Origin of the sequence: Sphingobium sp. BHU LFT2, from assembly GCF_018604485.1 — a bacterium.
Taxonomy (GTDB): domain Bacteria; phylum Pseudomonadota; class Alphaproteobacteria; order Sphingomonadales; family Sphingomonadaceae; genus Sphingobium; species Sphingobium yanoikuyae_A.
This window is the reverse complement of sequence record NZ_JAFCGW010000007.1, coordinates 55,930-233,703: the sequence shown is the minus strand read 5'-3', so window position 1 is coordinate 233,703 and position 177,774 is coordinate 55,930. Positions and strand designations below refer to the sequence as shown.

Sequence of the window (177,774 nt, the reverse complement as noted above, 5' to 3'; positions counted from 1 at the left end):
GACATATTGCTGCTCGCCCCGACCAGCCCCTGCACCGACGGCTATTTCGGCGACCTGCTCGCCACCTCCGCCCAGGCACGCGGCTGCCGTGGCCTGATCATCGACGCGGGCGTGCGCGACGTGCGCGACCTCAAGCAGATGAACTTCCCGGTCTGGTCCAAGGCGGTCCATGCCCAGGGCACGATCAAGGGCACGCTGGGATCGGTCAATATCCCGGTCGTGTGCGCCAATGCGCTGGTCAATCCCGGCGACGTGATCATCGCCGACGATGATGGCGTGTGCATCGTGCCGCGCGCCGACGCCGCCGCCGTGCTGGAAAAGGCGCAGGCCCGCGAAGCCGCCGAGGAAGCCAAGCGCGTCCGCCTGGCCGCCGGGGAACTGGGCCTCGACATATACAATATGCGTCCGCGTCTGCAGGAAATGGGCCTCAAATATGTCTGACGGCCAGACCAGCGCCCGCGTGATGTGGATGCGCGGCGGCACGTCCAAGGGCGGCTATTTTTTGGCCAAAGGCCTGCCCGCCGACAGTGCCGCGCGCGACGCCTTCCTGCTGCGGGTCATGGGATCGCCCGATCCGCGCCAGATCGATGGCATGGGCGGCGCCGATCCGCTGACCAGCAAGGTTGCGGTCGTCAAGAAATCCGATCGGGAGGGCGTCGATGTCGACTATCTCTTCCTCCAGGTCTTCGTCGATCAGGCGATCGTCAGCGACGCGCAGAATTGCGGCAATATCCTGGCCGGCATCGGCCCCTTCGCGATCGAGCGCGGCCTGGTCGCCGGGCAGGACGGCGAGACCCGCGTCGCCATCTTCATGGAAAATACCGGGCAGATCGCGATCGCCACGGTTGAGACCCCCGCTGGCAAGGTCCGCTATGATGGCGAGGCGAGGATCGACGGCGTGCCCGGCAGCGCCGCGCCGATCCCGCTGGAGTTTCGCGACACCGCCGGCTCCTCCTGCGGCGCGCTGCTGCCGACCGGCAATGCCTTTGACGAGGTGGAGGGCGTGCGCGTCACGCTGATCGACAATGGCATGCCCTGCGTCGTCATGAAGGCGCAGGATGTCGGCATTACCGGCTATGAGGACCGTGACACGCTGGACAAGGACGCGGCGCTCAAGGCCCGGATCGAGGCAATCCGCCTCGCCGTCGGCGAACGGATGAACCTGGGCGACGTCAAGGAAAAGTCGGTCCCCAAGATGATGCTGGTCGCCCCGCCCCGCAATGGCGGCGCGGTCACGGTGCGCAGCTTCATCCCGCATCGCGCCCATGCCTCGATCGGCGTACTGGGCGCGGTCAGCGTCGCCACCGCCTGCCTGATCGAGGGATCGCCCGCAGCCGAAGTCGCGTCGATCCCCGACGGCAATCGCAAGACACTGTCGGTCGAGCATCCCACCGGCGAGACGACCTGCGTGATGGAACTGGATGAGAATGGCGCGGTCACCAGCGCCGCCATGCTGCGCACCGCGCGCAAGCTGATGGATGGAGAGATTTTCGCATGACCGCCCCCGAACTTGGCCGCATCATCAGCTGGCACGGCAATCCGTCCAAACCGCGCTACACCCCGCCGGCCGGCGCGATCGACGCCCATTGCCATGTGTTCGGTCCGATGGCGCAATTCCCCTTCAGCGCGAAGGCGAAATATCTGCCCGAGGATGCAGGCCCGGACATGCTGTTCGCGCTCCGCGACCATCTGGGTTTCGCCCGCAATGTCATCGTCCAGGCCAGCTGCCACGGCACCGACAATGCCGCGACGCTGGACGCCATCGCCAAATCGAACGGCAAGGCGCGCGGCGTCGCCGTGGTCGATCCGGCCATTTCGGAGGCCGATCTCGCCGCCCTGCATGAGGGCGGAATGCGCGGCATCCGCTTCAATTTCCTCAAGCGCCTGGTCGATGACGCGCCCAAGGACAAGTTCCTGGAAGTGGCCAAGCGCCTGCCCAAGGGCTGGCATGTGGTGATCTATTTCGAGGCCGACATCCTCGAGGAACTGCGCCCATTCATGGACGCGATCCCGGTGCCGCTGGTGATCGACCATATGGGCCGCCCGGATGTGACCCAGGGGCCGGATGGCGCCGACATGAAGGCGTTCCGCGCCTTCCTCGAAAGCCGCGACGACATCTGGTTCAAGGCGACCTGCCCGGATCGGCTCGATCCGACAGGCGATCCGTGGAACGCCTTTGCCGATGCCGTCGCGCCGCTGGTCACCGACTATCAGGATCGCGTGCTGTGGGGCACCGACTGGCCACACCCGAACATGCAGGATGCGATCCCCGACGACGGCCATCTGGTCGACATGATCCCGCGCATCGCCCGGACGGTGGAATTGCAGCGCAAGCTGCTGATCGACAACCCCATGCGGCTCTATTGGCCCGAGGAATTATAAGGCCACAGCCGGTTTCCAACCAGCGCACGGCCGCTCCGTCTGGGGCGGCCGGTTGCATTTGCGCAACACGCTTCTCGCAAATGCAAGTCAACAGAATTGCGAACGAATATCAATATCGCTATGGGCGCCCCATAAACGAGTCACGGGGGATCCCATATGAAGAAGTTCATCGCATTGAGCGGCGCGGCCCTGATCGCGCTGTGTCATGGCACCGCCTGGTCGGCAGAGGCGGCCGCTGCGGACGCCCCCCGCACCGACGAAGACAGCATCGTCGTCACCGCCGCCACCACCGGTTCCAAGACCGACACCGCGCTGGTCGAACTGCCCCAGCCGATCAAGGTCATCACGTCCGAACAATATCTGTCGCAGGGCGCGATCAGCATCAGCGACACGGTGAAATATGCCGCCGGCGTGCTGGCCAACCCCTATGGCCGCGATACCCGCGTCGACGGTTTCAACGTGCGTGGCCTGGACGCGCTGCAGTTCCGCGACGGCATGCGCGACATCTTCAGCTATTATGCGTCGATCACGTCGGACCCCTATAATTTCTCGCGCGTGGAAATCCTGCGCGGCCCGGCATCGGTGCTGTTCGGCCAGGGGTCGATCGGCGGCCTGGTCAACCTGGTCAGCAAGACGCCCGATTTCACCACGCGCGGCGAACTCAACCTCGTCTATGGCAGCTATGACCGCAAGGAGGCGATGGGCGACGTCAATGTCGCGCTGGCCGACAATCTGGCAGTGCGCTTCGTCGGCCGCGTCCGCGACGCCGACACCTATGTCGACCATGTCCCCGACGACCGCGTGATGTTCGCGCCCTCGATCCGCTGGCAGCCGACGCCCGATACCGACATCGTGCTGACCGGCCTCTATCAGGAGGATGATACCGGTTCGACGTCGCAGTTCCTGCCGATCGTCGGCACCTTCATGCCCAACAATGTCGCGGGCGAGCAGCTGGATCGCTACACCTTCGTCGGCAAGGCCGGCTGGGATCGCTATGATGGCCGATCGCTGCAGGGTGGCGGCTCGATCACCCACCGCTTCTCCGACAATGTGAAGCTGAGCCTCAAGGCGCGCTATATCGACAGCGACCTCGAATATAACACCCATTATGCCGACAGCTATACCAACCCGCAGGATCCCTTCTCGGTCTATGGCACCGACGGGCGCACCATCGCGCTGACGGCCGACGCCAGCGACGCGCGGATGAACGTCTTTTCGACCGACAACAACGTCCAGTTCAATTTCAACACCGGCGCCAATATCGAGCACAAGCTGCTGGTCGGCATCGACTATAGCTGGAACAAGGTGTCCAAGCGTTATGCCGGCGGCTATGAACTGGTCGACCTGTACGACATCGATTATGATGCACTGGCGACCTATGATCCGACCGGTCCGTTCACCAGCGACAGCCAGAAGCAGCTGGGCGTCTACGTCCAGGACCAGATCCGCTTCTATGACCGGGTATCGGTCGTGCTGGGCGCCCGCCGCGACCGCGTGACCGGTTCTTCGGGCCAGAAGGACAATGCCACCACCTTCCGCGCCGGCATCATCGGCGAAATCGGCGCCGGCATCTCGCCCTTCTTCAGCTATACTGAAAGCTTCCTGCCGGTCGCCGGCCGGATCGACAATGGCGATGGCAGCTATGGCGATGCCTACAAGCCGCAGACCGGCACCCAATATGAAGCCGGCGTGAAGTGGCAGCCCGCCCCCAGCACCCTGGTCACCGCCACCGTGTTCAAGATCAAGGAGCGCAACCGCGTCCTCTATCTCGCGGCGGGCGGCACCGAACAGTCGGGCGTGCTCAACACCAAGGGCTTCGAAATCGAGGCGAGCCATACCCTGCCCGGCAATTTCGAACTGCTGGCCAATTATGGCTATTCGAAGCTGAAGTCGGAAACCAACACCAGCCTCGACTATATGCCGCGCCATACCGCGTCGCTCTGGTCCACCAAGACCTTCGGCCTGGCCGACGAGGCGCAGCTGCGCCTGGGCGGCGGCGTCGTCTATAGCGGCAAGAGCGTATCGACCAGCGCGATCTGGTCGATCGTCACGCCGTCGCGCACCACCGTCGACGCGCTGGCGGAAATCACCTGGCAGGACTGGCGCTTCGCGCTCAATGCGACCAACCTGCTCAACAAGAAATTCTACGCGTCCTGCCTGGCGCGTGGCGACTGCTTCATGGGCGCGCCGCGCAACGTCATGGGCACGGTCGGCTTCCGTTTCTGAGGAGAGAGACTATGCTGAAATGGACTAGTGCGCTGCTGGCGATCGCCTGCCTGCCTGCGATGGCGCAGGCGCATGAAGTGTGGGTCGAACGGGACGGCACCGGCCCGGCGCGCATCTATCTGGGCGAACCGGGCGATCCGCTGCCCGAAGGCGGCGACCCCGAGTTCGAGAAGCTGAAGGCGCCCAAGCTGGTGCCCGCCTCCTCCGCCGCGCAGGTGCGCAAGGCCGGCTATATCGAAGTCGCCGTGCCTGCCGGCGACGTGCGCGTGATCGACGACAGCGTGTTCGATCCGTGGGGCGAGGAAGGCAAGAAGGAAGGCGTGATCTATTATGCGCGCGCCGGCCGCAGCGAGGCCAAGGCCGGGATGCCGCTGGAAATCGTGCCGACCGCTGCGGGCGCCAACAGCTTCACGCTGGTCCGCGACGGCAAGCCGCTCGCCGGGGTCAAGGTAACCGCGATCTCGCCCGACAAATGGTCGAAGGGCTTCGTCACCGACGCCCAGGGCCGCGTGACCCTGCCGATCAAGGAAAAGGGCCGCTACATCCTGACCGCGACGCAGGAGGAAAAGGGCGACCTCAGCCTGCGCGGCGCCAAGGTGGCAACGCTCTACAACATCGCCACGCTGACCTTCGTCAATAACTGACACTGGAGCGGCGCGGGCCATCGACCCGCGCCGCCGCCTCATGCGGCGAGCGCCGCCAGCTCCGCGTCCAGCGCGTCGAGCGCCGCATCGGTGAACTGCGACGGGGCAAAGGGCTGTATCGCGCGGAGCGTCATACCCCTCGCCATCGCAATGCGCTGGTCATCCGCCACGCCCGGAAAGTAGCGATCGAGCAGGCTGCGCGTCTGCGGATCGGCCAGCAGCACGCCGATCTTCGTGTGCGTGGTCGACAGCATTTCGTCCTGTGGTTCCGCCTGCGCTTGCGGCGTCTGCCCTGCAACGGGGAAAGCGCCTGCCTCACCCCGATCGGCCAATGCGGTGGTCGATGGCGTCATTATCAGGTGCAGGTCGGCCAGCCCGCGAATGATGAAGCTCGGCTCGAAATGCAGGTCGCGGGCACCGGGCGGGCCATGGCGGGCCGGGTCGAGTTCGATCGCGCTGCTATGCTCCAGAAACTTCTCCAGGATGATCCGCACCTCGACACGGGCGAGCGGCGCGCCGGCGCAGACATGCTTGCCCCGGCCGAAGGCGACATGCTCGCGGATGCGGGGGCGATCCAGTTGCAACTCTGCCGGCGCGTCCCAGCGCGCAGGATCGCGATTGGCCGCCGCCAGTGCCAGCAATATGCAGGTACCCGCCGGCACCAGCCGATCGCCGATCCGGGTATCGCGCCGCGCGACCCGCGCCGTCTGCTTGCTCGATCCCTCGATCCGCAGCACTTCCTCGATCAAGGCCGGGATCAGCGCCGGGTCGGCGCGCAATTGGTCCTGTAGCCCCGGCTGATCGACAATATGGCGCATGGCGTTGCCCAGCAGCTTGGCGCTGGTGTCCTGCCCGGCGCCGAACAGGAAGGTGGCGAGATTGACGATCTCCGCCACGCTGGGCGTGGTCCCGTCGGCATATTTGGCCAGCGCCAGTTCGGTCAATATATCCTCGCGCGGATGACGCCGCCGATCCTCGACATAGGCGGCGAAATAGGAACCCATGACGATCAGCGGATGCCCCTCCCCCGCATAGTCATTGTCCGCCGCGTCCAGGCTGCCGGGCGGCGGCGCCGCATCGATCACGTCCATGAAGCGCTGGCGATCCTCCGCCGGCACGCCCAGCAAGTCGGCGATCACCAGCGTGACGAAGGGGGTGGCGATGTCCCGGATCAGTTCGGTCCGCCCCTGCGCCACCGCCCGGCGCACCAGATGGTCCGAATAGTCCGATGTGAAACGCTCATTCGCCTTCAGGCGGGACGGGGTGAACAACCGGTTGACCAGCCCGCGCAGCATTGTGTGGGGCATATCGTCCAGCCCGACCAGCATCGTGCCACCAGGAAAATCGGGCCGATGCGCCTCAAGCTGCGCGCTGATGTCGCTGCCCTGCGGCACGAAGGGCAAGGGGGCCGCCGCCCCCTGCAGTGCGTTGACGGCGGAAAAATCCTGGGCATTGGCGAGGACTTCGAGCGTTTCCTCAAAGCCCGTGACAATCAGATAGTCGCGCCCCGGCGGCTGATAGACCGGGCCATGCGCTCGGACGGCCTCGAAAAAGGCGTAGGGATCCTGTAATATGCCGCGATCGGTGAAATAGTCGCGCGCCTCCAGTGCCACCACCATCATCTCTCTCCCATGCTGCCGTCACGCGCGCAGGAGCGATCGCGCAACCACATATGATACACAGTAGATCATATGTGGTTGCGGTCAAGCCAGGGATGTTAGGCCGCCGTGCCCTTGAGGAAGCGGATCATGGACGAGAAATCCTTGCCCCCGGCGCCCGTATTGACCAGCGCCTGGTAGAGCGACTCTGCCGCCGCGCCCATCGGCACGCTGGCGTCGACGCCATGGGCAGCCTCCACCGCGAGCTTCAGATCCTTGAGCATCAGCGCATTAGCAAAGCCGCCTTCATAGTCGCGGTCGGCCGGCGTTTCCGGACCGACGCCAGGCACCGGGCAATAGCTGGTCATCGACCAGCTCTGCCCCGACGCCTTGGACGAGATGTCGAAGAAGGTCTGGAGATCGAGGCCCAGCTTTTCGGCGAGCGCGAAGGCCTCGCAGGTGGCGACCATGGTGGCGCCGAGCAGCATGTTGTTGACGATCTTCGCCGCCTGCCCCGCCCCGGCCGCACCGGCATGGATCACCGCCTTGCCCATCGCCTGCAAGATCGGTTCGGCGCGGGCAAAGGCGGCATCCTCGCCACCGACCATGAAGGTGAGCGTGCCGCCATTGGCCGCGGCGATGCCGCCCGACACCGGCGCATCAACCATAGCGAGACCGCGCTCTGCCGCCTGTTCGATGACGGCGCGGGCCGAAGCGACGTCGATGGTCGAGCAATCGATCAGCAGCGTGTCCGGCCCGACCGCACCCAGCAATTGCTCGCCATAGACGGCGCGGACGTGCTTGCCGGCGGGCAGCATGGTGACAACGATGCTGACACCTTGAACGGCGTTCGCCGCCGATGCCGCACGCGTGCAACCGGCTGCCTCGGCGCGGGCCAGCGCGGCTTCGGACAGGTCGAAGGCGGTGACGGCATGGCCCGCCTTCACCAGATTGGCGGCCATGCCGCCGCCCATATTGCCAAGGCCGATGAAGCCGATGCTGCTCATGTCCGTCCTCTCCTTTTATTCTATCAGGCGTCGACCGCCGCCTGGGGCAGCGGGGTCCAGCGCTCGCCGTCCGGCAGCGGCGCGAAGATCGCGTCGACCAGCTGGTCGGTCACCGCCTCCACCGTCGGCGGATTCCAGCGCGGCTGATTATCCTTGTCGACGATCAGCGCGCGCACCCCTTCGACAATGTCGGGCCGGGCGATGACGCGGCAGGCGAGATCATATTCCATCGCCATATTGTCGACGAAGCGGGTCAGGCGGCTGGCCTGCGCCAGTTGCCGCAGCGCGACCTTCATCGTCTGGGGCGATTTGGTGTCGAGCGCGGCAAGCTGCGCCAGCGCCCAGTCCGATCCGTCGGCGCGCAGGGCGGCATAGATATCCTCCAGCCGGTCGCTGGCGAACAGCCGGTCGATATCCGGCAGGAAGGCGGAGAAATGGCTATCGGGCGGGGTGGCGGCGAAGCGCGCCAGCACTGCGGCAATGTCGGACGGGTCGGCGATGATCGCGGCCTTCGCCTCCTCCAGCCGGTCGCTCGGCAGATAGTCGGTGGCAAGGCCGAGCGCGATCGCGTCCGCCCCGTCGATGCGCGCACCGGTGACGGCGAGATAGCGGCCCGACCGGCCCGGCAGGCGCGAAAGATACCAGCCGCCGCCGACATCGGGGAACAGGCCGATGCCGGTTTCCGGCATGGCATAGACGGTGCGTTCGGTCGCAACGCGATGGCGCGCCGGCTGGGCGATGCCGACGCCGCCGCCCATGGTGATACCGTCCATGAAGGCGATCACCGGCTTGCCATAGGTGAAGAGCAGATGGTTCAGGCGATATTCGGTCGCGAAGAAATCACGCGCGGCGAGATTATCGCCAGCCGCGCTCTCCGCGATCAGGCGGATGTCGCCGCCGGCGCAGAAGCCGCGCCCTTCGGCATGGTCGATCATCACCGCGCGGATCGCCGGATCATCCTGCCAGGCCAGTAGCGCCTCGGTCATGGTCGCGCACATGGCGCGGGTCAGGGCATGGATCGCCTTGGGCCGGTTCAACCGCAGACGGCCGACGCCGCCTTCCACCGCAATCAGCACATCGTCGGTCATGGTCATTCCCTTCAGGCCTTGAGCAGTTCGCGGGCGGTGATCATGCGCATGATCTCGTTCGTGCCCTCCAGGATGCGGTGGACCCGCAGATCGCGCCAGATGCGCTCGACCGGATAGTCCATCAGATAGCCGTAGCCGCCATGCAGTTGCAGCGCGCGGTCGGCCACGGCCGATCCGATGTCGGTCGCAAAGCGCTTGGCCATGGCGGCGAACTTGGTTTTGTCGGGCGCGCCCTCGCTCACCTTGGCGGCGGCGAGATAGAGCAGCGCGCGGGCGGCCTGAAGCTCGGTCTCCATGTCGGCCAGGGTGAACTGGGTATTCTGGAAATCGGCGATGGCGCGGTCGAACTGGCGCCGGTCGCGGGTATAGCCCACCGCCTCGTCCAGCGCGCGCTGGGCGCCGCCGAGCGAGCAGGCGCCGATATTGAGCCGGCCCCCATCGAGCCCGGCCATGGCGATGGCGAAGCCCTGCCCTTCCGCGCCGACACGGTTGGCGACCGGCACACGGACACCGTCGAAATTGACCTGGGCGGTGGGCTGCGAATGCCAGCCGAGCTTGCGCTCCTGTGCGCCGAAGCTGACGCCTTCCATGTCCTTTTCGATCACCAGGCAGCTGATGCCCTTGGGGCCATCCTCGCCGGTGCGGACCATCACGACATAGAGGTCATTCTCGCCGCCGCCCGAAATGAACGCCTTGGAACCGGTGACGACATAATGGTCGCCGTCCCGCACCGCGCGGGTACGCAGCGACGCCGCATCGGAACCGGCGGAAGGTTCGGTCAGGCAGTAGGAGGCGATCGTCTCGCAGGTAACGAGCGCGGGGAGATAGCGCTGTTTCACCGCATCGTCGCCGAAGCGGTCGATCATCCAGGCGGCCATATTGTGGATCGAGATGAAGGCCGAGGTGGAGGGACAGCCATAGGCCATCGCTTCCATGATGAGCGCGGATTCAAGCCGGCCCAGACCGATGCCGCCGCTCTCTTCCGACACATAGATGGCGCCAAAGCCCAGTTCGGCGGCCTGGCGGATGGTGTCGCGGGGGAAATGATGATCCTCGTCCCACTTGGCCGCATGGGGCGTGATCGCATCGGCGGTGAAGCGCTGCGCCAGTTCCTGCACGGCGCGCTGCTCGTCGGTGAGGTCGAACTGGGTCATGGGTTTTGTCTTTTCCTTATTGGCGTCATGCCGGACTTGCTCCGGCACCCATTAGCGCGACGGGGATATGCAGCGTCAACCTGAAGCACCATGACCGGGGAGGCATCATCGCCTCCCCGCTTCCCCTCACCCCATGGTCGGGATGACGAAGGCGCTGTCGCCGGTCGCGCCGCCGTCGGGCCAGCGCTGGGTGACGGTCTTGACCTTGGTGAAGAACTTCACGCCTTCCATGCCATGCTGGTTGGTGTCGCCAAAGGCGCTGCGCTTCCAGCCGCCAAACGTATGATAGGCAACCGGCACCGGGATCGGCACATTGATGCCGACCATGCCGACATTGACCCGCGCGGCAAATTCGCGCGCGGCATGGCCGTTGCGGGTGAAGATGGCGACGCCATTGCCATATTGATGGTCGCTCGGCAGACGCAGCGCCTCCTCGAAACTGTCGGCGCGCACCATCTGGAGCACGGGGCCGAAAATCTCCTCCTGATAGCTGCGCATCTGCGGCGTCACCCGGTCGAACAGAGTCGGGCCGACGAAGAAGCCCTGCTCATGCCCCTGCAGCGTGAAGCCGCGGCCGTCGACGACCAGTTCGGCGCCTTCATCGACGCCCATCTGGATATAGGACTCGATCTTCGCCTTGTGCGCGGCGGTGACGACCGGGCCATAATGGGCGTCGGCATCGGTCGAGACGCCGACCCGCAGCGCGTCGATCGCCGGGATCAGCTTCTCGCGCAGGGCGATCGCCGTCGCCTCGCCCACCGGCACCACCACCGGCAGCGCCATGCAGCGCTCGCCCGCCGAACCGAAGGCCGCGCCGGCCAGGTCATTCACCACCTGGTCGAGATCGGCGTCGGGCATGACGATGCCGTGATTCTTGGCGCCGCCCATCGCCTGCACGCGCTTGCCCGCCTCGACGCCGCGGCGATAGACATAATGGGCGATGTCGGAGGAACCGACGAAGCTGACCGCCCTGATCTCCGGATGATCTAGGATCGCGTCGACCATTTCCTTGTCGCCATGGACGACCTGCAACACGCCTTCAGGAAGACCCGCCTCACGCATCAGTTCGGCCAGGCGCACAGGCACGCTGGGGTCGCGCTCGCTGGGCTTGAGGATGAAGGCATTGCCGCAGGCGATGGCGACGCCGAACATCCACATCGGGATCATCGCCGGGAAGTTGAACGGGGTGATGCCGGCGACCACGCCGAGTGGCTGGCGCATCGAATATACGTCGATGCCGGGGCCGGCGCCCTGGGTATATTCGCCCTTGAGCAGATGGGGGATGCCGCAGGCGAACTCGATCACCTCCAGCCCGCGCTGGATATCGCCCTTGGAGTCGGCAATCACCTTGCCATGTTCGGAACTGAGCAGATGGGCAAGCTCGTCCATATTCTGTTCGACCAGCGTCTTGAACGCGAACATGACACGGGCGCGGCGTTGCGGGTTGGTCGCGGCCCAGGCCGGCTGGGCGGCAAGTGCGGCAGCCACGGCAGCGTCAAGATCGGCCTGTGTGCCGAGGCGCAGTTGCGCCTGCACACCGCCATTATTGGGGTCGAAGACGTCGCTGGTGCGGCCGCCGTCACCCGCCCCATCACTGGCCTGACCGCTGATGACATGATCGATGATACGCATGGTCCATCCTCTCTAATTTGCTTTTGGCCAATATGCTTTCACCCCGCCTTGCAGGATATCAGAAATGCAGGCAAGCTGACGGATATGCATATCCATCCTGCAAAAATGCCGCATCCATGAACTGGGACGATCTGCGCCTGTTCCTGGCGGTGGCGCGCACCGAGCGGCTGAGCGCGGCGGCGGCGATGACCAAGATGGACGCCACAACCATATCGCGGCGGATCAAGCGGCTCGAACAGGCGCTGGAACAACGCCTGTTCGAGCATACGCCGGCCGGCCATGTGCTGACCGACCATGGCACCCGCCTGCTGGAACAGGCCGAGCGGATGGAGGCGGCGGCGCTCGGCGTGCAGCGGAGCGGCAGCGCGGCGGGCGCGCAGATGGCCGGGACGATCCGCCTGAGCGCGTCGGAGGGCTTTGGCAGCCGGGTGATCGCACCGCATCTGCGCAGCTTCACCGCCGACCATCCCCGGATCGAGATCGACCTGGTGGCGTCGAGCGGCTTCCTCAACCCCTCCCGGCGCGAGGCGGATATTGCGGTGATGCTGGCCCGGCCCAAGACCGGCCCGCTGATCACCCGCAAGCTGACCGACTATCATCTGGGGCTTTATGCGACGCCCGCCTATCTGGAGGGCGCGCCGCCGTTGAAGGTCAAGGGCGACCTGCTCCGCCATGTGCTGGTCGGCTATGTCCCCGATCAGATCTATGCGCCCGAACTACGCTATCTGGCGGAAGTCGACGCCCGGCTGGAACCGGCGATCCGGTCGAGCAGCATCAACGCCCAGGCGGAAATCATCGCCAGCGGTGCAGGCTGCGGCATATTGCCCTGCTTCATCGGCGACGCCATGCCGGGGCTGGTCCGCGTCCTGCCCGAGGCGGTCGATATCCAGCGCAGCTTCTGGCTGGTGGTGCCCCGCGACCTGCGCGGCATTGCCCGGATCGACCAGTTTGTCGGCTGGCTCGTGGCGACCAGCGAGCGCCTGCGACCGGTGATGCTGGGCGTGGGTTAGGACTGGGGGGCCGCCGCGCGGCCGATCCGGGACCGCTCGAACCACCAGAGCAGGGCACTGGCGATCAGGCAGCCGAGTAGCCAGGGCCAGGACGGGCCGGAAACGGCGCGCGCGGCTTTGGCAGGATCGCTCTTGTGGTCGGCGCCCTGCAGCGGGGCCATGGCCTGATGCATCTGTGCGGTCCGCAGCGTCGGCAGGGCATTGGCGGGATAGATGTAGAAGGCTGCGGATGAACCATCCGTCCGGCCCAACTGGTGCCAACCTGCGCGATCAGGCCACCAGGCGGCGCAATCGCCGGTCGCCGGATCGACTGCCAAGGGAGCGCCATCGATACGGGCACCGGGCTTCAGCCCGCACAGGCTGATCCGTTCGCCCACCCAGGCCGGGCCAGCGAATGCGGGTAGCGAACCGGGCGCCGGGCGCACTACAGCGGTCATCATCCGCCCCCACCAGTCGCCATAAAGATCGCCCCGGCCGCTCAGCACCAGGCCAAAGCTGTCGAGGCCGGTCCAGACCGCGACCCGCCCTGCCCCAAGTGCGCGCCAGGCGGCGAGCGGCGTGCCGGCGGCGTCCTGCACCAGTGGCACCGCGTCGCGGCCGGTCGGGACGCCATCCATGCGGGTCGCTTCGGGCAGGATATCGTCGCCGATATTGAGGTCCGCGGGTATGTCGGCGCTGCCGATGCCGGCACGGGTGCGGGCGCGATCGGCGGCCAGCGGCGCCGGCAGGGCGATCGGCGCGACGCCATTGCCGCCGGACAGATCGAAACCCAGCGCACGCCACTGGCCGCGCAGCGCGCCGTCGGCCGGGCCGCTGCCGCGTAGCAGCAGGCCCATGCCGCCGCGCACCGCTTCCAGCACCGCGCCGCGTCCGCCGCCCAGGCCGGCCCAGGCGCGGTCATCGGCGACCAGCAGGTCATAGCGGCGCAGGCTGGCGGCGTTGATCGCCACCGGCGCGTCGCCCAGCGCAATGCCGCCGCCCGCGCTCATGTTGACGGTGACGGCATAGCCGGCGTCGGTCGCCCAGCGGCGCAGATATTTGACTTCCGGCCCCGGCGCCCCGGCGAGGATCAGAAGGCGCGGCGCGGCATCACCCTCGACCAGCAATGGCACCACGGCCTGTTCGACCAGCCCGCCATCGGCACGGCGCAGGCGCAGGGTGAATTCGGCGGTGCCGGCGGCGCGCGCGGTCCCGATCAGGTTGAAGCGGCCATCGGCATCCACAGCGGCAGCATCAGTGACGCGCCCGGCGGGATCGAGCAGTTCGACCTGCGCCTTGGAGAGGCCGGCCACCTGTCCACCCACGGCGAAGGTTGCGCCCGGCGCAACCCGATCCGGCTTGGCGAGTGCAATCAGACCGGCCGCCATGGGCGGCGGCGTGTAGTCAATGGCCAGCCCCCGTGCCGCATCGCGATCGCGGGCAACGAGCCCCTGCCCCAGGATGACGAGGCGGCGCGTGTCGGGATAGCGGCGCAGCGCGGTCGCCAGATCCGGCACCGCCTGCGCGCCCGCCAGGTCCGGCGCTTCGGGCAGCGCGACCAGATGCGCGCCCTTGCCGGCGGAGGCGAAGCGCGCACTGCCCTGGGTCGCGACGGTCAGGGTGCCGCCTGCCACCGGCAACGCGGGCGGGAAAAGGCCGAAATAGAGGAGCAGCGCGACGACCGGCTGGAGCAGCAACAGCGTCGCGAGGCGCCAGGGCCGGGCGCCCAGATCGGCGGCCGAACGCTGCCACAGCAGCAGCCTTACCCAGCCGACCAGCACGGCGACGCCGAGGAGCAGCGCGGTGATGGTTTGCGCGCTCATGGGCGTCCCCCGATCGCGCCGAGATAGCGCGCGCCGGCAGCGTCGGCCGGGCGCCGCCGCGCCACGCCGCCCTGCGGCCGCTCCATCGCCATCCATAATTGCGCGCGCAGCTTGTCACGACAGGCGGCGCAGGCCGGATCGCGCCGCACCGCGTCGATCGCGCCGCTCAATGCCAGCGGATCGGGCAGGCGCGCGGCGTTGGCCCGCGCCCAGCCCTCCAGCGCGTCGAGCGGCACCGGTCCTTGTGCCAGCCCGCGCCAAACGGCGGCGGCCGGGCCGTCATCACCCTCGACCGCGACCAGCGGCTCGAAATTGCCGGCAATCCCCTCGCGCTTGCCGCTCATGCGCCGGGCGGGGTCGATCGGCGGCAGTTCCGGGCCGACGCGCGACAGGAAGATGCGGGTCGCCTGCTGCACTTCCTTGATGAAGCGCAGCGCCTTGTAGGCGAAGGGCAAGGCCAGATCGGGCCGCCCCTGTTTCAGCTGCATTTCGGACTGCCACATCTCATCCACCGCCTGTTTCAGGATCGCGCGGGTTTCCGGGTCCAGGCTGGACGCGGGCGATTCATCGTGCGGATGGCCGAACTCGGCGAGCACATCCTCCTTCTCGCCAAAGACATTGGGCGCCGCGACCGGCGGGCCATGATCATGGCCGTCCCCCTCGCCATGGCCATCCGCATCGGCCGTCGGCAGGCTGGGTTCGCCTTCGCTCTCGCCGCCCAGAAACTGGCTGTAGCGGCCGCGCAGGATTTTCTGATCGTTGCCGATGCCGTTGGATTGCGACAGATATTTGTCGGCCGCCAGGCTGCGTTTGCGCTTCAGCAGCGCCTCGGCATCGATGATGATCTGTCGCTGGCTGCGGAAATAGGCCGGCAAGGTGGTGTTGACCATGCCCTGCAGGCCGCCGCTTTCGGGCGCCTTGGCCGCGGGCCAGCGCAGGATGACGCTGGGGCCGCGCACTTCCTGCGGCGACGGCGCGCGATTGTCGCGCACGATGATCTGCACCACCATGTCGCCGCCGGCCGAAAAGCCGAGCGCGCCGAAATCGAGGCGCGGGGCAAAGCGCCGGTCGCGCGCCGGGCCGGAGCCGGACACGGCGATCTCGCGCTCGGTGAAGCGGATATTCTCGCCATCGCCGATCGCCAGGGTGATGCGCAGCCGGGCGGTGGCGGCGACGCCATAATCGTCGGTCGCGGCGAAGACCGGCGTCCAACTGCGCTGGCCGGGAGTCACCATGTTGAGGCTGGCGGCGGGCGCGATCAGCTTCACCTGCGGCGGCGCATCGGCCACGCCGTCGATCCGGTGCAGCGGCGGCAGCGGCCCGCGCCCGGATGCCGGATCGACGCGATAGAGGAACGAGGCGTCGAGCATGCGGCTGGCGATCCAGTGATCGCCATCGCGGCGCAGCGCCACGGCAGCGCCACCCAATGGCAACAGCGCCGGCGCACTTGCCTGCGGATCGAAGCGGAAGGTCCATTCGAGGCGTGATCCGAGCGGCGCGCGGGCGTCGAGCTTGGCTTCGTCGCGGAGCGACAGGCCGGTATAAGCGGGCGGGATGATGCGCAGATTCTGGGCGATCAGGCGCGGGATGCCGGGCTTTGCGGCGATGCCTTCGGCGGCGGGCGCGAGCACGACGGGTTTGTCGCTGCCGCGCGGCCAGAGCAGCAGGGCGGCGATGCCGAGCAGCGCCACGGCCCAGAGCGCACCAATCGCGCGGCGCGACCAGTCCGGGGCCAGATCCTGCGGCGCGCCCTGTTCCAGCCGCTGATCGAGCCGGGATCGTTGCAGCCGCTGCAACGGCCCCAGTGCCTGCGGGTCGGCAAAAAGTAGCCCGCTGCTATCCTCCAGATCGGCGCGGCTCGCATCGAGACGGCGGACCAGCCAAGCCTGGTCGAAGCGCTGGACGCGGCGGATAATCAGGGCACCGAGCAGGCTAGTGCCGAGCAGCAGCAGGATTGCGGCCGGCACCAGTCCGGCCAAGCGCCAGACCAGCGCGCTCGCCGCCAGCAGGATCGGCAGGCCGAGCAGCAGCGTGTCGAGCCGCACGCGCCAGCGGCTGGGCGTCAGCCAGGTGGAGAGCAGGGCGTCGGCGCTCATGGCGCGATCGCCCGCTTGCGGCTGGTGGCGAACCAGCGTTCGACCAGCAGCAGCACCGCGATCAGCAGCGCCAGCCAAGGGCGCAGATCGGCCGGCGATTGCGGATAGGCGCGTCCGCCGCTGAGTGGCGCATAGGCGGCGGCATCCGCGCGCTGCGGCGCGATGCTCGGCGGCTGGATCAACGCGCGCAGACGGGCGGGGAAATCCGCCTCCAGCAATTGCGGCATCTGCGCGGGCTGCAACGGGCGGGTGAAGCGGAGCAGGCGGCCCTTGCCGATCGGCATGACCTCCACCAGCGGTCGGGCAAGATCATCCTGCCAAAGGGGCTCGGGCGTCGTGCCTTGGGGCAGCACCGCATCGGACGCGACGATCGCCTGCCCGCCCTGCGCAATCCACCCCTGCAGCGCTTCCGGCAGACTGCCCGCGCTCATCCAGAACAAGATCTTGTCCGACGGCGGCAGTGCGGCGTTGAGCGGGCCGCTGTCGACATCGGCCGGCTTGCCTGCGGGTTGCCAGGCAAGTGCAGCGGCATTGAGGTAACGCCCCCCTGCAGCATGGCTCGCATCGGCTCGGACGGCGATCGATGGCACCTTCACCGGCAGAGGCTTGCCCGCCAGCATCGCGCCGGAGACGATGCGCCAGTCGACCTTGCGCGACAGCCGGGGCCGCTCCGCATCGGCGCCCTGGATCATCTGCGGCACGATGATGGTGAGCGGCGCGCCCTGCGGCAGGTCCGCGTCCAGCTGGCGCACCAGACTGCCGAGCGGGATGGCCTCGGCCGTGATCGGCTTGCCCGGCTCGACGCGGGGATAGCCGGGTGCCAGCCAATGCGCCCTGCCCTCGGCCAGCACCTTGTCATCCACCGCCGCCGGATCGATGCCGGGCGTCAGCGCGACATAGGGCTGTTTGCTGGCGGCGCCGAACAGCACCGGATGGGCGAGCCACAGCACGACCAGCGCCAGCAGGACGAGGCGCAGGGCGAGCAACAGCCATTCGTCAAAGCGCAGGCGGGAACGGGGCTTGGGCTTCTGCCGCAGCCAGCGCAGCGCGGCGAAATCGGTCGGCAGTTGCTCGCTGCGCCGGGCGATATGAATCGCGAGCGGGATCAGCAGCGCCAGCAGGCCGGCCAGCGCGGCGGGGAGCAGCAAGGCGGGCGTCATGAATATTCGGCCGCGTCATGGGCGCCGAACAGGCGGCGCAGCGGCAGGTCGATCGGCTCGTCCAGCACATGGGTCGCGCGGCGGATGCCGACCGCATCGAGCCGGGCATGCAGCTCCGCCCGCGCCTCGCCGAAGCGGCGCAGAAATTCGGCGCGCAGCGCGGCGCCGTCGCCCAGCAGTTCCTCACCCGTCTCCGGGTCGCGGAAGCGATAGCCGCCGTAGAACGGGAAATCCCGCTCATCCACGGTCAGCATCTCGATCACCAGCACCTCGCGCCCGGCGGCTGACAGCTTCTCGACCAGATCGATCGCGCCGGGTTCGAAACAGTCGCTGAGCAAAATCACCAGATCATGCGCGCCGATCCGTTCCCAGAGCGGACCCAATTGGGTTTCGGCGGCAAAGCCGCCTTCGGCCCGCAGCGGCAGCATGTCGAGCAGCAGCCGGTCGCGCTGGCGCAGGCCGGTCGCGGGTGGCAACAGCCGCAGCCCGGTGTCGGACAGCGCCATCCAGCCGAAGCGATCGCCCTGCTGCATCGCCAGTTCGGCGATGCTGGCGGCGATCCCCTTGGCCGCGTCGAGCCGGCTATAGTCGGGGCGAGCGGCATCGGTCTGCGCCATCGACGCGCTGGCATCCATCAGGATCCAGACCGCGACCGGGCTTTCCCGTTCCGCCTCGCGGACGAAGAATTTGTCCGACCGGGCATAGAGTTTCCAGTCGATCTGGCGCAGCTCGTCGCCCGGCTCATAGGCGCGATATTGCGCGAATTCGAGACCCGCGCCCCGGCTATGGCTGTGATGCAGGCCCAGCCCATGCGACCCCACCGCCCGGCGCGTGAGCAGGCGCAGGCTTTTGAGCCGGCTCCGCACGTCTGGGGGGATGAAATCGGCCATGGCGTCGTGTCTGGATCAGCCGAGCGGCACGGCGCGGACGAGCGCGGCGACGACATCGTCGGCACTCTTCCCCTCCGCCTCGGCGGCGAAGGACAGCAGCAGGCGGTGGCGCATCACCGGCCCGGCCAGCGCGACGATATCCTCGCGCGTCGCCGCCAGACGGCCCTGCAGCAGCGCCCGCGCCTTGGCCGCCAGGATCAGCGACTGGCCGGCACGCGGGCCGGCGCCCCATTTCACATATTTGCGGATTTCCTCCGGCGCGCCCTCGCCCGGACGGCTGGCGCGCACGATCCGCGTCACCCAGCGCAGCAGATCCTCACCGAAATGCACGTCGCGCACCAGTTTCTGCAGCGCCAGCACCTCCTCGCCCTGCATCACCGCCGGCACCGCACCCGGCTTGGCGCCGGTGGTCTGGGCGAGAATGTCATGCTCCTCCTGCTCGGTCGGATAATCGACGCGGATATGCAGGAGGAAGCGGTCGAGCTGCGCCTCGGGCAGCGGATAGGTGCCGGCCTGTTCCAGCGGGTTCTGCGTCGCCAGCACGAAAAAGGGCGATGGCAGCTGATAGGTGGTGCCGCCATAGCTGACGGTGCGTTCCTGCATCGCCTCCAGCAGCGCCGCCTGGGTCTTGGGCGGGGTGCGGTTGAGTTCGTCGGCCAGCAGCAGGTTGGTGAAGACCGGCCCCTTCTGGAATCGGAAGCTGCGATGGCCAGTGCCATGATCCTCCTCCAGCAATTCGGTGCCGAGAATGTCGCTGGGCATCAGGTCGGGGGTGAACTGTACCCGGCGGAAGTCGAGCTTGAGCGCTTCGCCGAGCGAGCGGACCAGCAAAGTCTTGCCCAGGCCCGGCACCCCTTCGAGCAGGCAATGGCCGCCGGCGAGCAGGCCGATCAGCAACTGCTCGACCACTGCCCCCTGCCCCACGATCGCCTGGCCGATCGCCGCGCGCAATTCGCCCAGGCGCGCCAGTTTCTGCTGAATTTCCGCTTCGCTGATATCGGTCATTCCTGTTTCCTTATTGTCGGCTTTCGGCCGCCAAATTCCTCCCCTGCAAGGGGAGGTGGCAGGCCGCAGGCCTGACGGAGGGGTGTCCCCCTCACGATAGCTTCACACCCCTCCACCGGCTTCGCCGGTCCCCCTCCCCTTCACAGGGGAGGAATGATGACGCCACCGTCACGACGACAGCGCATACATCACGATATTGACCGCGAACTTGGTATTATCCTCGGCCAGGAAGCGCTTGTTGCGCCAGTCATAGTCCCACTCGCAGCCATAATCCTTGTTGCTGTAGAGAACGCCCAGACGCCCGTTCACCTCTATCCCCTTGAGATAGTCGTGGACCAGATCGTCGCCCCAGCCATTCAGTTCCAGCGCGGTATTGGGCGGCCCGTCGAACTTGAAGAAGCTGCGATAGACCGGATGGGCCTTGGGCAGCGTCTTCAACGCCTTGGGACCGAAAATCTTGGCCATCTGCGCTTCGAACGAGCGCGCGAACAGGCCGTCTATGTCATGGTTGCAATCATCCACCAGGACGAAGCCGCCATTGCGGACATAGCGTTCGAAATTGCGCCGCTCGGCCTCCGAAAATTCGACCAGCTTGTGCCCCGCCATGTAGCAGAAGGGCGCGGTCAGCATCTTCGGGTCCGAAAGGGCGATGACATGCTCCTTCGGGTCGACCCGCAGCGTCGTATAATCGATCAGCGAGGTGATGAGGTTGGACGGCATGCGCTGGTCGACATCCCAGTCGCCCGAGTCATAGCGCAGCCGCGTGAACCAGAAATCATAGCCTCCCGCGGCGGCCAGGGGACGGGCCAGCATCGCGCCAGCCAGACCGCCCGCCATCAACCGAAGAAACTCGCCGCGTGTCATCACATCCAATCACATAGGGATTTGCATGATCCTCCCCTTCACAGGGGAGGATCATGCACAGCTCAAACCGTCACACCGCGTCCGAGAGCGAGGTGAAGGTGAAGTCGCGCAGCTTCATCGGCGGCACGACGATGTTCATCGACACTTCGTCCGGCGGCACGCGGACCGGGCGACCCAGCTCTTCGACATTGTTGAGCATGATCACCGGGCTCTCGTTGAACCGGAAATTCTTGATCGGATATTTGATCTGGCCATTCTCGACATAGAAGGTGCCGTCGCGGGTCAGGCCGGTCAGCAGCACGGTCTGCGGGTCGACCATGCGGATATACCAGGTGCGGGTGACGAGCACGCCGCGCTCGGTCGAGCGGACCAGGTCGGCGGTGGTCTTGGTGCCGCCGGTCATCAATATATTGCCCATCTGGCCGATCGCAGGCTTGCCCTGCTTGCTCGCCCAGTAGCGGCTATAGTTGAGGTTGGTGACCTTGCCATCCTTGACCATGTCGACGCGCTGGCGCGCGAGGCCATCATCGTCCCAAGGCAGGCAGGGCGCGACCGGATCCCATGGATCGGTGTAGAAATTGACCTGCGGCCCGAACACCTGTTCGCCGAGCTTGTTGCCGCCGCCCTTCTTCGACAGGAAGCTGCGGCCCTCGTCCGCTTCGCGCGCGCCGAAGAAGTAGAACATGAAGCCGATCAGGCCGGCGGCCGCCATCGGTTCCAGGATCACGGTATATTTGCCCGGCTCCAGCGCCTTGGCTTCGGACGATGCCGATGCCTTGCGCATCGCGATCTGGATGTCGCTGTCCGCCTTGAAGCGGGTGGCGTCCTGCGTGTCGGTGCCGACCCAGCCGGAACCCCGGCCATCCTCGGTGCGGACGGTGCAGGTATAATCCAGCATGGTCGAGCGCTGATAGCCGAAATTGCCCTTGCTGTTGGCGATCGCGACGAAGCTCTGATTATCCTCCAGATAGCCGGCCGCGATCAGCTTCTGCGACTTGCAGGCGGTGATCGAGGTCGACGCCACCTGGGCGCGATATTCGGGCGTAATGTCGGCGGTCGACTGAGCGAAGGTCGGGCTGGCCTTGTAGGCCTGCCTGTCCACCGCCGGCATGAATTCCGGATTGTCCGGGGCGAGATTGGCCAGCGTTTCCGCCCGGCGCACCACCCGTTCCAGCGAGGCGTCGTCGAACTGGTTGATGGTGGCGGTGCCGACCTTCTTGCCATAGGCGACCTGGACCGCCAGTTCGATATCGTCGGTGAGGCCCGCGGTCGACACGTCGTTGCGGGCGAAACGGATATTGCCCTGGATCTTGCCGGTCAATTGCGCGGTGCACTCGTCGGCCTTCGACAGGGCGACGACCTTGGTCAGGATGGCCTTGGCCTGCGCTTCGGTAAGGATGCTCATTTTTCTGTCTCCCTAAGCGATCAGCCGAGCGAACGCGCGGTGTTGATGACGTTGATACCGTTGAAGCGCGCGGTCGAAGACCCGTGCGACACGGCGGAGACCTGGGCCGGCTGGCCCTTGCCGTCGAAGAAGGAGCCACCCAGGCGATAATCGCTCTGGTCGCAGACGCCGACGCAGGCATTCCAGAATTCCGGGGTGCGGATCTGGTAGGCGACATCCTCGATCTGCTGGGTAATCTTGCCGTTCTTGATCTCGTAGAAGAGCTGGCCGCCAAACTGGGCGTTGTAGCGCTGCTGGTCGATCGAGAAGCTGCCGTCGCCAATGATGTAGATGCCGTCCTCGACACCGGAAATCATGTCCGCGACGCTCTGCTTGGTCTTGCCCGGTTCCAGGCTGACATTGGCCATGCGCTGGAACTGCACATTGGACCAGCTGTCGGCATAGGCGCAGCCGTCCGATTCCTTCTTGCCCTCGATATGGGCCTGATCGCGGATCGCCTGATAGCCGACCAGCTTGCCGTCGCGGATCAGATCCCACTTCTTGGTCTTCACGCCCTCGTCATCATAGGCCACGGCGCCCAGGCTGCCGGGCTGAACCTTGTCGGCGACGATGTTCACCTTGTCGCTGCCATATTGGAAATGCGCCTGCAGCTTGTCCATCGTGGCGAAGCTGGTGCCGGCATAATTGGCCTCATAGCCCAGCACGCGGTCCAGTTCGAGCGGGTGGCCGACGGATTCGTGGATGGTCAGCCAGGTGTGTGACGGGTCGAGCACCAGGTCATATTTGCCCGGCTTGACCGACGGCGCCTTGAGCTTCGCGCGCGCCTGCTTGGCGGCCGCGATCGCGTCTTCCTTCATGTCATAGCTGTTGCCGTAGACGGTGACGCCATTGGGCAGCACGGTCTTGCCGCTGGCGGCGCCGTCCAGATATTCGAAGCCCAGGCCCATCGGCGAGGACAGCCCCTCGCGCGTACGGAACTTGCCGCTCGTCTTGTCGACCGCGGTGACCGTCATCGGCGCCCAGATGCGGTGGACATCCTGGTCGATATAGCTGCCATCGGTGCTGGCGAAATATTTCTGCTCATTGACCAGGAACAGGATCGAATTGACGAAGTCGGCGCCCGCCTCCATCGCGGCGGCGTTCACGCCCATCAGCAGCTCGACCTTGTCCTTGATCGGCACAGCCATGCTGTTCTTGACGATCGGCGTCTTCCAGCTGACCTCGCCCGCGCCCTTGACCGGGGCGAGCTGAACCGGCGCGCTCTGCTGCGGCGCATTGGCCTTGGCGATGGCGACCGCCTGCTGCGCGGCCTTGGCCACCGCTTCCTTGCTCAGCTCATTGGTGGCGGCAAAGCCCCAGGCGCCATTGGCCAGAACGCGGATGCCGACACCGGTGGATTCGGTGTTGACGATATTCTCGACATTCTTTTCGCGGGTGATGACGAACTGGCGCAGATAGCGGCCGACGCGCACGTCGCAATAGCTGGCGCCGGCGCTCTTGGCCGCGTTCATCGCGGCGTCGGCCAGCCCCTTCTTGAAGCCGACGTCGAGCGCGCTGTTCAGATCCTCTGCTGCAATGACCTTGCCGAAAAAGGACGGCAGGACGAGCCCGCCGACACCCATGGTGCCAAAGGCCAGGAAGTCGCGTCTATGCAAGATAGCCTCCACTGGAATGCCCGCAGATCGCGGGTCTGTCTTGTCGCGAAGGCCACCCCCTTGGCACCCCCCGCGTGGATGGCGCGGATCATTGCGAGCCGGACAGGTGAGGTCAAACGGCTTTTCCGAGCGACAAGGCGTGGCATGCGGGCTTTCGACCAAAGGGCAACCAGCGCCGACGAACGACATGTGCGGCGAGCCAGCGTCCGCACGCGCGGCGTGACGGCTATAGATTCGCTATAATTGCCAGTCAGTTAGCTATAGTCAAAACGGGCAGCAGGCTCAGGCGTCGGCCCAGCGGCGCAGCAGATTATGATAGACGCCGGTCAGGCGGATCACCTGCGCATCGTCATGGCCGCGATCGAGCGCCAGTTGCTGGATCGAACTGTCGAGATCGAACAACATCTGGCGCGCGGCATCGTCGCGGATCATCGACTGCATCCAGAAGAAGCTGGCGACGCGCCGGCCCTGCGTCACCGGTTCGACCCGATGCAGCGAGGAGGAGGGATAGAGCACCGCCTGCCCCGCCGGCAACTTCACCTGCTGCACGCCGAAATTAGTCTCGATCGTCAGCTCGCCGCCCTCATAGCTTTCCGGCTCTTCCAGGAACACGGTGATCGACAGGTCGGACCGGACACGAAAGCCGGTGCCGGCCTGGATGCGCACGGCATTGTCGACATGGGTGCCGAACGCCTGCCCGCCGGCATAGCTGTTGAACAAGGGCGGAAAGATCTTGAGCGGCAGCGCGGCGGCGATGAACAGCGGCGATCGACCGAGTGCATCGAGGATCATCTGCCCCGCCTGGCGCGCTTCCGGCGCGCTTTCGGGCAGTTGCAGGTTGCGCTTGGCCAGCGCCGACTGATGACCGGAGGTGACATTGCCATCGACCCATTGCGCCGCATCGATCAGCGCGCGGATATGGGCGACGCCGGCGGCGTCGATCAGGTCGGGAATGACGATCAGCATGAAGGATACTCCGGGGCGGGATGGCCTGGGCCTGCGGTCGGGCGAGGCGCGCCGGTGAGGCGCTGTCTGTCAGGCCCTGTCTGTCAGACCTTGTCGGTGCGGATGACGAAGGGGATCTCGACCACGCCCTTCACCCGGACAGCCTGACCGTCGCGGATGATCGGGCGCCAGCGCCAATGTTTCACCGCATCGCGCGCGGCATCATCCAGTCGCGCGAAGCCGCTGCTGCGGGCGATGCCGATGCTCTCGACGCCGCCGTCGGTGCCGACCACCAGCGCCAGGACGACCGTGCCCTGCTCGCGCTTGCGCCGGCTGTCGATCGGATAGCGGGGCGGCTTGCCCGACACCATCTGCGCGCCGATATCGCCGGCCTGCACGACCGAAGGGGCCGCGGCCGCCATGACCGGCGCGGCAGGTGCCGGCGGCGATGGCGGGGCCGATACCGCGACCGGCGATGGCGCGGGGACCGGATCGGGCGTGGTGGCGATCTGCACCGGCGGCACCGGCGTCTGGACGATCGGCGGCGGCGCCACGACCTGCGGCTGGGATGGCGGCGGCGGAGGCGCCTCGGCGGCGGGCGGCGGCGGGGGTGGCGACAGGTTCACCACCGTCAGCTTCGCCTCTTCGGCCCGGACGACATGATTGCGCACCTGGATCAGCGCGCCGATCAGCAGCGCATGCACGACCAGGATGGCGGCAATGGCGGGCAGGTTCGGACCGCGACGCGCGCCATAGCGCTCAGCCGGAAGAGCGATGGCATGGCCGCTGGCAACGGGCATCGGACGATCGTCACCGACATCGGCGAAATCGGTCGCATAGACCTCCGCCCTGCCCTGTGCCGCCTGCAGCATTGCCCGTCCTCCGTCCGTCAGCCCCGGTCCGCGATACAGCGGACCATAATGCGAATCAATTTCATTCGCAGCGCCCTAGCCTATTTCGCCCCGGCGCAGAAGTACGGAAGAAACGCTATAGCAATAAGGGAAAGAGGCGGGAGACGCTCAGCCCTGCGGAAAATCCTGTGTCCGGACGCGGGCGAAGAGCCAGCAGCGGATCGCGCTGGCCAGATTGGGGGGATCGTCGGCCGCCATCCGCGTCACGTCGATCCGGGCGATCAGCGCATTGATCGGCAATTCGGCCTCGGCAGCCGCTTCACGCAGCGCCTGCCAGAAGATCGGCTCCAGGCTGATCGCGGTCTGGTGCCCCGCAATGGTCACGCTGCGCTTGAGCGGAGGGGCGAAGGGCGACGCCCCGGACGCGGCTGCGCCATCGGAAGCGTCGCCCTTGGCCATCAATACATGTGCTGGCCGCCGTTGATCGACAGCGTGCTGCCGGTCACGAAGCCGCCTTCGTCGCTGCAGAAGAAGGCGACGCCACGGGCGATCTCATGCGCCTGGCCCAGACGGCCGACCGGGATCTTGGCGACGATCTTTTCCAGCACCGGCGCCGGCACGGCGGCGACCATGTCGGTGTCGATATAGCCGGGCGCGATCGCATTGACGGTGACGCCATATTTGGCGCCTTCCTGCGCCAGCGCCTTGGTGAAGCCGTGAATGCCCGACTTGGCGGCGGCATAGTTGACCTGGCCATATTGGCCGGCCTGGCCGTTGATCGAACCGATATTGACGATCCGGCCCCAGCCGCGCTCGCGCATGCCGCCAAAGGTCGCCTTGGCCATGTTGAAGCAACCGCCAAGGTTGATGCGCATGACTTCGTTCCAGTCGTCGAAGCTCATCTTGGCGAGCACGCCGTCACGGGTGATGCCCGCATTGTTGACGACGATGTCGACCGGGCCGAGCGCTTCCGCCACCGCAGCGCAACCGTCCAGGCAGGCCTGATGATCGCCGACATCCCATTTGAAGCTGGCAATGCCGGTGGCGTCGGTGAAGGCCTTGGCCTTTTCCTCGTTGCCGGCATAGTTGGCGGCAACCGTATATCCCATTTCCTTGAGTGCCAGGCTGATGGCTTCCCCGATACCGCGGGTTCCGCCGGTCACGATCGCTACTCTCGACATGCGCCTGTCCTCTCCTGTGCTAGACCCTCTGGTCCACCCATCCTGAAAGCTCGCGGCCGACCAGCCGCTGGTAGAGGGTGATAGCTTCGGGGGATGCGTTTAGACAGGGCAAAAAGGCAAATTTTTCGCCACCTTCCGCTAAAAAAACTTCTTTCGCGCGAAGTCCGATTTCCTCTAGGGTTTCCAGACAATCTGCCGAAAATCCGGGTGTCACGACAGCAATGTTCCGGACACCTTCCTTCACCAATCTGGTGAGCGTCGCTTCGGTCTCCGGTTCCAGCCATTTGGCCCGGCCGAAACGCGACTGGAAGCTCATATGGACGGGCAGGTCCATCGCCGCATCGAGCAGCCGGACCGTCTCCACCGACTGGTGATAATAGGGGTCGCCCAGTTTCAGCGTCCGTTCCGGCATGCCATGGAAGCTGGCGAGCAGCGCATCGGGCCTGAAGTCGAGCTGCGCCAGATGGCCGTCGATCGACGCCTTCAACGCGGCGATATAGTCGGGATCGGCATAATAAGGCGGCAGGGTGCGAATCGCCGGTTGCAGCCGCATGTCGGCCAGCGCGGCAAAGGCCTTGTCCAGCGCAGTCGCGGTGGTCGCGCCGGAATATTGCGGATAGAGCGGTGCCAGCAGGATGCGGTCGCACCCCTGCGCCATCATCGCCTGGAGCCGGCTGGCGATCGACGGATTGCCATAGCGCATCGCCCAGTCGACGATCAGGTTCGGCCCCATCGCCTGCTGCAACGCCTCCGCCGTCTCGCGGGTATATACCGCCAGCGGCGATCCGCCGGGCATCCACACCTGCTGATAGGCATGGGCCGACTTTTTCGGCCGCGTCGTCAGCACCGCGCCGCGCAGGATCGGCTGCCAGATAATCTGCGGAATTTCCACCACGCGCGGGTCGGACAGGAATTCCGCCAGATAGCGGCGCACCGATGTGGCATCGGGCGCGTCGGGCGTGCCGAGATTGATCAGCAGCACGCCGACGCGCGATGGCGTTCGAGTGTCAATTTCGCTGTCAGGCATCAGCCATTTCCCATGATCGGCAGGCTGCGGAATCGCTGCCCGGTGACGGTGAAGAGCGCATTGGCGATCGCCGGCGCGGCAAGCGGCGCGCCAAGATCGGTGACGCCGGCCGGATCGGCCGTGCTGCGGATCAGTTCCACGCTGATCTCTCCGATGTCGCCCAGCCGCGGCAGGTTCATCCGCCCCAGCATCGCGCGCGTCGGCATGCCGCCGGCATAGGGCACCGACGCCCCCATCGCGAGCGCGAGGCCATGGATCAGCCCGCTTTCTATCTGTTGTCGCGCGATATCGGGATTGACCTGATCGCCGCAATCCACCGCCGCGACCATCCGCCGGACGCTGAGCTTGCTGCCCTCGATCCCCGCCTCGACCATCACGGCGGCATAGGCGCCATTCATCATATGCGCGGCGATCCCCTGCCCGCTGCCGGCAATGCCACCCTGCCAGCCGCCCATCGCGGCCGCCGTGGAAAGACAATGTGCGAGGCGCGGATTGCCGCCCAGCATCTGGATGCGGAAGGACATCGCCTCGATCCCCGCCAGATGGGCGAGTTCGTCCAGGAAGCATTCGGTGAAGAAGGCGCCATGGAGATGCGCATTGCCGCGCATGAAACCGAGCGGCAGGCCAACGTCGGCGGGATAATGATCCACCGCCCAGTTCGGAATGGCATAGGGCGGCACCATGCCGGCCACCGCCAGCCGGGTCGCCTTGTCGCCCGCTTCGGCGGCAGCCTCATGCGGCAGCTTGCCATGGGCGATGCGCGACCAGGTCTGGGTCATGGCGCAGGGGGCCGCGACCTTGGCCAGCCACCCCTCGACCATCCCACCACGGCCCAGCTTGGCCGCCATGCGGGCATGGGCCGGCGCGCCGGGCCGATCCTGAATCACATCCTCCAGCCGCGACCAGAGCAGCTGCACCGGACGACCGACATCGCGCGCGATCAGCGCCGCCTGCACGCCCGCCTCCCAATCCATATGCCGTCCGGTCGCGCCGCCGGCATGAAGTGGATAGAGCGTCACCGCACTGTTCGACAGGCCCAATGCATCGGCGATCGTGGCGCGGGCCAGCGCGGGCGCCTGCGTCGCCATCCAGACCTCGGCGCCCTCCTCCGTCACCCGCGCCGTCGCGCACATCGGCTCCAATGCGAGATGTAGGCCGGGATCGACCTGATATTCGCTGGCCAGGATCGTCGCCTTCTCGAACACCGGCAGCAGGTCGCCCTGCACATAGAGACGCCGGCCGGCATCCCCGGAAAAGGCTTCCTCCAGCGCAGCATCGATGCGGCCGCTGTCGACCGGCGTGCCGCGCAGGGTGAAGCTGGGATCGATCAGGTCGAGCGCCCGGTTCGCCGCCCACCAGTTGGTGCCGACTGCCGCGATCCAGCGCTCGGTGCGCACCAGTTTCAGGAAGCCGGTGACCTTCTGCGCCTCGGCATCGCGCGCATCCTTCAGCACGGCGTCGCCGATCGGCCCCTGCCGGATCGAGGCGAAGACCATGTCGGGCAGACGGATGTCGGCGGCGAAATTATGGCTGCCGTCGATCTTGGACGGGGTGTCGAGCCGCGGCAGATCCTGCCCGGCCAGCCGGCCGTCATTGCCCTGACGATAGGGCAGGATGTCGGGCAGGGTGAAACCGGCGGCATCCTCCACCACATCGCCCAGCCGCAGCTTGCGCTCCGCGCCGTCGGTGATGATGCCATTCTGGATGTCGCAGCTTTCCCAGGGCACGCCCCAGCGCGCCGCCGCCGCCTTGCACAGCAGCACGCGCGCCGCCGCACCCGCCCTACGATAGGCGTCATGGAACATCGGCACCGACGTGCCCGCCCCGGTCAGCATCAGCGCGCTGCGCGTCGCATATTGGTCGATTGCCCAGGTGCCGGCATCGCCCGCCACGCGGGTCCAGTCGCTTGCCAGCCAGTCACGCGCCAGCAGGCCGTTGGCATAGAGCGGGCTGATCGGCGCGCTCTGCACCGCGACGGTGCGCCAGTCGGCGCCCAGTTCGTCCGCCAAAATCTGCGGCAGGATGGTGGTCACCCCCTGCCCCATTTCGGTTTGCGGCACGATGGCGATCACCTGCCCGGCCCGATCGATCTTGAGGAAGGCGTCGAAAACCTGTTCGCCCGGCCCGACATTGAGGTTGGGGCGATAGCTGCGCGGCCAGGCCGCCCAGGCCAGAACCAGTCCCGCTGCCGCGCCGCCACCGACCAGCAGCGTACGACGGCTCACACCCGTGTCGCTCAAACCTCTGTCTTTGCGTCGTTTCAACGGTGCCCGCGCCATGGCCTTGCTGATAGAGACGCTGGGCCGTGCTGCCTAGGGCTAATCCGCCGCGATCGGCGCAAGGCCAAGCCGCCGGATCTCGATCGCAGGGCAATAGTCCATCACGACCTTGAGCCCCGCCGCTTCGGCCCGCGCCGCGGCATCGGCATCGATCACCCCCAATTGCATCCAGACCGACTTGGCGCCGGCGGCGATCGCCTGGTCCACCACCTCGCCCGCGGCCTCGCTGCGCCGGAAGATGTCGACCATGTCGATCCGCACGCCGATGTCCGACAGCCGATCCCAGACAAATTCGCCATGGACATGTTCGCCGGCGATCTGCGGATTGACCGGCAGCACGCGATAGCCATGATCCTGCAGCGTCTTCATCACGCTGTAACTCGGCCGGTCGGGGCGATCGGAAATGCCGACCAGCGCGATCGTCCGGGTTTCGTTGAGCAGATCGGCAATATCCTGCGCGGCGGTGAGCGGCATGGCGGTCCTCCTGTTCTGGTCCCGATATGGGCAGGGCGAAGGCGCGAACAAGGGGCCTGGCGCGCGCCGCTCCTAACCAATTCCTAAGCAGCGTCCGGCTAGGCCCGGCAATGCGCGATTCGCGCCGGCCGGTGGGGACGGGCCGTATTCAGGGGGTCTGAGATGAAGTCTGTCGTCATTACCGCGCTTGCCATCATGTCCGCGACTGCCCAGCCATTGCTGGCACAGGCCGATGCGCCGCTGCCCGTCATGCAGCCGCCCGAGGCCAGTCCGGCCATGGTCCTGCCCGCCAACACCGCCGTCATGCTGCGCATGAACAGCGAATTGTCCAGCAAAACCGCCAAGGAAGGGTCGATGTTCGACCTGTCGGTCGCCGACCCGGTGATGGTCGATGGCTATGTCGTCATCCCGATGAACGCCCGCGCCGTGGGTGAAGTGACCTGGCTGACCGGCAAGGGCGCGTTCGGCAAGTCGGGCAAGATGAATATCGAGCTGCGCTATATCGAAGTCGCCGGGCGCCGCATCCCGATCAAGGGCAGCTTCCGCCAGGAGGGCGAAGGCAATACCGCCGCGACCATCGGTGGCGTGATCGCGGCCGGCGTGTTCGCGGGCTTCATCACCGGCAAGACGGCTATCATCCCGGCGGGCCGGGAACTGCAGGCCTTCACCCAGAATGAGATCGCGCTGGCGCCGCCGCGCCGCCCCGCGCCCATACTGGGCCAGCCGGCACCGATCCCCGCCAGCTACACGCCCGCACCCCGCGCTGCGCCGCTACCGGCCGCCCGGCCAGCACCGCGTCGGTCGATGGTCGACCCGTCGCTGGAGATCAACGTCAAATAAGCCGGACTTGGTCGTGGCGCACCGCACGCGCCACGGCTAGACCCTGCCCATGTTCGATATTCGCGAAGACGATCTGAGCGGCGCACCGACCCGCGCGCTATTGGCCATCCATCTGGCCGGCATGCAGGCGGAATCGCCGCCCGAAAGCGTCTTCGCGCTCGACCTGTCAGGATTGCAGCAGCCCGACATTTGCGTCTGGACCGCCTGGGATGGCGACAGCATCGCCGGCGTCGCCGCGCTGCGTGATCTGGGCAGCGGCCAGGGCGAACTCAAATCGATGCGCACCCATCCCGATCATCTGCGCCGGGGCGTGGCCGCAGCGCTGCTGCGCCATATCATCGGGCAGGCACGGCAGCGCGGCATGACCCGGCTGAGCCTGGAAACCGGCAGCGGCGCGGCCTTCGATCCGGCGCTGACGCTCTATCGCCGGCACGGCTTCGGCAATGGTGAGGCGTTCGGCGATTATCGCGCGAGCGCTTTCAACCAGTTCCTGCACCTCAGCCTCTGATCAGGCCGCCTTCGCCAGCCAAGCCGCGACCTTTTCGGCAACAGCGCGGAAGGCATCGGCATGCGGCCCTTCGCCAGCCGCCGGCGGATCACCCGCGTCGGAGCGCTTGCGAATGTCGATCGCCAGCGGAATGCGGCCGATGAAGGACAGGCCAAGCTCGCCCGCCGCGGCTTCCGCGCCACCGCAGCCGAACGGGTCGGACACTTCGCCACAATGCGGGCAGGCATAGCCGGCCATATTCTCGACCAGGCCGATCATCGGCACCTGCGCCTGTTCGAACAGGCTGATCGCGCGGGTCGCATCCATCAGCGCGAGATCCTGCGGCGTCGAGACGATGACGGCGCCGGCCGGCTTGTGCTTCTGGAGCATGGTCAGCTGGATGTCGCCGGTGCCCGGCGGCAGGTCGATGACCAGCAGGTCGGTGTCGCCCCAGTCGGCGTCGATCAACTGCCCCAGCGCATTGCCGACCATCGGCCCGCGCCAGGCCAGCGCCTTGCCAGGATCGACCAGATGCGCCATCGACAGCATCGGAATGCCGAGCGGGCTTTCGACCGGGAACAGGCGCTTTTCGCGCGCATGCGGCTTCTGGTCCTCGCTGGCGAGCAGGCGGGCCTGCGACGGGCCGTAGATGTCGGCATCGACCAGACCGACCTTGTGACCCAGCCGCGACAAAGCGATGGCGAGATTGGCCGACAGGGTCGACTTGCCCACCCCGCCCTTGCCCGACGCCACGGCGATGATGCGCGGCGCGCGGCGCTCGGCGGTCATGGCGATGCGCACGTCGGTGACGCCCGGCAGCATCAGGCCGCCCTCGCGGATGGCGGCAGCCACGGCATCGCGCCGTTCGGGCGCCAGACCGCCCACGTCGAGCGCCAGGGTCATGACGCCATCCTTCACCCGCGGCGCGCTGGCTCGGCCATCGGTCAGCGTCTTCAGGCGGGCGGCAAAATCATCGATATCGGTCATGACTGGGCCCTCTAGGCAATAATCGTCGTTAAGGGCACTGTTTTTCGCGTGCAGCCATTCCTATAGAGATGACATGAGAAGATTATTCGGGTGGATGCCCGGCATCGCGAGCGCCATGGCCCAGGGTCCCTGGGGCGGCAAGGGTGACGGGCCTGAGGGCAATGACGGACCGGGCAAGAACGGGTCCGGCGGGGGCAGTGATGGCCCGCGCAATCCCTGGACCCAGCCCGGCAAGCCGGCCGGCGGCAAATCTCCCTCCGCGATCGAGGAATTGCTGCGCAAGAGCCGCGAAAGCTTTGGCCAGGGCGGCGGCTTCGGTGGCCTGCCGCCGCGCGCGAACGGCCGGGCGCTGTGGCCGATCGCCGTCGGCATTGTCGTCGTCCTGTGGCTGGTGCTGACCAGCTTCCACCGGGTCGGCCCGCAGGAACGCGGCGTCGTCACCCTGCTCGGCAAATATAGCCGCACCCTCTCGCCCGGCATCAGCCTGACCCTGCCCGCCCCGTTCGAGGCGGTGCGCACGGTCGATGTCGAGGAAATCCGCACGATCGACATCGGCTCGGCCAGCGCGGAGAGCGAAAATCTGGTGCTGACCGGCGACCAGAATATCGTCGACCTGGCCTATTCGGTGCGCTGGAACATCCGCAATCCGGAACTCTATCTGTTCCAGCTGGCCGACCCGGACGCATCGATCCGCGAAGTGGCGGAAAGCGCAATGCGCTCGGTGGTCGCCAGCGTCAGCCTGGACGATGCGCTGGGTGCGGGGCGCACCGAGATCGAGCAGCAGGTCGAACAGCGGATGCAGGAGATTCTCGACGGCTACAAGTCGGGCATCCGCGTCCAGGGCGTGGCGATCAAGCAGGCCGATCCGCCGGCCGCCGTCAACGACGCCTTCAAGGAAGTGTCGGCCGCGCAGCAGACCGCCCAGACCTATCTGAACGAGGCCCGTGCCGCCGCGCAGCAGGTGACAGCCAAGGCGCAGGGCGAAGCCGCAGCCTTCGACAAGGTCTATGAACAATATCGGCTGGCACCCGACGTGACCCGCCGGCGCATGTATTACGAAACCATGGAGGGTGTCCTGTCCACCGTCGACAAGACGATCGTCGAAAGCGGCAACGTCACCCCCTTCCTGCCCCTTCCCGAACTCAAGCGCCGCGCCCAGGGGACACCCCAGTCGGCTGCCAATGCGACGGAGGAAGGCCAGTGAGCTTGCGCAATCCCATCGCCCTCGCCATCGGCGCGATCATCCTGCTGATCCTGGTCGGCAGCACCGTCACCATCGTGCCGGAAACCCGGCAGGGCGTGATCGTCCGCTTCGGCGAGCCCAAGCAGATCATCAACCGCTATCGTCCGAACGAGGATTTCGGCAAGACCGGCGCCGGCGTCATCCTGCGCGTGCCCTTCTTCGACCAGATCGTCTGGATCGACAAGCGCGTGCTCTCGGTCGAGATGGAGCGCCAGCAGGTGCTTTCGACCGATCAGTTGCGCCTGCAGGTCGATGCCTTTGCCCGCTACCGCATCGTCGATCCGCTGCGCATGTATATTTCGGCCGGCAGCGAGGAGAAGGTGTCGGACGCGCTGCGCCCGATCCTGGGTTCGGCGCTGCGCAACGAACTGGGCAAGCGGCCCTTCGCCGCGCTGCTCAGCCCCGAACGCGGCCAGGTGATGCAGAATATCGAGGCCGGGCTTGACCGGGTCGCGCGCCAATATGGCGCCGAGATCGTCGACGTGCGGATCAAGCGCGCCGACCTGCCCGATGGCACGCCGCTGGAAAGCGCCTTCACCCGCATGCGCACCGCGCGCCAGCAGGAAGCGCTGACGATCCGCGCCCAGGGCCTGAAGCAGGCACAGATCATTCGCGCCGAGGCCGACGCCAATGCCGCCCGCATCTATGCGGAAAGCTTTGGCAAGGACGCGAATTTCTATGACTTCTATCGCGCCATGCAGGCCTATCGTTATACCTTCGCCCCGGATCGGGCGGGCGGCACGACGATGGTATTGTCGAAGGACAATGAGTTCCTGAAGCAGTTCCAGGGCCGCTAACAGCAGGTTTCAGGATCATTACGGAACCAGTGTCATTCAATATCGGTTAAGGCAGGGCGGCGCATCGATAAGGCTCCCCGAGAGTCCCGCCCTTCCCGCTCCCGAATTTCTGAAGAGGACCGTCACGAGTGCGTTACGCTTATGCCATCACCGGCGCCCTGCTGCTCGGCGGCACCGCCATCGCCGTCACGACCAGTTCCAATGTCGGCGCGCAGACCGCCCAGAATGAAGGCCTGCAGGCCGCTGCCCCCGCCGGCGCGCCCGCCAGCCTGGCCGACATGGTCGAAAAGCTGCAGCCGGCCGTGGTCAACATCTCGACCAAGCAGCGCGTCACCGTGCAGAATCCCTTCGCCGGCACGCCCTTTGGCGACCTGTTCGGCCAGGGCGGCGGCGGCAAGCCGCAGACCCGTCAGGCCCAGTCGCTTGGCTCGGGCTTCCTGATCTCGGCCGATGGCTATATCGTGACCAATAATCACGTCGTGTCGGCCGGTGCGGAAGGTGCCAGCGTCGACAGCATCACGGTCACCATGACCAACAAGGAAGAATATCCCGCCAAGCTGGTCGGCCGCGATCCCGCAACCGACCTCGCCGTGCTGAAGATCGACGCGAAGAAGCCCCTGCCCTTCGTCAAGTTCGGCGACAGCACCAAGGCGCGCGTGGGTGACTGGGTCGTCGCGATCGGCAACCCCTTCGCCCTGTCGGGCACCGTGACCGCCGGCATCATCTCGGCCGTGCATCGCGGCACCGGCGGTACCTATGACAAGTTCATCCAGACCGACGCATCGATCAACCAGGGCAATAGCGGCGGCCCGATGTTCGACATGCGCGGCAACGTGATCGGCATCAACAGCCAGATCCTGTCGCCCTCGGGCGGCAATGTCGGCATCGGCTTCGCCATCCCCTCGGAACAGGCAGCGCCAATCGTCGAGACGCTGCGTCAGGGCCAAAGCATCAAGCGCGGCTATCTGGGCGTGCAGATCAGCCCGCTGGGCGAGGATATGGCGGATTCGCTGGGCCTCGCGAAGAATCGCGGCGAGTTCGTGCAGGGCGTCGAGCCTGGCAAGGGCGCCGAAAAGGCCGGCATCAAGGCAGGCGACGTGATCGTGAGCGTCGCCGGTCAGGAAGTCACGCCGGACCAGAATCTGTCGTCGATCGTCGCCAACAGCAAGATCGGGTCGAGCGTGCCGATCGTGCTGCTGCGCAACGGCCAGCGCATGACCCTGAACGCGGTCGTGGGCGAGCGCCCGAGCGAAGACGAACTCAATAATTTCGCGCAGCAGCAGGATGATGATTTCAGCCAGCAGGGCGACCAGGGCAGCGACACCCAGGCGGCCCAGAAGTCGCTGGGCATCTCCGCCATCCCGCTGACCCCCAGCATCACCCGCCAGCTGGGTGTCGCCGGCGACACCCGCGGCATCGTCATCACCGCCGTCGACGGGTCGACCGACGCCGGCGCCAAGGGCCTGCGTCGCGGCGACGTGATCCTGTCGGCCAATAACCGGCCGGTGCTGACCCAGGCAGATCTGGATGCACAGGTGAAGGCGGTGTCGGCCCAGGGTCGCAACGCCATCCTGCTGCAGGTGCTGCGTCGCGGCCAGGCGCCGTTGTTCTTGCCCATCCGCCTGCGCGACAAGTAAGTCAGCGAAAGCGACAATCGTTACGGGCCGCGCTTGCCGGATTGCCTGCCTCCCTTCTAAGAAGGAGCAGACAATCCGGCGGGCGCGGCCCGACCCGTTTTTGAGGAGCATAAGCCCATGAGCGACGGCATCTTCCTTGGTCTGGGCGCGCCCGAAAAGGACGGCGGCATCCCCCAATATCTGAACCTGCGCCGGGCCAATCGCCACGGCCTGATCGCCGGCGCAACCGGAACCGGCAAGACGGTGACGTTGCAGGGCATCGCCGAAAGCTTCTCGGCGCTCGGCGTCCCGGTGTTCGTGGCCGATGTGAAGGGCGACCTGTCGGGCATTTCGATGGCCGGTTCGCCGACCGCCAAAAATGCCGACAAGCTGGTATCGCGCGCCAAGGAAATCGGCATCGCCGATTACAGCTATGCCGACAATCCCGCGATCTTCTGGGATCTCTATGGCGAACAGGGCCATGCGATCCGCACCACGGTCAGCGAGATGGGACCGCTGCTGCTGGCGCGGCTGATGGGCCTAAACGACACACAGGAAGGCGTGCTCAACATCGCCTTCAAATATGCCGATGAGGAAGGGCTGCTGCTGCTCGACCTGGGCGATCTGCAGGCAATGCTCGCCTATTGCGCGGAAAATGCCGATACGCTCTCGGCCCGCTTCGGCAATGTGACCAAGGCCAGCGTCGGCGCGATCCAGCGCCAGTTGCTCCAGCTCGAAACCCAGGGCGGCGACCATTTCTTCGGCGAGCCCGCGCTCGACATCCACGACTTCCTGAAGGTGGACGACAAGGGGCGCGGCTATGTGAACATCCTCGCCGCCGACAAGCTGATGCAGAGCCCGAAGCTCTACGCCACCTTCCTGCTCTGGCTGCTGAGCGAATTGTTCGAGACGCTGCCCGAAGTGGGCGATCCGGAAAAGCCGGTGCTGGTCTTCTTCTTCGACGAGGCCCATCTGCTGTTCGACGACGCGCCGACCGCCTTGCAGGACAAGATCGAGCAGGTGGTGCGCCTGATCCGTTCCAAGGGCGTGGGCGTCTATTTCGTCACCCAGAACCCGATCGACATTCCCGAAGCCATTGCCGGCCAGCTCGGCAACCGGGTGCAGCATGCGCTGCGCGCCTTCACCCCGCGCGACCAGAAGGCGATCAAGGCCGCGGCCGACACCTTCCGCATCAACCCCGATCTCGACATCGAGACGGCGATCACCGAACTCAAGACCGGTGAGGCGCTGGTGTCCCTGTTGCAGGAGGATGGCGCGCCCGGCGTGGTCCAGCGCACACTGATCGCCCCGCCCCGTTCACGCCTGGGCCCGGTCGATGCCAAGGAGCGCGCGATCATCCAGTCGATCTCGCCCTGCGAGGGCAAATATGACACCGCCGTCGACCGCGAATCCGCCGAGGAAATCCTGGCCGCGCGCGGCGAGGCCGCCGCTGCCGCCGCGCAGGCTGCCAAGGCCAAGGCCGAGGCCGACAAGACCGCCGCCGCCCAGGCCAAGGTCGAGGCCAAGCAGCGCGAACAGGAGTTGAAGGAGCAGGCCCGGCGTGACGCCGCCGCCGCGCGCGAGGCGGCCAAGCCCAGCAGTCTCGACAAGGCGGTGCAGTCCGCCACCCGCTCCGCCGCCTCCTCGGTCGGCCGCCAGGTCGCCAATGAACTGGGCCGTGCCGTGTTCGGCGGATCGAGCCGCAGATCCTCGGGCGGTGGCATTGCCGGCCAGCTGGTGCGCGGCATATTGGGCAGCCTGTTCAAATAAGGATAGGCCAGTAAGGATGAACAAGGGGCCGGTCGATTATGTCCGGCCCGTTGCTATCCGCCACGGGATAAGGCTAGAGCGCGGCCATGTCTTCCTCGGCTGCTGCACCCCACCCGCTCCATTACGGCAATTTCCGCGCCTATCTGGTCGGCCGTTTCTGCGCCACGCTGGCGCAGTACAGCATGATGATCCTGCTCGCCTGGCAGGCCTATAATGTCGCGCGGGAGACGATGAGCACGGGCGAGGCGTCGGCGCAGCTTGGCCTCATCGGCCTGGCGCAGTTCCTGCCGCTCTTCTTCCTGACGCCGGTGACTGGCTGGGTGGCCGATCATTTCGACCGGCGGATCATCACCCGGCTGACGCTGGCGCTGTTGATGCTCGCCGCAGCCGTGCTGGCCTTCGCCACCTATGAGGGCTGGGTCAGCCTGCCGCTGATCTTCGGCATCGCGGTCATCGTCGGCATCGCCCGCGCCTTCAACGGCCCGGCCTATGGGGCATTGGCGCCCAACCTGGTGCCACCCGCCGTGCTGCCGACCGCCATCGCCCTGTCATCGGTCGCCTGGCAGACCGGCGACATCCTCGGCAAGGCGGTGGGCGGCTATGCCTATGCGATCGAGCCCTGGGCCGCCTATGCGCTGTCGGCGGCCTTGTTCGGCGTCGGTCTGATATCGATGATGATGATCGGCCCCGTGCCCCAGCCGCCACGCCAGCAGGGCCGCCACCCCATCCGCCAGATGATCGACGGCTTCACCTATCTCAAGAGCAATCGGCTGGTGCTGGCGACGATCACGCTGGACCTGTTCGCGGTATTGCTGGCCGGCGCGACCGCGCTGCTGCCCGTCTATGCCCGCGACATCCTGCATGTCGGATCGACCGGCTATGGTCATCTGGCGATCGCGCCGGGGATCGGCGCGGCGCTGACCGCGCTCTGGTTCTCCTTCCGCCCGATGAAGACTCAGGTCGGCCTCAAGATGCTGGCGGCGGTCATCCTGTTCGGTCTGGCCACGATCGCGTTTGGTTGCACCGCCTTCCTGCCGCGCGACATTGCGGTGGAGGCCGGCATCGCAGCACTGATCGTGCTGGGCGGCGCCGACATGGTGTCGGTGTTCGTGCGCCAGTCGCTGGTGCAGCTGCACACGCCCGATGCGATGCGCGGCCGCGTTTCCAGCCTGTCGCAACTGACCATATCCGCGTCCAATGAACTGGGCGAAGCGGAATCGGGCTTCCTTGCGGCGCTCGTTGGGCCTATCGCTGCGGTCATCGGGGGTGGCGTGGGCGCCATTCTCGTCACGATATTCTGGGCGCGGCTCTTTCCCGAACTGCGCCTTGCACGCACTTTCGACCCACCCGACTTAAGGGAGGCGGACATCAGCCAGGAGACGGCCCAATGAAAGCTGCCACTATTCTCGATACCATCGGCAATACCCCCCATGTCCGGGTCAACCGGCTGTTCGGGGACGCTGAAGTGTGGATCAAGTCGGAACGGTCGAACCCCGGCGGGTCGATCAAGGACCGCATCGCGCTGGCCATGATCGAGGCGGCCGAAGCATCGGGCGACCTGAAGCCGGGCGGCACGATCATCGAGCCGACGTCGGGCAATACCGGCGTGGGCCTGGCCATGGTCGCCGCGGTCAAGGGCTATAAGCTGATCCTGGTCATGCCCGAGAGCATGTCGATCGAACGGCGCCGGCTGATGCTGGCCTATGGCGCCAGTTTCGACCTGACCCCGCGCGAAAAGGGCATGAAGGGCGCGATCGAACGGGCGCTGGAACTGGTGTCGCAGACGCCCGATAGCTGGATGCCGCAGCAGTTCGAGAACCCCGCCAATATCGACGTGCATGTCCGCACCACCGCGCAGGAAATCATCGCCGATTTCGCCGATGCGCCGATCGACGTGCTGATCAGCGGCGTGGGCACGGGTGGCCATATCACCGGCACCGCTGAGGTGCTGAAGAAGCAGTGGCCGAACCTCAAGGTCTATGCGGTCGAGCCGACCCTGTCGCCGGTCATCAGCGGCGGCCAGCCCGGCCCGCACCCGATCCAGGGCATTGGCGCGGGCTTCATCCCGGCGAACCTGCACACCCAGATATTGGACGGCGTGATCCAGGTCGATCCGGCCGATGCGAAGGACTATGCCCGTCGCGCCGCCAGCCAGGAAGGCATGTTGGTCGGCATCTCGTCGGGCGCCACGCTCGCCGCGATCGCGCAGAAGCTGAAGGAACTGCCCGCGGGCAGCCGCGTTCTCGGCTTCAATTATGACACCGGCGAACGCTATCTCTCGGTGCCCGACTTCCTGCCCGAATAAACGGCGCAAAGCCTAGGGCATGACCGGCGGCACTTTCCCTGACCGGCCACATCGCGCGATGTGGCTGATATGGCTGTTGCTGTTCGTCGGTCTGCCCATGGCGGTGGCCGGCTGGGAAAGCCGGCCGCGCGCTGGCGATGAGGTGGCGCAGGGCCGCCGGCTGGCGGCTGTAGCGGCCGCCCGTTTGCGCCGCCCCACAACGCCACCGCCCGCGGTCGAACCCGTCAAAGTTTTTGCACTCGGCCCCGAGCAGGCCCGCGACCTCAACGCCCAGATCCCCTTTTCGCGCGATCCCAATCCATCGGCCCGGCCGTTCCTGTTCCGCGGATCGGAAACCGATCTGGCCCGAGCCACGGACTGCCTGGCGGCGGCCCAGCTTTACGAAGCGGGCGACGATGCCGTCGGCGAGCAGGCGGTGGCACAGGTCGTGCTCAATCGCGTGCGCCACCCGGCCTTCCCCAAGACGGTCTGCGGCGTGGTGTTCCAGGGGCAGGAACGGACCACCGGCTGCCAGTTCACCTTCACCTGCGACGGCGCACTGGCCCGCACGCCATCCACCAGCGCCTGGGCACGGGCGCGGGAGATTGCGCGCGGCGCGCTGGCCGGCAAGGTGTTCAAGGCGGTCGGCTATGCCACCCATTATCATACCGACTGGGTCGTGCCCTATTGGAGCGGCAGCCTGGACAAGATCACCGCGGTCGGCACGCATCTGTTCTTTCGCTGGCGCGGCTGGTGGGGCACGCCGCCTGCGTTCCGCCTGGGCGAAGCCGGTGGCGAACCGCTGATCGCCCGCATCGCCCGCCTGTCCGCCGCGCATCAAGGCCTGCCGGGCAGCGGCCTTCCGGGCATGCCGCCGGTGCTGGCGACCGAAGCCGCCGCCGCGCTGGCCGCCAGGCCGGAACGCGCCATCGGATCGGACTCGCTGGGCAAGACGATCGGCGGCGTCCGGCTGATCGCGATCGCACCGGGCGGGCGCAGCTTCCTGGTCGAACTCAATCGCAGCAGCCCGCCGGAAAGCTGGCCCGCGCTGGCGGAGACTTTCTGTGCCGGCCGGCCCGAATGCCGGATCATGGGTTGGCGCGGCGACGCCGTCCCGACCGGCCTGCCGCTCAACGACGCCCAGCTTGAGGCGATGAGCTTCGCCTATATCCATTATGTCGGCAACGGATTGCAGCGCGCGCTGTGGAACTGCAGCCAGTTCCCCCGCCCGACCAAGGCCGAATGCATGCGGCAGCGCGTTCCGACGGCCACACCACCTGCGGCAGTCATCGTGCCTTCGCTGGACGGGGTACGGCGCAAGGAGCGGTTCGAGACGGTCAAGATCGCCCCACCGCCACCCGCCACGCCGCCGATCGTGACACCGAAGGTGACACCCGCAGCGCCATCCGGCTCCTGATGCGGACGGCGCTGGCGGATTTCGCGCGCGATTACGTTATGGTATAAAATCACGACATTTTTCGGGGGCAAGATGGTTACGCGGCGGGGCTTTATCGGACGGGCGGGTGGCGCGCTGGGTGTCACTTTCGGTGTCAGCCTCGGGCTGGACGGCGCGGTTGCGGCCACGACCGGACCGTCGGATGGCTGGCCCGACGAGGCGCCCTTCCGCTTCACCGGCGACATGACGGATTTCGAGGCGGCACAGCGCGCACTGCTGCCCCTCTATGACGTGGAGCGCGATTTCGCGACTTTCGACGCGGCCTATTATGGGGCGATGTCCCGGCCGGTGGCGGCCAGCTATCGCGCCTATTCGCAATGGGTGAACCGCAACAATTCGCTGTTCCTGCGCAATGCCGCGCCCGGCCATCCGCGCGACGCCGAACTGGATCGGTCGCGCGCGGCCGTGGCAAAGCTGCTCGGCGCGCAGACCGAGGAGATCGCGCTGTCGGGCGGCGGCACCGAGGCGCTCTATGCGCTGATCGCCAATTATGCGCTGCTCCAGGCCGGCGACGCGGTGATCTATGCCGATGTCGACTATGACGAGATGCAATTTGCCTGCGACTATCTGGAGCAGAGCCGCGGCGCCCGCATCGTCCGCTTCAGCCTGCCCGAGCCACATACGGAAGCGAATATCCTGGCCGCCTATGACAGGATATTGAAGGAAACGCCGCGCGCGAAGCTGCTGCTGCTCACCCATTTGTCCAACCGCAACGGGCTGGTGCCGCCGGTCAAGGCGATCGTCGCCATGGCCAAAGCGCGCGGCGTCGACGTGATCCTGGACAGCGCCCAGGCGGTCGGCCACCTGCCCTTTACAGTGGACGACACGGGCGCCGACTTCATCGGCTTCTCGCTGCACAAATGGCTGGCCGCGCCGCTCGGCACCGGCGGCATCTATATCCGTAAGGACCGGCTGCAGGACATTTCCCCCTGGCTCGGCAACCGCATCCATGGGCCGGAGGATATTCGCGCGCGCATCCCGACCGGCACGGTCGACTTCGCCGCCCGCCTGACCATCCCGCGCGCGATCGCGGTGCAGGATGCTATCGGACTGGAGGCGAAATATCGCCATCTCGTCCGACTACGCGACTATTGGGTCGAGCGGGTTCGCGACATCGCCGGACTGGAGATATTGGCGCCGCAGGAGACCGGCCGCTTCGGCGCCGTCACCGGTTTCCGCCTACCCGGCATGAAAGGCCCGGATGGCGCCAAACAGGCGGCCAAGCTGTTCCTCGACAAATATCGCCTGCTGGTGGTGGCCAAGGCCGGGCTTGCATCCGGGCCGGCGCTGCGCGTGACGCCCGCCCTGTTCAACAGCAGCGCCGAGCTGGACCGATTGGTCGCGGCGATCAGGGCGGAGCGGCATCTCTTCACCTGACCCCCTTCACAAAGCCGCCCCCTTTTCCTATATGGGCGGTTCGAAATCGGTCCGTTCCTGTCCTCCCCGGATGGGATGGTCCGTCCCCCTCATCGCTCGGGGTCCGGTTCGCATGGCGCACGAAACCGGCGGAATTGGGCGAGTTTGGCGGGCAACAAGACGCTGACAGTGCGGATCGGACAGTCCCGGCCCGCACTTTTTTGCGTGGAATATGGGGTGCGAATCACCCCGGATTCCAGAGCATCCGGACTGAATTTCCGTTGCAATGCGGAAAAACACGACGAACAGACGACAGGCAGGAACCGCATGGCGACCAAGGCTCTCCCAACGATCAACACCGGCGCTAAGAAGCGCATCCGCAAGGTGTTCGGCGACATCCACGAAGTGGTGCAGATGCCGAACCTGATCGAAGTTCAAAGGGAGAGCTACGAACAGTTCCTCCGTTCCAACCCCGCGATCGGCTATGTGTCGGGCCTGGAAAAGACCCTGCGCAGCGTCTTCCCGATCCGCGACTTCGCCGGCACCGCCGAAATGGACTTCGTCCATTATGAGCTGGAAGACCCGAAGTTCGACGTCGAGGAATGCCGCCAGCGTGGCATCACCTATGCCGCGCCGATGCGCGTCACCCTGCGCCTGATTGTGTTCGAGGTCGATGCCGACACCGAAACCCGTTCGGTCCTCGATATCAAGGAGCAGGACGTGTACATGGGCGACATGCCGCTCATGACGCAGAACGGCACCTTCATCGTCAACGGCACCGAGCGCGTCATCGTGTCGCAGATGCACCGTTCGCCGGGCGTCCTGTTCGACCATGACCGTGGCAAGACCCACTCGTCGGGCAAGTATCTGTTCGCTGCCCGCGTCATTCCGTACCGTGGTTCGTGGCTCGACTTCGAGTTCGACGCCAAGGACATCGTCAACGTGCGTATCGACCGCAAGCGCAAGCTGCCGGTCACCGCGCTGCTGTACGCGCTCGGCCTCACCGCCGAGGAAATCCTGGGCCAGTTCTACAACAAGGTGACCTTCGTCCGTGGCGAAGGCGGCTGGCAGATCCCCTACACCGCCGAAGCCTGGCGCGGCCTGAAGCCCGCGTTCGACATCGTCGACGCCAAGTCGGGCGAAGTCGTGTTCGCCGCCGGCCACAAGATCAGCCCGCGCGCTGCCAACAAGGCGGAGAAGGATGGCCTGGCCACCCTGCTGATCCCGACCGAGGAAGTCTATGGCCGCTACAGCGCCTATGACCTGATCAACGAGAAGACCGGCGAAATCTACATCGAGGCCGGCGACGAAGTGTCGCCTGAAAACCTCGAAAAGCTGGACAAGGCGGGCATCGACCGCCTGGAACTGCTGGACATCGACCATGTCACCACCGGCCCCTGGATCCGCAATACGCTCAAGGCCGACAAGGCCGAAGAGCGCGACCAGGCCCTGAGCGACATCTATCGCGTCATGCGCCCCGGCGAGCCGCCGACGAAGGAAACCGCCGAAGCGCTGTTCGCCGGCCTGTTCTTCGATCCGGAACGCTATGACCTGTCCGCGGTCGGCCGCGTGAAGATGAACATGCGCCTCGACCTGGATGCCGAGGACACCGTCACCACCCTGCGCGTCGAGGACATCCTGGCCGTCGTCAAGGAATTGGTGAACCTGAAGGACGGCAAGGGCGAGATCGACGATATCGACAATCTCGGCAACCGTCGCGTCCGCTCGGTCGGCGAACTGCTGGAGAACCAGTATCGCGTCGGCCTGCTGCGCATGGAACGTGCGGTCAAGGAACGCATGAGCTCGGTCGACGTGTCGACCGTGATGCCGAACGACCTGATCAACGCGAAGCCCGCCGTGGCCGCGGTGCGTGAATTCTTCGGCAGCTCGCAGCTGTCGCAGTTCATGGACCAGACCAACCCGCTGTCGGAAGTCACCCACAAGCGCCGCGTGTCGGCCCTTGGGCCGGGTGGTCTGACCCGTGAGCGCGCCGGCTTCGAAGTCCGCGACGTTCACCCGACCCATTATGGCCGTATCTGCCCGATTGAAACGCCCGAAGGCCCGAACATCGGTCTGATCAACTCGCTGGCCACCTTCAGCCGCGTGAACAAGTACGGCTTCATCGAAACGCCGTATCGCAAGGTGATCGACGGCAAGGTGACCAACGACGTCGTCTATCTGTCGGCGATGGAAGAGGCCAAGCACACGATCGCGCAGGCCAACGCCGAAACCAATGCCGACGGCACGCTGGCGGAAGACCTGATCTCCGCCCGTGAAGCCGGCGAATTCCTGATGGCGCCGCGCGACAACATCACCCTGATGGACGTCAGCCCCAAGCAGCTGGTGTCGGTCGCGGCCTCGCTCATTCCGTTCCTGGAAAATGACGACGCCAACCGCGCGCTCATGGGATCGAACATGCAGCGTCAGGCGGTGCCGCTGGTCCGTGCCGAGGCGCCGTTCGTCGGCACCGGCATGGAAGGCACCGTGGCCCGTGACTCGGGCGCGGCGATCGCCGCCAAGCGCGCCGGCATCATCGACCAGGTCGACGCGACCCGTATCGTGATCCGCGCCACCGGCGATGTCGAACCCGGCCAGTCGGGCGTCGACATCTACACGCTGCAGAAGTTCCAGCGCTCCAACCAGGACACCTGCATCAACCAGCGTCCGCTGGTGAAGGTGGGCGAACTGGTGCAGGCCGGCGACGTCATCGCCGACGGCCCGTCGACCGAGTTCGGCGAGCTGGCGCTGGGCCGCAACGTACTTGTCGCGTTCATGCCCTGGAACGGCTACAACTACGAAGACTCCATCCTGATCTCCGAGCGGATCGTGAAGGATGACGTCTTCACCTCGATCCATATCGAGGAGTTCGAGGTCATGGCCCGCGACACCAAGCTGGGTCCGGAAGACATCACCCGCGACATTCCGAACGTCGGTGAAGAAGCGCTGCGCAACCTCGACGAGGCTGGCATCGTGTACATCGGCGCCGAAGTGGAGCCGGGCGACATCCTGGTCGGCAAGATCACCCCCAAGGGTGAATCGCCGATGACCCCGGAAGAAAAGCTGCTCCGCGCGATCTTCGGTGAGAAGGCGAGCGACGTGCGCGACACCTCGCTGCGTCTGCCGCCGGGCGTTGCCGGCACCGTCGTGGAAGTCCGCGTCTTCAACCGTCACGGCATCGACAAGGACGAACGCGCCATGGCGATCGAGCGGGAGGAAATCGACCGTCTCGCCAAGGACCGTGAAGACGAACGCGGCATCCTCAACCGTGCGACCTTCAACCGTCTGCAGGAAATGCTGATCGGCCAGACCGCCACTGCCGCCCCCAAGGGCGTCAAGAAGGGCGTTGTGATCGACGAGGCTCTGCTGGGCGAAGTCGAGCGTCACGAATGGTGGAAGTTCGCGGTCGAGGACGATGTCCGTCAGACCGGCATCGAAGCCGTCAAGGCGCAGTATGACGAAGCGGTGAAGCTGATCGTCGAGAAGTTCGAGGATCGCGTCGACAAGCTGCAGCGCGGCGACGAGTTGCCGCCGGGCGTGCTGAAGATGGTCAAGGTGTTCGTCGCGGTGAAGCGCAAGCTGCAGCCGGGCGACAAGATGGCCGGTCGTCACGGTAACAAGGGTATCATCAGCCGCATCCTGCCGGCCGAAGACATGCCCTTCCTGGAAGACGGCACCCCCGTCGACTTCGTGCTGAACCCGCTGGGCGTGCCGTCGCGCATGAACGTCGGTCAGATCTTCGAAACCCATCTGGGCTGGGCCGCACGCGGCCTGGGCGCCCAGATCGGCCAGGCTCTGGACGCATGGCGTGAAGCCAATCCGAACCCCGAGGCGGGCCAGCCCCCCGAGGCGGTGAAGGAACTGCTCAAGACGATCTATGGCGACAATTATGTCGCCGAAATCGAGGCGCGCAGCCCCGAGCAGATCGTCGAGCTGGCGCAGAATGTCCGTGCAGGCGTGCCGATGGCGACGCCGGTATTCGACGGTGCCGTCGAATCCGACGTGTCGGCGATGCTGAAGCTGGCGGGCCTGGACGAATCCGGCCAGGTTTCGCTGTTCGATGGCCGTACCGGCGACGTGTTCGACCGCAAGGTAACCGTTGGCTACAAGTATGTCCTGAAGCTGCATCACCTTGTCGATGACAAGATCCACGCACGTTCCATCGGCCCCTACTCGCTCGTCACCCAGCAGCCGCTGGGCGGTAAGGCGCAGTTCGGTGGCCAGCGCTTCGGTGAAATGGAAGTGTGGGCGCTCCAGGCTTATGGCGCCGCCTACACGCTGCAGGAAATGCTGACGGTGAAGTCGGACGACGTGGTCGGCCGCACCAAGGTCTATGAGGCGATCGTCAAGGGCGACGACACGTTCGAGGCCGGCATTCCCGAAAGCTTCAACGTGCTGGTCAAGGAAATGCGTTCGCTGGGCCTCAACGTCGAACTCGCCGCGATGGACGAGATCGACGACGACGGCATGGCGGCTGCGGCGGAATAAGGGATGCGCGGGCGCTGCTCCGGCAGCGCCCCCTCCCCTGCTTCGCCCGAAAATTACACCCTCTAGAGGGACTTGAGATATGAACGAACTGACGAACTTCGCCAATCCGATCCAGAAGCCGGAAACCTTCGACCAGATCCAGATTGGCCTCGCCTCCCCGGAGCGCATCCGCAGCTGGTCCTTCGGCGAAATCAAGAAGCCGGAAACCATCAACTATCGCACGTTCAAGCCCGAGCGTGACGGCCTGTTCTGCGCCCGCATCTTCGGTCCGATCAAGGACTATGAATGCCTGTGCGGCAAGTACAAGCGCATGAAGTACAAGGGCATCGTCTGCGAAAAGTGCGGCGTGGAAGTGACCGTGTCGAAAGTCCGCCGCGAGCGCATGGGCCATATCGAACTGGCCGCGCCGGTTGCCCACATCTGGTTCCTGAAGTCGCTGCCCTCGCGCATCGGCCTGCTGCTCGACATGCAGCTCAAGCAGCTTGAGCGCGTCCTCTATTTCGAAAGCTATATCGTCACCGAGCCGGGCCTGACCCCGCTGGAGAAATATCAGCTGCTGACCGAGGACGAACTGCTCGACGCGCAGGACGAATATGGCGAAGACGCCTTCTCCGCCGGCATCGGCGCCGAAGCCGTCAAGCAGATGCTGATGGATCTCGACCTGGAAGGCGAGAAGCAGGCGCTGCTGGACGAACTGGCCGTCACCAAGTCGGAACTGAAGCCCAAGAAGATCATCAAGCGCCTGAAGGTCGTCGAGAGCTTCCTGGAATCGGGCAACCGCCCCGAATGGATGATCCTGGACGTCGTGCCGGTCATCCCGCCGGAACTGCGCCCGCTGGTGCCACTGGACGGCGGCCGCTTCGCGACCTCCGATCTCAACGATCTGTATCGCCGCGTCATCAACCGTAACAACCGTTTGAAGCGCCTGATGGAGCTGCGTGCGCCGGACATCATCGTCCGCAACGAAAAGCGCATGCTGCAGGAAGCCGTCGACGCCCTGTTCGATAACGGCCGTCGCGGCCGTGTCATCACCGGTGCCAACAAGCGTCCGCTCAAGTCGCTGTCCGACATGCTCAAGGGCAAGCAGGGCCGCTTCCGCCAGAACCTGCTCGGCAAGCGCGTCGATTATTCGGGTCGTTCGGTCATCGTGACCGGTCCGGAACTCAAGCTGCACCAGTGCGGCCTGCCCAAGAAGATGGCGCTCGAACTGTTCAAGCCCTTCATCTACGCCCGCCTCGACGCCAAGGGTCTGTCTATGACCCTGAAGCAGGCCAAGAAGTGGGTCGAGAAGGAGCGCAAGGAAGTCTGGGACATCCTCGACGAAGTCATTCGCGAGCACCCGGTCATGCTGAACCGCGCGCCGACGCTTCACCGTCTGGGCATCCAGGCGTTCGAACCCGTGCTGATCGAAGGCAAGGCGATCCAACTGCATCCGCTCGTCTGCTCGGCCTTCAACGCCGACTTCGACGGTGACCAGATGGCCGTCCACGTGCCCCTCTCGCTGGAAGCCCAGCTGGAAGCGCGCGTGCTGATGATGTCGACCAACAACATCCTGTCGCCCGCCAACGGCAAGCCGATCATCGTTCCCTCGCAGGACATGGTCCTGGGTATCTATTACCTGTCGATGGAACGCGAAGGCGAGCCGGGCGAAGGCATGCTGCTGTCCGACATGCAGGAGGTCCATCAGGCCCTCTATGCCAAGGCGGTCACCCTGCACTCGAAGATCATCAGCCGCGTGCCGCAGACCGACGAAAATGGTCAGCAGTATATGAAGCGCTTCGAGACCACGCCGGGTCGCATGCTGCTGGGCGAATGCCTGCCCAAGTCGCACAAGGTGCCCTTCGACGTCGTCAACCGCCTTCTCACCAAGAAGGAAATCGGCGACGTCATCGACCAGGTCTATCGTCACACCGGCCAGAAGGACACGGTGCTGTTCGCTGACGCCATCATGTCGCTGGGCTTCCGCCACGCGTTCCAGGCCGGCATCAGCTTCGGCAAGGACGACATGGTCATCCCCGACAGCAAGGTGACGATGGTCGACGAGACCAAGGCACTGGTGGCGGACTATGAGCAGCAGTATCAGGACGGTCTGATCACGCAGCAGGAAAAGTACAACAAGGTGATCGACGCCTGGAGCCGTTGCGGCGACCAGGTCGCGAACGCCATGATGGACGAGATTCGCGCCCAGCCCAAGGATCCCAAGACCGGCCGTCTGGCGCCGATCAACTCGATCTACATGATGGCGCACTCGGGTGCCCGTGGTTCGCAGGCCCAGATGAAGCAGCTGGCCGGCATGCGCGGCCTGATGGCCAAGCCGTCGGGCGAGATCATCGAAACGCCGATCATCTCGAACTTCAAGGAAGGTCTGACCGTTCTCGAGTACTTCAACTCGACTCACGGTGCCCGTAAGGGTCTGGCCGACACCGCGCTCAAGACGGCGAACTCGGGTTACCTGACCCGCCGTCTGGTCGACGTGTCGCAGGACTGCACCATCGTCGAGGACGATTGCGGCACCGAAAAGGCGCTGGAGATGAAGGCCATCGTTCAGGGTGGTTCGGTCATCGCCTCGCTGGGCGAACGCATTCTGGGCCGTACCACGGCGCAGGATATCGTCGACAGCAAGGACGGCACCGTCATCATCCCGATCGGCACCCTGCTGGACGAAGCCATGATCACCCAGATCGAGGCGATCGGCACGCAGGCCGTGAAGATCCGCAGCCCGCTGATCTGCGAAAGCCGGATGGGCGTTTGCGGCAAGTGCTACGGCCGTGACCTGGCCCGTGGTACGCCGGTCAACATCGGTGAAGCGGTCGGCGTCATCGCGGCGCAGTCCATTGGTGAACCGGGCACGCAGCTGACCATGCGTACCTTCCACATCGGCGGCGCGGCGAACTTCAACGAAACGTCGAACCTGGAAGCCCTGTCGGACGGCACGATCGAGCTGCGCGACATGCCGACCATCACCGACAAGAATGGTCGTCGCCTGTCGCTGGCCCGTAACGGCGAAGTCGCGATCATCGACAGCGAAGGCCGCGAGCGCGAAACGCACCGCCTGCCTTATGGCGCCACCATCCTGTTCGCAGATGGCGATGCCGTGAAGAAAGGCGATCGCTTCGCCGAGTGGGATCCGTTCACCATGCCGGTGATCACGGAAAAGCCCGGTATCGTTAAGTATGTCGACCTGATCGACAACAAGACGCTGACCGAACAGACCGACGAAGCCACCGGCATCGCCCAGCGCGTCGTCATCGAACATCGTGGTGCGGCCCGGACGAAGGAAGATCTGCGTCCGCGCCTGACCCTGATGGACGACAATAGCGGTGAAGCCGCCCGCTACATGCTGGCGGTCGGTGCGACCCTGTCGGTCGACGATGGTGCAGAGGTTCAGGCCGGTGACGTGCTGGCGCGTGTCAGCCGTGAAGCGGCCAAGACCCGCGACATCACCGGTGGTCTGCCGCGCGTTGCCGAGCTGTTCGAAGCCCGCAAGCCCAAGGACAATGCGATCATTGCCAAGGTCTCGGGCCGCGTGCAGTTCCTCAAGGATTACAAGGCGAAGCGCAAGATCGCCATCAATCCCGAGGATGGCGGCGAGCCGGTCGAATATCTGATCCCCAAGAGCAAGGTGATCGACGTTCAGGAAGGCGACTACGTGAAGCGTGGCGACAACCTGATCGGTGGTTCGCCCGATCCGCACGACATTCTGGAAGTGCTCGGCATCGAGCCGCTGGCCGAATATCTGGTCGCCGAAATCCAGGAAGTCTATCGCTTGCAGGGCGTGAAGATCAACGACAAGCACATCGAAACGATCGTTCGTCAGATGCTGCAGAAGGTCGAGATCATCGAGTCCGGCGACACCACCCTGCTGGTAGGCGAGCAGGTCGACCGCGAGGAAATGGACGAGATCAACAGCAAGCTGCAGCCGGGCTTTGCCCCTGCTGCCGGCAAGCCGGTGCTGCTCGGCATCACCAAGGCCTCGCTGCAGACCCGTTCGTTCATCTCGGCAGCGTCCTTCCAGGAAACCACCCGCGTCCTCACGGAAGCGGCGGTCCAGGGCAAGAAGGACACGCTGGTTGGCCTGAAGGAGAATGTCATCGTCGGCCGCCTCATCCCGGCGGGCACCGGTGCCGGCATGAACCGCCTGCGCGTTGCCGCCTCGTCGCGTGATGCGGCGATGCGGGCCGCGCTGCGCGCTTCGGCCCAGGTCGACCTGATCGCGCCGAAGAGCGCGGCCGAGGAACATGCGGCCGAACTGGCCCAGGGTCCGGAAGCCGCGATCGGCGACGATCCGCTGGGTGCCGTGCAGGGTGATGATTTCACCACGCAGGACATGGACTGACTTTGAAAAGGCGGGAGCCGCTTCCTACATCGGGAGCGGCTCCCAGCCCGGTTTTGAGAGAGACCGACATATTGCCCGCCGGATCATCGCTGATCCGGCGGGCTTTTCTTTGTCCGGTGAAGGCAGCCAGCCGGTGATCGGGAGGATCGACAAAAAACTGCGGAAAGGCTGCACAAAGCGCTTGACCGACTCTGAATCCCCGCCTATCTGCGGCCTCCCAAGCGGGGCAAGCCCTGCTGATGATGCCCGATCCTCTAATGGTAAGAGAGCGGACTCTGACTCCGTCAATCAAGGTTCGAATCCTTGTCGGGCATCCAATTCTTCCCCATCAGATAAAAACTGACCAGCAATGATGTCGCGCGCCCTATGGACGTAGGCGGCCATCACCCCTATATACCGGTCGGTATGGAAATCACGGCAACACAGAGTGGCAGGGGCCGCCCGCGGGAGTTCGATCCCGAGGAAGCCTTGGCGGCTGCGCTTCAGGTCTTCTGGCGGCGCGGCTATGAAGGCGCATCGCTGGCGGAACTGACCGAGGCGATGGGCATTACCAAGCCCAGCCTCTATGCCTGTTTCGGCAACAAGGAAGCCCTGTTCCGCAAGGCGCTCGACCTCTATGAGCGCGACAAGCTCTGCTATGTGAAGTCGTCGCTGGAGGCACCGACCGCCAAGGCCGTGGCCGAGCGCATGCTGCGCGGATCGCTGGCGATCCAGACCGGCAACAAAGATCCCCAGGGGTGCATGGGCGTCATCAGTTCGGTCGGTGGCACCGCCCATTCCGAATGTATCCGCGATGAGGTATTGGCCCGCCGTGCCTCGTCCGACCGCGCCCTGCTCGACCGGTTCGAGCGCGCCCAGGCAGAGGGCGACCTGCCCGCCGGAGTCGAGCCCCAGGCGCTCGCCTGTTATCTCTCGACCGTGATCCAGGGCATGGCCGTTCAGGCCGGTGCCGGTGTTCCGCGCGATCGGCTGGAGCAGCTGATCGACACCACCCTCACCATGTGGCCGAGCAAATAGCGGAATTTATTTCGCTTTTGCAGCGATGCGGGTCTTGAAATTGCCGCACTGCAAATAAAATACCTCCCGGTACAAAAAGACGGTTGACGGGACAGCCCCCGTTAATATATACCATACGGTACACAATGATGCTGGGTGTGTAGCCCAGGGAGGTCATCATGCAGCAATTCCACCATCGGCGCTGTCGACGATAGCGTCACCCAAAGGGGCGGTTTCCCGGTAACGGGTTCCTCCTGATTCACCATCTTTGCGCCCTCTTCGCGACGGTTTGTGCCGTTCGCGCCGCAAGGACGCATGCCCGCATCTTCGGGCGCTTATTTCGGGACGCGATCCGCGCTTTTCCGCGCGCGGACGTGTGCCCGCTTCAGACAGCAGGAAGGAACAGGCCATGGCTTTCCTTGATTTCGCCCAGGCACTTGCCGGTCCGCAGATGGCGGTCGGCGCCGCCCGCCCCGCCCCAGCCGCGCCCGCCATCAGTGTCGAGGCCCAGGCAACCAGCTTTTCCGCCCAGGAATGGCAGATCGTCGACCTCGCCCGCACCGACGGCTTGCGCTCGCTGCGCGGTCCCGGCTCTTTCGCCCGTCTGCGCAAGTGGATCTGGGGCGAGGAACATAGCCCAACCCTGGCCAGCGAACGGCTGGAGGCACTGCGCCGCCTGGCCGTCGAGGCCTGGCACAAGGGCTATGCCGTGTCGCTTTCCGCCCTCGCCGCCTTCCGCGCGGCCGGATTTTCCACCGCGCAGCTCGAATTGCTGCTCGCCACCATCAGCGCGGGTCGCACCGCCCGCGTCCCCCGGAGCTAATCCATGAACCAGTTCACCAAGATCACAGCCGACGGCAACGCGTCGGACGTTCACGCGCCGCCGGGCAACCGCTGGTCGCGCAAGCATGGCGGCATCGCCGCCGTCGCGCTCATCGCCCTGTTCGGCATCGGCTGGAAGCTGGTCGACCGCCCGTCGGCCCAGGCCGCAGCCGCCCCGCTGGCGGCGGTCGGCGTTTCCGCGCCGCTCGCCCGCAGCGTGACGCAGTGGGATGACTATGTCGGCCGCTTCGCCCCCAGCCAGACGGTTGAGATCCGCCCCCGCGTATCGGGCGCGGTGACCGCCATCCACTTCCGCGACGGCGATTTCGTCCGTCAGGGGCAGTTGCTCTTCACCATCGACCAGCGCCCGTTCCAGGCAGCCCTGGCCGAAGCGCGCGCCAGCGTCGCCTCCGCTCGCAGCGCGCTGCTGCTGGCCCAGAATGACTATGGCCGCGTCCAGCGACTGACCGGCGACGAAGCCGTGTCAGCAAGCGAGGTGGATTCACTCCGCTCGCGTCTGCAGGCGGCGCAGGCCGCATTGGCCGGCGCGCAGGCCCGCGAACGCAGCCGGGCACTGGACGTCGAGTTCACCCAAGTCCGTGCGCCGATTTCCGGCCGCGTATCGGATCGCCGCGTCGACATAGGCAATCTGGTGTCGGGCGGCGAAGGCAGCACCGCGTCGCTGCTGACCACGGTCAACAAGCTCGACCCCATCTACTTCAACTTCGACGCCTCCGAAGCGCTCTACCTCAAGTCGCAGCGCGACAAGGAGAATGGCGGCGCGGTCGAGGTGCGGTTGCAGGATGAGGCGGACTATAACCACAAGGGCCGACTGGACTTCACCGACAATGGGCTCGATCCCCGGTCGGGCACGATCCGCATCCGCGCAGTCTTCGACAATCCGGGCAATTTCCTGACCCCCGGCCTGTTCGGCAATATGCGTCTGGCCAATGGCGGCAAGGCCAATGCCCTGCTGGTCCCGGACGAGGCGATCCAGTCCGACCAGGCACGCAAGACCGTGCTGGTGGTGGACAAGGATGACAGCGTCGCGGTGAAGCCGGTCGAGCTTGGCCCGATCGTCGACGGGCTGCGCATCATCCGCAGCGGCCTCGATCCCAAGGACCGGGTGATCGTGACCAATCTCCAGGCAGCGATGCCCGGTGCCAAGGTCGCGGTCAAGCCGGCCCGGATCACCCCGACCCCGGCGCCGGTCACCCCGGTCGACAGCGCTGCCCCGGTCGCTGCCCAGGCCACCTTCGCCCGGTAATTACCCTCTCCTCCGTTCGGGCTGAGCGAAGTCGAAGCCTTCCACTGAGCCGCAGGCGAAGTGACTTCGCTTCGCTCAGCCTGGCCCTTCGACAAGCTCAGGGCGAACGGAATGAGAGGTCGACCTGATATTCCCTGCCCGTGATCCGGCCCGGCCGGATCGCGCGGTATCCCTTTCGCCTTTCGCAAAGGACGATCCGATGCGTTTCTCCCGTTTCTTCATCGACCGGCCGATCTTCGCCGCCGTCATCGCGGTGGTCATCACCGTGGTCGGTGCGCTCGCCTTCGTCGGCCTGCCGGTGTCCCAATATCCCGACATCGTGCCGCCCACGGTCACCGTGTCCGCCCAATATCCCGGCGCATCGGCCGAAACGGTCGCGTCGACCGTGGCCGCGCCGATCGAACAGGAAATCAACGGCGTCGACGACATGCTCTATCAGAGCAGCCAGTCGACGGGCGACGGCAAGGTCGTCATCACCGTCACCTTCAAGATCGGCACCGACCTGGATGCCGCGCAGGTGCTGGTGCAGAACCGCGTCGCGGTCGCCATCCCCCGCCTGCCCGAGGAAGTGCAGCGGCTGGGCGTCGTGACCCGCAAGACCACGCCCGAATTCCTGATGGTCGTGAATTTGCAGTCGCCCGACGGCACCTATGACCGCGACTATATTTCCAACTATGCCCTGACCCAGGTGCGCGACAGACTGGCTCGTCTGGATGGCGTGGGCGACGTGCAGCTGTTCGGGTCGCGCGACTATGCGATGCGCATCTGGATCGATCCGGATCGCGCCGCCGCGCTGGACCTGACCGCCGGCGAGATCGTCTCCGCCCTGCGGGCACAGAATGTCCAGGTGTCGGCCGGTTCGATCGGCCAGCCCCCCTATGACCGGGGCGAGGCCTTCCAGCTTGGCGTCGAGATGCAGGGCCGCCTGACCACGCCCGATCAGTTTTCCGACATCGTGATCCGTTCCGACGCCGATGGCCACCAGGTGCGCGTGCGCGATGTCGCCCGCGTCGAGCTGGGCGCGCAGGATTATGGCACCAACACCTATCTCAGCAACAAGCCGACGGTCGTCATCGCGACGATGCAGCGCCCCGGCTCCAACGCACTCGACGCGGCGGAGAAGGTCAAGGCGGAGATGGAGCAACTGTCCAAGCGCTTCCCCAAGGGCCTGGAATATAGCATCATCTACAACCCCACCGAATTCATCAGCCAGTCGATCGACGCCGTCTATCACACGCTGTTCGAAGCGGTGATCCTGGTCGTCCTCGTCATCCTCATCTTCCTGCAGAACTGGCGCGCGGCGGTCATCCCGATCATCGCGATCCCGGTCTCGCTGATCGGCACGGCCACGATGCTGGCGGCAGTGGGCTATTCGCTCAATAACCTGTCGCTGTTCGGCCTGGTGCTGGCGATCGGCATCGTCGTCGACGACGCGATCGTCGTGGTCGAGAATGTCGAACGCAATATCGAAAATGGCATGAGCCCGCTGCAGGCGGCCCGCGTGTCGATGGACGAAGTGTCGACCGCGCTGATCGCGATCGTGCTGGTGCTGTGCGCCGTGTTCGTGCCGACTTTGTTCATCACTGGCATTTCCGGTGCCTTCTACCAGCAGTTCGCGGTCACCATCTCGACCGCGACGGTCATTTCGCTGATCCTCTCGCTTACCCTGTCGCCGGCTGCAGCCGCCCTGCTGCTGAAGCCCAAACATGGTGCCCATGACCTCGACAATGCGCCGCGCTGGCGCCAGGTCGCGGCCAGGGCGGCAGATCGCTTCAACCAGGGCTTTGATCGGATGAGCGCGGGCTATGCGCGCCTCACCCGCTTCCTTGTCGCCCGACCCAAGAAGATGCTGCTGACCTATGCCGGCCTGATCGCCGCCACCATCGCCCTGTTCTGGGTGACGCCCGGCGGCTTCATCCCGGCACAGGACCAGGGTTATTTCCTGGCCGTCGTCCAGCTGCCTTCGGGCGCGTCGCTGGAGCGCACCGACAAGGTGACGCGCGAGGTCGCGGCGAAGATCCTGCCGATCAAGGGGCTGCGCGGTGCGGTGATGTTCGCCGGCTTCCACGGCCCGTCGCAGACGCAGGCGCCCAACAGCGCGGCAATCTACTTCCCGTTCAAGAGCTTTGCCGAGCGCAAGGCGGAAGGCGCCACCTATGCCGGGATCATGGATCAGGCGAACAAGGCGGTTGCAGGCTATGACAAGGCGCGCATCCTGCTGGTGCCGCCGCCGCTGATCCAGGGCATCGGCTCGGCCGGTGGCTATCGCCTGATGCTGGAGGACCGGGAGGATCGCGGCTATGCGGAACTCAATAAGGTCGCCGGCGAACTGATCGGCAAGGCCAATCAGAGCCCCAGCCTAGCACAGGTCTACACCCTGTTCGACGTCGGCACCCCCCGCATCTTCGCGGATGTCGATCGCCGCAAGGCCGACCTGCTGGGCGTGCCGCCCGAGCGCGTGTTCGAAGCGATGCAGGTCTATCTCGGCTCTGCCTTCGTCAACGACTTCAACCTGCTCGGCCGCACCTATCGCGTGACTGCCCAGGCCGATGCCGACCATCGCGGCACCGTGGCCGACATCGCCAACTTGAAGACCCGGTCGAACAGCGGCCAGATGGTGCCGATCGGTTCGGTATCCACCTTCCGCGACAAGACCGGCCCCTATCGCGTGGTCCGCTATAATCTGCTGCCCGCGGTGGAAATCGATGGCGACACGGCACCGGGCTATTCGTCGGGCCAGTCGCTCAGCACGATGGAGAAGCTCGCCGACGCCGCCCCTGCCGGCTATGCCAGCGAATGGACCGGCGTTGCCTATCAGCAGATCAGTGCCGGCAATACCGCAGGCATCGTCTTCGGCATGGCGGTCTTCTTCGTCTTCCTGGTGCTGGCGGCGCAATATGAAAGCCTGACCTTGCCGCTGTCGATCATCCTGATCGTGCCGATGTGCCTGTTCGCGGCCATGCTGGGCGTGAACCTGCGCGGGATGGACAATAATATCCTGACGCAGATCGGTCTGGTCGTGCTGATCGCGCTCGCGGCGAAGAACGCCATCCTGGTGGTCGAATTCGCCAAGCAGGCGGAAGAGGAACAGGGGCTGAGCCCGGTCGAGGCCGCGGTTCAGGCGGCGCAAACCCGTCTGCGCCCGATCCTGATGACCAGCTTCGCCTTCATCCTGGGGGCGGTGCCGCTGGTGATCGCCAGCGGGGCCGGTGCGGAACTGCGCCAGGCGCTGGGCACGGCGGTCTTCTTCGGCATGACCGGCGTGACGGCCTTCGGCCTGCTCTTCACCCCCACCTTCTATGTCGTGTGCCGCGCGCTGGGCGATCGTTTCGCCCGCCGCCGGCGCCCGGAGGCTGACGATGCTGCGGCATTGCAGCCGGCCGAATGAGGACAAAAGCCATGACAAGGAACCTGATTGCCCTGTTGCTCGGCGCCAGTGCGCTGACGGCCTGCGCCGCCGGGCCGGATTACAAGGCGCCCGCCACCCCGACGACAGCCGCCGCCCCCTTCATCGGGGCGGCAAGCCCGGCGGTCGCCCAGAGCGCCGCCGACGACCATTGGTGGCGGCTCTATAATGACCCGCTGCTCGACGGACTGGTCGGCGATGCGCTGAAGGCCAATACCGACATCCGCGTCGCCGTCGCCCGGTTGGAACGCGCCCGCTCCCAGTTGCGCGGCGCCCGCTCCGACCGGCTGCCCAGCACCAATATCAGCGGCTCCCCGACCTATGGCCGGGTGTCGCAGGCCCAGACCCTGCCCGGCATGGACCGGGAAAACTGGACCGTCGATATGGGTCTGGACGTCGCCTATGAGGTCGACCTGTTCGGCCGGGTGAAGCGCAGCATAGAGGCCGCACGCGGCGATGTCGGTGCGGCGCAGGCCGACGCCGATGCCGTCCGCGTTGCCGTGGTCGCCGATACGGTGCGCGCCTATGTCGACGCCACCGCCTCGGCGCAGCGGCTTGCCGTCGCGAAGGAAACGGTCGACCTGCTCGACAAGTCGATCCGCATCACCAGCGCCCGCTTCGACGCCGGCCGGTCCGACCGGCTGGACGTGATCCGGGTCACCACCCTGCGCGAACAGCAGCAGGCGCTGATCCCTAATCTGGTCGCCGATCGCAATGCCGCCCTGTTCCGGCTGGCGACGCTGACCGGACGCACGCCGCAGGATCTGCCCGCGTCCGTCCAGAACGCGACCGTGACACCGAATGTGACACAGCCGATCCCGGTCGGCGATGGCCAGGCGTTGCTCGCCCGGCGGCCGGACGTGCGCGCGGCCGAACGGCGGCTGGCGGCCGACACCGCCCGTGTCGGTGTCGCAACGGCGGATCTCTATCCGCGCATCACCCTGGGCGGATCGATCGGCACCACGGCGATCGGCGGCGGTAACCTGTTTGGCGCCGGGCCGCTCAACTTCCTGCTGGGGCCACTGATCAGCTGGGCCTTCCCCAATCAGGAAGCCAATCGCGCGAAGATCGCGGCGGCCAAGGCAGATGGCGACGCATCCCTCGCCGCCTTTGACGGCACGGTGCTGCAGGCGCTGGAGGAAACCGAGACGGCGCTGTCCAGCTACGCCAATGCGCTGGAACGGCGGGCGACGCTGCAATCGGCGCGGGACGAGGCGGCACGGGCTGCGCGGATCAGCCTGGCGCGCCAGCGCGAGGGGCAGATCGACTTCCTGACCGTGCTCGACGCGCTGCGCACCCAGGCATCGGCCGACGCGGACCTGGCAACCGCCAATCGCGCCGTCGCCTTTGCCCAGGTGGACCTGTTCCGCGCCCTGGGCGGCGGCTGGACTACCACCTGATACAGAAAAGGGCGGCGTTTCAAAACGCCGCCCTTTTTGTCAGACGATGAAGTTGCCCTGATGGGCGAATGTCTCGATCTCATGCCGGCCGCTCGGTGCCTCCCGCGCCTGCAGTGCTTCGGGCAGGCTGGCCTTGTCACCCTGCCGCCCGATCGCGATCGCCGCCTCGATCCGGAAACGATCCGGCACCGCCAGTTCGGCGCGGGCCTTGTCGAAATCGACGCCGGTCATCGCATGGGTATGATAGCCAAGCCGCGTCGCCTGCAGCGCCAGCGTCGCCCAGGCGGCGCCCGCATCGAAGCTGTGGCTGTGCGAAGGCTTGTAGTCTTCCGATCCCGGCGCGGCCATCAGCGTGTCGGAAATGACGAAGACCAGCGCCCCGGCATGCTGCACCCAGCCCTGGTTGAACGGAAGGAGCAGGTCGAGGAAGCGCGCCCAGTCGGCGCTGTCGCGATGGGCATAGAGGAAGCGCCAGGGCTGGTAGTTGAAGGCCGAAGGCGCCCAGCGGGCGGCATCGAACAGCGTATCGATATCTGCCTGGGGGATCGCGGAGCCGTCAAAGGCGCGGGGCGACCAGCGCTCCAGGATCAGCGGATCGACGGGACGGGTAACTTCGCGCGGGCTGGTGGCCATCTGGATCTCCTTCAAGGCGATGGCGCAATCGGCGCGCCATGCTGTTGGAAATCTATCTAGCGGATGTTCCGCCGCTGCGAAGAGGCGTTGGACTTTCGCCCTGGAAACACAGGGTTTCCCCGATCAGGCGCAGGCATCCTGCGGCTGGCGTTCGCGATCGCTACCCGACATGGGCGCGCCACGGTCATCGGCATCGCGCTCGAACAACACCACGGCAGGCTCCCTGAAAAGGGCCTGCGCCAGCCGATCGCGCAGGCGCGTCAACGGTCCGTCCTGATCCTGATAGGCCATATATGCGTCCTCTCTGCCGACTCGGGCGGCTTATCTACCGATGGTATAGAGAATCGTCCCCCAAGCAATGCTGGCCGTCGCGGTAGAAAAGCTATCCATCCCGGCCCCTTCGGAAAATCATACGCAAATACTATGCAGCCGCCCCGGCCCGCGTCTCGCATTCAAACGGAAGAGGGGCCTAATCGGGCGCTCGCTAACGACCCGGTCCGCCTCCCGCGGCGGGCGTGATGCGGGAGTTACCCCCATGCAGGATCTCTTGTGGATCGGCATCATCCTGGCGCTCACGGCGGCTAGCCTCGGCTATGTCCGGCTGTGCGGCGACGCCTGAAGGAGGGATGCCATGACCATCGACCTCTGGCTCGCGGCGATCACCGCCGCCGGGCTTCTCGTCTATCTCGTCGCCGTGCTCGCACGGCCTGAACGCTTTTAAGGGGGGCCCCACATGACCTTCCAGGGATGGCTGCTGATCGCAGCCTTTGTCGTCATCTTGCTGGCGCTCACCAAACCGATGGGCCTGTGGCTGTTCGCCCTTTATGAGGGCCGCCGCACCCCGCTTCATGCCGTGTTCGGTCCGATCGAACGGGGCTTCTACACATTGTCGGGGATCGATCCCGACGCCGAGCAGAGCTGGCGCCGCTATGCCGTTCACATGCTGCTCTTCAACGTTGCGCTGCTGCTCTTCACCTATGCGGTGTTGCGCCTGCAGGGCCTGCTGCCGCTCAACCCGCTGGGCTATGGCGCCGTGGCATCCGATGGCGCGTTCAACACCGCGATCAGCTTCACCACCAATACCAACTGGCAATGGTATTCGGGCGAGGCCGTGATGTCGAACCTCAGCCAGATGCTGGGCCTCACCATCCACAACTTCCTGTCGGCCGCCACCGGCATTGCCCTCGCCTTCGCCCTGTTCCGCGGCTTTGCCCGGCGCAGTGCATCGACGATCGGCAATTTCTGGGCCGACGTCACCCGCGTGACCATCTATCTGCTGCTGCCGATCTGCATCGTCTATGCCCTGTTCCTGATCGCGAGCGGCGTGCCGCAGACGCTGGCCGGGTCGGTCGACGTAACCACGCTGGAAGGCGTCAAGCAGACCCTGGCGCTTGGCCCCGTCGCCAGCCAGGAAGCGATCAAGATGCTGGGCACCAATGGTGGCGGCTTCTTCAACGCCAACAGCGCCCATCCCTTCGAGAATCCGACCGCGCTCACCAATCTGGTGCAGATGCTGTCGATCTTCGTGATCGGCTTTGGCCTGACCTGGACCTTCGGCAAGGCCGTCGGCAACCCGCGCCAGGGCTGTGCCATCCTCGCCGCCATGCTGGTCATCTTCCTCGCCGGCGTAACCGTCACCTATTGGCAGGAAGCGGCCGGCAATCCGGTGCTGCACAATCTGGGCGTCGCCGGTGGCAATATGGAAGGCAAGGAAGTCCGCTTCGGCATGGCTGCCTCCTCCCTGTTCGCCGTTGTCACCACGGCGGCAAGCTGCGGCGCGGTCAACGCCATGCATGACAGCTTCACCGCACTGGGCGGCATGATACCGCTGTTCAACATCCAGCTGGGCGAAGTCGTGATCGGCGGCGTCGGCGCAGGCATCTACGGCTTCCTGCTGTTCGCCATCCTGGCCGTGTTTGTCGCGGGCCTGATGGTCGGCCGCACGCCGGAATATGTCGGCAAGAAGATCGAGAGCCGCGAAGTCAAGCTGGCCGTGCTCGCCATTGCCGTGCTGCCTTTGATCATCCTGGGCTTCACCGCCATCGCCAGCGTCACCGACGCGGGCCTGGCCGGTCCGCTCAACAAGGGACCGCATGGCTTCAGCGAGATCCTCTACGCCTTCACCAGCGCCGTCGGCAACAATGGCTCGGCCTTTGCCGGCCTGTCGGCCAACAGCCCCTTCTATAACGGGATGCTGGGCGTCGCGATGTGGATCGGCCGCTTCTTCATCATCATTCCCATGCTGGCCATCGCGGGCAGCCTGGCCGCGAAGAAATATACGCCCGAAACCGCCGGCAGCTTCCCCACCACCGGCGCGCTGTGGACCGCTCTGCTGGTCGGCATCGTATTGATCGTAGGCGGCCTCACCTTCCTGCCCAGCCTCGCCCTTGGCCCCATCGCCGATCATCTCGCGATGATCCGTGGCCAGCTTTTCTAAGGATCCCATGCCATGGCCCGGTCCTCTGACAAATCCGAACAAAAATCGCTCTTCACCGCGGACCTGATCGTCCCGGCTTGTCGAGACGCCTTCCGCAAACTCAATCCCAAGGAACTGATCCGCAACCCGGTGATGTTCACCACCGCGATCGTCGCGGTCCTGCTGACCGTCCTGCTCCTTGTCGGGCAGGACAGCCTGGCCGTCGGCTTCAAGCTGCAGTTGGTGATCTGGCTCTGGCTCACGGTCCTCTTCGGCACCTTTGCCGAGGCGCTGGCCGAAGGCCGTGGCAAGGCGCAGGCCGCCTCGCTGCGCGCGACCAAGGCGGACCTGACCGCCAAGCGGCTGAAGGGCCATGGCGAAAGCTATGAAAATGTCGCCGCCAGCGCGCTGAAGCTGGGCGACGTGGTGCTGGTCCAGACCGGCGACCTGATCCCGTCCGACGGCGAGGTCGTCTCCGGCGTCGCCTCCGTCAACGAAGCGGCCATCACCGGCGAATCCGCGCCGGTGATCCGCGAGGCGGGCGGCGACCGTTCGGCCGTGACGGCGGGCACCCGCGTCATTTCCGACGAGATCCGCGTCCGCGTCACCGTCAATCCCGGCCAGGGCTTTCTCGATCGCATGATCGCGCTGGTCGAGGGTGCGGAGCGGCAGAAGACGCCGAACGAGATCGCCCTCACCCTGTTGCTGGTCGGCCTGACCATCATCTTCCTGATCGCGGTAGGCACCATCCCCAGCTTCGCCAGCTATGCCGGCGGTGCCATTCCGGTGGCGATCCTGGCGGCCTTGCTGATCACCCTGATCCCGACCACCATCGCCGCCCTTCTGTCGGCGATCGGCATTGCCGGCATGGACCGTCTGGTGCGCTTCAATGTGCTCGCCAAGTCCGGCCGCGCGGTCGAGGCGGCGGGCGACATCGACGTGCTGCTGCTGGACAAGACCGGCACCATCACCGTGGGTGATCGTCAGGCGACCGAATTCCGTCCGGTCGGCGGCGCCACCCCGGTCCAGCTCGCACAAGCCGCGCTGCTCGCCAGCCTGGCCGACGAGACCCCCGAGGGCCGTTCGATCGTGCTGCTGGCCCGCGAAGGCTTCAACCAGTCGGTAGACGCCCTGCCCGCCAATGCGGAGATCATTCCCTTCACCGCCCAGACCCGGATTTCCGGCGTCACCATCGATGGATCGACGATCCAGAAGGGGGCGGTGGATTCGGTGCTGAAGGCCAATCCGGGCCTGGGTTCCACCCCGGTCGCCAACGAACTGCGCCGCATCACCGACGAGATCGCCCGTGCCGGCGGCACCCCGCTGGCGGTGGCCAAGGACGGCAAGCTGCTGGGCGCGATCTTCCTCAAGGACATCGTCAAGGCCGGCATCCGGGAACGGTTCGGCGAACTGCGCCAGATGGGCATCCGCACTGTGATGATCACCGGCGACAACCCGCTGACCGCCGCCAGCATCGCGGCCGAGGCCGGGGTCGACGACTTCCTGGCGCAGGCAACGCCCGAAGACAAGCTGGCCCTGATCCGCAAGGAACAGCAAGGCGGTCGCCTGGTCGCGATGTGCGGCGACGGCACCAACGACGCCCCTGCCCTGGCGCAGGCCGATGTCGGCGTCGCCATGAACACCGGGACCCAGGCTGCCCGCGAAGCCGGCAACATGGTCGACCTGGACAGCGATCCGACCAAGCTGATCGAGGTGGTGGGTCTGGGCAAGCAGCTGCTGATGACGCGCGGCGCGCTCACGACCTTCTCGGTCGCCAATGACGTGGCCAAATATTTCGCGATCATCCCGGCCATGTTCGTGGCGCTCTATCCGGGCCTTGGCATCCTCAACGTCATGGGGCTGGCCACGCCGGAAAGCGCGATCCTGTCGGCGATCATCTTCAACGCGCTGATCATTCCCTGTCTGGTGCCGCTGGCGCTCAAGGGCGTGACCTATCGCCCGATCGGCGCCGGTCCGCTGCTGGCCCGCAACCTCGCAATCTATGGCCTGGGTGGCCTGATCGCGCCGTTCGTGGGCATCAAGCTGATCGACCTTGCCGTCAACGGCCTCGGCCTCGCCTGAGGAAGGACAAATCCATGTTTACCGATTTCAAATCCGCCCTGCGTCCGGCCCTGACCATGACGCTGCTCTTCGCCCTGCTGCTGGGCATTGCCTATCCGCTGGCGCTGACCGGCATCGGCCAGGCGGTGTTCCCGTCCCAGGCCAATGGCAGCCTGGTCGAGGATCAGGGCAAGGTCGTCGGTTCGACCATCATTGGTCAGGCCTTCACCTCGGACATCTATTTCCACAGCCGTCCGTCGGCGGCGGGCAAGGGCTATGACGGCCTTGCCTCCTCCGGCTCCAACTATGGTCCGACCAGCCACGCGCTGGCCGACCGCGTCAAGACCGACGTCGAGACTCTTCAAGCTGCTACACCTGGTCGTTTTGTTCCGTCCGATCTGGTGACCACCTCTGCCTCGGGGCTTGACCCCCATATCAGCCCCGAGGCAGCTTTTTATCAGGTCGATCGCGTCGCCGCCGCGCGGGGGATCGATGCGGCGCGCGTCCGCAGCCTGGTAGAACAGAGCGTCGAGCAGCCGCTGCTGGGCTTCATCGGCGAACCCCGTGTCAATCTGTTCGATCTCAATCGACGGCTGGATGCAATTGACGCTAAACGGACCAAGTGAACGAACAGCATCGCCCTGATCCAGAAGCCTTCCTGCGCGCAGCCGCGCAGGAAGGCCGTGGCCGCCTGAAGGTCTTTCTCGGCGCTGCGCCGGGGGTGGGCAAGACATGGGAGATGCTGACCGAAGGACGGCAGCGGCGCGAGGCAGGCGTCGATGTCGTCGTCGGCGTGGTGGAGACCCATGGCCGGCGCGAGACCGAAGCGCTGGTCCATGGCCATGAGATCATCCCCCGCCGCACCGTCGACCATCAGGGCCACAGCCTGGGCGAGATGGATATCGACGCAATCCTGGCGCGCCATCCGCAGCTGGCGCTGGTCGACGAGCTGGCGCACAGCAATGCGCCGGGCAGCCGCCACCCCAAACGCTATCAGGATGTCGAGGAATTGCTGGCCGCCGGCATCGACGTCTATTCGACGATCAACATCCAGCATGTCGAAAGCCTCAACGACGTCGTCGCCTCCTTCACCCGCGTCCGCGTGCGGGAAACGGTGCCCGATTCGATCCTGGAACATGCCGAGATCGAAGTGGTGGACATTCCGCCCGACGAGCTGATCGAGCGGCTAAAGGACGGCAAGGTCTATATCCCGCAGGAAGCCAGCCGCGCCCTCAACCATTTCTTTTCCAAGTCGAACCTGACCGCACTGCGCGAACTGGCGCTGCGCCGCGCCGCCCAGGCGGTCGATGCCCAGATGCTCGACTATGTCCGCGCCCATGCGCTGGCGGGCAGCTTCGCCGCCGGCGAGCGGGTGATCGTGGCGGTGAGCGAACAGCCGAGCGCCGCCGGCCTGGTCCGTTCCGCCAAGCGGCTGGCCGATGCGCTGCGCGCGCCCTGGACCGCCATCCATATCGAAACCCCGCGTGGGCCGCAGCTGTCGGACGAGGACCGGCAGCGTCTGGCCGACACGCTTGCCCTCGCCTCCCGCCTCGGCGCCGAAACCGCCTCCATCCCCGCCCCCAGCGTCGCCGATGGGCTGCGCGGTTTCGCCGCCGATGCCCGCGCCACCCAGATCGTGATCGGCAAGTCGGCGCGCAGCTGGTGGTTCGAATTGCGCCATGGGTCGGTGGTCGACCGGCTGGTGCGCGACATCGGCCCGGTCGCCGTCCATGTCATGCCCGGCGAGGAAAGCGCGCCGCGCCCGCGCACCGCCGGCGGCGGCCATTGGGGCGACCCGATCGGCTATGTCTGGTCGATGCTGGCGGTGATCGGCATGACCCTGCTCGGCCGGCTGATGCTGGAGGTGATCGACCTCGGCAATATCGCCCTGCTCTATCTGGTGCCGGTGATGTTCGCGGCGGCCAGCCATGGCCTGCGCACGAGTCTTGCCACCGGCCTGGCCTCCAGCCTTGCCTATAATTTCTTTTTCCTGCCGCCCACGGGCACGCTGACCGTCAGCAATCCGGAAAATGTCATCTCCATCCTCGTCTTCCTGGGCGTGGCGGTGGTGACCAGCCAGTTTGCCGCGCGGATGCATGCCCAGTCGGTTCTCGCCCAGTCCAGTGCGCGGCAGAATGCGACTCTGGCGGGCTTTTCGCGCCAGCTCACCGCCTCCCCCAGCCTGGAGGAAATCCGTCACGCCATCTGCGCCGAGATCGCCCGGCTGTTCGACGTGCGCACCGTGCTGATGATCCCGTCGGATGAAGGGCCGCAATTGCGCGCTGCCTATCCGCCCGAGGACCGGCTGGACGAGATCGAGCGCGCCGCCGCGCGCTGGGCGATGGACCATGGCGAGCCGGCCGGACGCGGCTCCTCTACCCTCACCGCTTCGGACTGGCTGTTCCTGCCGGTGACCGCCAAGGACGCAGTGCTGGCCGTGATCGGCCTGGCCCGCGAGGATGCCGGCGAACCGGTCCGATCCGATCAGTTCCCGCTGCTGATGAGCCTCATCGATCAGGCGGCGATCGCGCTCGATCGCATGGCGCTGGAGGAGGCGATGCTCGAAGCCGGGCAGATTCGCGAGCGCGACCGGTTGCGCTCCGCCCTGCTCTCCTCGGTCAGCCATGATCTGCGCACGCCGCTCACCACCATCATCTCGGCGACGCGCGAGCTGCGCACCCACCCCTCGCCCGAGCTGATCGATACGCTGGATGGCGAGGCCCAACGCCTGTCCCGCTTCGTCGCCAATCTGCTGGACATGGCGCGGGTGGAGGCCGGCGCACTGCCGATGCGGGCGGAGGCGACCGACCTGTTTGACGCCGTCGCCAGCGCCGCCCATGACAGCCGCAGCGCGCTGGCCGATCGCCAGCTCGACGTACAGATCCCGCCTGACATCCCGCTGGTCCGGGTCGACCCGGTGCTGCTGCACCACATCCTCATCAACCTGCTCGACAATGCCGGCCGCTATGGCGATCCCGGCACGCCCGTGACCGTGCGCAGCCTGCGCGAACCCGACGCCATCAGCCTGTCGGTGATCGACCAGGGGCCGGGCATCCCCGCCGGCATGGAAGCGCGGGTGTTCGACACCTTCACCCGGCTGGAAGGATCTGACCGGTCAAAGACCGGCACCGGCCTTGGCCTCGCCATCGTCAAGGCCTTTGCCGAGGCGATGGGGCTCAGCGTATCGGCGCGCACCGTTGCCGACCCGGCCGGCGCCTGTTTCACCCTGCACATTCCCCAATCCCTCATCCTCACCGACATCATGGAAAAGGACATCGCATGAAGCCGCGCCACAGCCTGCTGATCGTCGATGACGAACCGCAGATCCGCCGGCTGATCCAGGCCGCCCTCGCCCGTGCCGACTATGCCACGATCGAGGCGCAGACCGCGCGCGAAGCGCTGGACAAGCTGCGCAGCGAGCGGCCCGACATCACCCTGCTGGACCTCGGCCTGCCCGACCGCGACGGGCTGGAGCTGGTGCCGATCATCAAGAAAGAAAGCGACACGACGCTGATTATCGTGTCGGCGCGCGACGCCACCGATGAGAAGGTCGCCGCGCTGGACCTGGGCGCCGACGATTATCTGACCAAGCCGTTCGACACCGACGAACTGCTTGCCCGCGTGCGGGTGGCGCTGCGCAACCGGATGACCCGCGACGGCGGATCGACCAAGGTGACGGCGGGCGACCTGACGATCGACCTGGTCGCCCATATCGTCACGAAGGGCGGGGTCGAGGTGCATCTGACGCCCAAGGAATATGGCGTGCTGGAGCAGCTCGCGCGCTTTCCCGGCCGGGTCATCACCCACAAGCAGATCATGGACCATGTCTGGCCCAACGAACATGCCCATCATGTCGAATATCTGCGCGTGCTGGTGCGCGGCCTGCGCCAGAAGCTGGAGGCCGACCCGCAGCGCCCCCAGATCATCAGCAACGAACTGGGGATCGGCTACCGCCTGAAACAGGGTACGGACTGACATCAAAATAGAGCCTGATTCACGCCATCGGTGAAAGCGCGGAGCGCTTTCGCCTCAGACGATCAGGCTCTAGATCTCGATCTGCGACCCCAGCTCGACCACGCGGTTGGTCGGCAGGTTGAAGAAGGCCATCGGGCTTTCCGCATTGCGGATCATCCAGGCGAACAGCTTTTCGCGCCACATCGCCATGCCCGGCCGTTCCGACGGAATCAGCGTCTGGCGGCTGAGGAAATAGCTCGTGTCCTTGACGCTGATCGGCCCGCCACAGTCGTGGACCGACTTCATCGCCGCCGGAATATCCACATCCTCCATGAAGCCATGGCGCAGGATCAGCCGGTAGAAGCCCGATCCATGATCCTCCACCGTCGTGCGCCCCTGCAGCGGCAGATGCGGCACGCCCTGGGTGCGCACGGTCAGGATGATGACCCGTTCGTGCAGCACCTTGTTATGCTTCACATTGTGCAGCAGTGCCGGCGGCACGCCGTCGGTGGTGGAGGACAGGAAGATCGCCGTCCCCGGCACGCGCTTGAGCGAGGCCAGCGTCGATCGCACGAACAGGTCCAGCTCCATCGCCCCTTCGCGCAGATAATGGCGCATGATCCGCCGCCCGGTCGCCCAGGTGGTCAGCACGGTGAAGACCACCGCCGCGACCAGCAACGGGAACCAGCCGCCATCGGGGATCTTGGTCACGTTCGACGCGAAATAGGCGCCGTCGATGATCAGGAACAGGCCGGTGACGCCCGCCGCCGCCGGCAGTGGCCAGCGCCATACGCTGAAGGTCAGCACGCCCAGCATGCAGGCGGTGATGACCATCGTGCCGGTCACTGCGATGCCATAGGCGGCCGCCAGGTTGCTGCTGTTGCCAAAGCCCAGCACCAGCAGGATGACGAAGATCAGCAGCAGCCAGTTGATGAGCGGCACATAGATTTGCCCCGCCGCCGAAGCGCTGGTGTGGAGGATGCGCAGGCGAGGCAGGAAGCCCAGTTGCACCGCCTGCTGCGTGACGGAGAATGCGCCCGAGATCACCGCCTGGCTGGCGATGATCGTCGCCATGGTGGCCAGGATCACCAGCGGCAGCCGCGCCCAGTCCGGCGCCATCAGGAAGAAGGGATTTTGCGCCGCCGCCGGATTGTCGAGCAGCAATGCCCCCTGCCCCAGATAGTTGAGCATCAGGCAGGGGAAGGCGGCATAGAGCCAGGCGATGCTGATCGCCTTGCGTCCGAAATGGCCCATATCGGCATAGAGCGCCTCCGCGCCGGTCACCGCCAACACGACCGAGCCGAGCGCCAGGAAGGCGAGCCTGGGGTCGATCGCGAAGAAGCGGATCGCCCAGAGCGGATTGACGATGCCGATGATTTCCGGGTGCTGCACCACATTGGCGATGCCGAGCGCTGCGAGCGTGATGAAATAGATCGCCATGATCGGGCCGAAGGCCATGCCGACCATCGCCGTGCCGAAGCGCTGGATCAGGAATAATGCGATCAGGATCAGGATTGCGATCGGCAGCACCATATCCGCCAGGCTCGCCTGCACGATGGTCAGGCCCTCGACCGCCGACAGCACCGAAATGGCCGGCGTGATGATCGCGTCGCCATAAAAGAGCGCGGTCGCCAGCACGCCCAGCATCGCGATCGCCGGGGTCCAGCGCGTCTCCCCCAATCGCCGGCCGATCAGCGCCAGCAGCGCCATGCTGCCGCCTTCGCCATCATTGTCGGCGCGCATGACGATGAACACATATTTGACGGTGACGATCAGCGTCATCGTCCAGAAGATCAGCGAGAGGACGCCATAGATATGCAGCGGATCGACCGTCAGCGGGTGATGGCCGACGAAGCTTTCCTTGAGCGCATAGAGCGGCGAGGTGCCGATGTCGCCGAACACCACGCCCAGCGCACCGAGCGCAAGCGCAGCCGGTCGGCCATGCGGCGTGCGATCCTGGCCTCCGGCCGGATCCCCCTGTTCAGTCATCATGCGTGCCCTTCGTCTTTCTATCGGGCCGCCATGCCATGAAAGGCCATTTGAAAACCATAGGGGTCTGCCCTCCCCGGCATAGGATTCGCATATGATTCCGGCCCAGGCGGCCTGCATCAGCTTCAAATGCTATGAAATCCCTACGCAATCTGCCGGTTCCCTGTCTCGCATCCCTATGCCCGTCCGCTTAATTGCGATGCCGCCGCAACGGAGGCGGCACGCGATGCACAATTGGCGTCCCCGCTGGACCTTGAAGATCGGCCTGCGCCTGCTCGGCCTCGCCTTGCTAACCACGCTCCGGCCCGAAGGGCGCGCCCTGGCTGCGCTCGCCCATGGCCATCCATCGATCACCATCGGCCAGTTGTCGCTTGCCGCGCTGGCCTTTCTGTCTGCCAGCATCGGGATGGCGCTGCTGTTGATGGGCCCCGACCTGTGGAAGCCGGTGCGCCTGGCCGATCGCTGGACCGCGCGATGAGGTTCATGACCAAGATTTCATGATGGGATCATCCGGCGGGAAGCCGGGCCGGCCTATTGCCGCGTCATCGTCGCAGAGGAGTAGCGACGCGCGGACCACAGGCCATGACCAGACCCATTTTCTTCGATCCCACCGGCCGGCGCGGCATCTGGGCGCGGCGCGCCCTCGCCGCCCTGCTGTGCGCCATCATCGCCGCCACCATCGCCTTTGCGACGACGCTGATCGCTGTCCCGTCGGAAGGCGATCTGGCGCTGCCTTTGCCCCAGCCACGCGCCGCGCATCTGACCGGCATGTCGCGGCTGCGCCATGACCTGTCCAAATGGCTGCCGCGCTGGCCCGGCCATGCCGCACAGGCCCGCCCGCTCAATGTCGGCTTCTACGTCCCCGATGACGAAAGCAGCATCGCCTCACTGCGTCGTCATGTCGGCCAGCTCGACTGGGTCGTGCCCGCCCTGGTGACCGTGCCGGGCAGCGATCCCGCGCCCCGTTTCCATGCCGACCCGCGCCTCGACCAGATGATCGCCAGCATGGGCCGACCGCCCAAGCTGCTGCCGATGGTCCAGAATCTGGATGCCCATGGCTGGAACGGCGCCGGCACCGCCCGCCTGCTCGCCAATCCTGCCGCCAGCCGCCAGCTCGCCCAGCGGCTCGCCGCCTCGGTCGCGGCGCATCATGATGCCGGACTGGTGATGGACTTTGAATCGCTGCCGTCCGGCGCGCTGCCCGCCTATCTCCATTTCCTGCGTCAGCTGCGCAGCAACCTGCCCGCCCGCGCCAAGCTGGCCGTCACCGCTCCCGCCGGCGAGGACTGGCCGCTCGCCCGCCTCGGCCAAATTGCCGACCATGTCATCTTCATGGCCTATGACCAGCATTGGCAGGGCGGCACGCCCGGCCCGATCGCCGCGCAGGACTGGTTCGCCCGCGCGGTCGAGGATGCCAGCCGCCGCATCGGCCGCGATCGCATCATCGTCGCGCTCGGCAGCTATGGCTATGACTGGCATGATGACGGCGCCGATGCCCTGTCGCTCGACGAGGCCTGGCTCGCCGCCCATGACAGCGACGCCCCGCTCAGCTTCGATCCCGCCAGCGGCAATGCCGGCTTCGCCTATGATGATGACGGCCATCGCCATCAGGTCTGGATGCTCGACGCCGCCGCCAGCTGGAACGAGTTGCAGGCGCTGCGCCGTCTGGGCATCCAGGGCGTGGCGCTGTGGCGGCTGGGCAGCGAGGATCCGGGCATCTGGTCCGATCTCACCGCCTTCCGCAACGGCGGCCGGCCCGATCTGCGCCAGGTCGCGAGCAAGCTCGACACCGATGTCGAGGGATCGGGCGAGATATTGCGCATCACCGCAACGCCGACCGATGGCAGCCGCTCGATCGCCTTCGGCCCGCAGGGGACGATCCTGCGCGAAACCTATCATGTCCTGCCCACCCCCTATCAGGTGCGGCGGACCGGCGGCGCTCAGCCCAAGATGCTGGCGCTGACCTTCGACGACGGCCCGGACGCGACCTGGACGCCGAAAATCCTGTCGGTGCTGGAACAGCATCATGTGCCCGGCACCTTCTTCGTCATCGGCGAAAATGCACTGGAGCATCCCGGCCTGTTGCAGCGGATCGTCGCCGACGGCGACGAGATCGGCAACCATAGCTACAGCCATCCCAACCTCGCCACCTGGTCGGACGAGAGCACCCGCCTGGAACTCAACGCCACCCAGCGGCTGGTCCAGGCCTATACCGGGCGCAGCATGAAGCTGTTCCGCGCGCCCTATTTCGGCGACGCCGAACCGACCACGGCGGACGAACTGGGGCCGGCGCTGGCGGCGCAGAAGGCGGGCTATACCGTCGTCGGCCTGCACGTCGATCCCAATGACTGGCAGCGGCCGGGCACCGATACGATCGTCCGCCAGGTGATCGATCAGGTCCATGCCGCCGATGCCGAGCGGTCCGGGAATATCATCCTGCTGCATGATGGTGGCGGCGAACGGTCACAGACGGTCGCGGCCCTGCCGCAGATCATCACCACCCTGCAGAAGGAAGGCTATCGCTTCGTACCGGTGTCCCGCCTTGCCGGTCTGTCGCGCGAAGCGGCGATGCCGCCGGTCCGTGCCGGCGACCTGACCGCCGTGCGCGTCGATGTCGGCATGTTCATCACGCTCGCCGTCATCTCCGCCGTGCTCGGCTGGATCTTCTACGTCGCCATCTCGCTCGGCATTGCCCGCGCGCTGCTGATGACCTTCCTCGCCTGGTTCCAGACCCGTCGCGACCGACCGGCCCCGCCCGTCTATCAGCCGACCGTCTCGGTCATCATCCCCGCCTATAATGAGGCGCGTGTTATCGAAGCGTCGGTACGGCGCGTGTTGGCCAGCGACTATCCCGCATTGCAGTTGATCGTCGCCGACGACGGGTCGAAGGACGAGACCAGCGCCATCGTCGCCCGCGCCTTTGCCGACGATCCGCGCGTCACCCTGCTGACCTTGCAGAATGGCGGCAAGGCGGCGGCGCTCAACCGCGCCCTGACGGAGGCGAGCGGCGAGATATTGATCGCGCTCGACGCCGACACCCAGTTCGAGCCGCTGACGATCGCGCGGCTGGCGCGCTGGTTCGCCGATCCGGCGATCGGCGCGGTGGCTGGCGACGCCCGTGTCGGCAACCGGGTCAATCTCGTCACCCGCTGGCAGGCGCTGGAATATATCACCGCGCAGAATCTGGAGCGGCGCGCGCTCGCCGGCTTCGACGCCATGACCGTGGTGCCCGGCGCCGTCGGTGCCTGGCGCCGGACGGCGCTGGACGCCGTGGGCGGCTATCCCGAAGATACGCTGGCCGAGGATCAGGATCTGACCATCGCGATCCAGCGCGCCGGTTGGCGCGTCACCTTCGATCCCGAGGCGGTCGCCTGGACCGAGGCGCCTGAAAGCTTCAGGGCATTGTCGAAGCAGCGCTATCGCTGGGCCTTCGGCACGCTGCAATGCCTGTGGAAACATGCCGCCATCCTGCGCAGCCGCAAGCCGACCGGCCTCGCGCTGGTCGGTATGCCGCAGGCCTGGCTGTTCCAGATCGTCTTTGCCGCCATCTCGCCGCTGATCGATCTGGCGCTGCTGCTGTCGATCGCCGGGACGATCCTGCGCGTGCAGCAGCATGGCTGGGCCCAGACCAGCGGCGACGTCGCGACCATGGCGCTCTACTGGCTGGTGTTCACCGGCATCGATATTGCCTGCGGCTGGATGGCCTATCGGCTCGACGGCAACAAGGTGCGCTACCCCGCCCATCTGCTGGTTGCCCAGCGCTTCGTCTATCGTCAGATCATGTATTGGGTGGTGGTGCGCGCGATCGCATCGGCCATTGGCGGCTGGGTCGTGGGATGGGGCAAGCTGGAGCGGTCGGGTCGCGTCTCGGTCACGCCGGCTGCGGCGGCTCCCGGCATGAACAAAGTGTAACATGACACGCAACCCCGCCTCGCCCATTCTACCCGCAAAGACAGCTCAGGACATGGCCAGGAACATGGAGGCCCCGCGCATAGACAAGACCGCAACCAGCCGCCTGCTGATCGGCCTGGCGCTGTGTGCGGCGTTGATGAGCGGCGCCTTCTTCCTGCATGTCCGCCGCGATGCGGAGGATCATGGCAGCGTGTCGGGCGCGAGTGCCCAATTACTGCCCGGATTGACGCTGGAAAATGCCGAGCCGGCCGGCACCGGCCTTGTCGTCACCAGCATGGAATCGAGCGGCCCGGCGGCCCGCGCCGGCATCGCCGTGGGCGACGACCTCATCCGTATCGACGGCACGCCGATCGCCTCGCTGGACCAGGCCAATGCCTATCTCAGCCAGCATGGCAACGCCCATCTCATATTGGGCTTGCGGCATCAGGATGCCGTCCGCATGGTGGCGCTCGACCGTTCGCCAGATTAGGGGGCCGCGCGCATGAGCCACAAGATTCTGGTGGTGGAGGATGATGCCGCCACCGCCGCCTATATCGTCAAGGGCATGACCGAGGCGGGCTTTACCGTCGATCAGGCCGATAATGGCCGTGACGGTCTGTTCCTCGCCAGCGACGGCAGCTATGGCGCGATCATCCTAGACCGGATGATGCCAGCGATGGACGGCATGGCGATGCTGAAGGCGCTGCGTGCCGCCAGCATCGAAACCCCGGTCATCTTCCTCTCCGCGCTCGGCACGCCCGAGGATCGGGTCGAGGGTCTCACCAGCGGCTCCGACGATTATCTGACCAAGCCCTTCGCCTTTGCCGAACTTCTGGCGCGCGTGCAGTTGCTGCTGCGCAAGGCCGGCGGCAATGCCGCGGTCGTCACCAGCCTGCGCTATGACGATCTCGACATGGACCTGCTCGCCCGCCGGGTGAAGCGCGCCGGCAAGGCGATCGACCTGCAACCGCGCGAATTTCGCCTGCTCGAATTCTTCCTGCGCCACCCCGACCAGGTCGTCACCCGCACCATGTTGCTGGAAGGCGTGTGGGACTATCATTTCGACCCCGGCACCAATGTGATCGACGTGCATATCAGCCGCCTGCGCCGCAAGCTGGACGACGTATCGGACCGGCCGCTGCTGCATACGGTACGCGGCATGGGCTACCGCCTGGGTCTCGATGGCTGAGGTGGAGGCGCGGGCCGGGGCTGCGACCGGCTGGCGCGGCTTTGCCCGGTCGACCATCGGCCGTTTCGTCGGGCTCGCCTTCCTCTGCCAGTTCCTGGTGACCGGCGGCGTGCTGCTGTTCGTGCAGCAGGCGAGCCAGCGCACCGTCGTCGCCGCCGACCGCGATGCCGTCCATGACCTGCGCGACGAATTGCTGCGGGTCGCGCGGGAGCGCGGCGCGGCCGGGCTGCGGCAGGATATCGAACGGCGCCTGCCCACGGTGCGCAGCGAGCGCATCGTCTTGTTGCTGACCGACGCGCAGGGGCGGATCGTCGCGGGCAATCTGGGCGCCTGGCCGACGACCATAACCGACAATACCCCCTGGCGCACGATCGAGCTGTATCGCATCGGCGGCGAACAGCCCGAGCCGATCGGCGTCAGCACATCCCGCCTGCCCGATGGCGGCCGCCTGCTAGCCGGCATCGTCACGTCCCACAGCCTGCAACTGACCCGCATCTATGAGGAGGCGCTGACCATCGCCTTCCTGATGAGCCTGCTGCTCACCCTCATCATCGCGATCCTGCTCGGCCGGGTGCTGACGCGCCAGATCTCCGCGATCGCCGACACCGCCAATGCGGTCGCGGTCGGCGCCTTCCATCGCCGGGTCGCCACCGACGGCAGCGGCGACGCCTTCGATCGGCTGGGCCTGTCGATCAATGCCATGCTGGAGCGGATCGACGCGCTGGTCAGCCAGTTGCGGATGATGACCGACGGCTTGGCCCATGACCTCAAATCCCCCGTCACCCGCCTGCTCTCGGTGGTGGAGCAGGCCAGCACCCAGACCCGCGACGACCAGGCGCTCGACGCGCTGGAAAAGGTCCATCGCGAGGCGCAGACGCTGCAGGGGATGCTCTCGACCGCCCTGCTCATCAGCCGTACCGAGGCCGGTTTCGGCAGCGACCGGATGCGCGACACGGCGATCGCCGAACTGCTGGAGGATCTGGCCGAAGTCTATGGCCCGCTGATCGAGGATAGCGGCTTCACCCTCCATGTCGCGGCCCCCGCTGGCCTCGCCTTCCCGCTTCACCGCGAACTGGTGAGCCAGGCGATCGCCAATCTGATCGAGAATGCGCTGAAATATGCCGAGGGCGGCGATCGTATCGCGCTCGATGCCGCGATGGATGGCGACGCGCTGACCATCTCCGTCAGCGACAATGGGCCGGGCATTCCCGCCGACCAGCATGAGGCAGCAATGAAGCGCTTCGGCCGACTCGACCCGTCGCGCACCAAGCCCGGATCGGGGCTGGGCCTGTCGCTGGTCGAGGCCGTGGCACGGCTGCATCATGGCGCGCTTCTGCTGGGCGATGCCGCCCCAGGCCTGCGCGCGACGTTGCGCCTGCGCCGCCCCGCCTGAGCAGCGCCCGATTTTCCAGCGATTTCAGGGAAAAGGCACATCCCGGCCGACAGCGTAGCGCGTGCAGTCGCCGGCCATCGACCGGGATGAAGCATTGCCACCCTTTTGGAGAGGGGAGTGACAACGTTGTCCTGCGCATTAGCGCGTAGCCGCAGGGGTTGCAACAGCGATTTGCCACGGCTCGTCGCAGGACATGAAAAAAGCCGCCAAGCCCTTGCAGGCCGGCGGCTTATTTTCTGTCGGTCGGCTTGTATCAGCCGGCGTAGAGATTGGTCGGCAGGCCCTTCACACCGCATTCCACCTCGAAGAAGGCGCCGTCATAGTCGGATTCGGGCAGGCCGATCGCGGCCGAACTGACGAACATGCGGTCGAGGTCGGGACCGGCGAAGGTGATGTTGGTCACCTGCTTGGCCGGCAGTTCGATCGCCCGATCGAGCTTACCCTCGGGCGAGAAGCGGCTGATCCGCGAACCGCCCCAATGGGCCACCCACAAATAGCCTTCGGCATCCACCGTCATGCCATCGGGATGGCCATCGGCTTCGGTGAAGGTGATGAAGGGCTGGCGATCGTGAATCGCGCCATCCGCGCCGCGGCGGAAGCGATACATGATCCGGCGGCCGGTATCGCTATGATAGAGATATTCGCCACAGGCCGAGAAGGCCGGGCCGTTGGGCACGCGATAGCCATCGTCCATCACCGTGACCGAACCATCGGGATCGAGGCGATAGAGCGCGCCGACATCCTGCCCTTCAGCCATGTCCATCGTGCCGCACCAGATGCGGCCATCCTTGTCCGCCTTGCCATCGTTCATGCGATTGCCGGGCAGATGCGGTTCGGGATCATGGATCGGCGTGATCGCCAGCGGGTCCAGCGTGAAGCTGGCAAAGCCGCTCTGGAAACCGCCGATGAAGCCGCCCCGCGCCCGCTCGGCCACCCAGCCAAGCGGTTCGGGCATGGCCCAGCGCGACACCTGGCCATCGTCGAGCGACAGCCGGTTGAGCGCCGGGGCCAGGATATCGACCCAATAGACCGCATTTTCACGGGCGGACCAGAGCGTCCCCTCCCCCAGCGTGTCGCGGATCTCGCCGCGTTCGATCTTGCGCCAGGCGGTCATGTCAGCGCTTCACCGACAGGCGGTAGACCATCTGGTGATGATAGGGCTTGCCCGGATCGACCCGCGCCGAAACGAAGCTCGGCTGATTGGGCGAGTCGGGGAATTTCTGCGGTTCCAGCGCGATGCCGTCACCCATGCGATACACATGGCTGTTCTTGCCGATGAAGGTGCCGTCCAGGAAATTGCCGGTATAGAACTGCACGCCCGGCTCGGTGGTCAGCACTTCGAGGACGCGGCCCGATGCCGGATCTTCCAGACGCGCGGCAAGGCCCGGCGTCTTGGTCAGCCCCTTGTCGAGCGCGAAATTATGGTCGTAGCCACGGCCCGCGATGATCTGCGCATCATGGCCATCGCGGATGCCGTCGGCGACGCGGCGGCCATTGCGGAAGTCGAACACGCCGCCGTCCACCGGCTTCAGTTCGCCGGTCGGGATCAGATTGGCATCGACCGGGGTATAGGCCTTGGCCGGAATCGTCAGCACATGGCCCAGCGCGCCGTCGGTCGAGCCTTCGCCGCCCAGGTCGAAGATCGCATGGTTGGTCATGTTGACGATGGTCGGCTTGTCGGTCTTCGCGTCGAACGCGATGCCCAGATTGCCGCTCTCGTCCAGCGTATAGGTGACGGTGACGTCCAGCTTGCCGGGATAGCCCGAATCGCCATCGGGGCTGACCAGCGACAGGACGAGGGTCGCGACCGGGCCGCTCTTGACCGACACGACCTTCCACACCTGCTTGTCGAAGCCCTTGCCGCCGCCATGCAGCGAGTTGACCTTATCGTTGAGCGGCAGCTGATAGGCCTTGCCGTCGAGGCTGAACTTGCCGCCGGCGATGCGGTTGGCATAGCGGCCCACGGTCACGCCGAAGAAGTTGGGATGGTCGACATAGCCGGCCAGATCGTCATAGCCCAGCAGCACGTCGGCGCTCTTACCGTCCTTGTCCGGGCCGGACAGCGACTGGAGCGTCGCGCCATAGCTCAGGATCTTGGCCGACACGCCATGGCTGTTGCTCAGCGTGATCGTCTCGATCGCGGTGCCGTCCGCCAGCTTGCCGGCCGGCGCGCGGCTGGCATCCGCCGCCATCGCCGTGCCGCTTGCGAGCGACAGGGCCAGTGCGTATGACAGCGTTGTTTTCAAATCGACGACCTTTCGCATGGACTTCCTCTCGTGAAACCTACGCCCATTGACGGGCGGTTACGGGGGATATACTCCGACAAAATAAGCGGACGCAACCCTAGATCGGTCTCGTCAGCTAGTGGAACTGCACTGGAGAAGGATGAATGGCAGGACCGATTTCCTCAGGCGCTGCGCCGGTCGCAACGCATAACCCCGGCACGCGTTATGGGCCCGCGCTCGCGCTGCTGGCCAGCCTCTTCTTCATGTGGGGCTTCATCACCGTCATCAACAACACGCTGCTGCCGCATCTGCGCAGCGTGTTCGAGTTGAGCTATACCCAGACGACCTTGATCGAATCGGTCTGGTTCATCGCCTATTTCGTCGCCTCGATTCCCTCGGCCAAGCTGATCGAGCGGGTCGGCTATCAGAAGTCGCTGGTGATCGGCCTGCTGATCATGGCCGCCGGCGCGCTGGGCATGACGGTCGCCGCCTCCATTCCCTCCTATGGCGTGACCCTGGTCATGCTGTTCGTGATCGCTAGCGGCATCACCCTGCTGCAGGTCGCCGCCAACCCCTATGTCGCGGTCGTCGGCAAACCGGAAACCGCCTCGTCGCGCCTCAACCTGGTGCAGGCGATGAACTCGGCCGGCACGATGCTGGCCCCGATGTTCGGCGCCTATCTGATCCTCGGCCGGTCGAAGGCCGGCACGGCGCAGGGCGAAGTCGTCCTGACCCAGGCCGAACGCCTGGCCGACGCCCAGTCGGTGATCCTGCCCTATGTGCTGGTCGCGATCGTGCTGGTGGTGCTGGCCTTCGTCATCGCCCGCTTCCCCCTGCCCGCCATGGGCAGCGCGACCTCGCGCCTCGCCAAGGAAGAGCGCAAGAAGCATTCGCTCTGGTCGCACCGCAACCTGGTGTTCGGCATCCCGGCGATCTTCATCTATCTGATCGCGGAAATCGGCGTCGCCAACCTGTTCGTCAATTTCGTCAGCCAGCCCACCATCGCCAACCTGACCCATGAACAGGCCGGCAATTATCTGTCGCTGCTGTGGGGCGGCATGATGGTCGGCCGCTTTGCCGGCTCGGCGATCATGCAGAAGTTCGACGCGGGCCATGTGCTCGCCGCCTTCTCGGTCGGCGCCTTCATCGTGATGATGGTCACCGTCTTCACCACCGGACCGGTCGCCATGTGGTCGCTGATCCTGGTCGGCCTGTTCCACTCGATCATGTTCCCGACCATCTTCACCCTCGGCATCAAGGGCCTTGGCCCGCTGACCGAAGAAGGTTCGGGCCTGCTGGTGATGGCGATTGCCGGCGGCGCACTGGTCGTGGTGCAGGGCTGGATGGCGGACCATTATGGCCTGCAGACCAGCTTCCTGCTGACCGCCGCCTGCGAACTCTATGTCCTCTTCTACGCCCTGTGGGGATCGAAGACGACGCAGGCGCTGCCGGAACCGGAACTGCACTAAGCGTCAGGCTTGGCCCCAAACAGAAAAGGCCGAGGTGGATCGCCACCTCGGCCTTTTTCTTTGGGTTGTTTTGTTAGCTACCGCACCGGCCCGCACCCCCACCCGGCCTCCCATCAGGATACCATGTCTGGGCGGCCGGGTGGGGGCGTGGGCAGGTGAGGTTCCAAAAAAATGCGCTCTTCCGCGCATTTTTCGTCAGACGCCTCAGCGCCCCATCGTGCTCGCCGTGTCCTCCAGCGCCAGGTCGACCAGCACGCCCATCGCCTCGGCCGCCGCGACCGGATCGCCCGCCGCGATCGCGTCATAGACACGCACATGGTCGGGAATCGGGTTGCGCGGCAGGGCACGGGCGCGCTGCTTGAACTGGGTGGTCCAGTTGACCGCAGCGCCGATACTGGCAGTCAGCGTCAGCAAGGCATCATTGCGCGTCGCGTTCAGGATCGCATTGTGGAAATCGCGGTCGGCCGCGCGCCCCGCCTCGGTCGCCAGCGTATGGCGGCGCATCGCGGTCAGCGCATCCTTCATGATGCGCAGATCCTCCTTGTCGCGCCGCATCGCCGCCAGCCGCGCCGCTGCCGGCTCGACGATGGCACGCAGTTCGAACAGGTCGCGCACGAACTGGATGTCGGGTTCGCCGGCAAAGGCCCAGGCCAGCACTTCGGGGTCCAGCAGGTTCCAGCGATTGCGTGGCAGCACGCGGGTGCCCGCCTTGGGCCGGCTTTCCACCAGCCCCTTGGCGGTCAGCACCTGGATCGCCTCGCGATAGGCGCTGCGCGATACTTCCAGTTCCTCGGCAAAGGCGACTTCGCCCGACAGCGTGTCGCCGGGCTGATATTGGCCGGACAAGATCGCCATGCCCAGCTTGTGCGCGATCGCGCCATGCAGCCGGCGACCGGGGCCGCGCGTCGGCTTGGCCACCCCTCCGCCATTGTCCGCCCCTGCCCCATTTCCGGGCGGCTTCCCCTGTTCCATTCACGCTCCTCTCGGCCTGCCCCTCATCAGGCATGGCTCTTCTTAAAAGACAATCATTGCCATTACCATCTTCCTGTAATATGTCGGAGTAATTAAGGGATGGAAAGGGAAAAGGCGGCCACCATTCGGCTGATTGCCCGACCTTTCCAGGCAGCGCGCCAGCTTGGCGCAAAGCGGGATTGTCTAGCCAATACCAGCGCCATGGATCGGCGCGCGGGAGGAGAGTTTTTCATGACATTGCGTCTGTTGCAGCACCGCGCCGAAAACGGCGTCCGGTCCGTGATCGCGGCCGAAGGTGACACCGCCCATTTCGTTCCCGGTTTCGACAGCATCCGCGCGCTCGCGCTGCATGCCATCGACCGCAAGATCAGCCTGGCCGAAGCGGTCGCCGCCGCAGGCAAGGGTGATGCTGTCAACATCGGTGTCGCTTTCGAGGCCGGCGAACTGCTCGCCCCGATCGACCATGAGGATGGCGCCCATATCCAGCTGACCGGCACCGGCCTCACCCATCTCGGCTCGGCCGAGGGTCGCGACAAGATGCACCGCGAGGCGGCCGCTGCCGAAAAGCAGACCGATTCGATGCGCATGTTCCTGGAAGGGCTGGAGGGCGGCAAGCCCGCCGCCGGCCAGACCGGCCAGCAGCCCGAATGGTTCTACAAGGGTGACGGCTCGCAGCTCGTCGGCCCGACCGATCCGCTCACCATGCCCGCCTTTGCCAAGGATGGCGGCGAGGAACCGGAAATCGCCGGCATCTACATCATCGGCTCCGACGGCATGCCCTATCGCCTCGGCCTCGCGCTCGCCAACGAGTTCAGCGACCATGTGACCGAGCGTCACAATTATCTGTGGCTCGCCCATTCCAAGCTGCGCCAGGCCTCGCTTGGCCCGGAACTGCTGGTCGGCACGCCGCCCGAGCATATCGAGGGCACCAGCCGCATCCTGCGCGACGGCCAGACCATCTGGGAAAAGCCGTTCCTGTCGGGCGAAGGCAATATGTCGCACAGCTTCGCCAATCTGGAACATCATCATTTCAAATATGACCTGTTCCGCCGTCCCGGCGACGTCCATGTCCATTTCTTCGGCACCGCCACCCTGTCCTTCAGCGACGGCGTGCAGACGCAGGAAGGCGACGTGTTCGAAATCATCGCTGCGCCGTTCACCCTGCCGGTGCGCAATGCGCTCAAGCGCGCCGAACCTGTCGAAGTGACCGTACAGGCGCTCTGAAGCGATGGACCCGATCCGCATCGCGATCATCGGCATCGGCAAGATTGCACGCGACCAGCATGTCCCCGCCATCCGTGGGAACAGCGCGTTCAGTCTTGCCGCGACGGTCAGCCCGCATGATGCCGGGCTGGACGGCGTGCCGCACCATGCCAGCCTGGACGACTTGCTGGAACAGGGTCCGGCCGTCGATGCGGTCGCACTCTGCACCCCGCCCCAGGTCCGTTACGACCTGGCAGCGCAGGCTTTGGCCAAGGGCATCCATGTCTTCCTGGAAAAGCCGCCCGGCGCGACCCTGGCCGAAGTGGCCGCGCTCAGCGCCCGTGCCGACAAGGTCGGGGCCAGCCTGTTCGCGGCCTGGCATTCGCGCTTTGCCGCCGGCGTCGCTCCGGCCCGCGCCTGGCTCGCCGAACGGCGGATCGACAAGGTGTCGATCATCTGGCGTGAGGATGTCCGCGTCTGGCATCCGGGCCAGGCCTGGATCTGGCAGCCCGGCGGCCTCGGCGTGTTCGACCCCGGCATCAACGCCCTGTCGATCGCGACCCATATCCTGCCGCGCCCCTTCTTCCTGAAGGACGCGACCCTGGTGCTGCCGGAAAACCGCGCAGCGCCGATCGCCGCCGACATCCTGTTCCGCGACACCGCTGGCGCCGAAATCCACATGGATCTCGACTGGCGCCAGACCGGCCCGCAAAGCTGGGACATCATCGTCGAGACCGATGCCGGACCCTTGAAGCTCAGCCATGGAGGCGCCGTGCTGTCGCTGCCCAGCGGCACCGAACATGGCGAGGATATCGAATATGCCGGCCTCTACAGCCGCTTCGCCACATTGATCCGCGGCGGCCGCAGCGATGTCGATACCGACCCGCTGCGCCTGGTCGCCGACGCCTTCCTGCGCGGCAAGCGGGAAACCACCGACGCATTTCACGACTGACATTCGAGAGGAGAGAGGAATGTTGAAAGCCCTGCGCCGTACCACGGCCGCGCTGCTGCTGTGCGCCACCGCGCTCGCGCCGGCCGCGCACGCCCAGACCGGCGGCAAGCCGACCACGGCGACGATCCATGCCGACCAGCCCGGCGCCGTCTATGACAAGCGCGTCTTCACCCAGTTTGCCGAGCATCTGGGCAATGGCATCTATGGCGGCCTGTGGGTCGGCAACGACAAGTCCATCCCCAACACCAACGGCTTCCGCAACGACGTCGTGGCCGCGCTGCGCAACCTGTCGGTGCCGGTGATCCGCTGGCCCGGCGGCTGCTTCGCCGACGAATATCATTGGCGTGAAGGCATCGGCCCCAAGAAGGACCGCCCGGTCAAGGTCAACACCCATTGGGGCGGCGTGACCGAACCGAACACCGTCGGCACGCACGAATTTTTCGAACTGCTGCGCCAGGTCGGCGCCGAAGCCTATATCGCCGGCAATGTCGGCAACGGCACGCCGCAGGAAATGGCCGAATGGGTCGAATATATGACCGCGCCCGCCGGCAGCCTTGCCGAACTGCGCGCCAAGAACGGTCATAAGGAACCCTGGGCTGTTCCCTATTTCGGCATCGGCAACGAGCTGTGGGGTTGCGGTGGCAACATGCGCCCCGAATTCGCCGCCGACGAAACCCGTCGCTATGCCACCTTCGTCAAGGCGCCTGCCGGCACCAAGATCATGAAGGTCGCCGCCGGCGCGAATGTCGACGACTATAACTGGACCGAAACCATGATGCGTGTCGCGGGCGACAAGCTCGATGGCGTCTCGCTCCATTATTATGTCCATCCCGCCGGTGGCTGGCCGCCGCGCGCTCCCGCCGTCGACTTCGACGAAAATGGCTGGGCCGACGCGCTCAACGGCGCGATGCACATGGACGAGCTGATCACCAAGCACAGCGCGATCATGGACAAATATGATCCCAAGAAGCGCGTCTTCCTGGCGGTCGACGAATGGGGCGCCTGGTATGCCCAGGATCCGGGCACGCATCCTGGCTTCCTGCGCCAGCAGAACACGCTGCGCGACGCGCTGATCGCCTCGATCCATCTCGACATCTTCGCCAAGCATGCCGACCGCGTCCGCATGACGGCGATCGCGCAGATGGTGAACGTGCTGCAGGCGATGATCCTGACCGACGGCAAGAAGATGGTGCTGACGCCCACCTATCATGTCTTCGAGATGTACAAGCCCTGGCAGGACGCCACCGTGCTGCCGATCGACATCCAGACGCCCTGGTATGCGAAGGATCAGTACACGATGCCGGCGGTCAGCGGCTCGGCGGTCAAGGGCAAGGACGGCAAGGTCCATGTCGGCCTGTCGAACCTCGACCCGAACCAGACCAACACCGTCACCGTGAAGCTCGATGGCCTGAGCGCCAGCGGCGTCACCGGTCGTATCCTGACGGCGTCGGCGATCAATTCGCACAACACGTTCGACGCGCCCGAAACCGTCAAGCCCGTCGCCTTCACCGGCGCACAGGTCAGCGGCGGCACGCTGACCGTCGCGCTGCCGCCCAAGTCGGTGGTCGTGCTCGAACTGCAATAAGGCTTTTCGCCAACTGGGTGGGCGGCTCCTCGGGGCTGCCCGCCCATTTTTCGTTTCCGATAATTTGGGGAGAGGCCGGCAGATGCGGCAGACCATCATCACCTTGGCAAGCCTTGCCCTGCTGGCCGGCAGTGCGATTGCGCAGGCGCCAACCGAGCAGCCCGCGACCACGCTCAACGACCGGCTGACCGGCGACCTCGTCCCAACCCATGATCCCGTCATCATCCGCGAAGGCGGCACCTATCATGTCTTCAGCACCGGGCATGGCGACCGACTGATCGAGACGCGAACCTCGCCCGACCTTGTCCACTGGACCGCCGGCAAGCCCGTCTTCACCGCCCTGCCCGACTGGGCCAAGCAGGCGATCCCCGGCAGCAACGGCATGTGGGCGCCCGACATCAGCTTCGTGAACGGCCGCTACCGCCTCTATTATTCGGTCTCGACCTTCGGTTCGAACCGCTCGGCCATCGGCCTTGCCACCAGCCCGACACTCGACCCCAAGGCGAAGAATTTCGGCTGGCGCGACGAGGGGCTGGTCGTCATGTCGACCAGGGAGGATGATTATAACGCGATCGATCCCAATTTCATCATCGACCGCGATGGCCGCCACTGGCTGAGCCTCGGCAGCTTCTGGACCGGGATCAAGCTGTTCGAGCTGGATCCCAGGACCGGCAAGCCCAAGGATCCCAAGGCCAAGCCCTATTCGATCGCACGTCGCCCCGCCCCCGCCGGCGGCCCGGCGCCGGTGGAAGCGCCCTTCATCGTCGACCATGGCGGCTATTATTGGCTGATGGTCAGCTATGACTATTGCTGCAAGGGCGTGAACAGCACCTATTACACCGTGATGGGCCGCTCCAAGGACATCACCGGTCCCTATCTGGGCAAGGACGGCAGCCCGCTGATGGAAGGCGGCGGCAGCATCTTCCTGCGCGCCGACCTGCAGGAACAGCAGCGTTTCCGTGGCCCCGGCCATGCCGGCTGGCTGCATGATCGCGATGGCAAGGACTATGTCGTCTACCATGCCTATGACAAACAGGCGAACGGCGCCCCGACCCTGCGCATTGCGCCGGTGCGCTGGGGGGCTGACGGCTGGCCCGTTGCCGATTATTGATCCAATTGTCTGACTATCGCCGCGTCCCGCCGCGGCATCAGGAGAGAGAAGAATGAATTTCGCCCTGTCCCGCCGTGGCTTCCTTGCCAGCACTGCCGCCTTGTCGGCCGCGCCGATCGCCGCCCGCGCCGGTGCCGCCGCTCCGGCAGTTGCGGCCCCGGTGCCGGTCAATCCGCTGGTCAAGCAGCGCGCCGACGCGCAGGTCTTCCTGCACGATGACGGCTATTATTACATGACTGGATCGGTGCCCGAATATGACCGTCTGGTGCTGCGCCGCTCCAAGACGCTGGCCGGCCTTGCCACCGCCGAGGAGGCGGTGCTGTGGCGCCATGAGGCAAGCGGCCCGCGCTCCGGCTTCATCTGGGCGCCCGAACTCCACCAGATCGACGGCAAATGGTATATGTATTTCGCTGCCGGCCCGAGCGGCGGTGGCGACGACGTGTTCCGCATCCGCACCTATGCCGTGGTGTGCGACGGCGCCGATCCGATGACCGGCAAGTGGAGCGTGCTGGGTGAGTTCCAGGCCCCCTGGGATAGCTTCAACCTCGATTCCACCAGCTTCGTCCACAAGGGCGTGCGCTATTTCGCCTGGGCCCAGAAGGAACCGGGCATCAACACCAACAGCAACCTTTACATCGCCAAGCTGGAATCGCCACTGAAGCTGGCCGGCAAGGCGACCCGCCTGACGGTGCCGACCCTCGACTGGGAAGTGCGCGGCTACAAGGTGGCCGAAGCCCCCGCCGTCCTGCATCGCAATGGCCGCCTGTTCATGACCTATTCGGCCAGCGCCACCGACGCGCGCTATTGCCTGGGCATGCTGACCGCGGACGAGAATGCCGACCTGCTTGATCCCAAGAGCTGGACCAAGTCGCCCCAGCCGGTGTTCAAGACCTGCACCGAAACCGGCGTCTATGGTCCCGGCCACAACAGCTTCACCGTGGACGAGAAGGGCCGCGACATCCTCGTCTATCATGGCCGCGACTATGAGGCGATCCAGGGCGACCCGCTGTTCAACCCGGACCGCCACACCCGCGTCCAGCGCCTCTATTTCCAGGCCGACGGCACACCCGACTTCGGCGTGCCCGTGGGCAATGGCGCCATGCCCGAACGGTTCGTCTCGGCTGCCGATCCCAAGGCGCTGCTGGCCCATCAGGGCACGGAGCTGATCGCGGGCAATCCCGCGCTCGCCCAGACCCAGTTCCGCCAATCGCCCGGCCGCGCCGGCGCCAAGAGCGTGATGCTCTCCCCCATCCTGCTGCCCGACCATTATCTGGTCGCAGCGAAGGACGGCACGGTCAGCCTGATGAAGGATGATCGCAGTGCCGATTTCGCGCTGCGTAGCCAGTTCGTCCGGTTCGAGGATGCCGCCCAGGGCACGGTGCGCTTCGCGACCATCGCCGTCGCCGGCAAGCATATCGCCGCGATCGACGGCCGCATCGGCCTCGCGCGCAGCAAGGACCCGCGCACGCAATGGTACGCCGACTGAGCGCGAATCGCCGAGTCTGACAAATAGGGCCATGGGCTCGCGCCGCCAAAAGCCGCGCAAGCCCATGGCCTTTCGGCTTTTTATAGCCTGAAACACCCGAAAAACCGGGCCAGAATCCCTGCGGCAAATTTGCAACATGGGTGCCACGTAGCGCAACCCCGACCCAATATTTCACTTGCGCTTCTCAGCATGTGGAAATAATTAGTCCGAGTAATTCGTGGGCATGGCAACGGGCCAGCCCCTTGGGGAGGACTTGAAAATGGCTATCCGGCCGATCGCACTCTGTTCTGCGTCGCTTGTCGCGCTGACCCTGTCGGGCGCCGCCTTCGCGCAGACCGACGCCGCTCCGCAGACCATCGCACAGGACGCACCGGCAGATGAATCCGCCGACATCGTCGTCACCGGCGTGCGCGCATCGATCGTCGGCGCCCTGAACGTCCGCAAGAACTCGACCCAGATCGTCGACTCGATCGTCTCGGAAGATGTCGGCAAGTTGCCGGACAATAACGTCATTGAAGCGCTCCAGCGCGTGACCGGCATCCAGGTCACCAACCGCGCCGGCGGCGAAGCGGCCGGCATCTCGATCCGTGGCCTGCCCGACGCGCTGACCACCCTCAACGGTCGCAACATCTTCACCGCCGCCGGCCAGTCCTTCTCGCTGCAGGATATCTCCGCCAACCTCGTCAACCGCGTCGACGTCTACAAGACCCGCTCGGCTGACCAGATCGAAACCGGCCTTGCCGGCCAGGTCGACGTCCAGACCCGTCGCCCGTTCGATTTCGACGGCTTCGCCATTTCGGGCCTGGCCCGCGGCATCTATAATGAGCAGGCCGACACCTATAATCCGAACGTCGCACTGCTGGTCAGCGATCGCTGGGAAACCGGCATCGGCGACATCGGCATTCTGGTGAACGGCAGCTACACCCGCACCAAATATCGCGACCAGACCGTCACGGCCGGCGCGCTGGTGCCGTTCGCCGCAGAAGCCGGCAACGGCTTCTCGCGTCTGGAACGCATCTTCCCCGGCCCGGACAATGTGAACTGGCAGCCCGGCCTAGACCGCGGCCTGCCCACCGCCGCTGGCTCGACGCTCGACATCAACGGCGCGCAGGTTCCCTACCTCCTGTCGCGCGACGCCGTGTTCAGCTCCGACCTCTATGGCAAGCGCGAACGGCCGTCCTTCAACGTCGCCCTGCAGTGGGCACCGAACAGCAGCTCGGTCTACACCGCTGAAGTCTTCTATGCCGGCTATCGCGGCGAAACCTTCAACAGCCTGCAGTTCAGCTTCGTCGACTGGTGGGGTAACCCCGGCACCGTCGAAACCTATGAAGGCACCAACATCGTCAAGTCGCGCACCGGCGTGGCCGACGTCTATGGCTTCAACAGCGGCGACTTCAACAAGTCGAAGACCGACAGCTTCGTCTATGCCCTGAACGGCAAGTGGGATCTGGGCGATCGCGGCAAGATCGTCGGCGACCTCGCCTACCAGACCAGCAAGGTGAAATCGTCCTTCATCGCGATGCGCACCGACCGCGTCGCCAGCTCGATCGACGTCGATTTCAACGCTGGTGGCGGCATCCCGTCCTACCACTTCAGCGACGACAGCCTGCTGAACGACCCCAGCATCTGGAACGTTGTGCAGATGTACGACAATGCCAACCGCGACAAGGGCAGCGCCATCACCGGCACGCTCGATGGCTATTACACCTGGGACGAAGGCTTCATCCGCCAGCTGAAGGCCGGCATTCGCATCGACCAGCGCAAGGCATCGAACGCCGTGCGCACGCAGGATCGTGGCGCACCGCTGGTGGCGACCACCCTGGCCGGCCTGGGCGAAGGCGCCACCTTCACCAACAAGGATTTCTACCAGGGCCGCGCCGACGTGCCGTCCAGCTGGACGCTGGCCAACGGTTATTGGTTGCATGACAATGCGGATCTGGTGCGTGGCCTCTATGGCCTGCCGACCTCCGACCAGTTGTCGCTGCAGAAGACCTTCGACATCGATGAAAGCACCATCGCCATGTATGTGCAGGCCGATGGCGAGGTCTCGATCTTCGGCCGTCCGCTCAAGCTGCAGGCTGGCGTCCGCTACGTGACGGTCGACACCGACTACAACTTCTTCGACCGCTATAATGGTGGCGCGCATACTGGTGTGTCGCAGGGCTCGGACAAGTGGCTGCCCAGCTTCACCGCCCGCTACGAAATCTTCGACAATCTGCGCCTGCGCTTCAACTATGGCGAAACGCTGCGTCGTCCCAACTTCGGCGATATCAACCCGAACTATAACCTGACCGGTGACCTCACCAATGTCGGCTATGGCAGCGGCAGCGCTGGCACGGCCAGCCTGGCGCCGACCCATTCGAAGAATTTCGACGTGGCGCTGGAATGGTATTTCGAACGCAACAGCGCGATCACGCTGACGGGCTTCCGCCGCGAGATCAGCGGCCTGGTCGTTCCGCTGACCGTCATGGAATATATCCCGAACAACGGCATCGAAGCCGGCGCAACGGACTATTTCGCCATCACCCGCCCGGTCAATGCGTCGGACGGCGTGCTCAAGGGGCTGGAACTGGGCCTGACTTACTTCCCCAGCTATCTGCCGGGTCCGCTCAAGGGTCTGGGCTTCGTGGGCAGCGTCACGGTCCTCGACTCCAAGCAGAATATCCCGCTCACCAATTCGGCCGGCGAAGTGACCGGTCAGGCAAGCTCGTCCTTCTTCGGCGTGTCTGACCTCAGCTACAACGCCACCCTGGCCTATGATAATGGTCCAATCGGCGCGCGCCTGTCCTATATCTGGCGCAAGGAATTTCTCGCCAATAACGAGGCACGCCTGTTCGCCAATCCGATCGGCGTGTGGCGTAACCCGGAGGAAAGCCTGGATCTCCAGCTCACCTGGAACGTCAATGATCGCCTGGGTGTGACCTTCGACGCGGTGAACCTCACCAAGTCGAAGCAGCAGACCTACTATAAGTTCGAAGATGTCGGCGGCCCGGATCAGTTCAACCTGGGCACCACCCTGTTGTCGCGCACCTTCGCGCTGGGTGTCCGCTACACCTTCAAATAAGTGCCCGATGGGGCGTGGCGTCTCCTCGCTGCGCCCCATTTTCATGGCGGCCGTTCCGGGAAACCTCTCCAACTCCCCGGAACGGCCGCCATATTTGTTTCAGGATATAGGGAGACGGACGATGCACGCGATGAGGATGCTTCTGCTGGCAGGGGCTGCCATGATCGGCATGGGCGCCGCCTCGCCCCCTCCCCGCTCCGCCGGCCTCGATACCCATGCCATCGCGGTGCAGCGCTTCGGCAATGACGCACCCTGGTATCAGGATCGCATCCCCTTCTTCGAATCCGCCGACCCGAAGATCGACGCCGTCTATTATTATCGCTGGCAGCTCTATCGCGGGCATCAGCGCGATCTGGGCGAAGAAGGGTATATCACCACCGAATTTTTCGACGATGTCGACTGGCAGCGCCATCCTTATGCCAGCCTCAACGACGCGACCGGCTTTCATCTGGCCGAAGGTCGCTGGCTGAACGACCGGCGCTTTGCCGACGACTATATCCGCTTCATGTATCGCGGCGGCAATGACCGCCACTTCACCGACTATATGGCGGACTCAGTCTGGGGCCGTTACCTGATCGATGGCGACAAGGCAGGCGTGCTCGAACATCTGCCGGTGATGCGCCACATCTATCGCCTGTGGGACGAGAAGTTCGACTTCGACAAGGGGCTCTATTTCGTCGAGCCGCTGCTCGACGCGACCGAATATACCGTCTCCTCGATCGACGCCTCGGGCGGCAAGGACGGCTTCCGTGGCGGCGACGCCTTCCGTCCCTCGGTCAACAGCTACATGTATGCCAATGCCCGCGCGCTGGCGAAGATGGCGACCATGGCCGGCGACACCGCGATGGCGCAGGAATATGAGGCCCGCGCGCAGGCGCTGAAGGATCATGTCCTTGCCGACCTGTGGAGCGAGAAGCTCGGCCATTTCATCGACCGGCATCAAAGTCGCAAGAACCCGCACGTCAAATATTGGGATCCGATCCGCAACCGCGAATTGGTCGGCTATCTCCCCTGGATGTTCGATCTGGTCCCGGACGACGCCAAATATGCCGGCGCCTGGGCGCATCTGCTCGACCCCGCCTCGCTCGCCGGCAAGGCGGGCATGCGCACGGTCGAGGCCAATTACGAATATTATATGCGGCAATATCGCTATCTGGGCGACGCGCCGGAATGCCAGTGGAACGGCCCGATCTGGCCCTATCAGACGACCCAGGTGCTGATCGCCATGGCCAATCTGCTCGATCATCATGCCCAGCAGGGCCCTGTGACCCGCAGCGACTATATGCGCCTGCTGCGCCAATATACCGCGCTCCATTATCAGGGCGACCGGCTCGACCTGGAAGAGGATTATCATCCCGAAACCGGCAAGCCGATCGTCGGCCTCGATCGCAGCCATCATTATTTCCATTCGGGCTATAATGACCTGATCCTGGGTGGTCTGGTCGGCATCCGTCCGCGCGCCGACGATGTGCTGGAGGTGAACCCGCTGCTGCCCGATGCCGGCGATCCGCAGGCGCTGGCCTGGTTCCGCGCGCAGGACATACCCTATCATGGCCATCGCATCGCCGTGACCTGGGACGCGGACGGCAGCCATTATGGCCGGGGCAAGGGCCTGTCGGTCGAGGTCGACGGCAAGGAGGTCGCCCGGCGCGAGACATTGGGCCGGATCGAACTGCCGGTGGCGCGCGTTGCCAATGCACCCGTCGCCCAGCCGATCAACCGCGCCGTGCAACTGGTGCGTAGCCAGTTCCCGATGGGCAGCGCATCCAGCAACACCGACCCCGAAAATGTCCATGACGCGATCGACGGCCGCACCTGGTTCTTCCCCGAACTGCCCAATGGCTGGTCCTCCGCGCCCGGAGAGGCCAACCAATGGTATGCCGTTGACCTGGGCAAACCGGTGTCCATCGGCCGCGCCGAACTCGCCTTCTTCGCCGACGGCAAGCAGTTTGCCGTGCCGCAATCCTATCGCCTGCAGGCCATGGTCGATGGCCAATGGCGCGATGTCGCGACGCCCAAGGGCGCGCCGCTCGCCAATGGCGTGACCGACCTGCGCTTTGCCGGCCGCGCCGCGCGCCAGTGGCGGGTGCTGATGCGCCAGCCCCAGGGCAAGGCGATCCGGCTGGCGGAGATCAAGCTGTTCGACCGCTGAATTGGCTATGGCCCTGGATCGTGACGCAGCCTAAACGGACCGTCGCCCTGTTCAGCAAGCTGTGTTAGGGCGGATCGATCGGCGGCCCGGCACTGCAGGCCGCCAGCAATAAAGGGCATGATGGTGACAGCGGCTGGCGAGCTTCGGTTTCGCTTTCGATTGCTCGGCGATTTCCGCCTGATCGACGAGGCGGACGGACGCGACCATAGCCCGCGCAGCCGCAAGGCCTGTGCCCTGCTCGCCCATCTTGCGCTGGAGCCCGATCGCCGCGCCAGTCGCGACCGGCTGGTCGGCCTTCTATGGAGCGACCGGGGTGAGGTGCAGGCGCGCGCCAGCCTGCGCCAGGCGCTGACCGACCTGCGTGCGCATCCGGCCGCCCCGCTCATCCAAATCGAACGGCGTGACCTGCATCTGGCAGAGGGTGGCTTTTCCAGCGACCTGGTCGAGATACTGGCATGCGCCGCCGCCAACGATCTGGCCGGACTGGCCCGTATCCTGGATGGCGCGGGCAGCGCGATACTGGATGGGCTGGAGGGACTGGATCGCAGCTTCGACGACTGGCTGATGATCGAGCGGCAACGCTGGCGCGAGCGCATCGTCCAGGATGTGCTGCACGCCGTCGAGCGCAATGGCCAAAACGATCTGCTCGACCTGCGCCGTGCGATCCTGACCCAGTTGCAGCGGCTCGACACCGGCGATGAACGGATCGCCCGGCTCGGCATGGCGCTTGACCAGAAGGCCGGCGACCATGTCGCGCTCCACCGCCGCTACCGCCAGTTGGAGACCGGGTTGCAACGCGATCTGGATGCCCGCGTCTCGCCCGACACCGAAAGGCTGCTGCGCGAACTGACGACGGTCGGATCGGTCATTGCTCCCGCCCCGCGCGCGACCGCCGCGCCCGCCATTGCCACAATCCCGCAGGCCAATGTCGAGCCGCCGATCCTGGTGATCGCGCCGTTCAGCCTGATCGGCGATGGCGGCCCGGACGGCGCCCTGCTCACCAGCATCTGCCATGACGATCTTCAGACCGCCCTGGGCGGCATGCGCGACCTGCGCATCCTGTCGGTCGACGCGCCATCGGCCGAGCGGATGAAGGCCGCCGCCCCCGCCTCGATCGCCAGCTATGCGCTGGACGGGTCAGTCCGCGCCGATGGCGATGGCTGGCGCATCAATCTGCGCATGACGCGGATCGACAGCGGCTTCCTGGTCTGGACGCGCCAGTTGACCGTGCGCCAGGGCGAATTGCTCGCCGCGATCGACGATCTGGTCGCCCGGATCGCCGGCGCCATCCTGCCGGTGGTCGAACGCGATGTCGGCAAGCTGATGGAAGGACGCGTGCCCACCGGGTCGGACGCCTATCCGCTCTATTTCACCGCCCGCGCCAAGATATTGGCCGCCGCCAACCTGGCCGAGGTGCAGGAAGGCGCCGACCTGCTGGAGCGCGCGATCCTGCTGGAGCCGCGCCTGACCAACGCCTATCTGCAACTGGCGCGCCTCTACAACACCGACTTCATGCAGTTGATGGCGGGCCATGACGCCGCGCCGCTGCGCGCCCGCGCCTTCGATCTCTGCACCCGCGCGGTCGCGCTGGAACCCACCCATGGCGGCGTGCAGTCGCGCCTGGCCTGGTGCTATTTGCGGCGCGGCGACATGAAGCAGGCGATGCAGGGCTTCATGACCGCGCTCGACCTGACGCCCTTTCACGCCGATGGCATCAACGAGATCGGCTTTGGCCTCGTCCATCTGGGCGAGATGAAGGAAGCGCAGCGCCTGATCGCCCGCGCGTTCGAGCTGAACCCCTTTCCGTCGGACGAATATTTTTCCGATCTCGCGGTGCTCTACGCCCTGTCTGGCGAGCATGAGGCGGCGGAAACCCAGTTCGAGATCGGCCGCAACCGATCGATCCATTATCTGGCGGTGCGGGGCGCCAATCTGGGCATGCTGGGCGGCGCAAAGCGCGCCGCGCCGGTGATCGACGAACTGCGCCAGCGTTTCGCCAGCCTGTGGCAGGGCGATGCTCCGGCCCGCGACGCCGATCTGGTCGACACCATGATCCAGTTCCTGCCGCTGCAGGGGCCGGCCGAACGCAGCCTGTTCCTGACCGGGCTGGAACAGGCCGGATTGCGCATCACGCCGCGCTGATCTCCGCGCGCAGGCTGCGCAGGAAGAAGCTTTGCGGCGGCGGCGCGACACGCGGCGCGACCACCGGGCCCGCAATCGTCCGCAGCAACAGCTCCGCATCCCTGCGCTTGAGGCTAAGCCCCTGATCGATCGGTGGCAGATCGCGCCCGGTCGCCTGCCGGAAGGCGTCGCCGATCAGCGTCCAGCTGCGATCGCGGAAATTCATCCGCCGCGCCAGCCGCAGCAGCAGCGCACGGTCGCCTGCCGCCATTTCCACCTGCGCGATCGCATGTTCGGCATCGACCAGCGCCAGCGTCATCGCGCGATGGCCCAATTCTGCCGGCGCATGACTAACCATCACCGCATCGTCCCGCTCGATCTGCCCCGTCCTGTAAGCCTGCGCGATCGCGCCGATGCCCACCATGCCGAACGGCTCCAGTTCCGCCGCGCGCAATGCGCCCAGGCTCGCCGCACCATAGACGGCGATGCCATCGGCCATCACCTGGATGATTTCCTTGTGCCAGACCGACGGCGTGGTTTCGAACAGTCCGTCGATCAGACCAATCGCGGCCGGTCGTTCGATCGCGGCGCGCAGCATGTCGCCGCGCCGCGCCGGCCCGCGTAGGGCGATGCCATCGGGCAAGGCCATCACGGAACCGCCCAGGCTCGGCCCGGCAAAGACGATCGCATGGCTGCTCATGCCGGCTCCATCACCGCTTGCACCGCGCCCGTGCGCGATGGCCGGTCATGATCGCCAAAGGCCGGCACCAGCAGCTTCACCACATCGATGCCGAGGTCGGGCCGGGTCAGGTCATGACAGGCGACCGGCCCTGCCCCCACCATCGCACAGCGATCGAGCAGCCAGGCCAGATCATCCTCCGCCCCATCATGCGCCACGGAGGGAACCGCCGACCAGGGTCGGGTTGCCGGCGCGAAATCGAGCATCGCCAGCAGGAAGCCCTGCCGCTGTTGCCCGGCATCGCGATAGCGCGCCGGATCGATATCGTCGCGCGCGCCGGCGATCAGCGCGGCACGGGTCTGCGCCGCCTCGCAAATGGCGCGGGCGAGCGCGACGCCGGCATCGGGATGGCATCCCGCCCCCATTGCCGGCGGTAATTGCACGCTGCGGGCCGCACCGCGTTCCGTGATGGCGCAGCCGATCACCGCTGCGCCGATCGAACCGGTCATGTCCCACAAGGATAGCGACAGGCCCGCGCGCCGCACCCGCGCAATCAGGCTGCGGCCCAGCCGATCGGTCACGCTGTCCAGATCGATCGCGCTTGCCCGGCGCGCGCGCAGTCCCCGTTCCAGCCAGCGGGCATGATCCTCGCGCTCGATCAGTTCGCACAGCGCCGAACAGCGCGCCTCGGCCGGGGTGTTGCCGGATGCCAGCCCATTGCTGTTGGGCCACAGATCGGGTTCGGCCGGCACGGTGAAATCCATCGTCACCAGCCCATGGGGTATCCGCATGGGTCGGCCGCTCAGCAGGTCGGTCGCCTCGACCCAGCCGCGCGGACGGGCCGGATCGAAGGAAGCGTCCTGCTTGTCGGCCCGCGCCATCTGGCTCCAGAGCCGGGCTTCGCCGGCCTCCGCAACACCATGGCTGCTGGCGGGACAGGTTTCGGCATGGTGCAGCTCAATCGCTTCCATCAGCGCGGAGACGCGGGCGGCATCGGGCGTAGCGCCCTTGCCCTGCGACACCGACAGCGAAAGTGACAAGGGACGCACCGCCTGGAATACGGGGATGCCGATGCGATCCAGACCGGTCACATCGGCAAGCCGCGTGACACCCAGCGCACGGGCGACAGGCGCGATCCGTGCGAGGGTGTCGGCAGGACGGCGGGAGCGATGCGCACCGCGCCGGAACATCTTCATGGCGCGATCGGCCTCAGGCGAAGTCGGCCTTGCCGGACCCGATCTCGGCAAAATAGGCGCGGGTGGCGCGCTGCTGCCCCGGCAGGGCGACCGCATCCAGAACCGGACCATCGGTAAACAGGCCGGCTACGCCGGCGATCGCCGCCTTGGCATCATCGCTGTCATCATCGGCAGCCAGATAATGGACCTGCTCGACAAAGGCATAGCCAACGACCTTGTTCGGATCGGCCGGGTCGGTCAGCTTGATGACATAATTGGCGTCGGTGTCGTAGGATTCAGCCATATATACCCCCATAGTTCGTGACGGATCAAAAGTAGGTTGCGGAACCGTAATGACAAGCAGGGCGAGGACAATAAGGGAAACCCCTATCAACGCCGCACGGAGCATATCAGACATAAGCGAAGGGTTCGACTGAGCGCTTCACATACATGGCCTTGCCGTTCGGGCTGACCGACACGCCCCAATAGCATGCCTCACCCATCCCCGGTTCGATCGAGATGCGCACATCCTTGCTCGGCAATTCCACCTGCACCGGATCATTGCCGGCCGGCAGGCTGAGTTCCAGCGTATGGGCGACGCCGATCTTGGCGCGGGTCTTCACATGGTCGAGCCAATGCACCAGCCGGTCGCCGATCGAGATACGGACGCTGTCATCCTTGAATCCCTGTTCGAGTGCGATGGTGATTTTGCGAAATTCCGACATTGTTGGTCCCCTTTCGGAATGATGGGGCGCACCGCCATGACAGGCGATGCGCCTGCATGGATCAGATACTGAGGCCGTTCGCCTTGAGGGCCAGCATGCGCTGCATGTCCTGGCCGAGGTTGAAGCCACCGATGACATCGCCCGCCCGCACCGCGTCGAAGCCCAGCCCCGTCTGGCGCAGCGCCGGGGCAACCCCGCCATCCAGCGCGCGAGCGAGCTTGCCCGCCTCGCGCAGGAAACGGGTATGGCCGACGGCATTGACGGCGGCATCGGCGCTGCCCTCGGTCGCGATCGCCAGCAGGTGGCGTGCTTCCTTGAGATCGGCGTCATAAACCTCGATGCGGCGGGCGGCCGCAGCAGGGGTCTCACCGGGCCGTGCCCGCTCATCCACCTGCAGCAGCTTATATTCGTCGGCCAGCGGGCCGGCGAGCGCGATCGCCGCCTGGCGCGCGAGCGGATGCTGGCGCATCCGCGTGGCCGCTCGCAGCGCATCGACCGCCGATTGGACACCGCGCGTGCCGTTGACGGCCAGCACCTGGCCGACTTCCGGGGTGAAGATATCCTGCCCCAGCCGCTCTTCCTCGCGGCTTTCGGGCGGCTCCACCTTCACCTCCAGCGGGTTGGAAATGACGGCCCGGCCATCGACGACCAGCATCGCCTGGATGGTGTAGCGCCCCGGTTCGGTCATGTCCCAGCCATTGCGGCCGGCGCCGACCAGCACACTGTCATACAGCGCCTCACCCTGACCCAGAATGATTTCCAGGCTCTCGCCGCAATGGCGCGAATAGGGCGACCATTGGCGCGCGGGCCGGCCATCCTTGCTGATGATAAGGGTCAGGCCGGCCCGTTCCGACAGGCGCGCCGCCGATGCCAGCTTGGGCCGGCCGCTGCGGTTGACCAGTGCCATCTCGACCACCGGCGGCAACAGATAGGGCAGGCGATTGTCGCGGGCATTGACCGACAGGGTCAGGCCAAACTCCTCATTGGGGTCCAACGCCACCTGCGAGAAGCCATGCTGGTCGAACCAGTCGGCATTGCCCATCTGCACGAAGCGTTCGGGGCCATGGCGCATGAACAGCAGTTCGGAATCGGAAAAGCGGAAGTCGAAATCGGCAAAGAAGGCCGCCTGGCCGCCCGCCACCGCATAGGGATAGTTCATGAAGCTGCGCGCTTCGGGATCGTCGGCCAGCGGAATCCAGGGCGTGCCCAGCGACTTCTGCCAGCTATGCGCCAGGTTGAAGGCATGGCCGACCTCATGCGCGGCGGTCCAGAAGCGCATTCGCCGCACCCAGGCGTCGGGATCGGCATCGCCTGCCGGCGGATGGGCGATGAAGGCGTCGGTAAAGATCGCCGTCCCCTGGCGATGGTTCGACCCGATATCGTCGAACATGATGCCGCCCAGGCTGCTGCCCTGCACATGGAGCGAGGCGAACAGCACCCACAGCGACCATTGCGGCTTGTCGGCAAAGCGCGACCAGTAGATCTGCATCGCATCATGCATTTCCTGGTCGGTCCAGCGCTGGTCGGCGCCGGCCGCACCGAGCGGGATGGCGCCATTGCCGGGCGCATCGCTGACGTTGAATCCCGCCCGCCGATAGACGGTGTCGAGGCTCAGCGTCTCGCTGGCCATGGTCGCGGGATGATTGGGATGGTCGTGCGTGCCGATTTCCGTCACGCGGGTCGCGCCGGCCACCGTGTCATATTCGAACTCGGCCGGACGGAAGCTCGAAGAGCTGAACTGATAGGTGCGCACGAAGCTCGCTGCGCCGCCGCCGCTGAAGGTCGCCTCCACCTTGCGCTGGGCGGCCAGCAGGCTCTTCGTCACCTTGAGGCTGATCTGGGTATGGGGGATGGCGCCGACCTGGCCATCCTTGAACCAGATCTGGCCACTATAATGATTGGCCCCGGTCCGGGTCAGCGCCGCAACCCAGCTGACGACTGGCCCCAGCGGGCCGGCGCGCGTGCCGCTGACCGTCATCTGCGGATAGCGGCCATCGACGTCCAGCCGCAATTCCTCGCGCGTGTAGAGCGTCAGCGCATTGATATCGTCGTCGAAGCGATCGACCGCACCGGGCAGCGCGCGCGGTATCGGGAAGCGCGGCGAGCGCACGAAATTGTAGCGGCCACTGGCCTGTACCAACAGCGGCAGGTGCCGCACCGGCCGCAGCTTGGGGTCGATGTCGAAGCCGGCCATGTCGGTATCGAGCGCGCTGTCGCCGTCAAAATCGGCGGGATCGAAATCGGCAGTCATCATTCCCTCCTGTCGGCGCGCGTCGGATGCCCGCGCTCGCAGGGTCGGGAATGGCATGGCCAGTGTGAGGCCAGGCGTCGGTCGAACGTGAAAAAAGCGTCAATCCGACCGAAAAATCGCTTTCCGTAGCGTCAATATCAGGAAAATCGCGCCACATCCCGCAGCGATCCCGGCATGCAGCAGCCAAAAGGCAGTGGCCGGCATGCGGGCGTAGAAGCCCCCCACCCAGCCGACCAGCACATTGCCTAGGAAGAAGACGAGATAATAGAGGCCGATCGCCAGCCCGGCCTGGCGCGACGGCGCAGCGCGGGTGAACAGCGCCAGGCTGACCGGCAATATATGGGCAAAACCGATGCCGTTGAGCAGATGGAAAGCGATCGCCCAGCCCAGCCCGGTCCTGCCATCGGGGCCCGCCAGGGCCGATCCCAGTGCCAGGCAGAGCATGCCTCCGGTCGCAAAGAGCGACCCGATCGTCAGCTTGGCAAGATCGCCGGGCTCGGGCCGGTGGCGCGCATAGCGGCGATAGACGAAAGGCAGGGCGGCAAGGATGGCCAGGCCCAGCCCTGCGTCGAGGGTGATGAGCCAGCTCGTCGGTACGCGCAGCCCGCCCAGCGTCAGTTCCAGATGCGCGTCGCCCCAGATCAGATAGGCGTTGAATATCTGATTGTTGGGCAGCAACGCCACCGCCAGCAGCGGGATCAGCAGGACGATACCCAGCAGGCCACGCAGATCCTGCCCGGTCATGCGCCCGCGCCCGTTCGATCTGGGGCCATAATCGTCAACCGGTAAATGCCTGCGTCCGGCAAGGTAGATGATCGTGGCGATCGCCATGCCGACCCCGGCGACGGCAAAGCCGACATGCCAGCCGCGCGTTTCCGCCAGCGTGCCGATCACCAGCGGCGCGGCGATCAGGCCGATATTGATGCCCAGATAATAAAGCTGGAACGCGCCGTCGCGGCGCGGATCGTCACGACCATAGAGCGCGCCGATCTGGCTGGCGAGATTGCCCTTGAACAGGCCGCTGCCCAGCACCAGCAAGCCGAGCGCGGGCAGGAAGGCGGCCTGGACCGCCATCAGGAAATGGCCCGCCATCATCGTCAATGCGCCCAGCAGCACCGTGCGATGCCGGCCAAGCAGCCGGTCCGCGACCAGCCCACCCAGGATCGGTGTCACATAGACGCTGGCAAAATAGGTGCCGACAATGGCGGAGGCGAGCGGCTGGCCGTCGAGCCCGCCATAGAGCTGGCGAAAGGCATCGAAGAAAAGCAGTCCGTCGGCCTGCCCCGGCTGCAGCAGATGCTTGACCAGATAGAGGGCCAGCAGCGACTGCATGCCATAATAGGAGAAACGCTCCCACGCTTCGGTGAACAGCAAATAGGCCAGGCCCCGCGGATGGCCCAGGAACGCGTGATCGCCTTGGTTCATGGCTGCGCGCCCGGCCCCTTGTAGATGACGCCGTCCTTCATCACGAAGCCGACCTGGCGCAGTGCGTCGATGCTACGGGTCGGATCGCCCTCGACCGCAACCAGATCGGCGAGCAGGCCCGGCTTCACCGCGCCCAGCCGGTCGGCAATGCCGAACAGTGCCGCATTGCCGCTGGTCGCCGCGACCAGCACGTCGCGGGGCGCCATGCCGGCGGCCGCCATCAGCTCCGCCTCGCGGGCATTGTCGCCATGGGCGAACACGCCGACATCGCCGCCCAGGCAGATGGCGACGCCGGCGGCCCGCGCGCGATCCAACGCCTGGCGCGCCTGCATCACCGCCGCCGGCGCCGGTTCCGCCCCGGTCCAGCCACGATAGCGGGCGGTGGCATCGGACGCCGCCAGGGTCGGGCAATAGCCGACATTGTGCGCCTTCATCAGCGCGAAGGTCGCAGCGCTGCCCTCATAGCCATGCTCGATCGTGTCGACCCCGGCCAGGATCGCCCGGCGCATTCCTTCGTCGGTGACGGCATGGGCCGCGACCTTGCGCCCGGCGCTGTGGGCTGCCTCCACTGCCGCTGCCATTTCCGCCTGGGTGAAGGTCGGCCGGCTCGGCTCGCCCTTGCCCCAGCGATAGTCGGCATAAAGTTTCACGATATCGGCGCCGGCCGCGATCTGCCGCCGCACTGCCGTTACCAGATCGGGACCGCCGGCTTCCTCCGCGCCCAGCGGCACGACGACGCCCGGCTCGAAGCCACGCGGGCCATAAGCGCCCGGTGCCACCAGCGCGCGGGTCGCGACCAGCATGCGCGGCCCGGCGACGATACCCTGCTCGATCGCCTGCTTCAGGCCGACATCGGCATAGCCAGCCCCTTCGGTGCCCAGATCGCGCACGGTGGTGAAGCCCGCCATCAGCGTCGCCCGCGCCGACACCGTGGCCCGCACGGTGCGCAGCGCCAGCGGCTCGTGCAGCACCTGATCGTCCCAGCTTGTCTCGTTATAGGGGTGCAGGAAGAGGTGCGAATGGCCCTCGATCAAGCCGGGGAGCAGGGTCTTGCCGGGCAGGTCGATGACGGTCCCTCCAGCCGGCACCGCGATCCCCGGTCCGGCCGCCTCGATCCGGTTGCCACGCACCAGCACCGCCCATCCGCGATGCGACGCCGCGCCGTCGAACACGGCATCGGGGCGCAGCAGATAGAGCGTCGGCGCGGCCTCCTGCGCCCCGGCCGGCATCGGCGCGACGAACAGAAAGGCCAGCAGGATCAAAAGCCTGTGCATCGATATCATCCCCCTTGACGGGAGGCTGCTTGCGCCGTCCCGCCCCCTTCATTACTCCCCCTCTCTATGACGAAATTCCTGCCGCGCGCCACCTCCCTTGCGGGGGCATTGGTCGCTCTTGCCGCCTGCCCTGCCCTTGCCCAATCGCCGACCGCGCTCTCGCCGGCCAAGGTCACCATCACCCGCGACCAGTGGGGCATCGCCCATGTCCATGGCGCGACCGACGCCGATGCCGTGTTCGGCATGGTCTATGCCCAGGCCGAAGACGACTTCAACCGGATCGAGACCAATTATCTGGTCAATCTCGGCCGCCTCGCCGAAGCCGAGGGTGAGAAGGCGATCTGGCAGGATCTGCGCCAGCGCCTGTTCATCGATCCTGCCCGGTTGCAGGCCGACTATGCCCGCAGCCCGGCCTGGCTCAAGAAGCTGATGCAGGCCTGGGCCGATGGCCTGAATTATTATCTATCGACCCATCCGATGGTGAAGCCGCGGGTCATCACCCGGTTCGAACCGTGGATGGCATTGAGCTTCACCGAAGGCAGCATCGGCGGCGATATCGAGCGGGTGCCGCTGACCCAGCTCCAGGCCTTTTACGAGAAGAAGCCGGTGGCGCTGACCATGCTGGAACAGGGCCTGGCCTATCGCGAGCCGCAGGGGTCGAACGGCTTTGCCATCGCGCCATCCCGAACGCAGGAAGGCCATGCGCTGCTGATGATCAACCCGCACACCAGCTTCTTCTTCCGATCCGAACTGCAGATGAGCAGCGACGAAGGGCTGGACGCCTATGGCGCGGTCACCTGGGGCCAGTTCTTCATCTATCAGGGCTTTAACCGCCATATCGGCTGGATGCACACGTCGAGCGGCATCGACAATGTCGACGAATTTGCCGAAACGATCGTGCCGCAGGGCGATCGCCTCTTCTATCGCTATGGCAAGGAATTGCGCCCGGTCACCGAAAAGACCATCGCCATTTCCTACCGTACCGAAGACGGCAAGCTCGCCCAACGCGCCTTCACCGGTTACTCCACCCATCATGGCCCGATCGTGCGGACGCAGGGCGACAAGTGGATCGCCTTCGCGCTGATGAACAAACCGGTGCCGGCGCTGGAGCAAAGCTATCTGCGCACCAAGACCAGCGATTATGCGAGCTTCCTCAAGGTCGCAGAGAATAAGGCGAACAGCAGCAACAACACGCTGCTGGCCGACGACAAGGGCGAGATCGCCTATCTCCACCCGCAATTCGTGCCGATCCGCGACGATCGCTTCGACTATACGAAGCCGGTGGACGGCAGCGATCCGGCGACCGACTGGCGCGGCCTGCATGACCTGTCCAGCCTGCCCCAGGCGGTGAACCCGAAGGGCGGCTGGGCGATGAACACCAATAACTGGCCCTGGACGGCCGCCGGCGCGGATAGCCCACAGCGCGCGGCCTTTCCCCGCTACATGGACCAGGCCGGCGAAAATCCGCGCGGCCCCCATGCGCAGATCGTGCTGTCGGCCAATGGCCACTTCACCCTCGATAGCCTGATCGGCGCTGCCTATGATCCCTATCTGACCGGCTTCGCCCGGCTGGTTCCGGGCCTAATCGCGGCCCAGGACAGGGCGCCCGATCCGGCGCTGGCCGATGCGGTGCAGAGCCTGCGCGGCTGGGACTATAAATGGAGCCTGACCTCGACCCAGACCTCGCTCGCGGTCTTCTGGGGCGAGGCGCTGTGGAAGGCGGTGGCCCCGGCCGCCAAGGAAGCGGGCCTGTCCACCATCGACTATATGGCGACCCGCGCGACCGACGCGCAGAAGCTGGCGGCGCTGCGCGAGGCGGTCGAGCGGCTGACCACCGATTTCGGCAGCATCGCCGTGCCCTGGGGCGAGATCAACCGGTATCAGCGCAATGACGGCGCGATCGTCCAGACCTTCGACGACGCCAAGCCCAGCACGCCCATCCCGTTTGCCTCGTCGCAATGGGGATCGCTCGCCGCCTTCGGCGCGGCGCGCTATCCGGGGACGAAGCGCTATTATGGCACGAAGGGCAACAGCTTCGTCGCGGCGGTCGAGTTCGGGCCGAAGGTCGTCGCCCGCGCGGTCAGCGCCGGCGGCGAGAGCGGCGATCCCCACTCGCCCCATTTCGCCGATCAGGTCGACCTCTATGCCAAGGGCGATCTGCGCCCGGTCTATTTCTACCCCGAAGACATAAAGGCCCATGCCGTCCGCACCTATCGGCCCGGCGAATAAGGACAGATGATGCACACCCCCCGCCTTGCCGCCCTGATCGCCTGCGCCCTGCCCTTCGCCGCCTTTGCCCAGCCGCCCAAGCCGGCCGAGGAGGCGATACTCTATAGCGGTGCCACCATCATCGACGGCACCGGCGCCGCGCCGCGCGGCAATCAGGACATGCTGGTGCGCGGCGACCGGATCATCGCGCTGGCACCGCATGGCAGCCTGCCCGCCGCCGATGTCGCCGGCGCGAAGCAGGTCGATCTGGCCGGCCGCTATGTCATCCCCGGCCTGATCGACAGCCATGTCCATATGGCAACCCCGCCCAACGCCGTGCAGGCCAAGGCGATGCTGCGCCGCAATCTCTATGGCGGGGTGACGGCGGTGCGCGACATGGCCGACGATCTGCGCTCGGTCGGCGAACTGGCGCGCGAGGCGCGGATGGCGGAAATTCCGGCGCCCGACATCTATTATGCCGCGATCATGGCCGGCCGCCCCTTCTTCGCCGATCCGCGCGTCGCCGCCGCCAGCCAGGGAGTTACGCCGGGCACCGCGCCCTGGATGCAGGCGATCGACGACAAGACCGATCTCAAGGAAGCCATCACCCTGGCGCGCGGCACATCGGCCAGCGCGATCAAGGTCTATGCCGACCTCACTCCGCGCCAGGTCAAAGCCGTGACCGCCGCCGCCCATCGCCAGCATATGCTGGTCTGGGCGCATAGTTCTGTCTTCCCTACCCGCCCGGCCGACGTGATCGCCGCCAGGCCGGATGCGATCAGCCATGTCTGCTATCTCGCCTATCAACGCGAGCCGGTAATGCTGGCGGCTTATGAGGACCGGACGCCGGTGCATGAAAATCTGCTGGCGCCGGGCGATGATGACCCGGTGATGGCCGACCTGTTCCGCGCGATGCTGAAACAGGGCACGATCCTCGACGCGACCGGCGCGCTGTTCGTGAAATATGAGACCAAGCGCAAGGCCGATCCCAAGGCGAAGCCGCTGCGCTGCGCCGGCGACCTCACCACCCGCCTGACCCGCCAGGCGTGGAAGATGGGCGTTCCCATCTCCACCGGCACCGATTTCGTCGGTGAGGTCGAGGACCAGTGGCCTGCGGTTCATGAGGAACTGCTCTTCCTCGCCCGCAATGTCGGCATGCCGCCGGTCGAGGTGATCCGGTCCGCCACGCTGGTCGGCGCGCAGGCGGCGGGGCAGGCGAAGGATATGGGCTCGATCGAACCGGGCAAGCTCGCCAATTTCGTGGTGCTGAAAGGCGATCCGGTCGCCGACATCGCCAATATCCAGACGATCGAGACGGTGGTGAAGCGCGGCAAGGCCTATGCCCGCACCGCCTATGTGCCCGTGACAAAGGAAGAAATGGGGGACGACGAATGAAGCTGGATCGGCGCAATTTCATGGGGGTTTCGGCCGCGATGCTGGCGGCAAGCAGCGCGCGGGCAGCGGGCGTTGACGCCGATCCGATCAAGGACATGATCGTCATCAATGCGCTGGGTGGCCTGGGCGATCCCAACCAGCCGGCAGATTCCCTCGTTCCGCAGTTCAGCCCGCGCGTGCTGGCCGAAGCCCATGCTTCGGGCCTCACCGCCGTCAACATCACCATTGGCTATGTCTCCGGATCGGATGACCCGTTCGAGCAGAGCGTGCGCGAAGTGGCCGAGACCGATGCGCAGATACGTGCCAATAGCCGCGACCTGATGAAGATTCTGACCGCCGCCGACATCAGCCGCGCCAAGGCGGAGGGGAAAGTGGGCTTGATCTATGGCTTCCAGAATGGCGCGATGATGGGCCAGGACGCCAGCCGGGTCGACATTTTCGCCAACCTGGGCGTGCGCATCTTCCAGCTGACCTATAATCCCGCCAACCAGCTTGGCGATGGATCGATGGCACCGGGCAATCGCGGCCTGACCCCGTTCGGGCGCGAGGTTGTCGCGCGCTGCAATGCGCAGCGGGTGATGGTCGACCTGTCGCACAGCGGCGAACAGACCTGCCTGGAGGCGGCGCGCATCTCGAAACAGCCAATCTCGATCAACCACACCGGCTGCCGCGCGGTCACCAACCTGCCCCGCAACAAGACCGACGCAGAATTGAAGCTGGTCGCCGATCGCGGCGGCTTCGTCGGCATCTATTTCATGCCCTTCCTCGACCTGTCCGGCCATGCCCGCGCCGAACATGTCGTCGCCCATATCGACCATGCGGTGAATCTGTGCGGCGAGGATCATGTCGGCATCGGCACCGACGGCACGGTGACGCAGATCGACGACCTCAAGGCCTATGAGGCGGTGTTGGCCAAGGAAATCGCCGCGCGCCAGGCCGCCGGGATCAGCGCCAAGGGCGAACGGCCCGACACCTATCCCTTCGTCGCCGACCTGCGCGGCCCGGACCAGTTCCGCAAGCTCGTTGGGCTGCTGCGCGCCAAAGGCTATTCGACGGCCCGGATCGAGAAGATATTGGGCGGTAATTTCCTGGCCTATGCGCAAACCATCTGGGGAGCATGAATTGATGCTGGCAGGCGTAGAACTGGGCGGCACCAAATGCATCTGCATCCTGGGCACCGGGCCGGACGATATCCAGGCGCAGGTGGAAATTCCGACCACCACGCCTGCCGAGACCCTGTCAGCGGTGGCCGCGACATTGGCCGGATGGGATTTCGCCGCGCTGGGCCTTGGCAGCTTCGGACCGCTTGATCTTGATCCGGCGTCGGCCAGCTTCGGCTCGATCGTCAGCACGCCCAAGCCTGGCTGGAGCGGAACGGACATCACCCACCTCGCGGCCGGACGCCCCTTCATGGTCGATACCGATGTCAATGGCGCGGCGCTGGCCGAGGGGCGCTGGGGCGCGGCGCAGGGGTTAACCAGTTGGGCCTATGTCACGGTCGGCACCGGCATCGGCGTGGGCAGCATCGTGTCCGGCATGCCCGTGCGCGGACTGGGCCATAGCGAGGCCGGGCATATGCGCGTCCCGCGCGCCGCCGGAGACATTTTTGCAGGCAATTGCCCCTTCCATCGCGATTGCCTGGAGGGACTGGCCAATGGTCCTGCGATCGAGGCGCGGACCGGCCAGCGCGGACGCGACGTGTCCGCTGATGATCCGCAATGGTCGTTCGTCGCCCATGCGCTGGCGGCGATGTGCCATAACCTCGCGTTGACCAGCCTGCCCCAGCGTATCCTGATCGGCGGTGGGGTCGCCATGGGCCAGCCCCAGTTGATGCCCCTGATCCGCGATGGACTGACCGCCAGCCTGGCGGCCTATGGCGCGGCTGCGACGATCGCATCGATGGACGACTATGTCGCCCACCCGGCACTGGGCGGCCGCGCCGGGCCGCTCGGGACGATCGCCCTTGCCGACATGGCCCTGGCGGCATTGCGGCGCTGATCGCCACGCGGATGCTGCGCCCCTGGACCCTGCCGCTCAAGGAACGGGTGCGGATCGCGCCGGACAGCCCGCGCTACATGCAGATCGCCCATGGGCTGATCCACGAGATCGAGCGCGGCCGGCTGTTGCCCGGCGAATTCCTGCCGAGCAGCCGGGAACTCGCCGCCGCGCTGGAGGTCAATCGCAAGACCATCGTCACCGCCTATGAGGAACTGATCGCGCAGGGCTGGCTGGTGAGCGCGGGAACGCGCGGCACCATCGTGTCGACCTCCCTGCCCAGCAGCGACGATGCCCCTGCCCCGCCGATCGCCCCCGACACCCGCCAGCCGGACGAAACCGAATATCCCTTCCTGGCCGCACCCGACCGGCTGATCGCCATCCCGGCGGGCAAATGGCGCAAGCTGGACGAGGGCGTCGCCGACGGGCGCCTGTTTCCCGCCGACCTGCTCGCCCGCGCCTATCGCAAGGCGGCGGAGGGGGCATCGCGTGCCAATGCGCTCCATTATCGCGACCCACGCGGATCGCCCCGGCTGCGCCAGGAAATCGCCAGCATGTTGCGGCGCCAGCGCGGCCTGATGGTCGGCGCGGAAAATATCTGCATCACCCGCGGCAGCCAGATGGGCGTGTTCCTGACCGCGCGCATCCTGATCCGGCCGGGCGACGCGGTGCTGGTCGAACGGCTGACCTATGAGCCGGCGGTCGCCGCCTTCCGCGCCTGCGGCGCCAAGATCGTCACGGTCGGGCTGGACGAGGATGGGGTCGATGTCGCCGATGTGGAGCGCGCCTGCCGCAAGCATCGCGTCCGCGCCATCTTCGTGACGCCGCATCACCAGTTTCCGACCACCGTGTCGATGCGGCCCGAACGGCGGCTGCGCCTGCTGGAACTGGCGCGGCAATTCGCCTTCGCGATCATCGAGGATGATTATGATCATGAGTTCCACTTCGGCGCGCAGCCGCTGCTGCCGATGGCGAGCTATGCCCCGGCGCGGGTGATCTATGCCGGGTCGATGTCCAAGCTGCTCGTGCCGGCGCTGCGCATCGGCTATATCGCCGCCGCGCCCAAGGTCGTGGATGCGCTGGCCTATCAGATCTCGCTGATCGACGGCATGGGCAATACCGTGACGGAGGAGGCCGCCGCCGAACTGCTGGAGAGCGGCGAGGTGCGCCGCCATGTGCGCAAGACGGCGCAGATCTACGCCCGGCGGCGCGATGCCTTCGCGCGCAATCTTGACAGCGAAATGGACAGGTTGATCGACTATCGCCTGCCCGATGGCGGCCTCGCCTTCTGGTTGCAGTTCAAGGACATGGCGGCGCTCGACCGGCTGGAAGCGCGGGCGCCCGAGATCGGCCTCAGCTTCGCCTCCTCGCACAGCTATGCGGCCGAGGAAGGGACCGAGCGGGGGCTGCGCATCGGCTTTGCCAGCCTGACCGAGGAGGAGGCGAAAGAGGTGTTGCAGGCGCTGCGCCGCTGCGCCGAACCCTGATCTTACTTGGACCCCTTCACTTTCCTGAATTGGATGTTTCGGGCGGGTCCAATGCCGGCGCAGTGTCATGCATATGAAATATGCGCCCCGCTCCCCGGACGACATCGTCACCCTGATCGGCGACCATCCGCTCTGCTGGATCGTCTCCCATAGCGAGGCCGGCTTCGGCGCGACGCCGCTGCCGCTGCTGGCCGAATGCGACGCGGACGGTGCGCTGGTGTCGCTGCTGGGCCATTTTGCCCTGTCCAACCCGCAGGTCGCGCAACTGCGCACGGCCCCCCGCGCCACCGTGCTGGTGAACGGGCCGCAGGCCTATATCTCGCCCGAAATGCAGTCGAACCCGACATGGGTGCCGACCTGGAACTATGCGATGGCGGTGCTGACCGTCGATGTCGAGCTGTTGCCGGAGGCGACGCGCGAGTCGATCGAGACGCTGACCGACCGGATGGAGGCGGGTCGCGTCGCCCCCTGGCATATCGATGATGCCGGCGCGCGGCTGGAGCCGATGATGAAGCATATCATCGGCTTTCGCGCCCATGTCCGCGCGATCGACGGCCGGTTCAAGCTGGGCCGCGACGAAAGCCGCCAGGGCATCAACGAGATTGTCGGCAGCCTGGCCCCCGGCGGGCTGCGCGACTGGATGCAGATCTACAATGAAGATCGGCTGGACGAGACCAGCCACGAGGGAGCAGAGCAATGATGTTCAGCCGACGCGAAATGCTGGCCGGGGGCGCGACCGGCCTGGCCGGACTGGCATTGAGCAGCAGCCTGTGGGCCAGGACGCAGATGCTCGACACCGCCTATGTCAACGCGACGGTCTGGACCGGCGAAGGCATGCCGACGGCGCGATCGGCGATCGGCATCGCCGGTGGACGCATCGCCGCGATCGGCGCGGCGGCGGTCAAGGCGCAGTCGGGCAAGACAACCCGCATCATCGATCTGGGCGGCGCCTTCGTCATGCCCGGCTTCACCGACGCCCACACCCATTTCCTCACCGGCTCCTATCTGTTGAGCCAGCCCAATCTGCGCGAGGCGAAGAGCCCGCAGGAATTTGCCCGCATCGTCGGCGAGGCGGCCAAGAGCCTGAAGCCCGGCCAATGGTTGCAGGGTGGCAGCTGGGACGCGGAACTATGGGGCGGCGAACTGCCCGACCGCAGCTGGATGGACCCGGTGACGCCGAACACCCCGGTCGCGGTGCAGCGGCTGGACCTGCACATGCTGGCGCTCAATTCGCTGGCGCTGAAACTGGCCGGGATCGACCGCAACACCCCCGACGTGGCCGGCGGCATGATCGTGCGCGACAAGGATGGCAACCCGACCGGCATCCTGAAGGATGCGGCGATGGATCTGGTCAAGCGCGCCATCCCCGCGCCGACCGACGCCGACAAGGAGGATGCCGCGCGCCAGGGCATCGCCCATGGCCTGTCCAAGGGCGTGGTCCAGGTCCACACCACCGAACTGGACTGGATCACCCATGACACGCTGCGCCGCCTGCGTGCCAAGGGCGAAACCGACATGCGCTTCTATTCCTTCGTGCCGTTGCAGGACTGGGCGAAGCTCAAGGCGCTGATCGATGCCGAAGGACGCGGCGACGACTGGGTGCGTTGGGGTGGCCTCAAGCTGCAATATGACGGGTCGCTGGGGTCGCGCACCGCGATGTTCTATCGCCCATATGACGACGCGCCCGACAATAAAGGCTTCCCGATCCACAAGCGCGCCGATGTGCAGCAATGGACCAATGATGCCGATGCGGCGGGGCTGCAGATCACCATCCACGGTATCGGCGACAAGGCGAATGACGAGGCGCTGGACATCTTTGCCGCCGCTGCCGCGAAAAATGGCAAGCGCGACCGCCGTTTCCGCATCGAACATGCCCAGCATCTGGCGCCGGCCGCGATCCCGCGCTTCGCCCAGCAGCAGGTCATCGCATCGGTCCAGCCCTATCATGCGATCGACGACGGACGCTGGGCGATCCAGCGCGTCGGCGCCGAGCGGCTGAAGGGCACCTATGCGTTCAAGTCGCTGCTCGACGCCGGGGCGAAGGTCGCCTTCGGATCGGACTGGCCGGTGGCGCCGCTCGATCCGCTGACCGGGGTCGCCGCCGCCGTGCTGCGCCAGACGATAGACGGCGCGAACCCCGGCGGCTGGCTGCCCGAGCAGAAGATCAGCCTGCTCCAGGCGCTACATGCCTATACCGCGACCAACGCCTTTGCCGGTTTCAGCGACGACCGGATGGGCCTGCTGAAGCCCGGCATGCTGGCCGATTTCGCGGTGCTGGACGCCGATCTGTTCGCGATCGATCCGACGACGATCGGCGCGGCCAAGGTGCTGCGCACGATCGTCGGCGGTCGCCAGCGCTTCGGCGAAGGGAGCGACATCTAACAACAGAGCAAGGGAGAAAGCCGGCCGGAACAAGGCCGGTTCTCACATCATAAGGGGAATGACAATGAACAGACTGACGCATCTCAAGACTGTGAGTTTCACCGCCATGGCGGCCGCGACCATCTTGTCCGGCACCGCCCTTGCCCAGGCCCCGGCCGCCAGCGACAGCGAGACGATCATCGTCACCGCCGGCAAGCGCGACGAGGATATCCGCCAGGTCGCCCTGCCGATCAGCGCCGTCACCGGCGAGCAGCTCAAGAAGATGAACGCCAACAGCCTGTCGGACTATATCGTCCGACTGCCCGGCGTGGTGTTCAACGATTATCAGCCCGGCATTTCCGAAGTCGTGATCCGCGGGGTCGCCGCCACCACCTATCATGAGCAGGGCCAGACCACGGTCGGCTATTATCTCAACGAAGTGCCGGTGGTGGAGCCGGGCTTCCCGATCGGCATCCCCGACGTCGACACGTTCGACCTGCAGCGCGTCGAAGTGCTGCGCGGGCCCCAGGGCACCCTGTTCGGCTCCTCGACGCTGGGCGGCCTCGTCAACTATGTCGCCAATGTCGCCGATCCGTCGAAGGTCGACGCCGCCGCATCGGGCCTGGTCGGCACGACCAAGAACGCCTCGGGCGAACTCAACTATGCCGCCAAGGCGATGATCAACATCCCGCTGGTCGCCGATCAGCTGGCGCTGCGCCTGGTCGCGCTGCAGCGGTCGGACGCGGGCTATCTCGACAATCCTGGCATCGGCGTGAACGGCTCGAACGATTATCGCACCCGCGGCCTGCGCGGATCGATCGTCGCCAATCTGGGCGAGACGACAAAGGTCACCTATCTGTCGAGCTGGCAGGACAGCAAGCTGGACGACCAGACCTATCTCGACCTGCCAAACCCCTATGTCCGCAACCTGCCGCGCGCCGAAACCCAGAAGACGAAATTCTGGATGAACAGCCTGCGGCTGGACCAGGAAGTGAGCGACATCGCCAATCTGACGGTGCTGGGGTCGATCACCAAGAAGACCAACACCACCATCTTCTCCTACCCCTATGCCTATGTGACCGGCGTCACCACCGGCGATGGTGCGGCCTATTCGCTGGGCGAGGCCGATGCGCTCATCAAGACGGTGGAGGCCCGCCTCGCCTCGGCCGGCGATGGTCCGTTCAAATGGCTGGTCGGCGTCAGCTATTTGCAGGCCAAGAAGAACAGCTATGACCAGATCTTCCAGGCAGGGGCGGCCGACTATATCGACGCCAATCCCGACCTGTTCGGCGGCTATTCCGGTGCGCAACTGACGCCGGGCGACCGCCTCTATGGCTATTTCACCAAGAGCACGAACGAGGATTTCGGCATCTTCGGCGAACTGTCCTACAAGCCGGTGGAGCAGATCGAGATCACGCTGGGCGGTCGCTATTATGACACCACCGCCAAGGCCGACGTGCTGAACCAGGCCGGTGCGCTGGGCGGCTATGAAGGCGGCTATACGCCGACCGACAGCAGCGGCAGCGTCAACCAGAAGGAGGACGGCTTCCTGCCCAAGGCGACGATCGCCTGGCGTCCCTCGAAGGATGTCATGGTCTATGCCACCTATTCGCAGGGCTATCGCGTCGGCGGCATCAACCCCAATGCCGGCCTGCTGCCCAGCATTCCGGAGGCCTATGAGAGCGACAAGGTCAAGAATTACGAAATCGGCGTGAAGGCGCAGACGCCCGACGGCCGCTTCGCCATCGACCTGACCGGCTTCCACCTCGACTGGAACAATATCCAGGCGCGTCTCTTCGGCCCGGCGCCCTCCTATTATTCCTATGTCGTCAATGCCGGTGGCGCGCGGGTCAACGGTGTGGAATTTTCCGGCACGGTGAACGTCAACAAGATCGTCCACTTCACCACCAACGTCACCTGGCAGGATGCGGAGCTGACCGAATTCCTCCCCTATCCGTTCGACGTTGCGGGGCTGGGCGGCTATGCCAAGGGCACGACGCTGCCGGGTTCGTCCAAATGGTCGATCGCCAATAATCTGACGCTCAGCTTCGCCGATGTGACCGGCGCGCCCAGCTTCGACATCGCGCATCGCTACCTCTCGTCGGCGCCGACCAGCTTCGACGATGTCTCGCGCCGTGGCGACTTCAACGTGTTCGACCTGCGCGCCTCGGTCAGCCTGGGCGAGAAGGTCCGGCTGATGGCCTTCGCCAACAATGTGTTCGACAAATATGGCGTGCTGAACGCGCCGTTCGCGAACGATGCGGCGACGCCGCAGGGCTCGATCATCCGGCCGCGCACCATCGGCCTGCGTGCCGACTGGAGCCTCTAACCGCCTTGAAGAACGGGGCCGCATCCGCAAGGCTGCGGCCCCGTTCCCTATCTGCCTTCCTAGCCCCTGACCGAAAGGCCGCAATGCGTTCTCTTGCCTCCTTGCTGCTGGGTGCGTCCCTGCTTTGTGCCCATCCCGCGCTGGCGCAGGACAGCAAGGGGCTGAGCCTGACGCCCACCCGGACGCTGCGCTATGACGCGCATGAGGCGACCTGGATGCAGCCGGACATGTCGCCCGATGGCCGGACGATCCTGTTCGACCTGCTGGGCGACATCTATGCGCTGGACGCAGGCGGGGGCGCGGCGCGGCCGCTGCTGACCGGCATGGCATTCGAGCGCAATCCGGTATTCTCGCCCGACGGCAAGCAGTTTGCCTTCCTTTCCGACCGATCGGGCGTCACCAATCTCTGGATCGCCAATGTCGATGGCACCGGCCTAAAACAGCTGTCGCAGGACCAGTCGCTCGCCATCTATTCCTCGCCCGCCTGGTCGCCCGATGGCCGCTCTGTCTATGTCTCGCGCACGGTCCATTCGATCCTGGCGTTCGAGCTGTTCATGTATGACCGTGACGGCGGCAGCGGCATCCAGATCACCAAGGCGGGATCGCCCGACAATTGGGACGCGAAGATGAACGCCATGGGCGCGGTCGCGGCGCCCGATGGCCGCTCTCTCTATTATGCGACCAAGCGCGGCCATACCTGGACCGAGAATGACCTGCCCAACTGGTCGATCGCGCGCCGCGACCTCAAGAGCGGGCAGGACGAGACGATCATCCAGTCGGCCGGGGGCGCGATGCGCCCGGCGCTCTCGCATGACGGCAAGCTGCTCGCTTATGCCAGCCGGCAGGGTCAGAAGGACGGACTGCGCCTGCGCAATCTGGAGACCGGCGAGGACAAATGGATCGCCTTCCCGATCGATCGGGACGGCCAGGATGGCGGCTATTATGCCGACCTGCTGCCGCGCTTCAGCTTCATGCCGGGCGACACGGCAATGCTGATGAGCGTCGGCGGCGGGATCCGGCGGCTCGACATTGCGTCGGGCAAGATCAGCGACATCCCCTTCACCGCGCCGGTGCAACTCGGCCTCGGCCCGCTGACTCGTGTGCGGCAGACGGAAGAGACCGGCCCGGTTCGTGTCCGCGTGGTGCAGGCGCCGCGCCAGTCGCCCGACGGCGGCAGCGTCGCCTTCACCGCGCTGGGCGGCCTCTATGTCCAGAAGCTGACAGCGAACATGACACCCAGACAGCTGGTCGCGGCCGATGCCTTCCAGCCGAGCTGGTCGCCCGATGGCAAGAGCATCGCCTATGTGAGCTGGACCGCCAAGGATGGCGGGCATGTCTGGACGATACCGGCGACGGGCGGCACGCCGCGCCGGCTCACCCAGTTCCCGGCCTATTACAGCCAGCCCGTCTTCACCCCCGACGGCAAGGGCGTGGTGGCGTTGCGCGCGAACCAGTATGACCGGCTGCGCACCGCGTCGGAGATCGATCCCGCGCGCCCGACCGACATCATCCACATGCCCGTCGGCGGCGGCGCAGCGCGGCTGATCACCCATGCCATGGGCGCCCGCCAGCCGCAGTTCGGCGGCGAAAGTGACACCCTCTATTTCTACGGCGCGGGCGGCCTGTCCTGCGTGCCGCTGGCGGGGGGGGATCCGCAACCGCTGCTGCGCGTGCTAGCCCATGGGCTGGGCCAATATTTCCCCGGTCCCGCGCCGGTCGAGGATGTGCGGATCAGCCCGGACGGCAGCCGCGCGCTCATCAAGTCGTTCAGCCAGGCCTATCTGGTCGATATCCCGCCGGCCAATGGCGGCGAGCCGGCGACCGTCAATCTCGACACGCCGGCGGTTGCGCGACGCAAGCTGACACGGGTCGGCGCCGACTTCATCGACTGGGCCGACAAGGGCGCGACCGTCACCTGGTCGGTCGGATCGACCTTCCGCCGCTTGCCGATCGATCAGGCATTGAACGCGGCACCGGGCGCGGCCGAGACGGCGGCGCAGAGCTTCGCCCTACCGGTCGAGCTGCCGCGCGATGTGCCCCACGGCAGCGTCGTGCTGCGCGGCGCGACCGTCATGCCGATGGCGGGCGGGCAGGATGTGATCCGCAACGCCGACATCGTCATCACCGACAATCGCATCGTCGCGGTCGGCGCCAGCGGATCGGTCGCCGTGCCGCAGGGCGCGACGATCCGCGATGTGGGCGGCAAATATATCGTCCCCGGCTTCGTCGACACCCATGCCCATTGGTTCGAGATACGGCGCGGCATTCAGGAACGCGGCCATTGGGACTTTGCTGCCAATCTCGCCTTCGGTGTCACGTCGGCGCTCGACCCGCAGCCCTTCACCACCGACATCTTCGCCTATCAGGACATGATCGATGCCGGCATGATGCGGGGGCCGCGCGCCTGGTCGACCGGGCCGGGCGTGTTCGTGAACGCAGAAATCCACAGCAAGCAGGATGCGGTCGACGTCCTCACCCGCTATCGCGACCATTATCGCACGCGGAACATCAAGAGCTACATGATCGGCGACCGCGCCCAGCGCCAGTTCATGGTCGAGGCAGCGGCGGAACTGGGCATGATGCCCACGACCGAAGGCGCGAGCGACATGGTGCTGAACCTGACCCACGCGATCGACGGCTTTTCCGGCAATGAACATGCCATCCCGGTATCGCCGTTGCGCGAGGATATCGTCCGCCTGTTCGCGCAGAGCCGCACCAGCTACACGCCAACCATCTTGGTCGCCTATGGCACCACCCCGGCGCTGTTCGACTTCATCATCAACAAGCGGCCGCAGGACGACGCGAAATGGACCCATTTCGTGCCGGCCGGCATCGTCAGCGACAAGCTGCGCAACCGCCACTGGATGCCGCCAGAGGCCCAGAGCTGGCAGCAGATCGCGGCCGACGCGGTGAAGATCCAGCGCGCCGGCGGCCTCGTCGGCCTTGGCAGCCATGGCGAGATTCAGGGGCTGGGCTATCAGTGGGAGTTGCAGGCCTTTGCCGCTGGCGGCGCGACACCGATGGAGGCGCTGAAGGCCGCGACGATCGGGTCGGCCGAGGTGATCGGCCATAGCGACGATGTCGGCAGCCTGGAACCGGGCAAGTTTGCCGACCTGCTGATCCTGGACGCCGATCCGCTGGCCGACATCGCCAATGCGCAGAAGATCGGCGCGGTGATGAAGAATGGCCGGATTTACGATCCCGCGACGCTGGATGAAATCTGGCCGACGCCTGCCAAATTGGCCGAACCCTGGTTCGCGCAGGATGGTGCCACCCCGACGCCCTGAGCCATGTCAGCGCGCCGGGCTGTCCTCCAGCACGGTCGCGCGGAATGCCTCGGCCGGGGGCGACAAAGTGCGATGGTGGATCATCCATAGCGAACTGGTGACGGGCGAGGTGAAGCGGCGGTTGACGACATTGTCGACATGCAGCCGCGCCATCGACCGCGCGATCACGGTCGGGCCGAACCCGGCGGAAACGAGCCCCAGCAAGGTCGCCAGGCTGCGCGCCTCATGCGCGATCCGCGGCACGAACCCCGCCGCCTCGCACTGGGCGAAGAAATGCTCGGTAAAGCCCGCCCCATTGGGCGCGCCATAGAGGACCAGCGGCTCGCCGGCGAGATCGGTGATGCTGGGATCTTCTTTGCGCAATGCCAGCGGATGATCGTCGCGCAATGCGAGCAGCATGTCCTCGGTCAACAGGCAGTGCGACACCATGTCCTCGGGCAGCACCGGCGGCAGGAAATCGCGCACCAGGCCGATGTCGAGCTGATGGTTGCGCACATTCTCGATCTGCTCATCGCGCCCCTGTTCGCGCAGGATCAGTTCGACCTGCGGATAGGTCTGGCGAAAGCGATAGAGGGCGCTGGCGATCTGCGGCACGAACGGGCCGGACGCGGTGAAGCCCAGACCCAGATGGCCGATCTCGCCACGCTGCGCCCGGCGCGCGGTCTGGCTGGCGCGATCCGCCTGCACCAATGTCGCCCGCGCCTCCGGCTCGAACAACCGCCCCGCTTCGGTCAGGCGGACACGGCGGCTGGTGCGGTCGAACAGGCGCACGCCCAGTTCCTCCTCCAGCGCCCGGATCTGCTGGCTGAGTGGCGGTTGCGATATGCCCAGGCGCAGCGCGGCCCGGCCGAAATGCATTTCCTCGGCAACAGTCAGGAAATAGCGGAGATGGCGGAGATCCATTGATCCATTCGTCAGAAATATCGATTATACCATATTATATATTAGACGCAGAATGTCCAAGGGCGCATGGCCCATCGCGGATGTGGCGGTGGTCCTCATCGTCCCATGGCATTGTGCGCGGATTCGCCCCCGATCCCGCTGCGCGTGTCATATTGCGGCCGACCAGCGGATTGCCGTCACATTCATGAATGCCGTTCATAGGCTCATGCCGCCATGCCGCTCTGGCAACCCGGCTGCAGAACCCGTAAAATAAGGGCATTCCTTCTGGAGAGGCGCCAAATTTTCGCACCCCGGCATCGTTCCGCCGGGAGATGCGCCGGGAGTCGTGAATGATCGGTATCGTCAAGGTTGCCCTGCATCGCCCGCTGACCTTCATTGTCATGGCGATCCTGATCGCGATCGTGGGCATCCTGTCCGCCGCACGCACCCCGGTCGACATGTTCCCCAATATCCGCATCCCGGTGATCGCGGTCGCCTTCCAATATGCCGGCCTGTCGCCCGAGGACATGTCGGGCCGAATCGTCGGCCCTTATGAGCGCGTGCTGACCACCACGGTCAACGACATCGAACATATCGAAAGCCAGTCGCTGCAGGGCATTGGTGTCATCAAGATCTATTTCCAGCCCGGCGCCGACATCCGCACCGCCACCGCGCAGGTGACGTCGATCTCGCAGACCGTGCTGCGCCAGATGCCGCCGGGCGTCACCCCGCCGCTGATCCTGAACTATAGCGCGTCGACGGTGCCGATCCTGCAGCTCGCGCTGTCGGGCAAGGGCCTGTCGGAACAGCAATTGTTCGACCTTGGCCAGAACCAGATCCGGCCGCAGCTGGTGACCATCCCCGGCCTCGCCATGCCTTTCCCCTCGGGCGGCAAGCAGCGCCAGGTGCAGATCGATCTCAATCCGCTGGCGCTCCAGTCCAAGGGGCTGTCGGCGCAGGATGTCGGCAACGCCATCGCCGCGCAGAACCAGATCAACCCGGCCGGCTTCGTCAAGATCGGCGCGACCCAATATAGCGTCCGCCTGAACAATGCGCCGGAATCGATCGCCGCGCTCAACGACCTTCCGGTCAAGGTGGTGAACGGCGCAACCATCTACATGCGCGACGTCGCCTATGTCCGCGACGGGGCCGGGCCGCAGCAGAATATCGTCCATGTGGAAGGTAGCCGTTCGGCGCTGCTGACCGTGCTCAAAAATGGCAGCACCTCCACCCTCGCCATCGTCGACGGGGTGAAGCAGGCGCTACCGAAGATTTCGGCTACCCTGCCCGACACGCTCAAGATCCTGCCGATCGGCGACCAGTCGCTGTTCGTGAAGGCGGCGGTCGAGGGCGTCATCCATGAAGGCGCGATCGCCGCCGCGCTCACCTCGCTGATGATCCTGCTGTTCCTGGGCAGCTGGCGCTCGACCGTCATCATCGCGCTGTCGATCCCGCTCGCCATTCTGGCGGCGATCGCGGCGCTGGCGATGTTCGGCCAGACCCTCAACGTCATGACGCTGGGCGGCCTCGCGCTGGCGGTCGGCATTCTGGTCGACGACGCGACCGTGACGATCGAGAATATCAACTGGCACCTGGAACAGGGCAAGGGCGTGATCGAGGCGATCCTGGACGGCGCGGCACAGATCGTGACGCCGGCCTTCGTCTCGCTGCTGTGCATCTGCATCGTGTTCGTGCCGATGTTCTTCCTGCCCGGCGTCGCCGGCTTCCTGTTCGTGCCGATGGCACTGTCGGTGGTGTTCGCGATGATCGCGTCGTTCATCCTGTCGCGCACGCTGGTGCCGACCATGGCGATGTATCTGCTGAAACCGCACCATGTCGGCGACGAGGACGAGCATCTGGCCGGCACGGCGACGTCGAGGAACCCGCTCGTCCGCTTCCAGCGCGGCTTTGAATATCGGTTCGAGAAGGTCCGCACCTCCTATGTCGGGATGCTTCACCGCGCGCTGGGCGCCCGCAAGCCCTTCCTGATCGGCTTCATGGCGGTCGTCGTCCTGTCCTTCGGCCTGCTGCCGTTCCTGGGCAGCAACTTCTTCCCGTCGGTCGATTCCGGCCAGATCGCCATGCATATCCGCGTGCCGGTCGGCGCCCGGATCGAGGATACGGCCGCCCGCTTCGACCAGATCGGACGCGAAGTGCGCAAGATCATCCCGGCCGACCAGCTGGGATCGATCACCGACAATATCGGCCTGCCGGTCAGCTCCATCAACACCGTCTACAACAATAGCGGCACCATCGGTCCGCAGGACGGCGACATGCTGATCGCGCTCAACAAGGGCCATCGTCCGACCGACGAGTTCGTCTCGCAGCTGCGCCGTGAACTGCCGCGCCGCTTCCCCGGCACGACCTTCGCCTTCCTGCCCGCCGACATCACCAGCCAGATCCTGAACTTCGGCGCGCCCGCGCCGATCGACATCCAGATCGCGGGCAAGGATGCCGAGGCGAACCGCGCCTATGCGCAGAAGCTGCTGGCGAAGATCACCACCATTCCGGGCCTGGCCGACGCCCGCATCCAGCAGCCCGGCCGGGCGCCGCAGCTGGACGTCGATGTCGATCGCTCCCGCGTCGGCCAATATGGCCTGACCGAACGGGACGTGACCACCAGCCTTGCCAGCTCGCTGGCCGGCACCTCGCAGACCGCGCCGGTCTTCTTCGTGAACCCGCAGAATGGCGTCCAATATCCGGTCGTCGCGCAGGCACCCGAATATCTGGTCGGGTCGATGAGCGACCTGTCCAACGTGCCGGTGTCGGGTGCCGGTGCCAGCGCGGTGCAGCCGCTGGGCGGCCTTGCCACCATCGTCCGCTCCAACACCGTGCCGGTCGTGTCGCACTATAATATCGCGCCGGTGCTCGACATCTTCGCGACCACGCAGGGCCGTGACCTGGGCGCGGTGGCGGGCGACATCGACCGGGCGATCAAGTCGCTGAAGGCGGAGGAGCCCAAGGGCGCCACCATCACCATTCGCGGCCAATATGCGACGATGAACACCGCCTTCTCGGGCCTTGGCTTCGGTCTCGCCGGCGCGATCGTGCTCATCTACCTGCTGATCGTCGTCAACTTCCAGAGCTGGGTCGACCCGTTCGTCATCATCACCGCCCTGCCCGCGGCGCTGGCCGGCATCATCTGGATGCTGTTCATGACCGGCACCACTTTGTCGGTACCGGCGCTGACCGGCGCGATCATGTGCATGGGCGTGGCGACGGCCAACTCGATCCTGGTCGTCAGCTTCGCCCGCGAACGGCTCGCCGAACTGGGCGACGCGACCAAGGCCGCTCTGGAAGCCGGCATGGTCCGCTTCCGCCCGGTGCTGATGACCGCGCTCGCCATGATCATCGGCATGGGTCCGATGGCCCTGGGCCTGGGCGAAGGCGGCGAACAAAATGCCCCGCTGGGCCGCGCCGTCGTCGGCGGCCTGATCTGCGCCACCATCGCCACCCTCTTCTTCGTCCCCACCGTCTTCGCCTTCGTCCATAGCCGCAAGGCTGCGAAGGCCAACAACATGGAAATGCAGCCGAGCCATGTCTGACCATAACAGCATCGAAAATCCCGAGCAGGCCGGCCCCGACAGCGGCACGCTGAAGAAGATCGGCATCGGCGCGGCCGTGGTCGCGCTCGCCGTGGTCGGCGTGGGCGTCGCCTCGCGCATCAGCGCCACCAACGAACTGCGCGAAACCGCCGCCGACGCATCGGTGCCGACCGTCGCGGTCGTGAAGCCAACGATGAATGGCGAGGGCAACGACCTGGTCCTGCCCGGCAATGTGCAGGCTTATAACAGCGCCGCCATCTATGCCCGCACCAATGGCTATGTCCGCCGCTGGCTGGCCGATATCGGCGACCGGGTGCGCGCAGGCCAGCCGCTCGCGATCCTCGACGCGCCCGATCTCGACCAGCAGGTCGCCGCCGCGCAGGCCGATTATCAGACCGCGCTCGCCAACCAGCGCCTCGCCGAAACCACCTCGAAGCGCTGGAGCGCGATGCTGGCGCAGGACGCCGTCTCGCGTCAGGAGGCCGACGAGAAGGCCGGCGATCTCGCCGCCCGCACCGCCGTCTCCAACGCGGCGCTCGCCAACGTCAAGCGGCTGAAGGCCCAGCAGGGCTTCACCCGCCTCGCCGCGCCGTTCGACGGTGTCGTCACCAGCCGTTCGGCCCAGATCGGCGCGCTGGTGGTGTCCGGCAATGCCGCCGCCCAACCTTTGTTCACCGTGTCCGACATCCATCGCATGCGCATCTATGTCCGCGTGCCGCAGGGCTATTCGGCTTCGGTCCGGCCGGGCATGGGCGCCACGCTGACCCTGCCCGAATATCCCGGCCGCAGCTTCAACGCGACCCTGACCAGCAGTTCCGGCGCGGTCGATGCGCAGTCGGGCGCAGTGCTGGTCCAGTTGCAGGCGGAAAATCCCGATGGCGCGCTGAAGCCGGGTGCCTTCGCCCAGGTCAGCTTCAAGGTCGGCGCCGGCCAGGGCAATGGCATGACCCTGCCGGGCAGCGCGATCCTCTACAGCAACAACGGCCCCAGCGTCGCCGTGGTGGGTGCTGACAATCGCATCACCATGAAGCCGGTCGCCATCGCCCGTGACGAGGGCGCCACGGTGCAGATCGCCAGTGGCCTCAGCCCCAATGACCGGATCGTCGACACCCCGCCCGATGCGATCCGCACCGGCGACACGGTGAAGGTGCAGGCGTCGGCGCCCGCCGGCGGAAAGGGTGCGACGCATGCGCGCTGACCGCCGGATCGGCGGCGCGGGCGTGACATTGGCGGCGGTCTTGCTGGCCGGTTGCTCGATGGCGCCGGCCTATCAGCCGCCCCAGACCAGCGCCCCCGCCGAATATAAGGAAGTGGCGGGCTGGACCGCTGCCCAGCCCGCCGACGCGACGCCGCGCGGCAATTGGTGGGAGGCGTTCAACGATCCCGTCCTAAACGACTTGGAAACCCGCGCCGAGCAGGCCAGCCCGACTTTGGCCGCCGCGCTCGCCCGCTATGACCAGGCGCGCGCCGCCGCGCGGGTGGAAAATGCCGACCTGTTCCCGCAGGTCAGCGCCGGCGCCGATGCCGGCCGCCGCCGCGTGTCGGGCAACCGATTCCAGGGCAATGGCAGCGCCGTCACCTATAATGACTATGTGGTGGGTGGCAGCCTCGACTATGAACTCGACCTGTGGGGCCGCATCCGCAACAGCGTGAAGGCGGCGCGGGCCGATGCCGACGCCAGCAATGCCGATCTCGCCTCCGCCCGGCTCAGCCTGCAGGCGGCCGTCGCCGATGCCTATGCGCGGCTGCGCGGGCTGGATGCGCAGGCGGAGTTGCTGCACCAGACGGTCGAAGCCTTCGGCAAGGCCTATGACCTGACCGACCGGCGGCACAAGGGCGGCGTGTCGTCGGGCATCGACGTCAATCGCGCCAAGACGGTGCTGGACAATGCGAAGGCGGACATCTCCGCCATCGCCAACGAGCGCGCCGCGACCGAGCATGAGATCGCCGCGCTGGTCGGCGCGATCGCGTCGGACTTCAGCATCGCCGCGCGCGCCCAGCCGCTTGCCGCGCCGGACGTGCCGACCGGCGCACCGTCGCAACTGCTGGAGCGCCGGCCCGACATCGCGGCAGCCGAACGGCGCATGTTCGCCGCCAATGCGCGGATCGGCGTCGCCAAGGCGGCCTTCTTCCCGACACTGACGCTGGGCCTCACCGGCGGATGGGAAACCACCCATGGCGACCTGTTCTCCACCCCCAACAGCTTCTGGGGCCTTGGTCCAGCATCGGCGCTGCTCAACCTGTTCGACGGCGGCAAGCGCCGCGCACAGGTGAAGATGTCGCGCGCCGAATATGAGGAACTGGCTGCCGGCTATCGCGACACGGTGCTGACCGCCTTCCGCCAGGTCGAGGATGCGGTTGCCGCCAACCATCATCTGTCCGACCAGATCGGCCATCAGCGCAGCGCCGCCGACGCCGCCCAGCGCACCAGCGATCTGGCACTGACCCGCTATCGCGATGGCGCGTCGGACTATCTGGAGGTGGTGACGGCCCAGACCGATGCGCTCGACGCCCAGCGCGCGGTGCTGATCGCCCAGACGCAGCGGATGCGCGCCAGCGTCGCGCTGGTGAAGGCGCTGGGCGGGGCGGCCTGATCTCGCTAAGAGACTGTTTTAGAAAGCCGGTTCCAGCCCACTCCCCCGCCCAACCACCCGATCCAGTGTCATCCTGTCGGGTGGTTGGGCGGGGGAGCGGGCTGGAACCGTAACGAAAAATCGCTCTTTCGCGATTTTTCAAACAGGCTCTAAGGCGACCGCCAACAGCGGATAGGAGACCGACATGACCAAGACCGTCCTCATCACCGGCGCGACCGCCGGCATCGGCGAAGCCGCCGTCCGCGCCTTTGCCGCCGATGGCTGGCAGGTGATCGGCACCGGCCGCCGCGCCGATCGGCTGGAAAAGCTGACCGCCGAAATCGGTGACGCCTTCTGCCCGCTGGCCTTCGACATGCGCGACGAAGCCGCGATCGATGCGGCGCTGTCCAGCCTGCCCGAAGCTTTCCGTGCGATCGACATGCTGGTCAACAATGCCGGCCTGGCGCTCGGCACCGCGCCGGCCCAGTCGGCCGACCTCGCCCAGTGGCAGCAGATGATCGAGACCAACATCACCGGCCTCGTCACCGTCACCCACAAGCTGTTGCCCGGTCTGGTCGCGCGCAAGGGCGGGATCATCAATCTGAGTTCGGTCGCGGCAACCTATCCCTACACCGGCGGCAATGTCTATGGCGGCACCAAGGCGTTCGTGCGCCAATTCTCGCTCGGCCTGCGGTCGGACCTGCACGGCACCGGCGTGCGCGTCACCTCGATCGAACCGGGCATGGTCGAAACCGAATTCACGCTGGTCCGCACCGGCAGCCAGCAGGCGTCCGACACCCTCTATGGCAATGCCAATCCGATGACGGCGGAGGATATCGCCGCCACCCTGCTCTGGGTCGCGAACCAGCCGGCGCATCTCAACATCAACACGCTGGAACTGATGCCGGTCAGCCAGTCCTTCGCCGGCTTCCAGGTCGCGCGCGAGGGGTAAAGACTGCCGTTCGGGCTGGGCGAAACCGAAGCTCAGCCCGAACGGAATAGGCTAAGCCCGCACTTCCCCGGCCGGGGCCAGTTCGATCGCGTCATAGCCCTTCCAGCGATAGAAGAGCGCGCTGGCGATCCAGCAGGCGATGAACAGGCCGATGATCGCAAAGCCCAGATCGTTGAAATGCTCGCCAAGCGTGGCGGCGACGTCCCAGATGCCGCCGGAGAGCCCCAGCTTGTCGCCCAGCAGCGCCAGCGTCTCGATCGTGCCGATGCCGATCGCCACCGCCGCCGACAAGGCGGTGATGACGATATTATAGTAGAGCTTGCGCAGCGGCTTCACGAACGCCCATTGATAGGCACCCATCATCAGCATGCCGTCGACCGTATCGACCAGCGCCATGCCCGCCGCGAACAGCAGGGGCAGCACCAGTACCGGCCCCAGCGCGAAGCCGTCGCTCGCCTGCGCCGCGGAGAGGCCCAATATCGCGACTTCGGTCGCGGTGTCGAAGCCCAGGCCGAAGAGGAAGCCCAGCGGCGCCATCTGCCAGGGGCGCGAGATCAGGCGGAAGACCGGACGGAACAGGCGCGACAGCGGCCCGCGCCCGCCAGTCAGCATGTCGAGATCCGCCTCGACATAGCTGCCGCCCGCCTGCACCCGGCGGAAGGTCGCCCAGACCTGGCGCAGGATCATGAGGTTCATGATCGCGATGGCGAACAGGAAGGTGGCGGAAATCAGCGTCGCCACCACGCCGCCGGCAGCGCGGAACCGCTCCAGCCCGGCCAGCGCACTGACCGCATAGGCGAGGCCCAGCGCGGCGATCAGCACGATCGCGCTATGGCCGATCGCGAACCACAGGCCCACGGTCAGCGGCCGCTGCCCATCCTGCATCAGCTTGCGCGTCACATTGTCGATCGCGGCGATATGATCGGCATCGACCGCATGGCGCAGGCCAAGGCCCCAGGCGAGCAGGGCCGTGCCCATCATCACCGGTCGGTCGCCGAACAGGGCGAAGGCCCAGCCCCAGACGGCCAGATTGGCAAGGACGAGCGCCGCGATCAGCGGCACGCTGCGTCGCCGAAGCGACGCCTGCAAAGGGGTGGCGGTCATGCGGTTTCTCCGATCAGGGGCCGCACGGCGCAGGCGCGCCGCCGGCGATTGCGGACGCGGCGCAGATCACGCCGCAGCTTGGAAAGGCCCATCCATGTGCCGGTGCCGCAGACCAACGTGACCATGGCGAGCAGCGGCAGGACGATGATGTCCCACCAGGGGCGGGTGCGCAGCAGCGGGAAGTCGAGCCGGTGCAGCCCGTCCTGCAACCAGCGGAAGGCGCGGCCATTGCGGTCGAAGGCGCGGATCAGACGGCCGGACGCGGGATCGACATAGAGGCGTGTCGCCTGATCATCGGCCAGGATGACGCGCCACACCGGCAGGGCGACGCTGGCCTTGTGGCCATAATAATAGGCGTCTTCCTGCCGCAGCAGGTCGAGCGAGGCGATCGACGGTCCATCCTGGAGCGCCGCGCGCAGGCCCGCTTCGGACAAAGCAGCGGATCGTCCGGCAGCGTCGAAGCGCTGCGCCTTGCCCGCCCGATCGATCGCCACCAGATGAACGGCACCGGCAACGGGCACCACCTCCAGCCGGACGCTTCCCTGCGGCAAGGCCGGCAGCGCCGCGATCGCCCGGCGCGCATCGCCCCAGGCGAAGTCGCCGTTCAGCCGCTGGCGCTCCGTCATCATCGCCTCGCTGTCCAGCAGGCCCCAGGGGTTCATCGACAACAGCCCGCTCGCCACCCAGGTCAGCGTCACTATGCCGAAGAACAGCCCGGCCATATGATGCCACCACCACAGGCCCCGATAGGGCGATCCAATGCTGCCGTCGCGGCGACGGCGCAGCCGGGCGATGCCGACCCACAGGCCGGTGATCGTGAGGAAGCAGCTGATCAGCGAGGTCCAGATGACGACCTGGCTCCACAGCGCGCCATCCTGTCGCAGGATCGTGGGATAGAGCCAGTGCGGCACCGCGCCGAGCCAGCCCCAGAAGCGCTGGAAGCGGGTGGTCAGCTGCACCACTTCCCCGCTCTTGCCCGAGACATAGACCTGCGTGCCGGCCGCATCGGCATAATCGACACGGTAGAGCGGCGCATTGCGGCGGAAGGTCTGGACCGTCCACTGGTCCATCTCCGTCTGCGCGACCTGCCCGACCGGGCCGGCAATGGCGCTGTTGCGGCCGAATTCGCGCGCGATCCTGTGGATATTTTGCGGATCGACCTGCTCGACCGGTTTCCCCGACGCCCAGTCATGGGTGCCGGCGGAGACCCGCATCTGCGGGATGGTTCGCGTCGGATCGAGCGCCGGCGTCACCCGCAATACGGGCCGCCCCGCCATCATCTCGATCCGGGCGGCGGACAGCATCATGGCGTCGGGCAACATCCCTGCCTGCCCCGGCGACAGATTGAGGGGCGTGAGCCCCCCAAGCTGCGCGGCCGGTGTCAGGCGCGGATAGTCGACATAGAGCATCACGAAGCCGGACAGGCACCACAGCGTCATGACGGCGCCGATGAGGATGCCCAGCCAGCGATGCAGCAGCAGGACCGGCCGCAACATGGTCAGAAGCTCAGGCCATAGCTGACCCGCAGCGTGCGCGGCACGCCCCGGTAGAAGTAGAGGAAGCGGCTGTTGCTGCCGTCCAATACCCCTGCATCGCTAACCGCCGAGCGATAGCCGGTGGAGGCGTAATCGCGGTCGAACAGATTTTCGACATTGATGCCGAACCGGTTGCGCCGCGCCTGATCCAGCCACAGATGCGCGCCCGCATCGACCACGGCATAATTGCCATAGTTCATCCGGCCAAAACCCGATGCGGTCGACCAGACATCGCCCACCCAATTGGCCGACAGATTGGCGCCGAAGCGGCCCGTTTCCGGCGCATAGACGATCGCGGCGCGACCATATTGCTCCGGATTGCGATCGCGCTGCACCGAACTGCCCTGATTGCGGACACGCGACCAGGTGTAGCTGGCCGACAGGCCCCAGCCACCGGTCAAATTCGCGTTCAGCTCCAGCTCGGCGCCCCTGGCCCGCACCTTGTCGCTGACGTTGATATAGGTGCCTTCCGGAAAGGCCGGATCGTCATAGGTGGTGTCGATCAGGTCGGTGATGCGCCGGTTGAACCAGGTCGCCTTCCACCGGATCGCGCCGCCGGCCAGCGCACCGCCCAGCGCGGCGTTGAGGTTCAGGCTTTCCTCGGGCTTCAGGTTCGGGTTGCCGACCTCGCAACAGGGATCATTGCCATAAAGCTGCGAGGCGTCGGGCAGCACGAAGGAGGTGCCGCCATTGGCCTCCACGAACAGCGCGTCGCTGACATCATAGCGGCCCGAGACGTTCCAGATCGTTTTTTCCGATCCCTTCGCCTTGTTGTAGCGCAGGCCCGCGGCGATCCGTCCCTTGCTCGACAATTCGTCATTGGTGCGCAGCTGGAAGATGCCGGCATGGACCTGTTCATCGGTCGGCGCGATCAGCAGGACGTCGTCGCGGCCGTTGAAGCTCTGGAAATCATAGCCGATCAGCGTGTCGATGCCGCGCAGCATATTGAGCTGCACCACCGCGCTGCCGCCATAATCCTGATACCCCCAGAAGGTGCCGGCAGGGTAGATGACCTGCGGCGGGCCGGCGGGCACGGGGTTGCGGATCTGGACATAGGCGGTCTTCCAGTCGTGGAAATAGCCCTTAAGGAAGAATTGCACGCCATCCTCGCCGGTATAGTCGAGGCGCAGGCTGGCCACCTCCTCATTGCGGTCGTTGCGGCTTTCCTTGGTCCGGGTCGCGCTGATATTGTCGAGATCGGCCTTGGTGTGCTGGTAGAGCGCGTTGAGGCGCAGGTCCGGCGCGATATCATATTGATATTTGATGCCCGCCGACCAGAGATCATAGCCGCGCGCGCGATCGGTCGCGCTGGGCTGCATCACGTCATAGGGACGATAGCCGTCCGACTGGCTACGATTGGCCCAGACCACGAAGCGATGCTGGCCGATCGCGCCGCGAACATAGCCATCCAGACTGGTGCCGGCAAAGCTGTCGAGGCTGGCATTGACCTGGCCGCCCAGATCGTCGCTAAAATCGCGGGTAACGACATTGATGACACCGGCCGCCGCCTGCGTGCCGTAGAACAGGCTTTCGCCGCCTTTCAGCACCTCGATCCGCTCGATCATGCTGGCGGCCATGGTGTCATTGGGCGACGTGCCGCCATAGAGGCGGTTGTTCAGGCGAATGCCGTCCATCGTCCACAGCACATCCTTGGTGCGCGAACCCTGAAGCGCGATGTCGACATAGCTGAACGGCCCGGACTGCGACCGGATGAACAGGCCCGGCACCGCTTCGAGCGCGCGGGCGGTATCGATCGCGGCGGCATCGCGGATCTGCGTGTCGGTGACGATCTCGATCGCATGGCCATAGCGCGACAGCTGCTGCGGCAGCGTCTCTTCCAGGCTGGTGCCGGTGACGACGATGCTGTCACCCTCTCCTTCATCGGCCAGAGCCGGCGATGCAAAGGCGAGCGAAAGGGCCAAGGCGGCCCGCGAAACGATAATGGACTTCATATATTCCCCCATCCGGCGCCGCGTTCGACGGGCGGGGGCAACCTTCACGAGCGGCACGCGCGCGAACGTCCGACACACGCGCCGGCCGGGCGCCCATGGGCAACCGACGCGCGTCGTCGCAGCGGCCCCAGCCGCTCGTTCGTCGCTCAGACGGAAGTTACCGTGCCGCGGCCATCCCCTGGACCAAGGCAAGAGCGACCAGACGCCGGCAGGTCTCCTGGCTCACGGGTCATCGCTTGATGCACGGCCTTCCCAGGCCTCGCAGGATTTAGCGTCCGGCCCAGTGGCTGGCGGATCGGTCATTCTGCCGTCCGCACATATGCATCGCGCTCACCGCTTACAGTTGCAGGGACAGCTGCGGATTTGGACGACACCCTGCATGAGAGGGCCATCCGCACCGCATTCCCTATTAAGCCCCTTTCGGGACACCGGCGCGATCATGATCCCATGCCGTGCGGCGCAGGATCGGCGGGATCGATAATCGAATATCAGGCGGCCTGCAAGCGCCTCTCAGAACCAGGCGCGCAGGCCGATCACCAGGCTGGTGGCCGACGGCTTCTCGCCGACGGCACGGGCATGGTCGGCCGTATCGCCCAGCTTGCGCTCCCAATTCACACCGACATAGGGCGCGAATTCGCGGGCGATCTCGTAGCGCAGCCGCAGCCCAAGCTCGATATCGGACGGGCCGGCGCCGATCCCCAGTTCGGGCACATGCTGCGCCGCCAGATTGAACTCGGCGGCGGGCTGCAGGATCAGTCGCTGGGTGATACGCTGGTCATAGCTCGCCTCCAGCCGCAGATGGGCGTCGCCCCTGGTCGACAGGAAGGCTTCGGCCCCGACCTCGAACCAGTAGGGTGCCAGGCCATCAATGCCGATCACCGCATAGCTGCGGTCCGGCCCTTCGCCGAAATCCTGCCGCACGCCCGCCTGCAGGTTGAACCAGGGGTCGATCGCCCGGCTGTAGAGCGCCTGAACCTCGGCCCGTTCGAGCGATCCGCCGAACCTCCCTTCACCCTCGCTCTTGACCGCGAAGCGGTTGATGTCGCCGCCGATCCAGCCCTCGCCTTCCCAAGCATAGCCATCCGCGCCCTTGCCGGCGCGATATTCCAGCCGATCGAACATCCATTGCGAATAGGTCATGCCGCCCCCTTCCGCGATCATCGCCGCGCGGGCGCGGGCCATGGCAGCGGGGTCATAGAGCGCGTCGGCGGCATGATCGGTCGGCACCGGCGGGGCCGTGCCCTGTGGGATCGCAGCATCGGTGGTGGGCATACTGTGGCCCATCGCGCCATGGTCCATCTGGCTATGGTCCATGGTCTGGGCCTGCACCGGCGCAGCGGCGGCGAGCAGCAGGAGCGCGATCAGCTTCATGCCGCGTCCTCCCCATGGCGGACCGTCACGACCCGCATCATCCCGGCATGCATGTGCATCAGCATATGGCAGTGGAAGGCCCAGTCGCCCAGCGCATCGGCGGTGAGGTCGAAGCTGACCTTGCCGCCGGGCAGCACATTCACCGTATGCTTGCGCGGATTATGCGCCGCCTCGCCGGTCACCAGTTCGAAGAAATGACCATGCAGATGGATGGGATGCGGCATCATCGTGTCGTTGATCAGGGTCACGCGCACCCGTTCCATATGGCGGAAGGCGATCGGCTCGGCCCCTTCGGACAGCTTCACCCCATCGAACGACCACATATATCGTTCCATGTTCGCGGTCAGGTGGATGTCGAGCGATCGGCTCGGCGTGCGCAGGTCCGTGTTCGCTGTCAGCGATCGCAGATCGGCATAGGTCAGCACGCGATGATCGACATCCTCCAGCCCCGTCGGCCGGTCGGCGGTGCGATCGGCCGGCATCGGCGACAGGGTAGCGACGCCCGGCCCCATTTTCACGCCGGGCGCGACCGACTTGTCGCGCATCTTCATGCTGTGGCCGGACATGCTTTCATTGGCCGGCTGGCTGAGGTCGATCACGCCGCCATGGCCCATATCCATGCCGCCCATGTCCATGCCCATGTCCTTCATGCCTAGCAGCGGCCGGACGCGCCGGGCCGGCACCGGCGCGACCATGCCGAGCTGCGGCGCCAGCGTCGCGCGGACCAGGCCCGACCGGTCGATCGCCTCGGCAATCAGGGCATAGGGCTTCGCCTCGCCGGGCTGGACGATCACGTCATAGGTTTCGGCAATGCCGATCTGGAACTCGTCGGTCTCGACCGGCTGCACATCCTGCCCGTCGCATTGGATCACGGTCATCGGCAGGCCGGGCAGGCGGATATTGAAATTGGTCATCGCCGACGCGTTGATGATGCGCAGCCGCACCCGCTCGCCCGGCGCGAACAGGCCGGTCCAGTTCTCGGCCGTGCCCATGCCGTTCACCAGATAGCTGTAGGTGGCGCCGGTGACGTCGGAAATATCGGTCGGGTCCATGCGCATCGCGCCCCAGTCGATCCGGTCCTTGAGACCCTGATCCTTCCCCGCCAGCAACCCGGTCAGCGTCTGGCGCTGCATGTTGTAATAGCCGCCCATCTGCTTCAGCCTTTGCAGCAGCCTGTGCGGGTGGACCGGGCTCCAGTCGGCGAGCAGGATCACATGCTCCCGGTCATAGGCCACCGGATCGGGGCCGGCGGGATCGATGATGATCGGCCCGTAAAGGCCCATCGCCTCCTGCATGCCCGAATGGCTGTGATACCAGTAGGTGCCTGCCTGCCGCACCGGAAAGCGATAAATGAAGGTCTCGCCCGGCATGATGCCGGGGAAGCTGATGCCCGGCACGCCGTCCATTTGGAAGGGCAGGATCAGCCCATGCCAGTGGATCGAGCTATCCTCTTTCAGCCGGTTGGTGACGGCGATGTTGACATTCTGCCCCTCGCGCAGGCGGATGAGCGGTGCCGGTGTGCCACCATTGACGCTGATCGCATGGGCCGATCGGCCGCCGGTCGCAAAATGCCCGTCGCCGATGCTGAGCGCGATCGTCTCGCCCGACAGCGCGCCCTGCGCCGCGCCATGCGTGCCGGTGGCGGCCCAGCCCGGCAAGGCCTGCACCAGTGCAAGCGCGGCGCCCCCCCGGATCAGGCTGCGGCGGGCGAGTGGGAGGGAAGGCAGATCGGTCATGTCCCTCTATACGCGCGCCGCGTCGCTTTCCCTCAACATCTCCTGCAATTGCAGGCGGGCACGGTAGAGGCGGGTTTCCACCGCCTTTTCGGTGACGCCCAATATCTGCGCGACCTCGGCCTGGCTCATGCCCTCGATCCCGCGCAGCAAAACCACCTCGCGCAGCGCCACCGGCAGCGCCGCCACCGCCGCCTCGATCCGGGCGACGCCGGCGCGGGACTGGGCCGCCTGCTCGGGATCGGGCGCGGCGTCGGCGACATGGGCCGCGTCCTCGATCGGCCGGGCGAAGCTGAAGAAGCGGCGGACGGCACGGCGGCGCGCCCAGTCATGGCATTTGTTGATCGTGATCCGCGCGATCCAGCCGCGAAAGGGACGGCGTCCATCATAGCGAGCGAGCGCGGCAAAGGCGGCGACGAAGCTTTCCTGCACGATGTCCATTGCCGCGTCGGCATCGCCGACATGGCCGCGCGCCAGCCGATAGACGGCATCGCGGTGCCGCCGCATCAGCGCGCCATAGGCCGCCTGCCGCCCGGCCAGCGCCTGCGCCGCCAGCGTGGCATCATCGGGATCGTCAGCCGTCACCCGACAGGCTGGGTCAGCGCCTTGACGACGGCGGCGTCGAACAGCGCGGCCTGATCGGGCCGCAGCACGCCGCGCATCGCGAAGATGTGCTTCAATGTTTCCTTCTGCAATTCCCCCATCGCCTGGTGCGACCGGTCGACCGCCTGGGCGACGCGCGGGCCATAGCCATGTTCGGCGGCGATCGCGGCGGCCAGCCGCTGATTGTCGGCGCGCATCTCTGCATCCAACGCCGCCTTGCGCCGGGCGAAGGCGGCTTCCAGATCGGCGATGCGCTGCTTCTGGCCGGCGTCCAGGGTCAGCCGATCATGGAGCAGGGCATGGACCTCATTCTCCATCGGCGGCGCGGGCGCCAGCCAGATACGCGCCACCAGCACGGCGGCCAGCGCCGCGGCAAAGGCGACCAGCGCCACCAGCCAATAGCGTTTGCCCATCCTTATCGCTCCAGCAGGCGCGAGGGCGCATAGTCGGACATGCCGATCAGCAGCGGGCCGGGCGCGGCCTGCGCCGGCTGCGCGGGCAAGGTGCTGCCGATCCAGCCGATGCCGATCGCCATCACGCCGGCCAGCATCAGGCTGCGCCGCGCGACGCTGCGTTCGCGGCGGCGATCCAGCCCCTGCATCACCGCCGCCTCCAGCCCGTCGAAGCGCGCCGCCGCCGGCGCGTCGCGCAGCCCGGCCAGCCTGTCATCCAGATCGTCCATCGTTCCGTCCTTCATGTCCTGCCTGACGATACGCATCCGGCCGGCCCATCCCTCGCACAAAATAGCGTGAGGGGTGAGGGATGCGACAGAACAATGCGTATTCCCCTGCATGACGCGCATTTTTTTTCGGAGACATCCATGCCCCGCCTGCCCCTGATCGCTGCTGCCCTTGTGCTGACCGCCCTGCCCGGCGCCGCCTTCGCCAAGCCGCAGCTCGTTGCGGCCAGTCCCGCCGCCAATGCCAGCGTTGCCAAGCCGACCCGGCTGACCCTGGGCTTTTCCGAGGCGCTGCAGGCCGATCATAGCAGCATCACGCTCACCATGACCGGCATGCCGGGCATGGCCGATCATCCGCCGATGCCGATCAAGGGCTTCACCACTGCCGCGGCCGCCGACGGCAAGGGCCTGGTCATCACCCTGCCCCGCGCCCTGCCGACCGGCAGCTATGATCTTCAATGGACGGTGATGGGCAACGATCATCAGCCGGTCAGCGGCACATATAGTTTCAAGGTGCGCTGAAGGGGGACAATGACCCGGCTGAACGAGCCCCTTCAGGTCCGAAATGGGTGGAAACAAGACATAGCCCCTCCCTTCCAGGGAGGGGTTGGGGTGGGTTGCGAGCGCAGCGAGCTTCTGCCCTATCGACTGTAGACCGCCGCTACGCGGCGCACCCACCCCCGGCCCCTCCCTGGAAGGGAGGGGAGTAGGAAACGTCAGCTTCTGGTCGCTTCCGGTCACCCGCTTTCCTACTCGGCCCTTCTCTGATCTATCCTGTGGGATGGCCCCGCCCCCTCCATGCCTCCCGGCGTTCACGCGCATCACCGGTGCAAATCTGTCGCTTCGCTGTCGCGTGGATGTCGCGTCGGCGACGCGTCGGGATGACCCGCATCATGACCCGACCGACGCGTCGCCGACGCGTGGCAGGCGCGTCATGGGGGCGTTTGCGGCGCATTTCGCCCGAATCCGCGAACGACACTGTGAACTTCGTAGGAGATTTGCCTGTCGCGTCGCCGCCCGCCCCGCAGGACCAGCAAAGCCGCTTGGCATCGGCCCGCCACTCCTGTAGCCATATACCCACATAGGGCGCCACAGCGCCACATAGTGGACATATTCTGGAGAGGGGGCCGATATGGCGACGGGACGGAACGCACAGGTTCGCACTCTGATCGGGCGGAGCGCTGCCGGCCTCGCCTTGGCGCTGCTGATCGTCATCGGCGGCCCGATCGTCGCCTTTGCCCAGCCGACCGGCGCTCAGAATTTCGATGCCGGCTGGCGCTTCCATCAGGGCGATGTCGCGACCGCCGAGCAGCCCGGCTTTGCCGATGCAAGCTGGCAGCCGGTCGACCTGCCGCATGATTGGGCGATCGCCGGGCCGTTTGACGAACATGCGCCCGCGACCGGATCGGGCGGTTTCCTGCCCACCGGCGTCGCCTGGTATCGCAAGCATTTCACCTTGCCGCCTGCCAGCGCCGGCCAGCGCGTCTTCGTCGAGTTCGACGGCGTGATGGAACGGTCGGGCGTGTGGATCAACGGCCAGCATGTCGGCCATCGGCCAAGCGGCTATGCCAGCTTCCGCTACGAGATCACCCAGCATCTCAAAGCCGCCGGGCAGGAGAATGTGCTGGCAGTGCGCGCAGACACCTCCTCTCAACCGGCCTCGCGCTGGTATGCGGGCGGCGGCATCTATCGCCATGTCCGCATCCTCACCCTGGGTGATGTCCATGCCGAAACATGGGGCAGCACCGTGCGGGTGGCAAAACTCGACGCGAAGAGCGCGGACCTGACCATCGGCAGCAGCGTGATGAACCAGGGCAGCGCCCCGATCGAGGCGCGGCTGGAAGCGGTGATCGAGGGGCCGGACGGCCGCAGCATCGCGACCTTCACCGGGCAGAGCATCAGCCTGCCCGCCGGCCGCGCGACCCAGATGGATGTCAGCGGCACGCTGGCCGATCCGCGCCGCTGGGACATTGGCGACCCGGCGATGCATCAGGCGCTGCTGCGCGTGCGCGCCACCGACGGGCGGCTGCTCTATGAGGAACGCGTCCCCTTCGGCATTCGTGATGCCAGATTCGAGGCGGCGAGCGGTTTCTGGCTGAATGGCCGCAACATCAAGCTGAAGGGCGTGGCGATCCATGCCGATGGCGGGCCGTTCGGCATGGCGGTGCCGCTCGCCGTCTATGAACGGCGGCTCAAGGGGCTGATGGCGCTGGGCGTCAATGCGGTGCGCACCGCCCATCACCCCTTCTCGCCCGAATTTCTCGACCTGTGCGACCGGCTTGGCCTGATCGTCATGAACGAGGGCTTCGACATGTGGACGGTGGCGAAGAACCCGCAGGATTATCATCTCTATTTCACCGACTGGTCGTCGATCGACGCGCGCGATTTCGTGCGGCGCGATCGCAACCATCCCAGCATCGTCATCTGGTCGATCGGCAACGAGATTCACGACACGCCCTATCCGCTGGTGGCGCAGTCGATCATCACCCGCCTGCAGGACATCTTCCATGCCGAGGATCCGACCCGGCCGGTGACGATGGCGCTGTTCCGCCCCAACACCACCCATGATTATGAGAATGGCACCGCCGACCTGCTGGACGTGGTGGGCCAGAATTATCGCGAGAATGAACTGGCCAAGGCGCATGCCGACAAGCCCAGCCGCAAGATCATCGGCACGGAGAACAGCAAGAACCGGTCAAGCTGGCTCGTGGTGCGCGACGACCCGGCCTATGCCGGCATGTTCCTGTGGACCGGCGTCGACTATCTGGGCGAGGCGGACCGGGCCGGCTGGCCGGCGATCAGCAACCCGTCGGGGCTGGTCGACCGGGTCGACGGGGTGAAACCGATCGGCTGGGAACGGGCGAGCTGGTGGTCGGAAAAACCGGTCGTGAAGCTGGCCCGGCGCGTGACCGAAGTGATCGACATCAGCGAGATGCCGACCATGGTCGGCATCGCCCTGCCCCAGCCCAAGGGGCCGGGCGCGCTGACCGACTGGTCGCCCGACAATCGCGCCGCGCACAAGGAAAAGGTCGAGGTCTACAGCAACAGCGACGAGGTCGAGCTGTTCCTCAACGGCAAGTCGCTGGGCCGCAAGCCGCGCAACGCGGACGACAGCGCGATCACATGGGACGTCGACTATGCGCCGGGCGAGTTGCGCGCGGTCGGCTATCGCGGCGGCGCAAAGGTGGCGGAAGATATTCTGCGCAGCGCCGGCGCGCCCGCTGCAATTCGGCTGGTGCCGGAGGCCAAGGCAGTCGGCGGCGGCTTCGACGATGTCGTCGCGGTGCGGGCCGAAGTGGTGGACGCGAAGGGCGTGCTGGTGCCCGGCGCCACGCCGCTGCTGAGCGCGACGGTATCGGGGCCGGGCCGCGTCGTCGCCTTCGACAATGGCAGCGTCACCGATCACACCGCCTTTGCCTCGCCACAGCGCGCGGCGGTGGGCGGCAAGGCGGTCGCCTTCCTGCGCGGCACCGGCAAACCGGGCGCAATCACGCTACAGGTCAGCGCACCGGGGCTGAAAACCGGCCGTATCAGCCTGCAGGGCGAGAAGGATTAGGCCGATCGTCGCCCGGTCGCGTCGATGCAGGGGACCGCGCCGCTGGACAGCGACAGGGCGCGAACCTTGTAGCGCAGCGCCAGTTCATTGTGCGCAGCAATCACGCACACCGCGTCGCCGCGCGCACGGGCTTCGTCGGCTTTGCGCGTCTCGTCGCGCGACCGGCGAAACAGATAGGCAGCATCCGTGATCACGTCCATCGAACCGACTCCGCTTGATTGCCAGGCAACCTATCAGCCGTCGGAAGCGCCGTCCTAGACATGGATCAATTTTCGCAGTCGGCGGTGCCCGTTCATCCGCCGAAGCGGAAGCGCAGGCGCGCGCCATACATTTGCGGCTCGCCCAGCGTCGCCGTCTCGAAATTCACGCTGGGTGATCCCAGCCCGGCGATGAAGCTGTAATATTTTTCCCTGGTCACATTGGTCATGAACAGGCTGAGGTCGATGGGCGCGCCGGCGATATTGTTCCAGCTGGCGTTGAGGTTGAGCAGATCGAGCGGGGCCAGTGTGCTGAGCGCGGCGATCGACGGATCGGGATTGGTGCGGTCGGTATAGTTGACCAGCATCGAGGAACGATGGGTGAAGGTCGCGCCGAAGGAGATGCGGCCGATCTTCTCCTCGTCCAGCGGCAGGGTGTAGGTGCCGCTGACCGTGACCTTGTGGCGCGGCGACAGCACTTCGGGATCGCCGGGCTGGAACGGCGCGGCCAGGATATAATTGGGGTCGTTGAAGCTGGAGAAATCGGGCACCGATTTGATCTTGGTGCGCAGATAGCTGTAGCCGCCGGTCAGCACCAGTCCCTGGAACGGGGTGAGCGAGGCATCGGCCTCCAGCCCCCATATCTCCGACTTGCCGGCATTGACCGGCGCGGCGGTGGACGCCTGCCCCGACAGCGGTCGCGCATTGAAGCCGACCTGCAATTGCTGGTTGGAAAAATCATTATAGAAGCCAGCCAGGTTGAAGGTGCCGCGCAGCGCGCCGCCAAAGCTGGTCTTGAGGCCCAGCTCATAGCTGTCCACCTTCTCCGGCTCGACGATGTTGAGCGGCGCGGTGATATTGGGGACGATCGTGCCGGCGCGATAGCCGCGCGCATATTTGGCGTAGAGCAATATGTCCTGGGTCGGGTTGTAATCCAGGTCGACCAGCCAGGTCGGCTTTTCCGACGACTGGTAATAATGCGACACGCAATTGGTCGCCGCCGCCTGCGGATTGGTGCAGCGATAGGGTGCGGCCGGATTGAAGGCGCCATATTGCGGCGGATAGGCGACGATATAGGTGCGCTGGTCGCTGACATTGCGCGAATGATCCCAGGTGTAGCGGAAACCACCGGTCAGTTTCAGCTGATCGGTCAGCGCATAGGTCGCCTGCGCATAAAGGCCGACATTGTGGAAATTGGTGCGCCCCGCCGTGTAATTGACGGTGCCGGCATGGATCGGCTTGGCGAACGCCGGGATGGTCGGATCGAGATTGGACAGGAAGCCCATCGGATCGGTGCATTGCAGCGTGGCGGAATCGGTGCAGGACGCCAGGAAGGGCGACTGGCTGCCGCTCATGCCCAGCGGTTCGCTGACCTCCAGATAGGCGCCCGCCTGCCAGTTGAGCCGGCCATCGCCCGAGCGCCCCTGCAATTGCAGTTCCTCGGTAAAGGTCGACTGGTTGGCGGTATAGCCGCCCGGAATCGACGTCACCGTGGTGAAGGGCAGATGATAGCTGCCCAGCGCGGCGAGGAAGGGATTGATCGCGGCGAAATCGACGACGAAATCGGTGCCGAACAGCGGCGCATTCATGCGCTGCTTCAACTGGGCGTAGCTGACGATATTCTTGACCGTGAGCGTGTCGCTCGCCTGCCAGCTGGTGGTGTTGATCAGCTGCCATTGCTCGGTCCTGGAATAGGGATCCTCCAGTGACTGCATGACGTCATAGAAACCGTTGCCCTGGCGCAGCAACTGGCCATAGGCGAGCTGGCCCAGCCCCTCCGGCGCGGCCGCGACGAGCTTCTGGATCGGGCCGTTATTGCTGGAATCGCTGTAGGACAGGATGGTGTAATTTTCGAGATCGGGAGTCAGATCGACGACCAGGCTGGCGCGCAGCGCGATATAGTCGACATCGCCGAACCAGTCGGGGCCGATGCCGCTGCCGTTGCGCATATAGCCGTCGCGCTTCTGCCGATCGACGCCGATGCGCATTCGCGCCCGGTCGCCGAGCGGCGCGTTGACCACCGCCTGGCCGCGCCACATGTCATAATTGCCGACCGATCCTTCGACATAGCCGGAAAATTCGTCGGTCGGCTTCTGCGGCACCAGCAGGATCGCGCCGCCGGTGGTGTTGCGGCCGAACAGGGTGCCCTGCGGCCCCTTCAATATCTGGACATTCTGCAGGTCGAAAAAGGCGCCCGGCCCGGCGCCATCGCCCGAGGGCAGGCCGTTGGAGGCGCCGCGCGGCGCGACCACATCGGCGAAATAGACGCCGACCGAGGGCGCGGTGCCGATGTCCTGGGCAAAGCCACGGATGGCGAAACTGCTATTTTCGCTGCCGAAATTGCCATTGGCGGACAGCGAGGGGGTATAGGCGGCCAGATCCTGCGCATTGACGACATTGCGGTTGGCCAGTTCTTCCTGGTTGAAGACAGTGATCGAGATCGGCACGTCCTGCAGCCGTTCCTCGGTCCGGCGGGCAGTGACGATGATGTCCTGGGTCACGCTGGCCCTGTCCTGAGCCTTATCCTGCGCCTGGGCCTGGGCCTCGATCGGCAGGGTAGGCAGAGTCGCGCAGGCGCAGAAAAGCAACGTCCGGAAACGGCGTGTCATGGCATCCTCCCATCCAGACCGCGCGGCCCTTATATGCTGGATCGACCGTCACGGCGTCGAGCGCCGCACAGACGGCGCCCATCCCTTTCATCATCGTCGCACCTGTTGCCCCGGACACAATGATTGCAGGCGCACAGGCTTTTGATCGAAGAAGATGTGATACAGATTATTTCATAAATCCGGAGGAAGGGGCCTGTCAATCGGCGCCGATCGCGCCGCGCAACAGTCCGGAAATGCAACGGGACTGGACCCTGACCGCCCCTGAAGTTAAGAATGGTCCGCATTATCCTTAAGGAACGGACCGGTCTCTCTTGCTTGGCGGCGTGCATTTCGATCTCAACAGCCTGGTGACACTGGGCCTGTTGCTGCGCACGAAAAGCGTCACCCGCACGGCGCAGCAACTGGGCGTCAGCCAGCCGTCGGTCAGCCGGTCGCTGGCGCAGTTGCGCAGCCTGCTGGGCGACCCCCTGCTGGTGCGGACCGCCGGCGGCATGGAACTGACCCGGCGGGCGGAGGAACTGGCGCCATCCTTGCAGGACTGGCTGGCGACGACCGCCGGCCTGCTGGAACCGCCCTGTTTCGATCCGGCGACGCTCGATCGCCGATTTCGCGTCGCATCGACCGATTTCGGCGTCGCCGCCGTGGTTGCGCCGACCCTGCCGCATATCGGCCGCGCGGCGCCGCTGGCGGCGATCGACATCGTGCCTTTGACCGGCGACATGGTGGCGCGGCTGACCGCAGGCGAGATCGACCTCATCATCAGCGGGCTCGATCCCGATCCGGCCCAGACCTATGAGCGCTTCCTGTTCACCGAGACGTTCAGTTGCGTCGTCGATCGCCATCACAAGCTGGCGGCGCATCCGACCGACCGGCCCCTGTTGGTCGAGGATTTCCTGTCCTGCCCGCATATCAGCTTCGTCGTCAGCGACAGCGGCTTCGACCGGATCGAACTGCGCCTGGGCGATCTGGCGCCGCGCCGGCGGGTGATCGCCCGCCTGCCCTATTTCCAGGCGGCACCGCACATGATCCGGGGGTCGGACGCGCTGATGACGCTGCCGACCCGCGCGGCCGAGGCAATCGCCCGGACCCATGACCTGGCCTGCCTGCCCGCGCCGGACCTGGTCGGCACCTTCGGCTATCGGCTGCTGTGGAACGAGCGGTCGCATCGCGACCCGGCGATCGCCTGGCTGTGCGACATGTTCGCCGACCATTGCGGCAGCGACGCAGCCCTGCCCCATAGCAAGGCCGCATAAGCCTTATCCGATATCGATATTTGGCGCCGCCCCGCGCTTCTGGCAACGGCCATTTGCAATTGACAATCGATCGCAAATGAACCCGCCATGATATTCGTTCCACCGATCGGGCCCGGCCCGCACCACTGATTTCCGGCACCCGTCCGGCCGGGTGGCTGGCGGGTGCCCGTCTATCCAGAACAGGGGATTTCCATGCCATCCATCCATATGCTGCGGGCAACCGCGGCCCTTGTCGCGCTGACCAGCGCACAACAGGCGCTGGCCGCCGAAGCCGACCAGGATTCCAACCAGATCGTCGTCACCGCCGCCGGCCGTGAACAGGAGGTCCGCGACGCGCCAGCCTCGATCAGCGTCATCACCCGCGAGACGCTGGATGCCATGCCCTATCGCGAAGTGACCGATGCGCTGATGGAAATCCCCGGCGTCACCGTCACGCCGGGCGAAGGCAATAGCCGCGACATCTCGATCCGCGGCATGGCGCCGCAATATACGCTGATCCTGGTCGACGGTAAGCGGCTGTCGTCGCGCGAATCCCGCACCAATGGCGGCAATGTCAGCGAAGGCGGCCTGCTGCCGCCGCTCGAAGCGATCGAGCGCATCGAGGTGGTGCGTGGGCCGATGTCCTCGCTCTACGGATCGGACGCGATGGGCGGCGTCGTCAACATCATCACCCGCCGGATCAGCGACCATTGGCGCGGCAGCGCACGCGTCAACGGCACGATGCAGCTGGCGGACAATTTCGGCAATTATACCGACGGCAATTTCTATCTGTCCGGCCCCGTCACCAACGGCATCGGCCTGCAATTGCAGGGATCGATGAACCGGCGCGAGGGCGACACGGAAATCGGCGGCACGCCCGAGCGGCATGATGACAGCCTGGCCGGCAAGCTGGGCTTCAACCTCAGCGCCAACCACCAGATCCTGCTGGAGGGCGGCTATTATCGGCAGAAGGTGATCGAGGTTGCCGGCGAGACGACCGAGACATCGGCGACCGCGCCGCTCGGCACCGAAACCACCCAGACCCAGAAGCGCAAGGTCGCGTCGATCAGCCATAGCGGCCAATGGGGCTTCGCCAGTTCCGAATCCTATCTGCAATATGAGGATGCCGAACATATCGAGGCGCAGAAACGGATCAAGAACACGGTCGGCCAAAGCCTGTGGGTGATCCCGCTGCCGTCCAACACGCTGACCGTCGGCGGCTTTTATCGCTATGAGGATCTGTCGGACCTGACCGGCAACCTTTTGTCGGGATCGACCACCACCGGCACCACCCGCACCAGCTGGGCGCTGTTTGCCGAAAATGAGCTGAAGCTGCTCGACGGACTGGCGCTGACCGGCGGCATCCGCATGGACCATGACGAACAATATGGCGTCCACTGGACCCCGCGCGTCTATGCGGTGTGGAACATCACCCCGTCCCTGACGCTGAAGGGCGGTTATTCGCAGGGCTTCCGCGCGCCGAGCCTGCGCCAGACGATTCCCGACTGGGGCCAGACCAGCCGTGGCGGCACCATCTATGGCAATCCCGACCTAGAAGCCGAAACCTCCCGCACGATCGAGGCTGCCCTGCTCTTCTCGCGGAATGGCTTCAACGCCAGCGTCACTGCCTATGACACCCGCTTCAACGACAAGATCACGCGCGTGACCTGCGAAGTGGCGGGGGCCTGGTGCGTAGATGAACCGCTCAGCTCGATCGGCCGTCCTCCCACGACCTATGTCAATGTCGACAAAGCGCGGGTGCGCGGCGTCGAAGTCTCGGTCGATGTGCCGCTGACCCACACGCTGCGGCTCAACGCCACCGGCACGCTGACGGATTCGGAACAGCTGAGCGGTGCCAATATCGGCGCGGCACTCAACGACACGCCCAAACAGCAGGCCAGCGCCTCGCTCAACTGGCGCCCGGACAAGCGCTTCTCCGCCTTCGTGCGCGCCGTCTATCGCGGCGAGGAAGCCGTGACCGAGGCGCAGATCAGCGGCAATAATATCGTCTCGCCCGACTATACGGTGGTGGACATGGGCGCTTCCTACAAGATCACGCCCGCCTTCACCGTCCATGCCGGGGTGCAGAACCTGCTCGACAAGCGGCTCAACTATGACACATCGGGCTATCTGATCGACCCGGCCCGTGTCTGGATGGGCGTGGGCGTGCGCTTCTGATCCGACGTGCGATCGCCGGCCCGGCGAGGTCCGGGCCGGCGATCAGACCGCGACGCTGAAGCGCGTTTCGGCCGGACGCAGATAGGCATCGAAACAGGCGGCGATCGACCGGGCATAGGGCGCCGCGCCGGGTTGCAGCAGCAACTCGTCCCCCTCCCGCCGGAGCAGGCCGATCCGCTCAAACCGGTCGAGCAGCGCCGGCTCGGCAAGGTCGCCACAGGCCGCCCGGCCATCGCACAGCAGCCGTTCGATCAACGCGCCCCGCCGCTGGTCGTCGGCACTGCGCCGCACCCCACGGGCTGCGGGCAGCCGATGGTCCGACAAGGCCTCGCGATAGGCCCCCGCATTCTTCTCATTCTGGACGATCAGGTCGGGAAACTGGCTGATCGCGCTGGCGCCCATGCCGATCAGCGCATCGCTGTCATCCTCGGTAAAGCCCTGGAAATTGCGGCGCAGCCGTCCAGTTGCAGCGGCCACCGCCAGCGGATCGTCGGGCAGCGCGAAATGATCAAAGCCGATCGCCTGATAGCCGGCCGCCGTCAGCATCGCATGGCCAAGCTTCGCCATCGCAAAGCGCTGTTCGACACCCGGCAATTCGGTCGCGTCGATCCGCCGCTGTCGCGGCAGCAGGCGCGGCATATGGGCATAGCCGAACAGCGCGATGCGCGAGGGGGACAGGCGAATGCTGTCCTCCAGCGTTTGCGCCAGATCCGCCTCGCTCTGCCCCGGCAGGCCATACATCAGGTCGAACCCCGCCTGGATGCGCGCACGGGCCAGCGCGCCCACCGCCATCGCCACCGTCTCGGCCGGCTGCACCCGGCCGATCCGCTGCTGCACATGGGTGGCAAATGTCTGCACCCCCAGATTGACGCGCGTCACCCCGACCTTCGCCATGGCGTCGATCCAGGCCCGGTCGATCCGGCGTGGGTCCAGTTCCACCGCCATCGCCGCCGCGCTGGCGTCGAAGCAGAGCAGCAACTGATGATTGAGCCGGACCCAGTCGATCAGCGGCAGAGAATTGGGACTGCCGCCGCCAAAGGCGACATGGGTGACGCGTCCCCGTCCGCCGAGCCGCGCCGAGACCAGCGCCATTTCCCGCTCCAGCGCATCGACATAGGCGGACAGGCGGCGGGGCCGCGTTGCCGCACCGGTGTTGCACCCGCAATACCAGCAAATGTCATGGCAATAGGGGATATGGACATAGAGCGACAGGCGCGCGTCCGCCGGCATCGCGTCCAGCCGCTGCGCCATGTCGGCCGCGCCGACATCCTCGCCGAACTGGGCAGCGGTCGGATAGCTGGTGTAGCGCGGCACCGGCGCGGCGAGCAGGTCGGGATGATAGCGGAACATGGCGCCCCGCCTGCCATGGCGCCCGACGCCGAACATTGCGCAGGATCAAATCGCCGATTGCGCCGCATCAAGGAAGGCCGCTCCGATCGGGAGCAGAGCGCCATCACTGACCCACGATCAGGGATGGAGAAAAGACATGCACTTGAAAAAGATGATGATTGTCGCCGCGATGGGCGCCATGGGCACGGCGCTGGCCGCCGCCCCGGCCCAGGCCAAGCAGGGCGACGTGCTGGTGCGCGTGCGCGGCATCATGGTCGCCCCCACCGAAAAGAGCGGCAGCATCCTGCCCGGCTTCCCCGGCGAGAAGGTGTCGGTGAACAACGGCATCGCGCCCGAAGTCGACGTCACCTACATGGCGACCGACCATATCGGTTTCGAACTGATTGCCGCGACCACCAAGCATAGCGCCAGCGGCCGCAGCGGCACCACCGGCGGGATCGGCAAGCTGGCCTCCACCTGGGTGCTGCCGCCGACGCTGACGATGCAATATCACCCGATCGTCGAGGGCCATGTCCGCCCCTATATCGGCGCCGGCGTCAACTATACGCTGTTCTATAACGAGGATGCGTCGAGCGGGCTGGAGGATGCGGTCGGCAAGACCAAGGTTCATATGTCCGACAGCTTCGGCTGGGCCGGCCAGGTCGGCGTCGACATCGACCTCAACGACAAGATCTTCCTCAACCTCGACGTCAAATATATCGACATCGACACCAAGGTGCGGCTGACCACGGCTGCGGCCGGCACCCAGAACGTCAAGGTATCGCTCGATCCCTTCGTGTTCGGCGTGGGCGTCGGCATGCGCTTCTGATCCTCCGGGGGGTGGACCAGAAGGAAGGGGCCGGAGCGGATCGCCGCTCCGGCCCCTTCATCATTTCACCAGCGATGCGATCAGAAACGCTTTTCCAGGATCAACAGCGACGGCTCGTCATCGACGCTGCGGGCGACAAAACCCTGTTCGCGCTCCAGCTCGATCGCGGCATGATTGGCGCGGCTTTCGATCGCCTGGAGCAGACCGACGCCCATTTCCTGCGCGCGGTCGGTGGCGTGGCGCAGCATGCTCCAGCCCACGCCCTTGCCGCGATGGTCGGCGCGCACCGAAATCGCGACTTCGGCGCGGGTCCGGTCGGGATCGGCGGCCAGGGTCGCGGCGGCCAGGATGGCCCCCTTCTCGTCGGTCGCCAGGAAGGTCTCGCAATTGTCGGGGTCGCCATGGATCAGATCATGAATCTGCCCGGCGCTGACGCCCGGCGCGCTACTGAGAAAACGGAAGCGGCGATCATCATCGGACACGGCCGAAAAGAAATGGGCCAGCGCCTTGGCATCGCCATCCTGCGCCGGGCGCACCTGGACGCGAATACCGGTGCGGGTTTCCAGAATATCCTTGTCGGTCATGAAGAAGGCATCCCTTGCTATGATCGTTGCCCCCCGAATGTGCCATCGGATCGGCGATCGAAATAGGGAAATTTGCGGATAGAGACGAGCCGAGCGGGCTTCTAGGCAGGAAGACGATCATGCGGCGCTGCATCGGCGCCCTCTTGTCGGGACATGTTCGATGAAGACCATATTGCTGCATATCCGCGCGGACAATGGCATGGAAAGCCGGCTGCAGGCCGCGTTCGACCTGTCGCGTGCGACCGGCGCCCATATCAGTTGCCTGCAGATCGCGCCGCTGCCCGAACTGGTCGCCGCCGATCTCTATGGCAGCGGCTATCTGGTGCCCGAGGCGATCGATGCGGTGCGCCGTCAGGACGAGGAAATGCGGCGCGCCCTGGAGGAAAGGCTGCGGCGCGAGGGCATGGCGTGGGACTGGCATTATCGCAGCGGCGATCTGGTCCAGGGCCTGCTGGAAACCGGTCGCCTGGCCGACGCGATGCTCGTTTCCCTGCCGCCGCCGGGCCGCCGGCAGGCCGATGATCCGGCGCCGATCGTCGCCGACCTGGCGGTCAACAGCCGCGCCCCGGTGCTGGCAATCCCGAGCATGGCCAAGGGCTTTCGCTGCACCGGCCGCGCGATGGTCGCCTGGGACGGATCGCATGAGGCGGCGTCGGCGCTGACCGCGAGCCGCACCCTGTTGCGGGTGGCGAGCGAGGTCCATGTCGTCACCGTCGACGAGCGGTCGAAGCGCGATTTCCCGCCGACCGATGCCGCCGAATATCTCTCGCGCCACGGCATCGCGGTCGAGATTCACGAATGGCCGCGCAAGGATCGCAGCGTGGAAGAAGCGCTGTCCCATGCCTGCCAAGAACTGTCGATCGACTGGATGGTGATGGGTGCCTTTGGCCACAGCCGGCTGCGGGAAACCATTTTTGGCGGCGTAACCCGCTATATTCTGGCCGAAACACGGGTTCCGCTCTTGCTGGCGCACTGATTTACGGTCAGTGATCGGACATGGCGTTCAACGATGGCGATCCGCAGGATAATGCGACCAGCCGGGAACAGGCTCTGCTGGGATCGATCCTGGCAACGGTGCCCGATGCGCTGATCGTGATCGACGCGACCGGACATATCGTCTCGTTCAGCCCGGCCGCCCAGCGCATGTTCCAATATGCCGAGGCCGATGTGCTGGGCCGCAATGTCGCGATGCTGATGCCCTCGCCCGATCGCGAGCGCCACGATTCCTACCTGCAACATTATCATGATACCGGCGAGAAGCGGATCATCGGCATCGGCCGACTGACCACCGCGCGCCGGCGCGATGGCTCCACCTTTCCGATCGAGTTGGCGGTCGGCGAAGTACAGGACCATGGCGAAAAGCTGTTCACCGGCTTCGTGCGCGACCTGACCGATCGGCAGAAGGCCGAGCGACGCCTGCAGGATCTGCAGGCTGAACTGAGCCATGCCGCCCGCGTCACGGCGATGGGCACGCTGGCTGCGGCGCTGGCACATGAACTGAACCAGCCGCTGACCGCGATCGCCAATTATATGGAGGCGGGCCGCGACCTGCTGCGCACCGATGCACCGGTCGACCGCGACTTGCTGGGCGAGGCGATGGACGAAGCCGCGCGCCAGGCGATGCGCGCGGGCCAGATCATCCGGTCGCTGCGCGAGTTCATCCGTCGTGGCGAAGCCGATCGCCAGGCCGAACCGGCGGCCACGCTGCTGGCCGAGGGGGTCGCGCTGGCGTTCATCGGCATCGACAGCCGGGGCATCGACATGGACATCGTCGTCGACCCGCGCGTCGGCCGGGTGATCGCCAATCGGGTGCAGGTGCAGCAGGTCATCATCAACCTGGTGCGCAACGCGGTCGAGGCGATGGACGGCCGCAATCGCCGCATCCTGCGCCTGTCGGCGGTACCGGCCGAAGACGGACAGGTCGAACTCATCATCGCCGACAGTGGCCCCGGCCTCGATCCGGCGGTCGCGCGATCGCTCTTCACCCCGTTCAGCACGACCAAACCCGCCGGCATGGGCGTGGGCCTGTCGATCAGCCGCACCATTGTCGAGGGGCATGGCGGACGGATCTGGGCCGACGCCTCGCACTGGGGCGGCGTCGCCTTCCACTTCACTCTCGATTCTGCGGACCGCCTGCCATGAGCCTGCCCACCGACCAGCCCATCCATGTCGTCGATGATGACGAGGCGATCCGCCGGTCTCTCTCCTTCATGCTCAAGACCAGCGGCTTTGCGGTGCGGCTTTTCTCGGGCGGCACCGAATTCCTGAAGGAGGTCGGGACGCTGGAGGGCGGCTGCGTGCTGCTGGACGTGCGGATGCCCGACATTGACGGACTGGAAGTGCAGCGCGAATTGCGCGCGCGCGGCATGATGCTGCCGGTCATCATCATGACCGGCCATGGCGATGTCGGCATGGCGGTCGCCGCGATGAAGGCCGGGGCCACCGATTTCATCGAAAAGCCGTTCGAGAAGGCGGCATTGCTCGCCGCGATCGAAGCCGCCTGCGCGCAGGCAAGCGCCGACCAGGGCCGCAACAGCCAGCGCGAGACTGCCCGCGCCCGGCTCAACATCCTGACCGATCGGGAACGCGAAGTGCTCAAGGGCCTGGTCGACGGCCTGCCCAACAAGACGATCGCCTATGACCTGGGCATCAGCCCGCGCACGGTGGAGATTCATCGCGCCAATCTGATGCAGAAGCTGCAGGTCCACAGCCTGTCGGAAACGCTGCGCATCGCCTTCCAGGCGGGGCTTGAATAGGACAGAAAGTCCCATAGGGGATTTACGGATAGTGCCCGCCCTGCCGCCGCGCCAAGCAGCGGTCATGAACATGCATTTTGATCTCGCGCAAACCCTGCCCGGCGGCATGCCCGTTCCTGCCCCCTGCTCCGACGCCAGCTTCTGCCAGCGCTGCGAGGTGCGCGACCGCGCCATCTGTGCCACGCTGGAAGAGGATGAGCGCGGCGCGCTCAATCGCCTGGGCCGGCGCGTCACGATCGCGGCGGGGCAGACGGTGATGTGGGAAGGCGACGACGCCACCATCGTCGCCAATGTGATCGACGGCACGCTCAAATTGTCGGCCTCGACCGGCGACGGGCGCGAACAGATTGTCGGCGTGGTCTATCCGTCCGACTTCATCGGCCGCCCCTTCGGCCGCAGCACGCCGCACAGCGTCACGGCGCTCACCGACGCGCGCCTCTGCCTCTTCACCCGTGGCGCCTTTGACGGATTTGCCCGCGAGCATCCCGAGCTGGAGCATCGGCTGCTGCAGCGCACGCTCGACGATCTCGACCGGGCGCGCAGCTGGATGCTGCTGCTTGGCCGCAAGAATGCGCGCGAGAAGATCGCGACCTTCCTGCTCGACATGTCGCGCCGTCTGGCCCGCGAAGGCCAGCCCCCGCTCGACCGGTTCGACCTGCCACTGTCGCGCCAGCAGATCGCCGACGTGCTGGGCCTGACGATCGAGACGGTGAGCCGGCAACTGACCGACCTCAAGCGCATCGGCATCATCGCCCTGCCCGGCCGCCGCATGGTGGAAATCCGGGATCGCGCGGCGCTGCTGGACTGTAGCGAAGCGGCCTGAGCCCGCCGCTCCGGGCATGCCCGGCCTATTTGCCCCGATCATCCTGCAATCGGGATCGCCCCTCTTCATCTTGCCGGCCGCTTGTTCTATGGCCGCAGGCCTGATTGCCGAGGGAATGCCATTTTGATCCTGGACCTTGTCGCCGCCGCTTCGAGCGCCATCCGCTTCGACCAGCTGGGGCTCAGCCCCGTCGCCCTGGACCTGGGCTTCTTCACGCTCAAATGGTATAGCCTGGCCTATCTGGCCGGCATCCTGATCGGCTACTGGTATCTCTTGAAGCTCATTGCCCAGCCCGGTTCGCCGATGGCGCGGCGCCATGCCGACGACATGATCTTCTATGCGACGCTGGGCATCATCATCGGCGGCCGGCTCGCCTATGTCTTCTTCTACCAGCCCGAAATCCTCCAGCATCCGCTGGACATCTTCAAGCTGTGGAATGGCGGCATGTCCTTCCATGGCGGCGCGGCGGGCGTGTCGCTCGGCATCCTCTACATGGCGCGCAAGGAGAAGCTGAGCTGGCTGCGCATCCATGACTATGTCGCCTGCGTCGTGCCCTTCGGCCTGTTCTTCGGCCGCCTCGCCAATTTCGTGAATGGCGAACTGTGGGGCAAGGAAACCGACGTGCCCTGGGCGATGATCTTCCCGACTGGCGGCCCCTTCGCCCGCCATCCCAGCCAGCTCTATGAAGCCTTTTTCGAGGGCATCATCCTGTTCTGCATCCTCGCCTTCGCCTTCTGGAAGACCAAGGCGCGCTACAAGCCGGGCATGCTCGTCGGCCTGTTCGTCTTCTTCTATGGCGTGTTCCGCTTCGGCGTCGAATATTTCCGCGAGGCCGACGCCCAACTGATGGAATTTGCCGCCCGCACCGGCCTGCACATGGGCCAGTGGCTGTGCGTGCCGATGATCCTGGGCGGCCTCTACCTGATCGTCACCGCCAAGGGCCGGCGCGTGCGCGTGGAACCGATCGCGGGCAGCGCCAGTGTCAGCTGACGCCCTGCCCGGCGCGATGGGCCTGCCCGAGCGCCTGGCCCGCCAGATCGACGCCGGCGGACCGATCTCCGTTGCCCATTATATGGGCGAGGCGAACCAGCATTATTATGGCACGCGCGATCCGCTGGGGCTGGAGGGGGACTTCACCACCGCCCCGGAAATCAGCCAGATGTTCGGCGAACTGATCGGCCTGTGCCTGGCCGATGTCTGGCTGCGGTCGGGTCGGCGCGCCGATCCGCTCTATGTCGAACTGGGGCCGGGTCGCGGCACGCTGGCGGGCGATGCGCTGCGCGCGATGGAGGGGGCCGACGTCACCTCGCGCATCCATTTCGTCGAGACCAGCCCGACCCTGCGCGAGCGGCAGCGCGCCCAGATTCCCCATGTCGTCCATCATGACAGCGTGGAAAGCCTGCCCGACCAGTCGCCGCTGCTGGTGGTGGCCAATGAGTTTTTCGACGCCCTGCCCATGCGGCAGATGATCCGCGTCGGCGACGAATGGCGCGAACGGGTGGTGATCCGTCGCGAGGAAGAGGGCCGCTTCATGGCGGTGCCGGGCTATCGCCGGATCGAATCGGGCCTGCCGCCGATCGCCGCGCAGGCGCCCGAGGGCGCGATCATCGAAGTGGCACAGGCCGGCGCCACCGCGGGCTATGCCCTTGCCAGCCGGATCGCGCGCCAGGGCGGCGTCGCGATCATCATCGACTATGGCTATGAAGGCCCGGCACTGGGCGACACGCTGCAGGCGGTGAAGAACCACCAGTTCACCGATCCCTTCACCGATCCGGGCGAGAGCGACCTAACCACCCATGTCGATTTCACGATGCTGGCCAATGTCGCGCGCCAGGCCGGGCTGCGCGTCCATGGCGCGGTGACGCAGGGCCATTTCCTGCAGCATCTGGGCATTGATGTGCGCGCATCCGTGCTGGCCAAGGGCAGCCCGCAGCGCGCCGCCGAACTGGAGGCGCAGCGCCACCGCCTCACCGACGAGGCAGAGATGGGGACATTGTTCAAGGTGATGGCCTGGGTCCACCCCGACTGGGCCGACCCGGCAGGATTCGAGAAATAGCGGCCCCGTTGGCCGCTAGACCTCAATCTTCCTGATGATAGCGGCTGAGGCGACGGATGAAGCCAATGAGGCCGGTCTGGCGGCTGCGCTTCATCCGTTCGGCGTGCAGGATGGTGCGCACGCGCTCGAAACATTCCTCGACGTCGACATTGCACAGCACATAGTCATAGCCGTCCCAGTGGGCGATCTCGCCCGCGGCGCGCGCCATGCGGCCCTCGATCACTTCGTTGCTGTCGGTCGCGCGGCCACGCAGACGCTTTTCCAGTTCCTCCATCGAGGGCGGCAGGATGAAGATGCGGACCACGTCGCCGCCGGCAATCTGGTGCAGCTGCTGCGCGCCCTGCCAGTCGATGTCGAACAGCACATCCTTGCCGCTCTTGAGCATCGCCTCGACCGGCGCGCGCGGCGTGCCATAGCGCTGGCCGAAGACATGCGCCCATTCCAGGAATTCATGGTCGTTCGCCATGCGGCGAAACTCTTCCAGGTCGACGAAATGATAATCCTTGCCATCGACTTCGCCCGGCCGGATCGTCCGCGTCGTCGCCGACACCGACATCGACAGGTCCGGTTCGCAGGCCAGCAATTTGCGTGCAATCGTCGACTTGCCGGCGCCCGAGGGCGAGGACAGGACAAAGAGAACGCCGCGGCGCTTGAAATCGGGGGTGTCGGTGGGAATGTTGTCGGCCATGGCCGCTAGTGGCGTCGTGGACGGCATTTTGCAAGAGCTTGGGGGAGAAGAGGCTTGGCGCGATCGCGTAAAGGAATGAAACAGCGGGGCTTTATCCTCGCCCTGCTGATCGCGCTGGGGGCAGCGGCGATCCTCTATCTGATGGGGCGCCCGCCGATCTGCACCTGCGGCACGATCGAACTGTGGCACGGACCGATCGACAGCGGCAACAGCCAGCATCTGTCCGACTGGTACAGCCTCAGCCACATCATCCACGGCTTCCTCTTCTATGGCGCGACCCATTTGCTGATGCGCCGCAGGCCGCTGGGCATCCGCCTGTCGGTGGCGGTTGCGATCGAGGCAGCGTGGGAGATCCTTGAAAATTCGCCGATCATCATCGACCGTTACCGCACGGCGACGATCGCGCTCGGCTATTCGGGCGATTCCATCCTCAATTCGATGAGCGACATCGGCATGATGGCCCTGGGCTTCCTGTTCGCGTCGCGCGCGCCCGTCTGGCTGACGGTCATCGTCGCGATCGGTTTCGAGTTGCTCGCACTGGCGGTGATCCGCGACAATCTGACACTCAATGTCCTGATGCTCGCCTGGCCGATCGACGCGATCAAGGCCTGGCAGGGCGCGCTTTAGCTCGCCTTCTTGCGGGCGGCCCGCGCCTCGTCGATCAGGATCGGCTTGGCGCTGGCGTCGGTCAGCAGCTTGGTCGCCATCTTGCGGTCCGCCTCGCGCTTCGCCTCATAGAGCTTGCCCGCCAGATAGGCGCCGGTGAGGACCATGGCGCCGACCGGATAGCGCATGATGAGGCGCTTGGCCCCGGCCCCGGCGATCAGGCCGATCACGCCCTTCTTGCCCGTGTCGGCGGCGACCCGTGCGGCCACCACCGTCGCGCCGAGCCGCGCCGCCTTGCGAAACAGGCTCGACTTGCGAACGCGCGTCGCGGTGGACGGAAGCTTTGCGGCGGTCGGGGCGGGCGTTTTCTTCATAGGGGATTAATGTATCGCACCCGCCCCGGTTCCGCCAGTTGATCTGGATCAGACCATATTTTCCGGCCGCACCAGCCGGTCGAAGGTCGGCTCATCGACCAGCCCCAGTTCGAGGCCGGCCTGCTTGAGTGTCAGCCCCTTCTTGTGCGCATGCTTGGCGATGGTCGCGGCATTGTCATAGCCGATCTCCGGCGCCAGCGCGGTCACCAGCATCAGCGAGCGCTCGACCAGTTCGGCGATCCGGCCCTCATTGGCCTGCATCCCTTCGACGCAGCGTTCGGCGAAGCTTTCCATGCCGACGCTGAGCAGATGGATCGAGCGCAGCACATTTGCGCCGATCAGCGGCATGAAGACATTGAGTTCGAAATGGCCCTGCATGCCGCCGACGGTCACTGCCTGATGATTGCCGATCACCTGCGCCGCTACCATGGTCAGCGATTCGCACTGGGTCGGGTTGACCTTGCCCGGCATGATCGAGCTGCCCGGCTCATTGGCGGGCAGGTCCAGCTCGCCCAGGCCCGAGCGCGGGCCGGAGCCCAGGAAGCGGATGTCGTTGGCGATCTTGGTCAGCGCCACCGCCAGCGTGTTGAGCGCGCCGGAGAAGAAGACGAGGCCATCCTTGGCGGCCAGCTGCTCGAACTTGTTGGGCGCGCTTTCGAACGGGGTGCCGGCAATGTCGCTGATCGCGGCCGTCATGTCGTCCGCCCAGCCATCGGGTGCGTTGAGACCGGTGCCGACCGCCGTGCCGCCGATCGCCAGCTTGCGGATATTGCCGTTCAATGCGCCTTCGATCCGCGCCTTGCTGCTGACCAGCTGCGCGGCATAGCCGGAAAATTCCTGGCCCAGCGTCAGCGGCGTCGCATCCTGCGTATGGGTGCGGCCGATCTTGACGATATGACCCCAGCCTTCCGCCTTGGCGGTCAGCGCGCCGGTCAGCTTCTCCAGCGCCGGGATCAGCTTGTCGCGGGTCGCCAGCACGGTCGCGACATGCAGCGCGGTCGGGAAGCTGTCGTTCGACGACTGGCTCATGTTCACATGGTCGTTGGGATGGACCGGGCTCTTGCCGCCGCGCGTGCCGGCCAGCTGCTCATTGGCATAGCCGGCGATCACCTCATTGACGTTCATGTTGGTCTGGGTGCCGCTGCCGGTCTGCCAGATGACGAGCGGAAACTGGTCGTCGAGCGCGCCGGAGACGATCTGCTGCGCGGCATTCTCGATGCCCGCGACGATCGTCGCGTCCAGGCCATGTTTCGCATTCACCCGCGCCGCCGCCTGCTTCACGATCGCCTGCGCATGGACGATGCCGATCGGCATCCGCTCGGTCGCGCCGAAGGGAAAATTCTCGATGCTGCGCTGGGTCTGGGCGCCCCAATAGGCGTCGGCCGGCACCTCGATGGCGCCAATGCTGTCGGTTTCGGTGCGGGTAGCGGACATTCAGAACTCCCAGTTAAGAATCAATCGCAAAACTGGTTCCGATGTAGGGCCGGGGCGGGAAATTCCAAGGCGAAACTTGCGAATATCGCATATCCCTATGGCCCATCCGCACGGCGCGCCACAGGCCGTCATGCAGCGGCAGGATCTGCGCCTTTACCGGGGTTTACCGCAATTGATCGGCGCACGCGCCCCGATATCCTGCCCGGCGTCCAGGAGGAAAGCCGCATGTCCGATCGTCCCGTCCTTGCCCTCCTCCTCTGCCTTGCCGCCACGACCGCTCCGGTCCGCGCAGCAGAAGAAGAAAAATCATCCGACGATCCCACCAAGATCGCGACCAAGGTCGGCATCACCCGCGCCTCCGACGAATTTTCGCTGTCCGGATCGGTCGCGGTCGGCCCCAAGCTGAAATTCAATGCCCGCGTGTCGGAATCGGGCCTCTGGTCGGTCGGCGCATCCTATCTGCTCCCGGTCGCGATCCTGACCTTCTCGGCCGGCAAGAGTCATTTCGATTCGGGCGTGGAACAGACGCGCTATTCGCTCGGCGGCTTCGTGCCGCTGTCGCAAATTGGGCTGAAGACCGGGAAACTGCAGATATTCGTGCCCTTCGGCTATACCTATACCAATGGGCATGGTCCGGTCAGCGATATCGACCAGAGCGATGGCCTGCCGATCGCGCTCAGCAGTAACAGCGGCTATGCCGGGCTGTTCCTGTTGCGGCCGCTGGGGCCGAAGCTGACCGCGATGGCGGGCGGCAATGTGACCAGGGGCACCCATGATTTTTCGGGCGTGGCGCTGGGTGGTGGCCTGTCCTACCATTTTACCCGTCGCGACACGGTCGGCGCCAATATCAGCTATGTCGACAATAGTTTCGGGACGAGCCAGAAGCTGCGCTTCTCCTACCGCCACGAATTTTGAGCCTGCGGCCGATCCCGGCCGCCGGGCTCACTTCTTCTTGCCGAAATCCACCGTAACGACGTTGGAGCCATCCTCGCTCGTGACCAGCGGCGCGTCATTTTCGGCCATGTCATGGGGCTCGGGCTCTTCGTCGGCCTGAACCTGGAACTGCAGCGCGAAATTAACGGCGGGATCGACGAAGGCGGTGATCGCGCTGAAGGGAATGACCAGATGGGCCGCGACCTGGTTGAAGGTCAGGCTGACCTCGAAATGGCGGTCGCTGACCTTGAGATCCCAGAACTTGTTCTGGAGGACGATGGTCATTTCGTCCGGGAAACGTTCCGACAGATGCTTGGGGATATCCACCCCGGCGGCATGGGTCTTGAACGTGATGTAGAAATGATGCGCGCCCGGCAGGCCGCCGGTCTGCTGCACTTCGCCCAGCACGCGGCCGACGACCGCGCGCAGGGCCTCCTGCACGATTTCGTCATAGGGAATCAGGCTGTCGGGCAGGTCTTCACTCATGGGGCATATGTCCTAACGACGCGAAAGCGGCGGTCAACCCCCGCCCGAGAGGTACATCATCAGATTGCATGGCGCGCGCGACGCGCTATAGGGCGCGCATGCGCACGGCCGAGATTCACCGCAACACTGCGGAAACGCAGATCGACGTGACCGTCAACCTCGACGGCACCGGTCTTTACACCGTCTCCACCGGGATCGGCTTCCTCGACCATATGATCGAGCAGCTGTCGCGTCACTCGCTGATCGACATGACCGTCAAGACCGTCGGCGACCTGCATGTCGACCAGCATCACACCACCGAGGATACGGCGATCGCGATCGGCGAGGCGCTGGCCAAGGCGCTGGGCGACAAGCGCGGCATCAGCCGGTACGGCAGCGTCTATTCGCCGATGGACGAAACGCTGAGCCGCGTCGCGCTCGACATTTCCGGCCGCCCCTGGCTGGTGTGCAAGCTGCCCTTCACCGTCACCAAGATCGGCGAATGGGACACGGAAATGGTGGAGCATTTCTTCCACAGCCTGGCCCAGGCCGCCGGCATCACGCTGCACATCGAGCTGCTCTATGGCAGCAACAACCATCATATCGTCGAAAGCGCGTTCAAGGGCCTGGCCCGCGCGCTGCGCCAGGCGGTGGAGATCGACCCGCGCAAGGCCGACGCCATCCCCTCGACCAAGGGCATGCTCTAAGCATCATTTCCATAGAAAGGCCGACCCCATGTTCATCATTTCGCTGACCTATACGGCGCCGATCGATGTGCTGGACGGCCATCTGGCCGATCATCGGGCCTGGCTGGACCAGGGCATTGCCGATGGCTGGCTGCTGCTCGCCGGCCGGCGCGAACCACGCACCGGCGGCATTTTGCTGGCGCGCGGCGAACGCGACGAGATCGCGGCGAAGGCAGCGACCGATCCCTTCGTCGTCAACGGCGCGGCATCCTTCGACCTGATCGAGTTCCTCCCGGCGCGCGCCGCCAGCGTCAATCTGGACACGCTGCTGCCATGACTATTGCCCTGATCGACTATGGCGCGGGCAATCTCCACTCGGTCCACAATGCCCTGCGCAAGGCGGGCGCCGATGATGTGACCATCACCGCCGATGCCGATGTCGTGGCCAGGGCCGACCGCATCGTGCTGCCCGGCGTCGGCGCCTTCCGCGCCTGCCGCGATGCCCTGGTGGCGATCCCCGGCATGGTCAACGCGATGAACGAGGCGGTGAACAGCCGCGGCATCCCCTTTCTGGGCGTCTGCGTCGGCATGCAGTTGCTCGCCGACGCCGGCGAGGAGTTCGGCCGGCATGAGGGGCTGGGCTGGATTCCCGGCACGGTGCGCCTGATCGAACCGACCGATGCCTCGATCAAGGTGCCGCATATGGGCTGGAATGATGTGGTACTGAACGGCCAGCCGCCCCTGATCGAGGCCGGCGAGGCCTATTTCCTGCATAGCTATCATTATGAGGCCGCCGACCCGGCCCATGTCGCCGCCGTCACCGACCATGGCGGGCCGCTGGTCGCCGCCGTCGCGCGCGACACCATCATCGGCTGCCAGTTCCACCCGGAAAAGAGCCAGCGCTACGGCCTGTCCTTCCTCTCCCGTTTTCTCGACTGGCGCCCCTGAGGCCCCGCTCGCGCAAAGGTTACGTCCATGTCCCTGATCGTCTTCCCCGCCATCGACCTCAAAGGCGGCCAGGTCGTCCGCCTGGCCGAGGGCGACATGGACCGCGCCACCGTCTATGGCGACGATCCCGCCGCGCAGGCGCTGATCTTTGCCGCGGCCGGCGCCCAGCATGTCCATGTCGTCGATCTGGATGGCAGCTTTGCCGGTCATGCGGTCAATGCCGAAGCGGTCGAACGCATCGTCGAGGCCTTTCCCGGCCATGTCCAGCTCGGCGGTGGCATCCGCAACCGGGAATCGGTCGAACGCTGGTTTGACCTGGGCGTATCGCGCATCGTGATCGGCACCGCTGCGCTGAAAGACCCCGCCTTCGTCAAGGCGGCGGCGCGCGACTTCCCCGGCGGCATCGTCGTCGCGGTCGATGCGCGCGACGGCTTCGTCGCCACCGACGGCTGGGCGGAAAAGAGCGACATGCCGGTGATCGACCTCGCCCGCCGGTTCGAGGATGCCGGCGTCGCCAGCCTGCTCTTCACCGATGTCGGCCGCGACGGCCTGCTCAAGGGCGTGAATATCGATGCGACCGTCGATCTCGCCCGCGCCACCGACATGCCGGTGATCGCCAGCGGCGGCGTGGCGGGGATCGCGGATATCCGCGTCCTCAGCCTCCATGCCGATGACGGGATCGAAGGCGTCATCACCGGCCGCGCCATCTATGATGGCCGCCTCGACCTCAAGACCGCGCTCGCGGTCGCGCAGGCGGCGGCTTGAACATATTACCGTTCGGGCTGAGCGAAGTCGAAGCCCAGGCCTGAGCGGAGCGAAGGCCCTCACTATGTTCGGGCGAGCCCTTCGACTTCGCTCAGGGCGAACGGAAAAAGGAAAATTGTCATGACCGTCCGCACCCGCGTCATTCCCTGCCTCGACGTTGCCAATGGCCGCGTGGTGAAGGGCGTCAATTTCGTCGACCTCAAGGATGCCGGCGATCCGGTCGAGCAGGCCAAGCTCTATGACGCGGCCGGCGCCGACGAACTCTGCTTCCTCGACATCACCGCCACCCATGAGGCGCGCGGCACCATATTGGACGTGGTGCGCCGCACCGCCGAAGTCTGCTTCATGCCCGTCACCGTCGGCGGCGGCGTGCGCAGCGCGGAGGACGCCCGCGCCCTGCTGCTGGCGGGCGCCGACAAGGTGGCGGTCAACAGCGCCGCCGTCGCCCGGCCCGAACTGGTGGCCGACATCGCCGATCGCTTCGGCGCGCAGTGCATCGTCGGCTCGGTCGATGCGCGCAAGGTGGGCGAAGGCAAGTGGGAAATCTTCACCCATGGCGGCCGCAAGCCGACCGGCATCGACGCGCTGGAACATGCGCTGCGTCTGGCGGAGCTTGGCGCAGGCGAATTGCTCGTCACCTCGATGGATGGCGATGGCACCAAGCAGGGCTATGACCTGGCGCTGACCCGCATGATCGCCGATGCCGTGTCGATCCCGGTGATCGCCAGCGGCGGCGTCGGCACCCTCGACCATCTGGTCGAAGGCGTGGTCGAGGGTCATGCCAGCGCGGTGCTGGCCGCCTCGATATTTCACTTCGGTCAACATACTATTGCTGAAGCGCATCAGGCGCTGGCCCGCGCCGGTATCCCCGTTCGGGGCCATTAAAGCGCGGAAAAGCGCCAAAATGTCGGGTTAATTGACATTAACCATATGGGCCTTTGGCGGCCATTGGTCGCCAACCGCAGAAAAGCGTCACTTGGCAAAATTGGCACGGTTACTGCGTAGACAGGGCGCAGGGTCGTTTCGAAGCGATTTGTCCATTTTGAAACAGGGTGACTTTTATGCAGATCAGCAAACTTCTTCTCGTAGCGGGTTCGGCCAGCCTGATGGGCCTCGCCATCCCCGCCCCCGCCAACGCCACCTTCTGCTGGTTCAAGTGCGGCGGCTCCAGCGGCGGCGGCACCTCGTCGGGTGGCAGCAGCGGTGGCACGCCGACCCCGGTGCCCGAGCCCGAACAGATGGCGCTGTTCGGCATGGGCGCCGCCGTTCTGGCCGGCCGCGTCTTCTTCGCGCGCCGCAAGCAGAAGTAAAATTCATTTGACGGGTCGCGCGCGGGACGCTTGATGCAGCCCATGCGCGCGACCCTTCAAACCCTCGAACAGACCATTGCCGAGCGACGGAAGGCCGATCCATCGGCATCCTATGTGGCGAAGCTGACCGCCCGCGGTCGAGGCAAGATCGCCCAGAAGGTCGGCGAGGAAGCGGTCGAGGCGGTGATCGCCGCCATGGCCGATAATCGAACCGAACTGGTCGGTGAAAGCGCGGACCTCCTCTTCCACCTGCTGGTGCTGCTGGCCGATTGCGGCATTCCCTTCGACGATGTGCTCGACGAACTGGACCGGCGCGAAGGCCTGTCGGGTCTGGTCGAAAAGGCCGCCCGTCCAAAGGATTGATCCCGTCCACGGAAAGACATTGCCTTCCCGGCGTTTGTAGATCAGCCTCCATTGTCGGAGCGCGTTGGAACGGGGAGTGAAGGCATGATGCTGCGGACCATCCTGGGCGGACTGCTTGGCGGTTTCGCCATGTTCATCATCGGCTTCCTTTTCTGGGGCACGCCCCTGAGCGCGCTGGCGCTCAGCCGCGCCGATCCGCAGGCGAGCGCCAATCTGCAGGCCGCAATGGCGCAGGCGCTGGCCCGCAGCGGCACCGGCGTCTATGTCATCCCCGATCCCGCCACGGCGCAGGGCACCATCCTTTATGGCAAGGGGCCGGTGGCGATGCTCTTCTACAATAATGGCGGCTTCCCGGTGATGGACGGCTCCAGCCTGATCGGCGGGCTGCTGCTGGCGCTGGCCACCGGCGTGCTGATCGCGCTGGCGCTGCGCTTCGTCACCGGCGACTTCAACAGCCGGGCGCGTGTGTCGATCCTGTTCGCGCTCGCCACGGTGCTGTGGCTGCATATCGGCCAGGCCGTGTTCAACCATGCGCCCTGGGGCTACAGCCTCTATCTGGCGCTGAGCGATCTGGTCGCGCTGAGCGTGGCCGGGCTGATCGCCGCGAAGCTGATGGAAGGGCGCGCCGCAAAGCCGAGCGCGTCAGACAGCACGCTCCACTGACGCCATCCGCAACATGCAGGCGGCATGGCGCCGCGCGACCGCCATCCGGTCCGGGCCATAGCCGCCTCCCATGCAACTGGCGACCGGGATGGCGCGCGCCAGCGCCTGACGCATCACCAGCCCGTCGCGCGCGGCCAGCCCCTCGTCGCTGAGCGCCAGCCGGCCCAGCCGATCATCCGCATGACTGTCCACCCCGGCCTGATAGAGGATCAGGTCCGGCGCGAAATCATCCAGCACGCGCGGCAGCAACTCGCCCAGCGCCGCCAGATAGTCCGCATCGCCGGTATCGTCGGCCAGGCCCAGATCCAGGCTCGAGCGCGCCTTGCGCACCGGGAAATTCTTCTCCGCATGGATCGACATGGTGAAGACATCGCCCCTCCCCGCCATCAGCGACGCCGTACCATCGCCCTGATGCACGTCCAGGTCCAGGATCAGGATGCGGTTCACATCCCCCTCCGCGATCAGCCGGTTGGCCGCGATCGCCAGATCGTTGAACACGCAATAACCCGCGCCGCTGTCGGCCAGCGCATGATGGCTGCCCCCGGCGGCATTGGCGGCATAGCCATGGACCAGCGCCAGCTTCGCCGCCAGCCAGGTGCCGCCGGGCGACAGCAGCGCCCGGCGCATCACCCGCTCGGTTACCGGAAAGCCGATCCGCCGTTCCTTTTCGGGCGGCACGGCGAGCGCCAGCACCTCTTCGACATAGGCGGGATCATGCACCGCCGCGATCCAGGACGCGGGCATCGGATCGGGCGCATGAACGGTCATCGGCGCGCCGCTGTCGGCCAGCACGTCCATCACCAGGCCATATTTGTCGAAGCGCGCCTGCTGGCCGTCTGTGGCCGGGGAGACATAGGCGGGATGGTGAACGACGTGCAGCATGATCTTTTCCCGCTATCGCGATTTGATAGATGGCCGCTTTGCGCTATCTGGTCCAGCATGAACCGTCCCGATTTGATCCGTTTCCTCGCCCTGCCCCTGCTGGCCGCCGCCGCCATCCCGGCCGTCGCGCAGCCGCCGGCCGTGACACCGACCCAGAGCGCGCCGCCGGCTGGCCAGGTCGTGCTGCCTCCGCCGATGGCAGTGATGCCCCCGCCCGTGCCGCTACCGGCCCTGTCGCAGGCGCAGGATGATTGGGCGAATGAATGGCTCAAGAGCGGCATGGCCGAAGGGCTGATGGCGCGCAGCAAGCCGACCGCACCGATGCACGGCCAGCAATTGCTGAACGCATTGCTGGATCGCGGTCGCGCGCTCAGCACCGGCCGGGTCGATACCGCCGATTTTCTGGAGGTCTGGGCGCTGCGCCCCGCCGCCTTCGATCCGCGCCCCTCGCTCGCCAAGGCGATTGCCGAGGATCGGCTGCCGCAATGGGCCGCCAGCCTGACCCCGCCCTATTCGGGCTATGACGGGCTGCGCAAGGGCCTCGCCACCTATGAGAAGATCCGTGACACCGGCGGCTGGCCCAGCCTGTCGGCCGGCGCCTCGGCCGATGTCGTGCGCGCCCGCCTGGCGCTGGAGGACAAGAGCGTCACCGGCACCGAGCCGCTGACCGCCGCGCTGCAACGCGCGCAGCGCCGCTATGGCCTCAACCCCACCGGCCTGCTCGACGCGCGCACCCTGACCGCGCTCAACGTGTCGGTGGATGATCGCATCGCCGCGATCATGGCCAATATGGAACGCTGGCGCTGGATGCCGCGCGAATTGCCGGTCAACCGCGTCCAGGTGAACATCGCCGCCGCCGTGCTGACCGTGTTCCAGGGCGACGAACCCGTCACATCGATGCGCGCCGTCACCGGTAGCCCGACCAACCAGACACCGATGCTGTCGTCGAACATCCATTCCATCGTGGTCAATCCGCCCTGGAACGTGCCGATGTCGATCGCCAGGAAGGAATTGTTCCCCAAGGGCCGCGCGACGCTGGCCAAGCAGGGCTACAAGATCGTGAAGACGCCCGAGGGCGGCGAGCGCATCGTCCAGCCCGCCGGTCCCAACAGCGCGCTCGGCCGGCTGAAGTTCGATTTCAACAATCCCTTCGCCGTCTATCTGCACGACACGCCTTCGCGCGGGAAATTCTCCAGCTATGACCGGCTTGCCAGCCATGGCTGCATCCGCCTGGAAAAGCCGGTATCGCTGGCCGAACTCATGGTGGCGAGCGATCCCAGCCTGTCGGGCCAGATCCAGAGCCTGATCGACACCAACAAGACCCAGCGCGTGTCGCTGCCCTCGCAGGTCGCGGTCTATCTGCTCTACTGGACCGCCTTTGCCAGCAGCAACGGCACCATGAACTTCCGCGCCGATCCCTATGACTGGGACAAGCTGCTGGCCCAGAAGATCGAGGCCTCCAGCCGCCGCGTCGACCCCACTGCGGTCAATTCGACCGCCCCCGCAGCCAAGGACTGATCCCCATGCGCCATTTTGCCCGCCCCCTGACCTTCGCCGCCCTGTCGGGCGCGCTGCTGCTTGCCGCCTGCGGCAAGAAGGAAGAGGAAGCTCCGGCGACCAATAATCTGGTCGAACCGCCGGTTGAGAATGTCATCGTGAACGAGCCGGAAGCGCTGCCGCCCGAGCCGGAAAATGTCGTCACCCCGACTCCGGCACCGCCGCCGTCCGTGTCGGAACAGCAGCAGATTCTGGATGATGCCGAAGCCAGTGGCATGACCTCGCGCCTGCGCGAAAACGGCGAGGGGAGCCAGGGAGCGGACGAAGCGGGCAATAGCAGCCTGTGACGAAGGGCGCCCCCGTCTTGGAGCGGGGGCGTTGATTTGTTATAGACGGCACATGGATCGCCGCAAATTCACGAAGTTCGCTTTAAGCGGACTCGCCTTCTCGTTTTTGACCGATAGTGTTGGCAAGGCCGCACTGCCGGTAGCGCCTGAACCCGCGAACCGTCCTCCGGTTCCCGCGACTCCATCGGCCGCACCGATTTTTTCGCGCAAGCCCTATGCGCTGCTGCTGGAAGAGGCCAAGGCCGCGCTCGACCAGCATGCGCGCGACTTCACCCTGCGCGACCGCATCGCCATCGCCGACTTCAACGCGCCGTCGAAGGAATTTCGGTTCCATATCGTCGACCTGATCGGTGGCCAGGCCAACAGCTATCTGGTGTCGCACGGCCGCGGGTCCGATCCGGGCCATTCGGGCTGGCTGCAGAGCTTTTCCAACGAGCCCAATTCGCTTGCCAGTTCGTCGGGCGCCTACAAGACGCTGACCGTCTATGATGGCCAGCATGGCCGTTCGATGCGGCTGGCGGGGCTCGATCCGCAGAACAACAATGCCGAAATGCGCGCCATCGTCATCCATGGCGCCGACTATGTCAGCGAGGACCATGTCGCCGCCTGGGGCAAGTGCGGCCGCAGCGAGGGCTGTTTCGCGCTCGCCCGCCACATGGTGCCGCAGGTATTGGGCATGCTCGGACCGGGCCGCATGGTCTATGCCAACAAGATTAACGGCATGGTCGAAGCCTGACCGGCAAAGGCCCCGCCCGGATCACCGGGCGAGGCCTCTTCATGCTCAGCCGGCCTTGACGCCGCTCAGCGCCTGGGCGGCAGGCTTGTTCGACGCATCGACCGAACCGTCGGCCAGCATCGCCTTGCTCATCGTCGCCGCTTCGGTCTTGAGCGCGGCATCGTCGGTCGCCTGGCTGGCGCCGATCAGCGCCGACAGCAGGATATTCTTCGTCACCGGATCGGCCGCATTGGCCGCCGCCGACTTGCGGGCCAGGCCGAGCGCTTCCTGATAGAGCGGCGCGGAGCCGGCCTTGTCCTGCGCGCCCAGCTTCTGGTTGCCCAGCTGGATCAGGATACCGGCCAGGATGTTGCGGCTGGTGGCATCGGCGGGCTTGGCCTCCACCACCTTGCGCCAGTGCGGCAGGGATTCGCCATAAAGCGCGATCACCTTGTCCATCTTGCCGAGCGCGCCCTGGGCAGCGGCATCGGCATAAAGCGCGTTGGCGAGGAAATTGACATTGTCGATCTTGGTCGGGTCGACCTCCACCGCGGTGCGGATGGCGGGCATCGCCGCCTCATATTTGGTTGCGGCGGTGGCATTGTCGCCCGCCTGCAGCGCGGTCTGGCCGGCGGTGAAATCGGTCACCGCCTGGTTGAAGGCGTTGATCTGTTCGGGGGTCATCTGGCCGGCGGCGGGGGCAGCGCTGGCTGCCGGGGCATCCTGTGCCAGGGCCGGTGCGGCGAGGGTGGAAAGGGCAAGAAAGGCAGGAACCAAAAGGCGGGACTGCAAGGTCAGGGTCTCCCTGGTCGTTGATCCAATGTGGCGGATGCAGTCAGGGCATCCGCCAACACAAGAATGAACGAACGAGCGGTCCCGTTCCCAGCCCCTTAGGCTCGTGCCATCCCGCAAAAGGCTCGACCCACGGCAAACTCGCCCGCACGGCGCGCTGAACGGGCCAGTGCTTCGGCATCCTCGCCCCATTGTTCGGCCTGCCAGCGCTCGTCGATCTCGGCCGCTTCCCATACGGAATCTGCATCGAACGCCTCTTCCAGCACCGCCAGGCCGCAGACCAGCGAGCCGCTCAAGGTCACCAGCCGCGACAGGCCGGCCAGGGTGAAGGGATCCAGTCCGTCCACCGCCGCCGCCAGCCGTTCCAGCGTCGCGTCGGGCTGGGCGACATGGATGATGCCCTGGGTGGTGACGAAGGCAACGTCGTAGCGGGTGCGCGCCCAGTCGAGCAACGGATCCCAGGCGGCGGCCTGACGCGCGACGAACGCCTCCGGCCCCTCGGCCCGGTAGCAGAGCATGTCGGTGCCGCCATATTCGGCAATGTCGGCCGCGAATTTCGCGCGGTTGCCAGCGACATGGTCGATCGCGGCATTGGCAAGGCCGGTGAAGGCCATCGTCGCCGGATCGACCGTCTCGCCCTGATCGCGCCATTCCTGCGCCACAGCCTCGGCCAGCACCGCATTGGGCAGCGCCAGTTCAGCGCGGGCCGGCGTGCGCACCGGGCGGCCATCCAGCCGGATCGCGAAACCGGCATCGACCGGCTCGACCGTCACATCCTTGTAGAAACGCTTCACGGGCGGCTCCGCTTGAACAGGGCCAGCATCAGGCGCGGCACGATGATGAACTGGAACAGGCCGGCGACGACCATGATCAGGCCGAACGCCTTGGCCTTGTCACCCTGCACCCAGGAAAAGCGCTGCATGATCGCCAGGAAACCGAACATGACGAGGAAGGCGCCCGACAAGCGGAACAGGCCAAGCGCGAAATGGCGCTGGCGCGCGATCTTCTCCGGGTCGACCGGCGGGATGGGAGGCATGTCGTTCATGGCGCGTCGATATGGCGGCGCAATTCGTCGCTGTCCATCGCCACCGCATGGGCGCCGGCCTGCACCAGTTCGGCCGGCGCATGATAGCCCCAGCCGACGCCGATCGCGCGGGTGCCGGCGGCCAGCCCCATGTCGATGTCGAAATGGGTATCGCCGATCATCACCGTGGTTTCGGGCACCGCGCCCGCCTCCGCCATCGCCTGCAGCAGCATCGACGGGTGCGGCTTGGACGGGTGGCGATCGGCGGTCTGCAGGGTCACGAAATGATGGGCCAGATCATGATGGGCCAGACACAGGTTGAGGCCGCGATCGGACTTGCCGGTGGCCACGCCCAGCAGCCAGCCATCACCGTCCAGCGCCCGCACCAGCTCAGCCATGCCGGGATAGAGCGGTTCGGACACGGCATTGGCGCTGCGCAGGGCGTGGAAGGCAGCCTTGTAGCGATCGGTTAGCAACTGATGATAGTCGGGCTCCGCATCGGGCAGCAGCCGCGCCATCGCATGAGGCAGCGACAGGCCGACGATCGACAGGATCGCCAGCCGATCGGGCGGCACCAGCTTCTCGCCCTCGAAGGCATGGGCCATCGCGGTGCAGATGCTGTGCTGGCTATCGACCAGCGTGCCGTCGCAATCGAAGACGGCAAGGCGGCTGCTCATGCCCCGCCCCTTATTTCTCGCCGCGACCGCGCCGCTCGCCGCGCCTGCCCTTGCGGATCTGCTTGGCATGGGCGCGGGCTGCCTTCTTCTCGTCCTCGCGGGTCGGCGTCCGGTCGATCTCGTCATCCAGCGGCATATCGCCCAGCGACAGGTCGAAGCCGAGCGCGATCAGGCTGTTGAGGAAATGTTCGGGCAGTTCCGCCTTCATGTCGATGCGGCCGCCATCGGGATGATCGACACGGATGCGGCGGGCATGGAGGTGCATCTTGCGGCTGATCGATCCCGACAGGAAACTGTCCTTGCCGCCATATTTGCCGTCGCCGACCAGCGGATGGCCGATCGCCGCCATATGGACGCGCAACTGGTGGGTGCGGCCGGTATAGGGCTGCAACTCGACCCAGGCGGCACGATTGCCGGCGCGCTCGATCACGCGATAGCGGGTGCGAGCGGGCAGGCCCTCTTCCTCGTCCACATGCATCTTCTCGCCGCCGGTGCCCGGCTGCTTGGTGATCGGCAGTTCGATCATGCCATCGTCGATGCTGGGCACGCCGATGACGATCGCCCAATAGACTTTCCGCGCGGTGCGGCTGGAAAAGGCCTTGGCGAAATGCGCGGCCGAACGGCTGGAGCGGGCGAGCAGCAGCGCGCCCGACGTGTCCTTGTCGAGGCGATGGACCAGCTTGGGCCGGGATTCCGCGTCGAAGATCAGCCCGTCGAGCAGCCGGTCGACATGCTCGTCGGTCTTGGTCCCGCCTTGGGTGGCGAGGCCCGGCGGCTTGTTGATGACGATCGCCTGCTTGTCGCGATGGATCACCATGTCCTGGACATAGGCGATCTCGTCCTCGGTCAGGTCGATGACGCGGACGCGCTTGGGCTTGTCGGCCGCCGCCACCTTGGGCTCGGCCGGCGGCACGCGGATCATCTGACCTTCGGCGATGCGATCGCCCGGCGCGGCGCGGGCGCCATCGACACGCAACTGGCCGGTACGCGACCAGCGCGACACGATGTTGAAGCCAACATCGGGCAAATGCCGCTGGAACCAGCGATCGAGGCGGATGCCATCATCATCGGCCTGCACCCGATATTGCCGCACGTCCAGGCTGACGCCCTTGGCCGGATTGGGCTTCGCCGCGACCGCAGGGGCCGGTGCCGCCGCCTTGGCGACGGGGGCCTTGGTGCGGGGCTTGGCGGCGGGCTTGCCCCCTGACTTGGTGCCGGGCTTGAACGGCCGGTCGCCATCCTGCTTGCGCGCGCTCGCTGCCTTGGCGCCGCCACGGGCACGACCGGGCGCGCCGCTGCGGCCGCCGGGTTTCGAGGCACCGCCGGGCTTGCCACCCCGTGCCGGACCGCCGGATTTGCCGGGAGGACGCCCCTTCATGCCGCAACACTCCGCATAACCGTAAGACCCAGCGCCAGCGCGGCCACCGCGCCGACCAATGAAAACAGCGCATAGCCAAGCGCCAGGCCGATCTGGCCGCGCTCGATCATCAGCATCGTCTCCAGGCTGAAGGAGGAAAAGGTGGTGAAGCCGCCCAGAACGCCGACGCCGAGCAGCAGCCGCATCGGTTCGCCCGACGCCGTGCTGCCACGCGCCAGCCATCCGGCGAGCAGGCCCATGGCGAAACCGCCGATCAGATTGGCGGCAAAAGTGCCCCAGGGCCAGGCCGCGCCGGGCGCCATCTGCCCGGCGAACCGCCCCAGCAGATAGCGCAGCGCCGCGCCAACCGCGCCGCCGCCCATAACAAGGAAGATATTGGTCATGATTGTCGCCCTATCGCGATTCCGCCAAAGGGGAAAGGACGCATTCAGGCGGCGATGCTGGCCTCTGCCGGGACGGGACGGCGATGGGCGGCGATGCAGCTCAGCACCGAGAGGATCACCAGCACGAATGCCGTGCCCTCCAAAGGCGTCGGCAGCCGCGCTTCCCACAGGAAACCATAGAGCAGGGCAAAGCCGGTTTCGAACAGGATCATCTGTCCCACCATGGTCAGCGGCAGCAGCCGGGTCATGCGATTCCACAGCGCATTGCCGACGATCGAAGCGAACAGGGCGACAGCGATCACGACAGCCGCAAAGCGGGTCCAGTCGGCCGCGTCATGCGTGCCGCTGCCCAGCCATGGCACCAACGGCAGGAACAGCAGCGCCTGCGCGCCAGTGGCGAGGCCGATCAGGAAATTCCAGTCCTGCGACGTAATCCCGTCCATCCGCCGCAGCCAATGGGCATTGCCGATCGCAAAGGCGGTCCAGGAAATCAGCGCCCCGACCGCGCAGGCAAAGCCGATGATCCGCGTCGCCACCGCGCCCCCGCCCGGCATGACGATCGCCTGCCAGCCAATGCACAGCGCACCCGCGACACAGAGCAGCAGCGAAGGCGCCAGGTGCCGCAGCGGCACCGCGCCCGCCTGTCGGCTGCCGACGATGGTCACCGCGACCGGCAGGAAGCCGACCACCAGCGAGGTCATGGCTATACCCCCCATCTGCACCGCGCTCACCAGCAGCACATAATAAAAGAGGTTGCCGGCCAGCGCGAGCCAGGCCAGCGCCCACAGGATTCGCGGCGTCAGCAGCGGCCGGATCGCCCGCCAGCGCGGCGCAACCAGCAGCACGGACATCAGCCCATAGGCCAGATAACGGCCGATCGCCTGTTCGAGCGGGCTGAAGCCCGGCACGATCTCGGGCGCCAGGAAGACCAAGCCCCAGAGCGCGCCCGCCCCCATGCCGCAAAAGATGCCGGCCAGGATCGCGCCGGATGCTCGTGACTGGTTCATGCTCGCATTCCGCCTGTCGAAAATTCAGGTGACGGGAAATATCATCATCGACATGAGAAAGGCGCTCTTGATTGGCGGGTCAAATGCAACAAATACTCATTTCATGAGCCAATCCACCAAGATCGACCATTTCGACCGGGCGATTCTGCGCCTGATCCAACGCGACACCCGCATGCCGCAGCGCGCGATTGCCGAGGCGGTCAACCTGTCGACCGCCGCCGTGCAGCGCCGCATCGCCGCGATGGAGCGCAGCGGCGTGATCGTGCGCAATGTCGCGATCGTCGATCCCGATCAGGTCGGCCTGGGCGTCACATCGATCGTCGAGGTCAATCTGGTCGATGAAAAGGCGGCGCGCGTCGACAAGGCCAAGCAATTGTTCCGCGACGCGCCCGAAGTGCAGCAATGCTATTATGTCACCGGCGGCCGCAGCTTCATCATGCTGATCGTCGCGCCCGACATGCGCAGTTATGAAGCGATCACCCGCCGCCTGTTCGCGGAAAATGAATCGGTCGCCAGCTATCACAGCTATCTGGCGCTCAACCGGGTGAAGGCGGGCATGGAACTGGTCATTCCCTGATCCGTGCGCCCCTTCGAATTACGGATTCGCCTCGACCGGAACCTGCTGCCGATCGGGACCACTGACTGCGGGCGGCGGCATCAGTTCGCGGACCACCCCCCAATAGCCCTGCGTAACGTGTGCATCGCGCGCATAGAGCGGATCGGACGCCATCAGATGCCGGTGCAACCGGCGCAGATTATGCCACGGCACCGACGGGAACAGATGATGTTCCAGATGATAGCTGACATTGAGCGGCCCGATCAGGATGCGGTCGATCAGGGTCGGGATAACGGTGCGCGTGCCGCGTATTTCCGTCTCGTCCGTGACGCCATTATGCTCCGCCATCGCCCGCAACCGGTTGAACACATTGGCCCAGATGAACTGGGGAATCATGAACAGCCCCAATATCTGCCAGCGCCAGGGCGACCACAGGATCGCGCCATAGACCAGCACCGCCCAGACGATGTAGCGGACGCGCAGCGCCAGCCGGAAATCGAAGCCGAAGCGCATCGGATTGTGGAAATTGGACAAGGGCGACCAGATTCGCGCCGCCCGCGCCGCCCGATAATAGTTCAGGCCGGACAAGCTGCGCAGCAGCAGCACGACCATGGCGCGCCCGCTTTTCGGGAAATGCTGGTCGGCATCCTTGCGCTGCACCCGATAATCATAGTCGCGCATCGTGTTGGTATGGCGATGATGCACCATATGGGCGACGCGGTAGAGATCGATGCTCAGCGCCAGCGGATAGGCCACGAACAGGTCGCCGATCAGGTCATTGATGCGCCGGTTGCTGAACAGCATGCCGTGACAGGCCTCATGCATCATTACAGCAAGGACCTGGATACGCGTGCCGATGACGATGCCGGCGATCAGATAGGCCGGCCATCGGTCTATCCTGATCGCGATCGTGCATGCGGCGATCATCGCCGCCCATTGCAGCGCCAGCAGCAGCGCGTTGCGCCAGTTGGGCACGACCGACAATTGCCGGATCAGCGGCAGGGTAGCACGGCGCGAGTAACGATAGCCGGGGCCACGTTCCTGGGCGATATCCTCCATGGAAACTGCCTCCCGACACCATGCCTGCCTGGGACGGAATGCTATGGTCGGCGCAGAACAGCGTCAAGCGCGCCCCTTCTTTCCCATCAGCATTAACGGCTTGTTAGGCGCATGGCCGCAGAAGGATCGCTTCCAATCGGTGGGGATCGATGATGGTTGATATTGTTTTCGAATTTTCGGCGCACATGCTGGCGCTCGGGTTGATCGTCGGCGGGCTGTACAGCCTGACCAAGGAAGCCGGCTTGCGCTAAAGGCCATTCAGGCCAGCGTGCTACCCGTCAGCGACGGAAAGCTTTCCGCGACATAGTCGATGAACGCGCGCAGGGTCGGCGACATACCGGTGCGCGCGGTGAAGAGGACATGGACGATGCCCTCGCTGGTCCGCCAGTCGGGCAGGACATGCACCAGCCGCCCCTGTTGCAGCTCGACCGAACAGGCCGCTGACGACAGCAGCGCCACGCCCAGTCCGGCCACCGCCGCATCGCGCACCGTCGCTGAATCATTGCTGCAGAAGCGGGGATGATGGGCGACGACATGCTGTCGCCCCTGCCCGTTCATCAACAGCCATTCATCATGTTCGACATGCTCGCCCACGCTCAGCGTCGGCAGGTCGGCAAGGCTGGCGATGGTGGTTGCCGCGACCTGCGCCGCCACCGCCGGCGCGGCCACCAGGATGCGGTCCAGCCGCCCCAGTTGATGCATCGTCAACGCCTGATCATGCACGGTGTCGATATCCACGCGAAAGGCGGCATCGAACCGTTCCTGGATCAGGTCGATCCGCTGGCTGCTGATATGCATTTCCAGATGCACGTCGGGATAGAGCAGCAGGAACCGGGCAAAGACATCGGTGCGCAGATAGCGGGCCAGCCCCGGCGGGCAGGCGATGCGCAGATTGCCGCTGATCTGTGACCGGGCACGCGCGGCAATCGCCTGGGTGGCGTCGATCCCCTCGGCGATCGTCTCGCACTGGCGATAGATTTCGCGGCCGACATCGGTCACGCGCAGATTGCGGGTCGATCGCTCGATCAGGCGAACGCCCAGCACCTGTTCCAGCCGCGCGACCCGGCGACTGAGCTTCGCCTTGCGTTCGCCGGTGGCACGCTCCGCCGCGCTGAAGCCGCCATGGCGCACGACTTGGGCAAAGCTGCGCAAATCATCCAGATCCATGGCGCCGTCCCGTCCGCTCTCCTGCCGCGTCGGACCGGTGCTACACGCTCCGCCCGGCTGGCGCCAGCCGGGCGCGGCATCCGCGATCACCGCGCCTGGCCGCTGACCATCATCGGCAGGAACAGCAGCGACGCCGCCACCGTCGCCACGAAGGACACCAGCAGATCATCGACCATGCCGTTGATGCCGCTGAACAAGGCGATTTCCACGAACAGGATCAGGAAGAACAGCGCCAGCCGCGTGAGGACACGCGGATGCGCCAGATGGAATGCGCGCAGCATCTCCAGCGCCTGCATCGGCGGCTGGCGCAACGCGCTGCCGGAAGGATCAGGCCGCACGGACCACCGCCCGCCGGGCATCCCCGGTCATGTAGAGCACGCGCAGCAGGTCGAGCTGCTCGCGCGAGAAACCCGCCGCATCGAACGCCTCCAGCTCCTCGCCGGTCAGCGACCGGCCAGTGCGCAGGATGATCGCGCTCTGGCGCAGCGTTTCCAGCCGCGGATTGGCCAGGGTGTAGGTCGGCTCCGGGCCGCGCAGGAAGCTGCGCAACCGGCCGAGCGGCGCGCGGACCGAAGGCACGGAACTGGCCGGATCGCTATCGGCCAGCCAGAGCACTTGGCGCTCCTGCGCGTCAAAGGGTTCGCCGACATTGTCATTGGCCGTATCGGCCCGGTTGAAGACGGAGTGTTGCATCGCCTTGATCCCACCTGTTGTTGCAGGGGATGTAGCGATGCACGGGTCGGGCTTGTAGCCGGCAAAAGGACGACAGATCGTTTCCGTTTTGGAAACAAAGCGCCCCAGTTCAGCAAAAGGAGGCGATGTCCCCTTACCCCTACGGCCTCTTTTATCGACCGTGGTCGGCGATGATGTCGACGCCCGTCCTGCCGCCCGGCGCATTGGTGAAGACGATGAAATAGGCGCTGCCATCGGCCTTGCGCGTGCCGCCCAGCACATTGTCGCCCTCGACGATGCGATGTTCCGCATCGAAGCCGGCGCGGCGCGCCTGGGTATAATAATAGTCGATCACGCCCTGCTTGGGCACCGGCGTCACGAAGCTCGCCGCGCGCAGGGTGCAGCCATCCTTTTCCGCACCCGCCGCCTCGGTCAGTTGCGCGCCGGGATAGAGGGTGAAGGGATCGGGCATGCGGCTGGCCCATTGCATGCCATAGACCAGCTTCTTGGCGCAGCCGGCATTGCCGCCGCCGCCCAGTTGCGCCTGTTCGCGCGCCAGCCCGCCCAGCGTCATCGGGCTGTTCTTGATCGGACCGCTGACCGGTGCCGGAGCGGACAGCAGCTTGCCACCGACCAGCTTGGCCGCTTCCGCCTGTGCCTTGCCGGCATCGCCGCCGAGCACCGGCAGGGCGCCATTGGCGGCACGATCGGCGCTGCGCACGGCATTGCGGTTCGACTGGCCGACCAGATTAGGATCGACGACGATATCATCGGCCAGCGCGCCCTTGACCGCCGGGTCCGCGGCATTGTTGGTCAACTGGTCGTCCAGCGCGGCAAGATTGCCGTCCTTGCCGCCCTTGCCACAGGCCGCGAGCGCCAGCAGCAACGTCATCACACCAACTTGTCGGGAAATCGCCATCCGCCTCGCTCCTTCATAACCCGGCACATAGAACGGATAGCGGGACTTTCCGTTCGCATTCAGGGTGCATAGACGCCCCTACCCCATCGCAGGGCCAGTTTCTGCCGGGTGGCATGGTCGCTTGTCTTGTTCCGGGACAGCAAAGCCGCCATCAGTCGGACTATGCTCAACCTTCTGTCAGCCCTGATCGGTCTTGTCACCCTTGTCCTGATGATCCCGGCGGTGTTTCCGCTGCTCGGCGCGCTCAACTGGCTGCTGGTGCCGATGGCCCTGTTCGGCGCCTTCATCGGCCTGATGTCGTCGAAAAAGGGCGGGCAGAATTTCTGCCTGATCGTCGCCGCCTTCGGCGCGCTGCGCCTGTTCCTGGGCGGCGGCATCCTGTGACCATGGCGGAAAACGAAGCGCGCAAGGGCGTCATCGCCGCGATCGGCACCTACAGCATCTGGGGGATGCTGCCGCTCTTCTTCCGCCTGCTGCATCATGTCGACCCGATCGAGATCGTGACCCAGCGGGTGATCTGGTCGGTCATCCTGATCCTGGTGCTGCTGGCCGCGCGCAAGGGACTGGCCGCCTTCGTCACGGCATTGCGCACGCCCCGGCTGGTCCTGCCGCTGACGGCATCGGCGGTGATGATCGCGATCAACTGGCTGGTCTATGTCTGGGCGGTCAATGACGGCCATGTCGTCGCCTGCAGCCTGGGCTATTTCCTCAACCCGCTGGTCAGCGTGGGCCTGGGCGTCGTGATACTCAAGGAAAGGCTGCGGCGCGGACAGATGCTGGCGATCGCCATCGCCGCGATCGGCGTCGCCATCCTGGCCGCCGCCGCGCTCACCACTCTGTGGATCAGCCTGGCGCTGGCGATCAGCTTCGCCCTTTATGGCCTGATCCGCAAGCTCACCCCGGTTGCGCCGATGACCGGCCTCGGCGTCGAAACGCTGCTGCTGGTCGCGCCGGCGATCGGCTACCTGATCTGGCTGTCGGGCCATGGCGGCATCAGCTTTGGCCAGGACGTGCCGACCACCGGCCTGCTGATCCTGGCCGGCGGCGTCACCACCGTGCCGCTGGTGCTGTTCGCCACCGCCGCCCAGCGCCTGCCGCTGGCGACACTGGGGCTGCTGCAATATCTGGCGCCGACGCTGCAATTTCTGTGCGGCGTGGTGCTGCTGGGCGAGACGCTGAGCCAGGGCCAGATGCTGAGCTTCGGCCTGATCTGGCTGGGCCTCATCCTCTTCGCCAGCGACAGCTATGCCGCCGCCCGCCGCAACCGGCTGGCGACGGCGTAATCTGATCAGTTGAACTCGGTCGCCTCGAACCGGACCGGCTCGCCGACCGCCTGATTGGCGAGGCTGTCTTCCCACATCACGCGGTTGCCGCGGATGATGGTGCCGATCGCCTTGCCGGTGAGGTCCATGCCGTCGAACGGCGACCAGTCGCAGCGCGAGGCGAGCCATGCCTTGCCGACGGTCCATTTCTTCTTGAGGTCGACCACGGTGAAGTCAGCGTCATAGCCGAGCGCGATCCGGCCCTTGCAGGTGAGGCCGAACACGCGCTGCGGGCCCGACGAGGTCAGTTCGATGAAGCGGCGCAGCGTCAGCCGCCCTTCGGCCACATGGTTGAGCAGTAGCGGCACCAGCGTCTGCACGCCCGGCATGCCGCTGGGCGAGGCGGGGTAGACCTTCGCCTTTTCCTCGATCGTGTGCGGCGCATGGTCGCTGCCCAGCACGTCGGGCACGCCCTGGTTGAGCCAGAACCACAGGCCGTCGCGATGCGCCGCGCTGCGGATCGGCGGGTTCATCTGGGCATAGGTGCCCAGCCGCGGATAGGCATCCTCGCCGGCCAGGGTCAGATGCTGCGGCGTGACTTCGCAGGTCGCGACATCCTTGTTCTGGCCGATATATTCCAGCTCCGCCGGGGTGGTGACGTGCAGGATGTGGATGCGGCGGCGCGCCTTGCGGGCGAGCGCGATGATCCGCTTCGTCGCGATCATCGCGCTTTCATCGTCGCGC

148 protein-coding genes, 1 tRNA gene and 1 riboswitch (1 of these 150 only partly in view) are annotated in these 177,774 nt (G+C 65.9%); of the genes, 84 read left to right on the top strand and 65 right to left on the bottom strand.

The window, feature by feature from the left end:
* The 5 genes from JQK15_RS15445 to JQK15_RS15425 all read left to right on the top strand — a co-directional run.
* Positions 1 to 441, top strand: a 441-nt coding sequence (locus JQK15_RS15445; protein WP_214866306.1) for a 4-carboxy-4-hydroxy-2-oxoadipate aldolase/oxaloacetate decarboxylase, incomplete at its 5' end; no start/stop codon positions are given.
* Positions 434 to 1,498: a 4-oxalomesaconate tautomerase gene (locus JQK15_RS15440; protein ID WP_214866305.1), complete on the top strand. Its 1,065-nt coding sequence runs from the start codon at positions 434 to 436 to the stop codon at positions 1,496 to 1,498. The genes JQK15_RS15445 and JQK15_RS15440, both read left to right, overlap by 8 nt.
* Positions 1,495 to 2,382 carry an amidohydrolase family protein gene (locus tag JQK15_RS15435; RefSeq protein ID WP_214866304.1) on the top strand — a complete coding sequence of 296 codons (888 nt, stop codon included), beginning with the start codon at positions 1,495 to 1,497 and terminating at the stop codon, positions 2,380 to 2,382. Before JQK15_RS15440 ends, JQK15_RS15435 begins: the two co-directional genes overlap by 4 nt.
* 156 nt (positions 2,383 to 2,538) lie before the next feature.
* Positions 2,539 to 4,608: a TonB-dependent siderophore receptor gene (locus JQK15_RS15430; protein WP_004208437.1), complete on the top strand. Its 2,070-nt coding sequence runs from the start codon at positions 2,539 to 2,541 to the stop codon at positions 4,606 to 4,608.
* A gap of 11 nt (positions 4,609 to 4,619) precedes the next feature.
* On the top strand, positions 4,620 to 5,252 hold the full coding sequence (locus JQK15_RS15425) for a DUF4198 domain-containing protein (RefSeq protein WP_214866303.1): 633 nt from the start codon (positions 4,620 to 4,622) through the stop codon (positions 5,250 to 5,252).
* Between the two features lie 38 nt (positions 5,253 to 5,290).
* Here the strand turns inward: JQK15_RS15425 and JQK15_RS15420 are convergent, their stop codons facing one another.
* From JQK15_RS15420 to JQK15_RS15400, 5 genes are all read right to left on the bottom strand, one after another.
* Positions 5,291 to 6,871, bottom strand: a complete 1,581-nt coding sequence (locus JQK15_RS15420) for a cytochrome P450 (RefSeq protein ID WP_502956824.1) — start codon at positions 6,869 to 6,871, stop codon at positions 5,291 to 5,293.
* Positions 6,872 to 6,969: 98 nt separating this feature from the next.
* The gene (gene mmsB / locus JQK15_RS15415) at positions 6,970 to 7,857 is read right to left on the bottom strand and encodes a 3-hydroxyisobutyrate dehydrogenase (protein WP_214866301.1); all 888 of its coding nucleotides are present in this window, start codon (positions 7,855 to 7,857) and stop codon (positions 6,970 to 6,972) included.
* A 23-nt stretch (positions 7,858 to 7,880) separates the two neighbouring features.
* Entirely contained in the window at positions 7,881 to 8,945 is a 1,065-nt protein-coding gene (locus JQK15_RS15410) for an enoyl-CoA hydratase/isomerase family protein (protein WP_214866313.1), read from the bottom strand.
* An 11-nt stretch (positions 8,946 to 8,956) separates the two neighbouring features.
* The gene (locus JQK15_RS15405; protein WP_214866300.1) at positions 8,957 to 10,099 is read right to left on the bottom strand and encodes an acyl-CoA dehydrogenase family protein; all 1,143 of its coding nucleotides are present in this window, start codon (positions 10,097 to 10,099) and stop codon (positions 8,957 to 8,959) included.
* 126 nt (positions 10,100 to 10,225) lie between these two features.
* A complete protein-coding gene (locus tag JQK15_RS15400) occupies positions 10,226 to 11,731 on the bottom strand; it encodes a CoA-acylating methylmalonate-semialdehyde dehydrogenase (protein WP_214866299.1) in 1,506 nt (501 codons plus the stop codon).
* A gap of 116 nt (positions 11,732 to 11,847) precedes the next feature.
* Between JQK15_RS15400 and JQK15_RS15395 the strand changes: the two genes are divergently transcribed.
* Positions 11,848 to 12,741, top strand: coding sequence for a LysR family transcriptional regulator (locus JQK15_RS15395; RefSeq protein ID WP_214866298.1), 894 nt, complete (start codon positions 11,848 to 11,850; stop codon positions 12,739 to 12,741).
* On the opposite strand, the gene JQK15_RS15390 is transcribed toward JQK15_RS15395, so the two are convergent.
* The 15 genes from JQK15_RS15390 to JQK15_RS15320 all read right to left on the bottom strand — a co-directional run bounded on the left by JQK15_RS15390 (position 12,738) and on the right by JQK15_RS15320 (position 30,375).
* Entirely contained in the window at positions 12,738 to 14,543 is a 1,806-nt protein-coding gene (locus JQK15_RS15390) for a carboxypeptidase regulatory-like domain-containing protein (RefSeq protein ID WP_214866297.1), read from the bottom strand. The genes JQK15_RS15395 and JQK15_RS15390 overlap by 4 nt on opposite strands.
* The gene (locus JQK15_RS15385) at positions 14,540 to 16,639 is read right to left on the bottom strand and encodes a DUF4175 domain-containing protein (protein WP_214866296.1); all 2,100 of its coding nucleotides are present in this window, start codon (positions 16,637 to 16,639) and stop codon (positions 14,540 to 14,542) included. The genes JQK15_RS15390 and JQK15_RS15385 overlap by 4 nt, the downstream gene beginning before the upstream one ends.
* On the bottom strand, positions 16,636 to 17,799 hold the full coding sequence (locus tag JQK15_RS15380) for a BatA domain-containing protein (RefSeq protein WP_214866295.1): 1,164 nt from the start codon (positions 17,797 to 17,799) through the stop codon (positions 16,636 to 16,638). Before JQK15_RS15380 ends, JQK15_RS15385 begins: the two co-directional genes overlap by 4 nt.
* The gene (locus JQK15_RS15375) at positions 17,796 to 18,689 is read right to left on the bottom strand and encodes a DUF58 domain-containing protein (RefSeq protein WP_214866294.1); all 894 of its coding nucleotides are present in this window, start codon (positions 18,687 to 18,689) and stop codon (positions 17,796 to 17,798) included. The genes JQK15_RS15380 and JQK15_RS15375 overlap by 4 nt, the downstream gene beginning before the upstream one ends.
* Before the next feature lie 15 nt (positions 18,690 to 18,704).
* The gene (locus JQK15_RS15370) at positions 18,705 to 19,694 is read right to left on the bottom strand and encodes an AAA family ATPase (protein ID WP_169861851.1); all 990 of its coding nucleotides are present in this window, start codon (positions 19,692 to 19,694) and stop codon (positions 18,705 to 18,707) included.
* A 168-nt stretch (positions 19,695 to 19,862) separates the two neighbouring features.
* Positions 19,863 to 20,558 (bottom strand): DUF4159 domain-containing protein, encoded by a 696-nt coding sequence (locus JQK15_RS15365; protein WP_136188103.1) that lies wholly within the window; start codon positions 20,556 to 20,558, stop codon positions 19,863 to 19,865.
* Positions 20,559 to 20,628: 70 nt separating this feature from the next.
* Positions 20,629 to 21,963 (bottom strand): TldD/PmbA family protein, encoded by a 1,335-nt coding sequence (locus JQK15_RS15360; RefSeq protein WP_010335921.1) that lies wholly within the window; start codon positions 21,961 to 21,963, stop codon positions 20,629 to 20,631.
* A gap of 20 nt (positions 21,964 to 21,983) precedes the next feature.
* Positions 21,984 to 23,618: a TldD/PmbA family protein gene (locus JQK15_RS15355; protein ID WP_010335920.1), complete on the bottom strand. Its 1,635-nt coding sequence runs from the start codon at positions 23,616 to 23,618 to the stop codon at positions 21,984 to 21,986.
* Positions 23,619 to 23,900: 282 nt separating this feature from the next.
* Positions 23,901 to 24,584: a Fe2+-dependent dioxygenase gene (locus JQK15_RS15350; RefSeq protein WP_010335919.1), complete on the bottom strand. Its 684-nt coding sequence runs from the start codon at positions 24,582 to 24,584 to the stop codon at positions 23,901 to 23,903.
* Positions 24,585 to 24,667: 83 nt separating this feature from the next.
* Entirely contained in the window at positions 24,668 to 25,435 is a 768-nt protein-coding gene (locus tag JQK15_RS15345; RefSeq protein WP_185704487.1) for an energy transducer TonB, read from the bottom strand.
* A gap of 147 nt (positions 25,436 to 25,582) precedes the next feature.
* Positions 25,583 to 25,873: a ribbon-helix-helix domain-containing protein gene (locus tag JQK15_RS15340; RefSeq protein WP_214866293.1), complete on the bottom strand. Its 291-nt coding sequence runs from the start codon at positions 25,871 to 25,873 to the stop codon at positions 25,583 to 25,585.
* Positions 25,873 to 26,595: an acetoacetyl-CoA reductase gene (gene phbB, locus JQK15_RS15335; RefSeq protein ID WP_004208456.1), complete on the bottom strand. Its 723-nt coding sequence runs from the start codon at positions 26,593 to 26,595 to the stop codon at positions 25,873 to 25,875. Before phbB ends, JQK15_RS15340 begins: the two co-directional genes overlap by 1 nt.
* Before the next feature lie 19 nt (positions 26,596 to 26,614).
* Positions 26,615 to 27,622, bottom strand: a complete 1,008-nt coding sequence (gene hemH, locus JQK15_RS15330; protein WP_214866292.1) for a ferrochelatase — start codon at positions 27,620 to 27,622, stop codon at positions 26,615 to 26,617.
* Positions 27,622 to 29,901 carry a xanthine dehydrogenase family protein molybdopterin-binding subunit gene (locus JQK15_RS15325; RefSeq protein ID WP_214866291.1) on the bottom strand — a complete coding sequence of 760 codons (2,280 nt, stop codon included), beginning with the start codon at positions 29,899 to 29,901 and terminating at the stop codon, positions 27,622 to 27,624. Before JQK15_RS15325 ends, hemH begins: the two co-directional genes overlap by 1 nt.
* 39 nt (positions 29,902 to 29,940) lie before the next feature.
* Entirely contained in the window at positions 29,941 to 30,375 is a 435-nt protein-coding gene (locus tag JQK15_RS15320; RefSeq protein ID WP_017500408.1) for a CoA-binding protein, read from the bottom strand.
* 162 nt (positions 30,376 to 30,537) lie between these two features.
* Here JQK15_RS15320 and JQK15_RS15315 point away from each other — a divergent pair, with 162 nt between their 5' ends.
* Positions 30,538 to 31,215: a hypothetical protein gene (locus tag JQK15_RS15315; RefSeq protein WP_159367118.1), complete on the top strand. Its 678-nt coding sequence runs from the start codon at positions 30,538 to 30,540 to the stop codon at positions 31,213 to 31,215.
* 49 nt (positions 31,216 to 31,264) lie between these two features.
* Positions 31,265 to 31,723, top strand: a complete 459-nt coding sequence (locus tag JQK15_RS15310) for a GNAT family N-acetyltransferase (protein ID WP_214866290.1) — start codon at positions 31,265 to 31,267, stop codon at positions 31,721 to 31,723.
* On the opposite strand, the gene JQK15_RS15305 is transcribed toward JQK15_RS15310, so the two are convergent.
* Complete coding sequence (locus JQK15_RS15305; RefSeq protein WP_214866289.1) at positions 31,724 to 32,689, bottom strand: Mrp/NBP35 family ATP-binding protein; 966 nt, start codon at positions 32,687 to 32,689, stop codon at positions 31,724 to 31,726.
* A gap of 73 nt (positions 32,690 to 32,762) precedes the next feature.
* Between JQK15_RS15305 and hflK the strand changes: the two genes are divergently transcribed.
* The 16 genes from hflK (at position 32,763) to JQK15_RS15225 (ending at position 59,923) form a co-directional block, all read left to right on the top strand.
* Positions 32,763 to 33,893 (top strand): FtsH protease activity modulator HflK, encoded by a 1,131-nt coding sequence (gene hflK / locus JQK15_RS15300; protein WP_004208463.1) that lies wholly within the window; start codon positions 32,763 to 32,765, stop codon positions 33,891 to 33,893.
* A complete protein-coding gene (gene hflC / locus JQK15_RS15295; RefSeq protein ID WP_004208464.1) occupies positions 33,890 to 34,729 on the top strand; it encodes a protease modulator HflC in 840 nt (279 codons plus the stop codon). Before hflK ends, hflC begins: the two co-directional genes overlap by 4 nt.
* Before the next feature lie 128 nt (positions 34,730 to 34,857).
* The gene (locus tag JQK15_RS15290; RefSeq protein ID WP_010338113.1) at positions 34,858 to 36,366 is read left to right on the top strand and encodes a Do family serine endopeptidase; all 1,509 of its coding nucleotides are present in this window, start codon (positions 34,858 to 34,860) and stop codon (positions 36,364 to 36,366) included.
* A gap of 117 nt (positions 36,367 to 36,483) precedes the next feature.
* A complete protein-coding gene (locus JQK15_RS15285; protein WP_214866288.1) occupies positions 36,484 to 38,115 on the top strand; it encodes a helicase HerA-like domain-containing protein in 1,632 nt (543 codons plus the stop codon).
* 86 nt (positions 38,116 to 38,201) lie between these two features.
* Positions 38,202 to 39,506: an MFS transporter gene (locus JQK15_RS15280; RefSeq protein ID WP_122928349.1), complete on the top strand. Its 1,305-nt coding sequence runs from the start codon at positions 38,202 to 38,204 to the stop codon at positions 39,504 to 39,506.
* A complete protein-coding gene (gene cysK / locus JQK15_RS15275) occupies positions 39,503 to 40,420 on the top strand; it encodes a cysteine synthase A (RefSeq protein WP_010338110.1) in 918 nt (305 codons plus the stop codon). Before JQK15_RS15280 ends, cysK begins: the two co-directional genes overlap by 4 nt.
* A 19-nt stretch (positions 40,421 to 40,439) precedes the next feature.
* The gene (locus JQK15_RS15270; protein ID WP_214866287.1) at positions 40,440 to 41,816 is read left to right on the top strand and encodes a cell wall hydrolase; all 1,377 of its coding nucleotides are present in this window, start codon (positions 40,440 to 40,442) and stop codon (positions 41,814 to 41,816) included.
* 72 nt (positions 41,817 to 41,888) lie between these two features.
* Positions 41,889 to 43,232, top strand: a complete 1,344-nt coding sequence (locus JQK15_RS15265; protein WP_214866286.1) for an aminotransferase class V-fold PLP-dependent enzyme — start codon at positions 41,889 to 41,891, stop codon at positions 43,230 to 43,232.
* A gap of 306 nt (positions 43,233 to 43,538) precedes the next feature.
* Positions 43,539 to 47,696: a DNA-directed RNA polymerase subunit beta gene (rpoB, locus tag JQK15_RS15260; RefSeq protein WP_004208471.1), complete on the top strand. Its 4,158-nt coding sequence runs from the start codon at positions 43,539 to 43,541 to the stop codon at positions 47,694 to 47,696.
* A gap of 79 nt (positions 47,697 to 47,775) precedes the next feature.
* The gene (gene rpoC / locus JQK15_RS15255) at positions 47,776 to 52,032 is read left to right on the top strand and encodes a DNA-directed RNA polymerase subunit beta' (RefSeq protein WP_004208472.1); all 4,257 of its coding nucleotides are present in this window, start codon (positions 47,776 to 47,778) and stop codon (positions 52,030 to 52,032) included.
* Between the two features lie 243 nt (positions 52,033 to 52,275).
* Positions 52,276 to 52,349: transfer RNA gene (locus JQK15_RS15250), tRNA-Gln, on the top strand.
* Between the two features lie 88 nt (positions 52,350 to 52,437).
* Entirely contained in the window at positions 52,438 to 53,049 is a 612-nt protein-coding gene (locus JQK15_RS15245; protein WP_026109006.1) for a TetR/AcrR family transcriptional regulator, read from the top strand.
* Positions 53,050 to 53,437: 388 nt separating this feature from the next.
* Positions 53,438 to 53,851: a hypothetical protein gene (locus JQK15_RS15240; RefSeq protein ID WP_169861866.1), complete on the top strand. Its 414-nt coding sequence runs from the start codon at positions 53,438 to 53,440 to the stop codon at positions 53,849 to 53,851.
* Positions 53,852 to 53,854: 3 nt separating this feature from the next.
* Positions 53,855 to 55,117 (top strand): efflux RND transporter periplasmic adaptor subunit, encoded by a 1,263-nt coding sequence (locus tag JQK15_RS15235; RefSeq protein WP_214866285.1) that lies wholly within the window; start codon positions 53,855 to 53,857, stop codon positions 55,115 to 55,117.
* 199 nt (positions 55,118 to 55,316) lie between these two features.
* Positions 55,317 to 58,505, top strand: a complete 3,189-nt coding sequence (locus JQK15_RS15230; protein WP_214866284.1) for an efflux RND transporter permease subunit — start codon at positions 55,317 to 55,319, stop codon at positions 58,503 to 58,505.
* A gap of 11 nt (positions 58,506 to 58,516) precedes the next feature.
* Positions 58,517 to 59,923 (top strand): efflux transporter outer membrane subunit, encoded by a 1,407-nt coding sequence (locus tag JQK15_RS15225; protein WP_214866283.1) that lies wholly within the window; start codon positions 58,517 to 58,519, stop codon positions 59,921 to 59,923.
* A 39-nt stretch (positions 59,924 to 59,962) separates the two neighbouring features.
* On the opposite strand, the gene JQK15_RS15220 is transcribed toward JQK15_RS15225, so the two are convergent.
* Both JQK15_RS15220 and JQK15_RS15215 read right to left on the bottom strand, forming a co-directional pair.
* Positions 59,963 to 60,556: a nitroreductase family protein gene (locus JQK15_RS15220; protein WP_214866282.1), complete on the bottom strand. Its 594-nt coding sequence runs from the start codon at positions 60,554 to 60,556 to the stop codon at positions 59,963 to 59,965.
* Between the two features lie 123 nt (positions 60,557 to 60,679).
* The gene (locus JQK15_RS15215; protein WP_214866281.1) at positions 60,680 to 60,847 is read right to left on the bottom strand and encodes a hypothetical protein; all 168 of its coding nucleotides are present in this window, start codon (positions 60,845 to 60,847) and stop codon (positions 60,680 to 60,682) included.
* A 340-nt stretch (positions 60,848 to 61,187) separates the two neighbouring features.
* Here JQK15_RS15215 and kdpF point away from each other — a divergent pair, with 340 nt between their 5' ends.
* The 6 genes from kdpF to JQK15_RS15185 are packed head-to-tail and all read left to right on the top strand — an operon-like array spanning position 61,188 to position 69,008.
* Complete coding sequence (gene kdpF, locus JQK15_RS15210) at positions 61,188 to 61,277, top strand: K(+)-transporting ATPase subunit F (RefSeq protein WP_004208480.1); 90 nt, start codon at positions 61,188 to 61,190, stop codon at positions 61,275 to 61,277.
* 12 nt (positions 61,278 to 61,289) lie between these two features.
* Positions 61,290 to 62,993, top strand: coding sequence for a potassium-transporting ATPase subunit KdpA (kdpA, locus tag JQK15_RS15205; RefSeq protein WP_214866280.1), 1,704 nt, complete (start codon positions 61,290 to 61,292; stop codon positions 62,991 to 62,993).
* Between the two features lie 12 nt (positions 62,994 to 63,005).
* Entirely contained in the window at positions 63,006 to 65,054 is a 2,049-nt protein-coding gene (kdpB, locus tag JQK15_RS15200) for a potassium-transporting ATPase subunit KdpB (protein ID WP_214866279.1), read from the top strand.
* A gap of 14 nt (positions 65,055 to 65,068) precedes the next feature.
* A complete protein-coding gene (kdpC, locus tag JQK15_RS15195; RefSeq protein ID WP_214866278.1) occupies positions 65,069 to 65,659 on the top strand; it encodes a potassium-transporting ATPase subunit KdpC in 591 nt (196 codons plus the stop codon).
* Complete coding sequence (locus tag JQK15_RS15190; RefSeq protein ID WP_214866277.1) at positions 65,656 to 68,316, top strand: DUF4118 domain-containing protein; 2,661 nt, start codon at positions 65,656 to 65,658, stop codon at positions 68,314 to 68,316. The genes kdpC and JQK15_RS15190 overlap by 4 nt, the downstream gene beginning before the upstream one ends.
* Positions 68,313 to 69,008: a response regulator gene (locus JQK15_RS15185; protein ID WP_214866276.1), complete on the top strand. Its 696-nt coding sequence runs from the start codon at positions 68,313 to 68,315 to the stop codon at positions 69,006 to 69,008. The genes JQK15_RS15190 and JQK15_RS15185 overlap by 4 nt, the downstream gene beginning before the upstream one ends.
* Before the next feature lie 69 nt (positions 69,009 to 69,077).
* Here JQK15_RS15185 and JQK15_RS15180 read toward each other — a convergent pair whose 3' ends face one another.
* The gene (locus JQK15_RS15180) at positions 69,078 to 70,976 is read right to left on the bottom strand and encodes a potassium transporter Kup (protein WP_214866275.1); all 1,899 of its coding nucleotides are present in this window, start codon (positions 70,974 to 70,976) and stop codon (positions 69,078 to 69,080) included.
* A gap of 226 nt (positions 70,977 to 71,202) precedes the next feature.
* Here JQK15_RS15180 and JQK15_RS15175 point away from each other — a divergent pair, with 226 nt between their 5' ends.
* The 5 genes from JQK15_RS15175 to JQK15_RS15155 all read left to right on the top strand — a co-directional run bounded on the left by JQK15_RS15175 (position 71,203) and on the right by JQK15_RS15155 (position 77,449).
* Complete coding sequence (locus tag JQK15_RS15175) at positions 71,203 to 71,454, top strand: hypothetical protein (protein WP_214866274.1); 252 nt, start codon at positions 71,203 to 71,205, stop codon at positions 71,452 to 71,454.
* 104 nt (positions 71,455 to 71,558) lie between these two features.
* Complete coding sequence (locus JQK15_RS15170) at positions 71,559 to 74,888, top strand: trifunctional glycoside hydrolase family 18/polysaccharide deacetylase/glycosyltransferase family 2 protein (protein ID WP_214866273.1); 3,330 nt, start codon at positions 71,559 to 71,561, stop codon at positions 74,886 to 74,888.
* A gap of 52 nt (positions 74,889 to 74,940) precedes the next feature.
* Positions 74,941 to 75,357: a PDZ domain-containing protein gene (locus JQK15_RS15165; protein ID WP_230588519.1), complete on the top strand. Its 417-nt coding sequence runs from the start codon at positions 74,941 to 74,943 to the stop codon at positions 75,355 to 75,357.
* A 12-nt stretch (positions 75,358 to 75,369) separates the two neighbouring features.
* Positions 75,370 to 76,056 (top strand): winged helix-turn-helix domain-containing protein, encoded by a 687-nt coding sequence (locus JQK15_RS15160; protein ID WP_004208490.1) that lies wholly within the window; start codon positions 75,370 to 75,372, stop codon positions 76,054 to 76,056.
* The gene (locus JQK15_RS15155) at positions 76,049 to 77,449 is read left to right on the top strand and encodes a sensor histidine kinase (protein ID WP_214866272.1); all 1,401 of its coding nucleotides are present in this window, start codon (positions 76,049 to 76,051) and stop codon (positions 77,447 to 77,449) included. The genes JQK15_RS15160 and JQK15_RS15155 overlap by 8 nt, the downstream gene beginning before the upstream one ends.
* Positions 77,450 to 77,702: 253 nt before the next feature.
* On the opposite strand, the gene JQK15_RS15150 is transcribed toward JQK15_RS15155, so the two are convergent.
* Positions 77,703 to 78,563 (bottom strand): SMP-30/gluconolactonase/LRE family protein, encoded by an 861-nt coding sequence (locus tag JQK15_RS15150; protein WP_214866271.1) that lies wholly within the window; start codon positions 78,561 to 78,563, stop codon positions 77,703 to 77,705.
* Position 78,564: 1 nt separating this feature from the next.
* On the bottom strand, positions 78,565 to 79,713 hold the full coding sequence (locus JQK15_RS15145; RefSeq protein ID WP_214866270.1) for an aldose epimerase family protein: 1,149 nt from the start codon (positions 79,711 to 79,713) through the stop codon (positions 78,565 to 78,567).
* Positions 79,714 to 79,838: 125 nt separating this feature from the next.
* On the opposite strand from JQK15_RS15145, the gene JQK15_RS15140 reads away from it, so the two are divergent.
* Positions 79,839 to 81,143, top strand: coding sequence for a sugar MFS transporter (locus JQK15_RS15140; protein ID WP_004208494.1), 1,305 nt, complete (start codon positions 79,839 to 79,841; stop codon positions 81,141 to 81,143).
* A gap of 204 nt (positions 81,144 to 81,347) precedes the next feature.
* On the opposite strand, the gene JQK15_RS15135 is transcribed toward JQK15_RS15140, so the two are convergent.
* Complete coding sequence (locus JQK15_RS15135; protein WP_214866269.1) at positions 81,348 to 82,115, bottom strand: FadR/GntR family transcriptional regulator; 768 nt, start codon at positions 82,113 to 82,115, stop codon at positions 81,348 to 81,350.
* A gap of 231 nt (positions 82,116 to 82,346) precedes the next feature.
* Here JQK15_RS15135 and araD1 point away from each other — a divergent pair, with 231 nt between their 5' ends.
* The 8 genes from araD1 (at position 82,347) to JQK15_RS15095 (ending at position 95,810) form a co-directional block, all read left to right on the top strand.
* A complete protein-coding gene (gene araD1, locus JQK15_RS15130; protein ID WP_214866268.1) occupies positions 82,347 to 83,339 on the top strand; it encodes an AraD1 family protein in 993 nt (330 codons plus the stop codon).
* 4 nt (positions 83,340 to 83,343) lie between these two features.
* Positions 83,344 to 84,270, top strand: coding sequence for a Gfo/Idh/MocA family protein (locus JQK15_RS15125; protein WP_214866267.1), 927 nt, complete (start codon positions 83,344 to 83,346; stop codon positions 84,268 to 84,270).
* Positions 84,271 to 84,289: 19 nt separating this feature from the next.
* On the top strand, positions 84,290 to 85,855 hold the full coding sequence (locus JQK15_RS15120) for an alpha-N-arabinofuranosidase (RefSeq protein ID WP_069337960.1): 1,566 nt from the start codon (positions 84,290 to 84,292) through the stop codon (positions 85,853 to 85,855).
* A gap of 82 nt (positions 85,856 to 85,937) precedes the next feature.
* Positions 85,938 to 86,966, top strand: a complete 1,029-nt coding sequence (locus tag JQK15_RS15115; protein ID WP_214866266.1) for an arabinan endo-1,5-alpha-L-arabinosidase — start codon at positions 85,938 to 85,940, stop codon at positions 86,964 to 86,966.
* 52 nt (positions 86,967 to 87,018) lie between these two features.
* Entirely contained in the window at positions 87,019 to 88,452 is a 1,434-nt protein-coding gene (locus JQK15_RS15110; protein WP_214866265.1) for a glycoside hydrolase family 43 protein, read from the top strand.
* A gap of 259 nt (positions 88,453 to 88,711) precedes the next feature.
* Positions 88,712 to 91,516 carry a TonB-dependent receptor gene (locus tag JQK15_RS15105; protein WP_004208501.1) on the top strand — a complete coding sequence of 935 codons (2,805 nt, stop codon included), beginning with the start codon at positions 88,712 to 88,714 and terminating at the stop codon, positions 91,514 to 91,516.
* A gap of 130 nt (positions 91,517 to 91,646) precedes the next feature.
* Positions 91,647 to 93,668 (top strand): MGH1-like glycoside hydrolase domain-containing protein, encoded by a 2,022-nt coding sequence (locus JQK15_RS15100; RefSeq protein ID WP_251007765.1) that lies wholly within the window; start codon positions 91,647 to 91,649, stop codon positions 93,666 to 93,668.
* Positions 93,669 to 93,785: 117 nt separating this feature from the next.
* A complete protein-coding gene (locus JQK15_RS15095; protein WP_214866263.1) occupies positions 93,786 to 95,810 on the top strand; it encodes a trifolitoxin synthesis, TfuA in 2,025 nt (674 codons plus the stop codon).
* Here JQK15_RS15095 and JQK15_RS15090 read toward each other — a convergent pair.
* From JQK15_RS15090 to JQK15_RS15060, 7 genes are all read right to left on the bottom strand, one after another.
* The gene (locus JQK15_RS15090; RefSeq protein ID WP_214866262.1) at positions 95,797 to 96,489 is read right to left on the bottom strand and encodes a TfuA-like protein; all 693 of its coding nucleotides are present in this window, start codon (positions 96,487 to 96,489) and stop codon (positions 95,797 to 95,799) included. The genes JQK15_RS15095 and JQK15_RS15090 overlap by 14 nt on opposite strands.
* A complete protein-coding gene (locus tag JQK15_RS15085; RefSeq protein WP_214866261.1) occupies positions 96,486 to 97,664 on the bottom strand; it encodes a YcaO-like family protein in 1,179 nt (392 codons plus the stop codon). Before JQK15_RS15085 ends, JQK15_RS15090 begins: the two co-directional genes overlap by 4 nt.
* A 13-nt stretch (positions 97,665 to 97,677) precedes the next feature.
* Positions 97,678 to 97,947, bottom strand: coding sequence for a hypothetical protein (locus JQK15_RS15080; protein WP_069337971.1), 270 nt, complete (start codon positions 97,945 to 97,947; stop codon positions 97,678 to 97,680).
* A gap of 106 nt (positions 97,948 to 98,053) precedes the next feature.
* Positions 98,054 to 98,368 (bottom strand): hypothetical protein, encoded by a 315-nt coding sequence (locus JQK15_RS15075; protein WP_004208507.1) that lies wholly within the window; start codon positions 98,366 to 98,368, stop codon positions 98,054 to 98,056.
* Between the two features lie 61 nt (positions 98,369 to 98,429).
* The gene (locus tag JQK15_RS15070) at positions 98,430 to 100,622 is read right to left on the bottom strand and encodes a zinc metalloprotease (protein ID WP_251007764.1); all 2,193 of its coding nucleotides are present in this window, start codon (positions 100,620 to 100,622) and stop codon (positions 98,430 to 98,432) included.
* 96 nt (positions 100,623 to 100,718) lie between these two features.
* A complete protein-coding gene (locus JQK15_RS15065; RefSeq protein WP_214866260.1) occupies positions 100,719 to 102,044 on the bottom strand; it encodes a peptide MFS transporter in 1,326 nt (441 codons plus the stop codon).
* Positions 102,041 to 103,318 carry a metal-dependent hydrolase family protein gene (locus JQK15_RS15060; RefSeq protein WP_214866259.1) on the bottom strand — a complete coding sequence of 426 codons (1,278 nt, stop codon included), beginning with the start codon at positions 103,316 to 103,318 and terminating at the stop codon, positions 102,041 to 102,043. The genes JQK15_RS15065 and JQK15_RS15060 overlap by 4 nt, the downstream gene beginning before the upstream one ends.
* A gap of 66 nt (positions 103,319 to 103,384) precedes the next feature.
* Here JQK15_RS15060 and JQK15_RS15055 point away from each other — a divergent pair, with 66 nt between their 5' ends.
* The 9 genes from JQK15_RS15055 to JQK15_RS15015 all read left to right on the top strand — a co-directional run bounded on the left by JQK15_RS15055 (position 103,385) and on the right by JQK15_RS15015 (position 118,380).
* Positions 103,385 to 105,547, top strand: coding sequence for a penicillin acylase family protein (locus tag JQK15_RS15055; protein ID WP_214866258.1), 2,163 nt, complete (start codon positions 103,385 to 103,387; stop codon positions 105,545 to 105,547).
* A 9-nt stretch (positions 105,548 to 105,556) separates the two neighbouring features.
* A complete protein-coding gene (locus JQK15_RS15050; RefSeq protein WP_214866311.1) occupies positions 105,557 to 106,921 on the top strand; it encodes an amidohydrolase family protein in 1,365 nt (454 codons plus the stop codon).
* The gene (locus JQK15_RS15045) at positions 106,918 to 108,042 is read left to right on the top strand and encodes a dipeptidase (protein ID WP_214866257.1); all 1,125 of its coding nucleotides are present in this window, start codon (positions 106,918 to 106,920) and stop codon (positions 108,040 to 108,042) included. The genes JQK15_RS15050 and JQK15_RS15045 overlap by 4 nt, the downstream gene beginning before the upstream one ends.
* A gap of 4 nt (positions 108,043 to 108,046) precedes the next feature.
* Positions 108,047 to 108,919, top strand: coding sequence for an ROK family protein (locus JQK15_RS15040; RefSeq protein ID WP_214866256.1), 873 nt, complete (start codon positions 108,047 to 108,049; stop codon positions 108,917 to 108,919).
* 11 nt (positions 108,920 to 108,930) lie between these two features.
* Positions 108,931 to 110,403, top strand: a complete 1,473-nt coding sequence (gene pdxR / locus JQK15_RS15035; RefSeq protein ID WP_004208515.1) for a MocR-like pyridoxine biosynthesis transcription factor PdxR — start codon at positions 108,931 to 108,933, stop codon at positions 110,401 to 110,403.
* A 67-nt stretch (positions 110,404 to 110,470) separates the two neighbouring features.
* Entirely contained in the window at positions 110,471 to 111,103 is a 633-nt protein-coding gene (locus JQK15_RS15030) for an FMN-binding negative transcriptional regulator (protein ID WP_214866255.1), read from the top strand.
* Positions 111,100 to 112,785: an amidohydrolase gene (locus JQK15_RS15025; protein ID WP_214866254.1), complete on the top strand. Its 1,686-nt coding sequence runs from the start codon at positions 111,100 to 111,102 to the stop codon at positions 112,783 to 112,785. Before JQK15_RS15030 ends, JQK15_RS15025 begins: the two co-directional genes overlap by 4 nt.
* Positions 112,786 to 112,849: 64 nt before the next feature.
* Positions 112,850 to 115,093: a TonB-dependent receptor gene (locus tag JQK15_RS15020; RefSeq protein ID WP_214866253.1), complete on the top strand. Its 2,244-nt coding sequence runs from the start codon at positions 112,850 to 112,852 to the stop codon at positions 115,091 to 115,093.
* Positions 115,094 to 115,176: 83 nt separating this feature from the next.
* Positions 115,177 to 118,380 carry an amidohydrolase family protein gene (locus tag JQK15_RS15015; protein WP_214866252.1) on the top strand — a complete coding sequence of 1,068 codons (3,204 nt, stop codon included), beginning with the start codon at positions 115,177 to 115,179 and terminating at the stop codon, positions 118,378 to 118,380.
* Between the two features lie 6 nt (positions 118,381 to 118,386).
* Here the strand turns inward: JQK15_RS15015 and JQK15_RS15010 are convergent, their stop codons facing one another.
* On the bottom strand, positions 118,387 to 119,283 hold the full coding sequence (locus JQK15_RS15010) for a LysR substrate-binding domain-containing protein (protein WP_010339681.1): 897 nt from the start codon (positions 119,281 to 119,283) through the stop codon (positions 118,387 to 118,389).
* A gap of 329 nt (positions 119,284 to 119,612) precedes the next feature.
* Between JQK15_RS15010 and JQK15_RS15005 the strand changes: the two genes are divergently transcribed.
* From JQK15_RS15005 to JQK15_RS14990, 4 genes are all read left to right on the top strand, one after another.
* Entirely contained in the window at positions 119,613 to 122,807 is a 3,195-nt protein-coding gene (locus tag JQK15_RS15005) for an efflux RND transporter permease subunit (RefSeq protein ID WP_017500943.1), read from the top strand.
* Entirely contained in the window at positions 122,800 to 124,005 is a 1,206-nt protein-coding gene (locus JQK15_RS15000; protein WP_125985327.1) for an efflux RND transporter periplasmic adaptor subunit, read from the top strand. Before JQK15_RS15005 ends, JQK15_RS15000 begins: the two co-directional genes overlap by 8 nt.
* Complete coding sequence (locus tag JQK15_RS14995) at positions 123,995 to 125,401, top strand: efflux transporter outer membrane subunit (protein ID WP_214866251.1); 1,407 nt, start codon at positions 123,995 to 123,997, stop codon at positions 125,399 to 125,401. Before JQK15_RS15000 ends, JQK15_RS14995 begins: the two co-directional genes overlap by 11 nt.
* Before the next feature lie 184 nt (positions 125,402 to 125,585).
* Positions 125,586 to 126,332: an SDR family NAD(P)-dependent oxidoreductase gene (locus JQK15_RS14990; RefSeq protein WP_214866250.1), complete on the top strand. Its 747-nt coding sequence runs from the start codon at positions 125,586 to 125,588 to the stop codon at positions 126,330 to 126,332.
* Between the two features lie 51 nt (positions 126,333 to 126,383).
* Here JQK15_RS14990 and JQK15_RS14985 read toward each other — a convergent pair whose 3' ends face one another.
* From JQK15_RS14985 to JQK15_RS14950, 8 genes are all read right to left on the bottom strand, one after another.
* Complete coding sequence (locus JQK15_RS14985) at positions 126,384 to 127,436, bottom strand: HoxN/HupN/NixA family nickel/cobalt transporter (protein ID WP_214866249.1); 1,053 nt, start codon at positions 127,434 to 127,436, stop codon at positions 126,384 to 126,386.
* Entirely contained in the window at positions 127,433 to 128,932 is a 1,500-nt protein-coding gene (locus JQK15_RS14980) for a PepSY-associated transmembrane domain-containing protein (protein WP_214866248.1), read from the bottom strand. Before JQK15_RS14980 ends, JQK15_RS14985 begins: the two co-directional genes overlap by 4 nt.
* Before the next feature lie 2 nt (positions 128,933 to 128,934).
* On the bottom strand, positions 128,935 to 130,923 hold the full coding sequence (locus JQK15_RS14975) for a TonB-dependent receptor plug domain-containing protein (protein ID WP_214866247.1): 1,989 nt from the start codon (positions 130,921 to 130,923) through the stop codon (positions 128,935 to 128,937).
* A 190-nt stretch (positions 130,924 to 131,113) separates the two neighbouring features.
* Positions 131,114 to 131,371, bottom strand: a riboswitch (cobalamin riboswitch).
* A gap of 62 nt (positions 131,372 to 131,433) precedes the next feature.
* On the bottom strand, positions 131,434 to 132,294 hold the full coding sequence (locus JQK15_RS14970; RefSeq protein WP_214866246.1) for a copper resistance protein B: 861 nt from the start codon (positions 132,292 to 132,294) through the stop codon (positions 131,434 to 131,436).
* Positions 132,291 to 134,030, bottom strand: coding sequence for a copper resistance system multicopper oxidase (locus tag JQK15_RS14965; protein ID WP_214866245.1), 1,740 nt, complete (start codon positions 134,028 to 134,030; stop codon positions 132,291 to 132,293). The genes JQK15_RS14970 and JQK15_RS14965 overlap by 4 nt, the downstream gene beginning before the upstream one ends.
* Positions 134,031 to 134,036: 6 nt before the next feature.
* Positions 134,037 to 134,612 (bottom strand): RNA polymerase sigma factor, encoded by a 576-nt coding sequence (locus JQK15_RS14960; protein ID WP_214866244.1) that lies wholly within the window; start codon positions 134,610 to 134,612, stop codon positions 134,037 to 134,039.
* The gene (locus tag JQK15_RS14955) at positions 134,609 to 135,043 is read right to left on the bottom strand and encodes a periplasmic heavy metal sensor (protein WP_214866243.1); all 435 of its coding nucleotides are present in this window, start codon (positions 135,041 to 135,043) and stop codon (positions 134,609 to 134,611) included. Before JQK15_RS14955 ends, JQK15_RS14960 begins: the two co-directional genes overlap by 4 nt.
* Positions 135,044 to 135,045: 2 nt before the next feature.
* Positions 135,046 to 135,348, bottom strand: a complete 303-nt coding sequence (locus tag JQK15_RS14950) for a hypothetical protein (RefSeq protein WP_214866242.1) — start codon at positions 135,346 to 135,348, stop codon at positions 135,046 to 135,048.
* A 102-nt stretch (positions 135,349 to 135,450) separates the two neighbouring features.
* Between JQK15_RS14950 and JQK15_RS14945 the strand changes: the two genes are divergently transcribed.
* Together JQK15_RS14945 and JQK15_RS14940 are read left to right on the top strand one after the other, a co-directional pair.
* Positions 135,451 to 135,831, top strand: coding sequence for a copper resistance protein CopC (locus JQK15_RS14945; RefSeq protein ID WP_214866241.1), 381 nt, complete (start codon positions 135,451 to 135,453; stop codon positions 135,829 to 135,831).
* Between the two features lie 610 nt (positions 135,832 to 136,441).
* Entirely contained in the window at positions 136,442 to 138,865 is a 2,424-nt protein-coding gene (locus JQK15_RS14940; RefSeq protein WP_214866240.1) for a glycoside hydrolase family 2 TIM barrel-domain containing protein, read from the top strand.
* Here the strand turns inward: JQK15_RS14940 and JQK15_RS14935 are convergent.
* Positions 138,862 to 139,065 (bottom strand): hypothetical protein, encoded by a 204-nt coding sequence (locus JQK15_RS14935; RefSeq protein WP_010339662.1) that lies wholly within the window; start codon positions 139,063 to 139,065, stop codon positions 138,862 to 138,864. The two genes, JQK15_RS14940 and JQK15_RS14935, sit on opposite strands and share 4 nt — an antisense overlap.
* A gap of 92 nt (positions 139,066 to 139,157) precedes the next feature.
* Complete coding sequence (locus JQK15_RS14930; protein WP_214866239.1) at positions 139,158 to 141,671, bottom strand: TonB-dependent receptor; 2,514 nt, start codon at positions 141,669 to 141,671, stop codon at positions 139,158 to 139,160.
* Positions 141,672 to 141,994: 323 nt separating this feature from the next.
* On the opposite strand from JQK15_RS14930, the gene JQK15_RS14925 reads away from it, so the two are divergent.
* Together JQK15_RS14925 and JQK15_RS14920 are read left to right on the top strand one after the other, a co-directional pair.
* Positions 141,995 to 142,924, top strand: a complete 930-nt coding sequence (locus tag JQK15_RS14925) for a LysR family transcriptional regulator (protein ID WP_353047204.1) — start codon at positions 141,995 to 141,997, stop codon at positions 142,922 to 142,924.
* Between the two features lie 192 nt (positions 142,925 to 143,116).
* Complete coding sequence (locus tag JQK15_RS14920; protein ID WP_214866237.1) at positions 143,117 to 145,081, top strand: TonB-dependent receptor domain-containing protein; 1,965 nt, start codon at positions 143,117 to 143,119, stop codon at positions 145,079 to 145,081.
* 42 nt (positions 145,082 to 145,123) lie between these two features.
* Here the strand turns inward: JQK15_RS14920 and hemN are convergent, their stop codons facing one another.
* Positions 145,124 to 146,431, bottom strand: coding sequence for an oxygen-independent coproporphyrinogen III oxidase (hemN, locus tag JQK15_RS14915; RefSeq protein WP_214866236.1), 1,308 nt, complete (start codon positions 146,429 to 146,431; stop codon positions 145,124 to 145,126).
* Positions 146,432 to 146,567: 136 nt separating this feature from the next.
* On the opposite strand from hemN, the gene JQK15_RS14910 reads away from it, so the two are divergent.
* Complete coding sequence (locus tag JQK15_RS14910) at positions 146,568 to 147,239, top strand: OmpW/AlkL family protein (protein WP_004208552.1); 672 nt, start codon at positions 146,568 to 146,570, stop codon at positions 147,237 to 147,239.
* Between the two features lie 80 nt (positions 147,240 to 147,319).
* Here JQK15_RS14910 and JQK15_RS14905 read toward each other — a convergent pair whose 3' ends face one another.
* The gene (locus tag JQK15_RS14905) at positions 147,320 to 147,823 is read right to left on the bottom strand and encodes a GNAT family N-acetyltransferase (RefSeq protein ID WP_010339656.1); all 504 of its coding nucleotides are present in this window, start codon (positions 147,821 to 147,823) and stop codon (positions 147,320 to 147,322) included.
* 160 nt (positions 147,824 to 147,983) lie between these two features.
* Between JQK15_RS14905 and JQK15_RS14900 the strand changes: the two genes are divergently transcribed.
* The 6 genes from JQK15_RS14900 (at position 147,984) to JQK15_RS14875 (ending at position 153,458) form a co-directional block, all read left to right on the top strand.
* Complete coding sequence (locus JQK15_RS14900; protein WP_010339655.1) at positions 147,984 to 148,799, top strand: universal stress protein; 816 nt, start codon at positions 147,984 to 147,986, stop codon at positions 148,797 to 148,799.
* 20 nt (positions 148,800 to 148,819) lie between these two features.
* Entirely contained in the window at positions 148,820 to 149,965 is a 1,146-nt protein-coding gene (locus tag JQK15_RS14895) for a sensor histidine kinase (protein WP_004208555.1), read from the top strand.
* Positions 149,962 to 150,579, top strand: a complete 618-nt coding sequence (gene fixJ, locus JQK15_RS14890; RefSeq protein ID WP_097384563.1) for a response regulator FixJ — start codon at positions 149,962 to 149,964, stop codon at positions 150,577 to 150,579. Before JQK15_RS14895 ends, fixJ begins: the two co-directional genes overlap by 4 nt.
* A 64-nt stretch (positions 150,580 to 150,643) precedes the next feature.
* Positions 150,644 to 151,402 (top strand): Crp/Fnr family transcriptional regulator, encoded by a 759-nt coding sequence (locus tag JQK15_RS14885; RefSeq protein WP_010339652.1) that lies wholly within the window; start codon positions 150,644 to 150,646, stop codon positions 151,400 to 151,402.
* 123 nt (positions 151,403 to 151,525) lie between these two features.
* Positions 151,526 to 152,392 (top strand): prolipoprotein diacylglyceryl transferase, encoded by an 867-nt coding sequence (gene lgt, locus JQK15_RS14880; protein WP_004208558.1) that lies wholly within the window; start codon positions 151,526 to 151,528, stop codon positions 152,390 to 152,392.
* Positions 152,382 to 153,458: a class I SAM-dependent methyltransferase gene (locus JQK15_RS14875; RefSeq protein WP_502956823.1), complete on the top strand. Its 1,077-nt coding sequence runs from the start codon at positions 152,382 to 152,384 to the stop codon at positions 153,456 to 153,458. The genes lgt and JQK15_RS14875 overlap by 11 nt, the downstream gene beginning before the upstream one ends.
* A gap of 22 nt (positions 153,459 to 153,480) precedes the next feature.
* Here the strand turns inward: JQK15_RS14875 and gmk are convergent, their stop codons facing one another.
* Positions 153,481 to 154,146 (bottom strand): guanylate kinase, encoded by a 666-nt coding sequence (gene gmk / locus JQK15_RS14870; RefSeq protein WP_004208560.1) that lies wholly within the window; start codon positions 154,144 to 154,146, stop codon positions 153,481 to 153,483.
* A 75-nt stretch (positions 154,147 to 154,221) separates the two neighbouring features.
* Between gmk and JQK15_RS14865 the strand changes: the two genes are divergently transcribed.
* Positions 154,222 to 154,773 (top strand): DUF2585 domain-containing protein, encoded by a 552-nt coding sequence (locus JQK15_RS14865; RefSeq protein WP_214866235.1) that lies wholly within the window; start codon positions 154,222 to 154,224, stop codon positions 154,771 to 154,773.
* Here the strand turns inward: JQK15_RS14865 and JQK15_RS14860 are convergent.
* On the bottom strand, positions 154,770 to 155,126 hold the full coding sequence (locus tag JQK15_RS14860) for a hypothetical protein (RefSeq protein ID WP_069338002.1): 357 nt from the start codon (positions 155,124 to 155,126) through the stop codon (positions 154,770 to 154,772). The two genes, JQK15_RS14865 and JQK15_RS14860, sit on opposite strands and share 4 nt — an antisense overlap.
* A 48-nt stretch (positions 155,127 to 155,174) precedes the next feature.
* Complete coding sequence (gene fumC, locus JQK15_RS14855) at positions 155,175 to 156,560, bottom strand: class II fumarate hydratase (protein WP_037521156.1); 1,386 nt, start codon at positions 156,558 to 156,560, stop codon at positions 155,175 to 155,177.
* A 225-nt stretch (positions 156,561 to 156,785) separates the two neighbouring features.
* Here fumC and JQK15_RS14850 point away from each other — a divergent pair, with 225 nt between their 5' ends.
* Complete coding sequence (locus tag JQK15_RS14850; RefSeq protein WP_214866234.1) at positions 156,786 to 157,475, top strand: hypothetical protein; 690 nt, start codon at positions 156,786 to 156,788, stop codon at positions 157,473 to 157,475.
* A gap of 27 nt (positions 157,476 to 157,502) precedes the next feature.
* Here the strand turns inward: JQK15_RS14850 and JQK15_RS14845 are convergent, their stop codons facing one another.
* A complete protein-coding gene (locus tag JQK15_RS14845; RefSeq protein WP_169861922.1) occupies positions 157,503 to 157,979 on the bottom strand; it encodes an SspB family protein in 477 nt (158 codons plus the stop codon).
* Between the two features lie 98 nt (positions 157,980 to 158,077).
* Between JQK15_RS14845 and hisB the strand changes: the two genes are divergently transcribed.
* The 8 genes from hisB (at position 158,078) to JQK15_RS14805 (ending at position 162,693) form a co-directional block, all read left to right on the top strand.
* Complete coding sequence (gene hisB / locus JQK15_RS14840) at positions 158,078 to 158,665, top strand: imidazoleglycerol-phosphate dehydratase HisB (protein ID WP_004208567.1); 588 nt, start codon at positions 158,078 to 158,080, stop codon at positions 158,663 to 158,665.
* Between the two features lie 28 nt (positions 158,666 to 158,693).
* Positions 158,694 to 158,981 carry a YciI family protein gene (locus tag JQK15_RS14835; RefSeq protein WP_004208568.1) on the top strand — a complete coding sequence of 96 codons (288 nt, stop codon included), beginning with the start codon at positions 158,694 to 158,696 and terminating at the stop codon, positions 158,979 to 158,981.
* Positions 158,978 to 159,592 carry an imidazole glycerol phosphate synthase subunit HisH gene (hisH, locus tag JQK15_RS14830; RefSeq protein WP_214866233.1) on the top strand — a complete coding sequence of 205 codons (615 nt, stop codon included), beginning with the start codon at positions 158,978 to 158,980 and terminating at the stop codon, positions 159,590 to 159,592. Before JQK15_RS14835 ends, hisH begins: the two co-directional genes overlap by 4 nt.
* Before the next feature lie 27 nt (positions 159,593 to 159,619).
* Complete coding sequence (gene hisA / locus JQK15_RS14825; RefSeq protein WP_037508352.1) at positions 159,620 to 160,357, top strand: 1-(5-phosphoribosyl)-5-[(5-phosphoribosylamino)methylideneamino]imidazole-4-carboxamide isomerase; 738 nt, start codon at positions 159,620 to 159,622, stop codon at positions 160,355 to 160,357.
* Between the two features lie 120 nt (positions 160,358 to 160,477).
* Positions 160,478 to 161,242, top strand: coding sequence for an imidazole glycerol phosphate synthase subunit HisF (gene hisF, locus JQK15_RS14820; protein ID WP_004208571.1), 765 nt, complete (start codon positions 160,478 to 160,480; stop codon positions 161,240 to 161,242).
* A 176-nt stretch (positions 161,243 to 161,418) separates the two neighbouring features.
* Positions 161,419 to 161,667, top strand: a complete 249-nt coding sequence (locus JQK15_RS14815) for a PEP-CTERM sorting domain-containing protein (RefSeq protein WP_004208572.1) — start codon at positions 161,419 to 161,421, stop codon at positions 161,665 to 161,667.
* A gap of 42 nt (positions 161,668 to 161,709) precedes the next feature.
* A complete protein-coding gene (locus JQK15_RS14810; protein ID WP_214866232.1) occupies positions 161,710 to 162,030 on the top strand; it encodes a phosphoribosyl-ATP diphosphatase in 321 nt (106 codons plus the stop codon).
* Positions 162,031 to 162,114: 84 nt separating this feature from the next.
* Positions 162,115 to 162,693 carry a hypothetical protein gene (locus JQK15_RS14805; RefSeq protein ID WP_004208574.1) on the top strand — a complete coding sequence of 193 codons (579 nt, stop codon included), beginning with the start codon at positions 162,115 to 162,117 and terminating at the stop codon, positions 162,691 to 162,693.
* On the opposite strand, the gene JQK15_RS14800 is transcribed toward JQK15_RS14805, so the two are convergent.
* Positions 162,673 to 163,575: a histone deacetylase family protein gene (locus JQK15_RS14800; protein WP_214866231.1), complete on the bottom strand. Its 903-nt coding sequence runs from the start codon at positions 163,573 to 163,575 to the stop codon at positions 162,673 to 162,675. The genes JQK15_RS14805 and JQK15_RS14800 overlap by 21 nt on opposite strands.
* A 57-nt stretch (positions 163,576 to 163,632) precedes the next feature.
* Between JQK15_RS14800 and JQK15_RS14795 the strand changes: the two genes are divergently transcribed.
* The 3 genes from JQK15_RS14795 to JQK15_RS14785 are packed head-to-tail and all read left to right on the top strand — an operon-like array spanning position 163,633 to position 166,155.
* Positions 163,633 to 165,093 (top strand): L,D-transpeptidase family protein, encoded by a 1,461-nt coding sequence (locus JQK15_RS14795; RefSeq protein ID WP_017500103.1) that lies wholly within the window; start codon positions 163,633 to 163,635, stop codon positions 165,091 to 165,093.
* Between the two features lie 5 nt (positions 165,094 to 165,098).
* Entirely contained in the window at positions 165,099 to 165,419 is a 321-nt protein-coding gene (locus JQK15_RS14790; RefSeq protein WP_004208577.1) for a hypothetical protein, read from the top strand.
* Positions 165,420 to 165,471: 52 nt separating this feature from the next.
* On the top strand, positions 165,472 to 166,155 hold the full coding sequence (locus JQK15_RS14785) for a murein L,D-transpeptidase catalytic domain family protein (RefSeq protein WP_069338009.1): 684 nt from the start codon (positions 165,472 to 165,474) through the stop codon (positions 166,153 to 166,155).
* Between the two features lie 45 nt (positions 166,156 to 166,200).
* Here JQK15_RS14785 and JQK15_RS14780 read toward each other — a convergent pair whose 3' ends face one another.
* The 7 genes from JQK15_RS14780 to JQK15_RS14750 form a co-directional block, all read right to left on the bottom strand.
* The gene (locus JQK15_RS14780; RefSeq protein ID WP_010339640.1) at positions 166,201 to 166,926 is read right to left on the bottom strand and encodes a hypothetical protein; all 726 of its coding nucleotides are present in this window, start codon (positions 166,924 to 166,926) and stop codon (positions 166,201 to 166,203) included.
* Positions 166,927 to 167,024: 98 nt separating this feature from the next.
* Positions 167,025 to 167,720 carry an ATP12 family chaperone protein gene (locus JQK15_RS14775; RefSeq protein ID WP_214866230.1) on the bottom strand — a complete coding sequence of 232 codons (696 nt, stop codon included), beginning with the start codon at positions 167,718 to 167,720 and terminating at the stop codon, positions 167,025 to 167,027.
* Positions 167,717 to 167,971 carry a hypothetical protein gene (locus JQK15_RS14770; RefSeq protein ID WP_004208582.1) on the bottom strand — a complete coding sequence of 85 codons (255 nt, stop codon included), beginning with the start codon at positions 167,969 to 167,971 and terminating at the stop codon, positions 167,717 to 167,719. The genes JQK15_RS14775 and JQK15_RS14770 overlap by 4 nt, the downstream gene beginning before the upstream one ends.
* Entirely contained in the window at positions 167,968 to 168,627 is a 660-nt protein-coding gene (locus JQK15_RS14765; protein WP_214866229.1) for an HAD-IA family hydrolase, read from the bottom strand. The genes JQK15_RS14770 and JQK15_RS14765 overlap by 4 nt, the downstream gene beginning before the upstream one ends.
* A 10-nt stretch (positions 168,628 to 168,637) precedes the next feature.
* Complete coding sequence (locus JQK15_RS14760) at positions 168,638 to 170,005, bottom strand: RluA family pseudouridine synthase (RefSeq protein WP_214866228.1); 1,368 nt, start codon at positions 170,003 to 170,005, stop codon at positions 168,638 to 168,640.
* Positions 170,002 to 170,388: a fluoride efflux transporter CrcB gene (gene crcB, locus JQK15_RS14755; protein WP_010339636.1), complete on the bottom strand. Its 387-nt coding sequence runs from the start codon at positions 170,386 to 170,388 to the stop codon at positions 170,002 to 170,004. Before crcB ends, JQK15_RS14760 begins: the two co-directional genes overlap by 4 nt.
* Positions 170,389 to 170,432: 44 nt before the next feature.
* Entirely contained in the window at positions 170,433 to 171,395 is a 963-nt protein-coding gene (locus tag JQK15_RS14750; RefSeq protein ID WP_161732103.1) for a DMT family transporter, read from the bottom strand.
* Between JQK15_RS14750 and JQK15_RS14745 the strand changes: the two genes are divergently transcribed.
* Entirely contained in the window at positions 171,394 to 171,972 is a 579-nt protein-coding gene (locus tag JQK15_RS14745) for an Lrp/AsnC family transcriptional regulator (RefSeq protein ID WP_214866227.1), read from the top strand. The genes JQK15_RS14750 and JQK15_RS14745 overlap by 2 nt on opposite strands.
* 18 nt (positions 171,973 to 171,990) lie before the next feature.
* On the opposite strand, the gene JQK15_RS14740 is transcribed toward JQK15_RS14745, so the two are convergent.
* From JQK15_RS14740 to JQK15_RS14720, 5 genes are all read right to left on the bottom strand, one after another.
* Positions 171,991 to 173,010: a fatty acid desaturase family protein gene (locus tag JQK15_RS14740; RefSeq protein WP_214866226.1), complete on the bottom strand. Its 1,020-nt coding sequence runs from the start codon at positions 173,008 to 173,010 to the stop codon at positions 171,991 to 171,993.
* Between the two features lie 258 nt (positions 173,011 to 173,268).
* Positions 173,269 to 174,177, bottom strand: coding sequence for a LysR substrate-binding domain-containing protein (locus JQK15_RS14735; protein ID WP_214866225.1), 909 nt, complete (start codon positions 174,175 to 174,177; stop codon positions 173,269 to 173,271).
* 86 nt (positions 174,178 to 174,263) lie between these two features.
* A complete protein-coding gene (locus JQK15_RS14730) occupies positions 174,264 to 174,515 on the bottom strand; it encodes a hypothetical protein (RefSeq protein WP_353047203.1) in 252 nt (83 codons plus the stop codon).
* Positions 174,505 to 174,870, bottom strand: coding sequence for a hypothetical protein (locus JQK15_RS14725; RefSeq protein WP_010339630.1), 366 nt, complete (start codon positions 174,868 to 174,870; stop codon positions 174,505 to 174,507). Before JQK15_RS14725 ends, JQK15_RS14730 begins: the two co-directional genes overlap by 11 nt.
* 151 nt (positions 174,871 to 175,021) lie before the next feature.
* Positions 175,022 to 175,768, bottom strand: coding sequence for a hypothetical protein (locus tag JQK15_RS14720; protein ID WP_214866224.1), 747 nt, complete (start codon positions 175,766 to 175,768; stop codon positions 175,022 to 175,024).
* Positions 175,769 to 175,930: 162 nt separating this feature from the next.
* Here JQK15_RS14720 and JQK15_RS14715 point away from each other — a divergent pair, with 162 nt between their 5' ends.
* Entirely contained in the window at positions 175,931 to 176,152 is a 222-nt protein-coding gene (locus JQK15_RS14715) for a hypothetical protein (RefSeq protein WP_004208594.1), read from the top strand.
* A 2-nt stretch (positions 176,153 to 176,154) separates the two neighbouring features.
* On the top strand, positions 176,155 to 177,051 hold the full coding sequence (rarD, locus tag JQK15_RS14710) for an EamA family transporter RarD (protein ID WP_214866308.1): 897 nt from the start codon (positions 176,155 to 176,157) through the stop codon (positions 177,049 to 177,051).
* A 5-nt stretch (positions 177,052 to 177,056) separates the two neighbouring features.
* Here rarD and JQK15_RS14705 read toward each other — a convergent pair whose 3' ends face one another.
* Positions 177,057 to 177,774, bottom strand: the 3' portion of a protein-coding gene (locus JQK15_RS14705) for a dihydroorotase (protein WP_214866223.1). Its footprint extends 614 nt past the window's final position; only the last 718 of its 1,332 coding nucleotides appear in the window; its start codon lies beyond the right edge, outside the window; it ends in the stop codon at positions 177,057 to 177,059.

Coding starts and splice junctions, on each gene's coding strand:
- JQK15_RS15320 (WP_017500408.1), bottom strand. CDS start 30,375: ATGCCGCTCACCGCCGCGCAGGATATTGCCGATCTGCTCAACGAAACC.
- JQK15_RS14995 (WP_214866251.1), top strand. CDS start 123,995: ATGCGCGCTGACCGCCGGATCGGCGGCGCGGGCGTGACATTGGCGGCG.
- hemN (WP_214866236.1), bottom strand. CDS start 146,431: ATGTTCCGCTATCATCCCGACCTGCTCGCCGCGCCGGTGCCGCGCTAC.
- JQK15_RS15220 (WP_214866282.1), bottom strand. CDS start 60,556: ATGGCCACCAGCCCGCGCGAAGTTACCCGTCCCGTCGATCCGCTGATC.
- JQK15_RS15105 (WP_004208501.1), top strand. CDS start 88,712: ATGGCTATCCGGCCGATCGCACTCTGTTCTGCGTCGCTTGTCGCGCTG.
- JQK15_RS14845 (WP_169861922.1), bottom strand. CDS start 157,979: ATGAGTGAAGACCTGCCCGACAGCCTGATTCCCTATGACGAAATCGTG.
- hisF (WP_004208571.1), top strand. CDS start 160,478: ATGACCGTCCGCACCCGCGTCATTCCCTGCCTCGACGTTGCCAATGGC.
- JQK15_RS15020 (WP_214866253.1), top strand. CDS start 112,850: ATGAACAGACTGACGCATCTCAAGACTGTGAGTTTCACCGCCATGGCG.
- JQK15_RS15310 (WP_214866290.1), top strand. CDS start 31,265: ATGTTCGATATTCGCGAAGACGATCTGAGCGGCGCACCGACCCGCGCG.
- JQK15_RS15380 (WP_214866295.1), bottom strand. CDS start 17,799: ATGACGCCCGCCTTGCTGCTCCCCGCCGCGCTGGCCGGCCTGCTGGCG.
- JQK15_RS14720 (WP_214866224.1), bottom strand. CDS start 175,768: ATGGCGATTTCCCGACAAGTTGGTGTGATGACGTTGCTGCTGGCGCTC.
- crcB (WP_010339636.1), bottom strand. CDS start 170,388: ATGACCAATATCTTCCTTGTTATGGGCGGCGGCGCGGTTGGCGCGGCG.
- JQK15_RS14740 (WP_214866226.1), bottom strand. CDS start 173,010: ATGGAGGATATCGCCCAGGAACGTGGCCCCGGCTATCGTTACTCGCGC.
- JQK15_RS14745 (WP_214866227.1), top strand. CDS start 171,394: ATGCTCGCATTCCGCCTGTCGAAAATTCAGGTGACGGGAAATATCATC.
- JQK15_RS14850 (WP_214866234.1), top strand. CDS start 156,786: ATGTCCGATCGTCCCGTCCTTGCCCTCCTCCTCTGCCTTGCCGCCACG.
- JQK15_RS15065 (WP_214866260.1), bottom strand. CDS start 102,044: ATGAACCAAGGCGATCACGCGTTCCTGGGCCATCCGCGGGGCCTGGCC.
- JQK15_RS14785 (WP_069338009.1), top strand. CDS start 165,472: ATGGATCGCCGCAAATTCACGAAGTTCGCTTTAAGCGGACTCGCCTTC.
- JQK15_RS15315 (WP_159367118.1), top strand. CDS start 30,538: ATGAAGTCTGTCGTCATTACCGCGCTTGCCATCATGTCCGCGACTGCC.
- JQK15_RS14985 (WP_214866249.1), bottom strand. CDS start 127,436: ATGACCGCCACCCCTTTGCAGGCGTCGCTTCGGCGACGCAGCGTGCCG.
- hemH (WP_214866292.1), bottom strand. CDS start 27,622: ATGCCTGACAGCGAAATTGACACTCGAACGCCATCGCGCGTCGGCGTG.
- hisA (WP_037508352.1), top strand. CDS start 159,620: ATGTCCCTGATCGTCTTCCCCGCCATCGACCTCAAAGGCGGCCAGGTC.
- JQK15_RS15085 (WP_214866261.1), bottom strand. CDS start 97,664: ATGAAGATGTTCCGGCGCGGTGCGCATCGCTCCCGCCGTCCTGCCGAC.
- JQK15_RS14905 (WP_010339656.1), bottom strand. CDS start 147,823: ATGACCGACAAGGATATTCTGGAAACCCGCACCGGTATTCGCGTCCAG.
- JQK15_RS15180 (WP_214866275.1), bottom strand. CDS start 70,976: ATGACTGAACAGGGGGATCCGGCCGGAGGCCAGGATCGCACGCCGCAT.
- JQK15_RS14980 (WP_214866248.1), bottom strand. CDS start 128,932: ATGTTGCGGCCGGTCCTGCTGCTGCATCGCTGGCTGGGCATCCTCATC.
- gmk (WP_004208560.1), bottom strand. CDS start 154,146: ATGGCCGACAACATTCCCACCGACACCCCCGATTTCAAGCGCCGCGGC.
- JQK15_RS15245 (WP_026109006.1), top strand. CDS start 52,438: ATGGAAATCACGGCAACACAGAGTGGCAGGGGCCGCCCGCGGGAGTTC.
- JQK15_RS15125 (WP_214866267.1), top strand. CDS start 83,344: ATGGACCCGATCCGCATCGCGATCATCGGCATCGGCAAGATTGCACGC.
- kdpF (WP_004208480.1), top strand. CDS start 61,188: ATGACCATCGACCTCTGGCTCGCGGCGATCACCGCCGCCGGGCTTCTC.
- JQK15_RS15095 (WP_214866263.1), top strand. CDS start 93,786: ATGATGGTGACAGCGGCTGGCGAGCTTCGGTTTCGCTTTCGATTGCTC.
- JQK15_RS14725 (WP_010339630.1), bottom strand. CDS start 174,870: ATGCAACACTCCGTCTTCAACCGGGCCGATACGGCCAATGACAATGTC.
- JQK15_RS15145 (WP_214866270.1), bottom strand. CDS start 79,713: ATGCGAAAGGTCGTCGATTTGAAAACAACGCTGTCATACGCACTGGCC.
- JQK15_RS15015 (WP_214866252.1), top strand. CDS start 115,177: ATGCGTTCTCTTGCCTCCTTGCTGCTGGGTGCGTCCCTGCTTTGTGCC.
- JQK15_RS14965 (WP_214866245.1), bottom strand. CDS start 134,030: ATGACCGATCTGCCTTCCCTCCCACTCGCCCGCCGCAGCCTGATCCGG.
- JQK15_RS15350 (WP_010335919.1), bottom strand. CDS start 24,584: ATGCTGATCGTCATTCCCGACCTGATCGACGCCGCCGGCGTCGCCCAT.
- fumC (WP_037521156.1), bottom strand. CDS start 156,560: ATGTCCGCTACCCGCACCGAAACCGACAGCATTGGCGCCATCGAGGTG.
- mmsB (WP_214866301.1), bottom strand. CDS start 7,857: ATGAGCAGCATCGGCTTCATCGGCCTTGGCAATATGGGCGGCGGCATG.
- JQK15_RS15340 (WP_214866293.1), bottom strand. CDS start 25,873: ATGGCCAAGGGCGACGCTTCCGATGGCGCAGCCGCGTCCGGGGCGTCG.
- JQK15_RS15405 (WP_214866300.1), bottom strand. CDS start 10,099: ATGACCCAGTTCGACCTCACCGACGAGCAGCGCGCCGTGCAGGAACTG.
- JQK15_RS14805 (WP_004208574.1), top strand. CDS start 162,115: ATGATGCTGCGGACCATCCTGGGCGGACTGCTTGGCGGTTTCGCCATG.
- JQK15_RS14835 (WP_004208568.1), top strand. CDS start 158,694: ATGTTCATCATTTCGCTGACCTATACGGCGCCGATCGATGTGCTGGAC.
- hflK (WP_004208463.1), top strand. CDS start 32,763: ATGAGAAGATTATTCGGGTGGATGCCCGGCATCGCGAGCGCCATGGCC.
- JQK15_RS15325 (WP_214866291.1), bottom strand. CDS start 29,901: ATGGCGCGGGCACCGTTGAAACGACGCAAAGACAGAGGTTTGAGCGAC.
- JQK15_RS15265 (WP_214866286.1), top strand. CDS start 41,889: ATGGTTACGCGGCGGGGCTTTATCGGACGGGCGGGTGGCGCGCTGGGT.
- JQK15_RS15435 (WP_214866304.1), top strand. CDS start 1,495: ATGACCGCCCCCGAACTTGGCCGCATCATCAGCTGGCACGGCAATCCG.
- araD1 (WP_214866268.1), top strand. CDS start 82,347: ATGACATTGCGTCTGTTGCAGCACCGCGCCGAAAACGGCGTCCGGTCC.
- JQK15_RS14750 (WP_161732103.1), bottom strand. CDS start 171,395: ATGAACCAGTCACGAGCATCCGGCGCGATCCTGGCCGGCATCTTTTGC.
- JQK15_RS15050 (WP_214866311.1), top strand. CDS start 105,557: ATGCACACCCCCCGCCTTGCCGCCCTGATCGCCTGCGCCCTGCCCTTC.
- JQK15_RS15440 (WP_214866305.1), top strand. CDS start 434: ATGTCTGACGGCCAGACCAGCGCCCGCGTGATGTGGATGCGCGGCGGC.
- JQK15_RS15345 (WP_185704487.1), bottom strand. CDS start 25,435: ATGCTGCAGGCGGCACAGGGCAGGGCGGAGGTCTATGCGACCGATTTC.
- JQK15_RS15140 (WP_004208494.1), top strand. CDS start 79,839: ATGGCAGGACCGATTTCCTCAGGCGCTGCGCCGGTCGCAACGCATAAC.
- JQK15_RS14770 (WP_004208582.1), bottom strand. CDS start 167,971: ATGAACGACATGCCTCCCATCCCGCCGGTCGACCCGGAGAAGATCGCG.
- JQK15_RS15000 (WP_125985327.1), top strand. CDS start 122,800: ATGTCTGACCATAACAGCATCGAAAATCCCGAGCAGGCCGGCCCCGAC.
- JQK15_RS15025 (WP_214866254.1), top strand. CDS start 111,100: ATGATGTTCAGCCGACGCGAAATGCTGGCCGGGGGCGCGACCGGCCTG.
- JQK15_RS15170 (WP_214866273.1), top strand. CDS start 71,559: ATGACCAGACCCATTTTCTTCGATCCCACCGGCCGGCGCGGCATCTGG.
- JQK15_RS14810 (WP_214866232.1), top strand. CDS start 161,710: ATGCGCGCGACCCTTCAAACCCTCGAACAGACCATTGCCGAGCGACGG.
- JQK15_RS14735 (WP_214866225.1), bottom strand. CDS start 174,177: ATGGATCTGGATGATTTGCGCAGCTTTGCCCAAGTCGTGCGCCATGGC.
- JQK15_RS15075 (WP_004208507.1), bottom strand. CDS start 98,368: ATGTCGGAATTTCGCAAAATCACCATCGCACTCGAACAGGGATTCAAG.
- JQK15_RS15110 (WP_214866265.1), top strand. CDS start 87,019: ATGAATTTCGCCCTGTCCCGCCGTGGCTTCCTTGCCAGCACTGCCGCC.
- JQK15_RS14990 (WP_214866250.1), top strand. CDS start 125,586: ATGACCAAGACCGTCCTCATCACCGGCGCGACCGCCGGCATCGGCGAA.
- JQK15_RS15120 (WP_069337960.1), top strand. CDS start 84,290: ATGTTGAAAGCCCTGCGCCGTACCACGGCCGCGCTGCTGCTGTGCGCC.
- kdpB (WP_214866279.1), top strand. CDS start 63,006: ATGGCCCGGTCCTCTGACAAATCCGAACAAAAATCGCTCTTCACCGCG.
- JQK15_RS15285 (WP_214866288.1), top strand. CDS start 36,484: ATGAGCGACGGCATCTTCCTTGGTCTGGGCGCGCCCGAAAAGGACGGC.
- JQK15_RS14930 (WP_214866239.1), bottom strand. CDS start 141,671: ATGACACGCCGTTTCCGGACGTTGCTTTTCTGCGCCTGCGCGACTCTG.
- JQK15_RS15305 (WP_214866289.1), bottom strand. CDS start 32,689: ATGACCGATATCGATGATTTTGCCGCCCGCCTGAAGACGCTGACCGAT.
- JQK15_RS15070 (WP_251007764.1), bottom strand. CDS start 100,622: ATGATGACTGCCGATTTCGATCCCGCCGATTTTGACGGCGACAGCGCG.
- JQK15_RS15420 (WP_502956824.1), bottom strand. CDS start 6,871: ATGGTGGTGGCACTGGAGGCGCGCGACTATTTCACCGATCGCGGCATA.
- JQK15_RS15010 (WP_010339681.1), bottom strand. CDS start 119,283: ATGGATCTCCGCCATCTCCGCTATTTCCTGACTGTTGCCGAGGAAATG.
- hisB (WP_004208567.1), top strand. CDS start 158,078: ATGCGCACGGCCGAGATTCACCGCAACACTGCGGAAACGCAGATCGAC.
- JQK15_RS14955 (WP_214866243.1), bottom strand. CDS start 135,043: ATGGGCAAACGCTATTGGCTGGTGGCGCTGGTCGCCTTTGCCGCGGCG.
- JQK15_RS14920 (WP_214866237.1), top strand. CDS start 143,117: ATGCCATCCATCCATATGCTGCGGGCAACCGCGGCCCTTGTCGCGCTG.
- pdxR (WP_004208515.1), top strand. CDS start 108,931: ATGCTGCGCCCCTGGACCCTGCCGCTCAAGGAACGGGTGCGGATCGCG.
- JQK15_RS14800 (WP_214866231.1), bottom strand. CDS start 163,575: ATGCTGCACGTCGTTCACCATCCCGCCTATGTCTCCCCGGCCACAGAC.
- JQK15_RS15390 (WP_214866297.1), bottom strand. CDS start 14,543: ATGAGCGCGCAAACCATCACCGCGCTGCTCCTCGGCGTCGCCGTGCTG.
- JQK15_RS15150 (WP_214866271.1), bottom strand. CDS start 78,563: ATGACCGCCTGGCGCAAGATCGAACGCGGCGAGATCCGCGACACGCTG.
- JQK15_RS14975 (WP_214866247.1), bottom strand. CDS start 130,923: ATGAAGTCCATTATCGTTTCGCGGGCCGCCTTGGCCCTTTCGCTCGCC.
- rpoB (WP_004208471.1), top strand. CDS start 43,539: ATGGCGACCAAGGCTCTCCCAACGATCAACACCGGCGCTAAGAAGCGC.
- JQK15_RS14935 (WP_010339662.1), bottom strand. CDS start 139,065: ATGGACGTGATCACGGATGCTGCCTATCTGTTTCGCCGGTCGCGCGAC.
- JQK15_RS15400 (WP_214866299.1), bottom strand. CDS start 11,731: ATGCGTATCATCGATCATGTCATCAGCGGTCAGGCCAGTGATGGGGCG.
- JQK15_RS15005 (WP_017500943.1), top strand. CDS start 119,613: ATGATCGGTATCGTCAAGGTTGCCCTGCATCGCCCGCTGACCTTCATT.
- JQK15_RS15185 (WP_214866276.1), top strand. CDS start 68,313: ATGAAGCCGCGCCACAGCCTGCTGATCGTCGATGACGAACCGCAGATC.
- rpoC (WP_004208472.1), top strand. CDS start 47,776: ATGAACGAACTGACGAACTTCGCCAATCCGATCCAGAAGCCGGAAACC.
- JQK15_RS14795 (WP_017500103.1), top strand. CDS start 163,633: ATGAACCGTCCCGATTTGATCCGTTTCCTCGCCCTGCCCCTGCTGGCC.
- JQK15_RS14900 (WP_010339655.1), top strand. CDS start 147,984: ATGAAGACCATATTGCTGCATATCCGCGCGGACAATGGCATGGAAAGC.
- JQK15_RS15175 (WP_214866274.1), top strand. CDS start 71,203: ATGCACAATTGGCGTCCCCGCTGGACCTTGAAGATCGGCCTGCGCCTG.
- hisH (WP_214866233.1), top strand. CDS start 158,978: ATGACTATTGCCCTGATCGACTATGGCGCGGGCAATCTCCACTCGGTC.
- JQK15_RS15360 (WP_010335921.1), bottom strand. CDS start 21,963: ATGAGCATCCTTACCGAAGCGCAGGCCAAGGCCATCCTGACCAAGGTC.
- JQK15_RS15060 (WP_214866259.1), bottom strand. CDS start 103,318: ATGCACAGGCTTTTGATCCTGCTGGCCTTTCTGTTCGTCGCGCCGATG.
- JQK15_RS15080 (WP_069337971.1), bottom strand. CDS start 97,947: ATGGCTGAATCCTACGACACCGACGCCAATTATGTCATCAAGCTGACC.
- JQK15_RS15115 (WP_214866266.1), top strand. CDS start 85,938: ATGCGGCAGACCATCATCACCTTGGCAAGCCTTGCCCTGCTGGCCGGC.
- JQK15_RS14765 (WP_214866229.1), bottom strand. CDS start 168,627: ATGAGCAGCCGCCTTGCCGTCTTCGATTGCGACGGCACGCTGGTCGAT.
- JQK15_RS14940 (WP_214866240.1), top strand. CDS start 136,442: ATGGCGACGGGACGGAACGCACAGGTTCGCACTCTGATCGGGCGGAGC.
- kdpC (WP_214866278.1), top strand. CDS start 65,069: ATGTTTACCGATTTCAAATCCGCCCTGCGTCCGGCCCTGACCATGACG.
- JQK15_RS15045 (WP_214866257.1), top strand. CDS start 106,918: ATGAAGCTGGATCGGCGCAATTTCATGGGGGTTTCGGCCGCGATGCTG.
- JQK15_RS15135 (WP_214866269.1), bottom strand. CDS start 82,115: ATGGAACAGGGGAAGCCGCCCGGAAATGGGGCAGGGGCGGACAATGGC.
- rarD (WP_214866308.1), top strand. CDS start 176,155: ATGGCGGAAAACGAAGCGCGCAAGGGCGTCATCGCCGCGATCGGCACC.
- JQK15_RS15040 (WP_214866256.1), top strand. CDS start 108,047: ATGCTGGCAGGCGTAGAACTGGGCGGCACCAAATGCATCTGCATCCTG.
- JQK15_RS15055 (WP_214866258.1), top strand. CDS start 103,385: ATGACGAAATTCCTGCCGCGCGCCACCTCCCTTGCGGGGGCATTGGTC.
- cysK (WP_010338110.1), top strand. CDS start 39,503: ATGAAAGCTGCCACTATTCTCGATACCATCGGCAATACCCCCCATGTC.
- JQK15_RS14790 (WP_004208577.1), top strand. CDS start 165,099: ATGCGCCATTTTGCCCGCCCCCTGACCTTCGCCGCCCTGTCGGGCGCG.
- JQK15_RS15270 (WP_214866287.1), top strand. CDS start 40,440: ATGACCGGCGGCACTTTCCCTGACCGGCCACATCGCGCGATGTGGCTG.
- fixJ (WP_097384563.1), top strand. CDS start 149,962: ATGAGCCTGCCCACCGACCAGCCCATCCATGTCGTCGATGATGACGAG.
- JQK15_RS15160 (WP_004208490.1), top strand. CDS start 75,370: ATGAGCCACAAGATTCTGGTGGTGGAGGATGATGCCGCCACCGCCGCC.
- JQK15_RS14945 (WP_214866241.1), top strand. CDS start 135,451: ATGCCCCGCCTGCCCCTGATCGCTGCTGCCCTTGTGCTGACCGCCCTG.
- JQK15_RS15280 (WP_122928349.1), top strand. CDS start 38,202: ATGTCTTCCTCGGCTGCTGCACCCCACCCGCTCCATTACGGCAATTTC.
- JQK15_RS15365 (WP_136188103.1), bottom strand. CDS start 20,558: ATGACACGCGGCGAGTTTCTTCGGTTGATGGCGGGCGGTCTGGCTGGC.
- JQK15_RS14970 (WP_214866246.1), bottom strand. CDS start 132,294: ATGAAGCTGATCGCGCTCCTGCTGCTCGCCGCCGCTGCGCCGGTGCAG.
- JQK15_RS14715 (WP_004208594.1), top strand. CDS start 175,931: ATGCTCAACCTTCTGTCAGCCCTGATCGGTCTTGTCACCCTTGTCCTG.
- JQK15_RS15370 (WP_169861851.1), bottom strand. CDS start 19,694: ATGACCGATATCAGCGAAGCGGAAATTCAGCAGAAACTGGCGCGCCTG.
- JQK15_RS15230 (WP_214866284.1), top strand. CDS start 55,317: ATGCGTTTCTCCCGTTTCTTCATCGACCGGCCGATCTTCGCCGCCGTC.
- JQK15_RS15165 (WP_230588519.1), top strand. CDS start 74,941: ATGGCCAGGAACATGGAGGCCCCGCGCATAGACAAGACCGCAACCAGC.
- JQK15_RS15100 (WP_251007765.1), top strand. CDS start 91,647: ATGAGGATGCTTCTGCTGGCAGGGGCTGCCATGATCGGCATGGGCGCC.
- kdpA (WP_214866280.1), top strand. CDS start 61,290: ATGACCTTCCAGGGATGGCTGCTGATCGCAGCCTTTGTCGTCATCTTG.
- JQK15_RS15385 (WP_214866296.1), bottom strand. CDS start 16,639: ATGAGCGCCGACGCCCTGCTCTCCACCTGGCTGACGCCCAGCCGCTGG.
- JQK15_RS15425 (WP_214866303.1), top strand. CDS start 4,620: ATGCTGAAATGGACTAGTGCGCTGCTGGCGATCGCCTGCCTGCCTGCG.
- JQK15_RS14860 (WP_069338002.1), bottom strand. CDS start 155,126: ATGAAGAAAACGCCCGCCCCGACCGCCGCAAAGCTTCCGTCCACCGCG.
- JQK15_RS15090 (WP_214866262.1), bottom strand. CDS start 96,489: ATGAGCAGCCATGCGATCGTCTTTGCCGGGCCGAGCCTGGGCGGTTCC.
- JQK15_RS15395 (WP_214866298.1), top strand. CDS start 11,848: ATGAACTGGGACGATCTGCGCCTGTTCCTGGCGGTGGCGCGCACCGAG.
- JQK15_RS14885 (WP_010339652.1), top strand. CDS start 150,644: ATGAACATGCATTTTGATCTCGCGCAAACCCTGCCCGGCGGCATGCCC.
- JQK15_RS15235 (WP_214866285.1), top strand. CDS start 53,855: ATGAACCAGTTCACCAAGATCACAGCCGACGGCAACGCGTCGGACGTT.
- JQK15_RS15215 (WP_214866281.1), bottom strand. CDS start 60,847: ATGGCCTATCAGGATCAGGACGGACCGTTGACGCGCCTGCGCGATCGG.
- JQK15_RS14815 (WP_004208572.1), top strand. CDS start 161,419: ATGCAGATCAGCAAACTTCTTCTCGTAGCGGGTTCGGCCAGCCTGATG.
- JQK15_RS15240 (WP_169861866.1), top strand. CDS start 53,438: ATGGCTTTCCTTGATTTCGCCCAGGCACTTGCCGGTCCGCAGATGGCG.
- JQK15_RS14865 (WP_214866235.1), top strand. CDS start 154,222: ATGAAACAGCGGGGCTTTATCCTCGCCCTGCTGATCGCGCTGGGGGCA.
- JQK15_RS14760 (WP_214866228.1), bottom strand. CDS start 170,005: ATGAAGGGGCGTCCTCCCGGCAAATCCGGCGGTCCGGCACGGGGTGGC.
- JQK15_RS15375 (WP_214866294.1), bottom strand. CDS start 18,689: ATGGCCGATTTCATCCCCCCAGACGTGCGGAGCCGGCTCAAAAGCCTG.
- JQK15_RS15225 (WP_214866283.1), top strand. CDS start 58,517: ATGACAAGGAACCTGATTGCCCTGTTGCTCGGCGCCAGTGCGCTGACG.
- JQK15_RS14895 (WP_004208555.1), top strand. CDS start 148,820: ATGGCGTTCAACGATGGCGATCCGCAGGATAATGCGACCAGCCGGGAA.
- JQK15_RS14910 (WP_004208552.1), top strand. CDS start 146,568: ATGCACTTGAAAAAGATGATGATTGTCGCCGCGATGGGCGCCATGGGC.
- JQK15_RS15155 (WP_214866272.1), top strand. CDS start 76,049: ATGGCTGAGGTGGAGGCGCGGGCCGGGGCTGCGACCGGCTGGCGCGGC.
- JQK15_RS14950 (WP_214866242.1), bottom strand. CDS start 135,348: ATGCGTATCGTCAGGCAGGACATGAAGGACGGAACGATGGACGATCTG.
- JQK15_RS15430 (WP_004208437.1), top strand. CDS start 2,539: ATGAAGAAGTTCATCGCATTGAGCGGCGCGGCCCTGATCGCGCTGTGT.
- JQK15_RS15410 (WP_214866313.1), bottom strand. CDS start 8,945: ATGACCGACGATGTGCTGATTGCGGTGGAAGGCGGCGTCGGCCGTCTG.
- phbB (WP_004208456.1), bottom strand. CDS start 26,595: ATGTCGAGAGTAGCGATCGTGACCGGCGGAACCCGCGGTATCGGGGAA.
- JQK15_RS15030 (WP_214866255.1), top strand. CDS start 110,471: ATGCATATGAAATATGCGCCCCGCTCCCCGGACGACATCGTCACCCTG.